Origin of the sequence: Pseudomonas fragi, assembly GCF_900105835.1 — a bacterium.
In the GTDB taxonomy this organism is placed as follows: domain Bacteria; phylum Pseudomonadota; class Gammaproteobacteria; order Pseudomonadales; family Pseudomonadaceae; genus Aquipseudomonas; species Aquipseudomonas fragi.
Window position 1 is genome coordinate 4,833,920 of sequence record NZ_LT629783.1, and the last position, 230,686, is coordinate 5,064,605.

Consider the following 230,686-nt stretch of genomic DNA (forward strand, 5'->3'; position numbering starts at 1 on the left):
CTCGATGTGTTTCCACGTTTTTTGCGCGCGGCCGAGCGTGAAGGGCTGCTGCGCGGTTTGCGCCAGCGCATCGAAAAGGTGCTGGAAAAACAGTGGCAAACCCTGGAAAAAGCCCTTAATGACCCGGGCCATGACCGCCATCGCGTGCGTTTGCTGATCAAGCGCGTGCGCTATGCGGCCGAGGCTTATCCCGAGCTGAACCAGTTGCCGCCGCTGGTGCTGGCACGCCTCAAGGCTGCGCAACAGGCCCTGGGCGAATGGCACGATGCCTGGCAGTGGTTGCTGCAGGCCGGGCAACAGGCCGATCTGCAGCCGTGTGTCGCGCAGTGGCAGGCCACCCTGGAACACGGCGAAAAACGGGCTGACAAGGCACTGATCAAACTGAGTGCGGCGTGCTTTCACTCCTGATCTTTGGCCGATACGGCACTGTGCGGCGGCCCATGGATGGGTAGTATCCCGGCCTGTTTATCTGTTTCGAGGTGCTTATGCAGTTTCGCGAGTTGGTGGCGGCAGTGCGCCAAACCCCGCTGGACGTAACTATCCCGGCCGATTGGGGCCAGGGCCGTGCCAGCTTTGGTGGCTTGGTGGTGGCCCTGCAGTACGAAGCCATGCGCGCCCGCATCGCACCCGAGCGGGCGCTGCGTTCGCTGGCGGTGAGTTTTGTCGGGCCGGTGGCAGCGGATGTGCCCATCCGTTTTGAGGTCGAGGTGTTGCGCGAGGGCAAGGCGGTTAGCCAGGTGCTGGGCCGTGCCCTGCAGGACGGTCAGGTGGTGACACTGGTGCAAGGCAGTTTTGGTGCATCCCGGCAGTCGGCGGCGAACGTGGAAGGCCTGCCGGCCCCTGACATGAAGGCCGTCGAGGAGTGCCCGCTGTTACCCTATATCAAGGGCGTCACCCCTGAATTCATGCGGCACATGTCCATGGCCTGGGCTGTGGGGGCGCTGCCGTTTACTGGTCGAGGCACGCGGGAAATGGGCGGCTGGGTGCGTTTTGCCGGTGACGTGCAGGACGAGCCCCTGACCGAGACCCATTTGCTGGCGCTGGTCGATACCTGGCCACCTGCATTGCTGCCGTTGCTGAACAAACCCACAGCAGGCAGCACGCTGACCTGGACCATCGAGTTTGTGCAGCCCCTGCCAACGGTCAGCACCCTTGAGTGGTGCAAGTACCTGGCAGTCATCGAGCATGCGCGGGACGGCTACGGCCATGTGGCCGCCAACCTGTGGGGCCCTGGCGGCGAGTTGATTGCGCTCAGCCGCCAGACCGTAGCCGTGTTCGGCTGATCAGAAGGTCTGGCTGTTGTCGGTCTTGCTGCTGTGTTTGTGGCCCTGGCGTTGCAGGATCAGGGCCGCAAACAGGGCAACCAGACCGATTACCGCGCTGGTAGCGTTTTCACTGAAGACGCCCGACACCAGCAGCAGAAATGCCACCACCATCATCGGCACGGCAATCAGGTTGATTGCCTGATGCCCAGTGTTTTGCTGGCTTTGCGGGTTGGAGCGCCATTGCCAGGCGGGTAGGTTTGGATGACGTTTGCCCATGATTGCTCTCCTTGTTCGAGGGTTCAGCCTGGGCTGAACCGGATAAACAAATCATAGATTCAGGGCCGCCTTGCGGCGAATCAACAATGGCTATTGGCCTTATAGCTTTAGTTGACCGATTGCCCGGTTCAACTCGCCGGCCAGGGTGGCCAACTCATTGCTGGTGGTGGCCGAATCGACGGTCTGTTGCACGGTGTTTTCGGTCACATCACGAATGCTCACCACCGCCCGGTTCATCTCTTCGGCCACCTGGCTTTGCTGCTCGGCTGCCACGGCAATCTGGGTGTTGCTTTCGCGCATTTGCGCCACCGCGTGGGTGATCTCGGCCAGTGCCGCGCCGGCTTCCTGGGCCTGCTGCACGCAGTCGTCGGCCTTGAACGAGCTTTCCTGCATAAAGTCCACGGCATCACGGGTACCGGCCTGCAGGGCCGAGACCATGGCGGTGATTTCGTCGGTGGAGGTCTGCACGCGCTTGGCCAGGTGCCGCACTTCATCGGCGACCACGGCAAAGCCGCGACCCATTTCCCCTGCGCGGGCGGCTTCAATGGCGGCGTTAAGGGCCAGCAGGTTGGTCTGCTCGGCAATGCTGTGGATCACGCTGACTACGCCGTTGATTTTCTGGCTGTCCTGGGCCAGTTGCTGAATCATCTCGGCGGTGGTTTGCACCCCGGTGGACAGGCTGGCGATTGACTGTTGCACGCGGCTGACCACCTGCTGGCCACTGCCGGCCAGGTTGTCTGCGGTTTGCGACAGGTCGCGGGTAGCGCCGGCGTGTTGCGCGATATGGTAAACCGTGGCCGACATTTCATTGATCGCGGTGGCAGCCTGGTCGGTTTCGCTTTGCTGACCGAGCATGCCGTGGCGTACCTCGTCCATGCTGCTGGCCAGGCGGGCGGCACCGGCGTCCAGTTGCGCGGCCGTTTGGGCCACGGTGTTCACGACCCGTTGGTAACCGGCCTGCATGGCGTTGAAGGCGCTGGCCATCTGCCCGACTTCATCGGTACAGGCCAGCGGCACCCGGGCGGACAAGTCGCCGGTTTTCTCCACATGCAGCATGACGTCCTTGAGGGTGTTGAGCTGGCTGAGCAAAAAGCGGATCAGCAACTGCGAGGCGCAGAGCATGGCCAGCATCAGGATCAACACGGCGGCGGCATAGTTGGGCAGCCGCTCGACAAACACCTGGGCCAGGCTGGGTGTTTGGGCCAGCACGGCGATTGTTTGCCCGTCGTCGCGGGTCAGCACATCTGCGCCCAGCAGCAGGTCGCGACCGAACAAGGGCATAGGGTTGATCGATACCCAGCTGTTGGCGTTGCTCAACTGGGGCAGGGGCTGGCCGCTGATCGTGGGGACTTGCCCGGGTTCGAGGCGCAGCAGTTGGCTGGCCTCGGGCAAGGGCTGCCCGGAGGGCCAGGCACTGAGCAATTGCGCCTGGGCCTGGGCGTTGGCCTGCGCAGCACGGCTGCGCGATTGCTGCTCAAGCTGCACGGCGTAGAGCACCAGCAGCAGCGTGGTGACAAACGCCACCGCGTTGACAGCCCAGAATTTGTATTTGAGCGAGATGTTGCTAAGCCAGGTGCCCATGGGAGGTCTTCTCTGAGTTGGCGCAAACAATATTGGCAAGGTGCCATCATTGTGCCGCTATTCAGTGACGATCTTGTTGATGTGGGTCAAAAGAGGCACTGGGTGGGAGCGAGCGGGCTTGCCCGCGATGCAGGCGACGCGGTCTTTATGGTAAATCGCGTCGATGCCATCGCGGGCAAGCCCGCTCCCACAAGGGATGGGGCGTCAGTCTGTCAGTACCGGCAACCCATAAAACGCCCGCGCACACGCGGTGGTGTGTTCGGCCAGGTCCTGCTCGCTTTCGCCACGGTGCACGGCCACTTCACGCAATACGTCGGTCAGGTAGGCCGGTTCGTTGCGACCATTTTTCGGTTTTGGTCGCAGGGTCCGCGGCAACAGGTACGGCGCATCGCTTTCGAGCATCAGGCGCCCACGGGGGATGTCGCGCACTAGCGGGTGCAGGTGAGTACCGCGGCGTTCGTCGCAAATCCAGCCGGTAATGCCGATATGCAGGTCCAGGTCGAGGTAGCTGAACAGCGCCTTTTTCTCCCCGGTAAAGCAATGCACAACAGCCGCCGGCAAGCGGTCACGGAAGTCGCGCAGGATCTCCAGCAAGCGCTGGTTGGCATCACGTTCATGCAAAAACACCGGCAATTGCAGGTCAACAGCCAGCGCCAGGTGCTCTTCCAGCACTTTCTCCTGCTGCGCGCGGGGCGAGAAGTCGCGGTTGAAGTCCAGCCCGCACTCGCCCACGGCACAGACGCCCGGTTCCTTGAGCAGGGCCAGCAATTGGCGGGCGCTGTCGCCGTTCCAGTCACTGGCCGAGTGCGGGTGAATGCCGGCCGTAGAGAACAGGCGCTGGCCGCTTTCGTCCAGCTCCCGGCACAATTGCAAGGCCTGTTCGCTGCCTTCGACGCTGGTGCCGGTCAGTACCAGTTGGCACACCCCAGCTGCGTAAGCGCGATCCAGCACGGCCTGGTGTTTGCCGTCGAAGCTTGGGTTGGTCAGGTTGACGCCGATATCAATGAGTTGCATGGTTTTACCTCAGGCCACAGGCCAAGAAGCATATCAGAGCTGTAGATTTACAAGAAAAACCAAGAACTACAGACAGTTATGGTTGTCTTTGAATGCCGCAACAACGCAATGCCCGGTTTACCAAAGGACGCATTGACTGTTTTGCGCGCTGTTTCCAGCGCTTGAAAGCCTCAATTGGGGCAACCGGTTGTCGGGAAACCGACAAAGTGCTGGGCTGTATTCTTTCCGGAGAACGGATGACAAGACCGACGCTATTGATTGCGCTGTGCCTGCTGCTGTTGCCGCTACCGGCACTGGCACGCCTGGCCGGACCCTTACAGGCCGGGCAGCCGAGTCAGGTTCGCGATCTGGCACAAATTCGCAGCAGTCAGGTGTTGCGGGTGCTGGTCAATCAAAGCCGCAACAGCTCGGGTGAGGTTCAGGGGCAGGCGATTGGCGTTGAATACCATCGACTGCGCGCGTTTGAACACTACCTCAACAGCCATGCCCGTGATGGCCAGGAAATAACCCTCAAGATCATTCCCAAAGCCAAGGATCAACTGCTTGGCGCCTTGTCCCGCGGTGAAGGCGATGTGGTTGCCCCGGGCGAATTGATCGATTTCAAACCCAGCCGCGCCATCAGTGCCAGTGACCCGATCGTCGACGAAGTGCCGCTGCTGTTGGTGGGGGTCAAGGGCGAGCGCCGCTTTACCCGTATGGAGCAGCTGTCGGGTCGTACCGTGGCGCTGACCACCGGCAGTGCGGCGGGGGCATCGGTCAACCTGATCAATCAAAAACTGGCCCTGCGCAAATTGCCACCGGTGAAGATCGAATGGGTAGACCCGACCCTGGCAGTCGAAGACGTGCTGGAGATGGTGCAGGCGGGTATTTTTCATCTGACCATCGTGGAGCGCCCGATTGCCGAGCGTTGGGCCACATTGATGCCGAAATTGCGTTTTGACCGCAAGGTGCTGGTCAGCGAACCCGAAGCCATGCACTGGTATGTGCGCCGCGATGCTTCGATGTTGCGGGCCAGCATCGACCGTTTTCTGGATGGCTACAAGGCCCCGGCCGATCAGGATGTCGCCTTTGAACGGGTCTATCGTCGCTTGTACCGTGTGCATTATCCCCTGGCTCGGGCCGACCGCCAGCAGCTGGAGAAATTGCGCCCGGTGTTGCAGAAACATGCACAGCAGCAAGGTATGGACTGGCTGAACCTGGCGGCGCTGGCATTCAAGGAGTCCACCCTTGACCCCAATGCCAAAGGCACCGGTGGCGCGACCGGGCTGCTGCAAATCACGCCTTCTGCCGCGCAGCGGGTGGGGGTCAATAATATTCAGAGCGTCGATAACAATGTCCAGGCCGGGGCCAAGTACCTGGCGATGATCCGTCGCAAGTTCTTCGCCAGCCCCAAACTCAATGAGCGCGAGCGCATGGCCTTCGTGCTGGCGGCGTACAACATGGGGCCGGAGCGGGTGCAAGGGATGCGCGCCGAGGCCAGGCGACGTGGCCTGAACCCCAACCAGTGGTTCTTTCAAGTGGAGCGTATTGCCATGGAGCAGGTGGGAATGGGTGCTGTCAGCTATGTTAATAGTGTGAACAAGTACTATTTGGCGTTTGATCGGGAGCGGGATTCGCTGGAACCCAAAAAGGCTGAACTAGTCACACGCAAGTGATCGAATAAATAGATTGTTTAATCCGGTTTATTCGACTTTTAACATTATAAAAACTGATTAATATGGCGAGCATTCCCCCACTGATTTCCTAAAGGATTCCACCATGAGCAAATTGATCCATACCGTACTGGGCAGCCGCGCAGGTTATGGCTTGACGATTTTGCGTATTTTCGTAGGTATCATTTTCGCCGCCCACGGCTCGCAGAAACTGTTTGGCTGGTTTGGTGGCGGTGGTCTGGCGGGGACCGCGCAATGGATGGAAAGCATCGGCCTGGCGCCGGGTACGCTGATGGCCGCTCTGGCCGGCGGTACCGAGTTCTTCGGTGGCCTGGCGCTGATTGTCGGTCTGCTGGCGCGCCCGGCGGCATTGGGTTTGTCGTTTACCCTGCTGGTGGCGATTTTCTCGGTGCATATCAGCAACGGCCTGTTTATGGCCAACAACGGCTATGAGTTTGCCCTGGCCCTGCTGGGTGGCACCGTCGCGGTATTGATCGAAGGTGCGGGCAAATTGTCGATCGATCGTGCAATCGCTGACTGAAATCCGATGTCAGTGAAAAGGCCCGCCCAGAGCGGGCCTTTTTCGTTTCAGATGGGTGTTGACAGCTGCAAGCAGGTTTATCTAGGATGTTTTCTTGCGCCGATTTAAACAGCTACTTGCGGGGCGCCAGAGGGTCACAGACCGTCTAAGAGGCTTGTAACAGGCCTTGAAATACCGCTAAAGCGCTGGTTCGGTGTTGCCTCTCACCTGCCACGCAGAATCTTGAGGCGGAGAACCGATTCATGAGTCACCCACGTCCCCTTGTACGTCTTGCGCCGATCTCGGCCAGTCCTGCCTTGCGCAATCCAAAAATCCTTCTGGGCGGTAAGCATCAGCCAACGCTGCTGCGCTATCTGGATGGCTGGCCACGCCGCAAAGGCCGGCCTACGGCGTTTCTGATCCAGTTTGTGGAAGAGGGCGACCAGCTGGCGCGCTTTGCCGCTGACAGTTTTGACCTGGCGGTGATCCAGTCTCCCGACGCTGAAAATGCCGAGCGGGTGATTCACAACCTCACCCGAGTCAGCCGGCAGGGGTTGATAACCCTGCGTTGAGCTGCCTTTGTGGGAGCGGGCTTGCCCGCGATGCAGGCGCTGCGGTACTTCAGTTACACCGCGTCGATGCCATCGCGAGCAAGCCCGCTCCCACAGGTGGTCTGAAACCTGTCTAGCCGGTAAGCCGGCTGTACGGTGCTCCGGATGCTAGTTGCGCAATCATTTCGACCGTCACTGCCGGCAAGGTTGATAACCCTGCGTTGAGCTGCCTTTCGGGAGCTGCTTTTGTGGGAGCGAGCTTTGTGGGAGCGGGCTTGCCCGCGATGCAGGCGCTGCGGTACTTCAGTTACACCGCGTCGATGCCATCGCGAGCAAGCCCGCTCCCACAGGTGGTTTAAAACCTGTCTAGCCGGTAAGCCGGCTGTACGGTGCTCCGGATGCCAGTTGCGCAATCATTTCGACCGTCACTGCCGGCAAGGTTGATAACCCTGCGTTGAGCTGCCTTTGGGAGCTGCTTTTGTGGGAGCGGGCTTGCCCGCGATGCAGGCGCTGCGGTACTTCAGTTGCCCCGCGTCGATGCCATCGCGAGCAAGCCCGCTCCCACAGGTGGTCTGAAACCTGTCTAGCCGGTAAGCCGGCTGTACGGTGCTCCGGATGCCAGTTGCGCAATCATTTCGACCGTCACTGCCGGCAAGGTTGATAACCCTGCGTTGAGCTGCCTTTCGGGAGCTGCTTTTGTGGGAGCGAGCTTTGTGGGAGCGGGCTTGCCCGCGATGCAGGCGCTGCGGTACTTCAGTTGCCCCGCGTCGATGCCATCGCGAGCAAGCCCGCTCCCACAGGTGGTTTAAAACCTGTCTAGCCGGTAAGCCGGCTGTACCGGTGCTCCGGTTGCCAACTGCGCAATCATTTCGGCTGTGACCGCCGCCTGGGTCAAGCCCAAATGCTGATGGCCGAAGGCAAGCAGCACCTTGCCTTCGCCTACCCGATCAATGATCGGCAGCGAGTCAGGCAACGATGGCCGAAAGCCCATCCACGGCGTTGCCCCCTCAGCGCTCAACTCCTCGCGCAGCAACCCCTTGCTCAGGCGATGCAACTGCCAGGCGCGCTCCATGCTCGGCGGCGCATCCAGGCCGGCAAATTCAACCGTACCCGCCAGCCTCAAGCCATCGCTCATCGGGGTCATGATGAATTTGCGTTCCAGTGAGGTGACGGCAAACGGCAGCCGGTCATGCTCGTGGGGCAACATCAGGTGGTAGCCGCGTTCGGTATCCAGCGGCACATGCTTGCCGGTCAGGGCTGCGGTCAGTTTGGCCGAGTGGGCGCCGCAGGCAATCACCACCCGGCGGGCGTTTATTTTGCCCTGACGGGTTTGCAGGCAAATCCCGGCCTCACTCAATTGCCCGCCTGTTACCTGTTGTTTGAGAAACTGCACGCCGCACTGTTTGGCAGCTTCGACCAGCTCGCAGACCGCGCGGTAGGGGTCGATAAAGTGCCCCGTGGCCGGGAAAAACAACCCGCCCAGGATCTGTTCACTCAGTTGTGGCGCAGTCTCGCGCACAGCCTTCGCTTCCCAAAGCTCCACCGGCACCTGCTGTTGGCGCATGCGGGCCTGCAGTGCCAGGAGTGCTTGCCGGGACTCGGGGCGCTCGTACACCAGCAACGAACCGTCTTCGCGCATCAGGCCCGGGCAATCAATGCCTTTGAGCAGGCGGTGCCAGGCACCCACGCTGCTTTCATTAAGGGCACGAATGCCTGCCACGCTGCGCTGGAATGGCGCCGGGCGCAGGTTCAGCAGCAGGCGGGTGAACCACGGCAGGGCGCGGGGCAGGTATTTCCAGTCCAGGCGCAAAGGTCCCATGGGGTCCATCAGCATGGCCGGCAGGCGCTTGAGAATGGACAGGTCAGCAATGGGAAATACCTGTTCGGTGGCCAGATGCCCGGCGTTGCCGAACGAGGCGCCGTGGCCGGGCTCCTGCATGTCGATGACCACCACCCGCTGGCCCTGACGCGCCAGTTGCAGGGCACAGGCGACGCCGATAACCCCGGCGCCGATCACGGCAATGTCTGTTGTATTCGAGTCGAAGTGATCAGGCATTTTCCAGTACTTCTCTGTGGCCATCGACCAGGCGGCGCAGATGCAGCGGGTTGGCCTGCTTGAGTGCCGTCGGCAACAGGCTGTCAGGGAAGTCCTGATAGCACACCGGGCGCAGGAAGCGCAGGATCGCAGCCGTGCCGACCGACGTCGTGCGGGTGTCTGAAGTCGCCGGGAAAGGCCCGCCGTGGACCATTGCGTCACACACCTCAACCCCGGTTGGCCAGCCATTGACCAGCAGACGCCCGGCCTTGCGCTCCAGGGTGGGCAGTACGGCCCTGGCACTGTCGAGGTCGGCATCATCCAGTTGCAGGGTGATGGTCAATTGGCCTTCCAGGTGCTCAAGTACCTGGCGGATCTCCTGGTCGTCGGCGCATTGCACCACCAGCGCCGCAGCACCGAATATTTCGGCCTGTAATGCCGGTTCGGCGAGCAAGTCCCTGGCCCGGGTCACGAACAGGTGGGCCTGGCACTGGTTGGGTGTCTCGCCCTGTAAACCGGCTGCTGCCTGTTTTGCGCTGTCGAGTTCTTGCAGCGCACTTACGCCGGCCTCATAGGCCTGAAAGATCCCCGGAGTGAGCATGGTCTGGGCCGGACTTTGCTGGATCAGCCGCGCAGCTGCACTGATAAAGCTCTCCAGCGCCGGGCCCTGGTGGCCGATAACCAGCCCCGGGTTGGTGCAGAACTGCCCTGCACCCTGGGTCAAAGAAGCAACGAAGCCCTGCGCCAGTGATTCGCCGCGAGCCTGCAGGGCAGCAGGGAAGAGCAGGACCGGGTTGATCGAGCTCATCTCCGCATACACCGGGATGGGTTCGGGGCGTGCTGCCGCCACGTTGCACAAAGCCATGCCGCCACTGCGCGAGCCGGTAAAGCCGACCGCCTTGATGCGTGGATCGCTGACCAGGGCTACACCCACTTCGCGGCCGGAACCAAACAGCAGGGAAAACACCCCTTCATGCAGGCCCGATTTTTTCACCGCCCGGGCAATTGCATGGCCAACCAGTTCGCTGGTGCCGGGGTGAGCGCTGTGGGCCTTGACCACCACCGGGCAGCCAGCCGCCAGTGCCGACGCGGTGTCGCCGCCCGCCACCGAGAACGCCAGCGGGAAGTTGCTGGCACCGAACACGGCCACCGGCCCCAGCGGCACATGACGCTGGCGCAGGTCGGCGCGCGGCAGCGGCTGGCGTTCGGGCAGGGCGTTGTCGACCCGCACATCCAGCCATTCACCGGCGCGCACGGTACGGGCAAAGGTGCGCAGTTGCTGGCAGGTGCGTCCGCGCTCGCCGAGAATGCGCGGACGTGGCAGGCCGGACTCGCTGACAGCGCGATCAATCAGTTCATCGCCAATGGCTTCGATCTCATCGGCGATGGTTTCAAGGAATATGGCGCGAGTTTGCAATGAAGCCTCGCGAAAACCGTCAAAAGCCTCCCATGCCAAAGCGCACGCCTGCTCGACATGTTCGCTGCCGCCGCCAAGGTAGGCCGGTTCGAGCGCAGTGCCGGTGGCGGGATTGATCGCCCGGATCGCTTCGCGGTTACCGGTGATGGCTTGCTGACCGATCAGCATGTTGCCTGTCAGAGTCATGGCGTGTTCCTGAAAAAAGGGGCTGGGCTGGAACAAGGCGGCGCACAGGATGTGCGCCGCTGTTCAGGGATGTTGCGCTGGGGGTCAGGCGACGTTCTGTTCGGCGGACCAGTTTTTGTACCACTGGCGGAACAGGCTGTACTGGTTCTCGGCGTAGTGGCGCTGGGCATCGCTCAGCACATCGCTGTCGTTGAAGTGCAGGCTGTACTCGGTGTCGCCATTGAGCACCATCAGGTGCTTGTAGTAGAGCACCAGGTCAGTCCCTTCATCGAACGATGACAGTACCGCCAGCGCGGCTTCCAGCTCACGGGCCAGGCGGCGTGCCTTGGGGTCGCCTTTAGCCGCTTGCTTGCTCAGGGCCACCAGTTGCAGCACTTCGCGCGGCAGGGCGTTGCCGATACCGGTAATGGCGCCGGTGGCGTTGCAGTTGACGAAACCGTGCACCACCTGGGTATCGACACCCACCATCAGGGTCACATCATCGTCCTTGGAGGTGATGTGTTCTGCGGCGTAACGCATGTCGACAGCACCGCCGAACTCTTTGAAGCCGATCAGGTTCGGGTATTGGCTGCGCAGTTCGAAGAACAGGTCGGCGCGGGTGGCGAAACCGTAGTACGGGCTGTTGTAGATCACGGCCGGCAGTTGCGGAGCGGCTTCCAGGATGGCCGCGAAGTGAGCTTTTTGCGCCGCAGGCGAAGCCGCACGGGACAGCAGGCGTGGAATCACCATCAGGCCCTGGGCGCCGACCCTGGCGGCGTGTGCTGCGTGGGATACGGCCTCGCGGCTGTTTACTGCGCCGGTGCCGACGATGGTTGGAATACCGGCAGCCACCAGGCGTGCCACACCTTCCTGACGCTCGGCTTCGCTCAGCAATGGCCAGTCACCCATTGATCCGCAGTACACCACGGCGCTCATGCCGATATCGATCAGCTCGCGGCCCTTGGCCACCAGTGCGTCGAAGTCCGGCTTGCGCTCGGCGGTGCACGGGGTCATCAGGGCAGGCATGCAACCGGTAAAAATGTTATCGCTCATTGTTCTAACTCCTCGAGTCGTTTATTCGGATGTGTTTACGGCAAAGGGCTTAAATGCCCCACGCGAAAGGATCTTTTTCGTCGATCAGCAGCAGGCTGTCGGCGGTCATAAAGGCCTGGCCGGTAATGAACGGGCGAATGCGCTCGCCGTCCCATTGATAACTGCCGACAAACTGGCTGGCGGTGATGCTGGCCTGCACCCAGGGCTGGCCGGGGGCCAGCTTGCCGTCGGCGGCCAGGCACGCCAGTTTGGCGCTGGTGCCGGTGCCACAGGGCGAGCGGTCATAGGCCTTGCCCGGGCACATGACGAAGTTGCGGCTGTCGGCCTGTTCGTCGTCGGCAAACAGTTCGATATGGTCGATCAGGGCGCCGTCTGCACCGTGTATTCCTTGCGCCTCAAGGGCCTTGAGCATGGTCCAGGTGTATTCGGTGAGGGCTTCGACATTGTCCAGTTGCAGCGCCTTGCCGTGGTCGCTGACCAGGAAGAACCAGTTGCCGCCCCAGGCGATATCGCCCTGCACGCGGCCATGCCCGGGTACGTCAACGGCGACCTGCTGGCGGTAACGGTAGGAAGGCACATTGCCCACGGTGACCTTGCCATCTGGATGCAGGGTGGCGGTGACCGGGCCGACCGGGGTGTCGATCTTGTGTTCGCCGGTCTCGATCAGGCCCAGGTGATGCAGGGAGGCGATCAAACCGATGGTGCCGTGCCCGCACATGCCCAGATAACCGGCATTGTTGAAGAAGATCACGCCGCAGGTGGCATCTGCCGACACCGGCTCGCAGTACAGCGCGCCGACCAGTACATCGTTGCCACGGGGCTCCAGCAGGCAGGCCCGGCGCCATTGGTCATGCTGGTCACGCAGGGCATCGCGCTGCTCGGCAATGGTGCGCCCGGCCAGGTGCGGAAAGCCTTTGAGCACCAGGCGGGTGGGTTCGCCGCCGGTATGTGAATCAATGATATGGACTTGCTTCATGAACGTATCCCTTGGAAGAGAACAACGGCTGGGAGGACGGTGGCAAACGGTGTGTCAGGACGAAGTCGGCACAAAGCCTCCGCTGGCATGGCGCGGTGACATCTGGCTGGCAGGTTGCGGGACGTCTTCGCTGTCCTCGTCGTCTTCCAGGCGGACCAGGTGCGCCGGCACGCCGGTGGCTGCGCCCCAGTAATAGATCGCGGTGGCGCAGGCGGCGACGACCAGGGTGTCGAAAGGGTGAGCCAGCACGCCCAGGCCACCAAAGGTGCCGAGCTTGGACAGCACGATGGTTACGGCGTAGAAGCCGATCAGCCACAAAGATGAACGTACTTGCTGACCCAGACTCAGGTGATTGGTCGGGACAAAGCGTGAGCACAACAGGTACACCACGAACATCAGGATTTGCAGGCCGAGCAGCCAGGACACGGTGTTCCAGCCCGACCAGTAAACAATCAGCGCCGCCACGATAAATGACAGCGGGCCCAGCACCGCCATCCACTTGACCCGGAACGGGCGCGGCATGTCGGGGGCATTGCGGCGCAGGGCGGCCACGGACACCGGGGCCACGGCGTAGCTCAATACCAGTGCGGCGGAGACCACGTTGATCAGCGCTTCCCAGGACGGGAACGGCAGGGTCCAGAACACCGACAGACCAAAGGTCAGCCACAGCGCCGGGCGCGGGATGCCGGACTTTTCATCGATGCGGGTGAACACTTTGAAGAAGGTGCCGGTTTGTGCCCAGCCATAGATCACCCGTGGCGTGGCGTTCATGTAGATGTTGCCGCAGCCGCTGGGCGAGATCACTGCATCGGCCACCACCAGATAAGCCAGCCAGCCCACACCCAGGGCCAGGGCGATATCGCGATAGGGCAGGGCCAGTTCCTTGGTCACACCGGCCCAGCCGTTGGCCAGCATCTCGGTGGGCACGCCGCCGAGGAAGGCGACTTGCAACAACACATAAATAACGGTCGACAGCAGGACCGACAGGATCAGGGCAATCGGGATGGTGCGTTGCGGGTTCTTGACTTCACTGGCCACCGAAATGATCGGGGTCAGGCCCAGGTAGGCGAAAATAATGCCGCCTGCGGAAACGGCCATCTGCACCCCCGACAGGCCAAAGGGAGCGAAGCCCTGGGCGTAGAGGTTTTGCGGTTTGAAGAAGGTGAACAGCACGCCGATTACCAGCAGCGGCACGATGAACTTGAATACGCTGACCAGGTTGTTGGCCAGGGCGAACGTCTTCACGCTGCGATAGTTGAGCATAAAGAACAGGCATAACAGGCCGAACTGCAGGAGCCAGCCCAGGATCGAAGGGTCACTGGAACCGGCCTTGGTCAGCTCGGGGAACCATGCCGCGGCGTATTGGCGAGCGGCGACCACTTCAATTGCCACCAGGCTGGAGAACGCGATCAGGGTGATAAAGCCCATCAAATACCCGAGCAACGGGCCATGGGAGTAAACCGGGTAACGAATGACGCCACCGGCGCGGGGCAGGGCAGCGCCCAGTTCGCAGTAAACGATGCCCAGCAACAGCACGGAAAAACCGCCCAGCAGCCAGGAAAAAATCCCCGCCGGGCCTGCGATTGCCGACACATGACTGGCTGCAAACAACCAGCCGGAACCGAAGATGGCACCCAGACCGATAAAGGTCAGGTCCATCAGTGAGAGCTGTTTCTTGAATTTGCCTTTACCTGACATGGCGTCGCCTTTTTGTGAGTTATTGGTTAGGCAGGTGTGATGTCATTTGCCAGTGCGCCAACACGGTTGGCGGGTGTGCAATGGCGCTAGATTGAACGTCGGGGAAAGTTTGCGATTGATCTTTTCCATTGAAGCCGATGACGAAATCGGCACAATGGACACAGGCGATTGATGCCTGCTCAGTTGTGGGAGAGTGAGTGTGATGACGCAGAATGCTTTTGCAATGCTGGGCCAGGGCAGCGAGTTGAGCCGCCCCGAGAGCCTTGAACAGTTGCTCTCTGGCGTGGCGCTGTTGCTGCCGATGCTCGATGCCATCCCCAATGCCGCGATCTTTATCAAGGACACTGCCGCGCGCTATGTGCTGGCCAACCGCACCCTGGTACAGCGCTGCGGCCTCAAGCAGTTGCAACCCCTGCTGGGCAAAACCAGCGCCGAGGTTTTCCCGGCACAGTTGGGGCCGGGTTATACCGAACAGGATCGCCAGGTGCTGGAACAGGGGCGGGTGCTGGAAGACCAGCTGGAGCTGCATCTGTACGGGACTCGGGAGCCGGGCTGGTGCCTGACCCACAAGCGCCCGCTGTACAATCGCCAGGGCGCGATCATCGGCCTGGCGGGGATCTCCGTTGACCTGCAATCAGCCAGCGATACCCACCCGGCGTACCAGCGGCTGGCGGCGGTGGACGAGCACATCCGCACGCATTTCAACCGCCGCGTGACCCTGGGTGAGTTGACCCGTATTGCCGGGATTTCCGTGGCGCAGCTGGAGCGTTACTGCAAGCGGGTATTTCACCTGACGCCACGGCAGATGATCCAGAAGGTGCGGCTGGAACACGCCCATCGTCTGCTGCTGACCGATATTCCGATCACCGAAGTAGCCCTGCAGTGCGGTTACACCGACCACAGTGCGTTCACCCGCCAGTTCAAGGCGTTGACCGGTTTTACCCCGCGCCAGTACCGGCAGGCCACGGCACAGTGAGCGTGCTGCCGTGGTTGTGATTTTAATCAGCGGCCCTATGTATTTCGTCGCGCCGGGGTGTTAAGAGTCTGCCCTGGCCAATGCAACCTGCTGGAGAACGACCGCGAGTGAGTACCAATATCATCACCAGGCAAGGCCATGAAGCCCTGAAGCAGGAGCTCGACTACCTGTGGCGGGAAAAGCGCCCGGATACCACACGCAAGGTGACCTGGGCGGCATCACTGGGTGATCGCAGCGAAAACGCTGACTACCAGTACAACAAGAAGTTGCTGCGCGAGATCGACCGGCGGGTGCGCTACCTGCGCAAGCGCCTGGAAGATGTGCGGGTAGTTGATTACTCGCCCGAACAGGAAGGCCGGGTGTTTTTTGGCGCCTGGGTCGAAATCGAAAACGAGGCCGGGGACGTCAAGAAGTTCCGCATTGTGGGTTACGACGAAATTTACGGGCGCAACGACTACATCTCCATCGACTCACCGATGGCCCGTGCACTGTTGAAGAAAGAAGTGGGGGACGAGGCCGTGGTGCAGACCCCTAGCGGGGAAGTGCTGTGGTGGATCAACGAGATTTATTACGAGAAGAGCTAGGGTAAACCTGTACAAAACTTGTAGCCGCTGACGAGCGCAGCGAGGCTGCGATCGGTTGCGAAGCAGTCGTAAAATCTGATACTGCGGTCGTCCAGGTAAATCCCGGACTTAGGTTTTACGGTCGCTACGCACCCGATCGCAGCCTCGCTGCGCTCCTCAGCGGCTACAAAAGCTCGGGCGAGGGCATATCAACCCTCGCGCAACACCGTCAACGGGCTGGCATTCAGCGCCCTGCGTGTGCCAAACACTCCCGCACCGCCCACCATCAGCGCGCCCAGCACCGGCAACAGCAGCAACCACGGATGCGGGTGCCACGGCAGGTCAAAGGCAAAGCGGTACAGCACCAGGCTGACCAGTTCGGCACCCAGTGCCGCGAGCAGGCCGCTGGTGGCGCCCAGCAGGCCGAACTCGATGCGCCGGGCCTTCACCAGCAGTTGCCGCTCGGCCCCCAGCGCACGAAGCAGGGCGCCCTGGCGAATGCGCTCGTCCAGGGTGGATTGCAAGCCGGAAAACAGCACCGCCATGCCCGCCGCCAACACAAACAGCAGCACGTATTCCACGGCAATGGTCACTTGCGCCAGGATGCTGCGCAGTTGCTCCAGCAATGCATCGATGGGCAGGATGGTCACGGCCGGGAAGGTGCGCGACAGTTCGATGATTTCCTTGTCATGTCCCGGAGCCAGGTAAAAGCTGGTGAGGTAGGTGGCCGGCAAGTCCTGCAAGGTGCCGGGCTGGAAAATCATGAAAAAGTTGGGCTGGAAGTTGTCCCAGTTGATGCTGCGCAAACTGGTGACCCGCGCTTCGCGATTGACCCCGGCAATGGTGAAGGTCATCAGGTCGCCCAGCTTCAGCTTGAGGCTTTCGGCGACTTTGGCTTCCACTGAAACACCCGGCACATCGCCTTCGGGCTTCGCCCCCCACCAGCTACCTGCCGTCAGCTGGTTTTCGGCAGGCAGGTCGGCGGCCCAGGTCAGGCTCAGGTCGCGCTGGATGGCCTTGTCGCCACTGGAGTCCTTGCTGACGATATCTTGCACCGGCTCGCCGTTGATGCTGATCAGGCGCCCCGGAATGACCGGGTACAGCGGCGCGGCGCGGGCCTGCAGGGTCATCAGGTGGGCACCGAAAGCCTCCTTGTCGGCCGGCAGGATATTCAGTGCAAAGTAGTTGGGCGCGTCCTTGGGCAGCTGGTTTTGCCAGGTATCGAGCAACTCGCCGCGCAGCAGGGCGATCAGCGCCATCGACAGCAGGATCAGGCCAAAGGCCAGGGCCTGGCCAGCGGCGGCCAGCGGGTGGCGCAGCAACTGCCCCAGCCCCAGGCGCCAGGGCAGCGAAGCGCGTGCCAGCAGGCGGCGCAGGCTTTGCAGGCCCAGCAGCAGGAGCCCGCCCAGCACCACGGCGGCAATCACGCCACCGCCGAGCAGGGCGAAGGTCAATACCAGATCGAGACTCATGCGCCACATGATCAGCCCCAGTGCCAGCAGAGCTGCACCGTAGACGGTCCAGGTACTGGCCGGAATCGGCAGCATGTCGCGGCGCAATACCCGCAGTGGCGGTACGCGGCCCAGTGCGGCGAGTGGCGGCAAAGCGAAACCTGCCAGCGCCACCAGCCCGGTACCCATCCCGGCAATCGCCGGCATCAGGCCACCGGGCGGTACGTCTGCAGGCAGCAGGTCGTGCAACAAGGCGAACAAGCCAAGCTGTGCCAGCCAGCCCAGCAGGGCGCCGGCAAGGCTGGCCAGCAGGCCGAGCACCGCCAACTGCAGGGTAAACAGCCACAGGGCTTCGCGGCGTGACAGGCCCAGGCAGCGCAGCAGGGCGCTGGCATCAAAGCGGCGATTGGCAAAACGGGTAGCAGACAAGGCTACGGCCACGCCTGCCAGCAGCACCGCCACCAGGCTGGCCATGTTCAGGTAACGCTCGGCCTTGCCCAGGGCACCGCCGATCTGCTGGTTGCCATCCCGGCCGTCGAGCAGGCGCTGGTTGGCTTCCAGCCCGGGTTTGACTACCTGACGGTAGGATTCAAGGGCTGGCGCCTCCCCGCGCCATAGCTCGCGGTAGGTCACCCGGCTACCCGGTTGTACGATACCGGTGGCAGCCAGGTCGTCCAGATTGATCAGTATCCGTGGGGTCAGGCTGTAAAGGTTGCCGGCGCGGTCGGGTTCATAGGTCAGCACTCGGGTGATGCGCACGGTTTTTGAACCGACATCGATTTCATCACCGACCTTGAGGTCCAGCGCGGTCAGCAAGCGGGCTTCGGCCCAGGCCTCACCGGGTTTGGGGCCGCCTCCAGGCTGTTCTTCGGCATAGGGCTGAGGGGCGCTTTTCAGTTCGCCGCGCAACGGGTAGGCATCGTCTGTCGCCTTGATGCTGGAGAGCTGGATACCGTTGTCGGTGGCGATCACGCTGGCAAATTCGACCACCCGCGCGTGTTTGAGGCCCAGGTCGGTGCCGACCTTGATTTGCTCCTCGCGCGCCGGGGCGCTGCCATCGAGCACCAGGTCGGCACCAAGAAATTCAGTGGCGCGCAACAGCATCGCGCCATTGAGGCGGGCCCCGAAGTAGCCGATGGCGGTGCTGGCCGCCACGGCGACCAGCAGGGCGAAAAACAGCACGCGCAGCTCGCCGGCGCGGGCATCGCGCAGCAATTGGCGTACAGCCAGACTCAGCATGCGCAACAGCGGCAGACGTGCCATCAGGGCTCCAGAGGGCCGACCAGATGGCCAGCTTCAAGACGGATCAGGCGCCGGCAGCGATGGGCCAGGCGTTCGTCATGGGTCACCAGCACCAGGGTGGTGCCGTTCTCCTTGTTCAGTTCAAAGAGCAGGTCGGTAATGCGCTCGCCGGTGTGGCTGTCGAGGTTGCCGGTGGGTTCATCGGCAAACAGCACGTCGGGGTTGGCGGCGAACGCCCGGGCGATGGCAACCCGCTGTTGCTCGCCACCCGAAAGCTGGCGTGGCGAGTGGCTTAGGCGCTGGCCCAGGCCAACCCGTTCAAGCAGGTGGCGGGCATGCTCTCGGGCATCCTTGCGGCCATCCAGCTCCAGCGGCAGCATGACGTTTTCCAGGGCGTTGAGGCTGTCGAGCAACTGGAACGACTGGAACACAAAGCCCACATGTTCGGCCCTGACCCGGGCGCGCTGGTCTTCGTCCAGGGTGCTCAAGGCTCGCCCGGCCAGGATCACTTCGCCCTGGCTGGGCAAGTCCAGGCCTGCGAGCAAGCCCAGCAAGGTCGACTTGCCGGAGCCCGAAGCCCCGACAATCGCCAGGCTGTCGCCCTTGTTCAGTTCAAGGCTCAAAGGGTGCAGGATGGTCAGCTCGCCTTCCGCGCTGGGAACCACTTTGCTAAGGTTCTGCGCGGTGAGAATACTTTCGCCCATGGAGAATCCAATGCGTGTGTGGTTTTTAAGTGCTGCCCTGGCCCTGATGTGCATGGCGCAGACGGCAACGGCGGGAACAATATTGATCGTCGGCGATAGTATCAGCGCGGCTTTCGGCCTGGATACCCGTCTGGGATGGGTGTCCTTGCTCGAACAGCGGCTCAGGGAGCAAGGCTACGACGACAAGGTGGTCAATGCTTCGATCAGCGGCGACACCAGCGCTGGCGGGCTTGCGCGGCTGCCGGCGCTGCTTGTAGAGCATAAACCGGATGTGGTGATTGTCGAACTGGGCGGCAATGATGGCCTGCGTGGCCAGTTACCTGCGCAATTGAAACAAAATCTTGCAGGGATGATCGACGCCTCGCAACAGGCGGGTGCCAAGGTGCTGTTGCTGGGCATGCAGTTGCCGCCCAATTATGGTGCGCGTTACACCCAGGCCTTTGCCGCGGTGTATGCCGAGTTGGGCAAGGAAAAAAACGTCGCGCTGGTGCCGTTTTTTCTTGAGGGCGTGGGCGGCAAGACCGAGCTGATGCAGGCTGATCGCATCCACCCGGCGGTCGGGGCGCAGGGGCTTTTGCTGGATAATGTGTGGCCGGCGCTAAAACCCCTGCTTTGATGCTTTTCTACGGCCAGTGTTTCGGCTAAGGTGGCGCCCCCCCGATTTGGAGCCCCCGATGTCGCGTCCTGCCTGGTCTTTATATGCCTATCAACTGATCGAGCCCGATGAGCAGCTCGATCTGTTCGCCTGCCAGGAGGTACGGGTGCATCTGGTGACGCGTCAACTGGAGCTGGGCGGCACCATTGACCGCACCTTGTGTGGCTCATTGCTGCCTGCACAACCGCGCTGGTCTGATGTCACCCGCAAGGTGTTCCAGGACCACCGGTTATGCCCGCTGTGCCGGGCCATCATCGAGTCGCAGCGCCGCGGCACGGAGCCCATCTGGCCAGAGCTGCGCTTTGAACTATGATGTTACCTGTTTGATGCCCTGACCGGCTCACGCTCCCCGTGGGCGCGGTGTACACTCCCTTTTTTGTCCCCCGTTGTCTATGCGAAGGATGTTCCGGATGTTGTCGCGCCTACCTGCAGTTACCCGCTACCTGTCCGTTGCCGCACTCTGTGTTGCGGGGCCCGCTGTTGCGCTTGAATTCCCGCTGCCACCACCCGGCGAAGACGTCGTGGGCGAAGTGCAGGTGATCAAGGGCAAGTACGAAGACTCCTTCGCAGACCTGGGCAACAAGTACGAGCTGGGCTATTCGGAAATGATCGCTGCCAACCCGGGGGTCGATGCCTGGTTGCCGGTCAAGAAGAACCCGGACGGCACTATCGTTGATACCGATATCGTGTTGCCGACCCAGTTCATCCTGCCGCCGGGCAAGCGCGAGGGGATCGTGATCAACCTGGCGGAATACCGCCTGTACTATTTCCCCAAGGACCAGAACAAGGTCTACACCTTCCCGCTGGGGATTGGTCGCGAGGGTTGGGGTTCGCCCCTGGGCCAGACCAAAATTACCGCCAAGACCCCCAACCCGACCTGGACGCCGCCAGCTTCGATCAAGGCCGAGCACGCCAAAAACGGCGACCCGCTGCCTAACGTGGTACCCGCGGGGCCGGACAACCCGCTGGGTCCGTTCAAGTTCACCCTGGGCATGCCGGGCTACCTGATCCACGGCTCCAACGCCAAGTTCGGCATCGGTACGGGCACCAGCCACGGTTGCTTCCGCATGCTCAACCAGAACGTGCTGCAAATGGCAGAGATGGTGCCAGTGGGTACGCCGGTGCGGATCATCAACGAGCCGTACAAACTGGGCGTGAGTGGCGGCAAGGTATTCCTTGAAGTTCACGAGCCGTTGAACGTGAAGGATGGCTCGCTGCTGGCAGTGAGCGACAAGTCCCACTTGACCCCGGAAGACTTGCAGAACAAGTACGCAGGCTTCATGAACTTCCTGCTCAAGCACCCGAATCTGGAAAACAACATCCTGATAGACAAGGACCTGGCCTTCCCGGTAGTGGGGGCCGAAACTGGTATACCTGCAGTCATCGGTACATCCAATGCGGGAATGGCTACTGGCCAGTCGCTGGACTATGTGCAGTAAGCCGTACTGCAAGAACGCACTAAAAGGCCGCCTTGGTTAATAGCCTTGGCGGCTTTTTTATTGCCTGTTGAGTGGCTGGCAGGCAATAAAAAAGCCGACCTATAAATAGGTCGGCTTGATAACAGTCCCGAAGGACTATTACTTGCGGCTTGCTTTTTCAAGCATGCGCAGAGCGCGCTCGTTAGCTTCGTCAGCAGTCTGTTGTGCTTTTTGAGCAGCAGCCAGAGCTTCATCAGCTTTACGGTAGGCTTCGTCAGCACGAGCCTGGGAGCGAGCTGCTGCATCTTCAGTTGCAGTCAGACGGGCTTCAGTTTCTTTAGATACGCTGCTGCAACCGGTAGCCAGAACTGCGGCCAATGCCAGAGCAGAGAATTTCAGAACGTTGTTCATCGTGTTCCCCTTCAAGGACTTTCTAATTAAAGCTGTTCCTTCAAAGTGAGGAAACAGCCGGCGTACATAGTACCCATTACTTGTAGTAAGTAAAATGACCTAGCGCAAGAACCAAAAAAAATAATTGGCAATCAATCTTGATGGGCTAGCGTTAACAGATTGTGCTTGTAAAACAGTCAGTTTGGAGTGCAAGCAGCCGCTTCGGCGTGATGGCGTCGCGTGACTTTAAGTTCGGTTGTACGTCATAGCCTCAACCTTCCGCAAAATGTTCAGGTGGCGTGCAGGTGATGGGGTCGACGAAACGTTTGAGCAGCCTTGATCGGCGGACAACTGGCAGGCCCATGACGTGAACATTTGCACTGAGAGTGGCTACGCTTTAATCATGGCCTGCGCACACCTGTGCGGGCAGCGCGTGCGTGATGGCGTAGTGGTTCCCTCGGCGGAAAAACATCAGTAAGGTAGGGGTCACAGTACAAGACCCGCGAGGAGCAATGATGAGCGAGGCGTTGACCATCCACCATGACCAGGCAGGTCACCAGTTTGAGACCACTGTCGACGGTCATCGTGCTTACCTGACCTATATGGATCTGGGCAAGCAGACCCTGGATATCTATCGCACGTTCGTGCCCAATGCGTTGCGTGGCCGCGGCATTGCGGCGGCCTTGACGGAGCAGGCGCTCGATTACGCCGACAAGATGGGCTATGAAGTGATTCCCTCGTGCTCATATGTAGAGCGCTATATGGAACGCCACAAGCGGCCCCAGGCCAATACCTGAAAGCCGCACACAAAAACGCCGGGCATGCCCCGGCGTTTTTGTATGTGGCGGCAACGGTGTGGGACTGGCGCAAAACTATTGTGGGAGCGGGCTTGCTCGCGATGCAGGCGACACGGTCATTCAGATAAACCATGTCGATGCCATCGCGGGCAAGCCCGCTCCCACATTGCGTATCAGCCGCGCTCGCGCTTGGGCAGTACATCCTTGAGCTTGGCGCGCATGCTGCGCAACGTGCTCTCGGTAGCGGCCCAGTCGATGCACGCATCGGTAATCGAAACGCCGTACTGCAGGTCTTCGAGGTTTTTCGGAATGGCCTGGCAGCCCCAGTTCAAGTGGCTTTCGACCATCAGGCCGATAATCGACTGGTTGCCTTCGACGATCTGGTTGGCCACGTTCTCCATGACCAGCGGTTGCAGGGCCGGGTCCTTGTTGGAGTTGGCGTGGCTGCAGTCGACCATGATGTTCGGGCGGATTTTAGCCTTGTTCAGGGCCTGTTCGCACAGGGCGACACTGACCGAATCATAGTTGGGCTTGCCGTTGCCGCCGCGCAGTACCACATGGCCGTAGGCATTGCCCTTGGTGGTGACGATCGACACGCCGCCTTCCTGGTTGATGCCCAGGAAACGATGGGGGCTGGAAACCGACTGCAGGGCGTTGATCGCCACGGTCAGGCCGCCATCGGTGCCGTTTTTGAAACCTACCGACGAAGACAGGCCCGAGGCCATCTCGCGGTGGGTCTGCGATTCGGTGGTGCGCGCACCAATGGCCGACCAGCTGATCAGGTCCTGCAGGTACTGCGGGGAAATCGGATCAAGAGCTTCGGTAGCCGTTGGCAGGCCCATTTCGGCCAGGTCCAGCAGCAGCTTGCGGCCGATATGCAGGCCGTCTTCGATCTTGAACGAGTCGTCCAGGTACGGATCGTTGATCAGGCCTTTCCAGCCCACGGTGGTGCGTGGCTTTTCAAAATACACGCGCATGACCAGATACAGCGTATCGCTGACCTCTGCGGCGAGCACTTTGAGGCGCTCGGCATATTCGTGGGCCGCCTTGATATCGTGGATCGAGCAAGGCCCGATGACAACGAACAGTCGATGGTCAGTGCCATCCAGGATATTGCGAATCACCTCGCGCCCTTTGGTCACGGTCTGCAGAGCCGTTTCACGCAAAGGCATTTCGCGCTTGAGCTGTTCAGGGGTGATCAGGGTTTCGTTGGAGGCAACGTTTAGGTCGTCGATCGGTAAATCAGCCATCGTGTTACTCGTCAGGTCACGGGTGCCGGCCGCCAGCGATCCCCGTGCGGCGGAGCACAGCTTGATTGAGCGCATCGGGGAGCCGAACCTTAACGCGTTAACCGGTTATTCGACAATGGGCAGGCGCAGCTTTAATCCAGCACCGCCTGCACCATTGCGTGCTCCATTGTGGCTTGGGAGAACTCCACGGCGTGATGACTGACCCATTCCAGGGCCAGGGCTTGCAGGTCCAGCGGATATTGGCTTTGTTGCTGCTGCAGGCGGGAAAAGTGTTCGATCTGGCAAACCTGTTCACCCATGCGTGCGCCAAACAGGGTTTGTTCGTCGATCAGGGCCACGCCGATGCGGTAGCCCGCCGGATGCTTTTCGCACCAGGCTATATAGCCCGGATAACGTGCGTTTTCCCCCAGGGTAGGCATGGACATGTCAACGGCGGTGCCGCAGCGCCAGCTTCTGTCGCTGTTGCATGCCACGCCGCCGAGGCTGATAGAGTGCAGCTTGCGGCGCGGCAGTGAAGGTTGGTTGCGTAGCGTAATCTCGACGGGAACATCATCTGGGTGAGGTAAAAAACGACCCATGAATACAGACTCCAAGTTCCATAAAATTAGTATTGTCTTATGAGTATAGTGACTGCAATGGAACTGACCGATTTTGATGCCGACCAGCAACTGCTGGCGCTGCCCGGCACCTCGCTGGTGATCTTCACCAGCGCTGGCTGCTCGGCGTGCCGGGTGGCCCGGCGCATGGTGCCAGACATGCAGTTGCCCGTTGAGCGGTTGTGCTGGATTGATGCCGGCAACAACGGTGGCCTGGTCGAACGTTACGAAATTTTCCATCTGCCCACCCTGTTTGTCGTACGCGACGGGGCCTTTTACGGTGAGTTGAAATCGCGCCTGAGTGAAGGCGAACTGGCCCACCATATTCGCCTGGCCTTGATGCTTGAGCCTGACGAGCTACCGTGAAGCAACGTTTGAACCCGCTTGAGTGCCGTGGAGGCGATATGAGCAAAGGCTTAAAGGGCAAGCTGGTGCTGGCCATTTCTTCTCGGGCCCTGTTCGATTTGAGCGACAGCCATCAGGTGTACCTGACCCAGGGGATCGAGGCATACCGGCAATACCAGATTGAACATGAAGATGAAGTGCTGGCGCCGGGGGATGCCTTCGCGCTGGTGAAAAAACTCCTGAGTTTCAATGCCAGCCTTGGCCGCGAACGGGTAGAGGTGGTGCTGGTCTCGCGCAACAGCGCCGACACCGGGCTGCGAGTGTTCAATTCAATCCAGCATTACGGCCTGGGTATTTCCCGGGCCGCGTTCTCGGGCGGGCGCAACCCTCACCCCTACCTCAATGCTTTTGGTTGTGATCTGTTCTTGTCGACCCATGCCGAAGATGTACGCAGTGCCCTGGATGCAGGTTTTGCCGCAGCGACTATTCTCTCGGGCGGCTCGCTGCGTGCCGAAAGCAATGAACTGCGCATTGCCTTTGACGGCGATGCGGTCCTGTTTTCCGATGAGTCGGAGCGGGTCTTCCAGTCAGGTGGCCTGGAGGCGTTTCAATCTCTTGAGCGCGAATCTGCGCGTAATCCGCTGCGCGGCGGACCGTTCAAGGGGTTTCTGGAGGCGTTGAATCTGCTGCAGCGTGAATTTCCTGATAACGCTTGCCCGATTCGTACCGCGCTGGTGACTGCGCGTTCGGCGCCGGCACATGAACGGGTGATCCGCACATTGCGCGACTGGGATATTCGTCTGGACGAGTCGCTGTTTCTTGGCGGGCTGGACAAATCGGCATTCCTGGAAGCCTTTGCTGCCGATGTGTTTTTTGATGACCAGGCCGGGCATTGCGAGCGGGCGCGCCAGGTTGTGGCGACCGGGCATGTGCCTCACGGCATCAGCAATGAAGCTCGGGATTTAACCTGCGAATAAGCCCTGCGGGCAAGTTGCCGAGCGGAGCCTCGTACTTGTTGCGGCGCTGCTAAGCTCAATTTACCTCGTCCATCGAAGCTGTCGGGAAGGTCGCATGATCCGCTCAATCCTGTACGCCACTGACCTGGGCATTTACGCGCCCGTTGTGATGCAGCACGCGCTGGGAATGGCCCGCAGCTTCAGCGCAGACCTGTTTGTGGTGCATGTGGTCGAGCCCATGGGGTTGTTTGCCGAGTCGGTCCTGCAGAGTTACCTCGATGAGCAGGCGTTGAGCGAGCTACACCAGCAGGGCATGAGCACCATGCTGTCCAATATCGAGTTGCGCGTATTTGAGAGCCTGCGCGAAGAGCTGGCAGGGTGGGAGCAGGAGCTGGCCCTGATTCGCTCGGTCAAGGTGATTCAGGGGGAGCCTTCGCAAGTCATTCTGGAACAGTCGCAAAAGCTTTCGGTTGACCTGTTGATCCTGGGCAGCCATGCCCAGCCCGCGGGGGGCGAATCGCATTTGGGGCGCACGGCCGCCCGGGTTATCGAACTGGCTCAGATCCCGGTGTATTTGGTACCGCTGTTACAGCGTCGGCGCAGCGCTGATGTGCAAGGCTGATGAATCAAAAAAAACGATAAAAAGTTCTAGATTTATTATTCCAACCTTCCATATAGTTATATATCGCCGCCGATACCTAGGCGCCTATCAGCTTTGAGGGATGCATATGAAGCTTCAACAATTGCGCTACATCTGGGAAGTGGCGCACCACGACCTCAACGTTTCGGCCACCGCGCAGAGCCTGTACACCTCACAGCCGGGTATCAGCAAACAGATCCGCCTGCTTGAAGACGAATTGGGCGTCGAGGTCTTTGCCCGCAGCGGCAAGCATCTGACCCGTGTCACTCCGGCGGGCGAGCGCATCATCACCACCGCCGGCGAGATCCTGCGCAAGGTCGAAAGCATCAAGCAGATCGCCCAGGAATTCTCCAACGAGAAAAAGGGCACGCTGTCGATTGCCACCACCCACACCCAGGCGCGTTACGCCCTGCCACCGGTCATCAGCAACTTTATCAAGCAGTACCCGGACGTGGCCCTGCACATGCATCAGGGTTCGCCCATGCAGATCGCCGAGATGGCCGCCGATGGCACCGTCGATTTTGCCATTGCCACCGAAGCCCTGGAGCTGTTCGGCGACCTGGTGATGATGCCGTGCTACCGCTGGAATCGTTGCGTGGTGGTGCCCCAGGGCCACCCTCTGACCAAATTGCCCAAGCTGACCCTCGAAGCGCTGGCCGAATACCCGATCGTGACTTACGTGTTCGGCTTTACCGGTCGCTCCAAGCTCGACGAGGCCTTCAGCCATCGCGGCCTGACGCCAAAAGTGGTGTTTACCGCTGCCGACGCCGACGTGATCAAAACCTATGTGCGCCTGGGGCTGGGTGTTGGCATCGTGGCCAAAATGGCTGTCGACACCAATCTGGATAAAGATCTGGTAGTACTGGATGCCAGCGAGTTGTTCGAGTCCAGCATCACCAAGATCGGCTTTCGTCGTGGCACCTTCCTGCGCGGCTTTATGTGCGACTTTATCGAGAAGTTCGCCCCGCACCTCACCCGCGAAGTGATGGCCAAGGCGATTGCCTGCCACAACAAGCAAGAGCTCGAAGAGCTGTTTGAAGGCGTGGAGTTGCCGGTTCACTGATACCCGGGCAGCGCACCCCCCTGTGGGAGCGGGCTTGCCCGCGATGGCCGCGACGCGACCTGAACCAGGGACCGCGCCGTTTGCATCGCGAGCAAGCTCGCTACCACCGTTATTTTGGCGGCCAGGCCAGGTTCTTTATCGCTATCTATATAGTGCCTGCCAGCCGCGCGTTTGTTTGAAGCTAAGGGCTCCACTGACTTCACGGAGCCCTGACATGAATCACCCGACCCAAGGCAACGGCCCCGAAGCCCCGGCATTGCTCAGGGCAAGACCGGTACTAAGCCCCAGATTTATCAGCGCCGATGATGCTGCCGTATTTGCCCATGACCTGATCGGCAATCGCCGGGATAAAGAGTACGGCGGCTTTATCTTGAGCAAGGCCAATCACTACTACGCAACACTGGCTGTTTCGAGCGGCGTCAGCCTGTTCAACCCCTCCGATGTACTGACGCGATTGTCAAACGGCGACATGCTGGCCCCAGCCGGCTTTGCGATCGAAGGCCTGTATCATTCCCACGCCGCATTCCAGCGCACAACCCTGGCGGGCAATCCTGAGAGTAACTTGCAGGACAATTTCTTCTCGCTTATGGACCTGCGCACCGCCATTGCCTTCCGTCACAATTACTCGCGCTTTTACCTGTCCAATATCGATCGCAGCCTGATTTGCTATGTGGCCAGCGGCTCGACCCAGGAGCAGGCGCTGGAGCCCTTGTTGATGCTGGTTCATCCCGACACCCCGAATCACCTTGAACAGGCCTATCCCCCGAGTATTTTCCTGCCCAGCCATCTGCTGTCGATGGTGTATGTAGCCGGGGAGTTGAGGGTGGTGCAGGGCGGTTCGTTCTGGCGCCGTCGCGGCAGGATTGCGGCAGGCTGGCGAGAATGGCAGGCGCAGATCCTCTGGGAGGCCGATGTAGCACCGATCCATGGCCCGGTGCTGGCCAGCGCCGATGCCGCTGCGCAGTACGCCCATGAACAGATGGGCAAGCGCCGCCATGTGCAGCAAGCCGGTTTTATCCTCCAGCATCTGCAAACATCGTCATTTATTTGTACACGGCCAAAGGCTACGGTCTATCGTGCCTTTGATCGCCCGGAGGTTTTCCCCAGAGGCAGCAACGGGTTGCCGTAGTTGCCCGAAGGGTACCGGATTGTCGCGGTGTTTCACTCGGCCGACGTGCTGCGGGCTGTTGTGCCTGAGGCGCAAGTCAGGCTGCTGAACGACTTTATGTCCCCGGACAACCTGTGGGTCGATTTCTTGTTGATGCAAGCAACGCCGGGCGTGCGTGCCTATTTTTCCGCGCCGGAGGGGGCGTTGCTGTGTTTGCGCCGGTTTTCGGATGACGCTGAAGCCGGGTTGTTGGCGCTGGTGGCCCACCCTGATGAGTTCACCAGCCCGCTGCAGCGGCAGTTGAGCCGCGACCAGTTGAGCGCAATGCAATACGTTCGCAATGTCGCGGCTGCGTTCGTGCTGCGGGTGGTGAACACCGACCCCGTGTGGACACGCAGGGGCCGGGTCGATGACAGCTGGGTGCCTTTTGCACCCGCTGTCGAGTAACCAGGTTATTGCTGCTCGGCGTTGCGCGCGTGACGGTACTCGCTTACCGCGTCATACACCGCCTTGCGCAGGCGGTTGATCCCGCCAATCGGCCGGTGTTCTTCAATACCATGCCAGGGGCTGAACGACAGGTTGTCGCAGGCCAGGTTCTGGGCCGGGGTATCGAAATCCTGGGCGGGCACCTTGACCCGCGCGACGGTTTCGAAGGGCGCGTCCGATTCCTGCCACTCGATGCTGGTGTCCTCGATCGGCATAAAGCGGTTGGCATCCTGGCGCTGGATCTGCAGCACAAAGCAAGCCGGCACCCGATCCGTTGACAGTTGCTGGTTCAAGGCGTTACGCAAAAAGTTGGGCAGTGCCTCGTTTTGCTGGGGCAAGTTGTAGGCCGGGCAACTGTCCGGGTCCGGTGCTACGCGGTATTTGGCATTGGCCGTGCCGAACTTGTAGGGCGAAACCGAAAAATAGGTGGTTTGCGTCGGGCTGGCCGGGGCGGGCGCCAGGGTGGCCAGGGCGATAAACAAATGGCGAACTTGCCAGCTGCGCGGGTCCCAGGACGGGAAAAACGCCAGGACCTTTTTGCCATCGGCTTGCGCGCCGATGTTCTGACGGTATTCAGCTACATCACTGACAAAGAAATTGGGATGGTTGAACATCACAAAGTCCTGTTCGGTGCGACCCTGCTGGCTCGGCATCAATTGCGTGCCGGGCACGTCCTGCAACTTGATAGCCATGCCGCGGGCGTCGCGGATGCTGTCGAATTGCGGGTAGGCATTGCCATTGGACAGGCGCATCACCGCTTGCCAGGTTTTACCCGGCGTGGCGAACACCCCCTGGCGCAAAGCCGGGTCGAGGTCGGCGAGCACCTCGACTTCGGCCTTGACGCAGCCGTGGGCCTTGGCATGGGCGTCACGCAGGTAGCGGGTATTTTCGCGGTGCTGGTCGACGATTTTGATCGCGGTCTGAATCGTGTCCCGGGTCATGGCGGCTTCCCCGTCCGGGATCTGTTCGCGAGCCGAAACCGGTCCGCGATGCTGCCAGGCATACCAGCCGGTGGCCAGCGCCCAGCCGAGCAAGCCCAGGGCAATCAGCAGCAAGAGCAGCTTGCCCAGCCATTTGCCGAGTCGAAGCCAGAAAGTGGTCAGCATGCAAACATCCTTTTAACGAATTCTTTTGGATAACGGAGGCGTTTCATGGGGTGGGCAACGTTTGTTCAAGAGGCCCGCCGAGCACTTTGAGGTACTCCAGCAACGCCCAGCGTTCTTCAGGTTGCAGCAGGCGCCCGATAACCCCGTTGCCGCGAGGGCCGGCGCGGAACTCGTGACCGCTGTTGTGGTTGCCGCTGATGCGGGTGTCGAGCACAAAACCGCCGTCGAAAGCTTCAGTGCGATAGCCCAGATGACGCGGGTCGTATTCGAAGCTGCCGCGATAGAAGGTCTGGTCGCGCTCGGCCTGGGGCGAAAGCAATTGATACACCGTAGGCACCGAGCCGTTGTGCAGGAAGGGCGCCGTGGCCCAGATCCCGTCAAGCGGCCGCGCCTTGTAGGCACGCACTTCAAGTACGCCGATCGGCAAGCCAAAACCGTTGAGCCGCGCCTGCTCTTCGGGGCCGATATTGGCATCGTGATAAGCACGCTTTTCAACAAAGGCGGTGACATAGGCCAGGCCCTTGGCCACCGACAGCTTGCTCATGTCCAGAGGGGCGTCGGTGCGGGGGTACAGGTCGACGTTCATCTTGGCCAGTTCGGCGGCGTCCCATTGCAGCGCACTGAGGTCGTAGCGGTTGTCGGCAATATTGCTGGCGGTATTGGGGTCGGTACCGATCACATCGACGGGCAGCAATTTGAGCTGCTTGACCATCCGCCCGTTTTCTTCCACTTCAGGTGGCACATGGCAGCCGGCGCAGTTTTCGCTGAAAAGCGCACGGCCCTTGGCCGCCAGTGGCCGGTCAATCTTGCCGAACAGTTCTTCAGGCCAGACCGGGGGCTTGAGCTTTTGCAGCGTCTCTTCAATCAGGTGCAGGTCGGTGACACGCACGCTGGAGGGGTAGCGGGCATCGCCCTGCAGGGGCTGGCCGTGGGGGTCGAAAAAGTTCAGGGTGGCGCCCACGCCCAGGGCTTCGCCGATATTGCGCGCCATGGGTTGCTTGGCCGAGCCGTTCCACTGTACCCAGTCGAAGGTCCACATGTCCCACAGGTGCGGGTAGTCCACCGGGGCATTGGCAACGCGATAGTTGTCGGGGGAAATCGCATCGCCGAAGCTGGCGTTGGCGATCCGGCCGAAGGCATCGGTACGGCCCGGGCCTTCCAGGGTTGGATAAAGGCCACGATGGGTGTCGTTCCAGGCCACGCCCAGGAAGGTGTCCAGGGAGGCCTTGAAGTCCTTGCGCAATTGTTTGTGCTGCGCATCATATTGATCGCCCAGTACGGTGCGGGCGAAGCGCTCGAATTTCCACGGGTTGTAATACGTAGCAGCGAGGCTGGCGACCAGCGCCTGGCCGAAGCTGCCGCCGCGCAGGGTCGGTACGCTCGATGGCAGTACATGTTGTGCCGGGGCACCGTCCACGCGTACCGCCTGGCCTTTGAAACGCAATTCGCCGGTATGGCAGGCTGCACAGGTGATATCCAGATACTCCACATTGCTGCCGGGGTTCTGGTGACGGGTGAAGCCGACGGGCAGGTTGCCCGGGTTGGCAGCACTGGCCTGCTGCTTGGGGTCCACCAGAAAGCCAAAGCGCGCCAGGTACTCGGGGGCCGCGAAGGGCTGTTTGGAAAACGGCAGTTCCAGGGCGGCGAACCAGTCGTAATGCAGGCCTTTAACCTGGGTGCCCTGGGGGGTGTAGTAGTAGGTCTGGCGTTCAGCAGGGCTCCACTGATCCAGATAGTGCAGTTGCTGCGGGGGCTGGTAGGCGGGCAGTTTTGGATTGGCAACGAAATAGACCACCAGGCCAAGGCCCAGGGCCACTGCCACCAGCAGCCCCAGCAGAACACGGTAAAACAGACGCACAGTAACGCTCCTTGTAAAAATATGTACAGCCTTATGCCTTAGCTGGAGTCAGGCATCAAGTGAGCAGGGTTGTGCCGTGCCGGGTTTACAGATGTGTTAACAAAAGTTGCGGCTAAAATGAATTGTTATTAATGCATGAACTTATCCACTAATTGCCTATCTTATCCCGGTAGCCATTGGTCGCGGCCGCCTGATAAGCTCGCGGCTTTATTCGATTGCCCATTTGGCGCATGAACAAGGAAATAGCATGAAACAGCATCGGTTGGCGGCAGCTGTGGCCCTGGTAAGCCTGGTACTGGCGGGTTGTGATTCGCAGACCAGCGTAGAGCTGAAAACTCCGGCGCAAAAAGCCTCGTACGGCATTGGCCTGAACATGGGCAAGAGCCTGGCTCAAGAAGGTATGGACGATCTGGATTCCAAGGCCGTAGCCCAGGGCATCGAAGATGCCGTTGGCAAGAAAGAGCAAAAGCTCAAGGACGACGAGCTGATCGAAGCGTTCGCAGCCCTGCAGAAACGTGCTGAAGAACGCCTGACCAAAATGAGCGAAGAAGCCTCTGCTGCAGGCAAAAAATTCCTCGAAGAAAATGGCAAGAAGGCCGGTGTTGTCACTACCGCTTCTGGCTTGCAATACGAAGTCATCAAGAAAGCCGATGGCCCTCAGCCAAAAGCTACCGATGTAGTGACTGTTCACTACGAAGGCAAGCTGATCGATGGCAAGGTGTTCGACAGCTCGGTTGAGCGCGGCAGCCCGATTGATCTGCCGGTGAGCGGCGTGATCCCGGGTTGGGTTGAAGGCCTGCAACTGATGCACGTTGGCGAGAAGTACAAGCTGTACATCCCTAGCGAACTGGCTTACGGCGCGCAAAGCCCGAGCCCGGCAATCCCGGCCAATTCGGTGCTGGTATTCGACCTGGAGCTGCTGGGCATCAAGGACCCTGCAAAACCAGAGCAAGACGCTGCTCAGTAAGCAGCCTTTTGTACGCATAACGCCCCGTCTCGACGGGGCGTTGTCGTTTTTATAGCCTGCATTCTGTATTTGTAGGCATTGCCCTACAGAACTTCAAAGGCCCATAAGTTCCCTTGGCTAGTAGTTGCTGACTGCCAAGTCAATGAATTTATGGGTTTTTTTATGTGTGTAAAAAATGCCCGATCTGAGCGCAGCCCTTATGGGGCGGGCCTTTCAGGGGCGAAAAGCAGCTCTGTTCACAAGGTTATCCACAATTTGTGTGGATAACATTTCCAGGAAATGACGGCGTTTTCGGCTGTTTTCACAAAATATTCACTTTTGTTTGAAATCCCAGAGACCTTGGCGGCTGATAGGATTAAGCTCAAAGGGAAAGTTCTGACTCGATTTATGAAAAAGTCTGACGGGGTTTAGTGATGGATCTTCAAATCATCAAGCGTAATGGTGAGCCTGAATACGCCGTTCTTTCGTGGGAGAGTTATCAGGCACTGCTCAAGGCTGCCGGATTCCAGGAGCCACTTGCCGAACCTGACAAGGATCTGCAGCCCCCTGCAGCCGAGCAGGAGCACCCCGGACTCGATCAGTTGCGCCGCCTGCGCGAGCACAAGGGCCTGGCCCTTGAGGCGCTGGCACGCACGGTAGGTATTAGTCCGTCATATCTGGGAATGATCGAAACCGGCGAGCGTCTGCCCGACCTCGCCATCCGTCGCAGCTTGGCCTGGGAGTTGGGTATCGCAGGCTGGAGGGAAGCATCATGAGCGTACGCATCAGTCGTCAACACTGGGATGGGTTGTTGGCTGAGCTGGATCAGGCGCGTCGACAGCGTCACTTGTTGACATACCGGGCATTGCTGGAGCGTTTGCAACTGCCGAGCCCGGCCATGTTGACCCTGACCGCAGCTCTTGAACATCTGGCGGCGATGGATGCCAAGGCCGATCAACCCTTGCGCAGTTCGCTGGTGATCAGCCAGGGCGCGAGTCGTTTGCCGCGCACCGGTTTTTTTGAATGCGTGGAGCGGCTCGGACGTTTCCCCGGCCCGCCGGATGGCATTGCCGCTGCATCCTGGCATGCTTCTGAGGTGGTGCGGGTCTTTGAGCACGCCTATGAGCATGAGGAAGCCTGAGTGTTCTGGCGGTTCAAGGCGCGCCTGGGCTATGCGCTGGCGCGCAAGCTGTTTCACTGGCCCTGGTGTATTCGTCAGCCGCGTCTCTGGCACTGGATGGAAGGGCAGTTTGCGCGCGCGGCCAACCTGGGCGATACCCGCGCGCAAAGCTTCTATGGGCATATCCTGGCCTTTCGCGGCCAAGGGTTGGGTGCCAGGGAGGAGGGCGTGCGTTTGTTGCGCCTGGCGGCGCTGAGCGGCGATGGCAAAGCGGCATACCAGGTGGGTGTTTTCAGCCTGGCGGGTACGCCCAGCAAACCGCCGGATGCCTCTGAGGCGGCCCGCTGGTGGACGTTGGCGGCAAAAGCCGGGCACCCCCTGGCAGCACACAAGCTAGCGACCCTGTACCAACAGGGTGGCCCGGGATTGCTGGCCGATCCTGAGCTGGCCAGGCTATATCGCTAGGCAATAAAAAGGGCGGGCCGCATTACGCGGCCCGCCCTTTTTTATCGCCGTTGAATTACTTCTTGGCGACCTGGGAGCTGAGCTTGAGGTAGTCCAGCAACACCCGCCCGGTTTCACTCAGGTAGGCGTCGTCTTCCGGCTTGGTCTTTTCAGGTTCCACCGGCAGCGCATCTTCGTCTTCTTTCTTCATTTCCTTGAGCGGCGCTTCGCCCTTGGCCTGGCGACGGGCGTTTTCCATCACCAACTGCTTGGCATCGATATCGGCATGCTGGGCACGGCGCTCGGCTTCGTTGAGGCTGACAGTCTTCTCGGCCATCAGCTTCTCGGCCAGGGCCAGCTTGTCGCGGATAAAGATGAACTCGGCATCCTTGGCCACCCGTGCTTCATGCTCGGCCTTGAGCTTGTCGATATAAGGCTTGAACGGGTCGACAGCGGGCTTGATTGCAGGGCGGATGGTGTCCCACGGCATGGCTTCAGGCAGCGCGCTTTCGCCGATTTCCTTGGTGTCGATAATCGACGGGAAGGCGACGTCAGGCAGCACGCCCTGATGCTGGGTGCTCTGGCCGGAAACCCGGTAGAACTTGGCCAGGGTCAGTTTCAGCTCGCCGTGGTTCAGTGGCTGGATGGTTTGCACCGTCCCTTTGCCGAACGTCTGGCCGCCGACAATCAGCGCACGGTGGTAGTCCTGCATGGCGCCGGCAAAAATCTCCGAGGCCGAAGCCGACAGGCGGTTGACCAGCAACGCCATCGGGCCTTTGTAGAACGCCCCCGGGTTTTCGTCTTCCAGCACGTCGACCTTGCCGTCGGCGTTACGCACCAGCACCGTCGGGCCTTTATCGATAAACAGGCTGGTCAGCTCGGTGGCTTCCTGCAACGAGCCGCCACCGTTGTTGCGCAGGTCAATGATCACGCCATCGACTTTTTCTTTCTGCAACTCGGTGAGCAGTTTCTTGACGTCGCGGGTGGTGCTCTTGTAGTTCGGGTCGCCGGCACGGAACGCTTTGAAATCCAGGTAGAACGCCGGAATTTCAATGACGCCCAGCTTGTAGTTCTTGCCATCATGCTTGAGGTTGAGGATCGACTTTTTCGCCGCCTGCTCTTCCAGCTTCACCGCTTCGCGGGTGATGGACACAATCTTGCTGGTCTGGTCGTTGGGCGCGTTGCTCGCCGGAATCACTTCCAGGCGCACCACGGAGCCTTTGGGACCACGAATCAGCTTGACCACTTCGTCCAGGCGCCAGCCGATCACGTCGACCATCTCCTTGTCGCCCTGGGCCACGCCGATGATCTTGTCCGCCGGTGCCACCTGCTTGGTCTTGTCGGCCGGGCCTGCCGGCACCAGACGGACAATTTTCACCTGGTCGTTGTCGCTCTGCAACACGGCGCCAATGCCCTCAAGGGACAGGCTCATGTTGATGTCGAAGTTTTCCGCGTTATCTGGCGACAGATAGTTGGTATGCGGATCGTAAGACATGGCGAAGGTGTTGATATAGGCCTGGAAGATGTCTTCGCTGCGGGTCTGGTCAAGGCGCGACAATTGATTTTTGTAGCGTTTGGTCAGCAGTTCCTGAATTTTCGCAGGCTCTTTGCCAGCAATTTTCAGGCGCAGGACTTCGTCCTTGATGCGTTTGCGCCAAAGGTCATTGAGTTCGGCTTCAGTCTTGAGCCACGGAGCGTCCTTGCGGTCGATCTCCAGGGTTTCCTTGGCATTGAAGTCCAGCGAGGCAACGCCCTTGTTCAACTCGGCAAGGGCAAAGTCCAGACGCGATTTGACCCGGTCCAGGTAGCGCTTGTAGATGATGAAGCCGGGGTTCAGGTCACCGCTCTTGAGGAAGTCGTCAAACTGGAATTTCCATTTGTCGAATTCGGCAATGTCGCTGGCCAGGAAGTAACTGCGCGAAGGATCGAGCAGTTTGAGGTAGCTGTCATAGATGATCGCCGAGCGGGCGTCGTCCAGTGGTGGCTTGCTGTAATGATGGCGCTTGAGCAGCTCAACGACGTTAAGACTGGCAATCACCTCATCACGATCGGGCTGAAGGTTATCCCAACTGTTAGCGGCGAACGTATTGGCCGAAAACGGCAAAACGCCTAGGCCAATGAATAGGGCAAGTGCGGTGCTAGGGAATAAATGCTTCATGCTGATTCGACGCGGGGGCAATTGATAACGCATATTAGGCCGTCTTTGAAGTCGCCGGTTCCATCAAGGACCGGTCGCATAATGCAAAAAGCCCGGTGCAACAGCTCCGGGCTCAGTCCAGACTCACTATGGAGGCACTGTGAAAGCATTGCAAGGCGTTGAAGGTCAAGTGGAGTGGGTTGAAGAGCCAAGCCCTACCTGCGATGTAGGGCAAATCCGTATTCGTGTGGCCGCTGCCGGGCTCAATCGGGCAGACCTGTTGCAAAGTGCCGGCCTGTATCCGCCACCGCCGGGAGCCAGTCAGGTATTGGGCCTGGAGTGTTCCGGGGTGGTCAGTGAAGTGGGCCCGGGTTCGTCGTGGCAGGTTGGCGACAGGGTTTGCGCGCTGTTGGCGGGTGGTGGCATGGCAGAAGAGGTGGTGGTGGATGCCCGTCACGCGCTGCCGGTGCCTGAAGGTTTGTCGCTGGTTGAGGCCGCAGCCCTGCCCGAGGTGTACAGCACGGCGTGGCTGAATCTGTTTCAGCTGGCGGCGCTGCAGCCGGGTGAGAAGGTGTTGTTGCATGCTGGCGCCAGTGGAGTTGGTTCAGCGGCCATTCAGCTGTGCAAGGCCTTTGGCAGCCCGTGCTGGGTGAGCGTGGGGTCGGCTGAGCGTCTGGCCTATTGCCAGGCGCTGGGCGCACAAGGTGGCGTGATCCGCAGCGAAGGGCTGGACAGCCTCAAGGCGTTGGGGCCATTCGATGTGGTGCTGGACCCTGTGGGGGCCAACTACGCCGAATCCAACCTTAAGTTGCTGGCCCAGGACGGGCGCTGGGTGTTGATCGGTCTGATGGGCGGTCGCAAGGCCGAGCTGGATCTGGCATTGGTGCTGGGCAAGCGTATCCAGTTGCTGGGTTCGACCCTGCGCAGCCGCAGCGACCAGTTCAAGGCGGATTTGCTCAGTGATCTGGGGCAGCAGGTGTGGCCGATGTTTACTGAGGGCCGCTTGAGCCCGCAGTTGGCCAAGACCTTCCCGATTGCAGAGGCGCAGGCGGCGTTTGCCGAACTGGCCAGCAATCAGGTGTCGGGCAAGCTGGTGCTGGTGATAGACAGCAGCTTGACCTGACCCCTCCTGTGGGAGCTGGCTTGCCTGCGATACAGGCGATAGGGTCTGGCAGCCAATCGCGGTGATGCCATCGCGAGCAAGCCCGCTCCCACAGTTTCAGGGGGTCATTTCCAGTGATGAATCGGCCACCCGGCCTTTTCAGCCTGTTCGCGCAGCACCGGGTCGGGGTTCACCACATGGGGGTGATCGACCTTGAGCAGCAGCGGCAGATCGTTGCGTGAATCGGAGTAAAAACTCGCGCCTTCAAGGTTCTCTTCCTGCTCATCGAGCCATTCCAGCAAACGGATGATCTTGCCTTCGCGGTAGGTCAATGTCCCCACGGTCTTGCCGGTGTAAAAACCGTGGGCCACTTCCAGCTCGATACCCAGCACCTCATCAATACCCAGGCGCTCGGCAATGGGCTTGACCAGGTGGGTACCGGAGGCCGAAATCACCAGGATCCGATCGCCGGCCTTGCGGTGTGCAGCAATGGTTCTGGTTGCGTCACTGAAGATGATCGGTTCGATATAGTCTTCAACCCACGGCTCGACCAGGTGGGCGACTTCTTCAGGGGTGCGGCCAATCAAGGGCTCCAGGCTGAAGGCCATGTAGTCTTCCATCGCCAGCTCGCCCCGGCTGTAAGCCGCCATCAGTTCATTGTTGCGCTGCATGAACGACTTCGGGTCGACCCAGCCCAGGCGGCCCATCTGCTCGCTCCAGAGGGTGGCGCAGTCGCCATGAATCAGGGTTTCGTCCAGATCAAAAATTGCCAAGGCCATCAGCGCGAATCTCCCTTTATTGAATTCAGAAACATCAGGCTACCTCACAAAGGGTGCTCGGATCGATGGACAGCGCCACGCGCTGACCGTCCGGGTACAAGTCGCCGGGTGCGCGGTTGAGTACGTCGACAATCAATTGCACGCCACGCACCTCGACGCGATAGCGGATCACGTTGCCCAGCAGGCTGTGGTTCAGAATCACCCCGTCAGGTTCACCCTGCACGCTCAGGCCCAGGGTTTCCGGGCGAATGGCGATGCGGCTGCTGACCGGGCGCTGCAAAAGGCGGCTGGCGGTGTCGGCGTCGAGCAGATTGTAGTTGCCGATAAAGCCTGCGGCAAAGGCATCCGCCGGGGCTGCATAGAGTGTCTGGGCATTGCCGCTCTGGACAATATGGCCCTTGTTCATCAGGAAGATACGGTCGCTCATCACCAGTGCTTCTTCCTGATCGTGGGTCACGAAAATCGTGGTCAGGCCCAGCTCGCGCTGGATGGTGCGGATCTGTTCACGCAGGTGTTTGCGAATCCGTGCATCGAGCGCCGACAGCGGTTCGTCCAGCAGCAACAGGCGCGGGCGTGTCACCAGTGAACGGGCCAGGGCCACGCGCTGGCATTGGCCACCCGACAGCTGATGCGGGTAGCGCTTGGCGAAGTCATTCAACTCCACCAGTTGCAGCGCCTCGGCCACGCGCTTGTGGCTGTCGTTGGCACTGACCTTTTGCATGCGCAGGCCGAAGGCCACGTTCTGTTCGACGGTCATGTTGGGGAACAGCGCATAGCTCTGGAACACCATGCCGATGCCGCGCTTTTGCGGGCTCAGGGGCACGATGTCCTGGCCGTCGAGGAGGATCTTGCCGCCATCTACCGGCGTCAGCCCGGCGATGCAGCGCAGCAGCGTGGACTTGCCGCAACCGGACGGGCCGAGCAGGGTGACGAATTCGCCTTTGGCGATGCTGCAATTGATATCGCTGAAAACCGGGGTGCCGGAATAGGATTTTTGCAGGTGTTCAACGCTGACGAAGCTCATTGGCTTTTGTCCTTGTTCAGGAAGGTGGCAACCCAGGTCAGCACCAGCACAAAAAGAAAGTAGGAAATGACCAGCGCGCTGGTGAAGTGACCGCTGCTGTTACGCATGTTGTTGAGGAACACCTGCAGGGTTTCGTAGCGGGTGCCCACCAGGATATTGGCGAACACAAACTCGCCAAACAGGAACGAGAATGACAGCAGCAGGGCGACCATCAAGCCTTTGCGCAAATTGGGCAGCACCACCAGAAACGCCGCCTGCCAGGTGCTGGCGCCCAGCAGCTGGGCAGCGTCCATCAGGTCGCGCAGGTTGATCGCTTGCAGGTTGTTGGTGATCGCCCGGTACATAAAGGGCAGCGCCACGGTGAAATAGCAGCCGATCAGGATCCACGGCGTACCGACCATTTGCAGCGGGCCAGAGCCGTAGAGTTGCAGCAGCCCCACCGACGACACCACTGGCGGCACGGCGAAAGGCAGCAGGATCAGGATGTTCATCAGCGCATCAAGTTTGGGGAAGTGGTAATGCACCACAAACAACAACGGCAGGATCAGCACCACTGACAGCACCAGTGCCGCAACGCAGACCAGCAGCGACTGGCCGAAAGCCTTGAGGAAGCGCGGGTCGCTCCACAGCTGGTCATACCACTTGAAGGTAAACCCGCTGGGCAGCACCGTGGCCGACCAGCTGCTGGAGATGGAGTAAATAAACGTGCCCAGCAGTGGCAGCAACAGAATCAGGAACAGCAGCCAGACCACGCTGCGGTGGTAAAAACTGGCCGAAGGGGTTTCAGCGCGCGACATGGTAGCTCCTCTTTAACAGCCACTGATGCACCAGGGTCACCAGGGTCATCAGCCCCACCAGAATCACCGCCAGGGCACTGGCCATGTTCGGGTCCAGGCTGATATCCCCTGACACCATCGCGGCGATACGGATGGGCAGCACGTTGAAGTTGCCGGTGGTCAAGGCATACACCGTGGCATAGGCGCCCAGGGCGTTGGCCAGCAGGATGACGAAGGTGCCGAGCAGGGCCGGGGTCAGTACCGGCAGGCCGATAAAGCGCCAGAATTGCCAGCTGTTGGCGCCCAGCAGGGAGGCCGATTCACGCCAGTCTTCACGCAGGGCGTCGAAGGCCGGATATAGCAGCAGCACGCCGAGGGGGATCTGGAAATAGGTGTAGAGGATGATCAGGCCGGTTTTGGAGTAGAGGTTGAAATCCTCGATGATCCCCGCCTGTTTGAGCATGATCGTGATACTGCCGTTAAAGCCCAGCAGGATGATGAAGGCAAAGGCCAGCGGTACGCCGGAGAAGTTGCTGGTCATGTTGGCGAACGCATTGACGAAATTGCGCAGCCGCGAATCCACCTTGCGCAGCGAATAACTGCCCAGGATCGCAATGACGATGCCGAACAGGCTGGACCAGAAGCTGATCTCCAGGCTGTGCTGGATGGCCTGCAAATAGAATTTGGAATTGAAGATCTTGATAAAGTTGGCCAGGCCCCAGCCGCTTTCTTCTGATTGCACGCTGTGGATCAGCACCCACACCAGCGGAGCGATTTGAAACACGATAAAAAATACCGCGAAGGGCACCAGGCAGAGAACTGCAAGCCATTTGCCCCGGGTCATGGTGCGGGCCTCAGCAGCTCGCGGCACAGCGGTTTGTCGTGAGCCACACCGAGCAACTCGCAGATGGTGCCGCACAGCTCGAGCTGTTTTGGCATGACATCCGGGTTGAGGCTGAATGCATCGCCCAGCACAAACAGGGGCACTTCACGTTCTTCGGGCAGCAGGCCGTTGTGGGAGCGGTCGTTGTTCATGCCGTGGTCGGCGGTGACTAGAACCTGGTAGCCGGCCTGCAGCCAGCCTTGCAGGTAGTCGGCCAGGATAATATCGGCCGAGCGCGCGCTGTTGCGGTATTGCGGGGTGTCGAGGCCGTGCTTGTGCCCGGCGTCGTCGATATTCATGGGGTGGACCAGCAGAAAATCCGGCTTGTGCGTCAACCGCAGGCTTTCGGCGTCGGCGAACAGGTGGGAGTCGGGGTAGTGATCGCTCCAGTAGAAGTGCCCGTGCTGAATCGGCAGATCGGCGGCAACGGTGTGGCGGTCCCGGGCAATCACGAAGGGCGAACGGTTATACAGTTCGCTGACCCAGTGATAAGCGGCGGCTGCCGTGCTCAGGCCAGCATCGCGGGCGTAATGGAACACGCTGCGCTGGTTGGACAGGCGCGCCACATTGTTGTGCACGATGCCGCTTTCAATCGGCGGCACGCCGGTCAGGATGCATTCGTAGAGCGGGCGCGACAGGGCAGGCAACTCGCAGGTGAGCTTGTACAGCGCGGCGCGGTCTGCACTGACATAGGCTTGCAGATGACCCATTGCCTGGCGGGCGACCTCGTAGTTCAAGCCGTCGAGGACTACCAGAATGACGTTGTGTTTCATGTAAGACTCCGCTGGCACAGCGCAAAAGCTGTTGTGGGAGCGGGCTTGCCCGCGATGGGTACAACTCGGCACATCAGCTGGATCGAGTCGATGGCATCGCGAGCAAGCCCGCTCCCACACAGATCAAGGCGCAGGGTTACTGCATATTGATGATGACTTCTTCCTGCCACAGCTGCGGCAAGGCCTTGGAGGTTTTTTCCCAGGCGTCTGCATCCTTGATCGGGGTTACATTCTTGTACTGGTCGTTGGACAGCAGCTTGGCCTGCACATCAGCTGGCAGCTTCAGGTGTTCGGCACGAATCGGCCGGGCATTGCCCCGCGCCAGGTTGGTTTGCCCGGCATCGCTGAAGATGAACTCGCGGGTCAGCTTGGCGGCGTTGGGGTGTTTGGCGTATTTGTTGATGATGGTGGTGTAGCCCGAGATCACCGAACCGTCGGACGGGATCAGCACGACATAGTCATCGGGGTTGGCCATTTTGGCCTTGTAGCTCAGGCCGTTGAAATCCCAGACCACGCCGACTTCCACTTCGCCTTTCTCCATCGTGGCGATGGTCGGGTTGGCCAGTGACAGGCGACCTTGCTTGGCAATGTCGGCAAACATCAACAGGGCCGGTTGCACGTTCTTTTCATCGCCGCCATTGGCAATGGCAGCCGCCAGCACGCCATTGGTGGCCTGTGCCGCGGTGCTGACATCACCGATCGAGACCTTGTATTTACCCGACTTCAGGTCAGCCCACTTGGTCGGTACTTCGGAGCCGTGCAGCAGCTTCTTGTTGACGATAAAGGCGATGGTGCCGGTATAGGCCAGGGCCCAATTGCCGTCCTTGTCCTTGGCCCAGTCCGGGATCTGCTCCCAGGTGGTCGGTTTGTACGGCTGGGTCACACCCTTGGCCACGGCGATCGGGCCGAAGGCTGCGCCCACGTCACCGATGTCGGCACTGGCGTTGTCTTTTTCCGCGGCAAATTTGGCCACTTCCTGGGCCGAACTCATGTCGGTGTCGATGTGCTTGAGGCCATAGAGCTTGTTGAGGTCGGCCCAAGTGCCTTTCCAGTTGGCCCAGTCATCAGGCATGCCGACGCTGTTGACGGTGCCTTCAGCCCTGGCTGCGGCTTCGAGGGCTTTTAAATCGACATCGGCGGCCATGGCCGATGTGCACAGGGCAATGCTTGAACCTAACAGTGATGCAAGGAAAAACTGTTTCATCCGAAGCTCCTTGGGCGTTTTCAACGCTGGGTTTTATTGCTCTTTTGCGGTGGGTTGGTCTAGGTCAGCAATACCTGAGCCAATTTAAGCCCGGCAGATGACACTTTAATGTCGGCATTGGTTATGCAAGGCATTTCGCCAGCCAGCGTGTGTGTTCCGGCTAAGCGTAGACCATCGCACAGGCCCCGGCAGGCAAGGGGGCTGGCGGTTTTCAGGGGATATGTGGCAGTGCCCTTGTCATCGAACAGTCATATGTTCTGCCTAGGCTGGCAGGCTCAAGGAGCGACTGGTTGACGGTCATGCCTGCCCACATTTGGTGCTGGACTAGTCCAGCCAGGTAACGTTGATGCGAGAAGGTGCACCCAAGGCGGTAACAGCGATCAGTCGCACGCTGCAAGAGCAGATTGAGCACGGCCTGTTGGCGGGCGGCAGTCAGCTGCCGGCCGAGCGCAAACTCAGCGAATTGTTCGCCACCACCCGCGTCACCGTGCGCGAAGCGTTGTTGCAGCTCGAATCCCAGGGGCTGGTGTATCGCGAAGAGCGGCGCGGCTGGTTTATTTCACCGCCGCGCCTGGCGTATAACCTGATGCAGCGCAGCCACTTCCATGCCATGGTCACGGCCCAGGGGCGGGTGCCTACCACCGAGGTGATATCGGCGCGCCTGCTGCCGGCCACGGCGGCGGTGTGTGAGCGCTTGCAGTTGCCGGCGTTATCCAGTGTGATTCAGATCTGCCGGGGCCGGCGGATTGACGGGCGGCTGGTGCTGTATGTGGAGCACTACCTGAACCCGCAATATTTCCCGCAGATCCTTGACCTTGATCTGACGCAGTCGATCACCGAACTCTATGCCCGGCATTACGATTTGCACTACGGCCGGGTGCGTTTTGAGATTGTGCCTACAGCGCTGCCGGTAGAGGCTGCGGCAACGCTCAAGGTTTCAACCGGCAGCCCGGGGTTGCGCATTGCCCGCTCCCACACCCGTCAGGTGAGTGGCAGCGTTCAATCCTTCTGCAATATCCCGCTCCCCGCCGTCACCACCTGCACACTCAAACGCGGGGTGGCCAGGTCCAGCCCGGCTTCGTCCAGATGGCGCTTGAGCGACAGGTTGAACGCCCGCGACACTTCCCATTGCTTGATCGGCGCGGTCTTGAAACGGGCGCGCAAAATCGCGCTGCCGGACTCGAAGCTCTCCACACCCTGAATCTCCAGAGGCGACCAGATATTGCGCCGCTGCAGCGGGTCGGTGCGCATCTTTTGCCCCACTTCACGCATCAGTTTGATGGCGTCGTCGATTTCCATGTTGTAGGGGATCGCGACGCGGAAGATGGCGTAGCCAAATTCCCGGGAGTAGTTCTTGATGCTTTTGATTTCGCTGAACGGGATGGTATGCACGATGCCGTCGATATCGCGCAGGCGCACGGTGCGAATGGTCAGCCCTTCCACCGTGCCCAGGTGGCCGCCGACATCAACGTAGTCGTCGATGGCCAGGGAGTCTTCGATAATGATGAACAGGCCGGTGATCAAGTCGGCAACCAGTGACTGCGCACCAAAACCGATGGCCAGACCGATCACACCGGCACCCGCCAGCAGGGGGGTGACGTTCATGCCCATATTGGCCAGGGCGACGATCAACGCAATGATGAAGATCGCGGCAAACAGGATGTTGCGAATCAGCGGCATCATGGTTTGCGCACGCGCATTGGCCAGGCCTTTGCGCGAGCGGGTCAGGGCATGGTGAATGGCGGTGTCGGCAAGAATCCAGATCAGCCAGGCAAACAGCAGCGTACCGCCAAGGCCGAACAGCTTGACGCTGATCTCGTGACCTTCACCCTCGGTAAAACCGATCAGCGACAAGCCCCACACCCGCAGCCCCAGCTCGATAAACACCAGCCACACAATCAGGTGGGCCAGGGTGTAGACGAAGCTTTTCAGGCGCTCGGAATACAGCGCGTGGCGCTTGTGGCCACGTTGCGGCTTTTGCGCATGGCGGCGTACCAGCCCGTTGATGACCATGCACAGCACCACCAGCACGGTACAAATCAGCGACTGGCGCAGGGCGGTGCTGGTGTCACCGGCCGAGATAAACGTGGCCGCCAGCGAGATGCCCACCAGAATCAGCGCCGCGATATACCAGTAAGTGCCGAGGATCTCGATGCTGTCGCTGAGGGCGCGACGGGTCAGGCGCCGGGACAATGGCTGATTGCGGATCAAGTGGGCGATGGGGCGGCGGAAACGGATGATAAACAGGCCGGTGGACAGTGCGGCCATAACATTGGCGAAGGTGGCTGCGGTATGGGCCAGGTGCACGCCGAGGGTGGCCACCAGCCGCGGATCGCTCAGGGCTTCGCCAAAGGCGGCGAAGCTGCCGATCCACCACAGCGGGCGAAATGCCTGATGCCGCAGGATATGCAGCGCGCGGTGCCGGTGGGGGCCGTCGAGCAGCGAGAAGAGGATGACGCAGATGGCCGAGAAACAGGTGCCGATCACCAGCGCGTACGCCAGCACCATTGCCAGGTCCTTGCCCAGTGAAGACGGCAGGGAATAACTCATGTACACCGTGATCATCAGCGCGACCATCCACGGGCCCAGCTTGCGCAAGGCAAAACGCAGCATGTCGACGGCCTTGGGGTGTTGTGGCAACTCCTCGCTCAGGCCAAAACGCAAGCGCACCCGATGGCTGACCCAAATCAGCAGGGCGGCCAGCAGGCTCCAGATCATGATGACCAGGGCAAAGCCAAAGATGATCGGCAGCCATTCATTGGCAGGCAGCATCAATGCCGAAAGCTCTTCCTTGGCCTGGGATATTTCCTTGGTCCAGCGGTAGGTTGGGCTGTCATCCCCGGAAAACTGCTTTTCGAGGTCGGCCAGGGTGCTGCCGATCAGGCCCAACACGCCGATTTCGGCTTCGGGCTGGGCTTTTTTGGTGGCGTCGCGCAGTTTTTTAAGATCGGCCAGCAGCTTGCTGCGCTGCTGGTCGTTTTCGAGGTTCTTGATCACCTCGTCCAGCGACTGGCCCAGTGGCTCGGTGGGTTGCGCCTGGGTTTTGTCCGAACTGCCGAGCAGGCCCGGCAAGCCGACGGCCTGCGCCGAAGTCATGGGCAAGAGTGTCAGCAGGCAAACCAGCAGGTAACAGGGCAAGGCGAAAAGACGGGAAAACACTGGGCGACCAACCTCGAGGGGGGTGAATTGGCCGAGTGTACGCTAGGGCCAGTGATCATTCATTTCTTGTCACATAAATAAATGATCGCGGCCCCGGGGCGGAACAGCGTCGGGTCTATTCGTTGAGCTTGGCGAGGATCTTGAACACGATGGTGCCGAAAATCAGCAGCATGCCGGCCCAGATCATCAGCACGCCGATGCCGCTACTGCGTTCGCGAAAGTTGAAGCCAATGGTCAGCAGCAACATGCCGCTGATGATGGGGATCATCATGGAGTGGAATGCAGTGGTTTCGAACATGGTAAGGGGACCTGAACAAATGAATGCCCCAAGTCTAGGTCGGTTTGCGCAGATGTGTGGTGATGTGTATCAAAAATGAATCAGCCAGACGCAGAACCTTGTAGCCGCTGCCGCAGGCTGCGACGGGTTGCGCAGCGACCCTGCTTTTTCGAAGGTCCTGCGGCCCCCTTATCGCAGCCTGCGGCAGCGGCTACAAGGAACGGTGTTACGGCAACTGCTGGCTGGCGTAGAACGCGCTCAGTACTTTGACCAGGTGGGCCAGGTCATGGCTACCGGCCAGTTCGCGGATCGAGTGCATGGCGAAGGTCGGCAGGCCGATATCCACGGTGCGCACGCCCAGGTGGCTGGCGGTGATCGGGCCAATGGTCGAACCACAGCCCATGTCACTGCGCACCACGAAGCTTTGCACCGGCACTTCCACAGCCATGCACAGGTGGCGGAAGAACCCGGCGGTTTCGCTGTTGGTGGCGTAGCGCTGGTTGCTGTTGACCTTGATCACCGGCCCGGCATTGAGCTTGGGCCCGTGGTTGGCATCGTGCTTGTCAGCGTAGTTGGGGTGAACGCCGTGGGCGTTGTCTGCCGACACCAGCAGGGACTTCTGGATCGTGCGTACGTATTCGTCGCCTTCAGGCAGCAGGCGTTGCAGGATCTGCTCCAGCATCGGGCCATCGGCACCGCAGGCCGAACACGAGCCGACTTCTTCGTGGTCGTTGGCCACGAACAGGCAGGTTTCCTCGGTCTCGGTGGTCAGCAGGGCTTGCAGGCCGGCGTAGCACGACAGCAGGTTGTCCAGGCGCGCCCCGGCGATGAAATCGCCGTTGAGGCCGATTACCGCAGCGCTTTGGGTGTCGTAGAAGCTCAGCTCGTAGTCCAGCACCACGTCAGCATTGAGGCCGTGTTCGCGGGCCAGCTGGTCGGTGAGCAGGGCGCGGAAGTCGACGCGCTCATCGCCGGCCACCTGGGCCAGGATCGGTGGCAATTCGGTCTGCGGGTTGATCGCCCAGCCTTCGTTGGCGGCACGGTTGAGGTGGATCGCCAGGTTGGGGATGGTCGCAATCGGTGCCTTGAAATCGATCAGCTGGCTTTCGACCTGGCCATCGCGGCGGAAGGTGACGCGCCCGGCCAGGGACAGGTCGCGGTCGAACCACGGGGCCAGCAGGGCGCCGCCGTAGACTTCCACGCCCAGTTGCCAGAAGCCCTGACGCTGCAGCTCGGGCTGGGGCTTGACCCGCAGGCAGGGGCTGTCTGTGTGCGCACCGACCATGCGGATGCCGCCATGCAGGGGCGAGTGACGGCCTAGCTTGAAGGCGATAATGGAAGAGTCATTACGGGTGACGTAATAGCGGCCATTGGCTTCGGTGAACCAGGTCTCGCGTTCGTCGAGGCGCTGGTAACCGGCGGCCTCAAGGCGCTGAACAAGACTGGCAGTGGCATGAAAGGGGGTAGGGGAGGCCTTGAGAAAGTCGATCAGGCCTTGGTTCAACTCTTCGCGCATAAGTTACTCCAGACAGCAAGGCCGCGAGTTTAGCGCATTGATCGCAAGATTTGGCCCTCTAATGCAGCTCTTGTGGGAGCGGGCTTGCTCGCGATGGCATCAGTGCGGTGTGCCTGCAAAACCGCGTCGCCTGTATCGCGAGCAAGCCCGCTCCCACAAGGGGGGGTATGTAGTCAGAACGGTGCCGGGCACTCAAAGCGCAGGCGTTCGCCAGTTTGCGGGTGGGTGAAGCTGAGCATGCTCGCGTGCAGGCACAAGCGCGGCCACGCCGCCAGGGCTTGCGGGTGGGCATACAGGCCATCACCGAGCAACGGGTGGCCGATAGACAGCATATGCACACGCAACTGGTGCGAACGGCCGGTAATCGGCGTCAGCTCAACCCGGCAGTAATCGCCGCAACGCTCCAGCACTTTCCAGAAGGTCAGCGCATTTTTGCCGAACTCATGGTCGACCACATGCCGGGGTTTGGTCGGCGGGTCGTAGCGCAGGGGCAGGTCGATGCTGCCGCTGTCCAGCTCGGGTTGGCCCCAGGCCAGTGCGGTGTAGGCTTTTTCGGTTTCACGGTCGTGAAACTGACGGGACAATTCGCGATGAGTGTCGGCATCTCGCGCCAGCAGGATAATACCGGACGTTTCCCAATCCAGGCGGTGGACAATACGCGCCTCGGGGTAGCCGTTTTCTTGCAGGCGGGTAATCAAGCAATCCTTGTTGTCATCCGCCCGGCCCGGCACCGAGAGCAGCAGGGTGGGCTTGTTGACCACCAGAACGCCAGCGTCCTCATGGATGATGTGAATATTGGACAACGGCATTAAAACAGCCTCTTGAAAAACGCCAACGGCGACGAGGGAGCCTCCCCCGCAGGGAAGGCGCCCAGGTCGCCGTGGTGCCCGCCGGATCGATTAACGATCTGGCAGTGTGATGTTGAGTTCCAGAATCGAGCAGCTACCTTCGTTTTCAAGGGCGATCTGTACCGAATCATCGCCGATGTTCACGTATTTGCGGATCACCTCAACCAGTTCCTTTTGCAGGGCAGGCAGGTAGTCCGGGGTGCTGCGTTGGCCACGCTCGTGCGCCACGATGATCTGTAGACGCTCTTTCGCAACCGACGCGGTTGTTGGCGTTTTGCGAGTACGAAAGAAGTCAAAAATGTTCATTGTTTAGTTGCCTCCAAACAGGCGCTCGAAGAATCCCTTCTTCTGTACATCAAGGAACCGATGCTCCACGGTTTTGCCCAGCAGGCGATCAACGGCATCGCTGTAGGCCTGACCGGCGTCGCTCTGATCGTCAAGGATCACCGGCACGCCCTGGTTGGATGCTTTCAGCACGGCCTGGGACTCCGGGATCACACCCAGCAGGGCCACGGCCAGGATTTCCTTGACGTCTTCAACCCCGAGCATTTCGCCCTTGGACACGCGATCCGGGTTGTAGCGGGTCAGCAGCAGGTGTTCCTTGATCGGGTCCTGGCCCAGTTCGGCACGGCGCGACTTGCTGGCCAGCAGGCCCAGCATGCGGTCCGAGTCACGTACCGAGGACACTTCCGGGTTGGTCACCACGACCGCCTCGTCAGCGAAGTACATGGCCAGGTGAGCACCGGTTTCGATACCGGCCGGGGAGTCACAGACCACGTATTCGAAGGTTTCCTTAAGTTCCATCAGAACTTTTTCGACGCCTTCCTTGGTCAGCGCATCCTTGTCACGGGTCTGGCTGGCGGCCAGCACGTAGAGGTTTTCCAGGCGCTTGTCTTTGATCAGGGCCTGCTGCAGGTTGGCTTCGCCGTTGACCACGTTGACGAAGTCATACACCACGCGGCGCTCGCAGCCCATGATCAGGTCGAGGTTACGCAAGCCAACGTCGAAGTCGACGATCACTGTTTTGTGGCCGCGCAGAGCGAGGCCGGTACCGATAGCGGCGCTGGTGGTGGTCTTACCCACACCACCCTTGCCGGATGTAACCACTAGAATCTTGGCCAAGGTGTTTCACCCCTAAGGAAAAAGGACTTTTTAGCCCCTGAATAACATCTCTACTGACGACTGCAGGTGAACAGCCCTGGCGGGCATTGGCCCCACAAGGAAAAGACTGTTTTCACTACGATTTTGAGATGGTTGGAAAATGGCGAGAGTATCCGTTAAAGCCGGGTGATGTTCAACATGTCACTTGACAGACTGATCTGAACCCCTGTTCCCCATAGCGGATCCCGACGCAGGTCTTCAGAGACCTTGTACTTGCCCGCAATTGACACTAGCTCGGCGCTCAACTGCTGGCAAAAAATCCGTGCCTTGGTGTTGCCTTTGTGTCCGGCCAGTGCGCGACCCCGCATTGGCCCGTAAACATGGATGTTGCCATCGGCCATAAGTTCCGCGCCGGGGCTGACGGAAGCGATGACCACCAGGTCGCAGCCTTCGGCATACACGGTCTGGCCACCGCGTACCGGGCTGGTGATGATTTTGGTCGGCTTGATGGCCGGCTCCGGCGGTTTTTCCGGTTTTTTTGGCTCGACCACCACTTCAACCGGGTCGATCGGTCGCTCACGCGCGCCTGAAGGCGGCAGCACGGGCAGGTCGATGGCAATGGCGGCGGCGATGTCTTCGATGCGGCTGGCGCGAATGGCCAGGGTGCGCAGGCCATGCTGGCGGCAGACACGCATCAGCCCGGGCAAATCGATGGCGCCTTCACTGGCAGGCAGCTTGTCCAGCGCCAGTACCAGTGGGGTATTACTGAAAAAATTCGGCGCCTGGGCCACTTTGGCGGCCAGTTGGCGGTCCAGGGCTTCAAGGTTGTTGTGCGCAAGTTCCAGCACCGTGATGGCGAGCATACTGCCCTTAAGCTGGAACACGGGGGCTTGGTCTAGCGATTCGGTTTGGCTCATGGTTGCTTAACGCGACTTGTCACTTAAAGTGCTGAGACTTATAACGAGAACGCCCGCAGGCCGCAAGCCGGGTCTAACGATGTAGAATGGCCGACCCTTGTGTCTGTCCGGAATCATTAATGGATCGCCCGCGTTTTCGTGCCGCTTTTTTTCATCCGCGCTTCTGGCTGCTATGGCTGGGTCTGGGCGTGCTGTGGTTGGTGGTGCAACTGCCTTATAAAGTCCAACTGTGTATCGGCCGTGGCCTTGGCGCCCTGATGTATCGGGTGGCCGGTGATCGGCGGCGGATTGCCACGCGCAACCTTGAGTTGTGTTTCCCTGAAAAGTCGGCCGCCGAGCGCAAGCAATTGCTCAAGGAAAACTTCGCCTCCACCGGCATTGCCTTTTTTGAGATGGCCATGAGCTGGTGGTGGTCAAAACCGCGTCTGGCCAAACTGGCCCATGTCGAAGGGCTGGAGCACCTCAAGCAGGCGCAGCTCGAAGGCAAGGGCGTGATCCTGATGGCGTTCCACTTCACCACCCTGGAAATCGGTGCCGCCTTGCTCGGCCAGCAGCACACCATCGACGGCATGTACCGCGAGCACAAGAACCCGCTGTTCGATTTTATCCAGCGTCGCGGCCGTGAGCGGCATAACGTCGATTCGCTGGCGGTCGAGCGAGATGATGTGCGCGGCATGCTCAAGCTGCTGCGCTCCGGGCGGGCGATCTGGTATGCACCCGATCAGGACTACGGCGCCAAGCAAAGTATCTTTGTGCCGCTGTTCGGTATTCCTGCGGCTACCGTTACGGCAACCAGCAAGTTTGCCAAACTGGGCAAAGCGCAGGTTGTGCCCTTTACTCAACAAAGACTGGCCGATGGCAGTGGGTACAAGCTGGTCATTCATCCGCCACTGAGGGATTTCCCCGGAGAAAGCGATGAGGCTGATTGCCTGCGAATCAATCAATGGGTCGAACGGGCGGTGCGTGAATGCCCCGAGCAGTATCTGTGGGCCCATCGCCGTTTCAAGACTCGTCCGCCCGGCGAGCCCAAGCTCTACGACAAACGCCGCTGAGGCGGCCGCCTGGTCGTGACGGCAGCGCCGGTGACGGGCCTGATCCTGTCTGGCGGTGGTGCGCGGGCGGCTTATCAGGTCGGCGTGCTGGCGGCGATTGCCGAATTGCTGCCTGCCGGTGCCGCCAACCCGTTCCCGGTAATTGTCGGCACCTCGGCGGGGGCGATCAACGCGGTCAGCCTGGCCAGCGGGGCGATGGATTTCACCCGCGCGGTCGAGCACCTGACCGCGTTCTGGCAGGGCTTCGAAAGCCGGCGCGTGCTGCGCAGCGACTGGCCGGGGGTGCTGCACCAGGCCACACGCTTTCTGGGCCACAGCCTGCTCGGGCTGGGCGCCCATGTGCCGGTAGCGCTGCTCGACAGCTCGCCCTTGCGCTATCTGTTGCAGGCCAAAATCAATTTTCCCGGTATCGAGCAGGCGATTGCCCAGCAGCATCTGCGGGCCGTCGCCGTCACGGCATTTGGCTACTCGTCCAGCCAGGCAGTGACCTTTTACCAGGGCAAGGGCACCATCAATGGCTGGTTGCGCCACCGGCGTATCGGCATGCCCACGGCGTTGACGGTGGAGCACTTGCTGGCCAGCTCGGCCATTCCGCTGTTGTTTGCCCCGGTCAAGATTGGCGAGGAGTACTTCGGTGATGGCGCCGTGCGTCAGTCGGCGCCCATTAGCCCGGCGCTGCATCTGGGGGCCAGCCGGGTGCTGGTGGTGGGCGTGAGCGGCAACCCGCGCGGGCCCGACCTGCAGGACGACCAGCCGCGCTACTACAACGCGCAGCAGCCAACCCTGGCGCAAATTGGCGGGCATATGCTCAACAGTACGTTTATCGACAGCCTGGAAAGCGATATCGAGCTGCTTGAGCGGCTCAATCACTTTAGCCGCCTGCTGCCCAGGCACTCCGACAACCTGGGCTTGTCGCCCGTGGAAGTGCTGGTGATTGCGCCGAGCCAGCCGATTGACGAGATTGCGGCCCGCCATCGGCACGAACTGCCGGCCGCGCTGCGCATGTTCTTGCGTGGCCCCGGTGCGACCAAAACCAGTGGTGCAGGCGTGCTCAGCTACCTGCTGTTCGAGGCGGGTTATTGCCGGGAGTTGATCGAGCTGGGGCGTCGTGACGCGATGGCCAAGCGCGAAGCGCTGTGCCAGTTTTTGCGGGTGCCTTGTAGCAGTTGACGAGCAACGCGAGGCTACGTTCGGCTGCGCAGCAGTCGTAAAACCATTTCCCCGGGTGTTATAGATACACCGCGTTTAAAGGCTTTACGACGATTGCATCGTCGGACGCAGCCTCGCGTTGCTCGTCAGCTGCTACGAGGGTATGCGTCCATGCTGATGCTACTCGGCAATCTGCAATTTACGCGCTTCGGTGTAAATGTAACGCAGCTTGTCGTACTCAAACGGCGAGTCGAACTGGCCATAGCGGAAACTGGTGTTGTAGCGCTTGTCGACCGCGCCCAGCACCCAGATCTCGGGATGGCGGGAGCTCTCGTGCGGTACGTTGAGGAAGTTGATTTCCTGGTTGACGCCGAAGTCGACCACCAGCCCCGTGGTGTCGCGCAGGTTCGACGGGCCCAGGATCGGCAGCATCAGGTAAGCACCGCCCGGTACGCCGTAAAAGCCCAGAGTCTGGCCGAAGTCTTCACTTTGACGGGGCAGGCCCATTGCCGTGGCCGGATCCCACAGGCCACCGACGCCTATGGTCGTGTTCAACAGCAAGCGCCCTGTGGTTTCCAGCGAGCGGTGGCCCTTGAGCTGCAGCAGGCTGTTGAACAGGTTGGGCACGTCGCCCAGGTTGTTGAAGAAGTTGCTCACGCCCGTGCGCAGAAAGCTTGGCGTGACATAGCGATAGCCGTTGACCACCGGCAGGAACACCCACTGATCGAAGCGGTAGTTGAAATGGTAGATCCGGCGGTTGAGCGGCTCCAGCGGATCATAGATGCTCAGCGCGTTCATGGTGGCGCGCTCGAACTCACGTTGGTCCAGGCCCGGATTGAATTTCAACAGTTTCAACGGCTGGGTAAACCCGTCGACATCCGGGGTCAGTTCCGTGTGAGCCTTGCTGTTGTCGGCATGGGCGAAGCCTGCGCCGAGCAGGGCGGCGAGAAGCAGTAATTGTTTAGCCACGGAAGAACTCCAGCATATCGTCAGCGTTGACTCGGTAGTTGAGATTGCCGCAGTGGCCACCATACGGATAAACCGTCAGGCGATTACCGAAGGTTTTACGCAGAAAGCCCAAGTCACCAGGGCCAAGGATAATGTCGTCGGCGTTATGCATGACGGCAATCTTCGGGCTGTTTTTCAGGTAGTCCTGCAGGGCGTACAGGCTGACCTGGTCGATCAGTTGCAGCAGGCTGCCGCCATCGGTCTTGGCGCGCCACATGGGGATCACCTGCTCGGTCAGGTAGCAGTCAAAGTCGCACTGCAGCGAACGCTTGAGAAACGGCGTGAGGCTGGTGCCTTCGGTGATCGGGTAGTTCGGCGGGGTGATCAGGCCGCGGCGGTTGATCAGGTCCGAGGTGAACACGATATCGGCCGACGAGAAACGAAACACCGTGCCGATCAGCATGGCCATTTGCTCGTTGGTCAGGCGCTCCTTGGAGTTTTGCAGGTCATAGACCAGGGCCGCATTGAGGTCGACCCGGCCTTTATCCTGGAAGTAGCGGGTCAACTTGCCCAGCACCAGCTCGTAGAACGTGGTGGAGTTGTTGATGCCCTTGACCTCGGTTTGCACCAGCTTGTCGAGGTTGCTGATGGAGGTAAACAGGTTGACCGGCGGGTTGAGCATCAAGACTTTTTTGAAGTTGAAGCTTTTGCGGGTTTCATCCAGATGGCTGACAAAGGCCGCATCCAGTGCGCCCAGGCTATAGCCCGCCAGGTAGTAGTCGGTGACGGGCAGCTTGGCCTGTTGGGCGCGCACTGCCTGCATCACATGGTACAAATCCTCGGCGTCGTACTGGCTGATGCCGGGTGTGGCCAGGCGCGAAGCCGAGCTCATGAAGTCATAGCTGGTCGGTGAGGACAGCTGCACGACGTGATAGCCCTCCTGGTAGAAGAGCTTTTTCAGGTATTCGTTGAGACTGCTGTCGTAGGCGGCGCCGGTGCCGGCAATCAGGAACATCAGCGGTGCCGGGTGATCCTGTTTGGCCATGCGGTAAGTGAGTTTTTTCACTGCCCAGAAATTGGCCGGCAGTATGTGCTCACGTTCAGGGCGCAGGTTGAGGGTGTAGTCCGACTGGTTGATATCATCTTCGTCGGGCAGCAACGGGCGCATTTGTGGCGGGGTGGTGGCAATCGTGGCTTCGAACGGATTGGTTATCGGATAGCCATACGTGGCGGGGTCGACATCGACCGCCTGCGCGGACGCACTCAAGATAAGGCCGCCCAGTAAGGCAGCGAAGGGCAGAGAACGGAGCATGAAGACTATCCCTAATAAGGTGCGCAAAAGATTCGCAGGCTATGACCACAGGGCTAGTACTGAAGTGCCATTTGGCGGCACCAAATATTTCCCCAAAGAGTCCCGAACAGGCAAAAAGCCTCCCAAGATACACGCTGAATGACTTTAGTTAACAGATATCTGATTGCAAGGCTTGCATAGCCGAAGATGGGGATTAAGCTGGGCGCCGCTTTTGCCTATCGGAGTTTTTTATGCGACCTCGTTTACCGTGGATCTTGCTGCTTATCGCCCTGCCTGTTTGGTTGCTCGCCAGTTATGGGTTGCGATACGGCTTGATGGAGGACTCGCAGTGGGTGGGAACCTGTGTTGCCGAGGCCGCGCGCTGGGAATGCCAGTTGCGGGGTAACCTGGGCTTGTTGATTCATTTCCGGGTTTTGGGCTGGGTCGCGCTGGTGCTGTCGATTATTGCTTTTTGCGTGCGTGGTCGTGTCGGCTGCGCACTGGCGGTGCTGGCCCTGCTGTTCGGCCTGCCCGCACTGGCGTTGTATAACGCCAGCCTTGCAGTGTTTGCCGTGGTAATTGCCGGGTTGCGCTTGGTGCGCGCGTCAAAGTAGACCCTGGTTCATTGTGGGAGCGGGCTTGCTCGCGATGGCATTGCCGCGGTTTACCTGACAGACCGCGGGGCCTGCATCGCAGGCAAGCCAGCTCCCACAGATGTTGTGGTGCCCTCAAAGCCTGATGCTGGCCTGGTCCTCTGTGGGAGCGGGCTTGCTCGCGATGGCATCGCCGCGGTTTACCTGATAGTCCGCGGGGCCTGCATCGCAGGCAAGCCAGCTCCCACAAAAACTAGCCGCTTAAAGTCTGCAGTGAGTCAGGCGCGCTTGCGCACACTGCGCCACAGCGCCATCACCAGCAATACGCTGACCAGTGCCCACATCCAGGCCTGTTGGTTATGCAGGCCTTCGCGGTATAGCTGTACCGGTATGCCAGCCCCAATGATCAAGGCCAACAGGCCGAATTCACGACGGGGGCCGCCCACCGGGCGCAGCAGGTAAACCAGCGCAGGCAGCAGCAGGGCGGCGCTGGGGAAGCTGCGATAGCGCGGCTCGAACACCAGCCCCAGCATCATCACCGCACCGGCAAACCCGGCGGCGGCCAGCCACCAGCCGGCACGACGCTCCAGCAGGTTGAACAGGCGTTCTCGCCAGCCGTCTTTCTGGCCAAGGGCCAATGCGCCATGGGTGAGTACGATCAGGTTCAGGCCAACCAGCAAGCCAGCCCATAGCCACTCGCCAGCAAAGCGGCTGGTCACGGAGGCCAGTTCAGCCCATGCCACGATGCTGCATCCTGCAACCGCACCCAGTGCTGGCAGTAACACAGCTGCACGTTTTGTGCGGACCTTGCCGCCCATCAGCAGTGTGCCCAGAAACAGGACAGCGCCAAAACCCAGCCAGACCGGCCAGTGCGGCAGGTTGGAGACCGGGCCGGCGAGGATGCCCTTGTCCTGGCGATCCGCATCGAACAACCCCCAGTAGCCGCCTACAGCCCCCTCGCTGCCACGCTTCCAGGGTTGGTCGAAGGCTTCGATCAGGTTGTACTTCCAGCCGTTTTGTTCGGCCAGGGTGACAAAACCGCGAATGAATTTTGCTTCGTTCACCCGGCTTGGCTGGGCGGTTTCGCGCTGGCGACCTTCGCTGGGCCAGCCGGTCTCGCCGATCAGGATGTCCTTGGGGGCGAACTTGTTGCCAAATACCTGACGCACCTGGGCGACATGCTGTACGGCCTGGTCAATACCGGCAGGGTCATCTTCCCAGTACGGCAGCAGGTGAATGGTCAGGAAGTCCACCGCCGGGGCGATTTCCGGGTGCTGCAGCCAGAACTCCCAGACGTCTGCATAGGTGACCGGTTGCTTGACCTGGCTTTTTACCTTGTCGATCAGCCTGACCAGCTGTGGCGCCGTGACTTCCTTGCGCAGCAAGGCTTCGTTGCCGACGATCACCGCACTGACCACGTCCGGGTTGGCATTGGCCGAAGCGATCAGGGCATCGACTTCCTGTTCGGTGGCTACGGGGTCGCTGCTGACCCAGGCGCCGGCCATCAGCTTGAGGCCGTGCTTGCGTGCCAGCTCTGGCAGGGTTTCAAGGCCCGCCTGGGAATAGGTGCGAATGCATTGAAAGCGCGTGGCCAGCAACGCCAGGTCAGCGTCCATCCGCTCAGCCCGGGGCACGAAAGGCTGGTCGAACGGTGACTGGTCCTTGTCGAACGGCGTATAGGACGCACACTGCAGTTTATGGGTCGGTGTTGCCGCGTCGGGCAATATCACCGGTTGGCCCAGGCCGTACCAGAAGCCGGCAATGGCAAATACGCCCAGCAGGCAGGCAAGGAGATAAGGCAGCACGGGGAAGCGGGCAGTCGCGGACATGGTCAGGCCGTATGGGAGCAAAGCCGCGCATCTTACCTGCAATTGGGCGGGCGCAGCGGCTGCGTATAATTTTGACATGTAATGTTGGTCTGCCCGGCCATGCAAGGTCACGCGCATCTATCTGGCTGGTGGCGCCATGTCGCTGCGGGTTGCATGGGGGTCGTCGTCAGAGCAGGGCGCTTGGCAGGCGCGGTTGATTATCCGGTGCAAGTGATACGGGGTGGAATAACTCTGTAGGAATCTTGAGCGGCCCGGCACTCGTCGGGCCCGGCACTGTGGGGAATCAAAGATGAAGATGCGACGAATTTTGAGCGCGGGAGCAGCCTTGGTGCTGGCGATGAGTGCGGGCCTGGCCAGTGCCCAGGGCAAGCCGACCCTGAATATCGGTTATGTGGATGGTTGGTCCGACAGCGTGGCGACCACCCATGTAGCGGCCGAGGTGATTAAACAAAAGCTGGGTTATGACGTGAAGCTGATGCCGGTGGCGACGGGCATCATGTGGCAGGGTGTGGCCACGGGCAAGCTGGATGCCATGCTGTCCGCCTGGTTGCCGGTAACCCACGGCGAATACTGGGCCAAGAATAAAGACAAGGTTGTGGATTACGGCCCCAACTTTAAAGACGCCAAAATTGGCCTGATCGTCCCTGAATATGTAAAAGCCCAGTCCATTGCTGATTTGAAGGGCAGTACTGAGTTCAAAAACAAGATTGTCGGTATCGATGCCGGGTCGGGGGTGATGCTTAAAACCGATGAGGCAATCAAGGATTACGACCTCAAGGGTTACAAGTTGCAGGCAAGTTCCGGAGCGGCAATGACCTCGGAACTGGGGCGTGCCTATGCCAAAAATGAACCGATTGCCGTGACCGGCTGGGTGCCGCACTGGATGTTTGCCAAGTGGAAACTGCGTTTTCTTGAAGATCCCAAGTCCGTGTTTGGCGCGGCTGAAACTGTAAACAGCATCGGCAGCAAAGAGTTGAACACCAAGGCGCCGGAAGTGGCGGCGTTTCTGGAGAAGTTTTCCTGGAATTCAAAAGACGAAATTGGTGAGGTAATGCTGGCCATTCAAGAGGGGGCAAAACCCGAAGTCGCGGCCAAAGAGTGGGTTTCCAAACACCCGGAGCGGGTAGCGCAATGGACCGCTAAATAATCGCGAAGCGTCTAGCTCGCAGTACACAAGACCGCCGGGTGTTTTCGCCAGGCGGTTTTTGCTTGTCAGGCGGGTCGCAAAAGTTGTCATCGTCCTTACAGCCTAGAGAAACCGGGGGCTGCAGCAAATCAGAGGCTCTACTACTAAAGTCGTCTGGAATTGAATTTGCGCCGCCCTAATAGTGAAATCGTTCCATCTCATCTGTGCTGCGAGGACAAAAATAATGAACGACAGCATTTATATCTCGATTCAAAACAGCCCGCGTTTCAAGGAGCTGGTCAAAAAGAGAGAGCGTTTTGCCTGGATTCTTTCGGCAATCATGCTCGGGTTATATGCCGCCTTTATCCTGTTGATTGCATATGGGTCGCACATCATGGGCGCCAAGTTGAGCCCCGGCTCTTCCATTACCTGGGGTATTCCGATTGGTGTGGGGCTGATTGTTTCGGCCTTCGTGCTGACCGGTATCTATGTGCGTCGGGCCAATGGCGAGTTTGATGAGCTGAACAATGCAATTCTCAAGGAGGCTGGGCAATGATCGGGCGCTTATTGGCAACACTGGGCGCTTCAGCCCTTGCACCGGCAGTCTGGGCGGGGGAGGCCCTGACGGGTGAAGTGCAAAAACAACCGCTCAATATTTCGGCGATCATTATGTTCGTCGTGTTTGTGGGCGCAACCCTGTGCATTACTTACTGGGCATCCAAGCGCAACAAGTCGGCCGCTGACTACTATGCTGCTGGCGGCAAGATCACCGGTTTCCAGAACGGCCTGGCGATTGCGGGCGACTATATGTCGGCAGCATCTTTTCTGGGTATTTCCGCGCTGGTGTACACCTCCGGCTACGATGGCCTGATCTATTCAATCGGCTTTCTGGTGGGTTGGCCGATCATTCTGTTCCTGATTGCCGAGCGTCTGCGCAACCTGGGCAAATACACCTTTGCCGACGTGGCCTCGTACCGATTGGGTCAAACTCAGATTCGTTCGTTGTCGGCGTGTGGTTCGCTGGTGGTGGTAGCGTTCTACCTGATCGCGCAAATGGTCGGTGCCGGCAAGCTGATCCAGCTGCTGTTTGGCCTGGACTACCACGTTGCGGTGATCCTGGTGGGTATCCTGATGTGCATGTATGTGTTGTTCGGCGGCATGCTGGCAACGACCTGGGTGCAGATCATCAAGGCGGTCATGTTGCTGTCGGGCGCCACGTTCATGGCTGTGATGGTCATGAAACATGTCAACTTTGACTTCAACGCCCTGTTTGCCGAAGCGGTGAAGATTCACCCTAAAGGTGAGGCAATCATGAGCCCGGGCGGGCTGGTGAAAGATCCGATCTCTGCATTCTCCCTCGGCCTGGCCCTGATGTTCGGTACTGCCGGCCTGCCACATATCCTGATGCGCTTCTTCACCGTGAGCGATGCCAAGGAAGCACGTAAAAGCGTGTTCTACGCAACGGGCTTTATCGGCTACTTCTATATCCTGACCTTTATCATCGGCTTTGGCGCAATCATCCTGGTGAGTACCAACCCGGACTTCAAGGACGCTGCTGGCGCCTTGCTGGGTGGTAACAACATGGCGGCGGTGCATCTTGCGGACGCGGTTGGCGGCAGCATGTTCCTGGGCTTTATTTCGGCAGTGGCTTTTGCCACCATCCTGGCGGTGGTTGCGGGGCTGACCCTGGCAGGCGCCTCTGCGGTATCCCATGACCTGTATGCCAGCGTGATCAAAAAGGGCAAGGCCAACGACAAGGAAGAGATTCGGGTTTCGAAGATCACCACTATTGCATTGGCGGTACTGGCGATTGGCCTGGGCATCCTGTTTGAAAGCCAGAACATCGCGTTTATGGTGGGCCTGGCGTTCTCCATTGCGGCGAGCTGCAACTTCCCGGTCTTGCTGCTTTCCATGTACTGGAAAAACCTGACCACCCGTGGCGCCATGATCGGCGGCTGGATGGGGCTGGTGAGCGCGGTTGGTCTGATGATCCTGGGTCCGACCATCTGGGTGCAGATCCTGCATCATGAAAAAGCGATCTTCCCTTACGAGTACCCGGCATTGTTCTCCATGATCATTGCGTTCGCGGGTATCTGGTTCTTCTCCATTACTGATAAATCCAAGTCGGCAGAGAAAGAGCGCGCGCTGTTCTTCCCGCAGTTTGTGCGTTCGCAGACGGGGTTGGGGGCGAGCGGGGCGGTGGATCATTAATCCGCAATAGATAGACAGTATGTTTAATCGAATCCCCCTGTCGTGAGGCAGGGGGATTTTTTGTGTCGGGCATTCTTGGGGCTGTGCTGCCTGTGGGAGTTGGCTTGCCTGCGATGCGGGCTATAGGGTCTAGCAGGCAAAGCGCGGTGATGCCATCGCGAGCAAGCCCGCTCCCACAGTGGGGCAGGCCAGCTTCAGGCTTTAGGGCACCACAACACTGTGGGGCAGGCCGGCATCAGGCTGTGATGGCACCACAAAACTTGTGGGAGCTGGCTTGCCTGCGATGCGGGCGATAGGGTCTAGCACGCAAAGCGCGGTGATGCCATCGCGGGCAAGCCCGCTCCCACAGTGGGTCAGGTCCGCATCAGGCTTTGAGGGCTACACAGCAATCAAAAATCATGGGCACAAAAAAATACGGCCTCTATAAATAGAGGCCGTATTGTCTGCAATCAGGACGCTGTCGTGGGACAGGCCTTACTTGCGGTCTTCCAGCTTGGTGATGTCACGCTGCTCGTAGCCGGTGTACAGCTGGCGCGGACGGCCAATCTTGTACGGGCTGGAGAGCATTTCTTTCCAGTGCGAGATCCAGCCCACTGTACGCGACAGGGCGAAGATCACGGTGAACATGCTGGTCGGAATGCCGATCGCCTTGAGGATGATCCCCGAGTAGAAGTCGACGTTCGGGTACAGCGAGCGCTCGATGAAGTACGGGTCGGTCAGGGCGATCTCTTCCAGGCGCATGGCCAGTTCGAGTTGCGGGTCGTTCTGGATCCCCAGCTCTTTCAGCACTTCGTCGCAGGTCTTCTTCATCACGGTGGCGCGTGGGTCGCGGTTTTTGTAAACCCGGTGACCGAAGCCCATCAGCTTGAACGGATCGTTCTTGTCCTTGGCCTTGGCGATGAACTTGTCGATGTTGGACACATCGCCAATTTCGTCGAGCATGGTCAGCACGGCTTCGTTGGCGCCGCCGTGGGCAGGGCCCCACAGTGCAGCGATACCGGCAGCAATACAGGCGAACGGGTTGGCACCCGAAGAACCCGCCAGACGCACGGTGGAGGTCGAAGCATTCTGTTCGTGGTCGGCGTGCAGGATAAAGATCTTGTCCATCGCCTTGGCCAGTACCGGGCTGATCGGTTTGATCTCGCACGGCGTGTTGAACATCATGTGCAGGAAGTTTTCGGCGTAGGTCAGGTCGTTACGCGGGTACATCATGGGTTGACCCATGGAGTACTTGTAAACCATCGCGGCCAGGGTTGGCATCTTGGCAACCAGGCGGATCGCGGAAATTTCGCGATGCTGCGGGTTATTGATGTCCAGGGAGTCGTGGTAGAAGGCCGAGAGGGCGCCGACTACACCGCACATGACCGCCATCGGGTGGGCGTCACGACGGAAGCCGTTGAAGAAGGTCTTCAACTGCTCGTGAACCATGGTGTGGTTCTTCACGGTGCTGACAAATTGAGCCTTCTGCTCTGCGGTCGGCAGTTCGCCGTTCAGCAGCAGGTAAGCGGTCTCAAGGTAATCAGAATGTTCGGCCAGCTGTTCGATCGGGTAGCCGCGGTGCAGCAGGATACCGTTGTCACCATCAATATAGGTGATCTTCGACTCGCAAGATGCAGTCGACATGAAGCCAGGGTCAAATGTGAATCGGCCCGTGGCCGTCAGGCCTCGCACATCGATTACATCGGGACCCACGGTGCCAGTTAAAATGGGCAGCTCGACGGGGGCTGCGCCCTCGATGATCAACTGCGCTTTTTTGTCAGCCATGTGGCCTCCTATTTATGCTTGAAATCATCAGACAGACCCCCCACGCAGGGCCCGCACCACTATAGTGAGATAAATTCGAATGTCAATTTGCCTAAAGTCTTGCTGTACAAGGCTTTGAGAAGCATTTTTTCGCGATTATCCCAGCCGTTTACGCCTTTTATAGCCCGAGCGCAATGCGCTATTAGGGGGTGGGTGTTTGCGTTGTCATTAGTAACCTAACTGTCTATACTCGGCAGCCGACCGCCAGAGGCTTTTGGGCCTGTTTAGATGGGGGTCGTCACTCCCGGGTGGTGGGTACCTGACCAGTGCGCATCCCAACAAACTTGCCCTGATTGTTAGGGGCTCTTCAGTGTGAAAAAAGCCGTGAATAGCCAACGACCTGTAAACCTAGACCTAAGGACCATCAAACTCCCCATCACCGGCGTTACGTCATTTCTGCACCGTGTATCGGGCATTATTCTTTTTCTCGGCCTGGGCATCATGCTTTATGCATTGAGCAAATCCCTGGGTTCCGAAGAAGGTTATGCCGAGGTGAAGGCATGCTTGACCAGTCCGCTGGCCAAATTCGTTGCGTGGGGCCTGCTCTCTGCCTTGCTGTATCACCTGGTTGCCGGTGTGCGCCACTTGATCATGGACATGGGCATCGGTGAGACGCTTGAAGGCGGCCGACTGGGCTCGAAAATCGTAATCGTCATTTCCGTGGTGATGATTGTTCTGGCGGGAGTTTGGATATGGTAACCAGCGTTACGAACCTGTCGCGTTCGGGCCTCTATGACTGGATGGCACAGCGTGTGTCTGCGGTTGTTCTAGCGGCTTATTTCATTTTCCTGATCGGGTACCTCGTTGCGAACCCAGGCATTGGCTACGCCCAATGGCATGAGCTGTTCGCAAGCAACTGGATGCGTATCTTCAGCCTGCTGGCCCTTGTTGCACTCGGCGCTCACGCCTGGGTCGGCATGTGGACCATCGCGACCGACTACCTGACGCCAATGGCGCTGGGCAAGTCCGCGACAGCAGTACGTTTCCTCTTCCAGGCAGTCTGCGGCGTTGCAATGTTCGCTTACTTCGTCTGGGGTGTGCAGATTCTTTGGGGTATCTGATTCATGGCTAACACAGTTAATACACTTTCGTTCGACGCCATCATCATTGGCGGCGGCGGTGCTGGCATGCGCGCTGCTCTGCAGCTGGCTCAAGGCGGTCACAAGACTGCCGTAATCACCAAGGTTTTCCCGACTCGTTCGCACACCGTATCGGCCCAGGGTGGCATTACCTGCGCGATCGCGTCTGCTGATCCAAACGATGACTGGCGCTGGCACATGTACGATACCGTCAAGGGTTCCGACTATATCGGTGACCAGGACGCTATCGAATACATGTGTTCCGTAGGCCCGGAAGCCGTGTTCGAACTCGAGCACATGGGTCTGCCGTTCTCCCGTACCGAACAGGGTCGTATCTACCAGCGTCCTTTCGGCGGTCAGTCCAAGGACTTCGGCAAGGGCGGCCAGGCTGCGCGTACTTGCGCTGCAGCCGACCGTACCGGTCACGCACTGTTGCACACCCTGTACCAGGCCAACCTCAAGGCCGGCACTGTATTCCTGAACGAATACTACGGTGTCGACCTGGTTAAAAACGAGGCTGGCGATTTCGTCGGCATGATCGTTATCTGCATCGAAACCGGTGAGACCTCCTACGTTCGCGCTAACGCGACCGTACTGGCGACTGGCGGTGCGGGCCGTATCTACTCGTCCACTACCAACGCATTGATCAACACCGGCGACGGTATTGGCATGGCGCTGCGTGCTGGCGTGCCGGTACAGGACATCGAAATGTGGCAGTTCCACCCGACCGGTATTGCCGGCGCCGGTGTACTGGTTACCGAAGGTTGCCGTGGTGAAGGTGGATACCTGATCAACAAGCACGGCGAGCGTTTCATGGAGCGTTATGCTCCGAACGCCAAAGACCTTGCCGGTCGTGACGTAGTAGCTCGCTCGATGGTTAAGGAAATCATCGCGGGCAACGGTTGCGGTCCTGACGGCGATCACGTGATGCTGAAACTCGATCACCTCGGTGAGGAAGTTCTGCACAGCCGCCTGCCAGGTATCTGCGAACTGTCGAAAACGTTCGCACACGTTGACCCGGTACTGGCTCCGGTTCCGGTTGTTCCGACTTGCCACTATATGATGGGCGGCGTTGCCACCAACATTCATGGCCAGGCGATCACCCAGGACGCCGACGGCAACGACCAGATCATCCCTGGCCTGTTTGCAGTGGGTGAAGTGGCTTGTGTATCCGTACACGGTGCCAACCGTCTGGGCGGCAACTCGCTGCTCGACCTGGTGGTATTCGGTCGTGCTGCCGGCCTGTTCCTTGAGCAGACCCTGAAAGAAGGCGTTGATTACGCCCGTCCACGCCAGTCCGACATCGACGCTGCCCTGGCACGTCTGGACGGCCTGAACTCGCGTACCGACGGCGAAGACGTGGCTACCCTGCGTAAAGAGCTGCAAAGCTGCATGCAGAACTACTTCGGTGTATTCCGTACCGGCGAATACATGCAGAAGGGTATTGCCCAGCTGGCTGACCTGCGCAAGCGCATCGCCAACGTGAAAATCAACGATAAGAGCCAGGCGTTCAACACGGCCCGTATCGAAGCCCTTGAGCTGCAAAACCTGCTCGAAGTGGCTGAAGCGACTGCAATCGCTGCTGAAGTTCGTAAGGAATCGCGCGGTGCTCACGCCCGTGAAGACTTCGAAGATCGTGACGACGTTAACTGGCTGTGCCACACCCTGTACTTCCCGGGTGACAAGCGCGTAGCCAAGCGTGCGGTGAACTTCTCGCCGAAAACCGTTCCGACCTTCGAACCTATGGTTCGGACTTACTAAGGGTGGCCGATATGTTGAAAGTCAGTGTTTATCGTTACAACCCTGATCAGGACGCCGCTCCGTTCATGCAGGAATTCGAGGTCAATACCAACGGTAAAGACCTGATGGTGCTGGATGTGCTGGCCCTGATCAAAGAGCAGGACGAGGGTTTCTCCTATCGTCGCTCTTGCCGTGAGGGCGTTTGCGGCTCCGACGGCATGAACATCAACGGCAAGAACGGCCTGGCGTGTGTAACGCCGCTGTCCGCTGTCGTTAAAGGCAACAAGCTGATCGTTCGTCCTCTGCCAGGTTTGCCGGTTATCCGTGACCTGGTCGTCGATATGAGCATCTTCTACAAGCAATACGAGAAAGTTAAGCCGTTCCTGCAGAACGACACGCCGGCTCCGGCCATCGAGCGTCTGCAATCGCCAGAAGAGCGTGAAAAGCTCGACGGTCTGTACGAGTGCATCCTGTGCGCTTGCTGCTCGACCTCGTGCCCGTCCTTCTGGTGGAACCCGGACAAGTTCCTGGGCCCTGCTGCACTGCTGCAAGCCTATCGTTTCCTGGCTGACAGCCGTGACACCAAGACCAGTGAGCGTCTGGCTTCGCTGGATGACCCGTTCAGCGTATTCCGCTGCCGCGGGATCATGAACTGCGTAAACGTGTGTCCGAAGGGCCTGAACCCGACTAAGGCCATCGGTCACGTGCGTAGCATGCTGCTGCAAAGCGGCGTGTGATCCAAAGCAGTACCGCAGCACCGCTGTAACCGTAGATGCTACGGCGCAGGCTTCAACCGGCGCCGTAGTTTTAACCTGAGCAACAGCTCATAAAGCTGCGGCTCTTATTTTGAAGAAATGAGACCAGCAGGGGCATCCGGGCTGGTACCCGGACTATCAGCGTGATCCTAAGTGGCTTGTTTTAGTCGCTGTATTCGGACTTTCTCAAGCATGCTCTGGTGTTCTCGTCGATGGTGTCCCCTAACCGAGGGTGACCAAGCATGCAAGAAAGCGTGATGCAGCGCATGTGGAACAGCGGCTATCTTTCAGGTGGTAACGCTGCCTATGTGGAAGAGCTCTATGAGCTCTACCTGCACGACCCTAACGCTGTGCCAGAAGAATGGCGCACCAAATTTCAGACGTTGCCTGTTGAAGGCAACTCTGCCAACGATGTTTCGCACTCCACAATCCGCGACCATTTCGTGCTGCTGGCAAAGAACCAGCGCCGCGCTCAACCGGTTTCCGCCGGGAGCGTGAGCAGTGAGCACGAGAAGAAGCAGGTTGAAGTGCTGCGATTGATCCAGGCCTATCGGATGCGCGGCCACCAGGCAGCCCAGCTTGATCCGCTGGGACTGTGGCAGCGTCCTGCACCTGCAGACCTGTCGATCAATCATTACGGCTTGACCAATGCCGATCTTGATACGACCTTCCGTGCCGGCGACCTGTATATCGGCAAAGAGGAAGCGAGCCTACGCGAAATTCTCGAAGCGTTGCAGCAGACATATTGCCGCACCATTGGCGCAGAGTTCACGCACATCGTCGATTCCGAGCAGCGCCACTGGTTTGAACAGCGCCTCGAAAGCGTACGCGGCCGCCCGACGTACTCGGCTGAAGTCAAAAGCCATCTGCTTGAGCGCGTGACTGCTGCTGAAGGTCTGGAAAAGTACCTGGGTACCAAATACCCGGGCACCAAGCGTTTCGGCCTGGAAGGCGGCGAGAGCCTGATTCCTTTGCTGGACGAGCTGATCCAGCGTTCGGGCAACTACGGCACCAAGGAAATCGTTATCGGCATGGCCCACCGTGGTCGCCTGAACGTATTGGTGAACACCTTCGGCAAAAACCCGCGCGAGTTGTTCGACGAGTTCGAAGGCAAGAAAAAAATCGAGTTGGGTTCCGGTGACGTTAAATACCACCAGGGCTTCTCCTCCAACGTCATGACTGCCGGTGGTGAAGTTCACCTGGCAATGGCGTTTAACCCGTCCCACCTGGAAATCGTTTCTCCAGTGGTTGAAGGGTCTGTACGTGCTCGCCAGGACCGTCGTAACGACAGCACCGGCGAAAAGGTACTGCCAATTTCCATCCACGGTGATGCTGCATTCGCAGGTCAGGGCGTGGTCATGGAAACCTTCCAGATGTCGCAGACCCGCGGCTTCAAGACTGGCGGTACGGTTCACCTGGTGATCAACAACCAGGTCGGCTTCACCATCAGCAACCCGGAAGACTCCCGTTCTACCGAGTACTGCACTGACGTTGCGAAAATGATCCAGGCGCCGATCCTCCATGTAAATGGTGATGATCCGGAAGCCGTATTGTTCGTGACCCAGCTGGCTATCGACTACCGCATGCAGTTCAAGCGTGACGTCGTGATCGACTTGTTCTGCTACCGCCGTCGCGGTCACAACGAGGCCGACGAGCCAAACGGTACCCAGCCGCTGATGTATCAGCAAATCGCCAAGCAGCGCACTACCCGTGAACTGTATGCCGAGCGTCTGACGCAAGAGAAAGTGGTTGACGCAGAGCGCGTTCAGGCCAAGATCGACGAATACCGCAACGCGCTGGACAACGGCCTGCATGTTGTGAAAAGTCTGGTCAAGGAACCGAACAAAGAGCTGTTCGTAGACTGGCGCCCATACCTGGGTCACGCCTGGACTGCCCGCCACGACACCCGTTTTGATCTGAAAACCCTGCAAGAACTGTCCGCCAAGCTGCTGGAAATTCCGGAAGGCTTCGTGGTTCAGCGCCAGGTTGCGAAGATCTACGAAGATCGTCAAAAAATGCAAGCCGGCGGCCTGCCGATCAACTGGGGTTATGCCGAAACCATGGCATACGCAACCCTGCAGTTCGAAGGTCACCCGATTCGCATGACCGGTCAGGACATTGGCCGCGGTACGTTCTCGCACCGTCACGCCGTGTTGCACAACCAGAAAGATGCTGGCACCTATATTCCTCTCAAGCACCTGTTCGAGGGTCAGCCACGCTTTGACCTGTACGACTCGTTGCTGTCCGAAGAAGCGGTATTGGCGTTCGAATACGGCTACTCGACCACCACGCCAAACGCGCTGGTGATCTGGGAAGCCCAGTTCGGCGACTTCGCCAACGGCGCCCAGGTTGTAATCGACCAGTTCATCACCAGCGGTGAGCACAAGTGGGGCCGTCTGTGCGGTCTGACCATGCTGCTGCCACACGGTTATGAAGGTCAGGGCCCGGAGCACTCCTCTGCACGTCTTGAGCGTTACCTGCAATTGTGTGCCGAGCACAACATTCAGGTGTGCGTACCGACTACTCCGGCACAGATCTACCATCTGCTGCGCCGTCAGGTTATCCGTCCGCTGCGCAAGCCGCTGATCGTCCTGACACCGAAGTCGTTGCTGCGTCACAAACTGGCAATCTCGACCCTGGAAGATCTGGCCGAAGGTTCGTTCCAGACCGTTATTCCGGAAATCGATGCACAGGATCCGGCCAACGTCGGTCGCATCGTTCTGTGTAGCGGCAAGGTCTACTACGACCTGTTGGAAAAACGCCGTGCCGAAGGTCGTGATGACATCGCCATCGTGCGTCTTGAGCAGCTGTACCCGTTCCCTGAGGACGACTTGATTGAAGTCCTGGCTCCGTACAAAAACGCCAAGCATATTGTCTGGTGTCAGGAAGAGCCGATGAACCAGGGTGCCTGGTACTGCAGCCAGCATCACATGCGCCGCATCATCAGCGGTCACGACAAGTCTCTCGTACTCGAGTACGCGGGCCGTGACGCTTCTGCTGCACCTGCTTGTGGTTACGCATCGATGCACGCTGAGCAACAGGCAAAACTGTTGCAAGACGCGTTCACTGTTTAACGCCTTCGCGCACTGAAACCGAATTTAAGGAACCAAAGAACATGGCTATCGAGATCAAAGCCCCAACATTTCCGGAATCGGTTGCCGATGGCACCGTTGCCACCTGGCACAAGCAACCGGGCGACGCTGTAAAGCGCGACGACCTGATCGTTGATATCGAAACCGACAAGGTAGTGCTGGAAGTACTGGCCACTGCTGACGGCGTGCTGGGCGCCATCGTCAAGAACGAAGGCGACACCGTTCTGTCCGACGAAGTGCTGGGCTCCATCGTTGAAGGCGGCGCTGCTGCTGCCGCCCCTGCGGCTGCCGCTGCACCGGCCGCCCAGGCTGCTGCTCCTGCTGCCGATGGCGAAGACGATCCTGTTGCCGCACCTGCTGCGCGCAAGATCGCTGAAGAAAACGGTATCAACATCGCTTCCGTTGCCGGTACTGGCAAAGGCGGTCGTGTGACCAAGGAAGACGTAGTTGCCGCTGTAGCTGCCAAAAAAGCCGCTCCTGCTGCTGCGCCGGCCAAGGCCGCTGCACCTGCCGCTGCCGCTCCGGTATTCGCTGCTGGCGACCGCGTAGAAAAACGCGTTCCGATGACCCGCGTTCGTGCCACCGTGGCCAAGCGTCTGGTTGAAGCGCAGTCGAACATGGCGATGCTGACCACTTTTAACGAAGTGGACATGACTGAAATCATGGCACTGCGTTCGAAGTACAAGGACCTGTTCGAGAAGTCCCACAACGGCGTACGCCTGGGCTTCATGTCGTTCTTCGTGAAAGCAGCTACCGAAGCACTGAAACGCTTCCCGGCCGTTAACGCCTCGATCGACGGTTCCGACATTGTTTACCACGGCTTCGCCGATATCGGTGTAGCTGTTTCCAGCGACCGTGGTCTGGTGGTTCCGGTTCTGCGTAACGCCGAACTGATGAGCCTGGCTGAAATCGAAGGCGGCATCGCTGCCTACGGTAAAAAAGCCCGTGACGGCAAACTGTCGATCGACGAAATGACCGGTGGTACTTTCACCATCACCAACGGTGGTACTTTCGGTTCGATGATGTCGACCCCGATCGTTAACCCGCCGCAAGCCGCGATCCTGGGCATGCACAACATCCTTCAGCGTCCAATGGCAGTCAACGGTCAGGTAGTTATCCGTCCGATGATGTATTTGGCTCTGTCTTACGATCACCGCTTGATCGATGGCAAAGAAGCTGTAAGTTTCCTGGTAGCAATCAAAAACCTGCTGGAAGACCCGGCTCGTCTGCTGCTGGATATCTAATAGAAGCGGCTGCAAGTTTCAGGGCCAGGCTGCGGGAAAAGCAGTCTGGCTTTGGCTTGCAGCTTGCTGCTGACAGCTTGTAGCTAATAGAGGATCTATTTTCATGTCTCAGAAATTTGACGTTGTAGTGATTGGTGCGGGCCCTGGCGGCTACGTTGCAGCCATCAAGGCCGCGCAACTGGGCCTTTCGACTGCTTGCATCGAAAAATACACCGACAAGGAAGGCAAACTGGCGCTGGGCGGTACTTGCCTGAACGTTGGCTGCATTCCATCCAAGGCGCTGCTGGACAGCTCCTGGAAGTATCACGAAGCCAAGGATGCGTTCGCCATCCACGGCATCACCACCGGTGAAGTGAAGATGGACGTTGCTGCGATGGTTGGCCGTAAAGCCAACATCGTTAAAGGTCTGACTTCCGGCGTTGCGACCCTGTTCAAGGCCAACGGCGTGACTTCCCTGCAAGGCCACGGCAAACTGCTGGCCGGCAAGCGTGTAGAACTGACCAAGCCCGACGGCAGCGTTGAAATCATCGAAGCCGAGAACGTGATTCTGGCTTCGGGCTCGCGTCCGATCGACATTCCACCTGCACCTGTCGACAACAACGTGATTGTTGATTCGACCGGCGCCCTGGAATTCCAGTCCGTGCCAAAACGTCTGGGCGTTATCGGCGCTGGCGTGATCGGTCTGGAACTGGGTTCGGTATGGTCCCGTCTGGGCGCTGAAGTGACTGTCCTGGAAGCCCTGGACACCTTCTTGATGGCTGCTGACGCTGCCGTTTCGAAAGAAGCCTACAAAACCCTGACCAAACAAGGTCTGGACATCAAGCTGGGCGCTCGCGTGACCGGTTCCAAGGTTAACGGCGAAGAAGTCGTTGTGACCTACACCGACGCCAACGGCGAACAGACCATCACCTTCGACAAGCTGATCGTAGCCGTAGGTCGCCGTCCGGTGACTACCGAGTTGCTGGCAGCTGACAGCGGCGTGACCATCGACGAGCGCGGTTTCGTGTTTGTTGACGATCATTGCGCAACCAGCGTACCGGGCGTATTCGCCATTGGTGACGTGGTTCGCGGCATGATGCTGGCACACAAGGCTTCGGAAGAAGGCATCATGGTTGTCGAGCGCATCAAAGGTCACAAGACCGAGATGAACTACGACCTGATTCCATCGGTTATTTACACTCACCCGGAGATCGCGTGGGTCGGTAAAACCGAGCAGGCCTTGAAAGCTGAAGGCGTTGAGGTTAACGTCGGCACCTTCCCGTTCGCAGCCAGTGGCCGTGCCATGGCAGCAAACGACACCGGTGGCTTTGTCAAAGTCATTGCTGATGCCAAAACTGACCGCGTACTGGGCGTCCACGTGATTGGCCCGAGCGCTGCAGAGCTGGTACAGCAGGGCGCGATCGGTATGGAATTCGGCACCAGTGCCGAGGATCTGGGCATGATGGTTTTCTCCCATCCAACCCTGTCCGAAGCGTTGCATGAAGCAGCGCTGGCAGTGAATGGCGGCGCCATCCACATTGCCAACCGTAAGAAACGTTAAGACCAGACAATAAGAAACCACGGCGGTTTGCCCGTCGTGAGCCTTGCTAGCAAGCCTCACCGCGGAACTTCCGCCGGACGCAGTCTTGTTTTGTTTTAACCGGGCCCGGCTCCGCTCACGCGGGTGTCGGGTTTGTTGAAACAGTACAAGCAGCAGTCACAGGTGGTGCGGCACTAATAATAGTGCAGCGCCGAATGCGCAGTACCTAACGAAGACGGTAAAAAGCATGAATCTTCACGAGTATCAGGGTAAGCAGCTGTTCGCTGAATACGGCCTGCCAGTATCCAAGGGTTATGCAGTAGACACCCCGGAAGCAGCCGCAGAAGCTTGCGACAAGATCGGCGGGACCGAATGGGTTGTAAAAGCCCAGGTTCACGCAGGTGGTCGCGGTAAAGCGGGCGGCGTTAAGCTGGTTCGCAGCAAAGAAGACGCTAAAGCATTCGCACAACAGTGGTTGGGCAAGCGTCTGGTGACTTACCAGACTGACGCCAATGGTCAGCCGGTCACCAAGATCCTGGTTGAGTCGTGCACTGATATCGCTAAAGAGCTGTACCTGGGCGCTGTCGTTGACCGTTCGAGCCGCCGCATCGTGTTCATGGCTTCCACCGAAGGTGGCGTGGACATCGAGAAAATCGCTCACGACACTCCAGAAAAAATTCTGAAAGCAACTATCGATCCACTGGTTGGCGCACAGCCATTCCAGGGTCGCGAGTTGGCTTTCCAGCTGGGTCTGGAAGGCAAGCAAGTTGCTCAGTTCGCCAAGATCTTCGTAGGTCTGGCCAAGCTGTTCAAGGATCACGATCTGGCCCTGCTGGAAGTGAACCCGCTGGTTATCAAGACTGACGGCGATCTGCACTGCCTCGATGCAAAAATCAACATCGACGCAAACGCCATGTACCGTCAGCCTAAGCTGAAAACTTTCCACGATCCGTCGCAAGACGATCCGCGCGAAGCGCACGCTGCCAAGTTCGAACTGAACTACGTAGCGCTGGAAGGCAACATCGGCTGCATGGTTAACGGCGCTGGTCTGGCCATGGGCACCATGGACATCGTTAACCTGCATGGCGGCAAGCCAGCCAACTTCCTCGACGTTGGCGGCGGTGCTACCAAAGAACGCGTTACCGAAGCGTTCAAGATCATCCTGTCCGACAGCAATGTCGCAGCAGTGCTGGTTAACATCTTCGGCGGCATCGTTCGTTGCGACATGATTGCCGAAGGCATCATCGGTGCAGTGAAAGAAGTCGGCGTGAAAATCCCGGTAGTTGTGCGCCTTGAAGGCAACAACGCTGATCTGGGCGCTAAAGTACTGGCAGAAAGCGGCTTGAACATCATCGCTGCTACCAGCTTGACCGACGCTGCTCAACAAGTTGTTAAAGCTGCGGAGGGCAAGTAATGAGCGTCCTGATCAATAAAGACACCAAAGTTATCTGCCAGGGCATCACAGGTTCCCAGGGTAGCTTCCACACCCAGCAAGCCATCGAATACGGCACCAAGATGGTTGGTGGCGTTACTCCGGGCAAAGGCGGCACCACTCACCTGGACCTGCCTGTTTTCAACACCGTGAAAGAAGCCGTAGCTGCCACTGGCGCAACCGCCAGCGTTATCTACGTACCGGCTCCTTTCTGCAAGGATTCCATCCTTGAAGCAGCTTTCGGCGGCATCAAGCTGATCGTTTGCATCACCGAAGGCATTCCTACCCTGGACATGCTGGACGCTAAAGTTAAGTGCGACGAACTGGGTGTTACCCTGATCGGCCCTAACTGCCCTGGCGTTATCACCCCGGGCGAATGCAAGATCGGCATCATGCCAGGTCACATTCACTTGCCAGGCAAAGTAGGCATCGTGTCGCGTTCCGGCACCCTGACTTACGAAGCCGTCAAGCAAACCACTGACGCCGGTTTCGGTCAGTCGACTTGCGTAGGCATCGGTGGTGACCCGATCCCGGGTTCCAACTTCATCGACATCCTGAAGTTGTTCCAGGAAGACCCGAAGACCGAAGCGATCGTCATGATCGGTGAGATCGGCGGTTCGGCTGAAGAAGAAGCGGCTGCCTACATCAAGGCAAACGTGACCAAGCCGGTTGTTTCCTACATCGCTGGTGTGACTGCCCCTGCGGGCAAGCGCATGGGCCATGCTGGCGCAATCATCTCTGGCGGCAAGGGTACTGCAGACGAGAAGTTTGCTGCCCTGGAAGACGCAGGCGTTAAAACCGTGCGTTCGCTGGCAGACATCGGCAAGGCTCTGTCCGAGCTGACTGGCTGGGCAATCAAATAAGCCATTGGCTTAGCTGACTGTTACACCAGGCAAAGGCCACCTTCGGGTGGCCTTTGTGCGTTTGGGGTCAGGCTAATCCGTGGTGGGAGCGGGCTTGCTCGCGATGGTAACTACGCGGTTTATCTGAATGACCGCGGCGCCTGCATCGCGAGCAAGCCCGCTCCCACAACGTGCGGCTTTGCACCACTCGGGGTAGGCAAAACCACACCAAAGCATTTTTCGATGTCATCCAGGCGACAACTGCGTTCGTTCATCGGACAGTCCGCCCTCTAACAGTGCGTTGTAGGAAAAAACTCGGTAATCTTGCCGGCATTCCGCTGTTCTGCGTGCGCATCCCAAAAGGAAGCCACGCGCTAGACGGGTTGGTCTTATACGGATCGACAGCATTTCCCACATCCGCACGGGAAATTCCCCTCTAAATCCCGATTCAGTAGTGTGGTATTTCCGTAATGAAAGTATTGAAAGGCCAGGACATCCTGGCACTTGGGTTTATGACCTTTGCCCTGTTCGTTGGGGCTGGCAACATCATTTTCCCGCCAATCGTTGGCCTGCAAGCCGGACCTAACGTCTGGATGGCCGCATTGGGCTTCCTGATCACCGCAGTCGGCCTGCCGGTAGTCACCGTTATTGCCCTGGCCAAGGTCGGCGGCGGCATGGATGCACTGAGCAGCCCTATCGGCAAGATCGCCGGCGGCCTGCTGGCGGCTGTGGCCTATCTGGCTGTTGGCCCGCTGTTCGCAACCCCGCGTACCGCCACCGTGTCTTTCGAAGTGGGCCTGGCCCCCTTGACCGGTGAAAGTCCGCTGGCGCTGTTTCTGTACAGCTCGGTGTACTTCCTGATCGTGTTCTTTGTGTCGCTGTACCCGGGTCGCTTGCTGGATACGGTAGGGCGCTTCCTCGCCCCGCTGAAAATCATCGCCCTGGCCATTCTCGGCATTGCTGCCGTTGCCTTGCCTGCGGGTGATGTCGGCGTTGCAACCCCGGAATACGTTGCCGCACCGTTCTCCCAGGGCTTTATCAATGGTTACCTGACCATGGATACGCTGGGCGCACTGGTGTTCGGCATCGTGATCGTAAACGCCATCCGTTCCCGTGGCGTCGAGTCGCCCAAGCTGATCACCCGTTACGCCATCATCGCCGGTTTGATCGCCGGTGTCGGCCTGGCGCTGGTGTACATCAGCCTGTTCCGCCTGGGTGCCGGCAGCCATGAAGTGGCAGCAGGCGCAACCAATGGCGCGGCGGTACTGCATGCCTATGTGCAGCACACTTTCGGTTCGCTGGGCAGCGGTTTCCTGGCCGTGCTGATCGCTCTGGCCTGCCTGGTAACGGCCGTTGGCCTGACCTGTGCCTGCGCTGAATACTTCAGCACCGTATTGCCACTGTCCTACAAGACGCTGGTGATCATCCTTGCGCTGTTTTCGCTGGCTGTGTCGAACCTTGGCTTGACCCAGTTGATCGCGTTCTCCATCCCGGTGCTGACGGCGATCTACCCGCCGTGCATCGTGCTGGTGGCCTTGAGCTTCTGCAAAGGCTTGTGGAATGCCCAGGCGCGGATCGTGGGTCCGGTGATGCTGGTGTCGTTCTTCTTTGGCTCGATCGATGCGCTTAAAGGCGCTGGCATGGGCGACTGGATTCCAGCCCAATTGGCCAATATGCCCTTTAGCGAACAGGGCCTGGCCTGGTTGGTGCCGTGTCTTGTGACCTTGCTGGGCGCAGTGATTTGTGACCGCCTGCTGGGCAAACGAGTTGAAGCAATGGCGTAATTGCCCGGTCCGCCAAAAGCGTTGCCGAGTCAATAAAAAAGCCCTGCATCTTAATGGATGCAGGGCTTTTTTAATGGCCGTGTATTTATACATGCCATCAGTCGCCATTAACGTTCAGATACAACAAAGCCCGCACTTGGCGGGCTTGGTTTTATTACGCAGAAAGTGGTGTTACTTGCTTTCTGGAGTTGCCGCAGGTGCAACCGGGGCAGTCTGGCCGGCTTCTTCAGCAGCGGCTTTATTGGACTCGGCTTGTGCTTTTGCAGCTTCGGCGTTTTCTTTGGCCGCGTCGTTCACTTTGTCTTGTGCTTCAGACATTTTTTCTTGAGCTTGCTCAGAGTGCTGAGCAGCATCCTGGGCTTTGTCTTCGGATTTCTTATCGCAGGCCGCCAGGCCAAGCGAAGCAGCGAGCATCAAGGCAACAGCAAAAGTATTACGCATGGGGTGTTTCTCCTTGTGAGTAGATCTACGGGGCGTTTGAGCATGGGCTGATCGCTTAAGTTCCATGCTCGAACACATATATAAGTAAAGCAGCATGGGCTGAAACTACTGGTAAAAACTTGAGCTTCTCCATCAGGCCTTGAAATTTGCAGCGCTGGCCCCAACTTTCAACTCATCCCGCCGCTAACCCTCACGGGCGTGGCCACTGCCATCCAATCGGAGTTTGATAACAATGAGCGTGGAAACTCAAAAAGAAACCCTGGGCTTCCAGACCGAGGTCAAGCAACTGCTGCACCTCATGATCCATTCGCTGTACTCCAACAAGGAAATCTTCCTTCGCGAACTGATCTCGAACGCCTCTGATGCTGTCGACAAATTACGTTTTGAAGCATTGTCCAAGCCAGATCTGCTGGAGGGCGGTGCCGAGCTTAAAATCCGTGTGAGCTTCGACAAGGACGCCAACACCGTCACCCTCGAAGACAACGGTATCGGCATGAACCGCGATGACGTGATCACCCACCTGGGTACGATCGCCAAGTCCGGCACTGCCGACTTCATGAAAAACCTCACCGGCGACCAGAAAAAAGATTCGCACCTGATCGGTCAGTTCGGCGTGGGTTTCTACTCGGCCTTTATCGTTGCCGACAAGGTTGACGTGTACAGCCGCCGTGCCGGTACCCCGGCAAGCGAAGGCGTGCACTGGTCTTCGAAGGGCGAGGGCGAGTTTGAAGTGGCCACCGTCGAGAAGGCCGACCGCGGCACCAAGATCGTGCTGCATCTCAAGCCCGGCGAATCCGAATTCGCTGACGGCTGGCGCCTGCGCAACATCATCAAGAAGTACTCCGACCATATCGCCTTGCCGATCGAGCTGCCTAAAGAGCAGACCGTGGCCGAAGGCGAAGAGGCACCCGCACTGGAATGGGAAACCGTTAACCGTGCCAGTGCCCTGTGGACCCGTCCTCGCACTGAAGTTAAGGACGAGGAATACCAGGAGTTCTACAAGCACATCGCCCATGACTACGAGAACCCGCTGGCCTGGAGCCACAACAAGGTTGAAGGCAAGCTTGAATACAGCTCGCTGCTGTATGTGCCGGCCCGTGCACCGTTTGATCTGTACCAACGTGAAGCGCCTAAAGGCCTGAAGCTGTATGTACAGCGTGTATTCGTCATGGATCAGGCCGAGTCCTTCCTGCCGCTGTACCTGCGCTTTATCAAGGGCGTGATCGACTCCAACGACCTGTCGCTGAACGTGTCGCGGGAAATCCTGCAGAAAGACCCGATCATCGACTCGATGAAGACGGCGCTGACCAAGCGTGTCCTCGACATGCTGGAAAAACTGGCGAAGAACGAGCCGGAGAAATACCAGGGCTTCTGGAAAAACTTCGGTCAGGTGATGAAAGAAGGCCCGGCCGAAGATTTCGCCAACAAAGAGAAAATCGCCGGTCTGCTGCGTTTTGCTTCGACCCACGGCGACGACGGCGAACAGAATGTTTCGTTGACCGACTACCTGGCCCGTGCCAAGGAAGGTCAGGACAAGATTTACTACCTGACTGGCGAAACCTACGCGCAGGTTAAAAACAGTCCACACCTCGAAGTCTTCCGCAAGAAAGGCATTGAAGTGCTGCTGCTGACCGACCGCATCGACGAGTGGCTGATGAGCTACCTCAGCGACTTCGACGGCAAGAGCTTTGTCGACGTGGCCCGTGGTGACCTCGATCTGGGCAACCTGGACTCGGAAGAGGACAAGAAAGCCGCAGAAGAAGTGGCCAAGGCCAAAGAAGGTCTGGTTGAGCGCATCAAGGCTGCCTTGGGTGAAAGCGTCAGCGAAGTGCGCGTATCGCATCGTCTGACTGACTCGCCGGCGATCCTGGCCATCGGTGAGCAGGACCTGGGCATGCAAATGCGTCAGATCCTCGAAGCCAGCGGTCAGAAAGTGCCTGAGTCCAAGCCGATCTTCGAGTTCAACCCGGCTCACCCGCTGATCGAGAAACTCGATGCCGAGCAGAGCGAAGAGCGTTTTGGCGACCTGTCGCACATCCTCTTCGACCAGGCAGCCCTGGCAGCCGGTGACAGTTTGAAAGACCCTGCGGCCTATGTCCGTCGGCTAAACAAATTGTTAGTAGAGTTGTCGGTCTAACCGCGCTATAAAAACCCGCTTCGGCGGGTTTTTTTTGTTTCAAATTCAGGAGTTTTTGATGAAATCCATTTCGGTCAGCTCTGTGGCTTATCAAATCGACGGCCAACCTTACGAAGGCCGTCTGGCCTTTGATCCGAGCCGTGAAGATCCGTTGCCGGGTTTGCTGATGGCGCCCAACTGGATGGGCATCAGCGCGGGCGCCGAAGAGATTGCCAAATCGGTGGCAGAGCAGGGCTATGTGGTATTGATCGCTGATTTGTACGGGCAGGGCACCCGGCCCGGCAACGCCGACGAGGCGGGGGCGGCAATGATGCCGTTGAAAAACGACCGCGCCTTGCTGCGCAAGCGTATGTGGGCTGCTTATGACATGCTGAAAAATCAGGGCCTGGCCCAGGTCGACAGCAACAAGCTGGCAACCTTTGGTTTCTGTTTTGGCGGTTGCTGTTCACTGGAACTGGCACGCAGCGGTGCGCCGTTGCAAGCTGCGGTGTCCTTCCACGGCACGCTGGACACACCTAACCCTATCGATGCCCAGAGCATCAAGGGTGCGGTGCTGGTGTTGCACGGCGCGTCTGACCCGTTGGTGCCCAACGAGCAGCTGCCAGCGTTCGAGGCGGAGATGAACGCGGCGGGTGTGGACTGGCAACTGACCAGCTATGGCGGCGCAGTGCATTCATTCACCGACCCCCACGCCAATGTGCCGGGCAAGATGATGTACGACGCCAAAACGGCGGGTCGGGCGTTTACCGCCATGCATAACCTGCTGGATGAAGTGTTTCGCGATTAATCGCAATCACGACAGTCTGTGGGAGCGGGCTTGCTCGCGATGCTGACGGCTCGGTCTGTCAGACAAAACCGGGCGATGCTATCGCGAGCAAGCCCGCTCCCACAGTGGTCACGCCGAACGTTCCATCACCTCGCTCACCGTCAAATCCCGCATCAATAACCCGTAGTTCAAGTCCACCTGTTCGGGGATTGGCAGGTACACAGTGTGGCCATCACCCGGCGCCACTTGGGTCGGCAAGCCTGCACTGTTAAGCAAACGTTCCAGATCAAAGTGATAGTTGCCGTGGGGTGTCATCAGCTCCAGATGATCGCCCAAAGCAAATCGGTTTTTCACTTTGACTTCGGCCAGGCCATTGCGTCGTTCGCCGGTCAATTCCCCTACAAACTGCTGGCGATGGGACAATGAACTGCCATGCAGGTAGTTCTGGTATTCATCGTGGACATGGCGGCGCAAGAACCCTTCGGTATAGCCGCGCTGGGCCAGGGACTCCAGATCGGTCATCAGGCTGCGGTCAAACTCACGACCCGCCACCGCATCATCGATGGCCTTGCGATACACCTGGGTGGCCCGTGCGCAGTAAAAGTGCGACTTGGTGCGGCCCTCGATCTTCAGCGAATGCACGCCCATTTCCGCCAGCCGCGCCACATGCTGTACAGCACGCAGATCCTTGGAGTTCATGATGTAAGTACCGTGTTCGTCCTCGAACGCGGTCATCGGTTCATCGGTACGGTTGGCTTCGTTCAGTACAAACACTTCGTCAGTCGGCGAGCCCACGCCCAGGGTTGGCTCGACCACATTGACGATATTGCCCAGTTCGTTTTCCGTGGCCGGTTTGGCGTCGTATTTCCAGCGGCAGGCATTGGTGCAGCTGCCCTGATTGGCATCGCGCTTGTTCATGTAGCCGGACAACAGGCAGCGCCCTGAGTAGGCCATGCACAGCGCGCCATGGACGAAAATTTCCAGTTCCATGTCGGGTACATGCTGGCGAATCTCTTCGATTTCTTCCAGCGACAGCTCGCGCGACAGGATGATGCGGCTCAGACCTTGCTGGCGCCAGAATTCGACACTGGCCCAGTTGACCGTATTGGCCTGCACCGACAAATGAATCGGCACATGGGGGAAGTTTTTGCGCACCAGCATGATCAGCCCCGGGTCGGACATGATCAGCGCATCCGGGTTCATGGCTACCACCGGCTCCAGATCCTTGAGGAAGGTGCGCAGCTTGGCGTTGTGCGGGGCTATATTGACCACCACGTAAAAACGCTTGCCCTGGGCCTGGGCCTCTTTGATGCCAATAGCCAGGTTGGCGTGGTCGAATTCGTTGTTGCGCACCCGCAAGCTGTAGCGCGGTTGGCCTGCGTACACCGCGTCGGCGCCATAGGCAAAGGCGTAACGCATGTTTTTCAGGGTGCCGGCAGGGGCGAGGAGTTCGGGCGGAGCAAGGCGCATAGTCGGTTCGTTCGCAAAAAGGCGCGATGGTAGTCGAGCCTCAATGCGCGATTATTGATCTGGATCTATGCAATCAGCTTGAGGCTTCGATCTTGCGTGGCCACGTCAGCAAGACGATGCCCGCCACCACAATCAGGCTACCGATGATTTGCCCGCTGCTGAGCAACTGGTCCAGGATCAGCCAGCCAAACAGCAGGCTTGCCACCGGTTCGACGTTCATCACAGGTGCGTTGCGAGCCATGTTCAGGCGGGTCATGCAGATAAACAGCAGGCAAAAACCCAGGCCATAGAGCACCACCAGGCAGGCGAGGGCGGCCCAGCCGGTGGAGGAGCCGGGCAGGGACACACCACCTGGCAGCACGCCGCTGAGCCCGGCCACGGTCGCGGCGCTGAATACGATCAACATGGTCAGCATGCTGCGCACGGTGCCGCGCAGGCCCGACAGCTTGTGGTCGGTGATCCACAGCGCGCAGGCAAACACGCAGGCGGCGCCGAAGCCGAACAGAATCCCTTCGAGCCATTGCGTTTCGCTGCTGCCCTGGCTGGACAGGCGCTCGGGCACGTCGAGGGCGAAGATCAGGCCGAACATGATCAACCCCATCAACAGTGCGGCCCGCCGGGTCGGTGCCGACCCGCCCAGGGCCCAGGTCAGCAGCACCAGCAGGATCGGCGCCATGTTGCCGATCAGCAGCGCCAGGGCCACTGGAATGCGGGCCACGGCCGAATAGATAAAGAAGCTTTGCGCCGCGATCAACAACCCCAGCAGCAGCTGCCAGCGCCAGTTGGCGGGGGTTAAACGGGGGCGTTCGCGTTGCCACAGTACCAGGCTGGTCAGCACCAACAGGGTCACGCCGGCGCGGCACAGAATCGCCAGCAACAGCCCGGTGTCGTGGTCGAAGGCAATGCGCGCGGCGATATGATTGCCCGCAAATGCGCAGGCCAGCAGTACCAGGATCAATACCGCGATATGGCGGGGGAACAATGCAGGAGCAGACATAAGCAACCAGCCTCCTTGGCTGGAAATAGAGCCGCTGGAATACCTCTGTGGGAGCGGGCTTGCTCGCGATGGGGTCGCCTCGTTATTTCAGATACACCGAGGTGACGGCATCGCGGGCAAGCCCGCTCCCACAGGGGGAAGGCGGGTTACAGCACCAGGCTTGGCAGCCAGAGCGAGATGGCCGGCACATAGGTCACCAGCATCAGCACCATAAACAGCGCCAGGTAGAACGGCAGCAGCGCTTTAACTGTGTTCTCAATCGTCACCTTGCCTACCGCCGCGCCGACAAACAGCACCGCGCCCACCGGCGGTGTGATCAGACCGATCCCCAGGTTGACCAGCATGATCATGCCAAAATGCACCGGATCGACACCGATACCGATAATCACCGGCAGCAGGATCGGAGTGAGGATCAGGATCAGCGGCGCCATGTCCATCACCGTGCCCAACAGCAGCAACATGACGTTGATGCACATCAGGATCACATAGCGGTTATCCGACAGGGTCAGAAACGCGGTGGTGATCTTCATCGGGATTTCCATCAGCGTCAGGATGTAACCGAAGCTGGCAGCAAAGCCGATCAGGATCATCACGATGGAAATGGTGCGCACCGCCCGATGCATCAGCTTGGGTAGGTCGCGCCACTTGTAGTCGCGGTAAATGAACATGGTGACGAAGAACGACCACACCACCGCGACCGCCGCCGACTCGGTGGCAGTGAAGACGCCAGTCAGGATGCCGCCCAGGATGATAACCATGGCCATCAGGCCCCACATCGCTTCACCGGCGATTTTCAGCGCCTGGCGCAGCGGGATGACTTCGCCCTTGGGGTAGTTGCGCTTGCGCGCAAAGATCATGCACAGACCCATCATCACCGCGCTGAGCAATAGCCCCGGCATGATCCCGGCCATAAACAGCGAAGCGATTGATACCGTGCCCCCCGCTGCCAGCGAGTACAGCACCGAGTTGTGGCTGGGCGGGGTGAGCAGGGCCTGCACCGAACCGCTGACCGTCACGGCCGTGGAGAACTCGCGAGGGTAGCCAGCGCGTTCCATTTCCGGAATCAGTACCGAGCCTACGGACGCGGTGTCCGCCACCGACGAACCGGAGATCGCGCCAAAGAAGGTCGAGGCGACGATATTCACCAGCGACAGACCGCCGCGCACAAATCCCACCAGCACCCCGGCAAAGGCCACCAGCCGGCGCGACATGCCGCCTTCGGCCATGATCGCCCCCGCCAGTACGAAGAACGGGATCGCCAGCAGGGAAAATTTGTTCACGCCGCCCGCTACTTGAATCATCAGGGCATCGAACGGGATATCAATCCACCAGGCGCCGACCAGTGCCGACAGACCCAGCGCGTAGGCGACCGGCATGCCGAGCAGGATCAGGGCGATAAAACTGCCCAACAGTACGAAAGCGTCCATTTATACGGCCTCTTCGCTGGCTTCTACGATGTCGAACCGCACGGCGCGGCGGTGGCTTTGGTCACCCAGGAAGAGTTTCTCCAGGACGAAGATCAGGGTCACGATGCCGCCCAGGGGGATTGGCAGATAGGAGATGCCTACGCGCAAACTCGGCATTTCACCAAGGAACTGGTTCCAGGTGGTCGCGCACAGCTTGAAGCCCTTGACCGTCATAAACAGACAGACGATGACCATCAGGATTTGCACCAGCACCGCGGCCAGTTTGCGCACATGGGCCGGCATGCGCTCGACAGCCATCGCCACGGCCATATGGGCACCGGCCCGGTAGCTGGCGGCGGCGCCGAAGAAGGTAAACACTACCATCAGCAAGATGGCCGTGGGCTCGGGCCAGCTTGAGCCGCTGCCCAGCACATAGCGGGCAAAAATGCCCCAGGGGATGATCAGGGTCATGGTCAGCACCGACAAACCGGCGATCCCGATACAGACCCTGTACAGCATGTCGTTAAAGCGCAGTACGGTATTTTTCATGGGGCTCACCACTGCGCGGCAAACGGGCTGGCGCCCGCCACCGCGGCGTTATCGGACTGGCTTATTGGACGGCTTCGATGCGCGAGATCAGGTCTTTGTAGTTGGCACCGTACTTGTCGCGAACCGGCTGGGTGGCGTCGTAGAAGGCCTTTTTCTGCTCGGGGGTGAGGGTGATGAACTCCACGCCTGCGGTTTTGAGTTTGGTTTCGCTTTCGGCGGATTTTTTGTCCCAGATCACTCGTTCTTCCATCTGCGCTTCACGCGCCAATTTTTGCACCAGGGCTTGCTGCTCCGGGCTGAGCTTGGCCCAGGTGGTCTTGGCGATAACGATCGGCTCGGGGAGGATCAGGTGGTCGGTCCAGGTGAAGTACTTGGCGTTCTGGTAGTGGTTGTGTTCAAGGAAGGTTGGCGGGTTGTTCTCTGCACCATCGATCACGCCGGTCTGCAGGGCGCTGAAAATCTCGCCGGTGGCCATGGCGATGCCGTTGCCGCCCATGTCGTTGATGGTGTCGATAAACACCGGATTGCCCTGTACGCGGATTTTCATGCCCTTGAGGTCGGCCATCTCGCGTACCGGTTTTTTTGTGTACAGGTTGCGTGTGCCGCCATCCATCCAGGCCAGCGCGACCATGTTGAAGTCGGAGTTGCTGATCTTGTCGAGCATCTCCTGGCCGATCTCACCGTCGATGATCTTGCGCATATGGGCCTGGTCGCGGAACACAAACGGCAGGTTGAAGGCGTTGGTTTCCGGCACTACCGGGCCGAGGATGCCGAGGCTGACCCGGGTCATCTGCACCGCGCCGGATTGCAATTGCTCGACCACTTCTTTCTCTGAGCCCAGTACGCCACCGGCAAACATCTTGAAGGAAATATCGCCGTTGCTTTGTTCCTGGAGTTTTTTGCCCATTTCCTGTTCGGCCACCACCGGCGGGTAGCCCGTGGGGTGAACCTCGGCGAACTTGATCTTGATTTCGGCCTGGGCCACGCCTGAGAGGCAGAAAGCCAGGGGCAATGCAGCGATGAGCAGGGTGCGTTTGAAATCCATGGGTCACTCCAAATATTGTTTTTGTTATTTCAAGGTGTTGGATCAGTTGTTCAGTTATTCAAGCGGGGCTCCGGCAGGCCCTTGACCCCGGGCCTGAGGGCGAACACGCCCCCGGCCAGGGGCTGGTCGGTCAGGTCCCCGGCGGGGCGGATCGAGGTTACGAACAGGGTGTCCAGGTCTGCTCCGCCAAAGGCACACATCGCCGGTTTCTTCACGGGCACGGCCAGGGAGCGGTCGAGCTTGCCTTCGGGGGTGAAGCGGTGGATCAGCCCGGCATCGTTGCCGCAGATCCAGTAGCAGCCATCGGCATCAACCGCCGCGCCATCGGGGCGGCCGGGGTGTTGGGTCATATCCACGAACAAGCGGCGGTTGTGTGGGGTGCCGCTGTCGGTGTCGTAGTCAAAAGCCCAGATTTTTTGCACATCCGGGTGTGAGTCCGACAGGTACAGGGTGTTGCCATCGGGGCTGAACGCCAGGCCATTGGGCACGATAAAGCCTTGCAGTTGCGCCGTGAGCGGCTCGGTCTGGCCTGCGCTGTAGCGGTACATGGCGCCCACCGGTGCGCCGGCGGCCATGTCCATCAGCATGCTGCCCGCCCAGAAGCGGCCCTGGCGGTCGCAGCGGCCATCGTTGAAGCGCATGCCTGGCAGGGCGTGGGTCACGCTGGCCAGCAAACGACTGTCGAGGCTGCCGTCGGCGTGGGGGGTGATAGCGAACAGCCCGTTTTCCATCGCGGCGATCCAATTGCCATTACCTGTCTGAGCGATGCACGCGAGCATTTGCGAGGCTTGCCAACTTTGCTCTTTACCATCGGCAGGGCTCCAGCGATGCAAGCGTTTTGCCGGGATATCCACCCAGTAGAGTGCCTGTTCAGTGGTGCTCCAGACCGGGCTTTCGCCGGTGGCGTTGCGTGCATCGAGAATCAGTTCAGCTGTCATGATGCCTTGGCCTCTGTTGATCTTGTTCTGCTGGCAGCGCGGGTTTACTCGTCGCCAAACGGGCCGGCAGCGACAAAGGCGCCGCCCTGGTAAACCATGCTCGGGTCATTGGCTGCGGGCATCGGCTGGGCTTCGATCTTGTCGCGGAAAATTTCTGACGTGTCCTTGGGCTCGAACCCAAGGTGGGCAGCAAAACGGTTGTCCCACCACACATTAAGGTTATTGGAGGCGCCATAGACCACGGTGTGGCCGACATTGGGCGTGTACAGCGAGCGCTCCAGCAGTTGCGTGAGGTCGGCAAAGCTCAGCCAGGTACTCATCATCCGGCGGTTTTGCGGCTCGGGGAACGAGGAGCCGATACGGATGCTGACGGTTTCGATGCCATAGCGGTCGAAGTAGAAGGTGGCCATGTCTTCGCCATAAGACTTGGACAGCCCGTAGTAACTGTCAGGCCGACGCGGGGAGTGAGCATCCAGGGTCTGGTCCTGTTTGTAGAACCCGATGACATGATTGGAACTGGCGAAAATCACCCGTTTGACGCCATGCGGGCGTGCCGCTTCGTAAATGTGGAAAATGCCGCTGATATTGGGGCCGAGGATCTCTTCGAACGGGCGCTCCACCGAGACGCCGCCAAAGTGCAGGATGGCGTCTACGCCTTCAACCAACTGGTGGACGGCCTGTTTATCGGCAAGATCGCAGGTGAACACTTCTTCGCGGCTGTCAGCCGCCGGGGCCATTGCGGCGATATCAGAGAGTCGCAGCACCCTGGCATAGGGCTTGAGGGTTTCGCGCAGCACCTTCCCCAGACCGCCAGCGGCACCGGTGAGAAGAAGGCGATTGAAGGGGGTTTGGACAGTGTGAGTGGTTGTCATCAAAATTCCCTGTCGTTCTTGTTATTGTCATCTGTTGTCGTATGACTTGGTCTGGATTATTCACAGTCATTGTGGTGGTTGTCAATGCGCAAGTTTGTGAAGCCAAAGCCCCTCACCCTAGCCCTCTCCCGGAGGGAGAGGGGACTAAAGGCAAGAGCAGGTCTGCGCAACGCCACCCATCAGCCCCCTCTCTTTGAGGGAGAGGGGACTAAAGGCAAGAGCAGGTCTGCGCAACGCCACCCATCAGCCCCCTCTCTCTGAGGGAGAGGGGACTAAAGGCAAGAGCAGGTCTGCGCAACGCCACCCATTAGCCCCCTCTCTCTGAGGGAGAGGGGACTAAAGGCAAGAGCAGGTCTGTGCAACGCCACCCATTAGCCCCCTCTCCCTTTGGGAGAGGGCTGGGGTGAGGGTCGCAAGCTCACCCCGATGGTGCAGGCATGCTTTACAGCAACGACAACGGATAGCTGATAAAAATGCGGTTTTCATCGAACTCGTGGGTGCTGTAGTCGCGGCGGATGCTCGCGTTGCGCCAGCGCACGTTGAGGTCCTTGAATGTACCCGCCTGTACGGTGTAGGCCAGTTCAGATTCGCGACCCCATTCCTTGCCGTCGGTGATGCTGCCGGTATGGATGTTATCGCCGCTGATATAGCGGTTCATCATGGTCAGGCCGGGTACGCCGAGTACCGCGAAGTCGAGGTCGTGACGCACTTGCCATGAACGTTCCTTGGCCAGGTCGTAGCTGGAGTTGTAGCTGTCGTTGGCCAGGGTGCCGCCGCTGGTGCCGTTGACCTTGAACCAGCCATCGTCGCCACTGATTTTCTGCAGGCCCACATACAAGGTGTTGCCCTTGTATTTGGCCGACAGCAGGGCGTAGGCGGTTCTGTTGTCGAGGTCACCCGCCAGTTTGCTGCCGTCTTCCTTGCCCCAGAAATAACCGAGGTTGGCGCCCAGTGTCACATCGCCAACCGGCTGGCTGTGCAACACGTTTAAAAATTGCTGCTGATAGATGTCTTCGAGCTGGGCGTACCACAGGCCGACCTGGGTGCGTTTTTCATTGAAGCTGTAGTCACCGCCGGCAAAGTTGAAGCGGTCAGAGGTGAAGGCGCCTTTGCCGTTGAGCGACATGTCTTCCATGCTCGCATCGTTGCGCGGGCTGTTGGCGCGGAACTGGCCGCCATAGAGGTTCAGCCCGGCGATTTCTTTTGAAGTGATCTGGCCGCCGCGGAAGGTTTGTGGCAGGGAGCGGCCATCGTCCGAGCGCAGGATCGGCAGTACCGGCATCCACTCGCCGATTTTAAGTTCCGTATTGGAGATTTTGGCCTTGGCCGCAACCCCCAAACGACCAAAGTTATCGGCGGGCTCGCCGTCGCTGTGGGTCGGCAACAGTTGAGTGCCGGCCGTGCCCTTGCCACCGTCGAGTTTTTGCGAGTAAAGCCCCAGCACATCCACCCCGAAGCCCACCGTACCCTGGGTAAAGCCGGACTTGACGTCGAGAATGAAGTTTTGCGTCCACTCTTCGGCCTTGCTCTGCGGGTAGTCGGGGTTGGTGTAGTTGCGGTTGATATAGGCGTTGCGCAGGGTCAGCGTGGCTTTGGTGTCATCGACGAAACCTTCGGCCAGGCCCGTCAACGGCAAGGCCAGGCCCATGCTGCCAAGTCCGAGCAACATCAGCGAGCGGGTGCCTTGTGCGGTTTTTGAGCGTGTGAAAAGGGCGGGGGCGCAGGTAGGTGCGATCATCCGTAGAGCTCCTGAATATTATTATTTTTGTTATCTGTTGTCGTACAACTACGCAGATTATTTACAGAGTGTCTAGGGAGTTGTCAATGCCAGCGGCTACACTGCGACCACTAGATTCCTACACGCCTTACTGACATGGATTGCTCATGAACGAAACAAGTCTGCAACGTAAAACCCTGCTCCTGTTGCTGGCCTTGGTCACCATCGCGTTTATCTGGATCCTGTTGCCGTTTTATGGCGCGATTTTCTGGGCAGTGGCCCTGGGAATCCTGTTTGCACCCCTGCAACGCAAGCTGCTGCTCAAACTCAAGGGGCGGCGCAACCTGGCAACCTTTGCCACGCTGGGGGCCTGTACGGTGATTGCGATCATTCCGGTGATCATCACCACGACCTTGCTGGTGCAGGAAGTGGCAACGCTCTACAAGGATGTTGAAAGCGGCAGAATCAACGTCGCCAGCTATGTCATGCAGTTCAAGGACATCCTGCCGGCCACCGCGCAGGACTGGCTTGACCGTTTCGGCATGGGCAATATTGACGGGCTGAGTGAGAAAGTATCCAAGGGCGCCCTCGAAGGCAGCCAGTTTTTTGCCACCCAGGTCTTCAGCTTCGGTCAGAGCACCTTTGATCTGGTGGTGAGCTTTTTCATCATGCTGTATCTGCTGTACTTCTTTATCCGTGACGGCCAGCAGATGGTGCGCACCATCCGCAACGCAGTACCGCTGGCCGAGCAGCAAAAACGCCTGTTGCAGCTCAAGTTGCGTCGTGTGGTGCGGGCCTCGGTCAAGGGCAACCTGGCGGTGGCCATTACCCAGGGGGCATTGGGCGGGGTGATTTTCTGGGTGCTGGGCATCCATAGCGCGCTGTTCTGGGCGGTGCTGATGATGTTCCTGTCGCTGCTACCCGCCGTCGGTGCCGGTATCGTCTGGGCGCCGGTGGCGGTTTACTTCGTGGTGACCGGCTCGGTCTGGCAGGGGGTGGTGCTGGCGCTGTACGGGGTGTTTGTGATCGGCATGGTGGACAACGTGTTGCGCCCCATCCTGGTGGGCAAGGACACGAAAATGCCGGACTTCCTGATCCTGATCTCGACCCTGGGCGGCATGGCGATCTTCGGCCTCAATGGCTTTGTGATCGGGCCGTTGATCGCCGCCCTGTTCCTGTCCAGCTGGGGCTTGTTCAGCGGCACCCGCCGCAAGGTGCGGTTGCCGGCCGATATCCCGTCCGCTGATTAACGGAAGCTGTAGGAAACCCCCACATAGGCGCCCCGGCCTTCACCCGGGGTGGAGCGCGCGGCGTCCAGGCCCTTGTCGTCATACCCCGGCGTGACCGTGGCGGCATAGCGCTCGCCGCTCAGGTTGCGCAGGTCGAGCCAGGCTTGCCAGTCCTGTTTGGGCGCGTTGTAGCCCAGGGTTGCCCCCCACAACATGTAGGACGACGTGTAATACGAGTTGGCGTAGTCCACCGCCATGCGTGAGGCAACCTGCGTGTTCACCCCGGCATAGAAGCCCTGCGGGTGGTCATAGCGCACTTCGGCCTGGTAGTAGTGCTGCGGGATGCCCGGCAGCTTGTTGTCGCCAAAGCGCTCGTCGTCACGGTAATGGAAGTCGCTGAAGGTGTAGGCCTGGCGCAGGGACACCTTGCCCACTGCTGGTTTTTCCCACAACAGGCTGTTGAGACCGGCTTCGATGCCTTGGTGCACGGTAGGGCTGGCGTTGGACTCACCGACAATCGGACTCTGGGTGAGAGTGGCGGCCTGGGTTTCGACGCTCAGCAGTTCATGGCGCACGGCCGAGTAATACCAGGCCAGATCCCATTGCCCGAACCACGCATCACCCCGGGTGCCCAGTTCAAGGGTGGTAGCGGTTTGATTGTCTAGCGCTACCGGGGTGCTCTGGCGGCCGGTGGCCGGGCCACTGTTGACCGGGAAAGTGAACGGCGAGCCCCAGATCATCGACCACGGGTGCGGCGGCTCGACCGAGCGGCTCAGGTTGCCGTATACCTGCAAGTGCGGGTTGAACTCGTAACGCAGGCCAAGGCGTGGCGCGTAGTCCCAGTCATGCTGGCTGACCTTGCCGCCGCTCTCGGGGTAACTCACGTCGCTCTCGCGGCGGGTGTAGATCAGCGCCATGCCGGTGGTCAGCCACAGGTCGGGGATCAGCTCCAGGTCATTGCTGGCGTGCAGCACGGTATCGGAACCTTGGTAACTGAAGTCGCGAATTTTGGTGCCGGGGGCATAACCTGCGGTATTGCCTACGGGTATACGTACATATTCCGAAGCCCCACTGTTGGGCAAATGCTTGGTGTTGCGCAGGCCCACGGTGGTCTTGCTTTCAAGGCCGAACAGGGTGTCGCGGCGCTTGTAGTTGAGCGTACCGCTGACGTCGGTGTAGGCAACTTTCAGACGGTTTGGGCCTTCACGCAGATCCATCGGGTAGTCGTGATAGACCAGCCCGGCTTCCAGTTGTGAGTCGTCGTCCAGATATATCGTGGTCTTGTTGCCCAGCCAGGTGCTGCCGGGCTGCGGGCGGGTGTAGTCGCCTGCCACATAGGCCGGGTTGGCGGCGCGGGGGTGATGCTGGATGTTGGCCTTGGTCACGCGACCGGCCAGCTCGTTATCGGTTTCGCGATAGCGCAGGTAGAAGCGGGTTTCCAGTTGCGGGCTGAAGCGATAGCCGATATTGGCCGCGATACCCTTGCTGCTGCCAGCAGTGTGATGCTGGTAGCCATCGGTGTCGGAGTCGGTCAGGGCGACGTAGTAGTCCAGATCACCCAGGACTTGCCCGGAACTGATCTGGCGTTTTTGATAGCCATAGCTGCCCGTTTCGTAGCGCACCTGCAATGGCGCCGCGTCGTAGCCGGTGTGGGTGACGTAGTTGATCGAGCCCCCCAGGGCCAGCGAGCCGGTGTCAAAGCCATTGGCGCCGCGCAGCACTTCGGCGCGGCTCAACCATAGCGGCTCGAACAGTTCGTAGGGCGTACCGCCGGGGCCGGTCAGGGGGAGGCCGTCGAACATGACATACAGGCCTGAACCATGGGCGCTGGGGGCGCGGTTGATGCCCGAACCGCGCACCGAGACCTTGGCCCCGTCATTGCCCGCCGATTGCGCGTAGACCCCCGGCTGGTAGGCCAGAACATCGGCATTGCTGGCAGTGCGGCCATTTTCGACCCGGGTCATGTCGATCAGGTTGCTGGCGCCGGGCACTTCATTGAGCGCGTTTTGGGCGGCTTGCAGTTCGCTGCTTTCTTCGCTGCGTACCTGTACTTCGCCCAGTTCCAGGGGATTGCCGTGGGCCGGGGCGGCGCAGATCAGCGCCAAGGGTAGAAGCGAAGAAAGGGTGGGACGCATTGGTTAACTGTTCCAGATCGATAGGCGGGCGGCGCGCCAGCCTATACAAGCCGAGAATCGCTCGCAACTGTTACGGGCTGCATTCCAGGTGTGGGAGAGGGTTTGCTTGATATCGCATGATTAACCGATACGTTGAGTACATATCCGGCATTTGTGTCTAACTGGGACTATGGTTTCGACCTTACGTCGAGTCCCTTTTGGAAGGACCCAAAAGGAACCAAAAGGTCCTCGCCCCATCGTACGGCCTTCGCTGCGCTCAGGTTCCCTCGCTCCGGTTCTGCTCCGTGGGCACGCCGCCACGGGCCATCCATGGCCCATCGCGGCTCTCCCGGCATCCATGCCGGTCGACCCACTCCACAGAACCTCCTCTCGGCCTCCCGGGAGGGCTGGTAGATCAAAAGCACTGCACCCCGAGGCGGCCGACCGGCCGGCCTGTTTGGCGGCGGGATCTGCAACCGGCATATTTCCACTGTGGGAGCCGGGCTTGCCCGCGATGCAGGCACCTCGTTCTATCTGGAGGAACAAAGTGCTGCCATCGCGGGCAAGCCCGCTCCCACAACGGATTGGTGTTGTTTAAAAGTTTTGCTTTTGCTGCTGCCACGCGATTAATCAAGCGACGCGAATGCTGGATATGTACGCTGTGGGTCAGTTGTTTTGCGACGTTTACTTACCGTAACACCGTGTCGCCTGCATCGCGGGCAAGCCCGCTCCCACAGGTTTAGCGTCGCACAGAAATCCTGACTATTTACTGCTCTAACATGATTTGTGGTGCAACAAAAAACCCCGCAAAGGCCAGGCCTCCACGGGGTTTCGGGTACAGCCGCTAACGCTTAGCCAATCAGCCCCAGCGTTGCCTGTTGCACCAGTTGCAGCATCGGCTGCGGGTATACACCCAGGAAGAACACCAGTACCGAGACCGCCAGCAGCATCACGCCACCCGCTTTCTGTTCCCAGTTCAGCGGCGCATCGTGGCGATGCAGCTTCGGCTCGACCAGGTACAGGGTCACCATCACACGCAGGTAGTAGAACACGCCAATGGCGCTACCCAGGATCAGGGAGCCCACCAGCCACCATTGGTGAGCTTCAACGCCCGTGGCGATGATGTAGAACTTGCCGATAAAGCCGGCCGTCAGCGGGATGCCCGCCAGCGACAGCATCATCACGGTCATCACCGCAGTCAGGTACGGACGACGCCAGAACAGGCCGCGGTACTCGTACAGTGCGTCAGCGTCACGGCCCTTGTATGGCGAGGACATCAACGTGATCACACCGAAGGCACCCAGGCTGGTCAGCACATAGGTGATCAGGTACACGCCGATGGCTTCCATGGCCATGCCCTTGCTCGCCACCAGGGCGATCAGCAGGTAGCCGAAGTGGGCGATGGACGAGTAACCCAGCAGACGCTTGAGGTTGTTCTGGGTCAGTGCCAGCAAGTTACCGAACAGGATCGAGGCAATCGCGATCACGGTCAGTACATCGCTCATCACACCGGTAGTTGCCGACGGGGTGATCTGGAACAGACGCACCATCACCGCAAACACGGCCACTTTCGACGCGGTAGCCAGGAACGCGGCCACCGGCGCCGGGGCACCTTCGTACACGTCTGGGGTCCAGAGGTGGAAGGGCACCAGCGACAGTTTAAAGGCCAGGCCCACCAGCATCATGCCCAGGCCCAGCTGGGCAATGGCGCTAGGTGCGCCAGTAGCCGCCAGGGCGTGACCGATACCGCTGAAGCTCAGGCTGCCGGCTTCGGCGTACAGCAAGGCCATACCGAACAACAGGAACGCAGAACCGGCAGCCGACAGCACCATGTACTTGATGCCGGCTTCCAGCGAACGCTTGTTGAAGAAGGCATAGGCCACCAGGCCGTAGACCGGTACCGAAAGCAGCTCCAGACCGATAAACAAACCGGCCAGGTGTTGCGCGCTGACCAGTACGATACCGCCGGTCGCAGCCAGCAGCATCAGCAGGTACAGCTCTTCACGGTTGCCCGGGTAGCCCGTGCCACCTTCACCCAGGTAGGCGTGAGCCAAGGTGACGCACGCCAGGGTCGCGACCAGGATCAGGCCGATATACAGATAGGCAAAGTTGTCCATCATCAACAGCGGGGTGACAGCCAGTGGAACAACTTTCAACGCCGGGAAGATCGACAACAGGGCCAGGTTAAGACCTGCCACCGAAAGCAGGAAGGTCTGTGAATGGTTGCGGCGCCACGCGATTGCCAGCATCACCACAACAACGGTGAGGCTGGTAATCAGCAGTGGAGCAAGCGCGATAAAGTGTTGGATCGTGAATTCCATAGCGCTCTTACCGGGCCGAAGCGAGTTGAGTGAAGGCGGTGCCGAGCCATTGCTGCACGCCATGCATGGTCGCAGCGGAGGTATCGAGGAACGGTTGCGGGTACACGCCGATAAACACCAGCAGTACCGCCAGACCGAGCACCATGATCAGTTCACGTGCATCCATGCCGGCCAGTACCGCGTCGGACTTGGACGGGCCGAAGTAGGCACGGTGAATCATGATCAGCGAGTAGACCGAACCAAACACCAGACCGGTTGTGGCAATCGCCGTGATCCAGGGGAAGCTGGCGAACGAGCCAATCAGGATCAGGAATTCGCCGACAAAGTTGCCGGTGCCCGGCAAGCCCAGCGACGCTGCCGCGAAGAACAGGCTGATGGCCGGCAGGTAGGCGATCTTCGACCACAAGCCACCCATCTCACGCATGTCACGGGTATGCAGGCGCTCGTACAGTTGGCCGCTGAGGATAAACAGCGCGGCGGCCGAAACACCGTGGGCCAGCATCTGGATAACGGCGCCTTGCAGGGCCAGTTGGCTGCCGGAATAGATACCGATCAGCACGAAGCCCATATGGGAAACGCTGGAGAACGCGATCAGACGCTTGATATCGGTTTGTGCGAAAGCCAGGAAAGCACCGTAGAAAATCCCGATCAGACCCAGGGTCATGGCGATCGGCGCAAACTCGGCCGAGGCATTCGGGAACAGCGGCAAGGCAAAACGCAGCAGACCATACGCAGCGGTCTTCAACAGGATACCGGCCAGGTCAACAGAACCCGCAGTCGGTGCCTGGGCGTGAGCGTCCGGCAGCCAGGAGTGGAACGGTACGACCGGCAGCTTCACGGCGAAGGCAATGAAGAAGCCCAGCATCAGGATGTACTCAGTAGTGAGCGACATCTTGGTTTTCAGCAACTCGGCGTAGCTGAAGGTAATCACGCCGGTGTTGTTGAAGTTGACCAGCACCAGACCCAGGATCGCCACCAGCATGATCAGGCCGGAAGCCTGAGTGAAGATGAAGAACTTGGTCGCGGCGTAGATACGGGTTTTCTTGCCGTCCGACGAGCTATGACCCCAGAGCGCGATGAGGAAGTACATCGGCACCAGCATCATTTCCCAGAAGAAGAAGAACATGAACAGGTCGATGGCGAGGAACACGCCAACCACACCGCCCAGGATCCACATCAGGTTCAGGTGGAAGAAGCCCACGTGACGCTGGATTTCTTTCCAGGAACACAGCACCGACAGCACACCGAGCAAGCCGGTGAGCAGGATCATCAGCAGCGACAGGCCGTCCAGCGCCAGGTGCACGCTGATACCGAAGCGGGCGATCCAGGTGTGCTGGAACTCAAGGGCCCAGGTCGGATCGGCGCCAGGTGCCGGTGCAAACGAGTAGTTCCCCTGGGACCACAGCCATAGGCCGAGGGCAAGCTCAAGGGACATGGTCAGCAATGCAATCCAGCGGGGCAGGGTGGAGCCGAAACGCTCACCCAGCCAGCACAGGAGGCCGCCGATAAAGGGGATCAGGATTAGCCAAGGCAGAATCATGACGGGCTCAATTCCTTTCGCAAAGTCGAAGGTTCATATCAGACCGCTACCAACACGATGGCGCCCATGACCAGTACAGCACCGGCGGCCATGGATGCAGCGTACCAACGCAGTTGACCGGTTTCGCTGCGGCTCAGGGCGTTATGCCCGGCCTTGGCCATCTTCGGGATCAAACCAATGGTCTGGTCCAGAGGATCTTTGGCCAGCAGGCGGCAGATCAACAGGTACGGTTTGACGAACAGTTTGTCGTACAGCCAGTCGAAGCCCCAGGCAGCGAACCACCAGGCCGACAGGAAGCGACCGATGCCGCTGTTGGCAACTGCAGTTACAAAGCGACGCTTGCCCAGGTACAGCAGGGCAGCGAGCAGGATACCGGCCAGGGCGATGGCACCCGAGGCGATTTCCAGGCTGTGCTTGGCTTCACCGCCAGCATGGCCAACGCTTTGTGGCAGTACACCGGCCAGTGGCGGGGTGATCATGGCGCCGATAAAGGTCGACAGTACGATCAGCACGCTCAATGGCAGCCAGTAGGTTACGCCGTGGCCCGCATGCGCTTCAGTCTTGGCTTCACCGTGGAACGTGACGAAGATCAGGCGGAAGGTGTACAGCGAGGTCATGAACGCGCCCACAAGGCCGGCGTACAACAGTTCGTTGTTACCGCTGGCGAAGGCTTCCCAGAGGATTTCGTCCTTGGAGTAGAAACCGGCCGTCAGCAATGGCAAGGCGGACAGCGCCGCGCCACCGACGATAAAGCTGGCGTAGGCCAGTGGCAGTTTTTTCCACAGGCCGCCCATCTTGAAGATGTTCTGCTCGTGATGGCAGGCAACGATTACCGCACCGGATGCAAGGAACAGCAGGGCCTTGAAGAACGCGTGGGTCATCAGGTGGAAAATCGCGCCGTCCCAGGCACCCACGCCCAATGCCAGGAACATGTAGCCGATCTGGCTCATGGTCGAGTAGGCAAGGATACGCTTGATGTCGGTTTGTACCAGTGCAGCAAAACCGGCCAGGACCAGGGTCACACCGCCGACGATGCCCACCAGGTGCAGCACTTCAGGAGCCAGGGTGAACAGGCCGTGGGTACGGGCAATCAGGTACACACCGGCGGTTACCATGGTTGCGGCGTGGATCAGTGCCGAAACCGGAGTAGGGCCGGCCATCGCGTCTGCCAACCAGGTTTGCAGCGGCAGTTGTGCGGATTTACCGACAGCACCACCCAGCAGCATCAGGGTTGCCAGCACGATCCAGAAATCACCGGCTTGGAACTTCTGCGGTGCCAGTACCAGCAGTTCCTTGATGTTCAGCGTGCCCAGTTGCTGGAACAGGATAAACAGGCCGATGGCCAGGAACACGTCGCCGACGCGGGTCACGATAAAGGCCTTGAGTGCCGCATTGCCGTTGTTGCGGTTGCTGTAGTAGAAACCGATTAACAGGTACGAGCACAGGCCCACGCCTTCCCAGCCGAAGTACACGAACAGCAGGTTATCGGCCAGGATCAGGAACAGCATGCTGGCGATAAACAGGTTGGTGTAGGCAAAGAAACGCGAGTAGCCGTCTTCACCGCGCATGTACCACGAGGCGAAGACGTGGATCAGAAAGCCCACGCCGACCACCACGCCGAGCATGGTGACCGACAGGCCGTCCAGGTGCAGGGCGAAGTTGGGCTTGAAGCCTTCTACCGAGATCCACTGCCACAGTACTTGCGTGTACTCGCCACCCGGTGGCGGTGCGACATTGAATTGCCAGATCACAAACGCGGCCACAATGGCCGACAGGCCGATGGAGCCGACGCCGATCAGCGCCGAGAGGTTCTCGCTGAAGCGTCCACGGGAGAACGACAGCAGCAAAAAGCCGATCAGGGGGAATACGAAAGTCAGAAAGAGAAGGTTCATCCGCGCATCTCACTGGCAGCATCGATATCAAGCGTATGGAAGCGGCGATACAGCTGCAGCAGGATCGCCAGGCCAATACTGGCCTCGGCGGCTGCCAGGGTGATCACCAGGATGAACATCACTTGTCCATCCGGCTGCGCCCAGCGTGCACCGGCAACGATGAAAGCCAGTGCCGCGGCGTTCATCATGATTTCCAGACTCATCAATACGAAGAGAATGTTGCGACGTACCATCAGGCCAACCAGACCGAGGCAGAACAGGATGCCGGCAACGGCCAAACCATGTTCGAGAGGTATTCCTGGCATGTTATTGCTCCTTCGCCTCAGTACGGCCCAAGTGGAACGCCGTCACAGCTGCAGCAAGCAGCAGCATCGAGGCGAGTTCGACCACCAGCAGATACGGGCCGAACAGGCTGATGCCCACGGCTTTTGCATCGATGGTGGTTTGACCGATTGGCGCACCGCTCGGGTGAGCGAACAGCACGTACAACAGTTCGGCCAACAGGATGGCGGACAGAATGCTCGGCCCGATCCAGATGCCCGGCTTGAGCCAGTGGCGTTCTTGCGTCACCGAGGCGGGCCCCTGGTTGAGCATCATCACCACGAACACAAACAGCACCATGATGGCACCGGCGTAGGCGATCACTTCGAGCACACCGGCAAAGGGTGCGCCCAGGCTAAAGAACGTCATCGCCACGGCAATCAGCGAAATAATCAGGTAGAGCAGGGCGTGCACAGGGTTGGTGTTGGTGATCACGCGTAGCGTGGACACGACAGCGACACCCGATGCGAAATAGAAAGCGAATTCCATCGTTCTTCCTTAAGGCAGCAAGCTCTTCACGTTGATCGGCTCGGCTTCGTTCTGGGCAGCACCTTTCGGCTTGCCTTCAACGGCCATACCCGCAACACGATAGAAGTTGTAATCAGGGTTCTTACCGGGACCGGAGATCAGCAGATCTTCTTTCTCGTACACCAGATCCTGACGTTTGAACTCGGCCATCTCGAAATCCGGTGTCAGCTGGATCGCGGTGGTCGGGCAGGCTTCCTCACACAGGCCGCAAAAAATGCAGCGTGAGAAGTTGATGCGGAAGAACTCCGGGTACCAACGGCCATCTTCGGTTTCGGCTTTTTGCAGCGAGATGCAGCCTACCGGGCACGCCACGGCGCACAGGTTACAGGCTACACAACGCTCTTCGCCGTCCGGGTCACGGGTCAGGACAATCCGGCCACGGTAGCGCGGCGGCAGGTACACCGGTTCTTCCGGGTACTGCAGCGTGTCACGCTTGCGGAAGGCATGGCCAAACACCATCACCAAGCTGCGAAGCTGGGTGTAGGTGCCATGCACGATGTCAAACAGATACTTGAACATGGGTCTCTATCCTCACTGAACCGCGCCGGCAGGCGTGTTCAACAACACGACTGCGGCGGTCACCAGCAGATTGATCAGGGTCAGCGGCAGGCAGAACTTCCAGCTGAAGTCCATCACTTGGTCATACCGTGGGCGCGGAATGGAGGCGCGCAGCAGGATGAAGATCATGATGAAAAACGCGGTCTTCAGGGCGAACCAGATAAACGGAATCTGTGGCAGCAGACCGAAAGGTCCGTGCCAGCCACCGAAGAACAAAGTCACCAGCAACGCCGAGATCAACACGATCCCGATGTACTCACCGACGAAGAACATGCCCCATTTCATGCCGGCGTATTCAATGTGGTAACCATCGGCCAGTTCCTGTTCCGCTTCTGGCTGGTCGAAGGGGTGACGGTGAGTCACGGCCACGCCAGCGATAAAGAAGGTCAGGAAACCGAAGATCTGCGGGATGATGAACCACAGGTTCTGCGCTTGATATTCAACGATGTCGCGCATGTTGAACGAGCCAACCTGCACCACGATGCCCATCAGCGCCAGGCCCATGAACACTTCGTAGGACACGGTCTGCGCCGAAGCTCGCAAGGCACCCAGCAGGGCGAACTTGTTGTTGCTCGACCAGCCTGCGAACAGCACCGCATAGACCGACAGACCGGCCATGGCGAAGAAGAACAGGATACCGACGTTCAGATCCGCCACGCCCCAGGTCGGGGTGATCGGGATAATCGCAAAGGCGATCAGCAAGGCACTCATGGCCACAACCGGCGCCAGGGTGAAAATCGCCTTGTCGGCAAACGGTGGGGTCCAGTCTTCCTTGAAGAACATCTTGATCATGTCGGCGGCGATCTGGAACGCACCGAACGGGCCCACGCGGTTCGGACCGTAACGGTCCTGCCACAGGGCCAGCAGGCGACGTTCCACCCAGCTCAGCAGCGCGCCGCAAACCACTACGGCGAGCAGGATTACCACGGCTTTGACCACCGAGATAATCACGTCGATCACTTCAGGCGTAAACCAGGTCATTGGGCTGCCTCCTGCAAACCGTCAACGGTAAGGCCAAAGATCGCTGGCGGGATACCGGCCAGGCCTGCTGGCAGTGCCACCAGACCTGCACCCAGCTCTTCATTGATACGCAGTGGCAGACGCAGGGTCACACCGGCAACGTTGAGGCTGAGCAGGGCGCCATCGTTGACCCCCAGGCGGTCGGCTTCAGACTTGGCCAGGGCGATATAGGCGGCTGGAATGCGTTCTTGAACCGGCGCGGCTTTCGAAGAGTTCTCTTCGCTGCCCAGCAGGTGGAAGAACGGCACGACTTGCCAGGTGCCGCGAGCCGGGTTGAATGCGCCCGGGATGTTGGCGAACCAGCTCAGCGAATCACCAGTGCTTTCGATCAGGCGGGTGCCCGGGTCGCCAGCGCGGATATGACCACCCACTTCGTCCTGGAACTTGTTCCACGCTTGTGGCGAGTTCCAGCCCGGCGACCAGGCGAACGGCACTTGCTGGCGCGGTTCGACGGAGCCCGAGTAACCTTCCATGGAGAAGGCGAACGCGGTGTCCGGATCTTGCGGGGTACGAGGTTCGTGCACGCTGATGTTGGCTCGCATGGCAGTACGGCCGCTGTAACGCAGCGGTTCGCGGGCCAGCTTCATGCCCTTGATGCGGAACGCAGCAGACGGCGCGGCATCAACGATGCGGGCCAGTGCCGGGGTGCTGGCAGCAGTGGCTTGCGTGACGTGGTCGAGCAGGGTCCAGTCAACCGGCTTGTTCAGCAGGGTGCTGCGCAGTGCATGCAACCAGCGCCAGCCTTCGTGGACCAGGATGCTGGCGTCCAGATAAGTCGGGTCGAACACCTGGAAGAAGCGCTGGGCGCGGCCTTCCTGGCTGACCAAGGTACCGTCGCCTTCAGCGAAGCTGGCTGCCGGCAGTACCAGATCGGCACGGTCGGTGGTCGCAGTCTTCTGGTGGTCGGCAACGATGACCACTTTGGCAGCATCCAGTGCAGCATTGACCTTGACCGCGTCAACCCGGGTGAACAGGTCGTTTTCCAATACCACGATGGCGTCGGCTTTACCGTCGATCACCGCTTGCAGGGCTGCGTCTACCGATTCGCCGCCGAGCATGGCCAGGCCGAGGCTGTTGGCTTCCGGCACGACGAGGCTTATGGAACCGGCTTTTTCACGCAGGTGCAGGGCTTTGGCGATGTTGCCTGCGGCTTCGATCAGGGCCTTGGAGCCCAGGGAAGTACCAGCAATGATCAATGGACGTTTGGCCGCGAGCAGGGCGTCGGCGATGCGCTTGGCCAGCTCCAGTGCTTCAGCGTCCAGGCCGGCAACGGCAGGGGCGCTGGCGTCGATGGCGTGAGCCACGGCGAAACCGATACGGGCCAGGTCATCCGGCGCAGCGTGTACGCATTCTTCAGCCACGTCGTCGAGCTTGGTTTCAGCCAGGGTCGCGATAAACAGCGGGTTCAGCGCGTGCTGACCGATGTTTTTCACTGCGGCGTCGAGCCACGGCTGAACGCGCATGGCGTCGGCCATTTCCTCGGCCTTGCCCTTGGTCGATTGACGCACGGACAGCGCCATACGGGCGGCGGTCTGGGTCAGGTCTTCACCGAGCACAAACACGGCGTCGTGATCTTCGATCTCGCGCATGTTCGGCACGGGCAGCGGGCTGTCCTTGAGAACTTGCAGCACCAGGCGGATGCGTTCCAGTTCACCGGCTTCGATACCCGAGTAGAAGTGCTCGGCACCCACCAGTTCGCGCAACGCATAGTTGCTTTCGAGGCTGGCGCGGGGCGAACCGATACCGACGATGTTGCGGCCGCGCAGCAGGTCAGCGGCTTTATCCAGCGCGTTGTCCAGGCTCAGCTTGGTGCCGTCGGCCAGCAAAGGCTGACGTGGACGGTCGGTGCGGTTGACGTAGCCATAGCCGAAACGGCCACGGTCACACAGGAAGTACTGGTTGACCGAACCGTTGAAGCGGTTTTCGATACGACGCAACTCGCCATAACGCTCGCCCGGGCTGATATTGCAGCCGCTGGAGCAACCGTGGCAGATGCTTGGCGCGAATTGCATGTCCCACTTGCGGTTGTAGCGCTCGGAGTGGGTTTTGTCGGTAAACACGCCGGTCGGGCAGACTTCGGTGAGGTTGCCCGAGAACTCGCTTTCGAGCACGCCATCTTCAACGCGACCGAAGTACACGTTGTCGTGGGCGCCGAACACACCGAGGTCAGTGCCGCCCGCGTAGTCTTTATAGAAGCGCACGCAGCGGTAGCAAGCGATGCAGCGGTTCATCTCGTGGGAAATGAACGGGCCCAGTTGCTGGTTCTGGTGGGTACGCTTGGTGAAGCGATAACGGCGCTCGTTGTGGCCGGTCATCACGGTCATGTCTTGCAGATGGCAGTGACCGCCTTCTTCGCACACAGGGCAGTCGTGCGGGTGGTTGGTCATCAGCCATTCAACGACGCTGGCGCGAAACACTTTCGCTTCTTCGTCGTCGATGGAAATCCAGCTACCGTCGGTGGCCGGGGTCATGCATGACATGACGATACGACCACGCTTGTCGTTCTCGTCGGTGTACTGCTTGACGGCGCATTGGCGGCAAGCGCCAACACTGCCCAGGGCAGGGTGCCAGCAGAAATACGGGATATCGAGGCCCAGCGACAGACATGCCTGTAACAGGTTGTCTGCCCCATCGACTTCGAGATCTTTGCCGTCTACGTGGATAGTGGCCATGGTTCAAAGGTCTTCGTTGGCCCGGTGTCAGCGGGCGTGGCTAATGGAATCTTGTTATGCGTTCGAAGCAACCCAGCCTTACGGCGTTATCGAACGATCAGAAGGGGGCACGGACCCCCTTCATTCAGAGCGTTACGCGCCGATTACAATCGGGCGTGCCAGAGGCGGTACACCGGGTTTTGCCTGGGCAATACCGGCTTCGAACTCTGGACGGAAGTACTTGATCGCGCTGCCCAATGGCTCCACGGCACCCGGTGCGTGAGCACAGAACGTCTTGCCAGGGCCGAGGAAACCGACCAGACCCAGCAGGGTCTCGATATCGCCGGGCTGACCTTCGCCGTGCTCGATCGCCATCAGGAGCTTGACGCTCCACGGCAGACCATCACGGCAAGGGGTGCAGAAACCGCACGACTCACGGGCAAAGAACTGTTCCATGTTGCGCAGCAACGAGACCATGTTGACGCTGTCGTCCACGGCCATTGCCAGGCCAGTACCCATACGGGTGCCGACCTTGGCGATGCCACCGGCGTACATTTGTGCGTCCAGGTGCTCGGGCAACAGGAAGCCGGTACCGGCGCCGCCTGGCTGCCAGCACTTGAGCTTGAAGCCATCGCGCATGCCGCCGGCGTAGTCTTCGAACAGCTCGCGGGCGGTCACGCCGAATGGCAGTTCCCACAGGCCAGGGTTCTTCACTTTGCCGGAGAAGCCCATCAGCTTGGTGCCGTGGTCTTCGCTGCCTTCGCGGGCGAGGGATTTGTACCAGTCAACGCCGTTGCCGATGATGGCCGGTACGTTGCACAAGGTTTCGACGTTGTTCACGCAGGTCGGCTTGCCCCATACGCCCACAGCGGCCGGGAACGGCGGCTTGGAGCGCGGGTTGGCGCGACGGCCTTCGAGGGAGTTGATCAGTGCGGTTTCTTCACCGCAGATATAACGCCCGGCACCGGTGTGCACGAACAGCTCGAAGTCAAAGCCCGAACCGAGGATGTTCTTGCCCAGCAGGCCGGCGGCCTTGGCTTCTTCCACGGCGCGGCGCAGGTGTACGGCCGCAGTGGTGTATTCGCCACGCAGGAAGATATAGCCACGGTAGGTTTTCAGCGCGCGGGCACTGATCAGCATGCCTTCGATCAGCAGATGGGGCAGTTGCTCCATCAGCATGCGGTCTTTCCAGGTGTTGGGCTCCATTTCATCGGCGTTACACAGCAGGTAACGGATGTTCATGGATTCGTCTTTGGGCATCAGCCCCCACTTCACGCCCGTCGGGAAGCCGGCACCGCCACGACCCTTGAGGCCGGCGTCTTTCACGGTCTGGACGATATCGTCCTGGGCCATGTCGGCGAAGGCCTTGCGTGCGGCGGCGTAGCCGTCCTTGGCCTGGTACTCGTCGAGCCATACCGGCTCGCCGTCCTCACGCAGACGCCAGGTCAGGGGGTGGGTTTCTGCCGAACGCTTGATCAGGTTGGCAGGGCCGAAAGAAGTCAGGCTCATGGGTAGGCCTCCAACAACGTGGCGACGCCAGCAGGCTGCACGTCACCGAATGTGTCGTCGTCGATCATCAACGCCGGCGCCTTGTCGCAGTTACCCAGGCAGCACACCGGCAGCAGCGTGAAGCGGCCGTCTGCAGTGGTCTGGCCGAGGCCGATGCCCAGCTTGTTCTGGATTTCGCCGACCACGGACTCGTGGCCACCGATGTAGCAGACCATGCTGTCGCACACGCGAATGATGTGGCGGCCAACGGGCTGGCGGAAGATCTGGCTGTAGAACGTGGCCACGCCTTCAACGTCGCTGGCAGGGATGCCGAGCAGTTCGCCGATGGCGTAAATCGCGCCGTCCGGCACCCAGCCGCGTTCCTTCTGAACGATCTTCAGGGCTTCGATCGACGCTGCGCGTGGATCTTCGTAGTGATGCATCTCGTGCTCGATGGCCGAGCGCTCGGTTTCGCTCAGGGCGAAACGGTCTGTCTGGATAAGCGTGCTGTTCATGCTTAGCGGTCCACGTCGGCCATAACGAAATCGATACTACCCAGGTACGCAATCAAGTCCGCGACCATTTCGCCTTTGATCACCGAAGGGATCTGCTGCAGGTGCGGGAAGCTTGGGGTACGAATCCGGGTGCGGTAGCTCATGGTGCCGCCATCGCTCGTCAGGTAATAACTGTTGATGCCCTTGGTCGCTTCGATCATCTGGAAGGATTCGTTGGCCGGCATCACCGGGCCCCACGAAACTTGCAGGAAGTGCGTGATCAAGGTCTCGATATGCTGCAACGTGCGTTCTTTAGGCGGCGGCGTGGTCAGCGGGTGATCCGCCTTGTACGGGCCGGCCGGCATGTTGCGCATGCACTGCTCGATGATTTTCAGGCTCTGGCGCATTTCTTCGACGCGCACGATGCAACGATCGTAGGCGTCGCCGTTGGCCGCCAGCGGGACTTCGAATTCGAAGTTCTCGTAGCCGGAGTACGGGCGCGCTTTACGGATATCGAAGTCGCAACCGGTGGAACGCAGGCCGGCACCGGTGACGCCCCATTCCAGGGCCTCTTTGGTGTTGTAGGCGGCAACGCCGATGGTACGACCACGCAGGATGCTGTTGTCCAGAGCGGCTTTCTGGTACTCGTCCAGACGCTTGGGCATCCAGTCGATGAATTCCTTGACCAGACGATCCCAGCCGTTTGGCAGGTCGTGGGCAACGCCACCGATGCGGTACCAGGCCGGGTGCAGACGGAAACCGGTAATGGCCTCGATCACTTTGTAAGCGCGCTGACGGTCGGTGAAGGTGAAGAACACCGGGGTCATGGCGCCCACGTCCTGGATGTAAGTACCCAGGAACAGCAGGTGGCTGGTGATACGGAAGAACTCGGCCATCATGATGCGGATGGTGTCGACGCGGTCCGGTACCTTGATCCCGGCGAGTTTCTCGACCGAAAGCACATACGGCAGGTTGTTCATCACGCCGCCGAGGTAATCGATACGGTCGGTGTACGGGATGAAGCTGTGCCAGGACTGGCGCTCAGCCATTTTTTCGGCACCACGGTGGTGGTAGCCGACGTCAGGCACGCAGTCGACGATCTCTTCACCGTCCAGCTGCAGGATGATGCGGAAGGCACCGTGGGCCGAAGGGTGGTTCGGACCCAGGTTGAGGAACATGTAGTCCTCGTTTTCGCCGGAACGCTTCATGCCCCAGTCTTCAGGACGGAAACGTGCGGCTTCCTCTTCCAGCTGCACCTTGGCCAGGGTCAGGCTGTACGGGTCGAACTCGGTGGCGCGGGCCGGGAAGTCCTTGCGCAGCGGGTGACCTTCCCAGGTCGGCGGCATCATGATGCGCGACAGGTGCGGGTGACCTTTGAAGTCGATGCCGAACATGTCCCAGACTTCGCGCTCGTACCAGTTGGCGTTCGGCCAGATACCGGTCACGGTAGGGACGCTCAGGTCTTTTTCGGACAGGGCCACCTTGATCATCACGTCGCTGTTACGTTCCAGCGACATCAGGTGATAGAAGACGGTGAAGTCTGCACCCGATGGCAAGCCCTGACGCTTGGTGCGCAGACGTTCGTCCACACCGTGCAGGTCATAGAGCATGACGTAGGGTTTTGGCAGGTTGCGCAGGAAGGTCAGTACTTCGACCAGTTTTGCGCGGGTAACCCAAAGCACCGGCATGCCGGTGCGCGTGGCCTGGGCGGTGAACGCCTCGGGGCCAAAACGGGTGTTGAGTTCGACAACCACATCTTGGTCGTCAGCCTTGTAAGGCGGGATGTACAGAGCGGAGCCTGCAGTCATGGTTTTTTATCGCTTTCGGTCAACGTAAAGAATGAAGCCAGTGATTCGTTCTATTGATTAGAAACGGCGCTGGATCAGACTTCGTCGGGGCTGCGCAGGTTGGTTACCTGAATACGCTGTTCGCGGCGCTGTTCCTTTTGCGATGGCATCTCGGCGCGATACACGCCTTGTTCGCCAACGACCCAGGAAAGTGGGCGACGCTCCTGGCCAATCGACTCTTGCAAGAGCATCAAGCCTTGCAGGAAAGCCTCCGGGCGGGGTGGGCAGCCTGGCACGTAAACGTCCACGGGCAGGAACTTGTCGACCCCTTGAACCACGGAGTAGATGTCGTACATGCCACCGGAGTTGGCGCAAGAACCCATGGAGATGACCCATTTCGGTTCAAGCATTTGCTCATAGAGGCGCTGAATGATCGGCGCCATCTTGATGAAGCAGGTACCGGCAATAACCATGAAATCCGCCTGACGCGGCGATGCCCGGATCACTTCGGCGCCGAAGCGCGCGATGTCGTGGGGCGCCGTGAAGGCGGTGGTCATTTCCACGTAGCAGCACGACAGGCCGAAGTTGTACGGCCACAGGGAGTTTTTACGCCCCCAGTTGACCGTGCCGTTCAGCACGTCTTCGAGCTTGCCCATGAAGATGTTTTTGTGGACTTGATCTTCTAACGGATCGGCAACGGTTTCCCGTGTGCCGATCGGGTATTGCTCGTTAGGAGCATCCGGGTCGATCCTGGTGAGTTCGTATTGCATTGCCAAAGCCTCATTGTTTCAGCTTGGCCTGCCGCTTACGACGAGCTTCCGGTGCCCAATCAAGAGCACCCACCCGAAATAGGTAGACAAGGCCTGCCAACAGAATTGCTATGAAAACGAGAGCTTCGACGAATCCGGTCCAGCCGCTTTCGCGAACAGACACAGACCATGCAAAGAGAAAGAGGGCTTCGATATCGAAGATCACGAACAGCATCGCGACCAGATAGAATTTGGCTGAGAGCCGCAAGCGGGCGCCACCGGTAGGTAGCATGCCGGACTCGAACGGTTCGTTTTTGCTGCGTCCCCAGGCTTTTGACCCGAGAAGGCTGGAGACACCGAGCATGAAGGCACAGAGGCCGACAACGCCGAGAAGGAAAATGGCAAAGCCCCAGTTGTGGGCTATGAGTCCTGTCGCTTCGGGCATGCTGGAAATCCTTAACAGAGAGCAAAGGTCTCTGAGCTAGAAAAGGTAATAAAGCAGTGACGTTATGTCGCAGTGCTATTGATTGCCGGGATTTTATGGCTAAACACCCAGCAAGTAAATTTTCTAAGATGAATTAATTCAGTCCTTTAGTTGTAGAACCTCCATCAATATCTATGCAGGCCTTGTACTGTGGGCGTTACAGCGTTTTTCGGTGTTTGTTTTTCGGGGCTCATGTATTCAACAAAAGCAACTCGTAATGATAATTAATATCGTTTGAGTGGTTGTTTGTTGTGTCGCTATGTCGCAGGCCTCCAGAACTTGGCTTATATAAGCGCTGTTAGCAAGTTTGGAACTTGGCTTTTTAACCCGGTCTGGCGATCGAAGCATGGATCTGGGTCAGTGTTTTGTCGGATGGGCAGGGCCGTGGGATGCCTTTCTGTGGGAGCGGGCTTGCTCGCGATGGCATCAGCGCGCCATGTCTGTAGTGCCGGGTTGCCAGCATCGCGAGCAAGCCCGCTCCCACAGAGGGCAAGTCGTTGCGCAAAAAAACGCCCCGAACCAGTCGGGGCGTCACGTTCAAGGCATTGCCTTTGTTCTTTACGGGCTGGGCAATGGCCGGGGTTCCATCATCAGTGGAACTGTTCTTCTTCAGTCGAACCGGTCAGCGCGGTCACCGAAGACGAGCCACCCTGGATTACGGTGGTCATGTCGTCGAAGTAGCCAGTGCCCACTTCCTGCTGGTGCGCCACAAAGGTGTAGCCCTTGCTGGCGTCAGCAAATTCCTGTTCTTGCAGTTTCACGTAGGCGGTCATGTCGTTGCGGGCGTAGTCGTGCGCCAGGTTGAACATGCTGTGCCACATGTTGTGGATGCCGGCCAGGGTGATGAACTGGTGCTTGTAGCCCATTGCCGACAGTTCGCGCTGGAACTTGGCGATGGTCGCGTCGTCCAGGTTCTTCTTCCAGTTGAAGGAAGGCGAGCAGTTGTAGGACAGCAGTTGGTCCGGGTATTCCTTCTTGATCGCTTCGGCAAAGCGGCGCGCTTCAGCCAGGTCCGGCTTGGCGGTTTCGCACCAGATCAGGTCGGCATAAGGGGCGTAGGCCAGGCCACGGGCGATGGCTTGATCGAGGCCGGCACGGACTTTGTAGAAGCCTTCCTTGGTGCGCTCGCCGGTCACGAACGGCTGGTCGTACGGATCGCAGTCAGAAGTCAGCAGGTCAGCCGCGTTGGCATCGGTGCGGGCCAGGATAATGGTCGGCGTACCGGCAACGTCAGCCGCCAGACGGGCAGCGGTCAGCTTTTGTACGGCTTCCTGGGTCGGTACCAATACCTTGCCGCCCATGTGACCGCATTTTTTCACCGAAGCCAGCTGGTCTTCGAAGTGAACGCCCGCGGCGCCTGCCTCGATCATGCTTTTCATCAGCTCGTAGGCGTTGAGTACGCCGCCGAAACCGGCTTCGGCGTCTGCCACGATTGGTGCGAAGTAGTCGATATAACCTTGGTCACCTGGGTTTTTACCGGCTTTCCACTGGATCTGGTCGGCGCGGCGGAACGAGTTGTTGATGCGCTTGACCACGGTTGGAACGGAGTCCACTGGGTACAGCGACTGATCCGGGTACATGGATTCGGCAGAGTTGTTGTCTGCCGCCACTTGCCAACCCGACAGGTAGATAGCCTGGATACCGGCCTTAACCTGTTGTACCGCTTGGCCCCCGGTCAGGGCGCCCATGCAGTTGACGAAATCTTTCTCAGGACGGAAGGACGGGTGTGCGCCCTGTGTCACCAGTTTCCACAGCTTGTCGGCACCCATTTTTGCAAAGGTGTGCTCGGGTTGTACCGAGCCGCGCAGGCGGACCACGTCAGCAGCGGAGTAATCGCGAGTCACGCCTTTCCAGCGTGGGTTTTCGGCCCAGTCTTTCTCAAGGGCTGCAATTTGCTGTTCGCGTGTCAGTGCCATGGTGATAAACCTCGTCGCATAGGTCTGGGTTGAAAAGTGGTTGCTCCACCAGGCACACAACAATGTTGTTTGAAGTAAGTGCGTGAATGGCTGCTCGCTACAGGCGGTAAAGGCCCCAGGGCCTTTGCGGGGCCTCTGATCAGCGGGAGCGGGGCCATCATGCCCTTGCATTTTTGAGGCGTCAAATGTTTTGTAGTGCTTTTTTTATAACACTACATAATTTGCGAAAAACGACTTGTCAGTCAGTTTTGGCCCTTTTGGTCGAGTACGTCGACTTTGACCCGCACCGTCACGTCATCCCGGCTTTGCGTAGAGTAGCTGCGGGTTTGCGCCGGGTTGTCGACCTGGTTGCGACCGTTGATACCGGCCAGGGTGATCCATTGTCCCAGCGGCCCGCTGACCTGTGTGTCGCTACTTTGGATATTCACTACATCTGGTTGTTCCTGGCTCATGCGGTCGCGTGCGGTGCTGATCACCAGGTGTACCGTTTCACCTGTGACGCTGGCGGTGACGTAGAAACCCCGGGTGACGTTGCGGTAATCGGTCTGGGTCAGCAGTCGGCCGTAGGCGTCGGTCTGGGTGCTGGTCAGCGGCACGCTCTGGCCGGTCTGGATAAAGGCCGGGGTGCCTTCGCTGGTCTGGATTTGCTGGGTGCCGCCATCGCGGCTGGCGGTGCTGATAACCCGGGTGTTCGGGTCATTATTGGCCAGGTTGTCGTCACGGGTGTCGACCGTGATCAGCAGGCGTCGGGCGGGTGTGTCGAGTTGGGCCAGCAGATCTTCGAGATTCTGGATTTTCGAGGGGGCTGCCTCGACGATCAGTTGATTGCCGTAGGCGCTGACTTTGCCGTTTTTACCGATAAAGTTCTGTGCAATGGGCAGCAGATCGGCGCTGGTACGGTTTTGCAGGGTGATGACCCGGGTGTCGGCGATCGCACTGAAACTTGCGATCAGCAACAGCCCGGCGATGAAGGGGCGTAGGGACATGTCCATTATCTCCGCAATGCTTGAAGGGGCTTGGTGTGAGTGTGCCAGATAGCAAAACGCCCTGCGATCCGGGGATGGCAGGGCGTTATGTGGATTGCATGTGGGCTTGTTGTGGGAGCGGGCTTGCTCGCGATAATGGCGACACGGTTTTTGCAGCCATACCGCGCTGCCTGCATCGCGAGCAAGCCCGCTCCCACATGGGTGGGTGAGGGGTTAGCTCACCCGCACCATATCAACGTGAGGAATCCCTGCTTCGAGGAATTCTTCGCTGACGATCTTGAAACCCAGGCGCTCGTAGAACGGTGTGGCATGCACTTGCGCGCTAAGCATCTGCTGCTTGAGGCCGCGTTTCTCGGCTTCAAGGAGGGTGGCTTGCATCAGCGCGTCGCCGACTTTTAGCCCGCGCCAGTCCTTGAGGACCGACACGCGGCCGATATGACCGTCCGGCAGCAGCCGGGCGGTACCAATCGGAAAGTCGCCTTCATAGGCCAGAAAATGCACGGCATCGGCATCGTCTGCATCCCACTCCAGTTCTGGAGGTACAGATTGTTCGGCAATAAACACCGCCTCACGAATGCGTCGAAGTTCGGCGTTGTCCTTTTGCCAGTCGGCGACACGTACGTGAATGCTATTCATCAGCGAACCCCAGGCTTCCTTGTTTAACCAGCTCGCAGAGCAGGTTGCGTCCATCTTCATCGGCCAACCATGTGCCGAGGTTGTCGCTGTGCAACGCGTCGGCGGCACAGATCATTTTCAGCAGTTCGCGCAGCTTGCCTGGCAGCAGGCGGCTCTGGCCGCTGGCGAACAGCAGCAGGTCGTCATCGACTTCGGACCAGGCCAGGCGGGCGCTCGGGTTGCGGATCAGGATCGCGCCCTGTTCCAGGCTGCCCAGCAGGTCTTCTTCTTCGAGTTCAGGGCCGACCACGAGTTCCGGATAACGTGGCTCGGTCATGAACTGGCCAAACCAGGTCAGCAGCATGCGCTCGTCGCTCATGTGCTCGGTCAACAGGCTTTTCAGGCGGCCCAGGGCGTCGTGCTGGATCTGGTGCGGGTCGCTGACCGGCTGCGCGTCGGCGTCGGTGTAGCGGTCTTCGTCCGGCAGGTACTGGCTGAGGAAGTCGGTGAAGTGGGTCAGCACTTCAGCGGCGCTCGGCGCACGGAAGCCCACCGAGTAGGTCAGGCAGTCGTCCACGGCCACGCCGCAGTGGGCCAGGCGCGGTGGCAGGTAGAGCATGTCGCCGGGCTCAAGGGTCCACTCGTCGGTGGCCTGGAAGTCAGCGAGGATGCGCAGGTCGGCGTGCTCCAGCAGCTTGCTGTCGGAGTCGCACATCTGGCCGATCTGCCAGTGACGCTTGCCGTGACCCTGCAGCAGGAACACGTCGTAGTTGTCGAAGTGCGGGCCAACGCTGCCACCCGGGGCGGCGTAGCTGATCATTACGTCGTCGATGCGCCAGCTCGGCAGGAAACGGAAGTTTTCCAGCAGCTCGTTGACTTCCGGCACGAACTGATCAACGGCCTGTACCAGCAGGGTCCACTCGCGCTCTGGCAGTTTGCCGAACTCGTCTTCGGCGAACGGGCCGCGGCGCAGTTCCCACGGACGCTCGCCGTGCTCGATGATCAGGCGCGATTCGACTTCTTCTTCAAGTGCCAGACCGGCCAGCTCGTCAGCGTCGATCGGGCTTTCGAAGTCAGGAATGGCCTGACGCACCAGTAGTGGTTTCTTCTGCCAGTAGTCGCGCATGAACTCGCGCGCCGTGATGCCGCCCAGAAGTTGAAGAGGAATATCAGGATTCATGTGTAACCTATTGAAAAAATGCACTTTGTAATCGGGAATAAAAACGCCCGGCACGGCCGGGCGTTAATAGGTCGTTGCAGCGATCAGATACGCTTGGCTTGCTCGACCGCGTTGCCAATGTAGTTGGCAGGGGTCAGCAGCTTCAGCTCGGCTTTGGCCGCTTCCGGCATTTCAAGGCCGTCGATGAAAGTTTGCAGTGCTTCAGGGCTGATGCCCTTGCCGCGGGTCAGCTCTTTGAGCTTCTCGTACGGGTTTTCGATGTTGTAGCGGCGCATCACGGTCTGAATCGGCTCGGCCAGGACTTCCCAGCAAGCGTCCAGGTCGGCAGCGATTTTCTGCGCATTCAGTTCAAGCTTGCTGATGCCCTTGAGGCTGGCTTCGTACGCGATCACGCTGTGAGCAAAGCCCACGCCGAGGTTACGCAGTACGGTGGAGTCGGTCAGGTCGCGCTGCCAGCGGGAGATTGGCAATTTGCTGGCCAGGTGCTGGAACAGCGCGTTGGCGATACCCAGGTTGCCTTCGGAGTTTTCGAAGTCGATCGGGTTGACCTTGTGCGGCATGGTCGAGGAACCGATTTCGCCGGCAATGGTGCGCTGCTTGAAGTAGCCCAGGGAGATGTAGCCCCAGATATCGCGATCGAAGTCGATCAGGATGGTGTTGAAGCGCGCGATGGCGTCGAACAGCTCGGCGATGTAGTCGTGCGGCTCGATCTGGGTGGTGTACGGGTTGAAGCCCAGGCCCAGTTCGTCTTCGATAAAGGCGCGGGCGTTTTCTTCCCAGTCGATCTGTGGGTAGGCCGACAGGTGGGCGTTGTAGTTGCCCACGGCGCCGTTGATCTTGCCCAGCAGCGGTACGGCTGCAACCTGAGCGATTTGACGCTCAAGGCGGTAAACCACGTTGGCCAGCTCTTTGCCCAGGGTGGTCGGCGAGGCCGGTTGACCGTGGGTGCGCGACAGCATTGGTACGTCGGCGAACTTGATCGCCAGCTCGCGGATGGCTTCTGCGGTTTGACGCATCAGCGGCAGCATCACGTCATCGCGGCCTTCGCGCAGCATCAGGGCGTGGGACAGGTTGTTGATGTCCTCGCTGGTGCAGGCAAAGTGGATGAACTCACTGACGTTGGCCAGTTCAGGCAGCTTGGCGGCCTGTTCCTTGAGCAGGTACTCAATGGCTTTGACGTCGTGGTTGGTGGTGCGCTCGATCTCTTTGACACGCTCGGCGTGCTCCAGAGAGAAGTTTTCCGCCAGTTCGTTCAGAACGGCGTTGGCTTCGGCGGAGAAGGCCGGGACTTCAGGGATGGCAGCGTGAGCAGCCAGGCGCTGGAGCCAGCGAACTTCAACCAGGACGCGAGCACGGATCAAGCCGTATTCGCTGAAAATTGGGCGCAGGGCCTGGGTTTTGCCGGCGTAGCGGCCGTCAACAGGGGAAACCGCAGTGAGCGAAGAAAGCTTCATGGGGTGTTCTCGGACAGTCGGGCAACGAAATGGGGCGCGTATCATACATGAAAAAACGGCCGGTCCGTTGCCAAGTGACCGGCGTCACACGCGAATCGATGTTGAAATCTGTGCCTGCCAGCGGGCTTCAGTTGCCGCGCAGCATCGGATAAAGCTCTTTGAGCAGCTTGCGCCGGCTGATGACCAGCTGCCAGCGATGCCCGCCCAATTGGCGCCACAGCCGTGCGCAGCGGATGCCGGCCAGCAGCAGGGCGCGAATTTTCGACGCGTTGTTCGGTTGTTGCAGGTTGCGCATGTCGCCGTGGACCTGAATGCGCTGGCGCAAGGTGCTCAGGGTGTCCTGGTACAGCGCGCCGCAGGCAGCCACCACGTTTTCGTGGGCCGGGCCGAAGTGCTCGACCTGGGACTGGATCTGCGGCAGGCGTTTGCCGATCAGCTCCAGCATGTCATCGCGCTTGGCCAGTTGGCGCTCAAGGCCGAGCATCGACAACGCGTAACGCAAGGGCTCGCGCTGCAGGGTATTGGGGTCGCGCTCAAGGGCGCCGATCAGGGCGCGGTAGCCTTCGCGCAGGTTGATGTCGTCACCGCCAAACACTTCCAGGGTGTCCTTGGGGTCACGCACCAGCAGGCTGCCGAGCATGCAGCTCAGGTCAGCCTCGCTGACCTGGCCGGTCTTGGCGATCTTGTCCACCAGCACGGCGGCCAGAAATACGCCGCCCAGGGCTACCAGTTGCTCCTGAGTCGGGTTCATGGGCGCTTGCCCTTGCTCGACCAGGGCTCGGCCACTTCGATCACGCCGCCGCCCAGGCAGACTTCGCCGTCGTAAAACACCACGGACTGGCCGGGTGTTACTGCGCGTTGCGGGTCATCGAAGGTGGCGCGGTAGCCGCTTGCGGTTTTTTCCAGGGTGCAGGGCTGGTCGCTCTGGCGATAGCGAACCTTGGCCGTCAGGCGCAACGGGGTGCTCAGGTCGATCGGGTTGACCCAGTAGATCTCGGAGGCGAGCAGGGCGCCGGAGAACAGCCACGGATGGTCGTTGCCCTGGCCGACGATCAGCTCGTTGTGCTCCAGGTCCTTGACCAGCACGTACCACGGTTCGTCGCTGGCGTCCTTGAGGCCGCCAATGCCCAGGCCCTGGCGCTGGCCGATGGTGTGGTACATCAGGCCGTGGTGGCGGCCGATCACTTCACCTTCGGTGGTCTTGATCTCGCCCGGCTGTGCCGGCAGGTATTGCTTGAGGAAATCGCTGAAACGGCGTTCGCCGATAAAGCAGATCCCCGTGGAGTCTTTTTTCTTCGCGGTGGCCAGATCGTGCTTTTCGGCGATGCGGCGCACTTCCGGTTTTTCCAGCTCGCCGACCGGGAACAGGGTGCGGGCGATCTGTTCGCCACCGACGGCGTGCAGGAAGTAGCTCTGGTCCTTGTTCGGGTCCAGGCCCTTGAGCAGCTCGGTGCGGCCGTCAATGTCGCGACGGCGCACATAGTGGCCGGTAGCGATCAGGTCGGCGCCGAGCATCAGGGCGTAGTCCAGGAAGGCCTTGAACTTGATTTCGCGGTTGCACAGGATGTCCGGGTTGGGCGTGCGGCCGGCCTTGTACTCGGCCAGGAAGTGCTCGAACACGTTGTCCCAGTACTCGGCGGCAAAGTTGGCGGTGTGCAGCTTGATGCCGATTTTGTCGCACACGGCCTGGGCGTCTGCCAGGTCATCCATGGCGGTGCAGTAATCCGTTCCGTCGTCTTCCTCCCAGTTCTTCATGAACAGGCCTTCCACCTGGTAGCCCTGCTCCATAAGCAGAACGGCGGAAACGGAAGAGTCGACACCGCCGGACATGCCGACGATGACGCGCTGTTTTTCGGGGGCGACTAGGGCTGGATCACGCATAAGGATTCAATGAGTGTCTTGAAAAAGGACGCGATTCTAGCAGGCCCGAGCGCTCAAGGCTAAACCGAAGGGCGGATTAACGTCAGGTCGAACAGTTTGCCGCCCAGATAATCGTCGATGCACTGCAGGGTCAGCTCGCTGCGCCAGCGATCGCGTTGCGCCAGCAGCTCGTCGCGGGTCAGCCACAGCGGGCCGATAATGCCGGTGTCGAGCTTGTAGTCGGGGTGGTGCTTGACGGCCTTGCCGGCAAAGCAGATGCGCTGGTAGGTCACGCCGTTGCTGGGGGCGGTGTAGAGGTAAATGCCGATCACGCCGGTCAGTTCGACGTCGTAACCGGTTTCTTCGAGGGTTTCGCGGATCGCGGCGTCGATCAGGCTTTCGTCGGGGTCGAGATGCCCGGCGGGCTGATTGAGCACGGCGCGCTCGCGCTTGAGTTCTTCGACCATCAGGAAGCGGCCGTTGTCTTCAACGACAGTGGCGACGGTGATATGGGGTTTCCATTCCATGGGGTGGGTCTCGGTTTATGGGTAGGTGCATACCCCTGTGGGAGCGGGCTTGCTCGCGAAGCAGGCGCTTCGGGATGTGATTTTTACGCGGTGATGCTATCGCGGGCAAGCCCGCTCCCACAGGGTTTGTGTGGGCCGTAAAAACACAAACCCCGGCGTCGTGGGCCGGGGTCTGTGGTGTTGCCTGTTGCCCTTACACCGAGGCGATGATCGCGTTCAGTGTGGCGCTAGGGCGCATTACTTTGCTCACCTTGTCGGCATCGGCGTGGTAGTAACCACCGATATCGACCGGCTTGCCCTGCACGGCGTTGAGTTCGGCAACGATTTTTGCCTCGTTCTCGGCCATGGCTTTTGCCACTGGGGCAAACTGGGCTTGCAGTTCTTTGTCTTCAGTCTGGGCAGCCAGGGCCTGAGCCCAGTACAGCGCCAGGTAGAAGTGGCTACCGCGGTTGTCGATGTTGCCGACTTTGCGCGATGGCGATTTGTTGTTGTCGAGGAACTGGCCGGTAGCCTGGTCCAGGGTCTTGGCCAACACCAACGCTTTCGGGTTGTTGTAGGTCGTGCCCAGGTGCTCCAGGGAAGCCGCCAGTGCCAGGAATTCACCCAGCGAGTCCCAGCGCAGGAAGTTTTCTTCCAGCAGCTGTTGAACGTGCTTCGGAGCCGAGCCGCCTGCGCCGGTTTCGAACAGACCGCCGCCATTCATCAGCGGAACGATCGACAGCATCTTGGCGCTGGTGCCCAGTTCCATGATCGGGAACAGGTCGGTCAGGTAGTCGCGCAGTACGTTGCCGGTCACCGAGATGGTGTCCAGGCCCTTGCGGGTACGCTCCAGGGTGAACTTCATGGCTTCAACCGGCGCCATGATGCGAATGTCCAGGCCGCTGGTGTCGTGATCCTTCAGGTAGGTTTCTACCTTCTTGATCATTTCGGCGTCGTGGCTACGCTTTGGATCGAGCCAGAACACGGCCGGGGTGTTGCTGGCGCGAGCGCGGTTGACGGCCAGTTTGACCCAGTCGCGGATCGGCGCGTCCTTGGCCTGGCACATGCGCCAGATATCGCCTTCTTCGACCTTTTGCTCCATCAGCACGTTGCCGTTGCTGTCGGTGACGCGAACAACGCCCGGGGTCTTGATCTGGAAGGTTTTGTCGTGGGAGCCGTACTCTTCGGCTTTTTGCGCCATCAGGCCAACGTTTGGCACGCTGCCCATAGTGGTCGGATCGAAGGCGCCGTGCTTTTTGCAGTCTTCGATGGTGGCCTGGTAGATGGTGGCGTAGCAGCGATCCGGGATCACGGCCTTGGTGTCCTGCAGCTGGCCTTCGGTGTTCCACATCTTGCCGGAATCACGAATCATGGCCGGCATCGAGGCATCGACGATTACGTCGCTTGGCACGTGCAGGTTGGTGATGCCCTTGTCGGAGTTGACCATGGCCAGCGCAGGGCGGTTGGCATAGACAGCTTCGATGTCGGCTTCGATTTCAGCTTGCTTCTCGGCCGGCAGCGCCTTGATGCGCGCGTACAGGTCGCCGATGCCGTTGTTCAGGTTGAAACCGATTTCTTTGAGGACGTCTGCGTGTTTTTCCAGCGCATCCTTGTAGAACTCGGCCACGATCTGACCAAACATGATCGGGTCGGAAACCTTCATCATGGTGGCTTTAAGGTGAACCGAGAACAGAACGCCTTGTTTTTTGGCGTCTTCGATTTCGGCCGCTACGAACTCACGCAGAGCCTTTTTGCTCATCACGGAGCAATCGATGATCTCACCGGCCTGGACGGCGGTTTTTTCTTTCAGGACGGTGGTGGTGCCGTCTTGAGCGATCAGTTCGATTTTAACGCTGCCCGGAGCTTCGATCAGGGCGGCTTTTTCGCTGGCGTAGAAGTCGCCTTCGCTCATGTGAGCAACGTGGGACTTGGAGTCTGCAGCCCAGGCGCCCATTTTATGCGGGTGCTTGCGCGCGTAGTTCTTGACCGACAGCGGGGCGCGGCGGTCGGAGTTGCCTTCGCGCAGTACCGGGTTCACGGCACTACCCATTACCTTGCTGTAACGGGCCTTGGTTTCTTTTTCGGCGTCGGTGGTGACGGTTTCCGGGTAGTCCGGAATGTTGTAGCCCTGGGCTTGCAGTTCCTTGATCGCGGCCTGCAGTTGCGGGACCGAGGCGCTGATGTTGGGCAGCTTGATGATGTTGGCTTCAGGGGTAACGGCCAGGGCGCCCAGTTCGGCGAGGTGGTCCGCTACAGCCTTGTCACCCAATTGCTCGGGGAAGCTTGAGAGGATGCGGCCAGCCAGAGAGATGTCGCGCGTTTCAACGGCGATATCGGCGCTGGCGGTAAACGCCTCGATGATAGGCAGCAGTGAATAGGTGGCGAGCGCCGGAGCTTCGTCGGTGAAGGTGTAGATGATCTTCGAACGGTTGGGCATTTCGGATTAACTCTCTTCTTTGCTGAGCGTGCTCAGATACTCGAGATGCGCAGGGTAGGCGCTTTCGTTCACAGTGAACAATGAGCCGAAAGTCGAGGTTCTTCGCGGTGATGTGAATGCATCAGTAGAGCGTCAAGCGGTCGAACCGGGGTAACGGCTCAGCCTTTCTAGGCCTGAAAGACTCATTCCAGCATGTGTTTGCAGGTGACTCCATGGTCACCGGCGCAGTATACATAGGTCATCAAGGTTGCTGCGAGGGGGGCGGCCTAACACGAATCATCCATTGGTCTAAGTCCCTGCGGCAAAATGCCCTGATTTTTGCTGATTCGCCCAGTGTTTACGCGGTATTTCGGCAATCTGCATTTTCCCCGTGCAGGGCGCGGGCATAAAAAAACCGGCCGATTCGCGTGATTGAATCGGCCGGTTTCTTCTGCGGCGGGTCAGACCGAGAGGCTGGTCACCTCTTGTGCAGGCGCTTGAGCACTGGCTGGAACTTGAGCGTTGGTGATGGCACCGCATGCAGGCCCTTGGGGCCCTGGATTATTTCGAAGCTCACAGGCTGGCCTGCCTTGAGCGTCTTGTAACCGTCCATCTGGATTGCTGAAAAATGCGCAAAAAAGTCGATCGGGTTTCCGTGTTCATCGATGCCTTCCTTGGCCTGCGTATTAATAAAGCCGAAGCCTTTGGCGTTGTTGAACCACTTGACCTTGCCTTGCATACTCATATCCCTCTGCTGCAAACCACTCCATCACTGGAGTATTATCCAGTCAACTCGCACAGAAACCCGTAAATATGGTTGACTGTGCGGACCATTTTTCCCACTGTGGGTACTATATGGTTGTAACACCGTTTTACCGATAGTCAAGGTCACGCGGCGGCGGTGATGAATTATGATACTCACGCCTCCATCACTGTATTCGTACAACCAACGACGAACCTTTCTTTCCATGCATGCAATCAGCCAGACTCGACTAACATTCAATCAGGATCACCCCGATTTTGATGACGAAGACTCCGCTGGCTTGGCTGTGCAAGAGGCTAAGCCTGCGCTTCAGGCGCCGCCGATGTACAAGGTGGTTTTATTTAATGATGACTACACGCCAATGGATTTCGTTGTAGAGATCCTTGAAGTGTTTTTTAACTTGAATCGCGAATTGGCGACCAAGGTCATGCTGGCCGTCCATACAGAAGGACGGGCTGTGTGCGGCATCTATACCCGCGACATTGCCGAGACCAAGGCGGCGCAGGTAAACCAGTACGCACGCGAAAGCCAGCATCCGCTACTCTGTGAAATCGAGAAGGACGGTTAACGCCGACCACTTGGGTATGAGGTGAAGCCATGTTAAATCGCGAGCTCGAAGTCACCCTCAATCTTGCCTTCAAGGAAGCCCGCTCCAAACGTCATGAGTTCATGACGGTTGAGCACCTCCTTTTAGCGCTCCTGGATAATGAGGCGGCCGCAACCGTTCTACGCGCCTGTGGCGCAAACCTCGAGAAACTCAAGCATGACCTGCAAGAGTTTATTGATTCCACGACTCCCCTGATCCCCGTCCACGACGAAGACCGTGAAACCCAGCCAACCCTGGGGTTCCAGCGGGTCTTGCAGCGTGCGGTGTTCCATGTGCAAAGCTCCGGCAAGCGTGAAGTGACCGGCGCCAATGTGCTGGTGGCCATCTTCAGTGAGCAGGAAAGCCAGGCCGTATTCCTGCTCAAGCAGCAGAGCGTGGCGCGCATCGACGTGGTCAACTTTATTGCCCACGGCATTTCCAAGGTGCCCGGGCATGGCGAGCACAGCGACAGCGACCATGAAATGCAGGATGAAGAGGGTGGCGAGTCGTCGTCCTCCAGCAATCCTCTGGACGCTTATGCCAGCAACCTGAATGAACTGGCCCGTCAGGGCCGGATCGATCCGCTGGTGGGGCGCGAAATGGAAGTTGAGCGCGTTGCCCAGATTCTGGCGCGTCGGCGCAAAAACAACCCGCTGCTGGTCGGCGAAGCAGGTGTGGGCAAAACCGCGATTGCCGAGGGCCTGGCCAAACGCATCGTCGACAATCAAGTGCCTGACCTGCTGGCTAACAGCATCGTCTACTCCCTTGACCTCGGCGCCTTGCTGGCGGGTACCAAGTACCGTGGCGATTTCGAGAAGCGTTTCAAGGCGCTGTTGGGCGAGCTGAAAAAGCGCCCGCAGGCGATCCTGTTTATCGACGAAATCCACACCATTATCGGTGCCGGTGCGGCCTCGGGCGGGGTGATGGACGCCTCCAACCTGCTCAAGCCATTGCTGTCTTCGGGTGATATTCGCTGCATCGGATCCACCACGTTCCAGGAATTTCGCGGGATCTTCGAAAAAGACCGTGCCCTGGCGCGCCGCTTCCAGAAAGTTGACGTGTCCGAGCCTTCGGTCGAAGACACCATCGGCATTCTGCGCGGGCTCAAGGGTCGTTTCGAACAGCATCATGGCATCGAATACAGCGACGAGGCCCTGCGTGCAGCGGCTGAGCTGGCCTCACGCTATATCAATGACCGGCACATGCCGGACAAGGCCATTGACGTGATCGACGAAGCCGGTGCCTACCAGCGCCTGCAGCCGGTCGAAAGCCGGGTCAAGCGCATTGAAGTGGCGCAGGTTGAAGATATCGTGGCAAAAATCGCCCGTATTCCGCCAAAACACGTGTCTGTTTCGGACAAGGAGCTGTTGCGCAACCTTGAGCGTGACCTGCGCCTGACCGTATTCGGCCAGGATGCGGCGATCGATTCGCTGTCCACGGCGATCAAGCTGTCCCGTGCCGGGCTCAAGTCGCCGGACAAGCCGGTGGGTTCGTTCCTGTTCGCAGGGCCTACCGGTGTCGGCAAAACCGAGGCGGCGCGCCAGTTGGCCAAGGCCTTGGGTATCGAGCTGATCCGCTTTGACATGTCCGAGTACATGGAGCGCCACACTGTATCGCGTCTGATCGGTGCGCCTCCGGGCTATGTCGGGTTCGATCAGGGCGGTTTGCTCACTGAAGCCATCACCAAGCAGCCTCACTGCGTATTGCTGCTCGATGAAATCGAGAAGGCGCATCCTGAAGTCTTCAACCTGCTGTTGCAGGTCATGGACCACGGCACGCTGACCGATAACAACGGGCGCAAGGCGGACTTCCGCAACGTGATCGTTATCATGACCACCAACGCAGGTGCTGAAACCGCGTCTCGGGCTTCGATGGGCTTTACCCATCAGGATCATGCTTCTGATGCAATGGAAGCGATCAAGAAGAGCTTCACCCCCGAGTTCCGTAACCGCCTGGACACCATCATCCAGTTTGGTCGCCTCAGCCATGAGGTTATCAAGCATGTGGTGGACAAGTTCCTTACCGAACTGCAGGCGCAGCTGGAAGACAAGCACGTGCAGCTTGAGGTGTCGGATGCGGCGCGCGGCTGGCTGGCGGCGGGTGGCTATGACGCGCTGATGGGCGCACGGCCGATGGCCCGTTTGATTCAGGACAAGATCAAGCGTCCGCTGGCTGAAGAGATTCTCTTTGGTGAGTTGGCCGATCATGGCGGTGTGGTACACATCGACCTTGAAAACGGCGAGCTGACCTTCGAGTTTGAAACCGCAGTCGAAATGGCTTGATGTAACACCGCAGTAAAAAAGGCGCCTTCGGGCTAATGCCGATCAGTTGGGCGGGATGCAAAATCCCTGTGGGAGCGGGCTTGCTCGCGATTGGGTAACGCGGTTTGATAGTTGAACCGCGTTGTCTGTATCGCGAGCAAGCCCGCTCCCACAATGTCCATGACTGGTTTGCATTGGTGCTTGGGCGCCTTTTTGCTGTGTGGCGCTAGTGGGTCAGTGCGCCAGTGCGCTCCAGCACCGGATGGCCAAGCGCGGCAATATGGTGATGTACGCGACGGTAGTCGCGCAGCACCCGCTGGAAAATATCCCCGGATTCGGCCCAGGCACTCTTGTCGTTTTGCAGCTTGCGAAAGTGCTCGCGGCTGGCGCTGGCTTCCAGCTTGCGCACGGTTTCCTTGTGGCCGATCAGTGCCTGGGCAGCGCTCACGTCCTCACGCAAGAATGCGGTAACGGCCAGGTTCAGGCTGTCCAGCAGGGCCAGGTGCATGGCCTGGATCTGGATCAGTTCGAACGAGGAAAAGTGCTCGCCACGGCGCGTGCGGCGAACAGCCAGTTGCGCGAGGTTGCCGAGGATGTCACCGGCGTGCTCCAGGTTGATCACGAACATCAGTACTTCCTGTGCGCGGTCGGCGTCATCATCGCTCAGGCCATCCTGGCCGATATCGGCAAGATAGGCGCGGATGGCAGCACTGAGCAGGTCTATGGAGTGATCCAGCTGGCGCACCTTGTCCATCGTGTGCGGGTCGGGTTTCTCGAACAGTTGCAGGACCTGATTGAGCATCAGTGAGGTCATGTCCGCAAGGCGCAAGGCTTCACGCACGGCATTGGACAGGCCGATATTGGCCACTTCCAGGCCGGCCTCGTCCAGATACTGCGGCATGCCCGGGTCTGCTGGCGGCTCCGGCTGGGGCAGCAGGCGGGTCAGCAGGCGCGCGCAGGGCTCAATCAGGCCGATAAACACCACGGCCAGCAGCAGGTTGAACGCGGTATGCAGGTACACCACCCACTGTGCGAGGCCAATATCGCTGCGGGCCACAACGCTGGCCAGCCACGGCAGGCAGGGCAGCAAGGCCACGGTGCCCAGCAGGCGAATCAGCAGGTTGCCCAGCGGCAGGCGTCGCGCCACGGGCGAGCTGGCGCTCATCATGGACGGCAACGCGCCACCGATATTGGCGCCGAGCATCAGGGCAATGGCGGTGGCGGGTGTCATCATGCCAGCGCCGGCCAGCGAGGCGATCAGCAGCACCACGGCGACACTGGAGTGGCAGACCCAGGTCAGCAGCACGGCAGCGACCACCGCGATGATTACATCGCCTTGCAGGCTTTGCATTACGGCGCGAAACACCGAGGTGGCTTCCATATGCCCCAGGGTGGCGCTGAGCAAGCCCAGGGCCAGCAACATCAAACCCAGGCCTATCAGTGCGCAGCCGACGCTTTCAAAGCGTGAGTCATCGCGCAGGCGAAAAACGATAAAGCCTGTCAGCAAGATCACCGGCATTGCCAGTGAGGTATCGAAACTAAGCAGCTGTACCACCAGAGTCGAGCCGATATTGGCCCCCAGCATCACGGCCAGGGCCGGGGCCAGGCTCAGGGTGCCGGCTGCGGTAAAGGAGGTGGCCATCAGGCTGACTGCCGTGCTGCTCTGCAGCACACCGGTAATGCCGATGCCGCTGATCAGCGCCATCCAGCGGTTATTCAGGTTGCGCCCCATCCAGTTGCGCAGCTGGGTGCCAAAGCCGCGCAGCAGGGCGGTGGAAATCATATGGGTGCCCCACAGCAAAAGTGCGATGGCGCCCGCGAGGTTGAGTAACAGAGTGGTTCCCGACATAAGGAATCTCCACAAAACACGTATTCATTGTGCAGTGGGGCCAGTAGCCCGGCCCCACAGCTTTAGATCAGTACCACTGCTTGAAGCGGCGGATGTAGATCGTTTTCATCAGTTGCGCTACGCAGCAGTAGCTCAGCAGGGTGGCCACCAGCCAAGGGAAGTACGACAGCGGCAGCGGCTCCAGGCCCACCATCGTGCCCAGTGGCGAGAACGGTACGTAGATCCCCAGCACAATCACGAGGATGGTCATCATGGTCACCGGCCATGCTGCCGTGCTCTGGAAGAACGGGATCTTGCGGGTACGCAGCATATGGACCACCAGGGTTTGCGACAGCAGCCCCTCGATAAACCAGCCGGACTGGAACAGGGTCTGCATTTCCACGCTGTTGGCCGAGAACACGTACCACATCAGGGCGAAGGTGGTGATGTCGAAGATCGACGAAGTCGGACCGATCCAGATCATGAAACGGCCGATATTTTTGGCGTCCCACTTGCGCGGTTTTTGCAGGTACTCCCGGTCCATTTTGTCCCACGGCAAGGCCAGCTGGGAGATGTCGTACATCAGGTTTTGCAGCAGCAGGTGAATCGACAGCATCGGCAGAAAAGGAATAAAGGCACTGGCCACCAGTACCGAGAACACGTTGCCGAAGTTGGAGCTGGCGGTCATGTTCAGATACTTCATGATATTACCGAAGGTCTCACGGCCTTTGAGCACGCCTTCCTCCAGCACCATCAGGCTTTTCTCCAGGAGGATGATGTCGGCTGATTCCTTGGCGATATCCGTACCGCTGTCTACCGAAATACCGACATCGGCGTCACGCAGGGCCGGGGCGTCGTTGATGCCGTCGCCGAGAAAGCCGACAGTATGGCCATTGGCTTGCAGGGCTTTCAGTACCCGGGACTTCTGCAGCGGGGTGAGCTTGGCAAATACCGTGCGTTGCTCAACCTCCAATTGCAGTGTGGCGTCGTCCATGCTCTCGATCTGCGGGCCGAGCAGCGGTGTGCCGGGCTCCAGGCCGACCTGGCGGCAAATCTTGCTGGTGACCACGGCGTTGTCGCCGGTCAGCACCTTGACGGCTACCCCGATATCTTGAAGGGCGGCAATAGCCGGGCCAGCGGTTTCCTTTGGCGGATCGAGGAAGGTAAGCAGGCCGCGGATCACCAGGTCATGCTCGTCAGCCGTGTTGTATTGCTTTTGTGCCTGGGCCTTGGGGATGTCCCGGGTGGCGACCAGCAACACGCGGAAGCCGTCCTCGTTGTATTCGGTGGCCAGGGCCAGCAGTTGTTCGCGGCGCGCCGGGTCCAGCGCCACGGGAGTGTCGCCTTCCATTATGTGGGTGGCGATACCGAGCATTTCTTCCACGGCGCCCTTGCACACCAGCAAGTGGTCGCCACGGCTGTCCTTGACGATGATCGACAGGCGCCGACGCACGAAATCAAAGGGCAGTTCATCGACCTTGCTGTAGTTGAGCGGTGCGCTGAACTTTGCGTTCTGCCGGGCGAACTGCACCACGGCCTGGTCCATCAGGTTGCGAATGCCGCTTTGGTGATGGCTGTTGAGCCAGGCCAGGGCCAGTACCGATTCATCACGTTTGCCGCTGGCGTCGACATGGTGCTCAAGGATGATGTGATCCTGGGTCAGGGTGCCGGTCTTGTCCGTGCACAGCACGTCCATCGAGCCCAGGTTCTGGATGGCATTGAGGCGCTTGACCACCACTTTGCGCTTGGCCATGGCAGTAGCGCCCTTGGCCAGGTTGGCGCTGACAATCATTGGCAGCATTTCCGGGGTCAGGCCGACCGCCACCGCCAGGGCAAACAGGAAGGCGTCACCCCAGTCGCCCTTGGAAAAGCCGTTGAGGAAGAACACGATCGGCACCATGACCAGCATAAAGCGGATCAGCAGCCAGCTGACGCTGTTGACCCCGCGGTCGAATGCGGTTTGCGTGCGTGAACCGACGATGGCCTTGGCCAGCGAGCCAAAATAGGTGCGTGGCCCGGTGGCCACCACCACGGCGCGCGCCGTGCCGCTGACCACGTTGGTGCCCATAAAGCAGATATTGGGCAGGTCCAGCAGGTTGCTCTGGTCGGCGCCGGTGCTGGAGGCGGATTTTTGCGTGACATCGCCCAGGGTGTCGTACTTCTCCACGGGCAAGGCTTCGCCGGTGAGCACGGCCTGGCTGATAAACAGGTCGCGGGACTCGATCAGGCGAATATCCGCCGGGATCATGTCGCCGGCCGACAGCTGCACGATATCGCCCGCCACCAGTTCGCGCATCGGCACTTCATGCACCGAGGTGCGGGTGCCGCTGTTGTCGCGCCGCACCACGGTAGCGGTAGTGCGAACCATGGCCTTGAGGGCTTCGGCACTCTTGGCCGAGCGATGTTCCTGCCAGAACCGCAGCAGGCTGCTGAGGCCGACCATCAGGCCAATGATGATGACTTTGGTCAGGTCGCCTTCTTCGCCGTCCCGTTCCGGCAGCCAGTAGTCAGTGAAAAAACTGATCACGCCCAGGGTCAGCAACACATAGATAAACGGATTGTGCAGGGCCAGCATGAATTGCACGAAGGCATGAGGTGGCTTGTCATGGGCCACTTCGTTGTAGCCCTCGGTCTGCAGGCGCTCGGCGGCCTGCTCTTCGGTCAGGCCGGCAGTGGTGGCGCGCACATTGGCCAGGGTGGCCGAAAGGCCGTTCTGTGCTTCCCGAGCGGCACGCATGGACAGTTTGTTGCTGTCGCTGGCGCTGTTCTTGTCCCGAACTTTAGTGTTTTTTACGGCGCTCATGATGAGTACTCCTGTCGCCAACTCTTGACCGGGCATATATTGAATTGCCTTTTAAAAGGCGAGCCAATGTATGCCGAGTCGCAAACTTCGCAATCGGTTTAATTGAAGTGTTAAGTGCGCTTAAAGTCCCGCTGCTGCTAATTAATTAACAGGCACGCAGCGGGCAGCTACTGGCTTCTTCCATAAGGAACTCCAGTTGATTGGCAGGTTTATTTAAAAGTTGAAAATCAGTGCAAGAACCGACTCTGCGGGTCCTGGGAGTCGGCCATGCTCCAGCGCTGCTCCAGTTGGCCGGTGGCAGGGCTGACGCGCCAATGCACCTGGCGATGCGCTGGTTTAATGTCGAAAGCGGGGGTGTGGAAGGGCGATTTTAGCGCGCGAACGCAGGTGGGCTCGCGGGACAGTTTGACGCGCATGCTCGAGGCAAAGGCGCGGACGCCGGGTAGTACATGGGTTTTAAAGGTCATAACACACCTCGTGACCGGACAGCTGCCGGTGAGGTCGTTACGTTGGAGCGTCAGGCTCTAGCGCAGTTGACCTCGCTGTGCAGGCGAGTCCCGTCAATGTTTGGGTTTGGTGTCCGGAGCGCCGTATTTACGGTGACCGGACAGCGACTAGATACTGTGTCCATTGGCTTCTTTTGTGAAGTTTATAGGCGGCCTGAATGACCGACCTGTGCAATCTACTCAGGCTGTCAGCGGGCGTCAATGTTTAAACTTGGCAAGTGGGGTTGGTACAGCAAGGGTTCAGGAAGTCTGGAAGTTGTTGGCGTGGTTCGCCGGGCAGGCACTTAATATGACAGGAAAGTTACAGGTATAGAAGTTTGAAGTGCGCAGTACTCATTGTTGGCGCGGGATATTCGCCTGGTTACACACACACCTTGTGGGAGCGGGCTTGCTCGCGATGGCAGCGCTGCGGTTAAGCAGGAATATCGCGCCGCTTGCATCGCGAGCAAGCCCGCTCCCACAGGTTCTGCTGGCATCGCTCAAATCGCGGGCAAACAAAAACGCCCGGCAGAGCCGGGCGTTTTGTATTGACTTGCTTAGCGAGCGCGGTAAGTGATGCGCCCTTTGCTCAAGTCATAGGGCGTCAGCTCGACGCGCACTTTGTCACCGGTAAGAATACGAATGTAGTTCTTGCGCATCTTGCCGGAGATATGCGCGGTTACGACGTGCCCATTTTCCAACTCCACACGAAACATGGTGTTGGGCAGGGTGTCGACGACAGTGCCTTCCATTTCGAAGCTGTCTTCTTTCGACATGCAGTAAAGCCCTCGGTGTCCAATGAATGGCCCGGTGCAACTGCGCCAGGCAAAAGCGGCGTGCATTGTGCCCGAAAAATGGGGGTTAAGCCAAGGGTTCAATCAAGAGAGCTCCATCTCTGGTTGATTAATAGCTCAATGGGCCGATATTCGGTCTTGTAATTCATCTTTTTGCAGTTCTTGATCCAGTACCCCAGGTACAGCGCATCCAGCCCCAGGCGCCGGGCTTCGGCAATTTGCCATAGGATCCCGTAGCGGCCCAGGCTGCGCCGCTCCTCGTCGGGATCGTAGAAGGTGTACACCGCCGACAGGCCGTTGGGCAGCACGTCCGTGACCGCCACTGCCATTAAACGGCCATCGAGGCGGAACTCGTAGAACCTGGAAAACGCCAGGTCGCGCACCAGGAAGGTCGAAAATTGATCCCGGCTGGGCGGGTACATGTCGCCATCGGCATGGCGCTGTTCGATATAACGCTGGTAAAGATCGAAGTTCTCTTCGCTGAACGCCGGTTTTACCGCCTGTACCTGCAAGTCGGCATTGCGCTTGAAAATGCGTTTTTGCTGACGATTTGGCAGGAAGCGGGCTACAGGAATGCGCGCCGGGGTGCAGGCATCGCACTTCAGGCAGTGCGGGCGATAGAGATGGTCGCCACTGCGCCGGAAGCCCATCTCGGACAAGTCGGCATAAACCTGCACATCCATCGGCTGACTGGGGTCGAGGAACAGCGTGGTGGCCTGTTCGTCAGGCAAGTAGCTGCAAGCGTGAGGTTGAGTGGCATAAAACTTCAAACGCGCCAACTCGGTCATGATGAGCCCTCGGGAAATCTTTAAATTAAGTGTAAGCCAGCGCGCAAAAGTCGCCTACTAAACCCACTGCGCAGTTGTGGGCAGATCCAGATGTTTTTGCAGATAGTCGGCAAACAGCTGACGCGGGATTGAACGCGCGCCCAGGCTTTGCAGGTGGTCGGTGGGCATCTGGCAATCAATCAGCACAAATCCCCAGGCTTGCAACTGCCTGACCAGGGTGGCAAAGCCGAATTTGGAGGCATTGTCGGCACGACTGAACATGGACTCGCCAAAAAACAGCTGGCCCATCGCCAGGCCATACAGGCCGCCCACCAGTTCACCGTTGTCCCACACCTCTACCGAATGGGCATGGCCGCGGGCGTGCAGCTCGATATAGGCATTTTGCATGTCGTCGGTGATCCAGGTGCCGTCTGCATAGTCTCGGGGTGCGGCACAGGCCTTGATCACGGCTGCGAAGTCGCGGTCAAAACTCACCTGATAGCGTTGCTTGCGCAGCAGTTTGCCCAGGCTGCGTGACACATGCAGCTCTTCAGGGAACAGCACCGTACGCGGATCAGGCGACCACCAGAGGATCGGCTGGCCTTCGCTGAACCACGGAAAACAACCATGGCGATAGGCCTGGATCAGCCGGTCGGCAGACAGGTCACCCCCGGCCGCCAACAGGCCGTTGGGCTCGCGCATGGCTTTGGCCAGTGGCGGAAATGTCAGGGTGTCGCGTTTTAACCAGGTCAGCATGGCATTGAGTCTTACCGAAGAAGGGGAGGCGGCTGCAACTCTGTCACGCAAGTGCGGTCTCAGTCGATCTGCCAGTTAAATACAAGCCCGGTTTTGCAGCTGGTATAAGTCTTTGTCACAAAAGGTAATACATGCTCAAATTGGCGCATCCCGGGCGGTCACGGCCAGCATGGCGTCGACGGCTCAAACCCGTACAATGGCCTGCCTGTATGAGCTGATCTAAACTGCTCCACGTTGCAGCACGCAATAATACAGGGCAGGGTTCATTTCACGTCCGAACTTGTCGCCTGCTCGTCATGAGCAGTATTTTGCAGTCACATTAGTCAATTAATAGTTGGGCGCGCCACAGGCGCAGGAAAAGACCCGTTTTGAAGAAATCCACAGCAGCACCCAAAGCAGTTCCTCTCTGGCGTCAGCAATTGCACTACCGGCTCAAGGAAGGTGCATTGATCGCTATCGGCGCCCTGTGCCTGTTCCTGATCATGGCCTTGCTGACCTACGGCAAGGACGACCCCGGCTGGAGCCATAACAGCCGTGTGGTGGACGTGCAGAACTTCGGCGGGCCAGCCGGCTCCTACAGTGCTGACATCCTGTTTATGGTGCTGGGTTACTTTGCCTATATTTTCCCGCTGCTGCTGGCGGTCAAGGCGTACCAGATCTTCCGCGAGCGGCATCAGCCCTGGCAGTGGAGCGGCTGGCTGTTTTCGTGGCGCCTGGTGGGCCTGATCTTCCTGGTGATCTCGGGCGCCGCCCTGGCCCATATCCATTTCCATTCTGCCTCGGGCCTGCCGGCGGGGGCGGGTGGGGCGCTGGGCGAAAGCCTGGGCGACCTGGCCAGGAATGCACTGAACATTCAGGGCAGTACCCTGTTGCTGATCGCGCTGTTCCTGTTTGGCCTGACGGTGTTCACTGACCTGTCATGGTTCAAGGTCATGGACGTGACGGGCAAGATCACCCTCGACCTGTTCGAGCTGATCCAGGGCGCGGCCAACCGCTGGTGGGCCGAACGCAACGAGCGCAAGCAGTTGCAGGCCAAGCTGCGCGAAGTGGATGCCCGGGTCAATGAAGTGGTCGCGCCAAGCGTTCCCGACAAGCGTGAGCAGGCCAAGGCCAAGGAACGCCTGATCGAGCGCGAGCAGGCGTTGAGCAAGCACATGTCCGAGCGTGAAAAACACGTGCCGGCAGTGATTGCCCCGGCACCGCCCAAGGCGCCCGAGCCAAGCAAGCGCGTGCAAAAAGAGAAACAGGCGCCGTTGTTTGTGGACAGCGCCGTTGAAGGCACCTTGCCGCCAATCTCGATTCTGGACCCGGCCGAGAAAAAACAGCTCAATTACTCCCCTGAATCCCTGGCAGCCGTTGGCCATTTGCTGGAAATCAAGCTCAAGGAATTCGGCGTTGAGGTGACGGTGGACTCGATCCACCCGGGTCCGGTCATTACCCGTTATGAAATTCAACCTGCTGCCGGGGTAAAGGTCAGCCGCATTGCCAACCTGGCCAAGGACCTGGCGCGTTCGCTGGCCGTGACCAGCGTGCGGGTGGTTGAGGTTATCCCGGGTAAAACCACGGTCGGTATCGAGATTCCCAACGAAGACCGCCAGATCGTGCGCTTCTCTGAAGTGCTGTCGACCCCTGAGTACGACAACGCCAAGTCGCCGGTAGCCCTGGCCCTGGGCCATGATATCGGCGGTCGCCCGGTGATCACTGACCTGGCAAAAATGCCGCACTTGCTGGTAGCCGGTACCACCGGTTCCGGTAAATCTGTGGGCGTTAACGCCATGATCCTGTCGATTTTGTTCAAGTCTGGCCCGGAAGACGCCAAACTGATCATGATCGACCCGAAAATGCTTGAACTGTCGATCTACGAAGGCATTCCGCACCTGCTGTGCCCGGTGGTCACCGACATGAAGGACGCCGCCAACGCCCTGCGCTGGAGCGTTGCCGAGATGGAGCGCCGCTACAAGCTGATGGCCAAGATGGGCGTGCGTAACCTTGCCGGTTTCAACCAGAAGGTCAAGGACGCCCAGGACGCCGGCGAACCGCTGGTCGACCCGTTGTACAAGCGCGAAAGCATTCACGACGAAGCGCCGCTGCTGGTGAAGTTGCCCACCATCGTGGTGGTGGTCGACGAATTTGCCGACATGATGATGATCGTCGGCAAGAAGGTTGAAGAACTGATCGCCCGTATCGCCCAGAAGGCCCGGGCAGCGGGCATCCACTTGATCCTCGCGACCCAGCGCCCGTCGGTGGACGTGATCACCGGCCTGATCAAGGCCAACATCCCCACCCGCATGGCGTTCCAGGTTTCCAGCAAGATCGACTCACGCACCATCATCGACCAGGGTGGCGCCGAGCAACTGCTGGGCCACGGTGACATGCTCTACATGCCGCCCGGCACCAGCCTGCCGATCCGCGTTCACGGCGCGTTTGTGTCCGACGATGAAGTTCACCGCGTGGTTGAAGCCTGGAAACTGCGCGGCGCTCCGGACTACAACGAGGATATCCTCAACGGTGTTGAAGAGGCGGGCAGCGGCTTTGAAGGCGGTGGCAGCGAAGGCGGCGACGACCCGGAAACCGATGCCCTGTATGACGAAGCTGTACAGTTTGTGCTTGAAAGCCGTCGTGCCTCGATTTCTGCGGTACAACGCAAATTGAAGATCGGTTACAACCGCGCTGCGCGAATGATTGAATCCATGGAAATGGCCGGGGTCGTAACCTCGATGAACACTAACGGCTCGCGCGAAGTATTGGCGCCGGCCCCGATGCGCGATTGAGCTGCCCCAGGGCTGCTAACTAATCAATGAGGATGTCCATGCGTTTTGTCAGCATGCTGTTGCTACCGGTACTGGCTTTTTCTTCGCTGTCGGCCCATGCCGACGCCGAGAGTGTGAAACGTCTTGGCCAACTGTTGGGCTCTGATACCATCACCGCCCGTTTTTCCCAGCTGACCCTCGATGGCAGCGGCACCCAGTTGCAGGAAACTGCCGGTGACATGTCGGTCAAGCGGCCGGGGCTGTTTTATTGGCACACCGACGCTCCCCAGGAGCAGCTGATGGTCTCCGATGGCCAGAAAGTCTCGCTGTGGGACCCGGACCTGGAGCAGGTCACGATCAAGAAGCTGGACCAGCGCCTGACCCAGACCCCGGCCCTGCTGTTGTCGGGTGATGTGTCGAAAATCAGTGAAAGTTTCGACATCACCTCCAAACAGGCCGGTGACGTGATGGATTTCACCCTTAAGCCCAAGACCAAGGACACGTTGTTCGATTCCCTGCGCCTGTCCTTTCGTGGTGGCAAAATCAACGACATGCAGTTGATCGACAGCGTGGGCCAGCGCACCAACATCCTGTTCACCGGGGTCAAGGTCAACGAGCCGATCCCGGCTTCCAAGTTCAAGTTCGATATCCCGAAAGGGGCTGATGTCATCCAGGAATAAGCCCTGGAAGAGGTTTCAAACGCTGCCCATGGATCTGTTTCGAAGTGCCCCGATAGCCCAACCGCTGGCTGCGCGTTTGCGTGCGGCCAACCTGGACGAGTACGTTGGTCAGCAACACTTGCTCGCCCGCGGCAAGCCCTTGCGTGAGGCGCTGGAGCAGGGCGCGCTGCATTCGATGATCTTCTGGGGGCCGCCGGGCGTGGGCAAGACCACCCTGGCGCGGTTGCTGGCGGAAGTCTCGGATGCGCATTTCGAAACCGTCTCGGCAGTCCTGGCCGGGGTCAAGGAGATCCGCCAGGCCGTCGAAATCGCCAAGCAGCAGGCGGGCCAGTATGGTCGCCGGACCATCCTGTTTGTCGACGAAGTGCATCGCTTCAACAAGTCGCAGCAGGATGCGTTCCTGCCCTATGTGGAAGATGGCACCCTGATCTTTATCGGTGCCACTACCGAAAACCCCTCGTTTGAACTGAACAACGCCTTGCTGTCGCGGGCACGGGTCTATGTGCTCAAAAGCCTCGATGAAGCGGCGTTGCGCAAGCTGGTGCAGCGGGCGCTGACCGAGGACAAGGGCCTGGGCAAGCGCGGCCTGACCCTCAGCGATGAAGGTTTCCAGATTTTGCTGCGGGCCACTGACGGCGATGGCCGGCGCATGCTCAACCTGCTGGAAAACGCCTCGGACCTGGCCGAAGACCACAGCGAAATCGGCACCGACCTGCTGCACAACCTGCTGGGCGATACCCAGCGGCGTTTCGACAAGGGCGGCGAAGCCTTTTACGACCAGATTTCGGCGTTGCACAAGTCAGTACGCGGCTCCAACCCTGACGGTGCGCTGTACTGGTTTGCGCGCATGATCGACGGCGGTTGCGACCCGCTCTATATCGCCCGGCGCGTGGTGCGCATGGCCAGTGAAGACATCGGCAACGCCGACCCGCGAGCCCTGAGCCTGTGCCTGTCGGCCTGGGACGTGCAAGAACGGCTCGGCAGCCCGGAAGGCGAGCTGGCGGTGGCCCAGGCCATCACCTACCTGGCCTGTGCGCCGAAAAGCAACGCCGTGTACATGGGCTTCAAGGCCGCACTGCGCAGCGCCGCCGAATACGGCTCACTCGAAGTGCCGCTGCATTTGCGCAATGCACCGACCAAACTGATGAAGCAACTGGGCTATGGCGACGAGTACCGCTATGCCCATGACGAGCCGGATGCCTACGCCGCAGGCGAAGACTACTACCCGGACGAACTGGAGCCCTTGAACCTGTACCAGCCTGTTCCTCGCGGGCTGGAGTTGAAAATCGGCGAGAAGCTCAAGCATCTCGCTGCACTCGACCGGGCCAGCCCCAAACAACGGAGAAAACCGTGATTCCATTGGTAGTAGCCGTCTCGGTTGGCGGCATTACAGGTACATTGTTGCGCTTCGCTACAGGTAACTGGATCAACGCCAATTGGCCGCGGCACTTTTATACCGCGACATTGGCCGTTAATATCGTGGGCTGCCTGTTGATAGGCCTCCTTTACGGACTTTTTCTGATTCGCCCGGAAGTACCGATTGAAGTCCGCGCCGGTCTGATGGTCGGTTTCCTGGGTGGCTTGACCACTTTTTCATCCTTTTCACTGGATACGGTGCGCCTGCTGGAAAGCGGGCAAGTGCCACTGGCACTGGGCTATGCGGCCCTCAGCGTATTCGGCGGGCTGCTCGCAACCTGGGCTGGCCTGTCCCTGACCAAACTTTGATAAACGAGAAACCGACATGCTCGATTCCAAACTGTTACGTAGCAACCTGCAGGACGTAGCGGATCGCCTGGCATCCCGTGGCTTCACGCTGGACGTGGCGCGCATCGACGCGCTGGAAGCCAAGCGTAAAGAAGTCCAGACCCTGACCGAGAAGTTGCAGGCCGAGCGCAATGCCATCTCCAAAAGCATTGGTCAGGCCAAGGCACGCGGTGAAGACATCGCGCCACTGATGGCCAGTGTTGAAACCATGGGCAGCGACCTGGCCAATGGCAAGGCCGAGCTGGACGTGATCCAGACCGAGCTGGACGCCATCCTGCTGGGCCTGCCCAACCTGCCGGACGCTTCCGTGCCGGTAGGCGCTGACGAAGACGGCAACGTCGAAATCCGTCGCTGGGGCACGCCGACTGCCTTCGATTTTGAAATCAAGGACCACGTCGCCCTCGGCGAGCAGCATGGCTGGCTGGACTTTGAAACCGCCGCCAAGCTCTCCGGTGCCCGCTTTGCCCTGCTGCGCGGCCCGATTGCCCGCCTGCATCGTGCGCTGGCCCAGTTCATGATCAACCTGCATACCGGTGAGCACGGCTACGAAGAGGCCTACACGCCTTATCTGGTTCAGGCCCCGGCGCTGCAAGGCACTGGCCAGTTGCCGAAATTCGAAGAAGAACTGTTCAAGATCAGCCGTGAAGGTGAAGCCGATTTCTACCTGATCCCGACGGCTGAAGTGACCCTGACCAACATCGTGGCTGGCGAAATCGTCGAGCACAAAGCCCTGCCGATCAAGCTGGTGGCGCACACCCCGTGCTTCCGCAGCGAGGCAGGTGCATCGGGTCGCGATACCCGCGGCATGATCCGCCAGCACCAGTTCGACAAGGTTGAAATGGTCCAGATCGTTGAGCCGTCCACTTCGATGGAAGCACTGGAAGGTCTGGTCGGCAATGCCGAGAAGGTGTTGCAACTGCTGGAGCTGCCTTACCGCACCCTGGCGCTGTGCACCGGCGACATGGGTTTCAGCGCGGTCAAGACCTACGATCTGGAAGTGTGGGTTCCAAGCCAGGACAAATACCGCGAAATTTCGTCGTGCTCCAACTGCGGTGATTTCCAGGCCCGTCGCATGCAGGCGCGTTTCCGTAACCCGGAAACCAACAAGCCTGAGCTGGTGCATACCCTCAACGGTTCCGGTCTGGCTGTAGGCCGTACCCTGGTCGCCGTGCTGGAAAACTACCAGCAGGCTGACGGTTCGATCCGTGTGCCTGACGTACTCAAGCCTTACATGGGCGGCATTGAGGTCATCGGCTAAATGGAGTTTCTGCCGCTGTTTCATAACCTGCGTGGCAGCCGTGTACTGGTGGTTGGCGGCGGGGAGATTGCCTTGCGCAAGTCTCGCCTGCTGGCCGATGCCGGTGCGGTGCTGCGGGTGGTCGCACCCGCCATGGAGCCACAGTTGTGCGAGTTGATAAACAGCAGCGGTGGCGAACAGGTGCTGCGCGGTTATGTCGAGGCCGACCTTGAAGGTTGCGTCCTGATCATCGCCGCCACCGACGATGAGCCACTCAACGCCCAGGTCTCTGCCGATGCCCACCGCCGCTGCGTGCCGGTCAATGTGGTGGATGCTCCTGCCTTGTGCAGCGTGATCTTCCCCGCGATTGTCGATCGTTCGCCCTTGGTGATCGCCATCTCCAGTGGCGGCGATGCGCCAGTGCTGGCGCGGTTGATCCGCGCCAAGATCGAAACCTGGATTCCTTCGACCTATGGTCAGTTAGCGGGCCTTGCGGCGCGTTTCCGTGCCCGGGTCAAGGGTCTGTTTCCTGATGTGCAGCAGCGTCGCGGGTTTTGGGAAGATGTGTTCCAGGGCCCGATTGCCGATCGCCTGCTGGCCGGGCAGGCTGCTGAAGCCGAGCGTTTGCTGGTGGCCAAGATTGAGGGCAAGGCAGCGCTGACCACCGGTGAGGTGTATCTGGTGGGTGCCGGGCCGGGCGATCCTGACTTGCTCACGTTTCGTGCGCTGCGCTTGATGCAGCAAGCGGACGTGGTGCTGTACGACCGCCTGGTGGCGCCGGCGATTCTTGAACTGTGCCGTCGCGATGCCGAGCGGATTTATGTCGGCAAGCGTCGCGCTGACCATGCCGTGCCGCAGGATCAGATCAACCAGCAACTGGTGGATCTGGCCAAACAGGGCAAGCGCGTGGTGCGGCTCAAGGGTGGCGATCCGTTTATCTTTGGCCGTGGCGGTGAAGAAATCGAAGAGCTGGCGGCCCACGGGATTCCGTTCCAGGTAGTGCCGGGCATTACCGCAGCCAGTGGTTGCGCGGCCTATGCCGGGATTCCGCTGACCCATCGTGACTACGCGCAGTCTGTGCGCTTTGTTACCGGGCATCTGAAGGACGGTACCAGCAACCTGCCCTGGAACGATCTGGTTGCGCCAGCGCAAACTCTGGTGTTCTACATGGGCCTGGTGGGTTTGCCGATCATCTGCGAACAGTTGATCAAGCATGGTCGTTCGGCAGATACCCCGGCTGCGTTGATTCAGCAGGGTACTACGTCCAATCAGCGGGTGTTTACCGGCACCCTGGCCGATTTGCCGACACTGGTAGCGGAGCATGAAGTGCATGCGCCGACGCTGGTGATTGTGGGCGAAGTGGTTTTGCTGCGTGAGAAGCTGGCGTGGTTTGAAGGGGCTCAGGCGCAGGTCTGACGCTGCCCTCACCCCAACCCTCTCCCGGAGGGAGAAGGGGCTGATTGATGGTGTTTTTGAATCCGCGCCCGGTCAGTCCCCTCTCCCTCCGGGAGAGGGTCAGGGTGAGGGGCTTTTGACTTTGCTTCAGCTCCGATTTTCCCCCACCAGACTCTCCACCGACGGCACCCGGGTGTCGCTTTCCATCTGCGCATCATGTTCGATTTGATGGCTGAAGCGGTCCAGTGACCCCTGCGCTGGCTGCGCATCGCTGGCAAAAACCGGCGGGCTGAGGATGTAAGCCCCCAGCAATCGGCTCAACGCCGCCAGGCTGTCGATATGGGTGCGCTCATACCCGTGGGTCGCATCGCAACCAAACGCCAGCAAGGCGCACCGAATATCATGCCCGGCAGTGACGGCCGAATGGGCATCGCTGAAGTAATAACGGAACATGTCCCGGCGCACCGGCAACTCATTTTCAGTGGCCAATCCCAGTAAATGCCGCGACAGGTGATAGTCATAGGGCCCGCCCGAATCCTGCATCGCCACACTCACCGCATGTTCGCTTGAATGCTGGCCTGGTGCTACCGGCGCAATATCGATCCCCACAAACTCGCTCACATCCCACGGCAAGGCCGCTGCCGCACCATTGCCGATTTCTTCGGTGATGGTAAACAGTGGATGACAGTCGATAAGGGGCTGTTCGCCACTGTCGACAATGGCTTTCAGGGCCGCGAGCAGGGCCGCCACACCCGCCTTGTCATCCAGGTGCCGCGCGCTGATATGGCCACTTTCGGTAAATTCCGGCAGTGGGTCGAAGGCCACGAAATCACCGATATTGACCCCCAGCGAATCACAATCCGCGCGGGTGGCGCAGTAGGCATCCAGGCGCAACTCGATATGGTCCCAACTGATCGGCAGTTCATCCACGCCGGTATTGAAGGCGTGGCCAGAAGCCATTAATGGCAGGACACTGCCGCGGATCACGCCGTTGTCGGTAAACAGGCTCACGCGGCTGCCTTCGGCAAACCGGCTTGACCAGCAACCGACAGGTGCCAGCACCAGCCGGCCGTTGTCCTTGATCGCCCGCACGCTCGCGCCAATGGTGTCCAGGTGCGCGGACACGGCGCGGTCCGGGCTGTTTTTCTGGCCCTTGAGGGTGGCGCGCAAGGTGCCGCGGCGGGTCAGTTCAAAAGGGATCCCCAATTCGTCGAGGCGCTCGGCGACATAACGCACGATGGTGTCGGTAAAACCGGTGGGGCTGGGAATGGCGAGCATTTCCAGCAATACCCGTTGCAGGTAGTCGAGGTCGGGTTCAGGGAGGCTGCGGTTCATAAAAACTCCTGAGGGCCGGTCAGCTATTGAGCAGGCTGACTGTGGGGAAACAACAAATCGATAAAGCGCTCGGCGGTGGGCTGCGGCTCATGGTTGGCCAGCCCGGCGCGCTCGTTGGCTTCAATAAATACATAGTCGGGTTGGTCGGCGGCGGGCACCATCAGGTCGAGCCCCACTACCGGAATATCCAGGGCCCGGGCTGCGCGGATGGCGGCGTCGGCCAGCACCGGGTGCAGCACGGCGGTGACGTCCTCCAGGCAGCCGCCGGTATGCAGGTTGGCGGTGCGGCGCACGGTCAGCACCTGCCCGGCGGGCAGGATGCTGTCGTAGTCATAGCCTGCGGCCTGCACGGTGCGCAGGGTTTCGGCGTCCAGCGGGATGCGGCTTTCGCCACCGGTGGCGGCCTGGCGTCGGCGGCTTTGCGCCTCGATCAGGCGCTGGACGCGGTGTTGGCCATCGCCTATCACTTGCGCAGGACGACGGATGGCTGCAGCCACCACTTCAAAGCCGATCACCACGATGCGCAGGTCGAGGCCTTCGTGAAAACTTTCGAGCAGCACCCGGCTGTCGAACGCCCGCGCTGCCTCGATGGCCTGTTGCACCTGCTCGATGCTGTGCAGGTCCACCGCGACGCCATTGCCTTGTTCACCATCCACCGGCTTGACCACCACCCGGCCGTGCTGCTCGACAAACGCCAGGTTGTCATCGGCATTGCCCGCCAGTTGCTGGGTCGGCACGTTCAGGCCAGCCTGGCTGAGCACCTTGTGGGTCAGGCACTTGTCCTGGCACAGGCTCATGCTGATGGCGCTGGTCAGGTCGCTGAGGGACTCGCGGCAACGAATCCGTCGCCCGCCGTGGCTAAGGGTGAACAGACCGGCGGCCGCGTCGTCAATCTGCACGTCGATGCCACGTTTATAGGCTTCTTCAACGAGGATGCTGGCATAGGGGTTGAGCCCGACCTCGGGGCCAGGCCCCAGAAACAGCGGCTGGTTGATGCCGTTCTTGCGCTTGATGGCAAAGGTCGACAGGGTGCGAAAGCCCAGTTTGGCGTAGAGGTTCTTGGCCTGGGCATTGTCATGCAGCACCGACAGGTCGAGATAGCTCAGGCCGCGGCTCATAAAGTGTTCGACCAAATGCCGTACCAGCACTTCACCCACTCCCGGGCGTGAACAGAGCGGGTCGACCGCCAGGCACCAGAGGCTGCTGCCGTTTTCAGGGTCGTTGAACGCGGTGTGATGGTTCAAGCCCATGACACTGCCGATCACCGCGCCGCTGTCCTCGTCTTCGGCCATCCAGTACACCGGGCCGCCCTCGTGGCGCGAGGTCAGCAGGGTCGGGTCGATGGGCAGCATGGAGCGTGACAGGTACAGGGTGTTGATCGCGCTCCAGTCCGCCTCGCTTTGTGCGCGGCGGATACGGAAGCCGCGAAACACGCGGGTGGCCTGGCGGTAATCGGTAAACCACAGTCGCAGTGTATCCGAGGGGTCGAGGAACAGTTGTTGCGGCGACTGCGCCAGCACCTGCTGGGGCGCGGCGACATACAGGGCAATATCGCGCTCGCCGGGCTGCTCGTTGAGCAGCTCTTCGGCCAGGGTGGCGGGGTCAGGAAAGGTATGCCCGATCAACAGTCGGCCCCAGCCGCAATGTACGGCCACGGGGCAGGCACTCAGTTCGCTGCCGTCTTCGGCAAAGCGGGCTTGCAGGCGCTCGTAAGAAGGCGTTTGGCCACGCAGTAAACGCTGGCTATAAGCCGTAGCGAGGGGTTTCATCGATCAGATTCCTTGTTCGCTCAGCCACAGGTTCAGGGCGGCCAGTTGCCACAGCTTGGAGCCGTTGAGGGGCGTCAGCTGGCTTTGCGGGTTGGTCAGCAACTGGTCAAGCATGGCCGGCTGGAACAGGCCACGATCCTGACTCGGGTCCAGCAGCAGGTCGCGCACCCAGTTGAGGGTGTTGCCCTGCAAGTGCTTGAGCCCCGGCACCGGGAAATAGCCTTTTTTGCGATCGATGACTTCGCTGGGGATCACCAGCCGTGCGGCTTCCTTGAGTACCTGCTTGCCGCCGTCAGGCAATTTGAAGCGCGCCGGAATTCGCGCCGACAGCTCGGCCAGGCGGTAATCCAGAAACGGCGTGCGGGCTTCAAGGCCCCAGGCCATCGTCATGTTGTCCACCCGTTTGACCGGGTCATCCACCAGCATCACGGTGCTGTCCAGGCGCAAGGCCTTGTCCACCCCGGCCTGCGCACCCGGCTGTGCGAAATGCTCACGCACAAAGTCGCCAGCAGCGTCATTGGCTGTCAGCCATTGTGGCTGGACCGTGGCCTTGTACTCGTCGTAACTGCGGTCGAAAAAGGCTTCGCGGTACGCGGCATAAGGATCGCTGGCGCCGTCCACTTGTGGGTACCAGTGATAGCCGGCAAACAGTTCGTCAGCACCCTGGCCGCTTTGCACCACCTTGCAATGCTTGGCGACCTCGCGGGACAGCAGGTAAAAGGCAATGCAGTCATGGCTGACCATCGGCTCGCTCATGGCGCGAAAGGCCGCAGGCAGTTGCTCGATGATCTCGTGTTCGCCAATGCGCAGTTGGTGATGGCGAGTGCCGTAATGCTTGGCGATCAAATCCGAATACTGGAATTCATCACCGCGCTCGCCGCCTGCGTCCTCAAACCCGATGGAAAAGGTCGACAGGTCCTGTACGCCAACATCCCGCAGCAAGCCCACAAGCAAGCTGGAATCGACACCGCCTGATAGCAGCACGCCGACATCCACCGCTGCGCGCTGGCGGATGGCCACGGCTTCGCGGGTGCTGTCGAGCACGCGGTCGCGCCAGTCTTCCAGGGTCAGGTTGGCTTCATCGGCATGGGGGCCGTAGGGCAGGGTCCACCAGGTTTTCTGCTTGGTATGGCCATTGGCGTCGATGCGCAGCCAGGTGGCGGGCGGCAGTTTCTCAATGCCGGCAATCAGGGTGCGGGGGGCGGGCACCACGGCGTGAAAATTCAGGTAATGGTTGAGGGCCACCGGGTCGAGCATCGGGCTGATATCACCGCCCTTGAGCAGCGCGGGCAGGGTCGAGGCAAAGCGCAGGCGCTCGCCGGTGCGCGACAGGTACAGCGGTTTGACCCCCAGGCGATCACGGGCGATAAACAGGCGCTGGGCGTCGCGCTCCCAGATGGCGAAAGCAAACATGCCATTGAGCTTGGGCAGCAGCGCCTCGCCCCAGGCGTGATAGCCCTTGAGCAGCACTTCGGTATCGCCGTCGGAATAAAAGCTGTAACCCAGGGTTTCAAGCTCGGCGCGCAGCTCGGGGAAGTTATAGATCGCGCCGTTGAAGGCCAGGGACAATCCCAACTGGCTGTCGACCATCGGCTGGGCCGAGCCGTCGGACAAATCCATGATTTTCAGGCGACGATGGCCAAGGGCAACCGGCCCCTGGCTGTGAAACCCCCAGGCATCGGGGCCACGAGGTGCAAGGTGGTGGGTGATGCGTTCGATGGCTGCCAGGTCGGCAGGGTGTTGATCAAAACGTAACTCGCCAGCTAATCCGCACATGGTGTGTAAATCCTTGGTATTTCTGCATGTGGTGCTACAGGGATGTGTCAGCGTCTTTGCGGGACGCTTCGTAGCGCTTGGGCCCGGTTTTAAAGGGCGAAACAGCCTTGGGCCGTGTCACCGGCCCGCGCGGTGCGGGGTTATACCCACCCGCATCGCCATAAATGACCGTGTTTTATCGAGTGACCTGTGCCCGGATCGTTCAATAAAAATTACCGATGGTTGTGTTGCGGGCAGGGCACCGGCATTTATCGAGGGGCATATATATATCTATGTCACTGCAGCCATGATGCGGCGCTAGGTTAGGCACTCACTGACCTGCAGAAGACCGGATATGGCCCGCCACACCCCCCCGCTGAATGCCCGCGATACCACACTCAGTGACCTTGAGCCGCTGGAACTGGTGCATGGCCATATGCCCAAATGGTTGCTGGGCGCCGATCCGCAGATCATCACTGCGCTGGATGCCTCTATGGCCCATAGCCGCTTCTATCACGGCCTGGTCGGCAAGAAATTCGGCGAGCTGCAAAGTGTCGAGGCTTATTGCGGGGAGTTGCTGGCGGTCGCGGTCAAGGGTGAATTCGGGCCGTCACTCAATATCCACAACGACTACCTGGCAGTGGTGCATGTTCACCTGATTACCGACGAGACCCTGCTGAGCACCGTTCGGCACTACCTGGTGCGTGACGAACCCAAGACCCTGCTGTGGGCTGCCCTGCAAAATTTTTCGGCCCGGGAGGCCCATGAAGACGGCTTCAACCCGCAGAGCCAGATTCGCCTGGGCGGGCAGGCGGATCATGTCAGCCCGCTCAGGCCCCATCACTTTGCTGCGCTGTGCCGCCGGCTGGATCTGGGGCTCAAGTACCAGCAGTACCTGGAGCATTCTCTAGGTGTTAACGCGTCGGGTACGCCGGGGCCTGCGCACCTGGCCACCCAGGCCAACCTGCGCTGCCTGAAAACCCATGACATGGCGGTCGACGCCCATATCGCCTTCCTGAAGAAAAAAATCAGCCAAACCGCCTACACGACAATCCTTGCCACGCTGACCCGGCCCGAAAGCACCATCCATCCCCCCGGGGTGCAGCTGGATGGCAAGCCGCTGGTGCTCAGCGCGCTGACGATCCTGGACACGCCAATCGACGGGGTGGTGATTTTTTCCCCGGATACCTTGCTGCAGCATCCCGGCAATCGGCTGATCGCCTATATACCCAATGATCCGCTGGCGCCTTTTTTCGAGTTCAGTTCCTTGCAGGTGTTCACCGATGAATTGAAGCACCGGCTGCTGGACCCGGCCTATGCGAAGTTCTTTGCACAGTTCACGGCCTTGAGCGTGCGCCCGTTGTTTATCCAGAAGCTCCAGGCCCGCCCCGAACACTTGAGCCTGACCGCAAGCACCCAGGCCATGAGTGCAGCGCACTACCTGTGTACCGTGCAGTTGCGCAACATGTTTGCCGATGCGCAGCTGCTGGCTGTACCGACCCATGTACTCGACGAACGCGAGCGCGAACAGCGCTGGCAGCTGTACAAAACGGCAGGCCTGTTGCTGATCAACGTCGCGGCCCTGTTTGTACCGGTTCTGGGCGACCTGATGCTGGCGGTGGCAATCGGCGACATGCTCAAGGAAGTCTATGAGGGGGTCGAGGACTGGACCCAGGGCGATGTCGACCATGCCCGCGAGCACCTGCTCAATGTCGCCAGGGATCTGGCCGTCAACACTGCCGTTGTAGCCGGGGTGGCTGCCGTGCGGGCTGCAGCCAGGCGCCTGAGTGCGGCTACCCTGGCGCACTTTGAAGGTTTTGAACCCATTAGCCGCGATGACGGCACGGCCCGGTTATGGAACAAAAACCTTGAGCATTATGAGCTCGGTGCAGTGGGTGAGCACCGATTTACCGTCGACGGTCAGGGGTTTTTCCGTATCAACGGCAGGCAACATGTGGAAGTGAACGGCAAGCACTATCCCGTCGAGTTCGATGCCGTGCACCGACAGTGGCGCATACCTCATCCGCACCGGCCCCAAGCGTTCAAACCGGCATTGCTGCACAACAACGAAGGCGCCTGGCAACATGCGCATGAGCGGCCGCTGGAGTGGGCCGACAGTGCCACCTTACTGGGGCGCCTGGGGCCTGAAGCCGCAGCGCTTGACGAGCAAACGCTGGAGCAGGTGCGTGAGCTGACTGGCACCCGCCCGGATATCATGCGCCGTGTCCATCTGGACAATCTGCCAGCACCGCCCTTGTTGAACGTCACCCTCAAGCGCTTTGTGATCGACCACCAGCTCGATACATTTGTCGAGCAGATGAGCAGTGGTCAATACGCCTCCCGGCGTTGGACCGACCTACAGTTGCAGCTGTTGCCCGGGTTGCCGGGCTGGCCTGAGGGCAAAGGGCTTGCTGTCGTCGACGAGACGGGCAATAGCCTGGCGCAATACGGCAGTACTGGGTGGCCGAGCTCCTCGCATATCAACCTGACGGCATCCGTGCTTGAGCAAGGCCAACTGCTGGATGCCGTACTGGCCGCCTTGCCCGAAGCCCAGGCCAAAGCGTTGCTGGGCAACGAGCTGGCGGGCGCTCCAGCATCGGCGCGCGCCTTGGCCCGAGAGCTGGGCAACTATGCGCGGGAGCACAAGCGTCAGGTATTCGAGCAACTGTATGCGCGTTTCAACCAGTCCCTGGCACCTGAAGCCAAGATCATCGAACGGGATTTTCCGGGATTGCCGCGCACGGTGGCGCAGGCTTTGGTCGAGTCGGCCAGCAACCCGCAACTGGAAGGCTTGCGTGCAGGCAAGGTGCCCCTGGCCCTGGCCGAGCGGGTGCGGGTGCATCTGCGCGAAGCGCGGTTGAATCGCGCTATCGAGGGGTTTTATCTGGGCTCGCAGGCCAATGATGATGCCGAACGACTGGCCCTGCATTACTTCGAGCAACTGCCCGGTTGGCCTGCCGACAAAGCGCTGGAGATTCGCGAAGGCACGCTGTCCGGCGCCTTGATTCACCTATGGGACGGCGTGCTGACGACGCCGCCGCGAGTGCTGGTCAAGACCCCCCAGGGTTATATGCGCTACAGGCCGCGTGGCGCTGGATACATTCTTGAGCCAGGTGCTCCTGTACCGCTGTCGACGGCGCTTTTCGAGACTTTGAGCGACTTTGAGCGCAATGCAATGGGCTTTGGTTCAAGTCGGGATGCGTCGTCCTTCAACGCGGCCCTGGCCAAACTGGCCAGCAATGCCCGGCAGGAGTCAGCTCAGGTGCTGGGCATGCAGCCGATCAAACCGGGTTTCAAGGCCCCGGTTGTCCTGGCTGACGGGCAAATGGGCTATCCCTTGTGCGGGATGACGTCGGGCCCCCACTCCTGGGAGCTGCAGCGCCGTGTGCGCATGATCTACTCCGACTTCGATGATGAGCAGGTCATTGAATACCTTGACGGTCTGGTGGAGCGGGGAGTCGAGCCGCTGCATATCCTGCGCGAACGCAAGCGCGAGAGAAGGGCGCTGCTGACAAGCCTGCAAGCGTGGATCGATGCCACGCCCAGCGATGTGCCGTTGGCGGACGCCATGCACGATTACGCCGAAAACCGCTACCAGGCAGCCGGGCTGATCGAGCGCTGCTGGCGCAAGAGCCCGACCCATATCCCCTGGGCACACAACGAGGACATGCACAGCCTGAGCCTGGATGGTTTTCGCCTGGGCAACTTTCCTGAGCTGCCCGCGGTGGCCGATTTCAGCCATGTGCGGGAGTTGAAACTCAATAATATGAACTGCCGGGACACGGCCAGCAGGTTCCTGGAGCATTTCAGCGGGCTGGTGTCGCTGGAAATGGACAATAACCGCATGGTTCATTTGCCTGCACAGCTTGAGCGCATGCCCAACCTGCGGCGTTTGTCCCTGGCGCGCAACCTGCTGTACCTGAATCCCGGCAATGTTGCCGTGCTCAATACCCTGAGCAAGCTGCAGGTGCTCAACCTCAATGACAATCTGTTGGGCCCCAACCTTGCATTAAGCAATCTGGGTTTCCTGCGCCGGGTCTATCTGCGCCGGACCTGGATCGACCACTGGCCACAGGACTTGATCTCCAGACCGTTCCTGGAGTCTGCGGACCTCAGGGAAAACCGCATCGTCGAGATTCCGGAGCATGTCTATCAGGCCCCCCTTGCCGTGACCCGCAATATCTCCCTGACCGGCAACCCGTTGTCGGCCGCCAGCCGCCTGCGCCTGGCACGCAATGCCATGCAAGGTGGCAGCAGCATGGGCATCAACAGCGAAGAATTGATGAGTGAAGCGGCAGCGTTCGAGTTCTGGACAGCGGGTATCACCACCCAGGAGCTGCGTCGCAGGGAGCTACTGTGGAACAGCTTGCGGGCGGATGCGGCCTCGGAAGACTTTTTCACCGTGCTCAGTCGTCTCACTGCCACGGCAGATGCCCGCGAAGTGCGTCAGGACCTGAGCCGGCGGGTCTGGGAGATGATCGAGGCGGCCAATGACAGCTCGGTATTACGCCGCGATGTGCTGGACATAGCCGCTTCACCGCGCAGCTGTACCGACAGTGTGGCCTTCACGTTCAGTGAGATGGAGGTGCAAATGGAGCTGGCGGGCCTCTCCCAGGAGGGCTCGCCGCAAAAGCACCAGTTGCTGGGGCTGGGCAAGGGGCTGTTCAGGCTCGACAAGGTCGCCAGGATCGCCCATGAACACTATCTGTTGCGCCTGGCACAGGCCGACCCGTTGCCTGATGAGCTGGAAATACACCTGGCTTACCGGATTGGCCTGGCGCGGGCCCTGGAGCTGCCGGGGCAACCTGAAAGCATGGTGTTCAAATCCCTGGCCGGGGTCACCCGGGAGGACCTGGATATCGCCCGGCTTGAGGTCGAGCGGGCCGAGAAAACCGCGGCCCTGAATATCTTTATCAGCACCCGCCAGTTTTGGCGCGAATACCTGATCCGCACTAACAGGCCGCAATACAGCGCCTTGACCGAGCCGTACTTCGAGGCCCTCAGCGAGTTGTTGACGCGTTCGCCGGAAATGAACAGCGAGCGCTACCTGCGTGAGGTCGGTGAAGTCCGTCAGCGCATGGATGCTGCGGTCGATGTCTGGAGCCTGCAAATGACCGAGTCACTGCTGGCACCCAGGGCTTCGCAAGACTCTCCCACTACAGCCCTTTGATCAGTGCGCGCAGGGCAAACCGGTTGGGCAGGCAGGCCTCGGCGACAGCTCTGGGCACGGGCAGGGGCTCATCGTTGATCCAGGCGGCCAGCAGCTCGCCGGACAGTGGCGCAGTAATCAAACCGCGGGAGCCATGGCCGCTGTTGACGTACAAACCGTCGAGCCACGGGCAGGCCGTGTCGGGGACTTGCCGGGCATCCTTGCGCAACACGCTATAGGCGCTGGCGAATTGTTCCGGGGCCGCCAGCGGGCCGACGATGGGCAAGTAATCCGGGCTGGTGCAACGGAACGCGGCCCAGCCCTGGAGGGTGTGCGGGTCGAGCTGCTCGTCACCGAGGCGATGGGCCAGATCCGGGGATATTTCCTGCAGAAGATCAAGGTTGCCCTGATGGCCTTCGGGGGTGGTGGTCAGGTCTTCGTTATGGAAGTCGAAGCTGGCGCCCAGGGTATGTTCCCCCAATCGACCGGGGGCAACATAGCCTTCGGCACAGACCACTGTTTTCAGCACGGCGCTGTCAGGTGTTTGCGCCAGCTGGGTGATTTGCCCGCGAATCCGCTTGAGCGGCAAGCCGCTGCTGGCCGGGAAGCGTTTGACCTCGGCTGCACCCGCCAGGATCACCACCGGCGCGCTGGCCAGTAGCCGATCCTCGTGGCATGCCTGCCACTGGTCGTCGACCTTGTGCAGTTGCACCACATCACTGTGGGTCAGGACCTGAACATTGGGGTGCAGGGTCTGGTAGTGGCACAGCGCAGGGGGATGTACCCAACCGCCTTCGGGGTAGAACAGCCCGCCGTGGGCCAGCTCGATCCCGGCCAGGGCTTGTGCCTGGGGCTGGTCGAGCAGGTGCACCAGTGCCGGGGGAAATGCCGCCGCCAGTTGCGCCTGACGCTGAGCTTCCTTGGCATCGAAACCCAGTTGCAGCACGCCGCAATCATCCCAGTCGCGCCCGCGTTGCAGGTGTTCCAGCAGGCGACGGGTATAGCCGAAGCCACTGACAATCATCTGCGACAAGGTCGTACCGTGGGCAGAGAGTTTGAGATAGAGAATGCCCTGGGGGTTGCCTGAAGCCTCCTTGGCCAGCCGCTCATGGCGCTCCAGTAATACTACCTGCCAGCCGCGCCGGGCCAGGCTGTTGGCGCTGGCGCAACCCGACAGGCCGCCGCCGATCACCAGAGCCTTGCGCTGGCCTTCGACCCGGGGCGGGCGGGCAAACCAGGGTTTGACCGTGGGGGGTACTGGCTGGTTTTCCGGCAAGCCGACAAAGGTGCCGCGCAGGATCTCCCATTTGTGGCCGATGCCCGGCGTGCGGCGCATCTTGAACCCGGCCTCGTTCAACGCCCGGCGCACCCAGCCGGTACTGGTGAAGGTGCTGATCGTCGACCCGGGCGCGGCAAGGCGCGCCAGCTGCGCGAACAGTTCGGGGGTCCACATGCCGGGGTTTTTCGCCGGGGCAAAGCCGTCGAGAAACCAGGCATCGATTTTGCCGTCGAGCTGCGGCAATTGCTCCAGGGCATCCCCGATCAACAACGTGAGCGTGACTCGGCCATTGGCCAGGGTCAGGGTCTGGAAACCCGGGTGGATTGCAAAATAGGCGGCCAGCAATTGCTCGCTGAGCGGCGCCAGTTCTGGCCACAGCGCCAGCGCGCGCTGCAGGTCATCACGGGTGAGCGGGTATTTCTCGACACTGATGAAGTGCAGGCGGGCCTCGGGGTGTGCGTGTTGCTCGAACAACTGCCAGGCGCATAAAAAATTCAAGCCGGTGCCGAAGCCGGTTTCGCCAATCACCAGTTGGGTATTGGCCACCAACGCGGCGAAGCGCTCTGCGAGGGCGTTCTGTTGAATAAAAACATAACGGGTTTCATCAAGGCCCGACTTGTCTGAAAAGTACACGTCGTCAAACACCCGCGAATGGGGGCGGCCCTGGTCATCCCAGTCAATCTGGGCATTGGCAGTTTCAGTAATCATGTGCGGCTCGGCAACGGCAAGGCCGCCATTCTAGCCGATCGCTCAGGCCGGGACTGATCCATGACAGGTTTGCGTGGTTTCTTGCTACATAAAACAGAGCAATCCGCTAGGCTTGTGACATCTTGCCAGGGAGCTTTCCATGTTCGAATCCGCTGAAATCGGTCATGTCATCGATAAAGAAACCTACGACAGAGAAGCTCCCGCCCTGCGTGAAGCCTTGCTTGAAGCCCAGTACGAACTGCAGCAGCAAAAGCGCTCTGCGGTCATTGTGCTGATCAATGGCATAGAGGGTGCCGGCAAGGGCGAGACGGTCAAGCTGCTCAGTGAGTGGATGGACCCGCGGCTGATCGAGGTACGCACTTTTGACAGCCAGACCGATGAGGAACTGGCCCACCCGCCTGCCTGGCGCTACTGGCGTCAGCTGCCGGCCAAGGGCCGCATGGGCGTGTTTTTTGGCAACTGGTACAGCCAGATGCTCCAGGGCCGGGTTCACGGCCTGTTCAAGAATGCCGTCCTGGACCAGGCAATCGCCGGTGCGGAGCGCCTGGAAAAAATGCTCTGCAATGAAGGCGCGGTGATCTTCAAGTTCTGGTTTCACCTGTCCAAAAAACAAATGAAGGAACGCCTGCAAACCCTCAAGGACGATCCGCTGCACAGCTGGCGCATCAGCCCGCTGGACTGGCAGCAATCGAAAACCTACGACAAGTTCGTGCGCTACGGCGAGCGAGCCATCCGCCGTACCAGCCGCGATTATGCGCCGTGGAATATTGTCGAGGGCATGGACCCGTATTACCGTAGCCTGACCGTCGGCAGGATTCTGCTCGACGGTCTGCAAGCCGCGTTGCAAACCGCCAAGGTCGCTGCCCGGCCGGCCGGGGTGCCGCCCTTGCCGGACAAACAGGGCGAGCTGACCCTGCTCGACTGCCTGGACATGACCCAGCACCTTGAAAAGGACGATTACCAGGAACAGTTGATAACCGAGCAAGCGCGCTTGTCGGGGTTGATGCGTGACAAACGCATGCGCCGCCACTCGCTGATTGCCGTGTTTGAGGGCAACGATGCGGCCGGCAAGGGGGGCTCGATCCGCCGCGTGGCCGCTGCGCTCGACCCGCGCCAGTACAGCATCGTGCCGATTGCCGCGCCTTCGGAAGATGAGCGGGCGCAACCCTATCTGTGGCGTTTCTGGCGTCAGGTGCCGGCACGGGGCAAGTTCACCATTTTTGACCGTTCCTGGTACGGCCGGGTGCTGGTAGAGCGGGTCGAGGGGTTTTGCACCCCGGCGGACTGGATGCGCGCCTACGGCGAGATCAATGATTTCGAAGAACAGCTCACGGCGGCTGGCGCAATTGTGGTCAAGTTCTGGTTGGCCATCGACAAGGAAACCCAGCTTGAACGCTTCCAGGAGCGTGAAGAAATCCCGTTCAAACGCTTTAAAATTACCGAGGAAGATTGGCGCAATCGCGAAAAATGGGACCTTTATCGCACGGCGGTTTGCGACATGGTTGACCGCACAAGCACCGAAATCTCGCCCTGGACCCTGGTGGAAGCCAACGACAAGCGCTGGGCGCGGGTCAAGGTACTGCGCACCATCAACGAGGCCCTGGAAGCGGCCTTTGCCAAGCGCGACAAGCACGACAAGAAGCTCAAGAACGACAAAAAGCCCAAGAAAAAATAGCGCCCAGCGCGCGGTATATATCTACCGCAGATGCCTGCCGCGTTTCTGTTCAGATCAGGTGACTTAAGGTCACCTGGGATGAACGCGCTTATGACTGCAACCTCGCATACCCTTGAAGCTGACGACTATGTCTCATTCGGCAGCCTGTCCCCCCATTTGCCAGGCATGCTGCGCGAACGAAAAGTCGCGCGTTATGAGGCGAGCCTTTTGGCTTTCCTTGGCGATGAAACCCAGCTGCCGGGCCGATTGAGCGTTTACCGGGAGGCCCATGAGCAGCTGCAAAGCCATCTGGCGGGCAGCCTGAAAGCAACGGATGCCCTGGTCGCCGGGCCACGGGTTTTGACCGCCGACTTCTGGACACGGCTGGACGCCGAGGGCCTGAGCCTGTTGCAGCGCTTGTCGGCGAGCAGATCGGGAGCGCTATTGGCCGAAGCGCAATTGCAAGTCCATGAAGGCCGTTTGTCCGCGCAGAGTTACGAGCTGCTCAAGGAAGTGGTCAGTGAGCCTTGGTCCGCGCTTCGCGGTGACAGCACAGTGCGCGTGTGCGATGTATCGCTGGGCAATACGCAGCGTTCCTACCTGCTGCTGGGGGCGATGGTGATGACCCGCCAAGCGGCGCTTGACGATCATCAGGCTGATGAACTGGTGTACCTGTTTGTACCGGGGCTGGCGGGCGGTTTGCACGCCTTTGGTTCGGTGGCCCAACTCAAGGTCGCGTTGGCCCGCAGCGTGCGGGCCGACCCGGACGGGTTCTGGCTTGGCCATGTGTCGCTCAAAAGCCGTGCCGGCGCACGGGCCGCGATCAGCGCTGAGGCTGAAGACAACCCGGTGATTCTGCGTGTTCTGGATGGCCACGCGTTCAATCTGGGAGTTGAAGATCAGATCGCCAGCTATCAGGAAATCACCGCACTTTTGGCAGGGGGTCAATGGTTGTATGACCAGTCGACGCCAGAGCAGTCCCTTGAGCGCTTGCGCCTGGAAACCGCGCACAACCTGATGGCGCCTGGCAATGAGGCTCGTGTGCAAGCCATTGATCAGGTGGCAGAACAATTGCGCACGGCTCGGGCCACCCGGCAATTGCCAGACTGGTTGCTGCAGCTGCCGGCCGAAGCCCGTAACGGATATGCCAGGGGCTTGATGACCTACGCGCGCAATGCCGCCTGGCTGGAACAGGACCTGGCCCACAGCCTGCCTTCATTCGAAGTGTTTACTCGCGATAACCTGGCCGACCGCCTCAAGGCCGACCTCAAACGCACCATCAATCCTGACGCAGTCAAGGTCGACATGCCTGATAGCGTGACTGTTGAGGTGGTGCAGACCGGGGACAGGCCCGAGCGCCCGCATCTGGCGGGGGATATCTCGGAAAGCATCGCGATCACCGATTTTTCGACGCGCGATGACGTCAGCCTCAGCCGCCACACCATCAGCCTCTCGGCCCTGGCCCGACACAATATCGATGTCGAAGATGAGCAGCAGATGCTGCGCCTCAAGCACAGCCATTTCACGCTCGATGGCCTGGACACCCAGGCACTGGGCATCGACCTTGAGTACCTGCTCAAGACCCTTCCTGAGCTGGATGTGGCAACGCACTACAACGTCAGGATCACCGACGCTTTTTTAGGCCGCACGCCGGCGGGCAGCCAGCCAGGAGCTCCCGATATTGCCAGGCGCCTGGCGGTGTTCCGGCAGGCCATCAACCTTGAGGCCTGGGCTGCCCGACAGCAGGGCCATCTGTCTGAAGCGGGGCTAAGGCTGCTGCAGGCCGCCACCAGCGCCAGCAATGGCAAACAACCAACCAGCGGCGAATTCGACATTGAGTATCGCTATACCTTGTTGCGTTCACCGATCCGCGGTGATGGTTCCTACACTGAGCAAGGGCTGACAGGCTTGTCGGTGGTGCATGACAAAACGTCGGAACTGTCGCTGATGTATTTACCGGGTGCACCGGGTAATCAGAAATTTGTTGAGGACATCAGCCTGCAAGGGCTCAGGTCGCGGCTGGCCAACCTTGTGCTGCTTGACCGAAGCCTGCTCGACTATCTGGCGCGTAGCGCCAGCGCAGGTTCTGACCCGGCGCGCAATGTGCAGAACATCAATGCCATCTTGCGTAGCGCAGACCACGGGTTCCTGCTTATTGACCCGGTCAGGGCGCCGCACCTGACCCTGACGGACATGCAGTACATGGCCCGCATGGGCAAGCTCAGGGAGCAGGTCGACATCGCGTCCAGAACCGCCCTGCAAATCCAGCGCCGTCAGCTGGAGCGCAGTGCGGAGCGTGAGCTGGGCTATGTGAAACTCGGCTTGTCGGTACTTCCGGGGATTGGAACGGCCATCGCTGCCTATGACGGCTGGCATGACGCCAATGCGGCGGTGGACGCCTTTGCCCGGGGGGATTACAAGGCTGGCGCCAGCCTTTTGTTTTCTGCCACGCTCAATCTGGGCGAAGTGATCCTCACGCTGGCACCACTGGTGGTCAAGCCGGGAGGTGTGGGTACAGTAATTGGCCGTGTGGAACAGGTGCTTGGCCAGGCCGGATCCACCCTGTATGACGTGGGGCGGCGAGCCAGCAAGGCCTTGCAGAAAAAACGCCTGGGCGACTGGTTGCCTTCGATCAGTACGGGCAAGTCCTGGCAGAGCAAGGCGTTTGAGGGCTATGAGGTCAATGTCCGGCTTTACGATGCTGTACGGCTTACGGGTAAAAACGAAAATGTCTTCCTGCTCAACCAGCGCATGTACATCCAGGTCAATGACAAGGTGTATGAGGTGTACCGTCGTGCGGGTGAGCAGACCTTGCGCCTGAAAGCCCGCCCACCGAAAAACTATGAGCCTCCCGTTCGGCAAAATGCCCGGGGGGAGTGGGAATATCATCTCGACGTGGGGGGCAAGGGCGGTTCACCCTTTCCTGAGCTGGACGAGGTGATTGTCGATTCGACGCCGGTCACCCCCACGCGCAAGGTCCCGGCCGGTTACGAAGTGCCGCCGCAGATTGCCCCGGCACCGCTTCCTGCCGTGCGGCCGCAGGGCATTGAGTCGATGGACCGGGTGGTGATTGGGCAGCGCGATTTGTTTATCTCACGGGAACTGGACGAAGTGGGCGGCTATGGGATTTTCCGCATAGACCCTGCTGATCCGGCCAGGTTGCAAGCCCAGGGCACTCTGACTGCAGAAGGCGTCTACCGGCTCGTTGATCAGCCCGGCTCTGCAGTTGGCGGAATATTTGAAGAAGTTGCTGAAGACTTTGTCCGGATGGACAACAAGTTTTATCGGGTCCGGCTCGACACCGATCAGTTGTCCTGGAAGGTCGTGGGCAAGGCAGGCGATGGAAGAAGCGCGTTATTTATCGAAGCTGACGGCGTGTTCGACCCTGTCACTCAGCGGGTGGTCATCGGCAACTGGCACCTGACCCCTCAACTGGGTGATCACCCTCGTCTGGAGACGCTTGTGCGCCAGGCCTTTGATTTGCCTGCAAGCGGTCATGAGTATGAAGTACATACCTTCTTGCGCAACTACACGCGCCAGATCGTCAAGTCAGTGGATCCCCAAGTCATGCGTGCACCTGATGTGCTCGAGCTGGAACGACTGTGCGAGCAGAGTTTGCACAGGCAGCAGTTTCCCATAGGACGACTGGATGAAGCTCTGACGAGCATGGCAAACAAGCAGCCCCTGCCGATCTGGGCGCCTGTATATGATGAGCTCCAGGGTTTGCGCACGGTGCTGCCGACGCCATCAGGGAGAATTTACAATATGGAGGTTGCGCGGCAACTGAACAAACATATGTTGATTCGTACAATGGATGTCGAGGTCATGGCTCTGCTGGACAGTTACGCAGCATTGCGCAGTGGTGTTATCGCGACCCATGCCATGCGAACCACGCTGTCGAAAAAGATCTTGCAATTGGTCATGAGAAATCGTGGATATACGCGCCTTGAGGGTGGCAGGTACAGGCGTGGTTCCATCGGTTTTGGCATGGTTTTCAGGGGTCCCAATGGCGATGTGTACCTGATGGAAATCAGGCATCTGCAGCCCACAGGCAGTTCGTGGGGCAAAATAACCTTTGAGCGCAGCTCGTCCGGCAGCTCGATAATGATGTCTGATGACTGGGTGGAAATCGTAGCCCAACGCTCAATCACCGAGGTGCCTTTCAACCCCGCCGCCGTTGCGGTTCTTCAAGCCAAGGCCGATGGTCGGTTGTTCAAGCTGATTGGTACCATCACGCCTGACAGGGGCGTGATGGTATTCAAGATTGCAGGCCCTGCCGGCGTTCCAAGCCCGGTCGTGCAGGCCCTTTAGCCGTGTTTGCCGGTGCCCAGCATGTTTTCGGGGCGTACCCACTGGTCAAACTCCGCATCGGTCAGGTAGCCCAGATCCAGGGCCGCCTCACGCAGGGTCAAACCTTCTGCGTAGGCCTTCTTGGCGATTTCGGCAGACTTGTCATAGCCGATATGCGGGTTGAGTGCGGTCACCAGCATCAGGCCGCGCTCCAGGTGCTCGGCCATTTTGGCGGCGTCCACCTCAAGGCCGGTCACGCAGTGTTTCTGGAAGTTGCTGCAGCCGTCCCCCAGCAACTGGATCGACTGCAGCAGGTTGTGAATGATCACCGGTTTGTAGACGTTCAGTTGCAGATGCCCCTGGCTGGCGGCAAAACCGATGGCGACGTCATTGCCCATGACCTGGCATGCCAGCATGGACAATGCTTCGCACTGGGTCGGGTTGACCTTGCCCGGCATGATCGAGCTGCCCGGTTCATTGGCGGGCAGTTTGATTTCCGCGAGCCCGGCGCGAGGGCCGGAGCCCAGCAGGCGAAAGTCATTGGCCAGTTTCATCAGGGTCACGGCCAGGGTCTTGAGGGCGCCCGACAGGGTGGTGAGGGGTTCGTGGCCGGCCAGTGCGGCAAACTTGTTCGGTGCGGTCACAAATGGCAAACCCGACAGCGCCGCCAGCTCCGCGGCAATCGCTTCGGCAAAGCCGTGGGGTGCATTGAGCCCGGTGCCCACCGCAGTGCCGCCCTGGGCCAGCTCGCAAACTGCCGGCAAGGACGAGCGAATGGCCCGTTCGGCGTAGTCCAGTTGCGCGATATACGCCGACAGTTCCTGGCCGAAGGTGATCGGTGTGGCATCCATCATATGGGTGCGCCCGGTCTTGACCAGTTTCATGTGCCGGGCCGACAGCTCGGCCAGGCCACCGGCCAACTCGCTGATGGCAGGCAGCAAATGATTGTGCACGGCCTTCGCGGCGGCGATATGCATGGCGGTGGGGAAGCAGTCGTTGGAGCTTTGCGAACGGTTGACATGGTCATTGGGGTGGACCGGCGATTTACCGCCGCGGCCCTTGCCCGCCAGTTCGTTGGCGCGGCCGGCGATCACTTCGTTGGCGTTCATGTTGCTCTGCGTGCCGCTGCCGGTTTGCCATACCACCAGGGGGAACTGGTCGTCGTGTTCGCCGTCGAGCACTTCATCGGCGGCCTGTTCGATCAAACGGGCGATATCGGCAGGCAAGTCACCGTTGCGGTCATTGACCCGCGCGGCGGCTTTTTTGATCAAGACCAGGGCATGCAGGACCGCCAGCGGCATTTTTTCGTTGCCGATGGCAAAGTTGATCAGTGAACGCTGTGTCTGCGCCCCCCAATAGGCCTCATCGGCCACGCTCACTTCACCCAGGCTGTCGGTTTCGATACGGCTCATCGTCTCTTTCTCCTCAAGGTCTGACCAGACAGCTTAGGCGCTGATTGGGGGCAGGGGTTCAATCTTGTGTTTTGGTCGCTTTTGGTCGGCTGATGAGAACGTCTATCAGTCTCGGGGTTGAGTGACAGACTTTATTAGGCGCAGAATGGCCGCCCTTGGGGTTGAACCTCGCTTGCTAGAAAAGGAAACTCGATGACCCGTCTTCGCGCCATCTGTACAGCGGTTGCTCTGGTTTGCGCCAGCGGCCAGGTTTTCGCCGATGCAGCCAGCCACGCTGCCAGTGCTGAAACGTTCCTGAAACTGGCACATGCCGATAAGCTGGGTACCCCGGTGTATATGCAAGTGCAGCAAATGTTCGCTCAGCGTTTTGAGCAAACCAAAGCACCAGCTGCCAAGAAAGCGCTGCTGGAAACCTACCAGGCCAAGGCCAACACCGCTCTGGACCAGGCTATCGGCTGGGACAAGCTCAAGCCGGACATGGTCAAGCTCTACACCACCAACTTCAGCGAATCTGAACTCAAGGACCTGGTAGCGTTCTACCAGTCGCCACTGGGCAAGAAAGTGCTGGAAAAAATGCCCCAGCTGACCCAGCAATCGGCGCAAATGACCCAGGCCAAGCTGGAAAGCGCAGTGCCGGTCGTCAACAAGCTGTTGGCTGACATGACTGCCGAGCTGGAGCCAAAAGCGGCCCCGGCCAAAAAGAAGTAAGCGGAGCCTGAATGAGCATGCAGCAGCGTATTGAAACGGCCCTGGGCGCATTGCAACCCGAGCACCTGAGTGTGCTGGATGAAAGCCACATGCACAGTCGCGGGTTGCAGACCCACTTCAAGGCAGTGGTGGTCAGCGAGCAGTTCGCCGGGCTCAACAGCGTCAAGCGCCATCAGAAGGTCTACGCCACCCTGGGTGACCTGATGGGCGAGTTCCATGCGCTGGCGTTGCATACCTATACGCCTGAGGAATGGGCGAAAATCGGCACGGCCCCGGCATCGCCGACCTGTGCCGGCGGACACGACTGAGTTAGCGCAGCCCGCTGGCTTTTTGTTAGAATCCGCAGCGCGCTGATCAGTCAGCGCGTTTTTTTTTGTGCCCGGTTCACCCTTTACGAGGGTAGCCACCTGGAGAGAAACACGATGACCGCACCAATTGTTGTTGCTGCACTGTACAAATTCGTCACCCTTGAAGATTACGTCGAGCTGCGCGAGCCGCTGCTCAAGGCCATGGTCGACAACGGTATCAAGGGCACCTTGCTGATTGCCGAGGAAGGCATCAACGGCACGGTTTCCGGTAGCCGCGAGGGCATTGACGGGCTGATGGCCTGGCTCAAGACCGATCCGCGCATGGTCGATATCGACCATAAAGAATCCTACTGCGATGACCAGCCGTTCTATCGGACCAAGGTCAAGCTCAAGAAAGAAATCGTTACCCTTGGCGTTGAAGGCGTAGACCCGAACAAGAAAGTCGGGACCTATGTCGACCCCGAGAACTGGAATGCGCTGATCAGCGATCCAGAGGTGTTGTTGATCGACACCCGCAACGATTACGAAGTGTCGATCGGCACCTTTGAAGGCGCCATTGACCCGAAAACCACCAGCTTTCGCGAATTTCCTGACTACATCAAAGCCAATTTCGACCCGGCCAAGCACAAGAAAGTCGCGATGTTCTGCACCGGCGGCATTCGTTGCGAGAAAGCGTCGAGCTATATGCTCAGCCAGGGTTTCGACGAGGTTTACCACCTTAAAGGCGGGATCCTGAAGTACCTCGAAGAGGTGCCACAGGAAGAAACCAAGTGGCAGGGCGACTGCTTTGTGTTCGATAACCGTGTCACCGTGCGCCATGACCTGACTGCTGGCGAGTACGACCAGTGCCATGCCTGCCGCACGCCAATCAGCATCGCTGACCGTGAGTCCGAGCATTATCAGCCTGGCATCAGCTGCCCGCATTGCTGGGACACGCTGAGCGAAAAAACCCGTCGCAGCGCCATCGACCGGCAAAAGCAGATCGATCTGGCCAAGGAGCGTAACCAGCCGCACCCGATTGGCCACAATTACCGTAAAGCTGCCGAGGCCTGATATGACAGCGCGCCTGCTCTATGTGATGGACCCGATGTGCTCCTGGTGCTGGGGCTTTTCGCCCATCGCCGAGGCGCTGGTTGAGCAGGCGCAGGCCGCAGGCGTTGAGCTGCACCTGGTGGTGGGCGGTTTGCGTACCGGCAGTGGTTCGGCGCTTGAGCCGGCGACGCGGCGCTATATTCTTGAGCACTGGCAGGCGGTCACCGAGGCCACCGGGCAACCCTTCACCTTCGAAGGGGCCTTGCCCGAAGGTTTTATGTATGACACCGAGCCTGCCTGCCGGGCCGTTGTCGCCGCCCGTAGCCTTGCCCCGGATTGCGCCTGGAAACTGGTCAAGCTGATACAGCAGGCGTTTTATGTGCAAGGCCGCGATGTGACCCAAGCCAGTGTGCTGGTTGAGCTGGCCGAAACTGCTGGTGTACCGCGTATCGAATTTGCTGCCGCGTTTGACTCGGCCGAGCAGCATGCGGCGACAGCGGCGGATATTACCTGGGTGCAGGATCTGGGCATTGCCGGCTTCCCGACCTTGCTCGCCGAGCGCAATGGCCAGCTGGCGCTGCTGACCAACGGCTATCAGCCCCTTGCACCCCTGTCTGACTTGCTCGCCCGCTGGCTTGAACGCGCTGCGCGTGTTTGATCCTTCGGCTGTGCCGCCTGTATCCCCGGTGCCCGATCGCCTGACCTGGGGTGAGATCCGGCGCCTGGCCCTGCGCCATAAAAAAGCCCTGTGGATCGCCAACGGCGTGGCCGTGCTGGCGACCCTGTGCAGCGTGCCCATCCCCTTGCTGCTGCCCTTGCTGGTGGATGAGGTGCTGCTGGGCAACGGTGATGTAGCGCTGAAAGTCATGAACCACTGGCTACCGACCGCCTGGCACAGTGCTGCTGGCTATATCGGCCTGATGCTGGTGGTGACCTTGTTGCTGCGCTGCGGCGCGTTGCTGTTCAACGTGCTGCAGGCGCGGTTGTTTTCGCGTCTGGCCAAGGACATCGTGTTTCGTATCCGCCTGCGCCTGATCGAACGCCTCAAGCGCATTTCACTGTCCGAGTACGAGAGCCTGGGGAGTGGCACGGTGACTACCCATCTGGTGACCGACCTCGATACGCTCGACAAGTTTGTTGGCGAAACCCTGAGCCGGTTCCTGGTGGCGGTGCTGACGCTGGTGGGCACCTCGGCAATCTTGCTGTGGATGCACTGGCAACTGGCACTGTTGATTTTGCTGTTCAACCCGCTGGTGATCTACGCCACGGTGCAGTTGGGCAAGCGGGTCAAGCACCTGAAAAAACTTGAAAATGACAGCACGGCGCGCTTTACCCAGGCCCTGACCGAGACCCTGGACTCGATCCAGGAAGTGCGTGCCGGCAACCGCCAGGGCTTTTTCCTCGGGCGCCTGGGGTTGCGGGCGCGGGAAGTGCGGGACTTTGCCGTGGCGTCGCAATGGAAGAGCGATGCTTCCAATCGTGCCAGCGGCTTGTTGTTCCAGTTCGGTATCGACATCTTTCGCGCTGCGGCGATGTTGACGGTGTTGTTTTCGGACCTGTCGATCGGGCAGATGCTCGCCGTGTTCAGTTACCTGTGGTTCATGATCGGCCCGGTCGAGCAATTGCTCAATTTGCAATATGCCTACTATGCCGCCGATGGTGCGGTTACCCGCATCAACCAACTGCTGGCACGCAGCGACGAGCCGCAATACCCCGGTGGTGCCAACCCGTTTACGGGGCGACAGACGGTCGGTATCGAAGTTCGCGACCTGAGCTTCAGCTATGGCGATGAAAAGGTGCTCGATCACCTCAACCTGACCATTGCTCCTGGCGAGAAGGTGGCCATAGTCGGCACCAGCGGCGGCGGCAAAAGCACCCTGGTGCAATTGCTGCTGGGCTTGTACACGCCGCAGTCGGGCAGCATCCATTTTGCCGGCGCGAGCCAGCCCGAGATCGGCCTGCAAACCATCCGCGAGCATGTGGCAGTGGTGTTGCAGCACCCGGCGCTGTTCAACGACACCGTGCGTGCCAACTTGACCATGGGCCGTGAGCGAACCGATGACGCGTGCTGGCAGGCCCTGCAAATCGCCCAGCTCGATGGCACCATCGCGGCGCTGCCCCAGGGCCTGGACAGCATCGTGGGGCGCTCGGGGGTGCGCTTGTCCGGTGGTCAGCGTCAGCGCCTGGCGATTGCGCGCATGGTCCTGGCCGAACCCAAGGTCGTGATCCTCGACGAGGCCACCAGTGCCCTGGATGCCGCCACCGAATACAACCTGCATCACGCTTTGGGTAAATTCTTGAGCGGGCGAACAACTTTAATCATTGCCCATCGCTTGTCTGCGGTAAAACAGGCAGACCGGGTGCTGGTGTTTGATGGTGGCCGTATTGCCGAAGACGGCGATCACCAGCAGTTGATTGCAGAGGGCGGGCTATACGCAAGGCTCTACGGGCACTTGCAACAAACCTGAGGTGGGGAGTTGTCTTTGCGGGCCTTTTGAAAATTTTGGGCAATACGCATTGCTCAAATCTTTGAAAATTGGCCTAGGCTGAGCTGTAGTGAGATTTTCTCTCTGGTTTTCATTTGACTCCATGAAGCAAAGGGAACTCATGAAATCTAAACGCCCCCTTGGTACACCACGCTTATTGGGCATTGTTTGGCCTTTTATTGCGGTCGTGCTGTTCCAGGCGTTATTGGGGTGTGTGAGTTTGTATATGCTTTCAGCCGTGCGCAGTTATGTGGGCGGCGAGAGTTTATGGTCCAAGGGTCAGAAGGACGCCATCTACTTTCTCTACCTGTATTCCGATACCCATGACCCGGTGTATTACGAAAAATATAAACAGGCCATCAGTGTCCCCCGGGGTGACCACAAGTTGCGCCTGGCGATGGATGAATCACCGCCCAATGAAGTTGCAGCCCGCGAAGGCATCCTGCAGGGCGGCAACAGTGCCGAGGATGCCTCAAGCATTATCTGGTTCTATCGCTACTTCCGTCATGTCAGTTATATGGAAACTGCCATTGAGAAGTGGGCAATAGGTGATGCCTACCTGGTCAAGCTCGACAATCTGGCCGAGGAGATGCATCGGGCCATTATTTCCGGAAAGGCCACAGCGACGGATTCCCAGCGCTGGGAAGACAAAATTTTCGCCATCAATGAGGGCATTGCACCTTCCGCCAAGGCCTTCAGCGATGCCCTGGGTGAAGGCTCGCGCTTTATCTGGCGGTTGCTGGTGGTCATCAACCTGGCCACGGCGCTGGCGCTGATCCTGCTGGTGCTCAAGCGTACGCATAAAGTGCTCAAGCAGAGTCGTGCCTTTGCCGAGGCGCTGCAACTGGAGAAGGAGCGGGCGCAAGTCACCCTGGCGTCGATTGGCGATGGCGTTATCACCACCGACGTCAAAGGCGCGATTGCCTACATGAACCCCGCGGCCGAGCAATTGACCCAGTGGAAGGCCGAGCAGGCGCAGGGCGTGACCCTGGCGGCGTTGTTCAAACTGCTCGACGACAATGATCAGGACGAAGGCCCCGGGCTGGTTGAGCGCATCCTCGACGGGCAGTTGAACAACAATCGCGAGCACTCCAGGCAGATCCAGCGCATGGATGGCAGTACGGTCGCGGTTACCCTGGTGGGCGCACCGATCCTTCATGCCGGGGAAGTGAGCGGCGCAGTACTGGTGCTGCATGACATGACCCAGGAGCGCCAGTACATCGCCAATCTGTCCTGGCAGGCGACCCATGATGCGCTGACCGGGCTGGCCAACCGTCGTGAGTTCGAATACCGCCTGGAGCTGGTGCTCAAGAACCTTGGTCGCCAGCAGGGCCGGCATGCCCTGATGTTTCTTGATCTGGACCAGTTCAAACTGGTCAATGACACCTGCGGACATGCGGCAGGTGATGAGCTGTTACGGCATATTTGCGTACTGCTGCGCACCGACTTGCGTGAAGGCGATACCCTGGCCCGGCTGGGGGGCGATGAGTTCGGCATCCTGCTGGAAAACTGCCCGGTGGAGATGGCGGAAAAAATCGCCGGCGGCCTGCGCCAGGCGGTGCAAAGCCTGCATTTTGCCTGGAAGGGGCGCCCGTTCATGAGCACCATCAGCATTGGCCTGGTGCATATCCATCAAGCCCCGGTCACTCTTGAATCCCTGATGCGGGCGGCAGACATGGCCTGCTATATGGCCAAGGAAAAGGGCCGTAACCGGGTGCAGGTTTACCATGTGGATGACACCGAGCTGTCACTGCGCTTTGGTGAAATGGCTTGGGTGCAGCGCTTGCATGTCGCCCTGGAAGAAAACCGCTTCAGCTTGTATGCCCAGGAAATCACTCCCCTGGGGCCGGTGCAGGATGGGGGCGGGCATATCGAGATTCTGTTGCGCCTGCAGGATGAAAACGGCCGTATCGTGTTCCCTGACAGTTTTATTCCTGCGGCAGAACGCTATGGCCTGATGAGTTCGATAGACCGCTGGGTGGTGGAAAATGTATTCAAGATCATTGCTGAGTGTTCAGCCCAGGCGGGTGGGCGGCCAATGGCTATGTGTGCCATCAATCTGTCTGGTTCCACCATTGGCGATGATGACTTTCTGGCGTTTTTGCATGAACAATTTGACTGTTACGGCGTCTCTCCAAAACTGATTTGTTTTGAAATTACCGAAACCAGTGCCATTGCCAACCTGGGCAATGCCATCCGATTTATCAATGAACTGAAAACCTTGGGTTGTCACTTTTCGCTGGATGATTTTTGCGCGGGGATGTCCTCATTTGCCTATTTGAAACATCTGCCCGTCGACTTTTTGAAGATCGACGGCAGTTTCGTCAAGGACATGCTGGACGACCCTATCAACCGGGCGATGGTTGAAGTGATTAATCATATTGGCCATGTCATGGGCAAACGCACCATTGCCGAATTTGTTGAAAGCACGCAAATTGAACAGGCCTTGATTGAAATTGGCGTTGATTATGCTCAGGGCTATATTGTGCAACGCCCACAGTTGTTCACCTTTGACAGTTTGCTGCAGCGCCCCCAGCGCGCCCGGGCGTTAACATTGAAGTCCCCGGGCACATTGCGTTGATCTGTTCTACATTTCTAAAGTCTATTATCAAAAAGGATTTGGATTGTGAGTGAAGTCTTCGACCGAACAGGGCCTCTTATGGAGGAAACCAGTTACCCCCAGTGGGCCCAGCAGTTGATTCGGGACTGTAGCGAAAGCAAGCGGCGTGCAGTCAAGCACGAGATCTACAAGCGCATGCGTGACAACACCTTGAGTCCCCGGGCCATGCGCATGTTTCTTGTGGGGGGCTGGCCGGTGGTCGAGCAGTTTTCGCTGTATATGGGGCATAACCTGGGCAAGACCCGCTACGGCCGTCACCCGGGCGAAGACATGGCCCGCCGCTGGTTGATTCGCAATATCCGGGTCGAGCTCAACCATGCCGATTATTGGGTCAACTGGGCGCGGGCGCACGGGGTGAGCCTTGAAGACCTCAATGCCCAGGACCTGCCTGCCGAGTTTCAGGCGCTGAATGACTGGTGCTGGCACAGTTGCTCCAAGGATTCGCTGGCCGTGGCAATGGCGGCCACCAACTACGCCATCGAGGGCGCCGTGGGTGAGTGGGCGGCGATTGTCTGCTCAACCGATATCTATGAGGAATCGTTTGCGGTTGATGAGCGCAAGCGTGCGATGAAATGGTTGAAGATGCATGCCCAGTATGATGACGAGCATCCCTGGGAGGCGCTGGAGATTGTCTGCACCCTGGTTGGCATGAACCCCAGCCAGGCGCAGATCACTGAGCTGCGCAAGGCCATCTGCAAGAGCTATGACTATATGTACCTGTTTCTGCAGAGTTGCCTGTTGTTCGACAAGGCCGCCGTGGTGCGTGAGCATCGGGAGCTGGTTGAGAGCTGAACAGCGTTTTGAGGGCATAAAAAAACCGCGGACGGCCTCACTGGCAGCCTGCGGTTTTTTGTTTGCGGCCCTGTTACTGCGCGTTGAACGCCTGGCCGTTGATACCGGTGCTGTCCGGGCCCATCAAGTACAGATAGACCGGCATGATCTCGTGTGGCTGTGGGTTGTTCTCGGGGTTTTCGCCCGGATACGCCAAGGCGCGCATGCTGGTGCGGGTAGCGCCGGGGTTGATGCTATTGGCGCGCACCGGGGCTACGCCTTCGACCTCGTCGGCCAGGGTTTGCATCAAGCCTTCGGTAGCGAACTTGGAAACGCCATAGGCGCCCCAGTAAGCCCGGCCTTTGCGCCCGACACTGCTGGACGTGAAGATCACCGAGGCGTCCTGCGACAGCTTGAGCAGCGGCAGCAGGGTGCTGGTGAGCATGAACGTGGCGTTGACGTTGATGTGCATTACGCGCATGAAGTTCTCGCCCGACAGCTGTTCCAGCGGCGTGCGCGGGCCAATGATCGAGGCGTTGTGCAGCAACCCGTCCAGGTGGCCGAACTCGGTCTCGATCATCGCGGCCAGCTCGTCGTACTGATGGGGCTGGGCGGTTTCGAGGTTGAACGGAATGACCACCGGCTGCGGGTGGCCGGCGGCCTCGATTTCGTCGTAGACCTGGCTAAGGTTGGCTTCGGTCTTGCCCAGCAGCAATACGGTTGCGCCGTGGGCGGCGTAGGTCTTGGCGGCTGCGGCGCCGATGCCGCGACCGGCGCCGGTGACCAGAATGACCCGGCCCTCAAGCAGGTTGGGGCGGGCGGAATAATCAAACATAAAAACCTCTACAAAATCGGTGATCGTGCGCGACTCAGCAACTGCACATCGCGTTATCCAGCACCTTGCGCAATTCGCCCGGGTGGTCGACTACTACGTCGGCCCCCCAATGATCAGGGTTGTCGTCAGGGTGGATATAGCCAAAGCGCACGGCGGCGGTTTTGGTCCCGGCATCGCGCCCGGATTCGATATCGCGCAGGTCGTCGCCCACAAACAGCACGCTGGCCGGGTCCAGGTCGAGCATTTTGCAGGCCAGGATCAGCGGCTCAGGGTCCGGTTTGCTGTTTTTGACGTGGTCGGGGCAGATCAGCAGCGCCGAACGTTCGGCCAGGCCCAGGCGCTCCATGATCGGCTGGGCAAAACGCACCGGCTTGTTGGTGACCACGCCCCATACCAGATGCGCTTTCTCGATATCGGCCAGCAGCTCTTCCATGCCGTCAAACAACTTGGTGTGTACTGCGCAATCACGCTGATAGCGTTCCAGAAACTCCTGGCGCAGTTCTTCGAAGCCAGGTGCCTCTGGGTCCATGCTGAAGGTCGCGGCGACCATTGCGCGTGCACCGCCGGAAATTTCGTCGCGGATCAGTTTGTCGGCGACAGGTGGCAGGCCACGATCGGCGCGCATCGCCTGGCAAATGGCGATAAAGTCCGGCGCGGTGTCGAGCAGGGTGCCGTCCATGTCAAAAAGAACTGCTCTTAAACGCATGTATTACTCCTCGCGAAGGGTCTGGATCATGTAGTTGACGTCAACATCGGCAGCCAGCTTGTAGTGCTTGGTCAGCGGGTTGTAGGTCAGGCCGATGATGTCCTTGACGCTCAGGCCGGCCTGGCGGCTCCAGGCACCCAGTTCGGAAGGGCGGATGAACTTCTTGAAGTCGTGGGTCCCGCGTGGGATCAGCTTCATGATGTATTCCGCGCCGATGATCGCGAACAGGTAGGACTTGGGGTTGCGGTTGATGGTCGAGAAGAACACCTGGCCACCTGGCTTGACCATCTTGTAGCAGGCGCGAATCACCGACGACGGGTCAGGCACGTGCTCGAGCATTTCCAGGCAGGTGACCACATCGAACTGACCGGGCATTTCTTCTGCCAGTTCTTCGGCGGTGATCTGGCGGTATTCAACACTGACGCCAGACTCAAGCTGGTGCAGTTGCGCCACGGCCAGCGGGGCTTCGCCCATGTCGATGCCCATGACGGTTGCACCGCGCTGAGCCATCGACTCGCTGAGAATGCCGCCGCCACACCCTACATCGAGCACTTTTTTGCCGGCCAGTTGTACGCGCTCGTCAATCCAGTTGACGCGCAGCGGGTTGATGTCGTGCAGCGGCTTGAACTCGCTTTCACGGTCCCACCAGCGATGGGCTAGCGCTTCGAATTTGGCGATCTCGGCGTGGTCAACGTTGCTCATGGGTAAGTCCTCTAAAGCTGAATAATCTGGTAAAGCTTCGGGCGCAGGCCCGAAGGTACTGAATCAATGAGTATGGCTGCTTATGCGTTCGCCCCAGGCCCTGACTGTGGCGCACAGTTGCTGCTCGTCCAGGCGGGTCAGGCGGCGATCATCAAGCAGTTGCTTGCCGCCCACCCACAGGTGTTTCACGCAATCGCGGCCTGTGGCGTAGATCAGTTGTGAAACCGGATCGTAGACCGGTTGCTGGGCCAAGCCGCTGAGGTCAAAGGCTACCAGGTCGGCGGCCTTGCCGATTTCGATCGAGCCGGTGTCGCTTTCAATGCCCAGGGCGCGCGCGCCATTGAGGGTGGCCATGCGCAGTGCGCGGTGGGCATCCAGCGCGGTGGCCGAGCCTGCAACGGCCTTGGCCAGCAAGGCGGCGGTACGGGTTTCGCCAAGCAGGTCGAGGTCATTGTTGCTGGCGGCACCGTCGGTGCCCACCGCCACATTGACCCCGGCCTGCCACAGGCGCTCCACCGGGCAGAAGCCGCTGGCCAGTTTAAGGTTGGATTCGGGGCAATGAATCACGCTGGAGTTGCTTTCTACCAGCATTGCCAGGTCGTCATCGCTGATCTGGGTCATGTGTACGGCCTGAAAGCGTGGGCCGAGCAAGCCCAGGCGGGCGAGGCGGGCCACAGGGCGTTCGGCGTTCTGCTCGACTGCCTGGTGCACCTCGAAAGCGGTTTCATGAACGTGCATGTGGATCGCGGCGTCCAGTTCGTCGGCAATGACCCGGATTTTTTCCAGGTTTTCGTCGCCTACGGTGTAGGGCGCATGGGGGCCGAAAGCAATTTTGATTCGCGGGTGAAACTTGAGGTCGGCGAACATTTCGACGGCCTGGCGCAAGGATTCGTCCGCGTTACTGGCGCCGGGAATCGGAAAATCGAGAATCGGAATGGCGATCTGGGCGCGAATGCCGCTGTTGTGTACGCACTCACTGGCGACTTTCGGGTAGAAATACATGTCGCTGAAGCAGGTGATGCCGGCCTTGATTTGCTCGGCGATCGCCAGGTTGGTGCCGTCGCGCACGAAGTCTTCATCGACCCACTTGGCCTCGGCCGGCCAGATATGCTGCTCCAGCCAGGTCATCAGTGGCAGGTCGTCGGCCATGCCGCGAAACAGGGTCATGGCGGCGTGGCCGTGGGCATTGATCAGCCCGGGGCTGAGCAGCATGTCGGGCAGTTCGCGGGTTTGCGTGGCAACCAGCTTGAGCGCTTGAGCCCGCGGGCCGATAAACACAATGCGCCCGTCGCGGATGCCAACGCCGTGATCCTTGAGTACAACACCGGCCGGCTCGACAGGCACCAGCCAGGTGGGTAGCAGCAGTAAGTCCAGGGTCATGGTCGGGGTCGGCATCGAAAACTGATTCCAGTGCGTTATAAAAGGAGGCGAAGTATACCCGAGCGTCTTGAGGGTGGGCTCGCTATAATCGGCCGCTTTGTTACCGGGTAATGGGGGAAGGCATGCGCGATCGACTGTTGGCTGCGGAAAAGGTTAAGGCCATCGATTGGCGGGACGACGCCCTGTATCTGCTGGATCAACGCATTTTGCCCTTTGAAGAGAACTGGCTGGCGTACACCGGGGTAGACGGTGTTGCACAGGCCATTCGCGACATGGTCGTGCGTGGCGCGCCTGCGATTGGTATCGCGGCGGCCTACGGTGTGGTGCTGGCGGCGCGTGCACGCAAGGCGGCGGGCGGTGACTGGCTGGCTGCGCTGGAAGAGGACTTTACCCTGCTGGCGGACTCGCGCCCCACGGCGGTCAATCTGTTCTGGGCGTTGAACCGCATGCGTGACCGGCTGGCCCGTTCCCGGACCCGCGCCGATGTGCTGCAGGTGCTTGAGGCCGAAGCGGTGGCCATCCATGAAAGTGATCGTGAAGCCAATTTGACCATGGCTCAGCTGGGCGTTGATGTGATTCGCCGTCACCAGGGCAATGCCCAGGCCGTGCTGACCCACTGCAACACCGGTGCGCTGGCGACAGGCGGGTTTGGCACAGCGCTGGGGGTGATTCGTGCGGCCTGGCTTGAAGGCATGATCGAGCAGGTCTATGCCGACGAAACCCGGCCCTGGCTGCAGGGTTCGCGCCTGACCGCGTGGGAACTGGCCAACGAGGGCATCCCGGTGGTGCTCAATGTTGATTCGGCAGCGGCGCACATCATGAAAACCAAGGGCGTGACCTGGGTGATCGTCGGGGCTGACCGCATCACTGCCAATGGCGATGTGGCGAACAAGATCGGCACCTACCAGCTGGCGGTCAACGCCATGCATCACGGTGTGCGCTTTATGGTGGTGGCTCCGAGCTCGACCATCGACATGGAGCTGGCCACGGGCGATGACATCCCGATTGAAGAACGTGACGGCCGTGAGCTGCTGGAAGTGGGTGGCAAGCGCGTGGGTGCTGATGTGCAGGCGTTCAACCCGGTGTTTGACGTGACCCCGGCCGACCTGATTGACGTTATTGTTACCGAGAAGGGAGTGATCGAACGTCCCGACGCGGCCAAAATGGCGCAATTGATGTGTCGCAAGCGGTTGCACTGAACCCCAATCTGTAGCAGCTGCCGAAGGAACGAGGCTGCGTCCGGCGGCAAAGCCGTCGTAAAACCTGAGGGCATAGTTTGCCTGAAATACCGCAGGGCCTGAATTTACGACGACTGCGTCGCCGAACGCAGCCTCGTTCCTTCGGCAACTGCTACGCAAGGTATTGCTCTCGTAGCGCCCCGCAGGATTGGTTGCCGAGCCTTCAAATCGCCTTCAGAGTCCCTCTGAGCCCCTTCACGCCGACAAGCGTCGCAATTACTACGCTCCATGCGCATCTGAGGGATAGGTGCGTGGCGGCGATTGTGATAACATTCGGCGGTTTCCAGGGTGGCCCGCAAGGGTTGCCCTTACTGCGCAAATCCGTGACATAACTTGTTGATTTGTCGTAAGTCGTTGCGTGGCACGTGGCCAGCGGCGGCGAGCTTCGTTCGTCCCGAATGGATGTGGCGAAGTTTCACCCGAAAAAGGAATCAGGCTTCTCATGGGCGAACTGGCCAAAGAAATCCTCCCGGTCAATATCGAAGACGAGCTGAAACAGTCCTACCTCGACTACGCAATGAGCGTAATTGTCGGGCGGGCACTGCCTGATGCGCGCGATGGCTTGAAGCCCGTGCACAGGCGTGTGCTGTTTGCGATGAGCGAACTGAACAACGACTGGAACAAGCCGTACAAGAAATCTGCCCGTGTGGTCGGTGACGTTATCGGTAAGTATCACCCGCACGGTGACACTGCTGTTTACGACACCATCGTTCGAATGGCTCAGCCATTCTCCCTGCGCTACCTGCTGGTAGACGGTCAGGGCAACTTCGGTTCGGTCGACGGCGACAACGCTGCGGCCATGCGATACACCGAAGTGCGCATGACCAAGTTGGCCCACGAGCTGCTGGCCGACTTGCACAAAGAGACCGTGGACTGGGTGCCGAACTACGACGGCACGGAAATGATCCCGGCCGTCATGCCGACACGCATTCCCAACTTGCTGGTCAACGGCTCCAGCGGTATCGCCGTGGGCATGGCCACCAATATTCCGCCGCACAACCTGGGCGAAGTCATCGACGGCTGCCTGGCGCTGATCGACAACCCGGAACTGAGCATCGATGAACTGATGCAGTTCATTCCGGGCCCTGACTTCCCGACCGCCGCGATCATCAATGGTCGTGCCGGCATCATCGAAGCCTATCGCACCGGTCGTGGTCGCATTTACATGCGCGCCCGTTCGATGATCGAAGACATCGACAAGGTCGGTGGTCGTCAGCAAATCGTCATCACCGAGCTGCCGTACCAGCTGAACAAGGCGCGTCTGATCGAAAAGATCGCCGAGCTGGTTAAAGAGAAGAAGCTCGAAGGCATTACCGAGCTGCGCGACGAGTCCGACAAGGACGGCATGCGCGTAGTGATCGAGCTGCGCCGCGGTGAAGTGCCGGAGGTTATTCTCAATAACCTTTACGCTCAGACCCAGCTGCAAAGTGTTTTCGGTATCAACATCGTTGCGTTGATCGATGGCCGCCCACGCATCCTGAACCTCAAGGATCTGCTGGAAGCCTTCGTGCGTCACCGTCGCGAAGTGGTTACCCGTCGTACCGTTTTTGAACTGCGCAAAGCCCGTGAACGTGGCCACATCCTTGAAGGTCAGGCCGTTGCCCTGTCCAACATCGATCCGGTGATCGCGTTGATCAAGGCCTCGCCAACCCCGTCCGAAGCCAAGGAAGCGCTGATCAGCACCCCTTGGGAGTCGACTGCGGTAGTAGCGATGGTTGAGCGCGCCGGTGCCGATTCGTGCCGCCCGGAAAACCTCGATCCGCAATACGGTCTGCGTGACGGCAAGTACTTCCTGTCGCCAGAACAGGCCCAGGCCATCCTTGAGTTGCGTCTGCACCGTTTGACCGGTCTTGAGCACGAGAAGCTGCTGGCCGAGTACCAGGAAATCCTCAACCAGATCGGTGAGCTGATCCGCATCCTCAACAGCGCCGTGCGCCTGATGGAAGTGATCCGTGAGGAACTGGAAGTCATTCGTGCCGAATACGGCGATGTGCGCCGCACCGAAATCCTTGATCACCGTCTTGACCTGACCCTGGGCGACATGATCCCGGAAGAAGAGCGCGTCGTGACCATTTCCCACGGTGGCTATGCCAAGACCCAGCCATTGGCTGCGTACCAGGCCCAGCGTCGTGGCGGTAAAGGTAAATCGGCTACTGGCGTCAAGGATGAGGACTACATCGCTCACCTGCTGGTTGCCAACAGCCACACCACGCTGCTGCTGTTCTCCAGCAAGGGCAAGGTGTACTGGCTCAAGACCTATGAAATCCCTGAAGCATCCCGTGCGGCCCGTGGTCGTCCGCTGGTGAACCTGCTGCCGCTGGATGAGGGTGAATACATCACCACCATGCTGCCGGTCGAGGAATACACCGAAGGTCACTTCATCTTTATGGCGACCGCCAACGGCACCGTGAAGAAGACCCCGCTGGAAGCCTTCAGCCGTCAGCGCAGCGTAGGCTTGATCGCGCTGGAGCTGGACGAAGGCGACGTGCTGATCAGTGCCGCGATTACCGATGGCGAGCGTGAAGTCATGCTGTTCTCCGATGGTGGCAAGGTGACTCGCTTCAAGGAGTCCGATGTCCGTGCCATGGGTCGTACTGCCCGCGGTGTGCGCGGCATGCGTCTGCCGGAAGGGCAGAAGCTGATTTCGATGCTGATCCCTGAAGAGGGCAGCCAGATCCTCACCGCTTCGGCGCGTGGTTATGGCAAGCGTACGGCGATCAGCGAGTTCCCTGAGTACAAGCGTGGCGGTCAGGGCGTTATTGCCATGGTCAGCAATGAGCGTAACGGTCGTCTGGTCGGTGCGGTTCAGGTGCAGGACGGTGAAGAAATCATGTTGATTTCGGATCAGGGCACCCTGGTGCGTACGCGGGTCGACGAAGTGTCGAGCCTGGGTCGAAACACCCAGGGCGTCACCTTGATCAAGCTGGCCAGCGATGAAACGCTGGTAGGGCTTGAGCGGGTCCAGGAGCCTTCGGAAGTGGAAGGCGATGAGCTCGAAGGTGAGGGCGAAGGCGGTGCAGAGTTCGACGGTGAGGCCATCCACGATGGCGCCGACGACGAGCAGCCGCTAGAGGCTGGCGCTGACGAAGAACCGCAGGAATAAGCGGACACACAGGGGGCGGATGAGAATTCGCCCCCTTGTTGTATGTCCGGTATGAAAGTTTGCGACACTGAGGGGCATGTCTGCTCCAGTAAAGAACACAGTGTCGAGAGTTGATTTATTGCGTGATCACCAAATCAGAGTGAGAGTGGAAGTGAGCAAACGAGCCTATAACTTCTGCGCAGGTCCTGCTGCGCTACCTGAAGCTGTCCTGTTGCGTGCCCAGTCCGAGTTGCTCGACTGGCATGGCAAGGGCCTCTCGGTCATGGAAATGAGCCATCGCAGCGATGAGTTCGTGTCCATTGCGACCAAGGCTGAGCAGGATCTGCGCGACCTGCTGTCTATTCCCTCGAACTACAAAGTCCTGTTTCTGCAAGGCGGTGCCAGCCAGCAATTTGCCCAGATTCCACTGAATCTGCTGCCTGAAAATGGCTCGGCGGATTACATCGATACCGGTATCTGGTCGCAGAAGGCTATTGAAGAGGCTTCGCGCTTCGGTCACGTCAATGTGGCAGCCACGGCCAAGCCTTACGATTACTTCGCGATTCCTGGTCAGAATGAGTGGAACCTGTCCAAGGACGCGGCCTACGTTCATTACGCGCCAAACGAAACCATCGGTGGTCTGGAGTTCAACTGGATCCCGGAAACCGGCGATGTGCCGTTGGTTGCTGACATGTCTTCGGACATCCTGTCGCGTCCGGTCGATGTATCCCGCTTCGGCATGATTTACGCTGGCGCCCAGAAGAACATCGGGCCAAGCGGCATCGTGGTCAACATCATTCGTGAAGACCTGCTGGGCCGTGCGCGTTCGATCTGCCCGACCATGCTCGACTACAAGGTCGCGGCTGACAACGGCTCGATGTACAACACCCCGCCGACCCTGGCCTGGTACCTGTCCGGCCTGGTGTTCGAATGGCTGAAAGAGCAGGGCGGTGTCGAGGCGATCGGCAAGCTCAATGAAGTGAAAAAACGTACCTTGTACGACTTCATCGATGCCAGCGGGCTGTACAGCAACCCGATCAACTTCTCTGATCGCTCGTGGATGAACGTACCGTTCCGCCTTGCGGACGATCGTCTCGACAAGCCATTCCTGGCAGGCGCCGAAGCACGCGGGCTGCTCAACCTCAAGGGGCATCGCTCCGTGGGTGGCATGCGCGCTTCGATCTATAACGCCGTGGACATCAATGCAGTCAATGCGCTGGTGGCTTACATGGCAGAGTTCGAAAAGGAACACGGCTAATGTCCGAGCAAGAACTCAAGGCCCTGCGCCTGCGTATCGACAGCCTGGACGAGAAAGTCCTGGAGCTGATCAGCGAGCGGGCACGTTGTGCCCAGGAAGTGGCGCGGGTCAAAATGGCCTCGCTGGCTGAGGGCGAAGTGCCGGTCTTTTACCGGCCTGAGCGTGAGGCCCAGGTGCTCAAACGCGTCATGGAGCGCAACAAGGGCCCGTTGGGCAATGAAGAGATGGCGCGGTTGTTCCGCGAGATCATGTCTTCGTGCCTGGCGCTGGAGCAGCCGCTGAAAGTGGCTTATCTGGGCCCGGAAGGCACCTTTACCCAGGCGGCGGCCATGAAGCACTTTGGCCATGCGGTCATCAGCAAGCCTATGGCTGCGATTGACGAAGTGTTCCGTGAAGTGGCTGCCGGTGCGGTGAATTTTGGCGTGGTGCCGGTGGAAAACTCCACCGAAGGCGCAGTCAACCACACCCTCGACAGCTTCCTTGAGCATGACATGGTGATTTGCGGCGAAGTTGAGCTGCGCATCCACCATCACCTGCTGGTCGGCGAAAACACCAAGACAGACAGCATCAGCCGCATCTACTCCCACGCCCAGTCGCTGGCCCAGTGCCGCAAATGGCTGGATGCGCATTACCCGAATGTCGAGCGCATTGCGGTGTCGAGTAATGCCGAAGCGGCCAAGCGGGTCAAGGGTGAGTGGAACTCTGCCGCCATTGCCGGTGATATGGCTGCGGGCCTGTATGGTCTGACGCGCCTGGCCGAAAAAATCGAAGACCGCCCGGATAACTCCACGCGGTTCTTGATGATTGGCAGCCAGGAAGTGCCGCCAACTGGCGATGACAAAACTTCGATCATTGTGTCGATGAGTAACCGTCCGGGCGCCCTGCATGAGCTGCTGGTGCCGTTCCATGAAAACGGGATCGATCTGACGCGCATTGAGACGCGTCCTTCGCGTAGCGGTAAATGGACCTATGTGTTTTTCATCGACTTTGCTGGCCATCACCGCGACCCGTTGGTCAAAAGTGTCCTTGAGCAGATCAGTCAAGAAGCCGTAGCGCTTAAAGTATTGGGTTCCTACCCGAAAGCGGTTCTCTGAGGCGATAAAACATGAGCGGTGATTTCCTCGCCCTGGCGCAGCCGGGCGTGCAACAACTTTCGCCTTATGTCCCGGGCAAGCCTGTGGACGAACTGGCGCGTGAGCTGGATCTGGATCCGGCGACCATCGTCAAGCTGGCCAGCAATGAAAACCCTTTGGGTGCCAGCCCCAAGGCGCTGGAAGCCATTCGTGCCGAGCTGGCCGAATTGACGCGTTACCCGGATGGCAATGGTTTTGCCTTGAAAAGCCTGTTGGCCGGGCAGTGCGGTGTTGAGCTAGACCAGGTCACCCTGGGTAATGGCTCCAACGACATCCTGGAGCTGGTGGCGCGTGCCTACCTGGCGCCTGGCCTGAATGCAGTGTTCAGTGAGCATGCATTTGCCGTGTATCCGATCGTGACCCAGGCGGCAGGTGCCCAGGCCCGCGTCGTGCCGGCCAGGGATTGGGGGCATGACCTGCCTGCCATGCTTGCTGCCATAGATGCTGATACCCGGGTGGTCTTTATTGCCAACCCGAACAACCCGACCGGCACCTGGTTTGGCGTCGATGCACTGAACGAATTTTTGCAGGACGTGCCCGAGCATGTGCTCGTGGTGCTGGACGAAGCCTATATCGAGTACGCAGAGGGCGGTGATCTGCCTGATGGCCTGGAGTTCCTGTCGGCTTATCCAAACCTGCTGGTTTCCCGTACCTTCTCCAAGGCCTATGGCCTGGCTGCGTTGCGCGTGGGTTATGGGCTGTCGACGGCGGTGGTGGCCGATGTGCTCAACCGGGTCCGCCAGCCATTCAACGTCAACAGCCTGGCGCTGGCAGCGGCTTGTGCGGCCCTGCAGGATACCGATTACCTGGCGCAAAGCCGTCGCCTGAACGAAGCCGGCATGCAGCAGCTGCAGGATGGTTTTCGTCAGTTGGGCCTGGGCTGGATTCCGTCCCGGGGCAACTTTATCGCGGTGGATCTCGGTCAGGTGGCGGCTCCCGTCTATCAGGGGCTGCTGCGCGAAGGTGTGATCGTGCGCCCGGTGGCCAACTACGGCATGCCCAACCATTTGCGTATCACAATTGGTTTGCCGGCGGAAAACACCCGTCTGCTTGAGGCGCTGTCCAAGGTTCTTGCCCGTGGTTGATGTAATGTCTGTGCAATCTGTAAAGCCTGTAATAGGGCGTCTGGTCGTGGTCGGGCTGGGCCTGATTGGTGGCTCCTTCGCCAAAGGTCTGCGTGAAAGCGGTTTGTGTGCCGAGGTGGTCGGGGTCGATCTCGACCCTCAGTCCTGTGCCCTGGCTGTGGAGCTGGGGGTTGTCGACCGCTGTGAAGCGGACCTGGCGACCGCCTGTGTGGGGGCTGATGTGATCCAGTTGGCCGTGCCGATCCTGGCCATGGAAAAAATGCTCGGCCTTCTGGCGGGCATGGACCTTGGCCGGGCGGTGCTGACGGATGTAGGCAGTGCCAAGGGTAATGTCGTGCGCGCTGCGGCACAGGCTTTTGGTGGCATGCCGCCGCGTTTCGTGCCCGGCCATCCGATTGCCGGGTCCGAGCAAAGTGGCGTCGAAGCCTCGAATGCCAGCCTGTTCCAGCGCCACAAGGTGATCTTGACCCCTGTGGCCCAGACCGATGCCGATGCGTTGGCCCTGGTCGATACGATGTGGCGCGCCCTGGGTGCGGACGTCGAACATATGCAGGTCGAGCGACATGACGAGGTGCTGGCGGCAACCAGCCATTTGCCTCATTTGCTGGCCTTCGGGCTGGTGGATTCTCTTGCCAAGCGCAACGAGAATCTGGATATCTTCCGTTACGCAGCGGGTGGCTTCCGTGATTTCACAAGAATCGCCGGCAGCGACCCGGTAATGTGGCATGACATTTTTCTCGCGAACCGCGAGGCAGTGCTGCGCACATTGGATACATTTCGCAGTGATCTCGACGCCTTGCGCGACGCGGTCGATGCAGGGGATGGGCATCAATTGCTGGGCGTCTTTACGCGCGCCCGGGTTGCCCGCGAGCATTTCAGTAAAATCCTGGCCCGCCGGGCATATGTGGACGCTATGAATTCCAACGATCTGATTTTTTTGGCAAATCCTGGTGGTCAAGTAACTGGCCGGATCCGCGTACCAGGCGACAAATCCATTTCCCACCGCTCGATCATGCTCGGCTCATTGGCTGAAGGCACGACCGAGGTGGAAGGTTTCCTTGAGGGTGAAGATGCCCTGGCCACGCTGCAGGCGTTCCGTGACATGGGCGTGGTGATTGAAGGCCCGCATCATGGTCGCGTGACCATTCATGGTGTCGGCCTGCACGGCTTGAAAGCGCCGCCGGGCCCGATCTACCTGGGTAACTCGGGCACCTCCATGCGCCTGTTGTCCGGCCTGCTGGCCGCGCAGAATTTCGATACCACCCTGACCGGCGATGCATCCCTGACCAAGCGTCCGATGAATCGTGTGGCCAACCCGTTGCGCGAAATGGGTGCCGTGATTGAAACCGCTGCCGAAGGTCGTCCACCGATGACCATTCGCGGCGGTCATGCGCTCAAGGGCATGGACTACACCTTGCCGATGGCCAGTGCCCAGGTTAAATCCTGCCTGTTGCTGGCAGGGCTGTATGCTGAAGGCAAGACTTCGGTCACCGAGCCAGCGCCAACCCGCGACCATACCGAGCGCATGCTGCAAGGCTTCGGCTACCCGGTTACGGTTAATGGTCCTACGGCTTCGGTTGAATCGGGCCACAAGCTGACAGCGACCCATATTGAAGTGCCGGGGGATATTTCCTCTTCGGCGTTCTTCCTGGTTGCCGCCTCCATTGCTGAAGGCTCGGACCTGCTGCTTGAGCATGTCGGTATCAATCCGACCCGTACTGGCGTTATCGATATCCTGCGCCTGATGGGGGCTGACATCACGCTTGAGAACCAGCGCGAAGTGGGCGGCGAGCCGGTGGCTGACTTGCGCGTACGCGCAGCTAAACTCAAGGGTATCGAGATTCCTGAAGAGCTGGTGCCGTTGGCAATCGACGAATTCCCGGTCCTGTTCGTGGCCGCCGCTGTCGCCGAGGGTCGCACGATCCTACGCGGTGCAGAGGAGTTGCGGGTCAAGGAATCCGACCGCATTCAGGTAATGGCAGATGGCTTGCTGAGCCTGGGTGTGAAGTGCGAGCCAACCCCGGATGGCATCATTATTGAGGGTGGTTCCATCGGCGGTGGTGAGGTTCATGGGCATGGCGACCACCGTATCGCGATGGCCTTCAGTGTGGCTTCGTTGCGCGCAACCGCTCCAATCCGTATCCATGATTGCGCCAACGTTGCGACTTCGTTCCCCAACTTCCTTGCCCTGTGCAAGCAAGTGGGCATGCGTGTAGCTCAAGAGGCAAACTCGTGATGGTTTCGGCACCGGTTATCACCATCGACGGCCCGAGCGGTTCAGGCAAAGGCACGGTTGCTGGCATCCTGGCCAAGCGCCTGGGGTGGAATTTGCTCGACTCCGGTGCTCTGTACCGCCTGTTGGCATTTGCCGCAGGTAATCACGGCGTTGCTCTGGATAACGAGGCGTTGCTGGAAAAACTGGCGGCGCATCTTGATGTTCAGTTCATCGGCGCGACGGACGGTAAGCCAGCACGGATCATTCTGGAAGGTGATGACGTGACCCACGCCATCCGCAGCGAGACCGTAGCGGCTGGAGCCTCGAAAGTCGCGGCTTTGCCGGCTGTTCGCGATGCATTGCTGCAGCGTCAGCGTGCCTTTCTGGAGTTTCCGGGCCTGGTTGCAGATGGTCGGGACATGGGTACGGTGGTGTTTCCTGACGCGCCATTGAAGGTTTTTCTGACCGCCAGCGCCGAGGAGCGGGCCCGTCGCCGTTACTTGCAGTTGAAGGCCAAGGGCGATGATGTTAGTCTCTCGGGTCTGCTAGATGAGATTCGTGCCCGCGACGAGCGTGACACGCAGCGTGCAATAGCCCCGCTCAAACCGGCGGCTGATGCCATACAGCTGGACTCCACGGAGTTGTCAATCGAGCAGGTGCTGGAACGCATCATGAGTGAAATCGCACTTCGCGATATCGCTGGATGACCAAGAAAGCGTGCAGGAGACCAGAAATAGTCCTGCATGCCTTCTTTTATATGAACGTAACCCACATTGTCTGGAATGTGGCAGATGGGCGTATTCCTTCGCCCTTGATCAACAGGAATTAAAATGAGCGAAAGCTTTGCAGAACTCTTTGAAGAAAGCCTAAAAACCCTGAATCTTCAGGCTGGCTCGATCATCACCGCTATCATCGTTGATATCGATTACCAAGCTGGTTGGGTTACCGTTCACGCTGGTTTGAAGTCGGAAGGCCTCATCCCGCTGGAGCAGTTCCACAACGACGCTGGCGAACTGAACATCAACATCGGTGATGAAGTTCACGTTGCGCTGGACGCGGTCGAAGACGGCTTTGGCGAAACCAAACTGTCCCGTGAAAAAGCCAAGCGCGCTGAATGCTGGATCGTTCTGGAAGCAGCCTTCGCAGCAGAAGAAGTGGTCAAGGGCGTTATCAACGGTAAGGTTAAAGGCGGCTTCACTGTCGACGTTAACGGCATCCGTGCGTTCCTGCCAGGTTCTCTGGTTGACGTTCGTCCAGTGCGCGATACTACGCACCTGGAAGGCAAAGAGCTGGAATTCAAGGTCATCAAGCTGGACCAGAAGCGCAACAACGTTGTTGTTTCGCGTCGCAGCGTGCTTGAAGCAGAGAACTCCGCCGAGCGTGAAGCTCTGCTGGAATCGCTGCAAGAAGGTCAGCAAGTTAAAGGTATCGTTAAAAACCTCACGGATTACGGCGCATTCGTCGATCTGGGTGGCGTTGACGGCCTGCTGCACATCACTGACATGGCTTGGAAGCGTATCAAGCATCCTTCCGAAATCGTCAACGTTGGCGACGAGATCGATGTCAAGGTTCTGAAATACGATCGCGAACGCAACCGTGTTTCCCTGGGCCTGAAGCAACTGGGTGAAGATCCATGGGTTGCTATCAAAGCTCGTTACCCAGAAAGCACTCGCGTTACCGCGCGTGTAACCAACCTGACTGACTACGGCTGCTTCGCAGAGCTGGAAGAAGGCGTTGAAGGTCTGGTACACGTTTCGGAAATGGACTGGACCAACAAAAACATCCACCCTTCGAAAGTCGTACAAGTCGGCGACGAAGTGGAAGTTATGGTTCTGGACATCGACGAAGAGCGTCGTCGTATCTCCCTGGGCATCAAGCAGTGCAAATCTAACCCATGGGAAGATTTCTCTGGCCAGTTCAACAAGGGCGATAAAATCTCCGGCACCATCAAGTCGATCACCGATTTCGGTATCTTCATTGGTCTGGACGGCGGCATCGACGGCCTGGTTCACCTGTCCGACATCTCCTGGAACGAAGTGGGCGAAGAAGCCGTACGTCGTTTCAAGAAGGGCGACGAGCTGGACACCGTTATCCTGTCTGTTGACCCAGAGCGTGAGCGCATCTCCCTGGGTATCAAGCAGCTGGAAAGCGATCCGTTCTCCGAGTACGTTCAAGAGAACGACAAAGGCGCAATCGTTAAGGGCATCGTGAAAGAAGTTGACGCTAAAGGCGCCATCATCACTCTGGCCAACGATATCGAAGCGACTCTGAAAGCCTCCGAAATCAGCCGTGACCGCGTTGAAGACGCGCGCAACGTTCTGAAAGAAGGCGAAGAAGTAGAAGCCAAGATCATCAGCGTTGATCGCAAGAGCCGCGTAATCCAACTCTCCATCAAGTCGAAAGATGATGCTGAAGAGAAAGAAGCAATCCAGAGCCTGCGCGACAAGCCAGCTACCTCTGACATTGCTGCTGGTCCGACCACTTTGGGCGACCTGCTGCGTGCACAAATGGAAAAACAGAACTAAGTTCTGATTGACCATAGAAAAAGGGCGACTTAGGTCGCCCTTTTTTGTGCCTGCGATTTGAGTATGAGGTTATCAAGCTCTTGTAAAAGCGTGCGTGTGGCTCGTTCTGGAGTTGGCTGTGGGTGAGGGCGGGCGCTGACGCTGCGTAGCCTGTGCGCTGCCTGGGGTGGTATGGGCCTGATGGCTGTGGTTGTTTATGGTGGGGCCGGTTATTTGCAGTGCTTATGCGGCTTGTGAAGATAAGTCAATCCCTGGGCTGTTCAAATTCTTTCGATCATGCTAAAACCTTGGGAGCGCTGATCTAGCTGCTTGAAAAAGAAGGGAAAAATATGACGAAGTCGGAGTTGATCGAACGAATTGTCACCCATCAAGGGCTACTCTCATCCAAGGATGTGGAGTTGGCCATCAAGACCATGCTTGAACAAATGTCTCAATGCCTCGCGACCGGGGATCGTATCGAAATCCGTGGTTTTGGCAGCTTCTCCCTGCATTACCGCGCCCCTCGTGTAGGCCGCAACCCCAAGACAGGCCAGTCGGTCAGCCTGGATGGCAAATTTGTGCCTCATTTCAAACCGGGCAAAGAGCTGCGAGACCGGGTGAACGAGGATGAGGAAGACGACATTTAACCTTCAGGGAACAGGAGTTGCCGATGCGTAACGTCAAACGAGCAGTGCTGGCGGTGTTTTCTCTGCTGATCATGTTCGGGGTCGTGATTTTCACCCTCGAAAACCAGCAGCCCACGGCGCTGATGTTTTTGGGTTGGCGCTCCCCTGAACTGCCGCAATCGTTTTTCTTTATTGGCGCCTTGCTGGTGGGAATGGCGGTTGGGCCGTTAATGGGCTTTATTGCTTACCAGCGCAAGGCGAGCAGGCTCAAGCGCCGACTGCAGGCTCAGGTATAAGACTGCCCGAAGTGGGGCAGGAAGGCTGCCACCTTCCGGTCAATCAGGTGCTTTGATTGGGAAATGTCCTACAGGCCTGGTGGGTTGTATTGTTTGGTAATGTTGGCAGAATGCGCTCTGTTCTCGATTGCCAGAAATTTTTATGCTTCGTCAGGTCTACAGTGATGGTTAACCTGATTGTCAAAGCCACGATAACTCTCGTACTTAAAAATTTCTGCATGACGAGCCCGCAGTTTCTTAATGAAGGCAGGCCTTGTTTGTGAGTAGCAATACACCCGCTCCGGTTGGTCCGTTGCCTAATGAGGTGGATTTGTTTGCCTTGTTTCAGGCTGTGTGGCAGCAAAAAATAATCGTCATTGCCACGACCTTGCTCTGTGCTCTGATTGCCATGGGCTATGCATTTCTGGTCACGCCTGAATATCAGGTTGGCACCTTGCTGCGCCCCGCAGCGATCAATGAGCTGGATGCCCTCAATCGCTCGGGTGTCTATACCCTGCCTCCCAGTGAAGCCTTGTTGAAGGTTGGCTCAGCCCTTGAGTCTTATGACACCCGACTGGGCTTCTTCAAAAGCCACCAGGCCTTGTTCAATCAATTCAAACAACCCGGGCGCACACTTGAGCAAAGCTTCGAGGAGTTCGATCGCAGTTCGCTGAAACTCAAACTGCCTGATTCCCAGAAACCGGGTTCCCTGGGTGCCTTCATAGGGCTTGAACTGAACTATCCGCAAGGGGTTGATGGCGTACAAATTCTCAATGGCTTTGTAAATTACGCCATTGCCGCCGAGCGCGAGCAAATTGCCGCAGACCTTAAGGTTATCGTCACTAATCGGCTGGCTGAGCTCAAGGGCAAGCTCGACGCAGCGCGTGCCAGTTATGAAACCGATAAAGACGTACGGATCGCGATCTTGCTGGAGGCTGATAACCTCAAGCGCGCGCAGTTGCAAGACGAGGTCAAGGCGCTTCGCCAGCAGCTCAAGACCGGACGCCAGGATCGAATGGCGCAGCTGGATGAAGCTATCGGCATCGCCAGGGCATTGGGCATTAGCAAGCCGACAACTCCTTCAAACCTGGGAGACACGGCGCATCCTGGCGAAACGAGTGTGATGCGCACCGAAATCAACAACCAGCAGATACCCCTGTATTTCATGGGTGTAGAGGCACTTGGTGCCGAACGTGCGGTCTTGCAGCAGCGCAAGACGGATGATTTTACCGCCGAACGCATTGCCGAGATTGCGCGTGAGCTGCAGTTGTTGCAGAGCAACCGTGAAGTCGAGGTGCTCAAGCAGCGTCAAAACGAAGACCTGTTCTTGAGTGGGGTCGAGCCCTTGCGCGCTGAAATCGTGCGTCTCGGTGGCGTAGCCAATCTCGATATCAGTAATTTGAAGCTGGTTTCTGTTGATCGTGAGGCGGTGGAGCCTCTTGGCCCGATCAAGCCCAAGAGGGTCTTGATTGTGCTGTTTGCCGGGGTGCTTGGTGCGCTGGCAGGCATACTTATTGTTCTGTTAAAGCACTTTGTGGTGTTGCGTCGAGCGCAATCAAGCAACCCGGTGCCTGCGGGAGTTTTGACTGGTTTGGCAAGCAGTGCAAAAGTCCTGCAGAAAGATTCCCGCTAATTCCTCCCTTGTTGCCTGGGCTGAGGCCCTCTTCATGGAGTTGTATCAGCTTGCATATGTCATGTACCACGAGGCTGTTAGCCGCGACTCGGGTACGAGTGCCAATTATCAGCAGATGCAGGATCAGTTGGGGCTTGATATCACTTCTTTGTCTTTGGTACATGGCGAAATAGTGGCAAAACGGTCTCAAAAAAAAAGCCGTTGGGCTTGTATCAATCACTCAAAGAGGCTGTCGATGTACTGGCCCCTACAAACGGATGATGCGCTGCGGTTAAATATCACGGCCAGGCAAGAACCAACTACTTGCCATTGGCACATACACTGCACAATGGTAAAACACAGAAGAACCTATTAATGAATTCCCCATGTCCATAACAAGTAGCACTGTCACTCAGGAACCCGCTGAATCCAGAACCGGAGACTGGTATCTGGTGCAGTGCAAGCCCAGACAAGACGAGCGCGCCGAGGAAAACCTCTTGCGCCAGGGCTATGAATGCTCACGCCCGGCCTGTCGCCGCGAGCGGCTGCTGCGCGGGCAGCGGCAATACGTTCAAGAGTCCTTGTTTCCGGGGTATCTGTTTATCCATATGCCGCAAGGCGCCAATTGGGCTCCTTTGCGCTCCACACGTGGTGTGGCACGGGTTGTCGCCTTTGGTGGGCGTCCGCTTGCCGTCAGCTGCGAACTGGTTTCCCAACTGCAGAATCGTGCAGAGACTCACATCATTACCACGTTTAACCCGGGTGACAAAGTCACCATCCTCGATCAAGGCTTTGCAGGTATTGAGTCCATTTTCATGTCGATGGACGGCGAAGAACGGGTGATCTTGCTTATCAATTTAATGAACCGCCAGCAACAGATCAGTTTGCCGATGGCGAGTATTGCCAACCGCTAACCGGAACTCTGGCGCTGCCGAGTCAATCAACACATAACGCGTTCTCAGGGAATTGACGATGAATCCTGGGGCGGTAGCGTGTTTTATCAAAAAAAGAGTTTAGTGAGCGTCTGCCGGTACGGCGGGTGCTGCGCCGAATAGTTAAGGAAGTGCTTGAAACATGACCACCGTAAAACGTAAAGGCATTATCCTCGCCGGCGGTTCGGGCACGCGCTTGCATCCGCTGACATTGGGTGTGTCCAAGCAGATGTTGCCGATCTACGACAAGCCCATGATCTTTTACCCGTTGTCAGTGTTGATGCTGGCTGGCATGCGTGAAATTCTGATCATCTCGACGCCTGAAGATTTGCCGTGCTTCAAAAAGCTGCTGGGTGATGGCAGTCAGTACGGTATTGAGCTGAGCTACGCCGAACAGCCCAGCCCCGATGGATTGGCGCAGGCCTTTATCATTGGCGAAGCGTTTATAGGCCAGGACCCGGTCTGTTTGATCCTGGGTGACAATATTTTTTATGGGCAGCACTTCTCGGATAATTTGCGATCGGCAATGTCCCGTGAGTCTGGCGCCACGGTATTTGGTTACCATGTATCGGACCCGGAGCGTTTTGGTGTTGTTGAATTTGATAGCACAGGGCGTGCGTTAAGTATTGAAGAGAAACCGGAGAAGCCAAAGTCTAATTATGTCGTGACAGGCTTGTACTTTTACGACAACCAGGTGGTTGAAATAGCCAAAACAATTCAGCCGTCCCCCCGGGGCGAGCTTGAAATTACCGATATCAACCGTGCGTATCTAACGCGTAAAAACCTGGATGTTGAAATACTCGGGCGCGGGTTCGCATGGCTGGATACCGGTACCCACGAATCACTGCTTGAAGCCAGTCACTTTGTACGAACGATCGAACAACGTCAGGGATTGAAAATCGCTTGTTTGGAAGAAATTGCTTTCAACAGTGGCTGGATTACGCCTGAGCAGTTAACGGATCAGGCACAAAAATTGAAAAAAACGGGGTATGGCCAGTACCTTCAAGGGCTCTTGAAGGAGGTTGAGTAGTCATGAAAATTACCCGCACAGAAATTCCCGATGTACTGATTATTGAACCCGCGGTGTTCAGTGACAGCCGTGGCTGGTTTATGGAGAGCTTTAATGAAAAACTGTTCAATAGTGAGTTCGAAAGGTTAGGGTTGCGTGCCCCGGGTCCTTTTGTGCAAGACAATCAATCCAGCTCCAGGAAGGGGGTATTGAGGGGGCTGCATTATCAGATGGCCCCCCATGCCCAGGGCAAGCTTGTAAGAGTTGTGCAGGGTTCAGTATTCGATGTTGCCGTTGATATTCGCAAAGACTCGGCGACCTATCTCAAATGGGTCGGTGTTGAGTTGAGCAGCAACAACAGAAAAATGCTGTGGATACCTGAAGGCTTTGCACATGGCTTTTTGGCCTTGGAGGATGACACCCTCTTATTATATAAAACCACTGATTACTATCAGCCAGGTGCCGAGCGTTCACTGCGTTGGGATGATGTTGCATTTAACATAGATTGGCCTGCAGTAGGGCAGATGATTATCAGTCCAAAAGATGAGGCAGCGCCTGAGTATTGTCCACAGTAGAGATTGATCAGCCGTGAGTGCGGCTCCATAGGCAGGCTTTAAGTCAGTGTTTAAAGTGTGCTTTAAGTGTAGCGTGCGACTCAAACAATAATAGGCGAGCGTCTCCACGATTGCGCAAGTCGGGCTCTGTGATTTGAAATGTTGAGTGGGGATTCCTTTGGCAAAGCTGAGAGCGGGTATTCATTTTGCGTCAGCAACGCTCGTCAAGACTGTCGCTGGATTGATTGTTATAAAGCTCCTCGCGATGAAGCTTGGGCCTGATGGCTTTGGTCAGTTAGGCCAACTAATGACGCTCGTTGCAATCACCAGCATGTTTGCGGGCGGAGGTGTAGCCAACGGCCTTATCAAGGCACTGGCGAAAACGCCGGTGACCACAACTGAAGGGGCGTCGTGGTTTTCAACAGCCTTCACAATTGCCACCCTCTTTGCACTGTTGGTCGCCATCGGGCTTTCTGTGTTTTCAGGGGTTTTGGTGGATCGGTTAATGCTGGGCGGGCTCGCTTTCTTAGTGGGTTTGTTGGCGATAAGTCAGACGATTGTTGGGTATGGGAGTCTTGCGCAGTCGGAGGCCAGCAGTCGTGGGGAAACCAGTTTTTATGCCAAGGCCAATATCATTGGAACGGTGATTGGTTTGGCGGTGCTTTTTGTCGCGGTCTCCTATTTTGGGTTTGCAGGTGCCGCGTATTCAATAGTTGTTATGCCTTCGCTTGTAGGGCTCGTCGCCCTTGTGCTCATGTTTAAACGGGTCGATATATTCCGGCATGTAAAGTTTTCCCTTGAGGCACACAAGGCAAAGTGGCTGCTGTCATTCTCCATGATTACACTGGTTGGGGCGCTTTCAATACCGCTCGCGCAAATCATTATTCGCGACGTCATGGCGCAACGTCTTGGGTGGTCGCAAGTGGGGTTGTGGCAAGGGGTTGTAAAATTATCCGATGTGTATATGCAGTTTGTTGGGGTTGTTCTTGCAAACTATGCTTTGCCGCGCTGTGCCGCTGCGAAAACCGACAGGGCATCAGGTGCTGAGTTAGCCAACATTATGTGTTGGCTGCTTGCAACGCTGACGCTGGGGTTTTTTGTACTTTATTTTATGAAAGAAATGATCATTCAGTTGGTGTTTTCAGATGCCTTTATGGGGATGTCTGATTACTTCATTCCGCAGATGATCGGCGATATATTCAGAACTATTGCAGCCGGGATTTCGTTCGCGCTGATGGCGCGTGGAATAGTCAAAATTTCGATGGTCTTTGAATTGCTGCAGGGTATAGTCCTGGTGCTCGTTTTTTATGCCCTCATCGACCGTTTTGCAGGTATGGCGCCAGTGTATGCTCATTTGACTACGTATGGTTTTCTGGCGGTTGTAATGTCTGTCATTTATTGGCTTAAATTCAGAAGAGTGGTCAAGTGAATATTTTATTGTTGTGCACGAAGTTTTCTATGGATGAAAATGATCCTTGGCTCACCAATGAACTGGCAGGGTCATTGCAACGTGCAGGCAATAGAGTCACTGTGCTTTGTCTCGACTGGGCTGGAAAGCTTGGCAGTGAGAAAAGTGCTTTTTTTACTACGTCGGCCGGCACGCAAGTCTATGTCGAGAAGCCAGTCTCCGTGTTCCGTCGTTTTTCGCTACTGTCCAAGCTCTTTAAATGGGCTGGATCTTCTTGCGTGGCTTCACTGCGGGTTGCAAGGCTGGAGAGAGAAAATAACTATGATTTGGTTATTTGCTTTTCTCCCTTGGTAACCATGGGCCTTCCTGCTGCCTGGCTGGCGGGAGTGAAAAAGAAAAACTCGCTCCTTATTCAATGGGACTTTTTTCCTTATCATCAACGGCAGATTGGCATGATGTCGCCCGGGGTGGTTTTTAATATCGCCAGGAAAGTAGAAGGCTACTTGATTAGTCGCTTTAAATATATTGGTTGTCTGTCACCCGCCAATATTGCCTATTTGCAATCGCATTACCCGATCCGTCGTGAACAGCATGTGTTTACCCTGCCTATCTGGGGGGAGGGTAGCGCTTTGCCTAAGAGCGATGTTTCCTTGGTGCGCGAAAAGTATGCACTTCCCGAAGACAAGGCCATTATTGTCTTTGGTGGGCAGCTGGTGCATGGGCGTGGGATAGAAGATATTTTGGCCGTTGCCCATCTGGCCAAGCAGCAGTCTCTCCCTGTCGTGTTTTTGATCATCGGTAGTGGGTCGTTAGAATCCCTTGTGGATGATTATATTTGTGCGGGGCATGCGAACGTTATTCGCTTCGCGCATGTTCCACGCCAAGAGTATCTCGAAATAATTGCTGCTTGTGATTTGGCTCTGGTATGCACCGTCAGGGATGTCGATGTGCCGAGCTATCCGTCTAAAACGATCGATTACTTGAGAGTGGGTCTCCCCATAGTCGCTTCAGTTGAAAAAACAACGGACTATGGAGAACACATTGCACAGTTGGGAGTGGGGGTTTATACCGAAGCGGGTAACCCTGAAGCGCTCCTTGGTGTCATTGACAATCTACTGAAAAATCCGGATCTACTGGGCGCGATGAAGGCGCAGGGCCCCACCTGTTTTAAAGAGTATTTTGAAGTCGATCGCGTTGTCTCAAAACTTTTAAACGTTGTTGCAGTACATTAATTGGCTTATTAGGTGCTGAATGCAGAATAAATTTGGAGCGTTTCAGTACCTGCCTTTATTCTGCGCCGGGGGCTATTTGTGCTTGACCGTGGCCCTTTTTTTCTGGGGGGCATTTCACTGGCCTGTGGACAACGGCGGTCTATTGGCACTGTTTTTGGGTATCACTTTATTTGGCATCGGCTTGGGTTTTTTTATCGGTGTCGTAAAGCAAGGGGCAGGCAACGAGTTAAGGTCCTGGAGGACTTTTTATCGTATCGGTGCCGTCGCCAGCACGGCATTGGTTTTTCCGGCAACTTGGGTATACACAGGTAAATGGCCTTGGGAAATTTTCAGTGTATTGGGCGATCAGGGACTTGCTTACCGTGAAATGCTGATGGCGCTTGAGGCCGATGAATCAGGAGTCAGGGGCTATCTGGCCATTGTGCGAGCTGTTTTAGCCCCTTTTGTATTTTGCGTTGTTCCCTTCGCAATCTTGAAGTGGAAAGAACTCAACAAATTGGATGTGCTGCTGCTGATTTGTCATGTCCTCGCCATTCTGGTCTTTTCGTTTATGCGTGGAACAGATCGTGAAACGGGAGACTTGCTGGTCTATGTAATTATGGTGTCAACGGTTGTCATTGCCCGACTGACTGTCAGGGATGGTCGTTTTCCATTTAAGTTGTCTCGAATTATTGTGATCTCGCTCTTTCTGGGCGCTGTTTTCTTTTTTACCTTTTCGCTATTTATCGAGCGCAAGGAATCAAGGATGGGAGGGGCTGAAAGCTTTTGTATTGCACAGGGGGTCGTATGTTCAGAGCGTGACCCTAGAGAGGCAGAGCTGTTCAAAGGCAGCGCATTTGCTTTCGAAATGCTTACCGCCTATGTGTCCCAAGGCTATTTTGGACTTTCCTTAGGGCTTAAGGAGGAATTTACATCGACCTATGGGTTAGGTCACTCGTCATTCATCATGAGCATGTACACAAAATTTTTTGACGATTCAATGTACAAAAGAAGTTATCTGTACAAGATCAGTCAGGCGGGTTGGGATGACAAGGCCCAGTGGTCGACAATTTTTGCGTGGATTGCCAGCGACGTCAGCTTCCCGGCAGTCCCCCTATTGATGGTTGTCTTTGGGTTCTTGTGGGGAAGTTCCTGGCGGAGCGCTGTTGTGTATGGCAGTGATACGGGGGCTTTGATTTTTCTGTTTATGTCCCTGGCTGTTTTTTATATGCCCGCTAACAACCAGTTGACACAAACCCTGGATTCATACTTTGCGTTTGTGTTCTGGCTTTTTATGTGGTTGTGCAATTCCAGGAATAAAGACAGCAACAGTTAACTGTGTTTTTGAGCGAGTGAGGTTTTCATGTTTAAAGATAAAACGCTTCTGATTACCGGTGGCACAGGTTCTTTTGGTAATGCAGTGCTTAAAAGGTTCCTGTCTACCGATATCAAAGAAATCCGAATTTTTAGCCGTGATGAAAAAAAGCAAGATGACATGCGTAAGCGTTTTGCCAGTGATAAGCTAAAGTTTTATATTGGCGATGTGCGTGACTATCAAAGCATTTTGAATGCAACCCGCGGTGTTGATTTTATTTTTCATGCTGCCGCGCTCAAGCAAGTTCCATCGTGTGAGTTTCACCCGATGGAGGCTGTCAAGACCAACGTGTTGGGTACCGATAATGTTCTTGAAGCGGCGATTCAAAACAATATCAAGCGTGTCATTTGCCTGAGCACTGATAAAGCTGTGTACCCTATCAATGCAATGGGCATTTCCAAGGCGATGATGGAAAAGGTCATGGTCGCCAAATCACGTGCAGGCAACTCAACGGTCATTTGTGCGACCCGTTATGGCAACGTCATGGCTTCCCGTGGTTCGGTCATTCCGTTGTTCATTGATCAGATTCGGGCAGGCAAGTCGCTGTCGATCACCGACCCGAACATGACGCGTTTTATGATGACGCTGGCCGATGCGGTCGACCTCGTTTTGTATGCCTTTGAACATGGCAACAATGGCGATATTTTCGTGCAAAAGGCGCCGGCGGCTACGGTCGATGTCCTGGCCCGTGCGCTAACGGACTTGGTAGGCAAGCCCCAACACCCGATTCAGGTTATCGGTACTCGCCACGGTGAAAAGTTGTACGAGGCCTTATTGAGTCGTGAAGAAATGGCCTGCGCAGAGGATATGGGCGATTACTTCCGGGTTTTGCCAGATCTTCGTGACCTGAACTACAGCAAATTTGTTGAGCAGGGCGAAGAGAAAATTTCTCAGACAGAAGACTACAACTCGCATAACACCGAGCGTCTCGACGTTGAAGGCATGAAGCGCTTGCTACTCAAACTGGATTTTATGCGTGCGATCCAGCGCGGCGAATTTGCAACGCCTGAGGAGTGACCATGAAGGTTCTGATTACGGGTGCAAATGGATTTGTTGGAAAAAATCTTGCCGTACATTTGAAAGAGCGCAAAGACATTGAAGTGCTTTGTGCTTTTCGCGACGATGACCCAGCGTCCCTGATTACAAAGGTCGCTCAGGTTGATTTTATTTTTCATCTTGCCGGGGTCAATCGCCCCAAAGATGTAGAAGAGTTTAAAGCCGGCAACACTGACTTGACCCAGCAGTTGGCAGACGCGATTGTTGCCAGTGGCCGGAAAATCCCGTTGGTCTACACGTCTTCCACTCAGGCGGCACAGGACAACGCTTACGGTTTGAGCAAGCTTGGGGCTGAAGACGTTCTGACCCGCCTGGCAGCGACTCACGGCAGCAATGTGTATTTATTCCGCCTGCCGAATGTTTTTGGCAAGTGGGCGCGACCGAACTATAACTCCGCTGTCGCGACGTTCTGCCATAACATTGCTCGGGGTTTGCCGATACAGATCAATGACCCTTGCGCGCAGATTACCCTGGTTTATATTGATGATGTGGTCAGGCATTTTGTGGCGTTAATGGATGGCCTGAAGCCAGACGCGTCGTTTGTGACGGTGGAACCGCAGTACGAGATCACCGTAGGCGATTTGTCCAAAACGCTGCACGCTTTCCGTGAGAGCCGCAATACGCTGATTACGGAGCCTGTCGGTAAAGGCTTGATTCGCGCGCTGTATTCCACTTACCTGAGTTATTTGCCGCCAGAAAGCTTTACCTACGAGGTACCGAAGTATGGTGACCCTCGTGGTGTATTTGTCGAAATGCTCAAGACCCCCGATGCGGGGCAGTTCTCGTACTTTACAGCGCACCCCGGGATCACCCGTGGCGGCCACTATCACCACACCAAAACGGAAAAGTTTTTAGTGATCCGCGGTGAGGCCAGTTTCAAGTTCAGGCACATCGTGACGGGTGAGTTTTATGAACTCCACACAAGTGGAGAACAACCCGTTATTGTTGAGACGGTGCCTGGCTGGACCCACGACGTTACCAATATCGGCCAAGAAGAAATGATTGTCATGCTGTGGGCAAATGAAATATTTGATCGAGCACATCCTGATACATACGCATTGGCCGTCGGTGATCACGCTTAAGCTGCTTGGAGTAGAGACTTGTTATGAAAAAATTGAAAGTTGTTACTGTTGTCGGCACCCGACCGGAAATCATTCGTTTGTCTCGCGTCATGGCAGCACTGGACGAGCACTGTGACCATATTCTGGTACACACCGGTCAAAATTATGACTACGAATTGAATCAGATATTCTTTGATGATCTGGAGATTCGTAAACCGGATCATTTTTTAAACGCGGCGGGTGCCAGCGGAGCGGAAACGATCGGTAATGTCATTATCGCCGTAGACCGTGTGCTTGCAGAGATCGAGCCTCACGCGCTGTTGGTCCTGGGCGATACCAATAGCTGTATGGCTGTTATTCCTGCCAAACGTCGCAAGATTCCTACGTTCCATATGGAAGCTGGTAATCGTTGTTTTGATATGCGCGTCCCTGAGGAGATCAATCGTCGTATTGTCGACCACACGGCGGACATCAACCTGACCTACAGCACCATTGCACGTGACTATCTGCTGCGAGAAGGCCTCTCTCCGGATATGGTCATCAAAACCGGCAGTCCGATGTTCGAAGTGCTCAATCATTATCGTCCAGGTATTGATGCTTCTGATGTGCTTGAGCGCCTGGGGCTTGAAGCGGGCAAGTTTTTTGTTGTGAGCGCCCATCGTGAAGAAAACATTGATTCTGACAAGAACTTCCTGAAGCTGGTTGATGTGTTGAACGCAGTTGCCGAGCATTATGGTTATCCGGTGATTGTCTCCACTCATCCGCGCACCCAAAAGCGTGTCGATGCCATGGGCGTGACATTCCACGAACAGGTGCGTTTGCTCAAACCGCTGGGTTTCAAAGACTACAACAAGCTACAGCTTGACGCCAAGGCGGCACTCTCCGACAGCGGTACCATTAATGAAGAGTCGTCGATCCTTAACTTCGCGGCCTTGAACTTGCGTGAAGCCCATGAACGCCCGGAAGGTATGGAAGAAGCCGCTGTGATGATGGTGGGCCTGGAGGTTGAGCGGGTGATGCAGGCTTTGGCATTGCTGGAGAGCCAGAAACGTGGTGCAAACCGCTCGTTTCGTCTGGTAGAGGACTACAGCATGCCAAATGTCTCCGACAAAATTGTTCGCATCATTCACAGCTATCGCGACTACGTCATGCGTGTGGTCTGGAAAAGGTATTAAGTAAATGGCAGTCCGTATTTTACTGATGACTCAATGGTTTGACCCAGAGCCAACATTCAAGGGGCTGGTCTTCGCTCGTGAGTTAGTGAAACAGGGCTTTGAAGTCGAGGTGGTTACGGGCTTTCCAAATTATCCAGGCGGCAAGATCTATCCTGGATTTAAACAGAGGCTGATACAGCGAGAATTAATTGATGGTGTAAATGTCACGCGTGTTCCGCTTTATCCTAGTCATGGGCAAAGTGGTATTGGGCGTGTTATCAATTATGTGAGTTTTGCGGCATCCAGTCTTTTTTATGGTTTGTTTTTCGCCAAGCGACCTGACGTTATCTATGCGTATCACCCGCCTCTGACAGTAGGCATAGCCGCTTCGTTTATACGTTTATTTCGTCGTGTACCGGTGGTGTATGATATTCAGGATATGTGGCCGGATACGTTGAAAGCAACCGGCATGTTTTCCAACGAAAAACTGCTAAGCATTGTGTCTCGCGTCTGTGATTGGGTATACCGCCGGGTCGACAGGCTGGTTGTGCTGTCGCCAGGGTTCAAAGCCATTTTGATTGAACGTGGTGTGCCGGAAGCGAAAATTGAAATTATTTACAACTGGTGTGCTGAAGATCATCTGACTGCGGGTTCGGGCCCCGCTTTTTCTTTTTCCAATGCTTCTAAATTTCACATCCTGTTTGCCGGGAATATGGGCAAGGCCCAGGCGTTGGATTCTGTGTTGGAAGCTGCCGAAATTTTGCAGTCGCGGGGCAGCTCTGCCGAGTTTATCTTTCTCGGGGGAGGGGTTGAAGTTGACCGGCTCAAGAACTTGGCTGCCCAGAATTCGTTGGCCAATGTTGCTTTCTTGCCTGCTGTGCCGATGACGGAGGTAGGCCGTTATCTCCAGGCCGCGGATGCCTTGTTGGTTCACCTTAAAAAAGATCCACTGTTTGCCATTACGATTCCTTCCAAGACGCAAGCTTACATGGCGGTGGGTAAACCTTTGTTGATGGCGGTTGAAGGCGATGCTGCCGACTTGGTCAAGCAAAGCGGTTGTGGTCTGGTTGTGGAGCCCGAGAATGCAGCGTCTCTTGTGTCGGCAGTGGAGGTGCTTCTGGCGGCCAAAGATGAAGAGCGTGCCTTGATGGCTGATAAGGGGCGTGAGTTTTATCAGAGCCATTTATCCCTTCAACAGGGCGGGGTGAAATTCGCGAGGATATTTAACCAGTTGGCGAAAAAGTAATTTTTTCTCGATTATCAAACCATAGCCGAAGGTTGGGCGTGGTGCGGGTGAGGTTTATGCTCAAACGTCTTTTTGACATTGTTGTATCTTTTGTTGCACTGGTTGTGTTGTCCCCGGTTGTTCTTTTTGTGGCCTGGAAAGTTAGAAAACACTTGGGCTCGCCGGTTATTTTTCGGCAAGTGCGTCCAGGTCTGTATGGCAAACCATTTGAGATGCTTAAATTCAGAAGCATGCGTGATGCCCTGGATAAGGCAGGTAACCCACTCCCTGATAATCAACGAATGACAGGGTTCGGCAGCTTTTTACGCTCCAGCAGCCTGGACGAATTGCCTGGCCTCTGGAATGTATTGAAAGGTGAGATGAGTCTGGTTGGCCCCCGGCCATTGTTGATGGAGTATTTGCCGCTCTACAGTGCTGAACAATCACGTCGTCATGATGTAAAACCGGGAATCACAGGCTGGGCACAAGTCAATGGTCGTAATGCAATCAGTTGGGAACAGAAGTTTCAGTACGATATTTGGTATGTTGACCATCAGTCATTTTGGCTGGACCTGAAGATCCTTGCCCTGACTGTGAAGAAAGTTTTTGTTCGTGAAGGGATAAGTGCTGAGGGTGAGGTCACCATGCCAAGGTTTCTGGGTGATGCGCCAACACGCAAGCTCGCTATTCTGGGGGCGGGTGGGCACGCAAAGGTGGTTGCCGACACTGCTGAATGCTGTGGCTGGAAGAATATAGAGATTTTTGATGACAGTTGGCCCTCGGTTTGCCTCACAGGCGATTGGTCAGTTGTGGGTGATACGCAGGTACTACTGTCGCGTTTGCAGGAGTTTTCTGGCGTGGTAGTTGCGATCGGCAATAATGAAGTCCGGACTGCAAAGATTGAATTATTGATCCGCCACGGTGGGCCTCTTGTAACCCTGATCCACCCTTCAGCGACGATCAGTCGATACGCCAAGCTCGGGGCTGGGGTAGTAGCTTTTGCAGGGGTTGTTGTGAATGCCGGAGTTACGATTGGCGATGGAGCCATTTTGAATACGGGTTGCAGTATTGATCACGATTGTATTTTGGATGTTTGTGTACATGTCAGTCCAGGCGCAAGGATAGCTGGGGCCGTACGTATTGGCCGGTTGAGTTGGGTCGGGATTGGTGCCAGCGTCAGGCAAACAATCAATATTGGCGCGCATGTCACAGTGGGTGCCGGCGCTGCCGTGGTTAACGATATTGCTGATGGTGTGACAGTTGTCGGTGTACCCGCTAAAGTCCTGCCTGGCCATAAATTTTAGAAGTGCTTTTCACCGCTGTTTATGACATCCCGGACGTGCGCGGGTTGACGTTTGCAACATTCAAATCAAGAGAACTGAATTGTGCTGAATACTCCATTTTCTCCCTGGCCCTCTTTCACTGAAGAAGAAGCCAATGCTGCACGCGATGTCATCTTGTCGAACAAGGTCAATTACTGGACTGGCCAGGAAACGCGCTCGTTCGAGAAAGAATTTGCCGCATGGTCAGGTACCGAATATGCCGTAGCTCTGGCCAATGGCACAGTGGCGCTGGACTTGGCATTGAAAGCACTTGGCATTGGTGCCGGGGATGAAGTGATTGTTACGTCACGCACCTTTCTGGCGTCTGTCTCCAGTATTGTCAATGCGGGTGCGATCCCGGTTTTCGCCGATGTCGATCTTGATTCGCAGAATTTCACGGCAGACACCATCCGGTCGGTTTTGACCCCCCGCACCAAGGCACTGATCTGTGTTCACCTGGCAGGCTGGCCCTGTGACATGGACCCGATCATGGCCCTGGCCAATGAACATGGCCTGAAAGTGATCGAGGATTGCGCCCAGGCTCACGGCGCTTATTACAAAGGTCGTCCGGTCGGCTCCATTGGTCATATCGGCGCCTGGTCGTTCTGCCAGGACAAGATCATGACCACTGGCGGTGAAGGCGGCATGGTCACCACCAATGATCGCCAGCTATGGGCAGACATGTGGGCTTACAAGGATCATGGCAAAAGCTGGGAAGCGGTTTACGAGCGTGAACACGCACCTGGTTTTCGCTGGCTGCATGAAAGCTTCGGGACCAACTGGCGGATGCTTGAAGTGCAGGCGGTGATCGGCCGGATTCAGCTGCGTCGCATGCAGGACTGGCATCGTGCGCGTCTCGACAATGCCCTGGCCATCTGGACTGCTGCCCGGCTACTGCCTGCGCTACGTGTTCCCGACTTGCCAGACGATGAAGTTCATGCAGCCTACAAGTGCTATGTTTTTGTTCGCCCGCAATGCCTGAAGCCGGATTGGTCCCGCGATCGCATTCTCAATGAGATTATCGCCCGGGGCGTGCCAGCTTTCTCTGGCTCTTGTTCCGAGGTCTATCTGGAGAAGGCGTTCGACAACACCGACTGGCGCCCGGCGCAACGTCTGGCCAATGCCAGGGAGCTGGGGGAGACGAGTATGATGTTTATGGTTCACCCAACCTTGACCGGTGAAGAGATCGGCTTGACCTGCAGGGTGATCAGTGATGTTGTTCAGCAAGCCTCGTTGCCGTGAGGTGTAACCTTGCGGCAAAGGGAAGGGGCATGGCTGTTGCAGTGCGTTGATGGTTTTTTAGGGCAGTAAAGGTGTTCAGGGGTTTATGGATAAAATTCGAGCGTATTTACTCAACCTTTCGCGGCGACAAAAACGCGTTATACAGGTCAGCACCGATGTAGTGCTCGTCTGGATAGCGCTGTGGCTTGCCTTCGTTGTGCGCCTGGGGATTGACGAAATGGTCAATCCTTTCAAGGTACACTTCTGGCTGTTTGTCGTTGCCCCGGTTGTCGCCATCCCTTTTTTTATCCGTTTCGGCATGTACCGCGCCGTCATGCGTTATTTCGGCAACGATGCGCTGATTGCCATCATCAAGGCGGTCAGTCTGTCGTCGCTGGTCCTGGCCGTGGTGATGTATTGGTACAGCACCCCTGAAAATGCCGTGCCGCGCTCGATAATCTTCAACTACTGGTGGCTGAGCCTGATCCTGCTTGGTGGCTTGCGCCTGGCCATGCGTCAATACTTCCTTGGCGACTGGTTTGCGGCTGTCCAGCATGTACCGTTTACCAATCGCGATGACGGCCTGCCGCGGGTGGCCATCTACGGGGCCGGTGCCGCAGGCAACCAACTGGTAGCCGCCTTGCGCATGGGGCGCGCCATGCGGCCCGTTGCGTTTATCGACGATGATGAAAGTATTGCAGATCGCATCATCTCTGGCTTGCAGGTTTACAAGCCTGAACATATTCAGCAAATGATCGAACGCACGGGCGCCCAGGAGCTGCTGCTGGCCGTCCCTTCTTCGTCCAGGGCCCGTCGCCGCGAGATTCTGGGCTTGCTCGAGGGGTTCCCTCTGCATGTGCGCAGTGTTCCCGGTTTTATGGATCTGGCCAGTGGCCGGGTCAAGGTTGACGATATCCAGGAAGTGGATATTGCCGATTTGCTGGGCCGCGACCCGGTACCTGCGCAAGGCGAGCTGCAGGAGCGTTGCATCAAGGGTCAGTGTGTCATGGTCACAGGGGCTGGCGGCTCGATCGGTTCGGAGTTGTGCCGGCAGATCCTGGCGTTGAAGCCAACCACGCTGCTGCTGTTCGAGCACAGCGAGTTCAACCTGTACAGCATTTTTGGCGAGCTGGAGCGCCGGGTCAGCCTGGAATCGCTGTCGGTGAAAGTACTGCCGATCCTGGGTTCTGTGCGTTACCCGCACAAGTTGCTGGATGTGATGAAGACCTGGCATGTCGATACGGTGTATCACGCTGCAGCCTATAAACATGTGCCAATGGTTGAGCACAATATTGCCGAAGGTGTACTGAACAACGTTATCGGTACGCTAAACACCGCTCAGGCGGCCCTGCAGTCGGGTGTATCGAACTTCGTTTTGATCTCCACTGACAAGGCTGTGCGCCCGACTAATGTGATGGGCAGTACCAAGCGCCTTGCCGAAATGACCCTGCAAGCACTCAGTCGTGAAGTGGCGCCTGTGCTGTTCGGTGATTCGGCCAATGTGTCACGGGTGAATAAAACCCGTTTTACTATGGTGCGTTTTGGCAATGTGCTGGGCTCTTCCGGGTCGGTGATCCCGCTGTTTCACAAGCAGATCAAGGCCGGCGGCCCGCTGACCGTGACTCACCCGAAGATTACCCGCTACTTCATGACTATCCCGGAAGCCGCTCAACTGGTGATTCAGGCCGGTTCAATGGGGCAGGGGGGGGATGTATTTGTTCTTGATATGGGTGAGCCGGTGCGCATTGTCGAACTGGCCGAGAAAATGATCCATCTGTCTGGCTTTAGCGTGCGCTCGGACAAAAATCTGCATGGTGATATTGAGATCGAGTTCACCGGCTTGCGCCCTGGCGAAAAGCTTTACGAAGAGTTGCTGATTGGCGACAACGTAGTCGCGACCCGACACCCCATGATCATGTGTGCCAACGAGGACATGTTGCCTTGGGATGAACTCAAGCAGCGATTGTCGCAATTGCTTGAAGCGGTTGATCAGGATGACTATGTGCGCGTGCGCCAGTTGTTGCGTGAGACGGTCAGCGGTTATGCCCCCGAGGGTGAGATTGTTGACTGGATTCACCAGCAGCGCCGTGTCGAGCCATCCTGATTACATACCCTGCAATGCTCTGGTTTTTGACACTCTTTAACCATCGCCTAAGTTTGAAATACAGCTCAGGAAAGCTGTTTTCAACTTAACGATGTTATGGAGTGTCAATTATGCGTACCGCTTTTCTCTCTTCGATGTTTTTTGCCCTGATGGTGGGCATTACCGGTGTGGCCCATGCCACGCCGGCGGCAGGTGCTGTTGAGCCGGTGGTTGCTATGCAAGCAATGTCGGATGCCAAGGTGGTAACGATAAACATCAACACCGCAGATGAGGCGACCCTGCAGCGTGAACTCTCTGGCGTAGGCCCTGTTAAAGCCCGGGCGATCGTGGCTTACCGCGAAGCCAATGGTGACTTTGTTTCAATCGATGAGTTGCTTGAGGTCAAAGGCATAGGCAAGGTTATTTTCGACAGAAATCGCGACAAACTTGCGGTCAACTGAACGCCGGGCTACTGAACGGAAAAAGCCAGTCAATGACTGGCTTTTTTGTGGCTGGCTGTAAGCGTTCAGGCAGGTGGGACAGACTGCTTCAAGGCACTGCGTGTGACGTCGAAAATCTTGTGTTTCAGCGCGTCACTCTCTGCACCGCGGGCGAGAACCAATGCGCCGACCAGGGTGGCGAAGATCACGATGCTCTTGTCTTCGCTGTCAGCCCCTTGCAGGGTGGCTTGTATCTGTTTGAGCCTGGCGTCGATAACATGGTCGGTGGTAGCACTGGCCTGGCCCTGCTGGGCCATCTCCACGGACATGGTCGGCAACGGGCAGCCTTCATGGGGTGAGGTCAGGTGCCATTCAGACAAGTAAGCATCGATAAAGGCATGCAGCGGCTGGGGCTGGCTGAAGAGTTCGGCGCAGATACCGTCAACCTGGCTGGCGGCGTGCTGCAAGGCTTTTTCTACCAGATCGTTTTTGGATGAAAAGTGGGCATAGAACCCCCCGTGAGTAAGGCCCAGTGATTTCATCAGGGGCTGCAGGCCTGTTGCACCAATACCGTCTCGTCGAAAGAGTCCGGATGCTTCTCTGACGATGCGCTGATGGGTTTGGGCTTTATGATCGTGTGAGTAGCGCATGGCAGGTGTCTCTTTATGCAATGGACCATCATAGCGTCGACTTTCAAGCAGATGCAGTGGTAAATCGTGCAACTGCTTGTAGGTTTTTCCCACTGATGCTGATTCCTTGAAATGCAGGCCCTGACCGTTTATCTGGTTACCCGTCCTTTGATTCTTTGGCGTCCATTTCGGCATTGCGTTCGGCTACGCGTTTGCGTTGCTCATCGGTCAGTTCAACTTTGTTGGCGGTGTCACGCAGGGTCATCAGGGCGCCGAGGATGGCACCAATGGCGACGACGATAATTAACCAGGCATACCAAGGCATAGAGTGTTCTCCGTGTTTAATGCCGTACAGGGCTGGGTTGCAGTGTGCGGCGATTTATCCTGTTAAGTGAGTAAGTGTTCGATGCTTTCAGTGTAGGCCGGTTATTCGCGCGTGTGCGGGATAACCTTGGTTATGACTAAAAACGTGAATTTGCGATCATCGGGTGCCGGTCAGCGGCTGGTTCCGCTACAATGCGCGCCGATTTCGACCAGCCTGAGAACCCGCTAATGTCCGACTGCCAGACTCCTATTATCGTCGCCCTGGATTTCCCAACGCGTGACGCCGCATTGAAACTGGCTGATCAATTGGACCCCAAGCTGTGCCGCGTCAAGGTGGGCAAAGAGCTGTTCACCAGCTGTGCTTCGGAAATTGTCGGCACTTTGCGTGACAAGGGTTTTGAAGTGTTCCTGGACCTGAAGTTCCACGATATCCCCAATACCACGGCAATGGCGGTCAAGGCCGCTGCCGAAATGGGCGTATGGATGGTGAACGTTCACTGTTCCGGCGGCTTGCGCATGATGGCCGCTTGCCGTGAAGTGCTCGACAAGCGTACCGGCCCGCAGCCGTTGTTGATTGGCGTGACCGTGCTGACCAGCATGGAGCGCGAAGACCTGGCCGGTATCGGTCTGGATATCGAGCCTCAGGAGCAGGTGCTGCGCCTGGCAGCCTTGGCCGAAAAGGCCGGAATGGACGGCCTGGTGTGTTCGGCTCTGGAAGCGCAAGCGCTGAAAGCTGCGCACCCGAGCCTGCAGTTGGTGACGCCGGGGATTCGTCCTGCGGGCAGTGCGCAGGATGATCAACGCCGTATCCTGACCCCTCGCCAGGCACTGGATGCCGGTTCTGACTATCTGGTGATCGGTCGCCCGATCAGTCAGGCAGCCGACCCTGCCAAGGCACTCGCTGCTGTGGTCGCTGAACTGGCTTAAGGCTGTTTACGAACGGTCTGATGCTGGGGGAGCGGGCTTGCGCCTGTATCGCGAGCAAGCCCGCTCCCACCTTTATGTGGCGTGTCAGACCTTCAACACCAGCTTGCCGTGATTTTCCCCGCTGAACAGCTTCGCCAGGCTCTCCGGGAAGCTTTCCAGGTCTTCAACAATATGCTCCTTGCTTTTCAACTGGCCCTTGAGCAGCCAGCCCGCCATCTCCTGCCCGGCCGCGGCATAGCGATCGGCGTAGTCCATCACCACAAAGCCTTCCATACGCGCGCGATTGACCAGCAGTGACAAGTAGTTGGCCGGGCCTTTCACGGCTTCCTTGTTGTTGTACTGGCTGATGGCGCCGCAGATGATGACCCGCGCCTTGAAATTCAGGCGGCTGAGGACTGCATCGAGAATATCGCCGCCCACATTGTCGAAAAACACATCAACGCCTTTAGGGCATTCGCGTTTGAGGCCTGCGAGTACATCTTCGCTCTTGTAGTCGATGGTGCCGTCGAAGCCAAACTCCTCGACCAGTCGCGCGCATTTTTCCTCGCCACCGGCGATGCCCACTACGCGGCAGCCCTTCAACTTGGCAATTTGCCCGGCAATGCTGCCAACAGCCCCCGCTGCGCCGGAGATCACCACGGTGTCTCCTGCTTTGGGTGCGCCGACATCCAGCAATGCGAAGTAGGCGGTCATGCCGGTCATGCCCAGTGCGGACAAATACACCGGCAGCGGTACCAGTTTCGGGTCGACCTTGTAGAAACCCCGTGGTTCGCCTGTGAAGTAATCCTGCACGCCCAGGGCACCGTTGACGTAATCCCCGACGGCAAAGCCCGGGTGTGCCGAGGCGATGACCTTGCCCACACCGAGGGCGCGCATCACATCGCCCAGCGCAACCGGCGGTATATAGGACTTGCCCTCGTTCATCCAGCCACGCATGGCCGGGTCAAGGGACAGGTATTCGTTTTTGACCAGGATCTGCCCCTTCTCGGGCTGTACCACGGGCACTCGCTGGAAGGTGAAGGTGTCGCGGGTTGCTGCACCGACTGGACGTTTGGAGAGCAGGAATTGGCGGTTTGTCTGGTCAGTCATTGCTATAACTCATTGGAGATTGATCACTGTTGATAGACCTTCTCAAGCCACAGGGCAAGTGAATGCGCGTTTACGAATAGGTTTTTATCAGTGGCGGTGATGGTGGTAGGCAGGCTTTTATCACTCGGATAAATAAGCGGATGACCGTGCCTGAATGTTTCGGGGCACCGATGCACTCTGCTGAGGATTACACCAATGGGCATGACGTTTACCGGGCAAGTGGCTGTGGTAACGGGCGCCGGAGCAGGCATAGGCCGGGCCACGGCCCTGGCGTTTGCCGCCGAAGGCCTGAAAGTGGTGGTGGCTGATCGGGATGTGGCAGGCGGCGAAGATACTGTGGCTCGGATAAAGGCGGCGGGTGGCAGTGCGGTTTTCGCGAGCTGCGATGTCACTGTCGAAGCTCAGGTCAAAAATCTGATGGAAAAGGTGATCAGCACCTACGGTCGCCTGGACTATGCCTTTAACAATGCCGGGATCGAGATCGAGCAAGGTCGCCTGGCCGACGGCACCCTGGACGAGTTCGACGCGATCATGGGGGTGAACGTCAAGGGGGTGTGGTTGTGCATGAAATATCAGTTGCCATTGATGCTGGCCCAGGGCGGCGGGGCGATCGTCAATACCGCCTCGGTGGCCGGGCTGGGCGCTGCACCGAAAATGAGCATCTACTCGGCGTCCAAGCATGCTGTGATCGGGCTGACCAAATCAGCGGCTATCGAGTATGCGAAAAAGCATATTCGGGTTAACGCCGTGTGCCCCGGGGTGATCGATACGGATATGTTCCGCCGCGCTTATGAGGCCGACCCGCGCAAGGCCGAGTTCGCCGCCGCCATGCACCCGGTGGGCCGTATCGGTAAAGTCGAAGAGGTGGCCAGCGCCGTGCTGTATCTGTGCTCGGACGGCGCGGCCTTTACCACCGGCCATGCGCTGGCAGTGGATGGTGGGGCACTGGCGATCTGATCGCTCAGCGTACCTTGACGTTCAGGATCATCAAGGTCAGCACACCCGCGACAATGCCCCAGAATGCCGAGCCGATTGAAAACAGGGTCATGCCCGATGCCGTGACCATAAAGGTGACCAAGGCCGCTTCACGCTCCCTGGCTTCGCCCATGGCAATGCTCAGGCCGTTCATGATCGAACCGAACAGTGCCAGGGCGGCAATCGACAGCACCAGTTCCTTGGGCAGTGAGGCGAACAGGGCGGCCAGGGTGGCGCCAAATATGCCGGCAATGCCATAGAAAATCCCGCACCACACGGCTGCGGTATAGCGTTTTTTCGGGTCTTCGTGGGCATGGGGGCCGGTGCAGATGGCGGCACTGATCGCCGCCAGGTTGATGCCGTGGGAGCCGAAAGGTGCCAGCAGCAAGGAGGCCACGCCGGTGGTGGTGATCAGTGGCGAGGCCGGTACGTCATAGCCATCAGCCCGCAGCACGGCGATGCCCGGCATGTTTTGCGAGGTCATGGCCACCACGAACAGCGGGATGCCGATGCTGATGGTCGCGGCCAGCGAGAATGATGGCGTGGTCCATACCGGTACGGCCACTTCAAGGGCAAAACCGCTGAAGTCCAGCAGCCCGAGCATGCCCGAGAGCAGGGTGCCGATCAGCAGCGCCGCCAGCACGGCGTAGCGCGGCGACAAGCGCTTGACGATCAGGTAGGTAAAAAACATGCCGATCACCAGGCCGGTGCGGTGTTGCGCGGCGACGAAGATTTCGCTGCCGATCTTGAACAGGATGCCCGCCAGCAACGCGGCGGCCAGGGATGAGGGGATGCGCTTGACCAGGCGCTCAAAACTGCCGGTGATGCCACAGATGATCACCAGTACCGCGCAGGTGATATAGGCCCCGATGGCTTCACCGTAACTGACACCGCCCAGGCTGGTGATCAACAGCGCCGCCCCCGGGGTGGACCAGGCGATGGTGATCGGTGTGCGATAACGCAAAGACAAGCCTATGCTGCAAACAGCCATGCCGATCGACAGTGCCCAGATCCACGATGAAATCTGCCCGCTGGTAAGTCCCGCTGCCTGCCCCGCCTGAAACATCAGGACCAGGGAGCTGGTGTAGCCGGTCATCATGGCGATAAAGCCTGCGACCACCGCCGAGGGCGAGGTGTCTGCCAGTGGATGCAAGCGCGGCTGCGGGGTGTCGGTCATGGAACGGTCTTCCTTGTGTGCTATAGGAGTTCGGACAGGCGACAAGCCTAAACGTAAAGGTTGTATTCAGTTGCAATACAGCAGGGTTCGTAAACGACCGTACAGTCGTACTGGCACTGTGCTTTGTGTACAATGCGTCCTGTTTTTTGCATTAATTTCTGGTCGGCGACACCCGTTTACGTACTAACGTAACCCCTTCATCGCCGCCGCTTCCCACACGAGTGCCCATGAACGAACAGTTGCAGCCTCTCAAGAAACAACCCCGCGCTGGCAAGGCCGGCCGCAGTGGAACCCAGGACGATATCGTCTACGCGCATATTTTCGAGGCGATCCTTGAACAGCGTCTGGCGCCTGGCACCAAGTTGAGTGAAGAGGCTCTGGGCGAAATCTTTGGCGTGAGCCGCACCATTATCCGTCGCGCCTTGTCGCGTCTGGCCCATGAAGGGGTTGTTTTGCTGCGCCCCAATCGCGGTGCAGTGGTGGCGAGCCCGAGCGTGGATGAAGCGCGCCAGGTGTTTCTGGCCCGGCGACTGGTTGAAAAGGCGATTACCGAACTGGCGGTGGTGCATGCCACGGCAGATGACCTGGCGCAATTGCGCAAGATGGTGCAGGACGAGCGCGACAGTTTTTCGCGGGGCGATCGCGGTGCCGGGATTCGCCTGTCGGGCGAGTTTCACCTGAAGCTGGCCGAAGCGGCCAAGAATGCTCCGCTGATCAGCTTTCAGCGCAGTCTGGTGTCACAAACGTCGTTGATTATTGCCCAGTACGAGAGCGGTAACCGCTCGCACTGTTCGTATGACGAACACATGCAGCTGATTGATGCCATTGAAGCCCGGGATGCCGATCAGGCCGTGCACCTGATGATGCACCATATGGATCATATCGACAGCAAGCTCAACCTCGACGAAGAAAGCGCCTCGGATGACTTGCACGCAGTGTTTTCGCACTTGCTGCAAACCAAGGGCAAAAGCCCCCGGCCTGCTGCCAAGCTTTAAGCCTCGGCTGCTCTTGTGGGAGCGGGCTTGCCCGCGATGCAGGCGACGCGGTGCTTTAGTTAAACCGCGCCGATACCCTCGCGAGCAAGCCCGCTCCCACCAGGGTGATTATCAGCGTTGATGTACCAGATTACCTGCTGCGTAGGTTTGCTGCACGGTGCGGTCGTCGCCCAGGGTCATCAATACAAACAGCGTTTCGGCGATGTTTTTTGACTGCTTCAGGCGATAGCTCATCAGCGGCGTAGCGTTGTAGTCCAGCACCAGGAAATCAGCGTCGCTGCCCGGTTGCAGATTGCCGATCTTGTCTTCCAGGCGCAGTGCCCGCGCCCCGCCCAGCGTAGCCAGATACAACGACTTGAACGGATTGAGGCGTGCGCCCTGCAGCTGCATGACCTTGTAGGCTTCGTTCAGGGTGTTGAGCAGCGAGAAGCTGGTGCCCGCGCCAACATCCGTGCCCAGGCCAACATTGAGTTTGTGTTTCTCGGCCATCGGCAGGTTGAACAAACCGCTGCCCAAAAACAGGTTGGAAGTAGGGCAGAACGCCACTGCCGAACCGGTCTCGGCCAGCCGTGCACATTCCTCGTCACACAGATGCACACCGTGGGCAAATACCGAGCGTTCGCCCAGCAACTGGTAGTGGTCGTACACGTCCAGATAACCCTTGCGCTCCGGGAACAGCGACTTCACCCACTCGATTTCCTGCAGGTTCTCGCTGATATGGGTGTGCAGATACACATCCGGGTATTCGCCCAGCAGCTTGCCCGCCAGGGTCAGTTGCTCCGAGGTGCTGGTCGGCGCGAAGCGCGGGGTGACGGCATAGTGCAGGCGGCCCTTGCCATGCCAGCGTTCGATCAGCGCCTTGCTCTCGCTGTAGCCGGTTTCGGCGGTGTCGGTCAGATAGTCCGGGGCGTTGCGGTCCATCATCACCTTGCCGGCGATCAGGCGCAGGTCCAGACGCTGTGCGGCCTCAAACAGGGCATCCACCGATTGCGGGTGTACGCTGCCGAACACCAGGGCCGTGGTGGTGCCATTGCGTAGCAGTTCCTTGAGGAAAACATCGGCCACTTCGTCAGCATGGGCCTTGTCGGCGAACTGGTTTTCGCATGGGAAGGTGTAGGTGTTGAGCCAATCAAGCAACTGCTCGCCGTAGGCACCGATCATCCCGGTTTGCGGGAAGTGGATATGGGTATCGATAAAGCCGGGGGTGATCAGTGCATCCTTGTACTCGGTGACTGCAATGTCGGCGCTCAGTGTGCCAAGCAGTTCGCTGGCCGGCCCCACGGCTTTGATCCGGCCGTTGTCGACCACCAGCAAGCCGTCTTCAAAATATTCGTAGGAGGCCTCGATCCCGACTTCGGCAGGGTCGGCGATGCTGTGCAAAATGGCGGCGCGATAGGCTTTACAGGTCATGGCAATTCTCAGTGTGTGGCATGGCTGCGTCGTGAAGATGGCAGCAATTGTTTAATGGATTCAGATGACGCGCTGTCGGCGCTCGCAGTGTGCTGGCCGAAATGGGTGTTGTAGGTGGCGATGATTTCGCCGGCGATGGAAATCGCGATTTCAACAGGCAGTTTGCCTTTGACTTCGCTCAGGCCCATCGGGCAGCGCATGCGCTGCAAAGGTGAGGCAGCGATACCGCGCTCACGCAAGCGATGCTCAAACTTCACGCGCTTGGTTTTGGAACCAATCAAGCCGAAGTAGGTAAAGTCGTTGCGTTTAAGCAGGGCAGCGCTGAGTTCCAGGTCCAGGGCGTGATTATGCGTCATGACGATGCAGTAGCAACCCGCTGGCAGTGCATCGACCTCGTCAACTGGCTCATCGGTGACGATTTTTTCCACGCCCGGGGGCATGACTGACGGGAATTCCTGCTCCCGAGAGTCGATCCAGCGCACCCGGCAGGGCAGACTGGCGAGCAGGGGTACCAGAGCCCGGGCCACATGGCCGGCGCCAAACACCGCAATCTGTGCCTGCACCTTGCCCATGGGTTCGAACAGCAGCACGGCCACCCCTCCGCAACACTGGCCAAGGCTGGCGCCGAGGCTGAAACGTTGTAGATGGGTATCGTGCTTGCCGCTGTCGAGCATCTGGCGGGCAATTTCCATTGCCTTGTACTCCAGATGACCGCCACCGATGGTATCGAAGATTTTATCAGCGCAAATCACCATCTTTGAACCGGCATTGCGCGGGGTAGAGCCTTGCTCTTCGATGATTGTCACCAGCACGCAAGGTTCGCCTTGCTGCTGCAGCTCGGCCAGGGCGCTGATCCAGTTATTCATGCTGATCTCCCGACAGGCTTTTGCGCATTTGCTCACACCCCCACAGCACCCGCTCCGGGGTGGCCGGGGCATCAATCGCAGGTTGCACGCGATAGTCGGCCAGGCTTGCCACGGCGTCCTTGAGCGCGCACCAGGCGGCGATGCCGAGCATAAATGGCGGCTCACCGACAGCCTTGGAGTGGAACACGGTGTCTTCGGGGTTCTTGCGGTTTTCTACCAGGGTGACGCGCAAATCCAGCGGCATGTCTGCCACCGCCGGGATCTTGTAGCTGGCCGGGCCGTTGGTCATCAGCTTGCCCTTGGCGTTCCACACCAGTTCTTCCATGGTCAGCCAGCCCGCGCCCTGGATATAGCCGCCTTCGATCTGGCCGATATCAATGGCCGGGTTCAGCGAAGCACCAACATCGTGGAGGATGTCGGTACGCAACATCTTGTATTCGCCGGTCAGGGTGTCGACGATGACCTCGGCGCAGGCGGCGCCAAAGGCAAAGTAGTAGAACGGTCGGCCGCGTGCCTGGCTGCGGTCATAGAAAATTTTCGGGGTTTTGTAGTACCCGGTGCTTGAGAGCGACACCTGGCCGAAGTAGGCCTGCTGGATCAGGCTTTCAAAACTGATGATCTGCTCGCCAATGCGCACCTGGCCGTTGTGAAAGATCACCGCCTGTTCGTCGACCTGATACTTGCCGGCTGCAAACTCGATCAGCCGCTGCTTGATGGTTTCGGCTGCGTTTTGCGCGGCCTTGCCATTGAGATCGGCGCCACTGGACGCTGCTGTAGGCGAGGTGTTGGGCACTTTGTCAGTATTGGTGGCGGTGATCTGCACACGGCTGATATCCACCTGGAACACCTCGGCCACTACCTGCGCGACCTTGATATTCAAGCCCTGGCCCATCTCGGTGCCACCGTGGTTGAGGTGGATGCTGCCATCGGTGTAGATGTGGATCAGCGCACCGGCCTGGTTGAGAAAGCTGGCGGTAAAGGAAATGCCGAACTTGACCGGGGTCAGCGCCAGGCCTTTTTTCAGGATCGGGCTGGCGGCATTGAACGCCTTGATCGCTTCGCGGCGTTCGGCGTACTGACTGCTGGCCTCCAGGTCGGCGGTCATTTCTTCCAGCAGGTTGTGTTCCACGGTCTGGTAGTAGTGGGTCACGTTGCGTTCGGTCTTGCCATAGTAGTTGGCCTTGCGCACGGCCAGCGGATCGAGGCCCAGGTGGCGGGCGATGCGGTCCATGACTTCTTCGATGGCGACCATCCCTTGCGGGCCGCCGAAACCGCGGTAGGCGGTGTTTGACGCCGTGTTGGTTTTACAGCGATAGCCATTGATCGTTGCATCGCCCAGGTAGTAGGCGTTGTCGGCATGGAACATGGCGCGGTCGACGATGGAGTTGGACAAGTCCGGTGAGCAGCCGCAGTTGCCCGCCAGGTCCAGCACGATGCCCTGCAAGCGGCCGCTGGCGTCGAAACCGACGTCATATTCGATATAAAACGGGTGGCGCTTGCCGGTCATCAGCATGTCTTCGGCCCGTGGCAGGCGCATCTTCGTCGGTTGCCCGGTAAGGCGTGCCACCACGGCGCACAGGCAGGCGGGGCTGGCGGCCTGGGTCTCCTTGCCGCCAAAGCCACCGCCCATGCGGCGCATGTCGACGACAATCTTGTTCATCGACACATCCAGTACCTCGGCCACCAGCTTCTGCACTTCGGTGGGGTTTTGCGTGGAGCAGTACACGATCATCCCGCCATCTTCGGTGGGCATGACCGATGAAATCTGGGTTTCGAGGTAGAAATGCTCCTGCCCGCCGATATGCAGGTTACCTTGCAGGCGATGTTCGGCCTCGGCCAGTGCGGTGCTTGAGTCGCCGCGTTGATGGGTGTGGGTGTCGAGCACAAAGTGTTTTTGGCGCAGGGCCTGCACCACGTCCAGCACGGGTTCCAGATCTTCGTATTCGATAATGGCGGCCATTGCCGCCCTGCGTGCTGTGTCCAGGTTGCTGGCAGCCACAGCCAGGACCGGCTGGCCGACAAACTCCACCTTGTCGATGGCCAGCAGCGGGTCGCCGGGCAACAACGGGCCGATGTCCTTGAGGCCGGGGATATCTTCGTGGGTGATGACCAGGCGCACGCCTTCGAAGGCGTAGCAGGGCGTGGTGTCGACACGCAGGATTCTGGCGTGGGCACGGTCGGACAGGCGTGCGAAAAGGTGTAGCTGGTTGGGGAATTCCAGCCGGTCATCGATGTACTGCGCTTCTCCGCTGACATGCTTTTCGGCGCTGTCATGCTTGACGCTGCGACCTACGCCGGTTTTCAAATCCTGCTGGAAGAGGGCGGTCAGCTCGGCCTGGGTCGGGGCAACCTTGTGATGGTTAGACATAAGCTGTTACCCGCGTCTCGAGATGTGGCGTTTGCTGTTCGATAAAGTATTTGCGCAGCAGGTTTTGTGCACTCAGCAGGCGGTATTCCTTGCTGGCGCGAAAGTCCGAGAGCGGGGTGAAGTCGTTTGCCAGTGCAGCGCAGGCCCGTTCGATGCTGGCGCTGTTCCAGTCGGCGCCGAGCAATGCTGCTTCGCAGGCGGCGGCGCGTTTGGCGATGGCCGCCATGCCGCCGAATGCCACGCGGACCCCGGTCACCACGCCATTGTCGATGTGCAGGTTGAATGCTGCGCAAACGGCGCTGATGTCGTCGTCCAGGCGCTTGGAAATTTTGTAGGCGCGAAATGTCTGGCTGGGATCGGCACGGGGAATGATGATCTTTTCGATAAATTCACCCTCCTGGCGCGCGGTAACCCGGTAATCAATGAAGTAGTCTTCAATGGCCAGCGTGCGGCGGGTTTGGCCCTTGCGCAGCAACAGCTGCGCGCCGAGGGCAATCAGCAGCGGGGGTGAGTCGCCAATCGGCGAGGCGTTGCCGATATTGCCGCCCAGGGTGCCTTGATTGCGGATTTGCAGTGAGGCAAAACGCTGCAGCAGTTCGCCAAAGTCCGGGTGCTCGGTATTGAGCGTGGCATAGGCATCAGTCAGGGAAACGGCGGCGCCGATTTCAATGCGATCGGCGAAGTGCTCGATGCGCTTCATCTCGGCCACGTTGCCGACGTAGATCATCACCGGCAACGGGCGATGAAACTGGGTGACCTCCAGTGCCAGGTCGGTACCGCCTGCCAGCAGCCGGGCCTGGGGCTGGGACTCGTAGAGTTCGGCCAGGTCGCTGACGGTCAAGGGCAGCAGGCAGCGTTTATCGCCGCTGTTGAGTTCGCCGGTCTGGCTTGGGGTGATTGCCTTGAGCTGGGCGATGGTTGCGCTGTGCCGGGCATCGAACTGATCCGGTTGCTGCCCGGCGCATGCCTGTTCGGCAGCCGCCAGTATGGGCCGGTAGCCCGTGCAGCGACAGAGGTTGCCGGCAAGTGCCTCGTGGGCTTGATGGCCATCAGCCTGGCCGCTGCTGTTTTTTTGCAGGGCGAACAGCGACATCACAAAACCCGGGGTGCAAAAGCCGCACTGTGAGCCGTGGCAGTCGACCATCGCCCGCTGCACGCTGTGCAGTTGGCCCTGGTGTTTCAAGTCCTCGACGCTGATCAGTTGTTTGCCGTGCAGTGCCGAGACAAAGGTCAGGCACGAATTCAGGCTGCGATAGCGCAGCCGCTCAAGGCCCTGGTCGTCCGTGTGCAGTTCGCCGACCACCACGGTGCAGGCGCCGCAGTCACCGCTGGCGCAGCCTTCTTTGGTGCCGGGTTTGTGCAAGTGCTCGCGCAAATAGTTGAGCACGGTCAGGTTGGGGTCCAGCGTGTGCTCGGTGCGCAGCGTCTGGTTGAGTAGGAACTGGATCACGGAAGGCCTCGCATAATCATTATTGTTGTAACGCGGGATGAGTAGAAATCTAGCTAAAGTTGACCTGCGGGTCAAGAAATAGAGCTCGCTCATCCCTGTGATTGATATCCGGGGGATTTATTTGCTTATTTCGTGCCATATTCGGCCTCCGGGGCTCTGCGCGAGCGCCCACCAAGTGCGTTACACTTCGCCCCTGCACTGATAAAAGATTTTGAAGGTAAAACATGACGTTCAAGGCGCCGGACAGCCTCGCCGAGCAAATCGCTCACCACCTCGCCGAACGCATCATTCGTGGCGAACTAAAGCCTGGGGAACGCATTCAGGAACAGAAAGTGACGCTGGCGCTCAATGTCAGTCGTGGCTCTGTGCGCGAAGCCTTGCTGATCCTGGAGCGGCGACATCTGATCGCCATCCTCCCGCGCCGCGGTGCCCATGTGACCGAGCTCACGGCGCACAAGGTGCAAAGCCTGTGCACGCTGATGAGCGAGATGTACATCCTGCTCGGCAATGCGGTTGCCCAACGCTGGGCGGTGCCGGCTGACCTGGGGCCATTCCTGCAGATTCAGCAGCGTCTGGCTGCCAGCTACGAGCGCCAGGACATCAGCGCCTTTGTTGAAGACAGCTTCAATGTGATGCGTGCGGCGTACCCGTTCGCGGACAACCCGTACCTGCAGGAAACCGTCGAGAACCTGCACCCGGCCATGAGCCGTGCCTATTACCTGGCACTGGATCAGCGCAAGGCCGAGATGAGCGAATTTCTGGCCTTGTTTGCGCAGTTGCTCGAAGCCGTGCTGGCGCGTGACCTGGTGCAGATTCGCGTGGTGCTGAGCAGCTATGCCCAGCGCAGTTGTGCCCTGGTGCTGTCTGCCTTGACGGTTGCCTGAGCGTGCGCCTGACGTGCATCAAGCTGGCCGGCTTCAAGTCTTTCGTTGACCCGACAACCGTTACCTTCCCGAGCAATATGGCGGCGGTGGTCGGCCCCAACGGTTGTGGCAAGTCCAACATCATCGATGCCGTGCGCTGGGTCATGGGCGAAAGCTCGGCCAAAAACCTGCGCGGCGAGTCGATGACCGACGTCATCTTCAACGGTTCAACCACGCGCAAGCCGGTAAGCCAGGCCAGCATCGAGCTGGTGTTCGACAACTCCGACGGTACCCTGCTGGGCGAGTATGCGGCCTACGCCGAGATCTCCATTCGCCGCAAGGTAACCCGCGACAGCCAGACCACTTATTACCTCAACGGCACCAAATGCCGGCGTCGTGACATTACCGATATCTTCCTCGGTACGGGCCTGGGGCCGCGCAGCTACTCGATCATCGAGCAGGGCATGATCTCCAAGCTGATCGAGTCCAAGCCCGAAGACCTGCGCAATTTTATCGAAGAAGCAGCCGGCATCTCCAAGTACAAGGAGCGCCGTCGCGAGACCGAAAACCGCATTCGCCGTACCCACGAGAACCTCGCCCGCCTGACTGACCTGCGCGACGAGCTGGGCCGCCAGCTGGAACGCTTGCACCGCCAGGCACAGGCTGCCGAGAAGTACCAGGAATACAAGGGCCAGGAGCGTCAGCTCAAGGCCCAGCTGTCGGCCCTGCGCTGGCAGGCCCTGAATGAGCAGGTGGGCCAGCGTGAAGCGGTCATTGGCAACCAGGAAGTCAGCTTCGAAGCCCTGGTGGCCGAGCAGCGCAATGCCGATGCCAGCATCGAACGCCTGCGTGACGGGCACCATGATCTGTCAGAGCGCTTCAATCTGGTGCAAGGGCGCTTCTATTCGGTGGGGGGCGATATTGCCCGCGTCGAGCAGAGCATTCAGCATGGCCAGCAACGTTTGCGCCAGTTGCAGGATGACCTGCGCGAAGCTGAACGCTCGCGCCTGGAGACCGAGTCTCACCTGGGGCATGACCGCACCCTGCTGGCGACCCTGGGTGAAGAGCTGCACATGCTTGAGCCCGAGCAGGAGCTCACCAGCGCCGCCGCCGAAGAGGCCGCCGCCACGCTGGAAGTGGCCGAACAGACCATGCACGGCTGGCAAGAGCAGTGGGACAGCTTCAACCTGCGCTCGGCCGAGCCGCAGCGCCAGTCCGAAGTGCTGCAAGCGCGCATCCAGCAGCTGGAAACCAGCATGGAACGTGTGGCGGAGCGCCAGCGCCGCTTGGCTGAAGAGCGCGCCTTGCTGGCAGCGGACCCTGAAGACGCGGCGATTCTTGAACTGAGTGAGCAACTGGCCACCAGCGAGCTGACCCACGAAGAATTGCAGGCCAGTGAAGAACAACTGGTGGAGCGGCTAGAGCAAGTGCGGCATGACTTGCAACAGGCCACGCAGAATCAGCAGCAGGCGCAAGGTGATTTGCAGCGGCTGAACGGTCGCCTGGCCTCGCTTGAGGCCCTGCAGCAGGCGGCCCTCGATCCGGGCACCGGCACCAGTGAGTGGTTGCGCGATCAGCAGTTGGCCGAGCAACCGCGGCTGGCCGAAGGCTTGCGGGTTGAGCCGGGCTGGGAACTGGCGGTCGAGACCGTGCTGGGGGCCGACTTGCAGGCCGTGCTGGTTGAGGATTTTGCCCGGCTGGATCTGGCCGGCTTTGCCCAGGGCGATTTGCGCCTGGTCAGTGGCGCAGGGCCGGTCTCCCGTTTGGCGGGCAGCCTGCTCGACAAGGTAGACACCGATTTTGATCTGGCGCCGTGGCTGGCTCAGGTCAGGCCGGTCGAGTCCCTTGAGCAGGCGCTGGCGCTGCGCGCGCAATTGGTCGATGGCCAGAGCCTGATCAGCCGTGATGGTTATTGGGTGGGGCGTAATTTCCTGCGGGTGCGCCGTGCCAGCGAAGCCGAAAGTGGCGTTTTGGCCCGGGGCCAGGAAATTCAGCGTCGGGGGCTTGAGCGCGAAGAGCGCGAAGCCACTCTCGCGACCCTTGAAGAACAGCTGCAAAGCCTGCGTGAGCAGCAGTTGGTGCAAGAGGACTCTCGTGAGCAGGTTCGCCGTCGCTTGCAGGACGAAGCACGCCAGCAGGGTGAGATAAAGGCCAAGCTATCTGCGAGCAAAGCCAAAGTCGAGCAATTGACCCTGCGCCGTCGTCGTCTGGACGAAGAGCTGGCCGAGCTGGCTGAGCAGCGCGCGCTTGAGCACGAGCAAGTGGGCGAAGCGCGCCTGCAGTTGCAGGAAGCCCTTGATGCAATGGCCACCGACACCGAACAGCGCGAATTGTTGCTGGCGCGGCGTGACAGCCTGCGCGAGCAGCTCGACCGGGTGCGCCAGGATGCCCGTCAGCACAAGGATCACGCGCACCAGTTGGCGGTTCGACTGGGTTCGCTCAAGGCGCAGCATGACTCCACCCGTCAGGCCCTTGAACGTCTGCAAATGCAGTCCGAGCGTCTGGCTGAAAAGCGCGAACAGCTCAACCTCAATCTGGAGGAGGGTGAAGCGCCTCTGGAAGAGCTGCGCCTGAAACTTGAAGAGTTGCTCGACAAGCGCCTGAGCGTGGATGAAGAACTCAAGATTGCCCAGACCGCCCTCGAAGACGCCGACCGTGAATTGCGTGACGCTGAAAAGCGCCGCAACCAGGCTGAGCAACAGTCGCAGCTGATTCGTGGCCAGCTGGAGCAGCAGCGCATGGAGTGGCAAGCCCTGAGCGTGCGACGTACGGCGTTACAGGATCAGTTGCTGGCAGATGGCTATGACTTGCACGGGGTGCTCGCCACGCTTGATGCCGAGGTCAATGAACAGCAGGCCGAAGAAGAACTGGAACGTATTGCTGCACGCATTCAGCGTTTGGGTGCGATCAACCTCGCGGCCATCGATGAGTACCAGCAGCAATCGGAGCGCAAGCGCTACCTCGATGCCCAGGATGCCGATCTGGTCGAAGCACTCGACACCCTCGAAAACGTCATCCGCAAGATCGACAAAGAGACCCGCAGTCGCTTTAAAGACACCTTTGATCAGATAAATGGTGGATTACAGGCACTTTTCCCAAAAGTTTTCGGTGGCGGCAGCGCTTATTTGGAACTGACGGGCGAAGATTTACTCGATACAGGGGTGACAATCATGGCGCGCCCGCCGGGCAAGAAAAACAGCACGATCCATTTGCTGTCCGGTGGCGAGAAAGCCTTGACTGCCCTGGCCCTGGTTTTTGCCATTTTCAAGCTCAACCCGGCGCCGTTTTGCATGCTCGATGAGGTTGATGCACCGCTCGATGATGCCAACGTAGGCCGCTATGCACGCCTGGTCAAAGAGATGTCACAGACGGTGCAATTCATCTACATCACCCACAACAAAATCGCCATGGAAATGGCCGATCAGTTGATGGGGGTGACGATGCATGAGCCCGGCTGTTCGCGTCTGGTAGCGGTTGATGTTGAGGAGGCAATGGCAATGGTCGATGCTTGAGCTATAAGCATGTAGGACGATTTTTTTCTTCTTGTAAGAAATTTATCTGCGATTTGATCGATACGACGTGAAGGTCAAAGGCTACATGGGCCTAACTCAATGCGACAGACGGTGTAAAGTTATCTTTGGTCGTGTTAATTTAATGTCTAATTTTTTTGTACGTGGGTAAAACGCCATTCAGAACATAGAGTTGGCGCCACGTTTTAAAGGGCTTTAGGCTCTTCTTCATAGAATCATTTTTTAGGGGCAAGGGATTACATGGAAATCGGTCTGCGCGAATGGCTGATAGTCATCGGCATAGTGGTAATCGCCGGTATTCTTTTTGATGGCTGGCGCCGCATGCGTGGTGGCAAAGGCAAGCTCAAGTTCCGGCTTGATCGCAGTTTTTCCAACGCCCCGGACGACGAGCACAGCCCTGAGTTGCTGGGCCCGGCACGGGTTCTGGATACGCCCACCCATAAAGAGCCGCAGCTGGACGAGCATGACTTGCCATCGGTCAGCATGCCTGCGCGGGACAAAGGCGCCAAGCGCGGCAAGCGTGGCGGTGAGCCGAGCCAGGGTGACCTGAACCTTGATCTGGAACTGGATGAAGGCCCGAGCATCAGTGCCCGTGATGATGATCATGTCGCGCCGGTCAAACCTGCGCGCGGCCGTGCCAAACCGAGTGTGGCGGAAGTTGAAGTCAAGGAGCCTGCTGCTGCGCAGCCAGCGGCCGAAGAAGTGCTGGTGATCAGCGTGATCAGCCGTGACCCGGCGGGTTTCAAGGGCCCTGCACTGTTGCAGAACATTCTGGAAAGCGGTCTGCGTTTTGGCGAAATGGATATTTTCCATCGCCATGAAAGCATGGCCGGTAATGGCGAAGTGCTGTTTTCGATGGCCAACGCAGTCAAGCCGGGTGTTTTCGATCTGGATGATATCGACCTGTTCAGCACGCCGGCTGTCAGCTTTTTCCTTGGTTTGCCGGGACCGCGTCATCCCAAGCAGGCTTTTGATGTGATGGTTGCCGCTGCACGCAAGCTGTCCCAGGAACTCAATGGCGAGCTCAAGGACGACCAGCGCAGTGTTCTGACGGCCCAGACCATCGAGCATTACCGCCAGCGCATCGTTGAATTCGAGCGCCGTGCCCTGACTCAAAAACGCTGAACATGTGGGGGCCGGCTTGCCTGCTCCCCCCGCATGCACCATGAATACTACAAGGAGCAGCCTCGGCTGCTCTTTTGCTTTGTGAGAGAACACCCCCATGACCGCCGCCAATACCCGCATTCTAGAGCTGCGCGCTGAACTGGATCAGCATAACTACCGCTACCATGTACTCGACGAGCCGAGCATTCCGGACGCCGAGTACGACCGTCTGTTCCGTGAGTTGAAGGCGCTGGAAGCCGAGCATCCCGAGCTGGTCACTGCCGACTCGCCGACCCAGCGCGTAGGCAGCGCGGCGTTGTCCGCGTTTACTCAGGTGCGTCACGAAGTGCCCATGCTGAGCCTGGGCAATGCGTTCGATGAAACCGATATGCGTGAATTTGATCGCCGGGTCAGTGAAGGGCTGGATCTGCCCGCGGGCGACCTGTTTGGTGGCGGCGCTGAAGTTGAATACAGCTGCGAACCCAAGCTGGACGGGCTGGCGGTGAGTTTGCTGTACCGCGATGGCAATCTGGTGCGCGGTGCCACCCGGGGTGATGGCACCACCGGTGAAGACATCAGCGTCAATGTGCGCACCGTGCGCAATATCCCGCTCAAGCTGCATGGCAGTGGCTGGCCAGCGGTGCTGGAAGTGCGCGGCGAAGTGTTTATGTCCAAGGCCGGTTTTGACCGGCTCAATGAAACCCAGCTCGCCGCCGGCGGCAAGACCTTCGCTAACCCGCGTAACGCGGCGGCGGGCAGCTTGCGTCAGCTGGATTCGAAAATTACCGCCAGCCGCCCGCTGGAGTTTTGCTGCTACGGCCTGGGGCAGGTCTCTGAAGAGTTTTCTGACACCCATATCGGCAATCTCAAGCAGTTGCAGCAATGGGGCATGCCTATCAGCCACGAACTGAAGCTGGCTCATGGTATTGCCGAGTGCCTGGATTACTACCGCGATATTGGCGAGCGCCGGGCTTCGCTGCCCTATGAAATCGACGGCGTGGTGTTCAAGGTCAATAACCTGGCGTCGCAGCGCGAGTTGGGTTTTCGGGCGCGGGAGCCGCGCTGGGCCATCGCCCACAAATTCCCGGCGATGGAAGAGCTGACCGAGCTGCTCGATGTGGAGTTTCAGGTCGGGCGCACCGGTGCGGTAACCCCGGTGGCGCGTCTCAAGCCGGTCAAGGTGGCGGGTGTGACCGTGTCCAACGCCACTCTGCATAATATGGATGAAGTGGCGCGGCTGGGGCTGATGATTGGCGACACCGTGATTATTCGCCGCGCTGGCGATGTGATCCCGCAGGTCGTTCAGGTGGTGCTCGAGCGCCGCCCTGAAAATGCCCGCCCGGTGCAGATTCCTGAACACTGCCCGGTGTGCGGTTCCCATGTCGAGCGCACGCAGTTGATCAAGCGCAGCAAGGGCCGCGAAACCGTCAGCGAAGGCGCGGTGTATCGCTGTGTCGGCCGGTTGGCGTGTGGTGCCCAGCTTAAACAGGCGATCATTCATTTTGTCTCGCGCCGGGCAATGGACATCGAAGGTCTGGGCGAAAAAAGTGTCGAGCAGTTGGTCGACGAGGGGTTGGTGAGCTCGCCGGCAGACCTCTATACCCTGCAGTTCGAGCAGGTCGTCGATCTCGAAGGCTTTGCCGAGCTGTCGAGTAAAAACCTGCTGCAGGCCATTGCCGACAGCAAGCGTCCGACCCTGGCGCGCTTTATCTACGCATTGGGCATTCCTGATGTGGGCGAAGAGACTGCCAAAGTGCTGGCGCGTTCTCTGGCCTCTCTGGAGCGTGTACAGAAGGCCTTGCCGCAAGTGCTGACCTACCTGCCGGATGTGGGCCTGGAAGTGGCGCACGAGATTCACAGCTTCTTCAGTGATGGCCACAACCAGCAGGTGATTGCCCAGTTGCTGGAGCGCGGCCTGGAGTTGCAGGACCAGGGTGAACTGGGCGCCGAGTTTGCCGCCAGTACCACCTTGGGCGGGTTGATCGACAAGCTGCATATCCCCTCGGTCGGGCCGGGCGGGGCGCAGAAGCTGGCCGAGAAATTCGGCTCGCTGGAAGGGGTGATCAATGCCGACTGGCTCGACATGCGCCAGGCCCTGCCGGAAAAACAGGCCAAGGCGGTGCGCGAGTTTTTCGATAATCCTGAAAATGCGCGCATGGCGCTGGAAATCGAAGCGCAGCTGCGTGATTTCGGCATGCACTGGCACAGCGAGAAAAAGGCTGTAGAAGGCTTGCCGCTGGCGGGCCAGACCTGGGTGCTGACCGGTTCGCTGGAATTGATGAGCCGCGACGTCGCCAAGGACAAGCTGGAAAGCCTGGGGGCCAAGGTCTCGGGTTCGGTATCCGGCAAGACTCATTGCGTGGTGGCGGGGCCGGGGGCGGGCTCCAAGCTGGTCAAGGCCAACGAGCTGGGGCTCAAGGTGCTGGATGAAGAAGCCTTTGTCGCGTTTTTGGCCGGGCAGGGCATTTCTATCCAGTAATGGCAGTAGGGGCGGGCTTGCTCGCGATGCAGGCGACGCGGTGTCTCAGTTGACCCGCGCAGAAGCCATCGCGGGCAAGCCGGCTCCCACAAACGAGCTGTGCCGGGTTGTGAGGCGGTGTTTCAACCCGAATCCAAGTGCTTGAGCCCATTCATTTTTTTATTCTTGTCACAGCGGTTGTAAGTTTTTCTCAGACAGGTACAATGGCGCCGTTCGCTGCTAGGCGGATGTTGTTATGGTGACCCTATCGGTCCCCCCGCAACGATTACCCGTGAACCTGGTCAGATCCGGAAGGAAGCAGCCACAGCGGGAACATTGTGTGCCGGGGTGTGGCTGGTGGGGTTGCCTCCATTCTTTAAGTCCTTGATTCTACAAGGATTCTCGCGTCAAAAATCTCGAAGTGTGACAGCGTTTAGTGACACCTAAGTGGTGCACTGTGCTGACGATCTTACCTTGATCATTTTTCTTTCGCCATCAAAGCCATCTAGGTTGCATTGCCATTGCCGAAACTCACCTTCAAGCCTCGAAGGCCGAAATTTCTGTGAGTTTTCGTTTCTGAATTGTTCTTTGCGCGGGATGTATTCCATTGCCCTCATTTCCGGTAGACGCGGAGATGGCACTTTGATAGCTTGGCTCGCTTGGTTAATTTCCGGTGCGTAAGCTAGCGCTTCATAAAGCTTGCATTCCCTTTCCCTTTCCCTTTCCCTGTCTCGCAAGGAGCGATACTCATTGGCTCTTCAAATATCGTTGTTCAACCACAAGGGTGGCGTAAGCAAGACCACTACCGCATTCAACTTGGGCTGGATGCTGGCTCAAAAAGGTAAGAAGGTGTTGTTGGCCGACTGCGATCCGCAGTGCAATCTCACGGGAATGGTGCTTGGTTTCAAGGGTAGCGATGACTTCGCTCAAATATATAACTCGGGCGGAGTAAGAAATATTCGAGACGGGTTAGCGCCAGCATTCGAATCCAGACCTGCGCCAATTCTGCCGGTACAATGTGAAGCTATCAGCGGTCAGGAAAACTTGCATCTGATCCCTGGTCACATCGGACTAGCGGAGTATGAAGTTACCTTGGGGATTGCTCAAGAGTTATCGGGGTCTCTTGTTACTCTTCAAAATCTTCCTGGCTCGTTTAGTCATCTTTTCCAGTTAACTGCAAAAGAGTACGATTGTGACTACATCATTGTAGACATGAGTCCGAGTTTGGGGCCGATTAATCAAAACTTGCTGATGACTAGCGACTTCTTCTTGGTTCCAATGAGTCCTGATTATTTTTCGGTCATGGCCACTGACTCATTGGCAAAAGTGCTTCCAAAGTGGAAGGCCTGGGCTAATGCCGCCCACTCTAATCCGGTTTTGCAGAACGCGACTTATCCCTTTCCAGTAGTAGAAACTCAGTTCCTCGGCACTGTAATACAGAAGTACCGTGTTCGTGAAGGAACAACTGCTTCTGCGGCCTTCCAGAAATGGATTGATGAAATTGAGTTAGGCGTGAAAACAAAGCTAGTGCCGGCGCTGGACGCCTGTGGAATGATGATGGCGCCGGAAGCTTACAGCTCAATTGGTGTCGAACCGGGAGAGCCACTTCTCCAGATGTCTGATTTCAATGGTTTAATTGCTCTGTCGCAGAAACACAAAGTTCCAGTCTATGCGTTGAGTGATGAGCAGTTGGAGCAAACGGGTATCGTGCTGGAGCGAACGAAGAAGTCGATGGAAAAGTTTGGGGCTCTATTCTCGGAGGCGGCGGACCGAATTATCGCGCTGACCGACTATGCTTAAGGCTTTGGAGGCGGCTCGTGAAAGCCTCCTTAGGGTTGAGCACTTAGGTGGTCTCTACAGTGCTTTACAATCATTGACAACTTCAGCTATAGATTCGAGTGACTTGCTTCGCGCTCAAGTGGTGTTGGCAGTGAGTGCGCTAGATTTTTATATACATGAAGTCACAGTCATGGGGATGTTGGAGGTTATGAAGGGTGAGCGCGCTTCAACTCCTGCATTCGATAAGAGCCGTGTTTCAGTTGGTGCAATGCTTGGTGGGATGCAGACGCAAACATATGATTGGTTTGAGGCTGATGTGCGGGAGCGGCATAGTTTTCTGTCGTTTCAGCAACCAGATAAAATTGCCGATGCGATTCGGCTATTCTCTGGTGTGAAATTATGGGAGTCAGTTGCTGCCATAGTCGGAGATAATGATGTAAAGGACAGGCTTAGATTGATTGTGGATAGGAGAAACAAGATTGCTCACGAGGCTGACATATCGCCAAGTTATCCGGGGGAGCGATGGCCAATCACGCAGTCTGATGTCGCAGAGATTACTTTGTTCATTAGAGGTATTGTCGAGGCTATACACGTAAGTGTGGCTTCAAAATAATCATGCGGATGTGCTCGGGCTGTATTGTGCCCGAGTTGTCCTGTGCGCAAAGGCGGTGAGGTGAATAGACCATACACCACTTTTCCAAATCGGAACCAATGTCTAAATTATTTCCGGTGTAAGGGGGGGAGGCGGGTCCATGCCTATAAATTCGGTAGGGATAGGGGCAAGTCTTAACCCCTTGTCCGGAATACCCAATGGCCCTGTGCAAGCTTTCTAGAAATCCGGTACTAGCACTCGGTTGCATCATCAGGGATCGATCAATATCCATTGTTTCAACGGCTACAGGGCTGTGTAGGCGACGTTCTCTGTCTGCCCCTCACTACCCCACTGCATGAGGAGGAGCGCCTTCGATTGAAGCAAGGAGGCTTACACTGATGTTTCTCGCTTGATCCTGTACACCGTTGCAACGCCACACTCAGCCAGTTTGGCAATTTCATCAGCAGACATCTTTGGATGTTTCTGCATCAGTGACTTGACCTTTTCCCACTTGGCGGCGTTCCTGCCTTTGCCTGCTGGCTTCCATTCAGGATCAGCAGCCTTCTTATTCTCCAACCCTTGCTTGATGCGCTCCACACGCTTCTCTTGATCCAGTCGTGCCATGGTTGCCATCAGGTCGATCAGCATGTTGTTGATCACGTCCATGATTTGCCCGGTGATTCCTTTCGCTTCAACCAGCATGTGACTCGTGGGTAAATCTGCAACAACAAGACGCAACCCCTTAGCCTTGATGGTGGCCTTGAGAGTGTCCCAGTCAGCTTGTGAAAGGCGACTCAAGCGGTCAACAGACTCAACCAACAGCACGTCACCACTCTCAGCAGTATCGAGCAAGGAAAGCAGCTCAGGGCGGTTGAGCTTGGTTCCGCTGATGTTCTCGGCGTACACGCCAGTAATGGTCAGCCCCTTCTCAATAGCGAATGCCTCAAGGGCCACCTTGGCACGGTTGGCGTCCTGATCTTTGGTGGAGGCTCTGAGGTAAAGGTGGGCGTTCATCACTGATTTCCTTTTATCTATCCGATCGATAGATAAATGATAATCCTATCGAATAGCCTTGCACAATAGCTATCTGATAGTTATTTGCCACCGTGTATCGCACTACCATTTAGGTAGAGTACTTTGATAGTGGGGGATTGCTGGCTCGGGTTGGCTTGCTGGCGCTTGCGATGCTCGCCAGTCCAGTAGCTGGATGGTGGGCGGAGGAGGTGTGGGGAGGGGCTGTAAGGGAGGTCTGTAGGGGAGGTGTAGCAAAGGCTAAGGAGCTCTTCGCTTATTGCTCACTCTGAAAAGCAACGTCAAAGGCTGCCTACACTGATGACTGATCAGGATGAGCTTGAGAGGATTGTCTGTGATGCGGGGGGGGGGGGTGTGTACGGGGATGACGGCAAAAGCATCAGGAGCTTTTCGCTTATCGCTCATTGTCTGAAGAGCAGCAGCAAAAAGGCTGCCGGACACTAAGGATGATCGGTTTATCTATGAATGGGGGTGTAATGCAGGATCTGCTGTAGTGCAGGTCAGTGTGTAGTGCAGGTCACTCAGGATCTACCCGGTATCTCAGTTGGGATCAACTTGGCCCTTGTTCAGAGCTGCCCAGCGTTTCGTCCCTTTGCTTCCAATGAGCTTGGTCAGGTTGTGCGGTCTCTGCTTCTCGATTGATCGAGCGCTCTTTACCAGTTTCCAAGGTGGCAGTAATTGATCACTGACATTCATCTCGTTAGGGAAGGGTCTGTCTGATACGGAGGAGCTGGAGCCCAGTAAAAATCAGTGTTTGAGGCGCTTCTGCGTGAAATGTGAGGTGTTAGCTGGGTCGTTGCTCACCTGCTTTCAGCCCTGCTTACGGTAAGTACTTGCGTATGGGTGGCTTCTGGGTCGGCTAGGGCACAGGCAGTTATGTTGAGGCTCTGGCACCAGCAGATGTGCGGGGCCTATGATGGGTCGGTATGGTCAAGGGCTTGCTAAGGGTAACTACAGCGGAAGTGCTCGGCGACCGTTATGTAGTAAATGGTGTAGTAGAGCGTGATTACAACGGTATGAGCTTCAAGTTCCGTGAGGATGGGTACTTCAACATGACCCATGCAGCAAAGCATTTTGGCAAGCACCTTCCACACTTCTGGAACCACTCAGAAACCCCCGGATATCTTGAAGCGCTTCGCGGTGCAGTTTGTAGCAGTGCGGCTCCCGTACCCCTAGAGCTTGTAGAGATTATCCCCGGCAATCGGTACGTTGCAGGTCGTGGAACATGGGCTCACCCGAAGGTGGCTGTCTTCTTTGCTCGCTGGTTGGATGTCAAGTTTGCAGTGTTCTGCGACATGGTGATTGATGACTTGATTGGCGGTCATGCCACCATCACTGTGGTCAACCCTGAGAAGGCTGTGGCACATACTCTGCCTCAGACATATCTTGAGTCGTTGCAACGCCTGATCGTTGCTGTACAGGCTCAGGAGAAGCTCCAGCTCCAGATTGAGATTAAGGAGTGTATAGACCGCTCCCTTGTTGTTGCAGTTTTGGCTGCAAACTATCTATCACCTTGGATTTATCTGGCGCCACACCGTACCAGTTAGTGATCGACACAAAACGAAAGAGATTTTGGTTCTTGACTCCACTATGTGTGCTTCACACATGACCTGCCTACACTGAGAGTCAAGTCAAGGGCTTAAAGTCTTTCTGTCCTGTATCGACAGGTTGACTCTAACAGTGAAGGGCTCAAGGGCTGTGTTGGTTTTTCTTACGTCAAGGTCTACGTCAAGGGCAAGCTTTCTGTGGCTTCCACAGAGCATACTATTACCTTGTTACCTCAAGGTGACTGATTCCTATCCTTTGCGTATGCAAAGAATGTAGTAAGGCTCTTGATCTTGGAGAGAGGGTATAACACCCTCAAGGCTCTTGACTTGTTTGTCAGTGTAGGCTGTTTCCTGTGGGTGCCCACAGAATATAGTCAAGATCAAAGGCGAGAAGCTTTTCGTTTTGTATTGACTCTTTATTGGTCTTAGGGGGTGTCAGTTGTTCTGTGTTGGTGGTGAGCTTGCTCGCCTACACAGGTTATATACCTCAGGGCTGTACATCCTGTGGTTCCCACAGGGCCCTACGTTCGCTTCGCTCTCTTATATAGTCCCGGACTATCTCGGTAGTCCTCGTAGTGCCTGCGGTTAGGCAGCGCGAGCCCTTTGGGAATCTGTGTAAGTACTGGTGCAATTGTCAATGCAATCGATCTCAGTTTTTAGCACCTCACACACACGTGGATTGTGTTCTAGGTACATCATCATCCCATCCAGAGCAAGGCGGGCGCACTGTGCAATCAATGCAACTTGAGACTTGCCTAGGCCGGTGAGGCTCTTTACAGACGCAGTGCTGATGAGTGGCATCTTCACGGTAGCGTACACATGATCGGGACTCACATTGAGCTTTCCCTTGTTCGCTTTGGCGATGGTATAGCAGGCACCCATGACGTAATCTTCCACCCAGCTCTGTGGGGGCAAGTCGTAAAGGTCGTGCTCAGGTGGCGTATCGGCAAGAACAATCAGACGATGAATAGGATTACTCATTACCTTCGGCGGTCGTGTTGTTCGCTTAATGGGCTCCAGGTTGCTTGGAAGCTCTTGAGAAACATTAGGTGAGTCGTTCGCGGCAGTCAGGAGTTGCAGTGCATCTTGGGTTTGCTCAGGGGTTAGGGGGCGTTGTGGGGCGCTATGTACTGTCTTTGGTTTTGGCTCTTTGACTGGGTCTGTCGGAGCCAAGAACTCTGACCCAAAGTACTGCCCGATGATCTCACCAGTATCAGTGTTGATGCAAAAGTCACCGATGCGGCGGGTGCTGATATTGAAGTCGTGAATAGCATTGAAAATCATGGATGGATCTCCTTTCCGGGTTCAGTTCATAGGCAATCCTCTCGGGTTCTGCCGGTTGGTTTTGGTAAATCGCGGACACAAAAAAACCTCCAACTTGCAAGGCACTGTTTGAGCAGTGGTCGCGGGGGAGGCTTCAGATGTCTGTACGCATTTTGATGCGAGGGCGGATCATACTGCTGCTCTAATGATAATGCAACTGATTATTGATGCCGTTGGAGAGCTTTCCGCATGGCTTGAGGGGTGTCCTGATCTATTCAGGGATCTGGAGTGGGGTGAAAGTTGCTGCCACTTGTGCCTGTAGCTCTGCCAACAACTTCGCTTGAGCTTGTTCAGCCTTCTTGGCTGCCTTCAGCTCTTCAGCCTGAAGTAGCTGGGCCAGCAGCAAGTCTTTGTAGCGAACATGCTCGGCTTCCAGGAACTCTACATACTCAGCCTTAACATCAACCTCAAGCTGGGCGAGGTCGGAGTCCTGATGAGTCTGCGACTTAATCAAGTGGCAGTTGAAGTTGATGGGCCCAAAGTTCAGTGGATACGGGCTCAAGGCATAACCTTGATTTAGCTTGTCAGCCACCATCTGGAGGAACTCTCTGTCTATATCGGATCGAACGACGATACAATTTTTCGGAGAATTGCTGTACTTGTGTTTGGCTTCTGCTACCAGTTGGGTGAGCTGGTTTGGATCGTACTTAGGTGCTGTACCTTGAATTGTAATCTTGTGCTGGTTTGCCATCATGCTTGCTCCTTGTTAGTTCTCATTTTAGTCAATACTCGTTGCAGTGTTGTCGTACGATACTCATCAGGTGTTGGTGTCTTCTTTATCGCAGTGCGAGTTACTGGTGCCTGTCTTTGAGTGGTCTGTCTATGTTTGTTTTGCTCGACGGCCCATGCCATGCGTTCTTGAAAGTTCATATTTTGTTTTCCTTCTGTTGGTGGTGTATAGGCTGACGTCAGCCAAAAAGTGCGATATTGATGGCTCTATCTCAGGCCTCTCGGGTCGATGGGAGTGCGACCCTGTACCCTAGCTAGGGATCAGCGTTTTTTTATCGTTTCGGATCAATGAATCAAGGAAGCTATGGGAGACTTTCGCCAGCTCACCAATATCTACCAAGAGGCCCTTGGCTCGCGCCTTGGTTGCTAGCTTGAAGTACTTCGATAAAGTAAGTTCGCCAGCCTTGATGAAGAGTGTCTTGGTATTCTTAGTTGGTTCTGCTGGTGCTGTGACAGTTCCTTTGATCAAGTTGCTTTGTTTGTCGATAACGATGAAGTTCATGGATGCACGCAGCCGGAGGCACTCGTTGCTCTGTTGATGATCAGTTGATTGATCAATAGGTTGAGGTTGTCAGCTTGCCTCTTGAGGATGTCGAACTGCGAGATTGTCAGCTTCAATTTCACAGAGATTGTTGGTGTCTGCAATTGTCGCCATGTCTTACTTCGACAAGCGTGACTACAGTGGCGAGCGTTACCATACTTGTTGGCAAGCGAGATACCGCACTGCTTGCAATTGTGAATATTGGGCATAGGGATGTCCTCCTTTGGATAGGTGATTGTTTGACTTGCGACTAGGTTTTCTTGCAAGCGAAAAAAAAGCCCACAGATTTAGGCGGGCTTTTCAAGATGGATAGAGAGTGGGGTAACACTGAAAGTGAAGTTATCTCTACTTACCTTAATACTATCAAGGCGATCTCGATATGTCAATACATATCTGCAAACCAAAGTCAATAAATATTTTTGGCTTCTTCGCGCGGCAGACATCAGAAGCCCGTTAGCGGTGCGCTATCGGTCCAGTGGTCGGGGTGAGAGTTACTGATCTCTGTCGCAGTCTTATGATGGGTCGAGTACCCCCATGTCTTCGGTGCCATGCAACAATTTCTTAGTCAGATTTGATGTGTTCAAGAGCTTCCTGCATTGCTTTCAAGGGTGTCCTGCTGCCATAAACGCCAAAAGTGACGGCACTGTCTTCATGCCCAACGATTCTTTTGATCAGCGAGTCTTGTACGCCAGCATCCCTTAAGTCATCGATGAGCGTGTGCCGGAAGCTGTGGAATGTCTTCTTGCTGTCATCAATGCCGCGCTTAGCCTTGTACCTCCCAAACCACTTGGATGGGGCATGCCCCAGCTTTCCCCTTACAGGTTCAAGTTCAGGGAACAATCTATGGCCTCCACTGGCTCTGGCTGACTCAACATGCCGCAGTAACCCCAACCCAACCAGAAGCGGGTGTACTGGCAGCATGCGTCGGCTGCTTGCATTCTTCAGCTTTTGACCTTCGCTGCTGTCATCTATGCGGATGCAGAGAATCCCTTGCTGTTCAACAAAGTCATCGACTCGTAGCTGACACAACTCCTCTAGTCTTGCGCCGGTGTAGCGGCCCAGCAATGGTATCCAGTAGCGCCAAGGATGTTTGCGAGCTTCAGTTTTGAGTGCATCCAGATCGAGAAGGGTGGTTAGGTCATGTTGTTCAAATGACAAGCGAGCTTCCTTTGCAGAGCCGGTCATCATCTTGAGTCCGGTCAAGGGATTGTCTTGGATGTACCCGTTAGTTTTGCACCAGTTCATAAATGCTGAGAGTTTGCGCAGTCGGTTGTTCACCGTAACCGCTGTGACGGTCTTGTAGGTGCTACCAGACTCAACCACCTGTAGCAGCGTCTTGCCTTTGAACTCAGGTCGTAGTCCGAAGTATTGGGGGCAACGGCTCAAGCGATCTTTAAGCAGGCGTGCTTGATTCGCATCAAATGCAGCAATAGGCATATCGCCCATCAACTCAAATAAGTCTCGCAGTGAGCGTTCCACTTCGTGAGTGCTTACTTCTCGCCATGTGCCTCCGCGTTTACCTTCCTCGACGTATCGCTTGGATAAGGTACCAAGGGTAGGACTGTCGATGACTTGCTTGGGTGAAATGGCTGAGGGGCTCCGTACGACAGATCGAATTGCTGGCGCTGGCGTTGCGTCTCGCCACCCGACACACAGTGTACGGAGCGTCTGAAGGTCTGCTAGGGGGTGTTCAAGCAAGTGGCTGTGGATTCGTTGGGCTAAGGAGGAAGCAAGAAAAGTTGCAGGTTGACGAGACCTGAGATTCAGACTCAGACGTAAAGTGTTACACCTTGGGAAAAGGTGCTTCGGAAGCCTGAGGTTCAGGTAGTAGAAGGCTCCGCGACGTATCAGGTAGGCCATGTGTGACACCCGTGTGTTACAGCTAAGTGTGACAATGCTGGCTACACCCCAGATTTATGACTGCCCGTGCCGTGTGTCGGTACGTGTGATTGGAAGTGACCTCAAAACCCTGAAACCCTTACCCCTTGTGGGCTGCAACGATTACCCGAGCATGCTTGCATGCCACCTGGTCAGATCCGGAAGGAAGCAGCCACAGCGGGAACATTGTGTGCCGGGGTGTGGCTGGTGGGGTTGCCTCCATTTTAAAACCCGCAATTGTGCCGGGTTTGAGTCAAAATCCAACTCTCTTCTCAAAAAGCCCTTGTCGACGTTCAAAAGAACGGGCGATGTGTTCTTGTGCGCGGGTAAAACCCTCTCTGCACCGGCTGCAAGCAGTTAAACGTGCGCATCGGATGCAATTTCGGCCTTGCTCCGCTAGCATTAGCCCCCTCCGCTTTTCAGACGCGACGGTTATCAATGAGTTATCAGGTTCTTGCACGTAAATGGCGTCCGCGCTCGTTCCGCGAAATGGTCGGCCAGACCCATGTGCTCAAGGCTCTGATCAATGCCCTGGACAGTCAGCGCCTGCACCACGCCTACCTTTTTACCGGTACCCGTGGCGTGGGCAAGACCACCATTGCGCGGATCATCGCCAAATGCCTGAACTGTGAGACAGGTATCACCTCAACGCCGTGCGGTGAGTGCTCGGTGTGCCGTGAAATCGACGAGGGCCGCTTTGTCGACCTGATCGAGATCGACGCCGCCAGCCGCACCAAGGTCGAGGACACCCGTGAGCTGCTCGACAACGTGCAGTACGCACCGAGTCGCGGGCGCTTCAAGGTCTACTTGATCGACGAAGTGCACATGCTCTCCAGCCATTCGTTCAATGCGCTGCTCAAGACCCTTGAAGAACCGCCGCCCTACGTCAAGTTCATCCTCGCGACCACCGATCCGCAGAAATTGCCGGCCACGATCCTGTCGCGTTGCCTGCAGTTTTCGCTGAAAAACATGACACCGGAGCGTGTGGTCGAGCATTTGAGCCATGTGCTCAGTGTCGAGAACGTGCCGTTCGAAGACGACGCGCTGTGGCTGCTGGGCCGCGCTGCCGACGGTTCTATGCGCGATGCCATGAGCCTCACCGACCAGGCGATTGCCTTCGGCGAAGGCAAGGTACTGGCAGGTGATGTGCGGGCGATGCTTGGCACGCTGGATCACGGTCAGGTGTTCGACCTGCTGCACGCCTTGATCGAAGGTGATGCCAAGGCCATGCTTGAGGCCGTGCGCCATCTGGCCGAGCAGGGCCCGGACTGGAATGGCGTGCTGTCGGAGATCCTCAACGTCTTCCATCGCGTGGCCATTGCCCAGGCGCTGCCGGACGGTGTCGACAACGGTCATGGCGACCGCGACCGCGTGCTGGCCCTGGCTCAGGCGCTGCCTGCCGAAGATGTGCAGTTTTATTACCAGATGGGCCTGATTGGCCGGCGCGACTTGCCGCTGGCGCCAGACCCGCGTGGTGGCTTTGAGATGGTCCTGCTGCGAATGC

General features: G+C 58.6%; 188 protein-coding genes, 1 other RNA gene and 3 pseudogenes (2 of these 192 cut by a window edge). 98 read left to right on the forward strand and 94 right to left on the reverse strand.

The annotated features are described in order from the left end of the window. Positions 1 to 408, forward strand: the 3' portion of a protein-coding gene (locus BLU25_RS22335) for a CHAD domain-containing protein (RefSeq protein ID WP_016780106.1). It extends 360 nt beyond the left edge of the window; only the last 408 of its 768 coding nucleotides appear in the window; the start codon falls outside the window, past its left edge; its stop codon occupies positions 406 to 408. Between the two features lie 77 nt (positions 409 to 485). After that, complete coding sequence (locus BLU25_RS22340) at positions 486 to 1,283, forward strand: acyl-CoA thioesterase (protein ID WP_016780107.1); 798 nt, start codon at positions 486 to 488, stop codon at positions 1,281 to 1,283. Here BLU25_RS22340 and BLU25_RS22345 read toward each other — a convergent pair whose 3' ends face one another. The 3 genes from BLU25_RS22345 to BLU25_RS22355 all read right to left on the reverse strand — a co-directional run bounded on the left by BLU25_RS22345 (position 1,284) and on the right by BLU25_RS22355 (position 4,136). Next, positions 1,284 to 1,541 carry a hypothetical protein gene (locus tag BLU25_RS22345; RefSeq protein ID WP_016780108.1) on the reverse strand — a complete coding sequence of 86 codons (258 nt, stop codon included), beginning with the start codon at positions 1,539 to 1,541 and terminating at the stop codon, positions 1,284 to 1,286. A gap of 99 nt (positions 1,542 to 1,640) precedes the next feature. Beyond that, entirely contained in the window at positions 1,641 to 3,122 is a 1,482-nt protein-coding gene (locus BLU25_RS22350; RefSeq protein ID WP_016780109.1) for a methyl-accepting chemotaxis protein, read from the reverse strand. Between the two features lie 204 nt (positions 3,123 to 3,326). After that, complete coding sequence (locus BLU25_RS22355; protein ID WP_016780110.1) at positions 3,327 to 4,136, reverse strand: TatD family hydrolase; 810 nt, start codon at positions 4,134 to 4,136, stop codon at positions 3,327 to 3,329. A gap of 236 nt (positions 4,137 to 4,372) precedes the next feature. Here BLU25_RS22355 and BLU25_RS22360 point away from each other — a divergent pair, with 236 nt between their 5' ends. From BLU25_RS22360 to BLU25_RS22370, 3 genes are all read left to right on the forward strand, one after another. Then, on the forward strand, positions 4,373 to 5,791 hold the full coding sequence (locus BLU25_RS22360) for an MltF family protein (RefSeq protein ID WP_029611318.1): 1,419 nt from the start codon (positions 4,373 to 4,375) through the stop codon (positions 5,789 to 5,791). 103 nt (positions 5,792 to 5,894) lie between these two features. Beyond that, positions 5,895 to 6,329: a DoxX family protein gene (locus tag BLU25_RS22365; RefSeq protein WP_016780112.1), complete on the forward strand. Its 435-nt coding sequence runs from the start codon at positions 5,895 to 5,897 to the stop codon at positions 6,327 to 6,329. Positions 6,330 to 6,571: 242 nt separating this feature from the next. Then, positions 6,572 to 6,880, forward strand: coding sequence for a hypothetical protein (locus BLU25_RS22370; RefSeq protein ID WP_083369837.1), 309 nt, complete (start codon positions 6,572 to 6,574; stop codon positions 6,878 to 6,880). A gap of 784 nt (positions 6,881 to 7,664) precedes the next feature. Here BLU25_RS22370 and BLU25_RS22375 read toward each other — a convergent pair. The 5 genes from BLU25_RS22375 to BLU25_RS22395 all read right to left on the reverse strand — a co-directional run bounded on the left by BLU25_RS22375 (position 7,665) and on the right by BLU25_RS22395 (position 14,203). Continuing rightward, positions 7,665 to 8,915: an NAD(P)/FAD-dependent oxidoreductase gene (locus tag BLU25_RS22375; RefSeq protein WP_016780115.1), complete on the reverse strand. Its 1,251-nt coding sequence runs from the start codon at positions 8,913 to 8,915 to the stop codon at positions 7,665 to 7,667. Continuing rightward, entirely contained in the window at positions 8,908 to 10,497 is a 1,590-nt protein-coding gene (locus BLU25_RS22380) for an aldehyde dehydrogenase (NADP(+)) (RefSeq protein WP_016780116.1), read from the reverse strand. Before BLU25_RS22380 ends, BLU25_RS22375 begins: the two co-directional genes overlap by 8 nt. Positions 10,498 to 10,581: 84 nt before the next feature. Then, entirely contained in the window at positions 10,582 to 11,529 is a 948-nt protein-coding gene (locus BLU25_RS22385; RefSeq protein WP_016780117.1) for a dihydrodipicolinate synthase family protein, read from the reverse strand. Positions 11,530 to 11,578: 49 nt separating this feature from the next. Continuing rightward, on the reverse strand, positions 11,579 to 12,505 hold the full coding sequence (locus BLU25_RS22390) for a 4-hydroxyproline epimerase (RefSeq protein WP_016780118.1): 927 nt from the start codon (positions 12,503 to 12,505) through the stop codon (positions 11,579 to 11,581). A gap of 54 nt (positions 12,506 to 12,559) precedes the next feature. Beyond that, the gene (locus BLU25_RS22395) at positions 12,560 to 14,203 is read right to left on the reverse strand and encodes an APC family permease (protein ID WP_016780119.1); all 1,644 of its coding nucleotides are present in this window, start codon (positions 14,201 to 14,203) and stop codon (positions 12,560 to 12,562) included. 202 nt (positions 14,204 to 14,405) lie between these two features. On the opposite strand from BLU25_RS22395, the gene BLU25_RS22400 reads away from it, so the two are divergent. Further along, positions 14,406 to 15,179 (forward strand): AraC family transcriptional regulator, encoded by a 774-nt coding sequence (locus BLU25_RS22400; protein WP_083369838.1) that lies wholly within the window; start codon positions 14,406 to 14,408, stop codon positions 15,177 to 15,179. 107 nt (positions 15,180 to 15,286) lie between these two features. Further along, positions 15,287 to 15,763: a transcription elongation factor GreB gene (greB, locus tag BLU25_RS22405; protein ID WP_029611319.1), complete on the forward strand. Its 477-nt coding sequence runs from the start codon at positions 15,287 to 15,289 to the stop codon at positions 15,761 to 15,763. 188 nt (positions 15,764 to 15,951) lie between these two features. Here the strand turns inward: greB and BLU25_RS22410 are convergent, their stop codons facing one another. Next, a complete protein-coding gene (locus tag BLU25_RS22410; protein ID WP_083369839.1) occupies positions 15,952 to 18,456 on the reverse strand; it encodes an ABC transporter permease in 2,505 nt (834 codons plus the stop codon). Next, entirely contained in the window at positions 18,456 to 19,139 is a 684-nt protein-coding gene (locus BLU25_RS22415) for an ABC transporter ATP-binding protein (protein WP_016780122.1), read from the reverse strand. The genes BLU25_RS22410 and BLU25_RS22415 overlap by 1 nt, the downstream gene beginning before the upstream one ends. A gap of 10 nt (positions 19,140 to 19,149) precedes the next feature. Here BLU25_RS22415 and BLU25_RS22420 point away from each other — a divergent pair, with 10 nt between their 5' ends. From BLU25_RS22420 to BLU25_RS22430, 3 genes are all read left to right on the forward strand, one after another. Then, positions 19,150 to 19,755, forward strand: a complete 606-nt coding sequence (locus BLU25_RS22420) for an arylesterase (protein WP_016780123.1) — start codon at positions 19,150 to 19,152, stop codon at positions 19,753 to 19,755. Positions 19,756 to 19,813: 58 nt separating this feature from the next. Next, complete coding sequence (locus tag BLU25_RS22425) at positions 19,814 to 20,107, forward strand: hypothetical protein (protein ID WP_003446817.1); 294 nt, start codon at positions 19,814 to 19,816, stop codon at positions 20,105 to 20,107. Positions 20,108 to 20,204: 97 nt separating this feature from the next. Beyond that, positions 20,205 to 21,233, forward strand: a complete 1,029-nt coding sequence (locus tag BLU25_RS22430; protein WP_016780124.1) for a L,D-transpeptidase family protein — start codon at positions 20,205 to 20,207, stop codon at positions 21,231 to 21,233. Between the two features lie 138 nt (positions 21,234 to 21,371). On the opposite strand, the gene oprI is transcribed toward BLU25_RS22430, so the two are convergent. Further along, positions 21,372 to 21,623, reverse strand: coding sequence for an outer membrane lipoprotei OprI (gene oprI / locus BLU25_RS22435; RefSeq protein WP_003172710.1), 252 nt, complete (start codon positions 21,621 to 21,623; stop codon positions 21,372 to 21,374). A gap of 494 nt (positions 21,624 to 22,117) precedes the next feature. Here oprI and BLU25_RS22440 point away from each other — a divergent pair, with 494 nt between their 5' ends. Further along, complete coding sequence (locus tag BLU25_RS22440; RefSeq protein ID WP_016780125.1) at positions 22,118 to 22,399, forward strand: GNAT family N-acetyltransferase; 282 nt, start codon at positions 22,118 to 22,120, stop codon at positions 22,397 to 22,399. Between the two features lie 173 nt (positions 22,400 to 22,572). Here BLU25_RS22440 and BLU25_RS22445 read toward each other — a convergent pair whose 3' ends face one another. After that, positions 22,573 to 23,649 (reverse strand): 3-deoxy-7-phosphoheptulonate synthase, encoded by a 1,077-nt coding sequence (locus BLU25_RS22445; RefSeq protein WP_029611320.1) that lies wholly within the window; start codon positions 23,647 to 23,649, stop codon positions 22,573 to 22,575. A gap of 131 nt (positions 23,650 to 23,780) precedes the next feature. Then, positions 23,781 to 24,227 (reverse strand): PilZ domain-containing protein, encoded by a 447-nt coding sequence (locus tag BLU25_RS22450; RefSeq protein WP_016780127.1) that lies wholly within the window; start codon positions 24,225 to 24,227, stop codon positions 23,781 to 23,783. A gap of 57 nt (positions 24,228 to 24,284) precedes the next feature. On the opposite strand from BLU25_RS22450, the gene BLU25_RS22455 reads away from it, so the two are divergent. From BLU25_RS22455 to BLU25_RS22480, 6 genes are all read left to right on the forward strand, one after another. Beyond that, positions 24,285 to 24,611 (forward strand): thioredoxin family protein, encoded by a 327-nt coding sequence (locus BLU25_RS22455; protein WP_016780128.1) that lies wholly within the window; start codon positions 24,285 to 24,287, stop codon positions 24,609 to 24,611. 38 nt (positions 24,612 to 24,649) lie between these two features. Beyond that, on the forward strand, positions 24,650 to 25,567 hold the full coding sequence (locus BLU25_RS22460; RefSeq protein WP_016780129.1) for a 5'-nucleotidase: 918 nt from the start codon (positions 24,650 to 24,652) through the stop codon (positions 25,565 to 25,567). Between the two features lie 94 nt (positions 25,568 to 25,661). Next, positions 25,662 to 26,168, forward strand: a complete 507-nt coding sequence (locus BLU25_RS22465) for a universal stress protein (protein WP_016780130.1) — start codon at positions 25,662 to 25,664, stop codon at positions 26,166 to 26,168. Positions 26,169 to 26,274: 106 nt separating this feature from the next. Then, positions 26,275 to 27,249: an HTH-type transcriptional regulator CysB gene (gene cysB / locus BLU25_RS22470; protein ID WP_016780131.1), complete on the forward strand. Its 975-nt coding sequence runs from the start codon at positions 26,275 to 26,277 to the stop codon at positions 27,247 to 27,249. 214 nt (positions 27,250 to 27,463) lie between these two features. Next, positions 27,464 to 28,378 carry a hypothetical protein gene (locus BLU25_RS22475; RefSeq protein WP_016780132.1) on the forward strand — a complete coding sequence of 305 codons (915 nt, stop codon included), beginning with the start codon at positions 27,464 to 27,466 and terminating at the stop codon, positions 28,376 to 28,378. Next, positions 28,379 to 28,804, forward strand: coding sequence for a hypothetical protein (locus BLU25_RS22480; RefSeq protein WP_016780133.1), 426 nt, complete (start codon positions 28,379 to 28,381; stop codon positions 28,802 to 28,804). 5 nt (positions 28,805 to 28,809) lie between these two features. Here the strand turns inward: BLU25_RS22480 and BLU25_RS22485 are convergent, their stop codons facing one another. Then, positions 28,810 to 29,949 (reverse strand): catalase family protein, encoded by a 1,140-nt coding sequence (locus BLU25_RS22485; protein ID WP_083369840.1) that lies wholly within the window; start codon positions 29,947 to 29,949, stop codon positions 28,810 to 28,812. Between the two features lie 43 nt (positions 29,950 to 29,992). Continuing rightward, positions 29,993 to 31,807, reverse strand: a complete 1,815-nt coding sequence (locus BLU25_RS22490) for a di-heme-cytochrome C peroxidase (RefSeq protein WP_016780135.1) — start codon at positions 31,805 to 31,807, stop codon at positions 29,993 to 29,995. 247 nt (positions 31,808 to 32,054) lie between these two features. On the opposite strand from BLU25_RS22490, the gene BLU25_RS22495 reads away from it, so the two are divergent. The 4 genes from BLU25_RS22495 (at position 32,055) to BLU25_RS22510 (ending at position 34,338) form a co-directional block, all read left to right on the forward strand. After that, positions 32,055 to 32,774 (forward strand): FKBP-type peptidyl-prolyl cis-trans isomerase, encoded by a 720-nt coding sequence (locus tag BLU25_RS22495; RefSeq protein ID WP_016780136.1) that lies wholly within the window; start codon positions 32,055 to 32,057, stop codon positions 32,772 to 32,774. Between the two features lie 413 nt (positions 32,775 to 33,187). Then, positions 33,188 to 33,529, forward strand: a complete 342-nt coding sequence (locus BLU25_RS22500; RefSeq protein ID WP_016780138.1) for a helix-turn-helix domain-containing protein — start codon at positions 33,188 to 33,190, stop codon at positions 33,527 to 33,529. Then, the gene (locus BLU25_RS22505) at positions 33,526 to 33,894 is read left to right on the forward strand and encodes a hypothetical protein (protein WP_016780139.1); all 369 of its coding nucleotides are present in this window, start codon (positions 33,526 to 33,528) and stop codon (positions 33,892 to 33,894) included. The genes BLU25_RS22500 and BLU25_RS22505 overlap by 4 nt, the downstream gene beginning before the upstream one ends. Then, positions 33,895 to 34,338, forward strand: coding sequence for a tetratricopeptide repeat protein (locus BLU25_RS22510; RefSeq protein WP_016780140.1), 444 nt, complete (start codon positions 33,895 to 33,897; stop codon positions 34,336 to 34,338). A 55-nt stretch (positions 34,339 to 34,393) separates the two neighbouring features. Here the strand turns inward: BLU25_RS22510 and BLU25_RS22515 are convergent, their stop codons facing one another. After that, on the reverse strand, positions 34,394 to 36,475 hold the full coding sequence (locus tag BLU25_RS22515) for a carboxy terminal-processing peptidase (protein ID WP_172832036.1): 2,082 nt from the start codon (positions 36,473 to 36,475) through the stop codon (positions 34,394 to 34,396). 139 nt (positions 36,476 to 36,614) lie between these two features. Between BLU25_RS22515 and BLU25_RS22520 the strand changes: the two genes are divergently transcribed. After that, entirely contained in the window at positions 36,615 to 37,577 is a 963-nt protein-coding gene (locus BLU25_RS22520; RefSeq protein ID WP_016780142.1) for an NAD(P)H-quinone oxidoreductase, read from the forward strand. 104 nt (positions 37,578 to 37,681) lie between these two features. Here BLU25_RS22520 and BLU25_RS22525 read toward each other — a convergent pair whose 3' ends face one another. The 6 genes from BLU25_RS22525 to BLU25_RS22550 all read right to left on the reverse strand — a co-directional run bounded on the left by BLU25_RS22525 (position 37,682) and on the right by BLU25_RS22550 (position 42,995). Then, positions 37,682 to 38,335, reverse strand: a complete 654-nt coding sequence (locus tag BLU25_RS22525; protein ID WP_016780143.1) for an HAD family hydrolase — start codon at positions 38,333 to 38,335, stop codon at positions 37,682 to 37,684. A 34-nt stretch (positions 38,336 to 38,369) separates the two neighbouring features. Beyond that, on the reverse strand, positions 38,370 to 39,359 hold the full coding sequence (locus BLU25_RS22530; RefSeq protein ID WP_016780144.1) for an ABC transporter ATP-binding protein: 990 nt from the start codon (positions 39,357 to 39,359) through the stop codon (positions 38,370 to 38,372). After that, positions 39,356 to 40,156, reverse strand: a complete 801-nt coding sequence (locus tag BLU25_RS22535; RefSeq protein ID WP_016780145.1) for an ABC transporter permease — start codon at positions 40,154 to 40,156, stop codon at positions 39,356 to 39,358. The genes BLU25_RS22530 and BLU25_RS22535 overlap by 4 nt, the downstream gene beginning before the upstream one ends. Next, positions 40,143 to 40,979, reverse strand: a complete 837-nt coding sequence (locus BLU25_RS22540) for an ABC transporter permease (protein ID WP_016780146.1) — start codon at positions 40,977 to 40,979, stop codon at positions 40,143 to 40,145. Before BLU25_RS22540 ends, BLU25_RS22535 begins: the two co-directional genes overlap by 14 nt. Further along, positions 40,976 to 41,791, reverse strand: coding sequence for an alkaline phosphatase family protein (locus BLU25_RS22545; protein WP_016780147.1), 816 nt, complete (start codon positions 41,789 to 41,791; stop codon positions 40,976 to 40,978). Before BLU25_RS22545 ends, BLU25_RS22540 begins: the two co-directional genes overlap by 4 nt. Positions 41,792 to 41,927: 136 nt before the next feature. Next, on the reverse strand, positions 41,928 to 42,995 hold the full coding sequence (locus BLU25_RS22550) for an ABC transporter substrate-binding protein (protein WP_016780148.1): 1,068 nt from the start codon (positions 42,993 to 42,995) through the stop codon (positions 41,928 to 41,930). 346 nt (positions 42,996 to 43,341) lie between these two features. Between BLU25_RS22550 and BLU25_RS22555 the strand changes: the two are divergent. After that, a pseudogene (locus BLU25_RS22555) lies at positions 43,342 to 43,965 on the forward strand (UTRA domain-containing protein); the annotation flags it as partial. 29 nt (positions 43,966 to 43,994) lie between these two features. Here BLU25_RS22555 and BLU25_RS22560 read toward each other — a convergent pair. The 7 genes from BLU25_RS22560 to minC all read right to left on the reverse strand — a co-directional run bounded on the left by BLU25_RS22560 (position 43,995) and on the right by minC (position 50,813). Continuing rightward, the gene (locus BLU25_RS22560; protein WP_016780150.1) at positions 43,995 to 46,154 is read right to left on the reverse strand and encodes a mechanosensitive ion channel domain-containing protein; all 2,160 of its coding nucleotides are present in this window, start codon (positions 46,152 to 46,154) and stop codon (positions 43,995 to 43,997) included. A 115-nt stretch (positions 46,155 to 46,269) separates the two neighbouring features. Continuing rightward, entirely contained in the window at positions 46,270 to 46,452 is a 183-nt protein-coding gene (locus BLU25_RS22565; protein WP_016780151.1) for a hypothetical protein, read from the reverse strand. 205 nt (positions 46,453 to 46,657) lie between these two features. Next, on the reverse strand, positions 46,658 to 47,947 hold the full coding sequence (locus tag BLU25_RS22570; protein ID WP_083369841.1) for a M18 family aminopeptidase: 1,290 nt from the start codon (positions 47,945 to 47,947) through the stop codon (positions 46,658 to 46,660). 173 nt (positions 47,948 to 48,120) lie between these two features. Continuing rightward, entirely contained in the window at positions 48,121 to 48,756 is a 636-nt protein-coding gene (locus BLU25_RS22575; RefSeq protein ID WP_016780153.1) for an RluA family pseudouridine synthase, read from the reverse strand. A gap of 90 nt (positions 48,757 to 48,846) precedes the next feature. Then, complete coding sequence (gene minE, locus BLU25_RS22580) at positions 48,847 to 49,101, reverse strand: cell division topological specificity factor MinE (protein WP_016780154.1); 255 nt, start codon at positions 49,099 to 49,101, stop codon at positions 48,847 to 48,849. Between the two features lie 3 nt (positions 49,102 to 49,104). After that, complete coding sequence (minD, locus tag BLU25_RS22585) at positions 49,105 to 49,917, reverse strand: septum site-determining protein MinD (protein ID WP_029611321.1); 813 nt, start codon at positions 49,915 to 49,917, stop codon at positions 49,105 to 49,107. A 155-nt stretch (positions 49,918 to 50,072) separates the two neighbouring features. Next, positions 50,073 to 50,813: a septum site-determining protein MinC gene (gene minC / locus BLU25_RS22590; RefSeq protein ID WP_016780156.1), complete on the reverse strand. Its 741-nt coding sequence runs from the start codon at positions 50,811 to 50,813 to the stop codon at positions 50,073 to 50,075. A gap of 119 nt (positions 50,814 to 50,932) precedes the next feature. On the opposite strand from minC, the gene BLU25_RS22595 reads away from it, so the two are divergent. Together BLU25_RS22595 and BLU25_RS22600 are read left to right on the forward strand one after the other, a co-directional pair. Further along, positions 50,933 to 51,865, forward strand: a complete 933-nt coding sequence (locus BLU25_RS22595) for a lipid A biosynthesis lauroyl acyltransferase (RefSeq protein ID WP_016780157.1) — start codon at positions 50,933 to 50,935, stop codon at positions 51,863 to 51,865. Positions 51,866 to 51,880: 15 nt separating this feature from the next. Further along, a complete protein-coding gene (locus BLU25_RS22600) occupies positions 51,881 to 53,035 on the forward strand; it encodes a patatin-like phospholipase family protein (RefSeq protein ID WP_037001011.1) in 1,155 nt (384 codons plus the stop codon). Between the two features lie 159 nt (positions 53,036 to 53,194). Here the strand turns inward: BLU25_RS22600 and BLU25_RS22605 are convergent, their stop codons facing one another. Beyond that, positions 53,195 to 53,983 (reverse strand): MlaA family lipoprotein, encoded by a 789-nt coding sequence (locus tag BLU25_RS22605; protein WP_016780159.1) that lies wholly within the window; start codon positions 53,981 to 53,983, stop codon positions 53,195 to 53,197. Then, positions 53,976 to 55,274 (reverse strand): serine protein kinase PrkA, encoded by a 1,299-nt coding sequence (locus BLU25_RS22610; protein ID WP_016780160.1) that lies wholly within the window; start codon positions 55,272 to 55,274, stop codon positions 53,976 to 53,978. Before BLU25_RS22610 ends, BLU25_RS22605 begins: the two co-directional genes overlap by 8 nt. Before the next feature lie 230 nt (positions 55,275 to 55,504). Here BLU25_RS22610 and BLU25_RS22615 point away from each other — a divergent pair, with 230 nt between their 5' ends. Then, positions 55,505 to 55,867 carry a hypothetical protein gene (locus BLU25_RS22615; protein ID WP_016780161.1) on the forward strand — a complete coding sequence of 121 codons (363 nt, stop codon included), beginning with the start codon at positions 55,505 to 55,507 and terminating at the stop codon, positions 55,865 to 55,867. A gap of 257 nt (positions 55,868 to 56,124) precedes the next feature. Here the strand turns inward: BLU25_RS22615 and BLU25_RS22620 are convergent, their stop codons facing one another. Continuing rightward, entirely contained in the window at positions 56,125 to 57,675 is a 1,551-nt protein-coding gene (locus BLU25_RS22620) for a glycoside hydrolase family 17 protein (RefSeq protein ID WP_016780162.1), read from the reverse strand. Between the two features lie 289 nt (positions 57,676 to 57,964). Here BLU25_RS22620 and BLU25_RS22625 point away from each other — a divergent pair, with 289 nt between their 5' ends. The 3 genes from BLU25_RS22625 (at position 57,965) to BLU25_RS22635 (ending at position 61,012) form a co-directional block, all read left to right on the forward strand. Beyond that, positions 57,965 to 58,822, forward strand: a complete 858-nt coding sequence (locus BLU25_RS22625; protein WP_029611323.1) for a glycine betaine ABC transporter substrate-binding protein — start codon at positions 57,965 to 57,967, stop codon at positions 58,820 to 58,822. A gap of 223 nt (positions 58,823 to 59,045) precedes the next feature. Then, positions 59,046 to 59,357, forward strand: a complete 312-nt coding sequence (locus BLU25_RS22630; RefSeq protein ID WP_016780164.1) for a DUF485 domain-containing protein — start codon at positions 59,046 to 59,048, stop codon at positions 59,355 to 59,357. Then, the gene (locus tag BLU25_RS22635) at positions 59,354 to 61,012 is read left to right on the forward strand and encodes a cation acetate symporter (protein ID WP_016780165.1); all 1,659 of its coding nucleotides are present in this window, start codon (positions 59,354 to 59,356) and stop codon (positions 61,010 to 61,012) included. The genes BLU25_RS22630 and BLU25_RS22635 overlap by 4 nt, the downstream gene beginning before the upstream one ends. Before the next feature lie 474 nt (positions 61,013 to 61,486). Here BLU25_RS22635 and gltA read toward each other — a convergent pair whose 3' ends face one another. Next, entirely contained in the window at positions 61,487 to 62,776 is a 1,290-nt protein-coding gene (gltA, locus tag BLU25_RS22640) for a citrate synthase (RefSeq protein ID WP_016780166.1), read from the reverse strand. A gap of 351 nt (positions 62,777 to 63,127) precedes the next feature. On the opposite strand from gltA, the gene sdhC reads away from it, so the two are divergent. The 10 genes from sdhC to brnQ all read left to right on the forward strand — a co-directional run bounded on the left by sdhC (position 63,128) and on the right by brnQ (position 76,302). Next, positions 63,128 to 63,514 (forward strand): succinate dehydrogenase, cytochrome b556 subunit, encoded by a 387-nt coding sequence (sdhC, locus tag BLU25_RS22645; RefSeq protein ID WP_019828563.1) that lies wholly within the window; start codon positions 63,128 to 63,130, stop codon positions 63,512 to 63,514. After that, positions 63,508 to 63,876, forward strand: coding sequence for a succinate dehydrogenase, hydrophobic membrane anchor protein (gene sdhD, locus BLU25_RS22650; RefSeq protein WP_003446906.1), 369 nt, complete (start codon positions 63,508 to 63,510; stop codon positions 63,874 to 63,876). The genes sdhC and sdhD overlap by 7 nt, the downstream gene beginning before the upstream one ends. Before the next feature lie 3 nt (positions 63,877 to 63,879). Continuing rightward, entirely contained in the window at positions 63,880 to 65,655 is a 1,776-nt protein-coding gene (sdhA, locus tag BLU25_RS22655; RefSeq protein ID WP_016780168.1) for a succinate dehydrogenase flavoprotein subunit, read from the forward strand. Between the two features lie 11 nt (positions 65,656 to 65,666). Further along, the gene (locus tag BLU25_RS22660) at positions 65,667 to 66,371 is read left to right on the forward strand and encodes a succinate dehydrogenase iron-sulfur subunit (protein WP_016780169.1); all 705 of its coding nucleotides are present in this window, start codon (positions 65,667 to 65,669) and stop codon (positions 66,369 to 66,371) included. 260 nt (positions 66,372 to 66,631) lie between these two features. Next, positions 66,632 to 69,463 (forward strand): 2-oxoglutarate dehydrogenase E1 component, encoded by a 2,832-nt coding sequence (locus tag BLU25_RS22665; RefSeq protein ID WP_020467780.1) that lies wholly within the window; start codon positions 66,632 to 66,634, stop codon positions 69,461 to 69,463. Positions 69,464 to 69,504: 41 nt separating this feature from the next. Continuing rightward, positions 69,505 to 70,725: a 2-oxoglutarate dehydrogenase complex dihydrolipoyllysine-residue succinyltransferase gene (gene odhB / locus BLU25_RS22670; protein ID WP_083369842.1), complete on the forward strand. Its 1,221-nt coding sequence runs from the start codon at positions 69,505 to 69,507 to the stop codon at positions 70,723 to 70,725. 103 nt (positions 70,726 to 70,828) lie between these two features. After that, positions 70,829 to 72,265 (forward strand): dihydrolipoyl dehydrogenase, encoded by a 1,437-nt coding sequence (lpdA, locus tag BLU25_RS22675; RefSeq protein ID WP_016780172.1) that lies wholly within the window; start codon positions 70,829 to 70,831, stop codon positions 72,263 to 72,265. 226 nt (positions 72,266 to 72,491) lie between these two features. Continuing rightward, a complete protein-coding gene (sucC, locus tag BLU25_RS22680; protein ID WP_016780173.1) occupies positions 72,492 to 73,658 on the forward strand; it encodes an ADP-forming succinate--CoA ligase subunit beta in 1,167 nt (388 codons plus the stop codon). After that, a complete protein-coding gene (gene sucD, locus BLU25_RS22685) occupies positions 73,658 to 74,539 on the forward strand; it encodes a succinate--CoA ligase subunit alpha (protein ID WP_016780174.1) in 882 nt (293 codons plus the stop codon). Before sucC ends, sucD begins: the two co-directional genes overlap by 1 nt. Positions 74,540 to 74,988: 449 nt before the next feature. Next, positions 74,989 to 76,302 carry a branched-chain amino acid transport system II carrier protein gene (gene brnQ, locus BLU25_RS22690; protein ID WP_016780175.1) on the forward strand — a complete coding sequence of 438 codons (1,314 nt, stop codon included), beginning with the start codon at positions 74,989 to 74,991 and terminating at the stop codon, positions 76,300 to 76,302. A 171-nt stretch (positions 76,303 to 76,473) separates the two neighbouring features. Here the strand turns inward: brnQ and BLU25_RS22695 are convergent, their stop codons facing one another. Next, entirely contained in the window at positions 76,474 to 76,743 is a 270-nt protein-coding gene (locus BLU25_RS22695; RefSeq protein WP_016780176.1) for a hypothetical protein, read from the reverse strand. 232 nt (positions 76,744 to 76,975) lie between these two features. Here BLU25_RS22695 and htpG point away from each other — a divergent pair, with 232 nt between their 5' ends. Next, complete coding sequence (htpG, locus tag BLU25_RS22700) at positions 76,976 to 78,880, forward strand: molecular chaperone HtpG (RefSeq protein ID WP_016780177.1); 1,905 nt, start codon at positions 76,976 to 76,978, stop codon at positions 78,878 to 78,880. Between the two features lie 58 nt (positions 78,881 to 78,938). Continuing rightward, positions 78,939 to 79,667: a dienelactone hydrolase family protein gene (locus tag BLU25_RS22705; protein ID WP_016780178.1), complete on the forward strand. Its 729-nt coding sequence runs from the start codon at positions 78,939 to 78,941 to the stop codon at positions 79,665 to 79,667. A 108-nt stretch (positions 79,668 to 79,775) separates the two neighbouring features. Here BLU25_RS22705 and trhP read toward each other — a convergent pair whose 3' ends face one another. The 8 genes from trhP to BLU25_RS22745 form a co-directional block, all read right to left on the reverse strand. Continuing rightward, complete coding sequence (gene trhP, locus BLU25_RS22710) at positions 79,776 to 81,116, reverse strand: prephenate-dependent tRNA uridine(34) hydroxylase TrhP (RefSeq protein ID WP_083369843.1); 1,341 nt, start codon at positions 81,114 to 81,116, stop codon at positions 79,776 to 79,778. A gap of 73 nt (positions 81,117 to 81,189) precedes the next feature. After that, positions 81,190 to 82,113, reverse strand: coding sequence for an EamA family transporter (locus BLU25_RS22715; RefSeq protein WP_016780180.1), 924 nt, complete (start codon positions 82,111 to 82,113; stop codon positions 81,190 to 81,192). 146 nt (positions 82,114 to 82,259) lie between these two features. Next, positions 82,260 to 83,540 (reverse strand): TRAP transporter large permease, encoded by a 1,281-nt coding sequence (locus BLU25_RS22720; protein WP_016780181.1) that lies wholly within the window; start codon positions 83,538 to 83,540, stop codon positions 82,260 to 82,262. After that, positions 83,541 to 84,068, reverse strand: a complete 528-nt coding sequence (locus tag BLU25_RS22725) for a TRAP transporter small permease (RefSeq protein WP_016780182.1) — start codon at positions 84,066 to 84,068, stop codon at positions 83,541 to 83,543. Positions 84,069 to 84,129: 61 nt separating this feature from the next. Continuing rightward, complete coding sequence (locus BLU25_RS22730; RefSeq protein WP_016780183.1) at positions 84,130 to 85,113, reverse strand: TRAP transporter substrate-binding protein; 984 nt, start codon at positions 85,111 to 85,113, stop codon at positions 84,130 to 84,132. 50 nt (positions 85,114 to 85,163) lie between these two features. After that, the gene (locus tag BLU25_RS22735) at positions 85,164 to 86,051 is read right to left on the reverse strand and encodes a glucurono-1,5-lactonase (protein WP_016780184.1); all 888 of its coding nucleotides are present in this window, start codon (positions 86,049 to 86,051) and stop codon (positions 85,164 to 85,166) included. A gap of 44 nt (positions 86,052 to 86,095) precedes the next feature. After that, positions 86,096 to 86,923, reverse strand: coding sequence for an NAD-dependent epimerase/dehydratase family protein (locus tag BLU25_RS22740; RefSeq protein ID WP_083369844.1), 828 nt, complete (start codon positions 86,921 to 86,923; stop codon positions 86,096 to 86,098). Positions 86,924 to 87,365: 442 nt separating this feature from the next. Beyond that, positions 87,366 to 88,661, reverse strand: a complete 1,296-nt coding sequence (locus BLU25_RS22745; protein WP_083369845.1) for an OprD family porin — start codon at positions 88,659 to 88,661, stop codon at positions 87,366 to 87,368. Between the two features lie 146 nt (positions 88,662 to 88,807). On the opposite strand from BLU25_RS22745, the gene BLU25_RS22750 reads away from it, so the two are divergent. Continuing rightward, a complete protein-coding gene (locus BLU25_RS22750; RefSeq protein WP_016780187.1) occupies positions 88,808 to 89,890 on the forward strand; it encodes an AI-2E family transporter in 1,083 nt (360 codons plus the stop codon). On the opposite strand, the gene BLU25_RS22755 is transcribed toward BLU25_RS22750, so the two are convergent. The 24 genes from BLU25_RS22755 to BLU25_RS22875 form a co-directional block, all read right to left on the reverse strand. Beyond that, the gene (locus BLU25_RS22755) at positions 89,887 to 92,004 is read right to left on the reverse strand and encodes a TonB-dependent receptor family protein (protein ID WP_016780188.1); all 2,118 of its coding nucleotides are present in this window, start codon (positions 92,002 to 92,004) and stop codon (positions 89,887 to 89,889) included. The genes BLU25_RS22750 and BLU25_RS22755 overlap by 4 nt on opposite strands. Positions 92,005 to 92,834: 830 nt before the next feature. Beyond that, complete coding sequence (gene nuoN, locus BLU25_RS22765) at positions 92,835 to 94,304, reverse strand: NADH-quinone oxidoreductase subunit NuoN (protein ID WP_083369846.1); 1,470 nt, start codon at positions 94,302 to 94,304, stop codon at positions 92,835 to 92,837. Positions 94,305 to 94,311: 7 nt separating this feature from the next. Further along, positions 94,312 to 95,844: an NADH-quinone oxidoreductase subunit M gene (nuoM, locus tag BLU25_RS22770; protein WP_016780190.1), complete on the reverse strand. Its 1,533-nt coding sequence runs from the start codon at positions 95,842 to 95,844 to the stop codon at positions 94,312 to 94,314. Positions 95,845 to 95,882: 38 nt separating this feature from the next. Next, positions 95,883 to 97,736 (reverse strand): NADH-quinone oxidoreductase subunit L, encoded by a 1,854-nt coding sequence (gene nuoL, locus BLU25_RS22775; protein ID WP_016780191.1) that lies wholly within the window; start codon positions 97,734 to 97,736, stop codon positions 95,883 to 95,885. Further along, complete coding sequence (nuoK, locus tag BLU25_RS22780) at positions 97,733 to 98,041, reverse strand: NADH-quinone oxidoreductase subunit NuoK (RefSeq protein ID WP_019412103.1); 309 nt, start codon at positions 98,039 to 98,041, stop codon at positions 97,733 to 97,735. Before nuoK ends, nuoL begins: the two co-directional genes overlap by 4 nt. A 1-nt stretch (position 98,042) precedes the next feature. Next, a complete protein-coding gene (nuoJ, locus tag BLU25_RS22785) occupies positions 98,043 to 98,546 on the reverse strand; it encodes an NADH-quinone oxidoreductase subunit J (protein WP_016780193.1) in 504 nt (167 codons plus the stop codon). Between the two features lie 9 nt (positions 98,547 to 98,555). Next, positions 98,556 to 99,104 (reverse strand): NADH-quinone oxidoreductase subunit NuoI, encoded by a 549-nt coding sequence (gene nuoI, locus BLU25_RS22790; protein WP_016780194.1) that lies wholly within the window; start codon positions 99,102 to 99,104, stop codon positions 98,556 to 98,558. Positions 99,105 to 99,116: 12 nt separating this feature from the next. Continuing rightward, on the reverse strand, positions 99,117 to 100,124 hold the full coding sequence (gene nuoH, locus BLU25_RS22795) for an NADH-quinone oxidoreductase subunit NuoH (protein ID WP_016780195.1): 1,008 nt from the start codon (positions 100,122 to 100,124) through the stop codon (positions 99,117 to 99,119). Continuing rightward, positions 100,121 to 102,835, reverse strand: a complete 2,715-nt coding sequence (gene nuoG / locus BLU25_RS22800; RefSeq protein ID WP_016780196.1) for an NADH-quinone oxidoreductase subunit NuoG — start codon at positions 102,833 to 102,835, stop codon at positions 100,121 to 100,123. Before nuoG ends, nuoH begins: the two co-directional genes overlap by 4 nt. Positions 102,836 to 102,967: 132 nt before the next feature. After that, on the reverse strand, positions 102,968 to 104,323 hold the full coding sequence (gene nuoF, locus BLU25_RS22805) for an NADH-quinone oxidoreductase subunit NuoF (protein ID WP_016780197.1): 1,356 nt from the start codon (positions 104,321 to 104,323) through the stop codon (positions 102,968 to 102,970). Continuing rightward, the gene (gene nuoE, locus BLU25_RS22810) at positions 104,320 to 104,817 is read right to left on the reverse strand and encodes an NADH-quinone oxidoreductase subunit NuoE (protein ID WP_016780198.1); all 498 of its coding nucleotides are present in this window, start codon (positions 104,815 to 104,817) and stop codon (positions 104,320 to 104,322) included. The genes nuoF and nuoE overlap by 4 nt, the downstream gene beginning before the upstream one ends. A gap of 2 nt (positions 104,818 to 104,819) precedes the next feature. Next, positions 104,820 to 106,604, reverse strand: a complete 1,785-nt coding sequence (gene nuoC / locus BLU25_RS22815; RefSeq protein WP_016780199.1) for an NADH-quinone oxidoreductase subunit C/D — start codon at positions 106,602 to 106,604, stop codon at positions 104,820 to 104,822. 74 nt (positions 106,605 to 106,678) lie between these two features. After that, the gene (locus tag BLU25_RS22820) at positions 106,679 to 107,353 is read right to left on the reverse strand and encodes a NuoB/complex I 20 kDa subunit family protein (protein WP_016780200.1); all 675 of its coding nucleotides are present in this window, start codon (positions 107,351 to 107,353) and stop codon (positions 106,679 to 106,681) included. A gap of 10 nt (positions 107,354 to 107,363) precedes the next feature. Then, a complete protein-coding gene (locus BLU25_RS22825; protein WP_003446990.1) occupies positions 107,364 to 107,777 on the reverse strand; it encodes an NADH-quinone oxidoreductase subunit A in 414 nt (137 codons plus the stop codon). 629 nt (positions 107,778 to 108,406) lie between these two features. Further along, complete coding sequence (aceA, locus tag BLU25_RS22830; RefSeq protein ID WP_016780201.1) at positions 108,407 to 109,732, reverse strand: isocitrate lyase; 1,326 nt, start codon at positions 109,730 to 109,732, stop codon at positions 108,407 to 108,409. Between the two features lie 242 nt (positions 109,733 to 109,974). Continuing rightward, positions 109,975 to 110,718, reverse strand: coding sequence for a secretin N-terminal domain-containing protein (locus tag BLU25_RS22835; RefSeq protein ID WP_029611326.1), 744 nt, complete (start codon positions 110,716 to 110,718; stop codon positions 109,975 to 109,977). Positions 110,719 to 110,931: 213 nt separating this feature from the next. Further along, entirely contained in the window at positions 110,932 to 111,354 is a 423-nt protein-coding gene (locus tag BLU25_RS22840; RefSeq protein ID WP_016780203.1) for a GNAT family N-acetyltransferase, read from the reverse strand. Continuing rightward, the gene (locus tag BLU25_RS22845) at positions 111,347 to 112,513 is read right to left on the reverse strand and encodes a ribosomal protein uL16 3-hydroxylase (protein WP_016780204.1); all 1,167 of its coding nucleotides are present in this window, start codon (positions 112,511 to 112,513) and stop codon (positions 111,347 to 111,349) included. Before BLU25_RS22845 ends, BLU25_RS22840 begins: the two co-directional genes overlap by 8 nt. A gap of 83 nt (positions 112,514 to 112,596) precedes the next feature. Beyond that, positions 112,597 to 113,967, reverse strand: coding sequence for an adenylosuccinate lyase (purB, locus tag BLU25_RS22850; RefSeq protein WP_016780205.1), 1,371 nt, complete (start codon positions 113,965 to 113,967; stop codon positions 112,597 to 112,599). Positions 113,968 to 114,094: 127 nt separating this feature from the next. Next, positions 114,095 to 114,718, reverse strand: a complete 624-nt coding sequence (hflD, locus tag BLU25_RS22855; protein WP_016780206.1) for a high frequency lysogenization protein HflD — start codon at positions 114,716 to 114,718, stop codon at positions 114,095 to 114,097. Continuing rightward, complete coding sequence (gene mnmA / locus BLU25_RS22860; RefSeq protein WP_016780207.1) at positions 114,715 to 115,848, reverse strand: tRNA 2-thiouridine(34) synthase MnmA; 1,134 nt, start codon at positions 115,846 to 115,848, stop codon at positions 114,715 to 114,717. The genes hflD and mnmA overlap by 4 nt, the downstream gene beginning before the upstream one ends. Positions 115,849 to 115,907: 59 nt before the next feature. Beyond that, a complete protein-coding gene (locus tag BLU25_RS22865) occupies positions 115,908 to 116,354 on the reverse strand; it encodes an NUDIX hydrolase (RefSeq protein ID WP_016780208.1) in 447 nt (148 codons plus the stop codon). A gap of 193 nt (positions 116,355 to 116,547) precedes the next feature. Next, positions 116,548 to 118,770 (reverse strand): NADP-dependent isocitrate dehydrogenase, encoded by a 2,223-nt coding sequence (locus BLU25_RS22870; protein WP_016780209.1) that lies wholly within the window; start codon positions 118,768 to 118,770, stop codon positions 116,548 to 116,550. 457 nt (positions 118,771 to 119,227) lie between these two features. Continuing rightward, complete coding sequence (locus tag BLU25_RS22875) at positions 119,228 to 119,488, reverse strand: cold shock domain-containing protein (protein WP_020467781.1); 261 nt, start codon at positions 119,486 to 119,488, stop codon at positions 119,228 to 119,230. Positions 119,489 to 119,717: 229 nt separating this feature from the next. Between BLU25_RS22875 and clpS the strand changes: the two genes are divergently transcribed. Together clpS and clpA are read left to right on the forward strand one after the other, a co-directional pair. Further along, on the forward strand, positions 119,718 to 120,080 hold the full coding sequence (gene clpS / locus BLU25_RS22880) for an ATP-dependent Clp protease adapter ClpS (protein WP_016780211.1): 363 nt from the start codon (positions 119,718 to 119,720) through the stop codon (positions 120,078 to 120,080). 29 nt (positions 120,081 to 120,109) lie between these two features. Further along, the gene (clpA, locus tag BLU25_RS22885) at positions 120,110 to 122,380 is read left to right on the forward strand and encodes an ATP-dependent Clp protease ATP-binding subunit ClpA (protein WP_016780212.1); all 2,271 of its coding nucleotides are present in this window, start codon (positions 120,110 to 120,112) and stop codon (positions 122,378 to 122,380) included. Between the two features lie 205 nt (positions 122,381 to 122,585). On the opposite strand, the gene BLU25_RS22890 is transcribed toward clpA, so the two are convergent. From BLU25_RS22890 to aat, 6 genes are all read right to left on the reverse strand, one after another. Continuing rightward, entirely contained in the window at positions 122,586 to 124,208 is a 1,623-nt protein-coding gene (locus BLU25_RS22890; RefSeq protein WP_016780213.1) for a Na/Pi cotransporter family protein, read from the reverse strand. Positions 124,209 to 124,275: 67 nt separating this feature from the next. Continuing rightward, positions 124,276 to 126,990 (reverse strand): magnesium-translocating P-type ATPase, encoded by a 2,715-nt coding sequence (gene mgtA / locus BLU25_RS22895; protein ID WP_016780214.1) that lies wholly within the window; start codon positions 126,988 to 126,990, stop codon positions 124,276 to 124,278. 227 nt (positions 126,991 to 127,217) lie between these two features. Next, the gene (locus tag BLU25_RS22900; RefSeq protein WP_016780215.1) at positions 127,218 to 127,457 is read right to left on the reverse strand and encodes a hypothetical protein; all 240 of its coding nucleotides are present in this window, start codon (positions 127,455 to 127,457) and stop codon (positions 127,218 to 127,220) included. Between the two features lie 575 nt (positions 127,458 to 128,032). Further along, positions 128,033 to 128,251 (reverse strand): translation initiation factor IF-1, encoded by a 219-nt coding sequence (gene infA / locus BLU25_RS22905; RefSeq protein ID WP_002553999.1) that lies wholly within the window; start codon positions 128,249 to 128,251, stop codon positions 128,033 to 128,035. Between the two features lie 98 nt (positions 128,252 to 128,349). Next, a complete protein-coding gene (locus BLU25_RS22910; protein ID WP_016780216.1) occupies positions 128,350 to 129,057 on the reverse strand; it encodes an arginyltransferase in 708 nt (235 codons plus the stop codon). Between the two features lie 57 nt (positions 129,058 to 129,114). Then, positions 129,115 to 129,792 carry a leucyl/phenylalanyl-tRNA--protein transferase gene (gene aat / locus BLU25_RS22915; RefSeq protein ID WP_016780217.1) on the reverse strand — a complete coding sequence of 226 codons (678 nt, stop codon included), beginning with the start codon at positions 129,790 to 129,792 and terminating at the stop codon, positions 129,115 to 129,117. Positions 129,793 to 130,160: 368 nt separating this feature from the next. On the opposite strand from aat, the gene ftsK reads away from it, so the two are divergent. From ftsK to cysG, 6 genes are read left to right on the forward strand one after another with little or no spacing between them, the layout of a single operon-like run. Next, entirely contained in the window at positions 130,161 to 132,563 is a 2,403-nt protein-coding gene (ftsK, locus tag BLU25_RS22920) for a DNA translocase FtsK (RefSeq protein ID WP_029611327.1), read from the forward strand. A 38-nt stretch (positions 132,564 to 132,601) separates the two neighbouring features. After that, positions 132,602 to 133,222 carry an outer membrane lipoprotein periplasmic chaperone LolA gene (gene lolA, locus BLU25_RS22925; protein ID WP_016780219.1) on the forward strand — a complete coding sequence of 207 codons (621 nt, stop codon included), beginning with the start codon at positions 132,602 to 132,604 and terminating at the stop codon, positions 133,220 to 133,222. 28 nt (positions 133,223 to 133,250) lie between these two features. After that, a complete protein-coding gene (locus BLU25_RS22930) occupies positions 133,251 to 134,576 on the forward strand; it encodes a replication-associated recombination protein A (protein ID WP_016780220.1) in 1,326 nt (441 codons plus the stop codon). Then, on the forward strand, positions 134,573 to 134,947 hold the full coding sequence (crcB, locus tag BLU25_RS22935) for a fluoride efflux transporter CrcB (RefSeq protein ID WP_016780221.1): 375 nt from the start codon (positions 134,573 to 134,575) through the stop codon (positions 134,945 to 134,947). Before BLU25_RS22930 ends, crcB begins: the two co-directional genes overlap by 4 nt. Positions 134,948 to 134,963: 16 nt before the next feature. Then, a complete protein-coding gene (gene serS / locus BLU25_RS22940) occupies positions 134,964 to 136,244 on the forward strand; it encodes a serine--tRNA ligase (protein ID WP_083369847.1) in 1,281 nt (426 codons plus the stop codon). Beyond that, a complete protein-coding gene (gene cysG / locus BLU25_RS22945) occupies positions 136,245 to 137,639 on the forward strand; it encodes a siroheme synthase CysG (protein WP_016780222.1) in 1,395 nt (464 codons plus the stop codon). 126 nt (positions 137,640 to 137,765) lie between these two features. Here the strand turns inward: cysG and BLU25_RS22950 are convergent, their stop codons facing one another. From BLU25_RS22950 to BLU25_RS22960, 3 genes are read right to left on the reverse strand one after another with little or no spacing between them, the layout of a single operon-like run. Beyond that, the gene (locus BLU25_RS22950; protein WP_083369848.1) at positions 137,766 to 138,953 is read right to left on the reverse strand and encodes an osmoprotectant NAGGN system M42 family peptidase; all 1,188 of its coding nucleotides are present in this window, start codon (positions 138,951 to 138,953) and stop codon (positions 137,766 to 137,768) included. A gap of 23 nt (positions 138,954 to 138,976) precedes the next feature. Then, positions 138,977 to 140,722, reverse strand: coding sequence for an N-acetylglutaminylglutamine synthetase (gene ngg / locus BLU25_RS22955; protein ID WP_016780224.1), 1,746 nt, complete (start codon positions 140,720 to 140,722; stop codon positions 138,977 to 138,979). A 3-nt stretch (positions 140,723 to 140,725) separates the two neighbouring features. Beyond that, the gene (locus tag BLU25_RS22960) at positions 140,726 to 142,498 is read right to left on the reverse strand and encodes an N-acetylglutaminylglutamine amidotransferase (protein WP_016780225.1); all 1,773 of its coding nucleotides are present in this window, start codon (positions 142,496 to 142,498) and stop codon (positions 140,726 to 140,728) included. Positions 142,499 to 142,832: 334 nt separating this feature from the next. On the opposite strand from BLU25_RS22960, the gene BLU25_RS22965 reads away from it, so the two are divergent. Next, a complete protein-coding gene (locus BLU25_RS22965; RefSeq protein WP_016780226.1) occupies positions 142,833 to 147,647 on the forward strand; it encodes an NEL-type E3 ubiquitin ligase domain-containing protein in 4,815 nt (1,604 codons plus the stop codon). On the opposite strand, the gene mnmC is transcribed toward BLU25_RS22965, so the two are convergent. Continuing rightward, positions 147,634 to 149,613: a bifunctional tRNA (5-methylaminomethyl-2-thiouridine)(34)-methyltransferase MnmC2/FAD-dependent 5-carboxymethylaminomethyl-2-thiouridine(34) oxidoreductase MnmC1 gene (mnmC, locus tag BLU25_RS22970; RefSeq protein ID WP_083369849.1), complete on the reverse strand. Its 1,980-nt coding sequence runs from the start codon at positions 149,611 to 149,613 to the stop codon at positions 147,634 to 147,636. The genes BLU25_RS22965 and mnmC overlap by 14 nt on opposite strands. Positions 149,614 to 149,752: 139 nt before the next feature. Here mnmC and pap point away from each other — a divergent pair, with 139 nt between their 5' ends. Both pap and BLU25_RS22980 read left to right on the forward strand, forming a co-directional pair. Next, positions 149,753 to 151,288: a polyphosphate:AMP phosphotransferase gene (gene pap, locus BLU25_RS22975; protein WP_016780228.1), complete on the forward strand. Its 1,536-nt coding sequence runs from the start codon at positions 149,753 to 149,755 to the stop codon at positions 151,286 to 151,288. A gap of 90 nt (positions 151,289 to 151,378) precedes the next feature. Further along, positions 151,379 to 155,578 carry a dermonecrotic toxin domain-containing protein gene (locus BLU25_RS22980; RefSeq protein ID WP_016780229.1) on the forward strand — a complete coding sequence of 1,400 codons (4,200 nt, stop codon included), beginning with the start codon at positions 151,379 to 151,381 and terminating at the stop codon, positions 155,576 to 155,578. Here the strand turns inward: BLU25_RS22980 and BLU25_RS22985 are convergent. Next, positions 155,575 to 156,969 (reverse strand): class II fumarate hydratase, encoded by a 1,395-nt coding sequence (locus BLU25_RS22985; RefSeq protein ID WP_016780230.1) that lies wholly within the window; start codon positions 156,967 to 156,969, stop codon positions 155,575 to 155,577. The two genes, BLU25_RS22980 and BLU25_RS22985, sit on opposite strands and share 4 nt — an antisense overlap. A gap of 192 nt (positions 156,970 to 157,161) precedes the next feature. On the opposite strand from BLU25_RS22985, the gene BLU25_RS22990 reads away from it, so the two are divergent. From BLU25_RS22990 to BLU25_RS23020, 7 genes are all read left to right on the forward strand, one after another. Continuing rightward, positions 157,162 to 157,677, forward strand: coding sequence for a DUF2059 domain-containing protein (locus BLU25_RS22990; RefSeq protein WP_016780231.1), 516 nt, complete (start codon positions 157,162 to 157,164; stop codon positions 157,675 to 157,677). A gap of 11 nt (positions 157,678 to 157,688) precedes the next feature. Continuing rightward, a complete protein-coding gene (locus BLU25_RS22995) occupies positions 157,689 to 157,985 on the forward strand; it encodes a BolA family protein (protein WP_016780232.1) in 297 nt (98 codons plus the stop codon). 114 nt (positions 157,986 to 158,099) lie between these two features. Next, positions 158,100 to 159,038, forward strand: coding sequence for an oxygen-dependent tRNA uridine(34) hydroxylase TrhO (gene trhO / locus BLU25_RS23000; protein WP_016780233.1), 939 nt, complete (start codon positions 158,100 to 158,102; stop codon positions 159,036 to 159,038). Position 159,039: 1 nt separating this feature from the next. Beyond that, complete coding sequence (locus BLU25_RS23005) at positions 159,040 to 159,675, forward strand: DsbA family protein (RefSeq protein WP_083369850.1); 636 nt, start codon at positions 159,040 to 159,042, stop codon at positions 159,673 to 159,675. A gap of 28 nt (positions 159,676 to 159,703) precedes the next feature. After that, the gene (locus tag BLU25_RS23010) at positions 159,704 to 161,485 is read left to right on the forward strand and encodes an ABC transporter ATP-binding protein (RefSeq protein ID WP_371838049.1); all 1,782 of its coding nucleotides are present in this window, start codon (positions 159,704 to 159,706) and stop codon (positions 161,483 to 161,485) included. Positions 161,486 to 161,624: 139 nt separating this feature from the next. Beyond that, on the forward strand, positions 161,625 to 164,084 hold the full coding sequence (locus BLU25_RS23015; RefSeq protein WP_029611330.1) for an EAL domain-containing protein: 2,460 nt from the start codon (positions 161,625 to 161,627) through the stop codon (positions 164,082 to 164,084). A 78-nt stretch (positions 164,085 to 164,162) separates the two neighbouring features. Further along, positions 164,163 to 164,915, forward strand: coding sequence for a TenA family transcriptional regulator (locus tag BLU25_RS23020; protein WP_016780237.1), 753 nt, complete (start codon positions 164,163 to 164,165; stop codon positions 164,913 to 164,915). A gap of 73 nt (positions 164,916 to 164,988) precedes the next feature. Here the strand turns inward: BLU25_RS23020 and BLU25_RS23025 are convergent, their stop codons facing one another. The 4 genes from BLU25_RS23025 to BLU25_RS23040 form a co-directional block, all read right to left on the reverse strand. Beyond that, positions 164,989 to 165,729, reverse strand: coding sequence for a YciK family oxidoreductase (locus BLU25_RS23025; RefSeq protein WP_016780238.1), 741 nt, complete (start codon positions 165,727 to 165,729; stop codon positions 164,989 to 164,991). 34 nt (positions 165,730 to 165,763) lie between these two features. Then, positions 165,764 to 166,435 (reverse strand): N-acetylmuramic acid 6-phosphate phosphatase MupP, encoded by a 672-nt coding sequence (gene mupP / locus BLU25_RS23030; RefSeq protein WP_029611332.1) that lies wholly within the window; start codon positions 166,433 to 166,435, stop codon positions 165,764 to 165,766. Positions 166,436 to 166,438: 3 nt separating this feature from the next. Beyond that, positions 166,439 to 167,137, reverse strand: a complete 699-nt coding sequence (gene ubiG / locus BLU25_RS23035; RefSeq protein ID WP_016780240.1) for a bifunctional 2-polyprenyl-6-hydroxyphenol methylase/3-demethylubiquinol 3-O-methyltransferase UbiG — start codon at positions 167,135 to 167,137, stop codon at positions 166,439 to 166,441. Positions 167,138 to 167,200: 63 nt separating this feature from the next. After that, positions 167,201 to 168,532, reverse strand: a complete 1,332-nt coding sequence (locus tag BLU25_RS23040) for a TRZ/ATZ family hydrolase (protein ID WP_016780241.1) — start codon at positions 168,530 to 168,532, stop codon at positions 167,201 to 167,203. A 107-nt stretch (positions 168,533 to 168,639) separates the two neighbouring features. Here BLU25_RS23040 and mtnA point away from each other — a divergent pair, with 107 nt between their 5' ends. The 26 genes and pseudogenes from mtnA (at position 168,640) to BLU25_RS23165 (ending at position 199,617) form a co-directional block, all read left to right on the forward strand. Beyond that, positions 168,640 to 169,716: an S-methyl-5-thioribose-1-phosphate isomerase gene (gene mtnA / locus BLU25_RS23045; protein ID WP_016780242.1), complete on the forward strand. Its 1,077-nt coding sequence runs from the start codon at positions 168,640 to 168,642 to the stop codon at positions 169,714 to 169,716. 481 nt (positions 169,717 to 170,197) lie between these two features. Further along, a complete protein-coding gene (gene gyrA / locus BLU25_RS23050) occupies positions 170,198 to 172,858 on the forward strand; it encodes a DNA gyrase subunit A (protein ID WP_016780243.1) in 2,661 nt (886 codons plus the stop codon). 151 nt (positions 172,859 to 173,009) lie between these two features. Continuing rightward, positions 173,010 to 174,095: a 3-phosphoserine/phosphohydroxythreonine transaminase gene (serC, locus tag BLU25_RS23055; protein ID WP_029611333.1), complete on the forward strand. Its 1,086-nt coding sequence runs from the start codon at positions 173,010 to 173,012 to the stop codon at positions 174,093 to 174,095. After that, on the forward strand, positions 174,095 to 175,189 hold the full coding sequence (gene pheA / locus BLU25_RS23060) for a prephenate dehydratase (RefSeq protein WP_016780245.1): 1,095 nt from the start codon (positions 174,095 to 174,097) through the stop codon (positions 175,187 to 175,189). The genes serC and pheA overlap by 1 nt, the downstream gene beginning before the upstream one ends. A gap of 11 nt (positions 175,190 to 175,200) precedes the next feature. Continuing rightward, a complete protein-coding gene (gene hisC, locus BLU25_RS23065; RefSeq protein WP_016780246.1) occupies positions 175,201 to 176,313 on the forward strand; it encodes a histidinol-phosphate transaminase in 1,113 nt (370 codons plus the stop codon). Positions 176,314 to 176,317: 4 nt separating this feature from the next. Further along, positions 176,318 to 178,549 carry a bifunctional prephenate dehydrogenase/3-phosphoshikimate 1-carboxyvinyltransferase gene (locus BLU25_RS23070; RefSeq protein ID WP_037001016.1) on the forward strand — a complete coding sequence of 744 codons (2,232 nt, stop codon included), beginning with the start codon at positions 176,318 to 176,320 and terminating at the stop codon, positions 178,547 to 178,549. Beyond that, positions 178,549 to 179,235, forward strand: coding sequence for a (d)CMP kinase (cmk, locus tag BLU25_RS23075; protein ID WP_083369851.1), 687 nt, complete (start codon positions 178,549 to 178,551; stop codon positions 179,233 to 179,235). Before BLU25_RS23070 ends, cmk begins: the two co-directional genes overlap by 1 nt. A 123-nt stretch (positions 179,236 to 179,358) precedes the next feature. Then, complete coding sequence (rpsA, locus tag BLU25_RS23080; RefSeq protein WP_016780248.1) at positions 179,359 to 181,053, forward strand: 30S ribosomal protein S1; 1,695 nt, start codon at positions 179,359 to 179,361, stop codon at positions 181,051 to 181,053. A gap of 329 nt (positions 181,054 to 181,382) precedes the next feature. Then, on the forward strand, positions 181,383 to 181,679 hold the full coding sequence (gene ihfB / locus BLU25_RS23085) for an integration host factor subunit beta (protein WP_003447108.1): 297 nt from the start codon (positions 181,383 to 181,385) through the stop codon (positions 181,677 to 181,679). Positions 181,680 to 181,702: 23 nt separating this feature from the next. Continuing rightward, positions 181,703 to 181,954, forward strand: a complete 252-nt coding sequence (locus BLU25_RS23090) for a lipopolysaccharide assembly protein LapA domain-containing protein (protein ID WP_016780249.1) — start codon at positions 181,703 to 181,705, stop codon at positions 181,952 to 181,954. Between the two features lie 310 nt (positions 181,955 to 182,264). Next, positions 182,265 to 183,566: a Wzz/FepE/Etk N-terminal domain-containing protein gene (locus BLU25_RS23095; protein ID WP_016780250.1), complete on the forward strand. Its 1,302-nt coding sequence runs from the start codon at positions 182,265 to 182,267 to the stop codon at positions 183,564 to 183,566. Positions 183,567 to 183,931: 365 nt separating this feature from the next. Further along, positions 183,932 to 184,459 carry a transcription/translation regulatory transformer protein RfaH gene (rfaH, locus tag BLU25_RS23100; RefSeq protein ID WP_139803953.1) on the forward strand — a complete coding sequence of 176 codons (528 nt, stop codon included), beginning with the start codon at positions 183,932 to 183,934 and terminating at the stop codon, positions 184,457 to 184,459. A 160-nt stretch (positions 184,460 to 184,619) separates the two neighbouring features. After that, positions 184,620 to 185,507 carry a glucose-1-phosphate thymidylyltransferase RfbA gene (gene rfbA, locus BLU25_RS23105; protein WP_016780252.1) on the forward strand — a complete coding sequence of 296 codons (888 nt, stop codon included), beginning with the start codon at positions 184,620 to 184,622 and terminating at the stop codon, positions 185,505 to 185,507. A gap of 2 nt (positions 185,508 to 185,509) precedes the next feature. Continuing rightward, positions 185,510 to 186,061: a dTDP-4-dehydrorhamnose 3,5-epimerase gene (rfbC, locus tag BLU25_RS23110; RefSeq protein ID WP_016780253.1), complete on the forward strand. Its 552-nt coding sequence runs from the start codon at positions 185,510 to 185,512 to the stop codon at positions 186,059 to 186,061. A 145-nt stretch (positions 186,062 to 186,206) separates the two neighbouring features. Continuing rightward, positions 186,207 to 187,469, forward strand: coding sequence for an O-antigen translocase (locus BLU25_RS23115; RefSeq protein ID WP_016780254.1), 1,263 nt, complete (start codon positions 186,207 to 186,209; stop codon positions 187,467 to 187,469). Then, positions 187,466 to 188,680, forward strand: coding sequence for a glycosyltransferase family 4 protein (locus BLU25_RS23120; protein WP_016780255.1), 1,215 nt, complete (start codon positions 187,466 to 187,468; stop codon positions 188,678 to 188,680). Before BLU25_RS23115 ends, BLU25_RS23120 begins: the two co-directional genes overlap by 4 nt. 19 nt (positions 188,681 to 188,699) lie before the next feature. Continuing rightward, positions 188,700 to 189,995 (forward strand): hypothetical protein, encoded by a 1,296-nt coding sequence (locus tag BLU25_RS23125; RefSeq protein WP_016780256.1) that lies wholly within the window; start codon positions 188,700 to 188,702, stop codon positions 189,993 to 189,995. Positions 189,996 to 190,022: 27 nt separating this feature from the next. Further along, positions 190,023 to 191,051: a polysaccharide biosynthesis protein gene (locus tag BLU25_RS23130; RefSeq protein WP_016780257.1), complete on the forward strand. Its 1,029-nt coding sequence runs from the start codon at positions 190,023 to 190,025 to the stop codon at positions 191,049 to 191,051. A gap of 2 nt (positions 191,052 to 191,053) precedes the next feature. Next, complete coding sequence (wbjC, locus tag BLU25_RS23135) at positions 191,054 to 192,172, forward strand: UDP-2-acetamido-2,6-beta-L-arabino-hexul-4-ose reductase (RefSeq protein ID WP_016780258.1); 1,119 nt, start codon at positions 191,054 to 191,056, stop codon at positions 192,170 to 192,172. Positions 192,173 to 192,195: 23 nt separating this feature from the next. After that, a complete protein-coding gene (gene wecB, locus BLU25_RS23140; RefSeq protein ID WP_016780259.1) occupies positions 192,196 to 193,326 on the forward strand; it encodes a non-hydrolyzing UDP-N-acetylglucosamine 2-epimerase in 1,131 nt (376 codons plus the stop codon). 4 nt (positions 193,327 to 193,330) lie between these two features. After that, positions 193,331 to 194,551 (forward strand): glycosyltransferase family 4 protein, encoded by a 1,221-nt coding sequence (locus tag BLU25_RS23145; RefSeq protein WP_029611335.1) that lies wholly within the window; start codon positions 193,331 to 193,333, stop codon positions 194,549 to 194,551. Between the two features lie 56 nt (positions 194,552 to 194,607). Then, a pseudogene (locus BLU25_RS23805) lies at positions 194,608 to 195,192 on the forward strand (sugar transferase); the annotation flags it as partial. Between the two features lie 75 nt (positions 195,193 to 195,267). Then, positions 195,268 to 195,834 (forward strand): annotated as a pseudogene (locus tag BLU25_RS23810) (NeuD/PglB/VioB family sugar acetyltransferase); the annotation flags it as partial. Between the two features lie 81 nt (positions 195,835 to 195,915). After that, complete coding sequence (locus tag BLU25_RS23155) at positions 195,916 to 197,094, forward strand: DegT/DnrJ/EryC1/StrS family aminotransferase (RefSeq protein WP_016780262.1); 1,179 nt, start codon at positions 195,916 to 195,918, stop codon at positions 197,092 to 197,094. 85 nt (positions 197,095 to 197,179) lie between these two features. Next, a complete protein-coding gene (locus tag BLU25_RS23160) occupies positions 197,180 to 199,177 on the forward strand; it encodes a polysaccharide biosynthesis protein (protein ID WP_029611336.1) in 1,998 nt (665 codons plus the stop codon). Positions 199,178 to 199,287: 110 nt separating this feature from the next. Further along, the gene (locus BLU25_RS23165) at positions 199,288 to 199,617 is read left to right on the forward strand and encodes a ComEA family DNA-binding protein (RefSeq protein WP_016780264.1); all 330 of its coding nucleotides are present in this window, start codon (positions 199,288 to 199,290) and stop codon (positions 199,615 to 199,617) included. A gap of 65 nt (positions 199,618 to 199,682) precedes the next feature. On the opposite strand, the gene BLU25_RS23170 is transcribed toward BLU25_RS23165, so the two are convergent. Continuing rightward, positions 199,683 to 200,246 (reverse strand): TetR/AcrR family transcriptional regulator, encoded by a 564-nt coding sequence (locus tag BLU25_RS23170; protein ID WP_016780265.1) that lies wholly within the window; start codon positions 200,244 to 200,246, stop codon positions 199,683 to 199,685. Positions 200,247 to 200,382: 136 nt separating this feature from the next. Next, positions 200,383 to 200,550 carry a DUF2897 family protein gene (locus BLU25_RS23175; RefSeq protein WP_016780266.1) on the reverse strand — a complete coding sequence of 56 codons (168 nt, stop codon included), beginning with the start codon at positions 200,548 to 200,550 and terminating at the stop codon, positions 200,383 to 200,385. A 227-nt stretch (positions 200,551 to 200,777) separates the two neighbouring features. Between BLU25_RS23175 and pyrF the strand changes: the two genes are divergently transcribed. Further along, positions 200,778 to 201,476 carry an orotidine-5'-phosphate decarboxylase gene (gene pyrF / locus BLU25_RS23180; RefSeq protein ID WP_029611337.1) on the forward strand — a complete coding sequence of 233 codons (699 nt, stop codon included), beginning with the start codon at positions 200,778 to 200,780 and terminating at the stop codon, positions 201,474 to 201,476. A gap of 84 nt (positions 201,477 to 201,560) precedes the next feature. On the opposite strand, the gene BLU25_RS23185 is transcribed toward pyrF, so the two are convergent. Beyond that, positions 201,561 to 202,565, reverse strand: a complete 1,005-nt coding sequence (locus BLU25_RS23185) for an NADP-dependent oxidoreductase (protein WP_016780268.1) — start codon at positions 202,563 to 202,565, stop codon at positions 201,561 to 201,563. A gap of 195 nt (positions 202,566 to 202,760) precedes the next feature. On the opposite strand from BLU25_RS23185, the gene BLU25_RS23190 reads away from it, so the two are divergent. Continuing rightward, positions 202,761 to 203,522, forward strand: coding sequence for an SDR family oxidoreductase (locus tag BLU25_RS23190; RefSeq protein WP_016780269.1), 762 nt, complete (start codon positions 202,761 to 202,763; stop codon positions 203,520 to 203,522). 4 nt (positions 203,523 to 203,526) lie between these two features. Here the strand turns inward: BLU25_RS23190 and BLU25_RS23195 are convergent, their stop codons facing one another. Further along, the gene (locus BLU25_RS23195; RefSeq protein ID WP_016780270.1) at positions 203,527 to 204,717 is read right to left on the reverse strand and encodes a benzoate/H(+) symporter BenE family transporter; all 1,191 of its coding nucleotides are present in this window, start codon (positions 204,715 to 204,717) and stop codon (positions 203,527 to 203,529) included. Positions 204,718 to 204,944: 227 nt separating this feature from the next. Here BLU25_RS23195 and BLU25_RS23200 point away from each other — a divergent pair, with 227 nt between their 5' ends. Further along, the gene (locus tag BLU25_RS23200) at positions 204,945 to 205,712 is read left to right on the forward strand and encodes a GntR family transcriptional regulator (protein ID WP_016780271.1); all 768 of its coding nucleotides are present in this window, start codon (positions 204,945 to 204,947) and stop codon (positions 205,710 to 205,712) included. A 111-nt stretch (positions 205,713 to 205,823) separates the two neighbouring features. Here the strand turns inward: BLU25_RS23200 and guaD are convergent, their stop codons facing one another. The 4 genes from guaD to xdhA are packed head-to-tail and all read right to left on the reverse strand — an operon-like array spanning position 205,824 to position 211,806. After that, entirely contained in the window at positions 205,824 to 207,122 is a 1,299-nt protein-coding gene (guaD, locus tag BLU25_RS23205; protein WP_016780272.1) for a guanine deaminase, read from the reverse strand. 8 nt (positions 207,123 to 207,130) lie between these two features. Further along, positions 207,131 to 207,988 carry a xanthine dehydrogenase accessory protein XdhC gene (gene xdhC, locus BLU25_RS23210; protein WP_016780273.1) on the reverse strand — a complete coding sequence of 286 codons (858 nt, stop codon included), beginning with the start codon at positions 207,986 to 207,988 and terminating at the stop codon, positions 207,131 to 207,133. Continuing rightward, a complete protein-coding gene (xdhB, locus tag BLU25_RS23215; protein ID WP_083369852.1) occupies positions 207,981 to 210,356 on the reverse strand; it encodes a xanthine dehydrogenase molybdopterin binding subunit in 2,376 nt (791 codons plus the stop codon). The genes xdhC and xdhB overlap by 8 nt, the downstream gene beginning before the upstream one ends. After that, the gene (gene xdhA / locus BLU25_RS23220; protein WP_016780275.1) at positions 210,349 to 211,806 is read right to left on the reverse strand and encodes a xanthine dehydrogenase small subunit; all 1,458 of its coding nucleotides are present in this window, start codon (positions 211,804 to 211,806) and stop codon (positions 210,349 to 210,351) included. Before xdhA ends, xdhB begins: the two co-directional genes overlap by 8 nt. A 224-nt stretch (positions 211,807 to 212,030) precedes the next feature. On the opposite strand from xdhA, the gene BLU25_RS23225 reads away from it, so the two are divergent. From BLU25_RS23225 to BLU25_RS23255, 7 genes are all read left to right on the forward strand, one after another. After that, positions 212,031 to 212,690 (forward strand): GntR family transcriptional regulator, encoded by a 660-nt coding sequence (locus tag BLU25_RS23225; protein ID WP_016780276.1) that lies wholly within the window; start codon positions 212,031 to 212,033, stop codon positions 212,688 to 212,690. A 2-nt stretch (positions 212,691 to 212,692) separates the two neighbouring features. After that, a complete protein-coding gene (smc, locus tag BLU25_RS23230) occupies positions 212,693 to 216,181 on the forward strand; it encodes a chromosome segregation protein SMC (protein WP_016780277.1) in 3,489 nt (1,162 codons plus the stop codon). 258 nt (positions 216,182 to 216,439) lie between these two features. Further along, positions 216,440 to 217,324, forward strand: coding sequence for a cell division protein ZipA (gene zipA, locus BLU25_RS23235; protein WP_016780278.1), 885 nt, complete (start codon positions 216,440 to 216,442; stop codon positions 217,322 to 217,324). Between the two features lie 97 nt (positions 217,325 to 217,421). Next, positions 217,422 to 219,782: an NAD-dependent DNA ligase LigA gene (gene ligA, locus BLU25_RS23240; RefSeq protein WP_016780279.1), complete on the forward strand. Its 2,361-nt coding sequence runs from the start codon at positions 217,422 to 217,424 to the stop codon at positions 219,780 to 219,782. Between the two features lie 245 nt (positions 219,783 to 220,027). After that, an RNA gene (gene ffs, locus BLU25_RS23245) (signal recognition particle sRNA small type) lies at positions 220,028 to 220,124 on the forward strand. Between the two features lie 387 nt (positions 220,125 to 220,511). Next, positions 220,512 to 221,561, forward strand: coding sequence for a ParA family protein (locus BLU25_RS23250; protein WP_016780280.1), 1,050 nt, complete (start codon positions 220,512 to 220,514; stop codon positions 221,559 to 221,561). Next, positions 221,554 to 222,153, forward strand: a complete 600-nt coding sequence (locus BLU25_RS23255) for a hypothetical protein (RefSeq protein WP_016780281.1) — start codon at positions 221,554 to 221,556, stop codon at positions 222,151 to 222,153. Before BLU25_RS23250 ends, BLU25_RS23255 begins: the two co-directional genes overlap by 8 nt. Before the next feature lie 369 nt (positions 222,154 to 222,522). On the opposite strand, the gene BLU25_RS23260 is transcribed toward BLU25_RS23255, so the two are convergent. Further along, positions 222,523 to 223,146 (reverse strand): recombinase family protein, encoded by a 624-nt coding sequence (locus tag BLU25_RS23260; protein WP_016780282.1) that lies wholly within the window; start codon positions 223,144 to 223,146, stop codon positions 222,523 to 222,525. Positions 223,147 to 224,090: 944 nt separating this feature from the next. Between BLU25_RS23260 and BLU25_RS23265 the strand changes: the two genes are divergently transcribed. Continuing rightward, on the forward strand, positions 224,091 to 224,711 hold the full coding sequence (locus BLU25_RS23265) for a KilA-N domain-containing protein (protein ID WP_016780284.1): 621 nt from the start codon (positions 224,091 to 224,093) through the stop codon (positions 224,709 to 224,711). Between the two features lie 585 nt (positions 224,712 to 225,296). On the opposite strand, the gene BLU25_RS23270 is transcribed toward BLU25_RS23265, so the two are convergent. The 4 genes from BLU25_RS23270 to BLU25_RS23290 all read right to left on the reverse strand — a co-directional run bounded on the left by BLU25_RS23270 (position 225,297) and on the right by BLU25_RS23290 (position 229,164). Beyond that, the gene (locus BLU25_RS23270; RefSeq protein WP_016780285.1) at positions 225,297 to 225,995 is read right to left on the reverse strand and encodes a hypothetical protein; all 699 of its coding nucleotides are present in this window, start codon (positions 225,993 to 225,995) and stop codon (positions 225,297 to 225,299) included. Between the two features lie 250 nt (positions 225,996 to 226,245). Beyond that, complete coding sequence (locus tag BLU25_RS23275; protein WP_016780286.1) at positions 226,246 to 226,728, reverse strand: hypothetical protein; 483 nt, start codon at positions 226,726 to 226,728, stop codon at positions 226,246 to 226,248. 285 nt (positions 226,729 to 227,013) lie between these two features. After that, positions 227,014 to 227,265 (reverse strand): hypothetical protein, encoded by a 252-nt coding sequence (locus tag BLU25_RS23280; RefSeq protein ID WP_016780287.1) that lies wholly within the window; start codon positions 227,263 to 227,265, stop codon positions 227,014 to 227,016. A 600-nt stretch (positions 227,266 to 227,865) separates the two neighbouring features. Further along, on the reverse strand, positions 227,866 to 229,164 hold the full coding sequence (locus BLU25_RS23290; protein ID WP_029611339.1) for a site-specific integrase: 1,299 nt from the start codon (positions 229,162 to 229,164) through the stop codon (positions 227,866 to 227,868). Between the two features lie 456 nt (positions 229,165 to 229,620). Between BLU25_RS23290 and dnaX the strand changes: the two genes are divergently transcribed. After that, positions 229,621 to 230,686: the 5' portion of a DNA polymerase III subunit gamma/tau gene (dnaX, locus tag BLU25_RS23295; protein ID WP_083369853.1), read on the forward strand. It continues 986 nt past the right edge of the window; the window shows 1,066 of its 2,052 coding nt (coding positions 1-1,066); the start codon lies at positions 229,621 to 229,623; the stop codon falls past the right edge of the window.

Excerpts from the sequence above, each read along its gene's own strand:
- BLU25_RS22340 (WP_016780107.1), top strand. The coding sequence starts at position 486 with ATGCAGTTTCGCGAGTTGGTGGCGGCAGTGCGCCAAACCCCGCTGGAC.
- BLU25_RS22345 (WP_016780108.1), bottom strand. The coding sequence starts at position 1,541 with ATGGGCAAACGTCATCCAAACCTACCCGCCTGGCAATGGCGCTCCAAC.
- BLU25_RS22350 (WP_016780109.1), bottom strand. The coding sequence starts at position 3,122 with ATGGGCACCTGGCTTAGCAACATCTCGCTCAAATACAAATTCTGGGCT.
- BLU25_RS22355 (WP_016780110.1), bottom strand. The coding sequence starts at position 4,136 with ATGCAACTCATTGATATCGGCGTCAACCTGACCAACCCAAGCTTCGAC.
- BLU25_RS22360 (WP_029611318.1), top strand. The coding sequence starts at position 4,373 with ATGACAAGACCGACGCTATTGATTGCGCTGTGCCTGCTGCTGTTGCCG.
- BLU25_RS22365 (WP_016780112.1), top strand. The coding sequence starts at position 5,895 with ATGAGCAAATTGATCCATACCGTACTGGGCAGCCGCGCAGGTTATGGC.
- BLU25_RS22370 (WP_083369837.1), top strand. The coding sequence starts at position 6,572 with ATGAGTCACCCACGTCCCCTTGTACGTCTTGCGCCGATCTCGGCCAGT.
- BLU25_RS22375 (WP_016780115.1), bottom strand. The coding sequence starts at position 8,915 with ATGCCTGATCACTTCGACTCGAATACAACAGACATTGCCGTGATCGGC.
- BLU25_RS22380 (WP_016780116.1), bottom strand. The coding sequence starts at position 10,497 with ATGACTCTGACAGGCAACATGCTGATCGGTCAGCAAGCCATCACCGGT.
- BLU25_RS22385 (WP_016780117.1), bottom strand. The coding sequence starts at position 11,529 with ATGAGCGATAACATTTTTACCGGTTGCATGCCTGCCCTGATGACCCCG.
- BLU25_RS22390 (WP_016780118.1), bottom strand. The coding sequence starts at position 12,505 with ATGAAGCAAGTCCATATCATTGATTCACATACCGGCGGCGAACCCACC.
- BLU25_RS22395 (WP_016780119.1), bottom strand. The coding sequence starts at position 14,203 with ATGTCAGGTAAAGGCAAATTCAAGAAACAGCTCTCACTGATGGACCTG.
- BLU25_RS22400 (WP_083369838.1), top strand. The coding sequence starts at position 14,406 with ATGACGCAGAATGCTTTTGCAATGCTGGGCCAGGGCAGCGAGTTGAGC.
- BLU25_RS22410 (WP_083369839.1), bottom strand. The coding sequence starts at position 18,456 with ATGGCACGTCTGCCGCTGTTGCGCATGCTGAGTCTGGCTGTACGCCAA.
- BLU25_RS22415 (WP_016780122.1), bottom strand. The coding sequence starts at position 19,139 with ATGGGCGAAAGTATTCTCACCGCGCAGAACCTTAGCAAAGTGGTTCCC.
- BLU25_RS22420 (WP_016780123.1), top strand. The coding sequence starts at position 19,150 with ATGCGTGTGTGGTTTTTAAGTGCTGCCCTGGCCCTGATGTGCATGGCG.
- BLU25_RS22425 (WP_003446817.1), top strand. The coding sequence starts at position 19,814 with ATGTCGCGTCCTGCCTGGTCTTTATATGCCTATCAACTGATCGAGCCC.
- BLU25_RS22430 (WP_016780124.1), top strand. The coding sequence starts at position 20,205 with ATGTTGTCGCGCCTACCTGCAGTTACCCGCTACCTGTCCGTTGCCGCA.
- oprI (WP_003172710.1), bottom strand. The coding sequence starts at position 21,623 with ATGAACAACGTTCTGAAATTCTCTGCTCTGGCATTGGCCGCAGTTCTG.
- BLU25_RS22440 (WP_016780125.1), top strand. The coding sequence starts at position 22,118 with ATGAGCGAGGCGTTGACCATCCACCATGACCAGGCAGGTCACCAGTTT.
- BLU25_RS22445 (WP_029611320.1), bottom strand. The coding sequence starts at position 23,649 with ATGGCTGATTTACCGATCGACGACCTAAACGTTGCCTCCAACGAAACC.
- BLU25_RS22450 (WP_016780127.1), bottom strand. The coding sequence starts at position 24,227 with ATGGGTCGTTTTTTACCTCACCCAGATGATGTTCCCGTCGAGATTACG.
- BLU25_RS22455 (WP_016780128.1), top strand. The coding sequence starts at position 24,285 with ATGGAACTGACCGATTTTGATGCCGACCAGCAACTGCTGGCGCTGCCC.
- BLU25_RS22460 (WP_016780129.1), top strand. The coding sequence starts at position 24,650 with ATGAGCAAAGGCTTAAAGGGCAAGCTGGTGCTGGCCATTTCTTCTCGG.
- BLU25_RS22465 (WP_016780130.1), top strand. The coding sequence starts at position 25,662 with ATGATCCGCTCAATCCTGTACGCCACTGACCTGGGCATTTACGCGCCC.
- cysB (WP_016780131.1), top strand. The coding sequence starts at position 26,275 with ATGAAGCTTCAACAATTGCGCTACATCTGGGAAGTGGCGCACCACGAC.
- BLU25_RS22475 (WP_016780132.1), top strand. The coding sequence starts at position 27,464 with ATGAATCACCCGACCCAAGGCAACGGCCCCGAAGCCCCGGCATTGCTC.
- BLU25_RS22485 (WP_083369840.1), bottom strand. The coding sequence starts at position 29,949 with ATGCTGACCACTTTCTGGCTTCGACTCGGCAAATGGCTGGGCAAGCTG.
- BLU25_RS22495 (WP_016780136.1), top strand. The coding sequence starts at position 32,055 with ATGAAACAGCATCGGTTGGCGGCAGCTGTGGCCCTGGTAAGCCTGGTA.
- BLU25_RS22500 (WP_016780138.1), top strand. The coding sequence starts at position 33,188 with ATGGATCTTCAAATCATCAAGCGTAATGGTGAGCCTGAATACGCCGTT.
- BLU25_RS22505 (WP_016780139.1), top strand. The coding sequence starts at position 33,526 with ATGAGCGTACGCATCAGTCGTCAACACTGGGATGGGTTGTTGGCTGAG.
- BLU25_RS22515 (WP_172832036.1), bottom strand. The coding sequence starts at position 36,475 with ATGAAGCATTTATTCCCTAGCACCGCACTTGCCCTATTCATTGGCCTA.
- BLU25_RS22525 (WP_016780143.1), bottom strand. The coding sequence starts at position 38,335 with ATGGCCTTGGCAATTTTTGATCTGGACGAAACCCTGATTCATGGCGAC.
- BLU25_RS22530 (WP_016780144.1), bottom strand. The coding sequence starts at position 39,359 with ATGAGCTTCGTCAGCGTTGAACACCTGCAAAAATCCTATTCCGGCACC.
- BLU25_RS22535 (WP_016780145.1), bottom strand. The coding sequence starts at position 40,156 with ATGTCGCGCGCTGAAACCCCTTCGGCCAGTTTTTACCACCGCAGCGTG.
- BLU25_RS22540 (WP_016780146.1), bottom strand. The coding sequence starts at position 40,979 with ATGACCCGGGGCAAATGGCTTGCAGTTCTCTGCCTGGTGCCCTTCGCG.
- BLU25_RS22545 (WP_016780147.1), bottom strand. The coding sequence starts at position 41,791 with ATGAAACACAACGTCATTCTGGTAGTCCTCGACGGCTTGAACTACGAG.
- BLU25_RS22550 (WP_016780148.1), bottom strand. The coding sequence starts at position 42,995 with ATGAAACAGTTTTTCCTTGCATCACTGTTAGGTTCAAGCATTGCCCTG.
- BLU25_RS22565 (WP_016780151.1), bottom strand. The coding sequence starts at position 46,452 with ATGTTCGAAACCACTGCATTCCACTCCATGATGATCCCCATCATCAGC.
- BLU25_RS22570 (WP_083369841.1), bottom strand. The coding sequence starts at position 47,947 with ATGCGCGAAGAGTTGAACCAAGGCCTGATCGACTTTCTCAAGGCCTCC.
- BLU25_RS22575 (WP_016780153.1), bottom strand. The coding sequence starts at position 48,756 with ATGCCGTTGTCCAATATTCACATCATCCATGAGGACGCTGGCGTTCTG.
- minE (WP_016780154.1), bottom strand. The coding sequence starts at position 49,101 with ATGAACATTTTTGACTTCTTTCGTACTCGCAAAACGCCAACAACCGCG.
- minC (WP_016780156.1), bottom strand. The coding sequence starts at position 50,813 with ATGAGCCAAACCGAATCGCTAGACCAAGCCCCCGTGTTCCAGCTTAAG.
- BLU25_RS22595 (WP_016780157.1), top strand. The coding sequence starts at position 50,933 with ATGGATCGCCCGCGTTTTCGTGCCGCTTTTTTTCATCCGCGCTTCTGG.
- BLU25_RS22610 (WP_016780160.1), bottom strand. The coding sequence starts at position 55,274 with ATGCTCCGTTCTCTGCCCTTCGCTGCCTTACTGGGCGGCCTTATCTTG.
- BLU25_RS22615 (WP_016780161.1), top strand. The coding sequence starts at position 55,505 with ATGCGACCTCGTTTACCGTGGATCTTGCTGCTTATCGCCCTGCCTGTT.
- BLU25_RS22620 (WP_016780162.1), bottom strand. The coding sequence starts at position 57,675 with ATGTCCGCGACTGCCCGCTTCCCCGTGCTGCCTTATCTCCTTGCCTGC.
- BLU25_RS22625 (WP_029611323.1), top strand. The coding sequence starts at position 57,965 with ATGAAGATGCGACGAATTTTGAGCGCGGGAGCAGCCTTGGTGCTGGCG.
- BLU25_RS22630 (WP_016780164.1), top strand. The coding sequence starts at position 59,046 with ATGAACGACAGCATTTATATCTCGATTCAAAACAGCCCGCGTTTCAAG.
- BLU25_RS22635 (WP_016780165.1), top strand. The coding sequence starts at position 59,354 with ATGATCGGGCGCTTATTGGCAACACTGGGCGCTTCAGCCCTTGCACCG.
- gltA (WP_016780166.1), bottom strand. The coding sequence starts at position 62,776 with ATGGCTGACAAAAAAGCGCAGTTGATCATCGAGGGCGCAGCCCCCGTC.
- sdhD (WP_003446906.1), top strand. The coding sequence starts at position 63,508 with ATGGTAACCAGCGTTACGAACCTGTCGCGTTCGGGCCTCTATGACTGG.
- sdhA (WP_016780168.1), top strand. The coding sequence starts at position 63,880 with ATGGCTAACACAGTTAATACACTTTCGTTCGACGCCATCATCATTGGC.
- BLU25_RS22660 (WP_016780169.1), top strand. The coding sequence starts at position 65,667 with ATGTTGAAAGTCAGTGTTTATCGTTACAACCCTGATCAGGACGCCGCT.
- BLU25_RS22665 (WP_020467780.1), top strand. The coding sequence starts at position 66,632 with ATGCAAGAAAGCGTGATGCAGCGCATGTGGAACAGCGGCTATCTTTCA.
- odhB (WP_083369842.1), top strand. The coding sequence starts at position 69,505 with ATGGCTATCGAGATCAAAGCCCCAACATTTCCGGAATCGGTTGCCGAT.
- lpdA (WP_016780172.1), top strand. The coding sequence starts at position 70,829 with ATGTCTCAGAAATTTGACGTTGTAGTGATTGGTGCGGGCCCTGGCGGC.
- sucC (WP_016780173.1), top strand. The coding sequence starts at position 72,492 with ATGAATCTTCACGAGTATCAGGGTAAGCAGCTGTTCGCTGAATACGGC.
- sucD (WP_016780174.1), top strand. The coding sequence starts at position 73,658 with ATGAGCGTCCTGATCAATAAAGACACCAAAGTTATCTGCCAGGGCATC.
- brnQ (WP_016780175.1), top strand. The coding sequence starts at position 74,989 with ATGAAAGTATTGAAAGGCCAGGACATCCTGGCACTTGGGTTTATGACC.
- BLU25_RS22695 (WP_016780176.1), bottom strand. The coding sequence starts at position 76,743 with ATGCGTAATACTTTTGCTGTTGCCTTGATGCTCGCTGCTTCGCTTGGC.
- htpG (WP_016780177.1), top strand. The coding sequence starts at position 76,976 with ATGAGCGTGGAAACTCAAAAAGAAACCCTGGGCTTCCAGACCGAGGTC.
- BLU25_RS22705 (WP_016780178.1), top strand. The coding sequence starts at position 78,939 with ATGAAATCCATTTCGGTCAGCTCTGTGGCTTATCAAATCGACGGCCAA.
- trhP (WP_083369843.1), bottom strand. The coding sequence starts at position 81,116 with ATGCGCCTTGCTCCGCCCGAACTCCTCGCCCCTGCCGGCACCCTGAAA.
- BLU25_RS22715 (WP_016780180.1), bottom strand. The coding sequence starts at position 82,113 with ATGTCTGCTCCTGCATTGTTCCCCCGCCATATCGCGGTATTGATCCTG.
- BLU25_RS22720 (WP_016780181.1), bottom strand. The coding sequence starts at position 83,540 with ATGGACGCTTTCGTACTGTTGGGCAGTTTTATCGCCCTGATCCTGCTC.
- BLU25_RS22725 (WP_016780182.1), bottom strand. The coding sequence starts at position 84,068 with ATGAAAAATACCGTACTGCGCTTTAACGACATGCTGTACAGGGTCTGT.
- BLU25_RS22730 (WP_016780183.1), bottom strand. The coding sequence starts at position 85,113 with ATGGATTTCAAACGCACCCTGCTCATCGCTGCATTGCCCCTGGCTTTC.
- BLU25_RS22735 (WP_016780184.1), bottom strand. The coding sequence starts at position 86,051 with ATGACAGCTGAACTGATTCTCGATGCACGCAACGCCACCGGCGAAAGC.
- BLU25_RS22740 (WP_083369844.1), bottom strand. The coding sequence starts at position 86,923 with ATGACAACCACTCACACTGTCCAAACCCCCTTCAATCGCCTTCTTCTC.
- BLU25_RS22745 (WP_083369845.1), bottom strand. The coding sequence starts at position 88,661 with ATGATCGCACCTACCTGCGCCCCCGCCCTTTTCACACGCTCAAAAACC.
- BLU25_RS22750 (WP_016780187.1), top strand. The coding sequence starts at position 88,808 with ATGAACGAAACAAGTCTGCAACGTAAAACCCTGCTCCTGTTGCTGGCC.
- BLU25_RS22755 (WP_016780188.1), bottom strand. The coding sequence starts at position 92,004 with ATGCGTCCCACCCTTTCTTCGCTTCTACCCTTGGCGCTGATCTGCGCC.
- nuoN (WP_083369846.1), bottom strand. The coding sequence starts at position 94,304 with ATGGAATTCACGATCCAACACTTTATCGCGCTTGCTCCACTGCTGATT.
- nuoM (WP_016780190.1), bottom strand. The coding sequence starts at position 95,844 with ATGATTCTGCCTTGGCTAATCCTGATCCCCTTTATCGGCGGCCTCCTG.
- nuoL (WP_016780191.1), bottom strand. The coding sequence starts at position 97,736 with ATGAACCTTCTCTTTCTGACTTTCGTATTCCCCCTGATCGGCTTTTTG.
- nuoK (WP_019412103.1), bottom strand. The coding sequence starts at position 98,041 with ATGCCAGGAATACCTCTCGAACATGGTTTGGCCGTTGCCGGCATCCTG.
- nuoJ (WP_016780193.1), bottom strand. The coding sequence starts at position 98,546 with ATGGAATTCGCTTTCTATTTCGCATCGGGTGTCGCTGTCGTGTCCACG.
- nuoI (WP_016780194.1), bottom strand. The coding sequence starts at position 99,104 with ATGTTCAAGTATCTGTTTGACATCGTGCATGGCACCTACACCCAGCTT.
- nuoH (WP_016780195.1), bottom strand. The coding sequence starts at position 100,124 with ATGACCTGGTTTACGCCTGAAGTGATCGACGTGATTATCTCGGTGGTC.
- nuoG (WP_016780196.1), bottom strand. The coding sequence starts at position 102,835 with ATGGCCACTATCCACGTAGACGGCAAAGATCTCGAAGTCGATGGGGCA.
- nuoF (WP_016780197.1), bottom strand. The coding sequence starts at position 104,323 with ATGAGCCTGACTTCTTTCGGCCCTGCCAACCTGATCAAGCGTTCGGCA.
- nuoE (WP_016780198.1), bottom strand. The coding sequence starts at position 104,817 with ATGAACAGCACGCTTATCCAGACAGACCGTTTCGCCCTGAGCGAAACC.
- nuoC (WP_016780199.1), bottom strand. The coding sequence starts at position 106,604 with ATGACTGCAGGCTCCGCTCTGTACATCCCGCCTTACAAGGCTGACGAC.
- BLU25_RS22820 (WP_016780200.1), bottom strand. The coding sequence starts at position 107,353 with ATGCAATACGAACTCACCAGGATCGACCCGGATGCTCCTAACGAGCAA.
- BLU25_RS22825 (WP_003446990.1), bottom strand. The coding sequence starts at position 107,777 with ATGCCCGAAGCGACAGGACTCATAGCCCACAACTGGGGCTTTGCCATT.
- aceA (WP_016780201.1), bottom strand. The coding sequence starts at position 109,732 with ATGGCACTGACACGCGAACAGCAAATTGCAGCCCTTGAGAAAGACTGG.
- BLU25_RS22835 (WP_029611326.1), bottom strand. The coding sequence starts at position 110,718 with ATGTCCCTACGCCCCTTCATCGCCGGGCTGTTGCTGATCGCAAGTTTC.
- BLU25_RS22840 (WP_016780203.1), bottom strand. The coding sequence starts at position 111,354 with ATGAATAGCATTCACGTACGTGTCGCCGACTGGCAAAAGGACAACGCC.
- BLU25_RS22845 (WP_016780204.1), bottom strand. The coding sequence starts at position 112,513 with ATGAATCCTGATATTCCTCTTCAACTTCTGGGCGGCATCACGGCGCGC.
- purB (WP_016780205.1), bottom strand. The coding sequence starts at position 113,967 with ATGAAGCTTTCTTCGCTCACTGCGGTTTCCCCTGTTGACGGCCGCTAC.
- hflD (WP_016780206.1), bottom strand. The coding sequence starts at position 114,718 with ATGAACCCGACTCAGGAGCAACTGGTAGCCCTGGGCGGCGTATTTCTG.
- mnmA (WP_016780207.1), bottom strand. The coding sequence starts at position 115,848 with ATGCGTGATCCAGCCCTAGTCGCCCCCGAAAAACAGCGCGTCATCGTC.
- BLU25_RS22865 (WP_016780208.1), bottom strand. The coding sequence starts at position 116,354 with ATGGAATGGAAACCCCATATCACCGTCGCCACTGTCGTTGAAGACAAC.
- BLU25_RS22870 (WP_016780209.1), bottom strand. The coding sequence starts at position 118,770 with ATGCCCAACCGTTCGAAGATCATCTACACCTTCACCGACGAAGCTCCG.
- BLU25_RS22875 (WP_020467781.1), bottom strand. The coding sequence starts at position 119,488 with ATGCAAGGCAAGGTCAAGTGGTTCAACAACGCCAAAGGCTTCGGCTTT.
- clpS (WP_016780211.1), top strand. The coding sequence starts at position 119,718 with ATGCATGCAATCAGCCAGACTCGACTAACATTCAATCAGGATCACCCC.
- clpA (WP_016780212.1), top strand. The coding sequence starts at position 120,110 with ATGTTAAATCGCGAGCTCGAAGTCACCCTCAATCTTGCCTTCAAGGAA.
- BLU25_RS22890 (WP_016780213.1), bottom strand. The coding sequence starts at position 124,208 with ATGTCGGGAACCACTCTGTTACTCAACCTCGCGGGCGCCATCGCACTT.
- mgtA (WP_016780214.1), bottom strand. The coding sequence starts at position 126,990 with ATGAGCGCCGTAAAAAACACTAAAGTTCGGGACAAGAACAGCGCCAGC.
- BLU25_RS22900 (WP_016780215.1), bottom strand. The coding sequence starts at position 127,457 with ATGACCTTTAAAACCCATGTACTACCCGGCGTCCGCGCCTTTGCCTCG.
- infA (WP_002553999.1), bottom strand. The coding sequence starts at position 128,251 with ATGTCGAAAGAAGACAGCTTCGAAATGGAAGGCACTGTCGTCGACACC.
- BLU25_RS22910 (WP_016780216.1), bottom strand. The coding sequence starts at position 129,057 with ATGACCGAGTTGGCGCGTTTGAAGTTTTATGCCACTCAACCTCACGCT.
- aat (WP_016780217.1), bottom strand. The coding sequence starts at position 129,792 with ATGCTGACCTGGTTAAAACGCGACACCCTGACATTTCCGCCACTGGCC.
- lolA (WP_016780219.1), top strand. The coding sequence starts at position 132,602 with ATGCGTTTTGTCAGCATGCTGTTGCTACCGGTACTGGCTTTTTCTTCG.
- BLU25_RS22930 (WP_016780220.1), top strand. The coding sequence starts at position 133,251 with ATGGATCTGTTTCGAAGTGCCCCGATAGCCCAACCGCTGGCTGCGCGT.
- serS (WP_083369847.1), top strand. The coding sequence starts at position 134,964 with ATGCTCGATTCCAAACTGTTACGTAGCAACCTGCAGGACGTAGCGGAT.
- cysG (WP_016780222.1), top strand. The coding sequence starts at position 136,245 with ATGGAGTTTCTGCCGCTGTTTCATAACCTGCGTGGCAGCCGTGTACTG.
- BLU25_RS22950 (WP_083369848.1), bottom strand. The coding sequence starts at position 138,953 with ATGAACCGCAGCCTCCCTGAACCCGACCTCGACTACCTGCAACGGGTA.
- ngg (WP_016780224.1), bottom strand. The coding sequence starts at position 140,722 with ATGAAACCCCTCGCTACGGCTTATAGCCAGCGTTTACTGCGTGGCCAA.
- BLU25_RS22960 (WP_016780225.1), bottom strand. The coding sequence starts at position 142,498 with ATGTGCGGATTAGCTGGCGAGTTACGTTTTGATCAACACCCTGCCGAC.
- BLU25_RS22965 (WP_016780226.1), top strand. The coding sequence starts at position 142,833 with ATGGCCCGCCACACCCCCCCGCTGAATGCCCGCGATACCACACTCAGT.
- mnmC (WP_083369849.1), bottom strand. The coding sequence starts at position 149,613 with ATGATTACTGAAACTGCCAATGCCCAGATTGACTGGGATGACCAGGGC.
- pap (WP_016780228.1), top strand. The coding sequence starts at position 149,753 with ATGTTCGAATCCGCTGAAATCGGTCATGTCATCGATAAAGAAACCTAC.
- BLU25_RS22980 (WP_016780229.1), top strand. The coding sequence starts at position 151,379 with ATGACTGCAACCTCGCATACCCTTGAAGCTGACGACTATGTCTCATTC.
- BLU25_RS22985 (WP_016780230.1), bottom strand. The coding sequence starts at position 156,969 with ATGAGCCGTATCGAAACCGACAGCCTGGGTGAAGTGAGCGTGGCCGAT.
- BLU25_RS22990 (WP_016780231.1), top strand. The coding sequence starts at position 157,162 with ATGACCCGTCTTCGCGCCATCTGTACAGCGGTTGCTCTGGTTTGCGCC.
- BLU25_RS22995 (WP_016780232.1), top strand. The coding sequence starts at position 157,689 with ATGAGCATGCAGCAGCGTATTGAAACGGCCCTGGGCGCATTGCAACCC.
- trhO (WP_016780233.1), top strand. The coding sequence starts at position 158,100 with ATGACCGCACCAATTGTTGTTGCTGCACTGTACAAATTCGTCACCCTT.
- BLU25_RS23005 (WP_083369850.1), top strand. The coding sequence starts at position 159,040 with ATGACAGCGCGCCTGCTCTATGTGATGGACCCGATGTGCTCCTGGTGC.
- BLU25_RS23015 (WP_029611330.1), top strand. The coding sequence starts at position 161,625 with ATGAAATCTAAACGCCCCCTTGGTACACCACGCTTATTGGGCATTGTT.
- BLU25_RS23020 (WP_016780237.1), top strand. The coding sequence starts at position 164,163 with ATGGAGGAAACCAGTTACCCCCAGTGGGCCCAGCAGTTGATTCGGGAC.
- BLU25_RS23025 (WP_016780238.1), bottom strand. The coding sequence starts at position 165,729 with ATGTTTGATTATTCCGCCCGCCCCAACCTGCTTGAGGGCCGGGTCATT.
- mupP (WP_029611332.1), bottom strand. The coding sequence starts at position 166,435 with ATGCGTTTAAGAGCAGTTCTTTTTGACATGGACGGCACCCTGCTCGAC.
- ubiG (WP_016780240.1), bottom strand. The coding sequence starts at position 167,137 with ATGAGCAACGTTGACCACGCCGAGATCGCCAAATTCGAAGCGCTAGCC.
- BLU25_RS23040 (WP_016780241.1), bottom strand. The coding sequence starts at position 168,532 with ATGCCGACCCCGACCATGACCCTGGACTTACTGCTGCTACCCACCTGG.
- mtnA (WP_016780242.1), top strand. The coding sequence starts at position 168,640 with ATGCGCGATCGACTGTTGGCTGCGGAAAAGGTTAAGGCCATCGATTGG.
- gyrA (WP_016780243.1), top strand. The coding sequence starts at position 170,198 with ATGGGCGAACTGGCCAAAGAAATCCTCCCGGTCAATATCGAAGACGAG.
- pheA (WP_016780245.1), top strand. The coding sequence starts at position 174,095 with ATGTCCGAGCAAGAACTCAAGGCCCTGCGCCTGCGTATCGACAGCCTG.
- hisC (WP_016780246.1), top strand. The coding sequence starts at position 175,201 with ATGAGCGGTGATTTCCTCGCCCTGGCGCAGCCGGGCGTGCAACAACTT.
- BLU25_RS23070 (WP_037001016.1), top strand. The coding sequence starts at position 176,318 with ATGTCTGTGCAATCTGTAAAGCCTGTAATAGGGCGTCTGGTCGTGGTC.
- cmk (WP_083369851.1), top strand. The coding sequence starts at position 178,549 with ATGGTTTCGGCACCGGTTATCACCATCGACGGCCCGAGCGGTTCAGGC.
- rpsA (WP_016780248.1), top strand. The coding sequence starts at position 179,359 with ATGAGCGAAAGCTTTGCAGAACTCTTTGAAGAAAGCCTAAAAACCCTG.
- ihfB (WP_003447108.1), top strand. The coding sequence starts at position 181,383 with ATGACGAAGTCGGAGTTGATCGAACGAATTGTCACCCATCAAGGGCTA.
- BLU25_RS23090 (WP_016780249.1), top strand. The coding sequence starts at position 181,703 with ATGCGTAACGTCAAACGAGCAGTGCTGGCGGTGTTTTCTCTGCTGATC.
- rfaH (WP_139803953.1), top strand. The coding sequence starts at position 183,932 with ATGTCCATAACAAGTAGCACTGTCACTCAGGAACCCGCTGAATCCAGA.
- rfbA (WP_016780252.1), top strand. The coding sequence starts at position 184,620 with ATGACCACCGTAAAACGTAAAGGCATTATCCTCGCCGGCGGTTCGGGC.
- rfbC (WP_016780253.1), top strand. The coding sequence starts at position 185,510 with ATGAAAATTACCCGCACAGAAATTCCCGATGTACTGATTATTGAACCC.
- BLU25_RS23125 (WP_016780256.1), top strand. The coding sequence starts at position 188,700 with ATGCAGAATAAATTTGGAGCGTTTCAGTACCTGCCTTTATTCTGCGCC.
- BLU25_RS23130 (WP_016780257.1), top strand. The coding sequence starts at position 190,023 with ATGTTTAAAGATAAAACGCTTCTGATTACCGGTGGCACAGGTTCTTTT.
- wbjC (WP_016780258.1), top strand. The coding sequence starts at position 191,054 with ATGAAGGTTCTGATTACGGGTGCAAATGGATTTGTTGGAAAAAATCTT.
- wecB (WP_016780259.1), top strand. The coding sequence starts at position 192,196 with ATGAAAAAATTGAAAGTTGTTACTGTTGTCGGCACCCGACCGGAAATC.
- BLU25_RS23145 (WP_029611335.1), top strand. The coding sequence starts at position 193,331 with ATGGCAGTCCGTATTTTACTGATGACTCAATGGTTTGACCCAGAGCCA.
- BLU25_RS23160 (WP_029611336.1), top strand. The coding sequence starts at position 197,180 with ATGGATAAAATTCGAGCGTATTTACTCAACCTTTCGCGGCGACAAAAA.
- BLU25_RS23165 (WP_016780264.1), top strand. The coding sequence starts at position 199,288 with ATGCGTACCGCTTTTCTCTCTTCGATGTTTTTTGCCCTGATGGTGGGC.
- BLU25_RS23170 (WP_016780265.1), bottom strand. The coding sequence starts at position 200,246 with ATGCGCTACTCACACGATCATAAAGCCCAAACCCATCAGCGCATCGTC.
- BLU25_RS23175 (WP_016780266.1), bottom strand. The coding sequence starts at position 200,550 with ATGCCTTGGTATGCCTGGTTAATTATCGTCGTCGCCATTGGTGCCATC.
- pyrF (WP_029611337.1), top strand. The coding sequence starts at position 200,778 with ATGTCCGACTGCCAGACTCCTATTATCGTCGCCCTGGATTTCCCAACG.
- BLU25_RS23185 (WP_016780268.1), bottom strand. The coding sequence starts at position 202,565 with ATGACTGACCAGACAAACCGCCAATTCCTGCTCTCCAAACGTCCAGTC.
- BLU25_RS23190 (WP_016780269.1), top strand. The coding sequence starts at position 202,761 with ATGGGCATGACGTTTACCGGGCAAGTGGCTGTGGTAACGGGCGCCGGA.
- BLU25_RS23195 (WP_016780270.1), bottom strand. The coding sequence starts at position 204,717 with ATGACCGACACCCCGCAGCCGCGCTTGCATCCACTGGCAGACACCTCG.
- BLU25_RS23200 (WP_016780271.1), top strand. The coding sequence starts at position 204,945 with ATGAACGAACAGTTGCAGCCTCTCAAGAAACAACCCCGCGCTGGCAAG.
- guaD (WP_016780272.1), bottom strand. The coding sequence starts at position 207,122 with ATGACCTGTAAAGCCTATCGCGCCGCCATTTTGCACAGCATCGCCGAC.
- xdhC (WP_016780273.1), bottom strand. The coding sequence starts at position 207,988 with ATGAATAACTGGATCAGCGCCCTGGCCGAGCTGCAGCAGCAAGGCGAA.
- xdhB (WP_083369852.1), bottom strand. The coding sequence starts at position 210,356 with ATGTCTAACCATCACAAGGTTGCCCCGACCCAGGCCGAGCTGACCGCC.
- BLU25_RS23225 (WP_016780276.1), top strand. The coding sequence starts at position 212,031 with ATGACGTTCAAGGCGCCGGACAGCCTCGCCGAGCAAATCGCTCACCAC.
- zipA (WP_016780278.1), top strand. The coding sequence starts at position 216,440 with ATGGAAATCGGTCTGCGCGAATGGCTGATAGTCATCGGCATAGTGGTA.
- ligA (WP_016780279.1), top strand. The coding sequence starts at position 217,422 with ATGACCGCCGCCAATACCCGCATTCTAGAGCTGCGCGCTGAACTGGAT.
- BLU25_RS23255 (WP_016780281.1), top strand. The coding sequence starts at position 221,554 with ATGCTTAAGGCTTTGGAGGCGGCTCGTGAAAGCCTCCTTAGGGTTGAG.
- BLU25_RS23260 (WP_016780282.1), bottom strand. The coding sequence starts at position 223,146 with ATGAACGCCCACCTTTACCTCAGAGCCTCCACCAAAGATCAGGACGCC.
- BLU25_RS23265 (WP_016780284.1), top strand. The coding sequence starts at position 224,091 with ATGGTCAAGGGCTTGCTAAGGGTAACTACAGCGGAAGTGCTCGGCGAC.
- BLU25_RS23270 (WP_016780285.1), bottom strand. The coding sequence starts at position 225,995 with ATGATTTTCAATGCTATTCACGACTTCAATATCAGCACCCGCCGCATC.
- BLU25_RS23275 (WP_016780286.1), bottom strand. The coding sequence starts at position 226,728 with ATGATGGCAAACCAGCACAAGATTACAATTCAAGGTACAGCACCTAAG.
- BLU25_RS23280 (WP_016780287.1), bottom strand. The coding sequence starts at position 227,265 with ATGAACTTCATCGTTATCGACAAACAAAGCAACTTGATCAAAGGAACT.
- BLU25_RS23290 (WP_029611339.1), bottom strand. The coding sequence starts at position 229,164 with ATGGCCTACCTGATACGTCGCGGAGCCTTCTACTACCTGAACCTCAGG.